This is a genomic window from Acidobacteriota bacterium, assembly GCA_004299485.1.
In the GTDB taxonomy this organism is placed as follows: domain Bacteria; phylum Acidobacteriota; class Terriglobia; order Terriglobales; family SCQP01; genus SCQP01.
Window position 1 is genome coordinate 168,992 of the sequence record SCQP01000014.1, and the last position, 227,650, is coordinate 396,641.

Consider the following 227,650-nt stretch of genomic DNA (forward strand, 5'->3'; position numbering starts at 1 on the left):
GGCGTGCTGGCGATTCTGGAGGTTTCGCGGCCGGTGGCGCCGGTGCTGAAGCAACTGTACCCGTTCTACTTCGAACGCGTGCTGCCGCTGCTGGGCGGCTGGATCTCGGGCCAGCGGGCGGCCTACCGCTATCTGCCGGATTCGGTGGCGCGGTTCCCTGCCCCGCCGACGCTGGTCGCCTGGATGAAAGAGGCCGGCTTCGCGAAGGCGCGCTTTCAGCGCTTTTCCGGCGGCATCGCGGCGCTGCACCTGGCAGTAAAATAGCGGGCGGCCACCCACGAACTGAAAACTGTGAACTGAAAACTGTAAACTATCCCTGTGAAGATTTTAGTCTGCTTAAAGCAAGTTCCGGCGAAGGATGCACCGCTGAAATTGGCTCCCGATGCGACCTGGATCCGGGAGGATGTCAGCTACGAAGTCAACGAACCCGATGCCTTTGCGCTGGAAGCGGCGCTGCGGCTGAAGGAAGCCCACGGCGGCGAAGTGGTGGCGTTGACGGTGGGGCCAGCACGGGCGGCACAGATTCTGCGGGAGGCGCTGGCGAAAGGCGCCGATCGCGCCGTGCATGTCGAAGGCAGCGCACACCTGGACGCCTATGCCGCGGCGGAAGCGATTACACGGGCCATCGCAGGCGAATCGTTCGATTTGATCTGCACGGGTTTGCAATCAGACGATGACGGCTTCGGGCAGACCGGCGTCATCATTGCGGAGCTGCTGGGCGCACCGCACGCGACCATCATCATGCAGATCGAACCCGCCGGCGAAAAGCGGATCAAGGTCAAGCGGGAACTGGAAGGCGGGAATTTTCAGTTTGTCGAGATGCCCACGCCGGCCGTGCTCAGCATTCAGAGCGGCATCAACAAGCTGCGCTACGCCACGCTGATGGGCATCAAGCAGGCCAAAAACAAGCCGATGGCGCACACCACGCTGGAGGAGGTGGGGGTGGCGCCGTCGCTCAACCGCCAAGTGCTGCACAAGCTTTTTCTGCCGGTCAAGAGCAAAGGCACGACCCGCATCGAGGGTAACCCCAAAGAGCAGGCCGCGGCCCTGCTGCAGCATCTGCGCCAGGACGCGCACGTTCTTTAGTTATGAACCCCATCCTTGTCGTCACCGAACAGAAGATTACTGCGCCGGGCAAGTTCAATCCGGCCACCTGGGAAGTCATCGCCGCGGCGCAGCAGTTGGGCGCGACGCTGGGCGCCACGGTTGTAGCCGCGGTCCTGGAAGCGGGCGACTCCGGCATGGCCGCAGAATGCGCCACGCGGCAGCTCGAGCGCGTGTTGCACGGGCAACATGCGCTGTTGGCGGCGTATGCACCGGATGTCTGGGTGCAGACGCTGGAGCAGATTATCACGCAGGTCCAGCCCAGCTTCGTGCTGCTGCCGCACACCTATCAGGTGCGCGATTACGCCCCTCAGCTTGCCACGCGCATGGGGGCAGCGCTCATCAGCGATGTGACCGGCTTCGGCTTCGAAGCCGGCGAGCCGCGCTTTATCCGGCCGACGTTTCAGGGCAAATGGGCGGCGGAGGTGGGCTTCGCCCGAGGCGACAGCGCCGACGTCAAGCCAGGCTTTGTCACAGTGCAGATCGGGGCCTTTCGCGGCGACCAGGCCGCGATGGGCGCTGCGGCGGCGCGAGTGGATGCCGTTACGGTGACACCACAGCCGTCGCGCTTGCAGGCGGGCGAGATTTTCCAGGAAGCCAAGCATGCCGTGGATCTGACGCAGGCGCCCATTATCGTCTCGGTGGGACGCGGCATCAAAGAACCGAAGAACCTGGACATGATGCGCGAGCTGGCGGCCGCGCTGGGCGGGGAACTGGCGGCCTCGCGGCCCATCTGCGATGCGGGGTGGCTGCCCATGGACCGGCAAATCGGCTCTTCCGGACAGACGGTGGCGCCCAAGCTGTATCTGGCGGTGGGCATTTCCGGCGCGATTCAGCATTTGGTGGGCATGAAGGGCTCGCGGACTATCGCTGCTATCAATAAGGACCCGGAGGCGCCGATTTTTGAAGTGGCCGACTACGCCGTGGTCGGCAATCTGTTTGACGTCGTACCGGCACTGATTGCCGCGCTGAAGGAAAGCCCCGCGTAAATGGACGCTGCCGAACATCCGCAGATGCAGGCCGATGTGGTGATTGTGGGCGCGGGCCCAGCCGGCCTCGCCTGCGCGCTGCATCTGGCGCGTCTGATTGACGCTTACAACGCCGCGCACCCCGACCGGGCGCTCTCCAAAGAGAATATTTACCTGCTGGAGAAAGGGCGCGCTATCGGCGCGCATCAGCTCAGCGGCGCGGTCATGGACCCACGCGGATTGAAGGAACTGGAGCCGAATTTCGCCAGTGACCCGGACCTGGGCGCAACCCCGGTCGCCGATGATGCGCTACTGGTGCTCACGCGACATGGCGCCATCCGCTCACCCCTCACACCGCCGCCACTGCACAACCACGGGAATTACGTTGTCTCGCTGAACCGGCTGGCGCAATGGCTGGGAGCCAAGGTGGAAGCGGCCGGCGTCAACATCTTTACCGCGTTCGCGGGCCGGACGCTGCTGTTTGACGGCGACCAGGTCACGGGCGTGCGCACCGACGACAAGGGCGTGGACCGGGAAGGCCGGCCTAAGCCGAATTTCGAGCCCGGTTACGATCTGCAATCGCCCATCGTTGTGCTGGCCGAAGGGCCACGGGGCTCGCTCACGAGGCAATTGCTTGACCACCTCACGCTGACCGGGCTCAACCCGCAGGTGTTCTCGCTGGGAGTGAAGGAGCTGTGGGAGATCCCGGCCGGGCGCTTCCCTGCCGGGCGGGTCTATCACACGCTCGGCTTCCCGCTGCCCACCAGCATGTACGGCGGCGGCTGGATTTATGGCGTGCCGGGCAATCGCGTCTCCATCGGCCTGATGACGGCGCTGGAGTATCGGGATCCGGCGACGGATCCCCACAACCTGTTCCAGCAATTCAAGACCCATCCCTGGGTGCGGCGGCTGCTCGCCGGCGGCGAGCTGGTGCGCTACGGCGCCAAGACAACGCCCATGGGGGGCTGGTACTCGATTCCGGCTACCGCCGGTGAAAACTGGCTGCTGCTGGGCGACAGCGCAGGGTTCGTCAACAGCCAACGGCTGAAGGGCATTCACCTGGCCATCAAGAGCGGCATGCTGGCGGCGGAAACGATCTTTGCAAAACTCACTGGCCGGGGGTCGCTGAAGGACTACCCGCGCAAGGTCGAGCAGAGCTGGATGCGGGAAGAACTCTGGAAAGTCCGCAACTTTCACCAGGGCTTTGAGCATGGCCTGTGGGCCGGGCTGCTGCACGCCGGCGTGCAGCAGTTCACCGGCGGACGGGGTTTGCGTGATCCGCTGCGCACGGTTGCCGGTCCCGAGCGCATGCGCCACATCGACCAGCTCGGCGACCGGCCGTTCGAGCTGCAGCCAGATGGCAAACTGACGTTCGACAAAGTCACCGATGTCTACCACTCCGGCACGCGGCATGAGGAAGACCAGCCCTCGCACCTGGTGATCAGCGACTGGGACGTGTGCAATAACCGCTGCCTGCACGAGTACGGCAATCCGTGTGTGTCGTACTGCCCAGCCAAGGTTTACGAGATGGTATTTGACGAACAGGGCGCCAAGAAACTGCACCTCAATCCGTCGAACTGCGTGCACTGCAAAACGTGCGACATCATGGACCCGTATGCCAATATCACCTGGGTACCGCCGGAAGGCGGCGGCGGACCGAGCTACGACGGGATGTAGCTTCTTACGCCGGCAAGCACTTCAGCCCCGGCAGCGACAGTAGTTTCTGATCGGCAGTTACCAGCGTCAGGTCATCCACCCGAGCGGTCGCCGCGATGAGATTGTCGGCCGGATCGTGGTGTGCAAACGAGATGCGGCCCACTTCCAGCGCCACCGCAGCCGTCACTGGCGCCCACTCCGGGTTGCCGGAACTGTCAATGTCTCCGACGATTGCCTCCAGGCTCCGGCGCATCTGCAACTTACCCTTTCGCTGTAGCACCACTGCCTCCCAAATGCTCACCGGTGAAAGGTAAAGTCGAGAACCGGATTTGCGCAGAGCTTTCGCGGCGTCCTCGTTCAATCGCGTCGCATCCTCCTCAAGCCACAACCAGACATGCGTGTCCAGGAGGTAGTTCAATCCCGCAGAGCCTCGATCTCCGACTCGTCCACGGCAGGCGAAATAATGTCCCCGAGAATCTTTATGTTTCCCGCGTTCCGCCCCCACCACCAATCATTTCGGCCCTTGCCAGCCCTTGGCGGTTCGATTTTCGCCATCGGCTCGCCGCGGCGGGTAATCAGCACTGGCTGGCCCGTCTTTTTAACGTTTTCGATCACCGCCAGGCAGGTCGCCTTGAACTTGGAGATCGCGATGGTTTCCATGGACGGATCATACCATGGTCAATTGACCATGGTCAGTTCCGGCAAGTCGGGTATTCTGGTTCGGGAATGCATCTTTTTGCCAATTTATTTGAGGCCACGCTGCTGGTCGTCGTAGCGCTGTTCCCTATCGTCAATCCATTGAGCGGGGCGCTGATTTTTCTTGGACTGACGGATGGCAGCAGTCGAAGCGTGCGGCAGGCGCTGGCCTGGCGGATCAGTTTGAATGGGTTTTTAATTCTGCTCGTGTCCATGCTGATCGGCGGCAAGGTGCTGGCATTTTTCGGCGTCTCGCTGCCGGCCGTGCAGATCGGCGGCGGCCTGGTGCTGATCGCCATGGGCTGGAACATGCTCCAGGCCAAGGACGGCGAAATGCATCCCGCGACGGTCACTGCTGCGGATGCGTCCACCCAAGCTTTTTATCCGCTCACCCTACCGCTCACGGTCGGTCCCGGCTCAATCGCGGTCGCAGTGGCGCTGGGCGCCAACACCCAGCGCCAGCTCTACGGCTGGCCCGCACAGTTGGCCTCTGCGCTGCTCGGGCCGCTCCTCATCGCCGTTAGTATTCTGATTTGCTTTCGCAGCGCCGACCGCCTCGAAAAACTCCTCGGCCGGACCGGTATGAGCGTATTCCTGCGCTTGTCGGCATTTATCATTTTGTGCATTGGAATCCAGATTCTCTGGAATGGGATTGCGGCCTTCACGCATATCCGCGCGTAGTCTTCCGGTCGCCGTTTTCAGTCACGCGAGTGGCCTGCCACTTTTTGCCCTGGTCGCTCTCGTTGGTCGCAAGGAGAACGGATCCAACGCCCGGTGCGCTTACAATCGAGAGACTTATGCTGACGCTGGCGGTGCCGACTTATGAGGAGCGCGGCAACATCGAGCCGCTGGTCCAGCGGATCGAGGCGGCGCTACACGATGCTCCGTTTGAATTGATCGTCGTGGATGATGCCAGCCGCGATGGCACGGCCGCGGAAGTGCGGCGGCTGCAAGCGGGGCGGCCCTGGCTGCGACTGTTGGAGCGGCATGGCTCACGGGATTTATCGTCTGCGGTGGTCGAGGCGTGGCAAGCAGGGAGCGGCGACATTCTGGGCTGCATGGATGCGGATTTGCAGCATCCGCCCGAGCTGCTGCCGGCGATGCTGCAACGATTGCGAACGGCATCGGCGGCGATGGTGGTAGCCAGCCGGTATGCGCCCGGTGGAACCGTAGGCAACTGGCGGCCTTCGCGGCACTTGGTCTCACGCCTGACGACACGCACGGCAGCGTTGCTGCTGCCCGAAGCGTTGCACGGCATCACGGATCCGATGTCGGGTTACTTTCTGGTGCGGCGCGATGCCGCCGGCCTCGAACGCCTGCAGCCGCGCGGCTACAAGATTCTGCTCGAGGTCCTGGCGCGGGCGCGGCCGCGGCCCGTCGTAGACGTACCGTTCACCTTTGGCCGGCGCGCCAGCGGCACAAGCAAAGCGGACTGGCGCGTGAGCCTGCAGTTCCTACAGCAGGTGGCGGCGCTGAGGGGGTTGCAAGAGGCGCGGGACACAGTTACAAATGGCTGACGCCACCCAAGTGGTCATTTTACTGCGCGCTGACGTGCTGCAGGGCTGCACGCAGCCCTGGAGCAACCGCCCGCGGCGATCCTACTTTCCAGAAGTGCATGTAGAACAGCCGCGGCTGCTCGGTCAACATGTGACTGTGCACCGCCGTGATCGTAAACTGGTATTGCTCGAGCGCGGAAATGACTGGATTGACCTCATCCGCGGTGAGCACAAAATCACCGGTTGTCGCGACGCGACCGCCGCCCGCCTCCTGGAAATTCATGCTCTCGGCCACGCCCATGGACGGTGGCAGCGCCGCGCCTTCCATGCGGGGCGCGACTTTTCGCGGCACGCCGATGGCGAGCACCCCGCCTCTCCAGCTTCCTTTCCTGCCCAGACCGCCCTCGACGACGCTGACCCACGCGGGGGGCGAGCTCGGCTTTGCCGGAGCGAGCGGCTGCAGCGGCGTCGCCGATTGCGCCAGCGCCGCACGCAGCGTCCGCGCCAGGCTCACCGCATCGCCCTGCGCCATGAAGTGCATGAACATCACGTGGGGCTGCTCGAACAGCAGATGATTGTGCAGCGCCGTGATTTGATAGCCGCCGGCACGCAACCGCCTCATGACCGGGTTGACTTCCTGGGGCAGAAGACACAGGTCGCCCATGATCAACGTGCTTTGCCGGCTGGGTGTGAATGCCGCCCATGAACCCAGCGCCAGACCGGGCCGCAGTGTCACGCCCTGCAATTGCACATGCAGGTCTGTGCGGGGAAAGCCGACTTTATAGACCGACCCGGAGCGTTGCCCCGACCGCCCCAGAGCGCCAGCAATTGCGCTGGCGTTCATCCGTGGGCGAAAAGCACGCCGGGAACCGACAGAAACAGTGCCAAGGTGAAGAGCGGGCAAAGCCTGGGTCGCATATTGCCTCCGGAACAACTACCCAGACCAAGCTTACTTGGCCCACCTGAAAATCACATGAAAGCGGTCTTTCGGTCGCTCGGTCTCTCGGTCTCTCGGTCCCGCACCGGATGCTTCCGCCTCGGCGGTTCAGGGGACGAACAGACCGATAGACCGATAGACCGACCCGCTACTTGCTCGCCGCGGCGTGGTTGACAGCAGCCAGGTCGGCCTGGATACGGGCGACCGCCTCGCTGGCGTCATGGATGTAGCCGTTGGCGATCTCCACCATGACGGGCGTGGGTGGCACCAGAGCCATGCTCACCTGTCCGGAAATGGAGGAGAGCCAGGCGCGCAGGCGGCCGGGATAGACCAGAGCACCCTCGCCGGACTGAATCTTGAGATCGACGTACTCGTCGATATCGCGCGTCAGGCGGTCGGCGGCCGGATTGGCCTGGCCGGGGGCGTCCGCCTTGCGGATGGCGGTGCGGGCGTCAATGGCCTTGTTCAGGTTGACATCGAGATCGTTCAGGGCGCTGTGAATCCGCATGAGCAGGTCGAAGCGCTGCTGCAGCTCGGCCTGGCTGGTGTGCAGATTGGGATCGAGCGTCACCTCGAACGACTGGGATTGCGTTTTGCCGTCGTAGCTGAGCGTCACGTTGTAGGTTCCGGGCACGACTTCCGGGCCGACCGGAACGGCGGCGGCAAAACCGGAGTTGTAAATGCCTTTCACGTCGACGGCGTTGGCATAGCGCAGGTTCCACTGGAAGCGGTTCATGCCGGGATGGAGCTTGACCGCGCGCGGAGCCTGGAAGCCGAAGCCGCCGCCGCGCGTGTGCTGCGGCTTTTCCGGCAGCGAGATGCTGCGGATGATCGTGCCATCGGCGCCCGTAAAGGTCAGCTTGACCGGCGTGCCCGCAGTGTAGCTTGCGGGCAGGTTGAAGAACACCGTAGCGCCGGCGGGGCGGTTCTGGCCGTGGGCGCCACCGCCGAAGCCGAAGCCACGGCCGCCGGAGACGAGCCAGGCTTGCTGCGGCTTGAAGACATAGGCGGCGCCGCTGGCGGCGCCCGCCGTCTGCGCGTCGGTTAACTGCTCCAGGAACTGCAGGTTGTCGAGCACCCAGAAGCCGCGGCCGAAGGTGGAGATCACGACCGCGTGCTGCTGCGGCTGAACCTCGACATCGCTGACGCGCACCGCGGGCAGATTCAGCGACAGCGGCTGCCACTGCGCGCCGCCGTCGATGCTGTAGTAGACCGTCGAGCTGCTGGCTGCAAACATGAGATTGGGATCGTTGGGATCCTGGCGCACGCTCTCGATGTACTGATCCGAAGGCAGGCCGGTGGTCAGCGTGGCCCAGGTCTTGCCGTAATCGGTGGTCTTGTAGACGTAGGGATGGAAATCATCCCAGTCGAAGCGGCTGGCGGAAACGTAAGCGGTGCCGGCATCGGTTTTGGAGGGATCGATGCAGGAGATAGTGGACCACATCGGAAGCTGCGGAGGCCGGACTTCGTTCCAGGTCGCGCCGCCATCGGTGGTCACGTGCACCAGGCCATCGTCGGAACCGACCCAGATTTCGTTGTCGCTGGTGGGCGAAACGGCAATGGAGGAAATCGTATCGAACATTTCCTCGCCGGTGACATCGGCGCTGATGGGACCACCGGGACGGCCTTGCTTGGACTTATCGTTGCGGGTGAGGTCGGGGCTGATCACCTTCCAGTGAATGCCGGCATCGGTGGTTTCAAATAGCACGTTGGCGCCGTAGAGCAGTTCATCGTGGTTGCCGGGCGCAAAGGTGGCGGGGTGGTGAATCCAGCCGAAGCGGTACTTGATGAGCGAGCCCTGGAGGCCGAATTTGTAGGCCGGCCAGGGGCTGACGTTGGTGGTGAGACCGGTGCGGCGGTTCTCTTTCCAGTACATGGTGTAGTAGCCGCTGCCGTAAGTCACAAAGGGATCGCCGGGCGTGGGGACAACCCAGCTCATTTCACCGCCGGTGACGTTGGTCCAGACGCCGGCAGGGGCACCGCTGGAGCCTTCCACCGAGCTGCGATCCTGCTGCGCGCCGTAAATGTGGAAGGGGAACTGTTCGTCGAGGTTGGCGTGATAGAACTGGCCGGTGGGCTGATTGTCTTCGGAGCTGAAGGCCTTGCCGCCATTCAGCGTGACGGTGGCGCCGCCATCGTTGCCTTCGATGAAGATCTGCGAGTTCTTGGGGTTGATCCAGAAGGCGTGGTTGTCGCCATGGGGCGGATGGATGGCATGCAGCGTTTTGCCCGAATCATGCGAGATGTAGACGCCCACGTTGGGCAGGTAGATGGTATTCGCGTCTTGCGGATCAACGTAGACGCGACCGTAGTAGAAGGCGCGCTGGGTGATGTCCATGCTGTTGTTGATCAGCCGCCAGCTCTGGCCGGCGTTGTCGGAACGGAAGAGGCCGCCCGCCTGGCCTTTGTAGTCGGCCTGGATGAGCGCGTAGACCACGTTGGGATTGCTGGGCGCCACGGCGACGCCAACCTTACCGAAAATGCCGGTAGGCAGACCGGGGCGGTGCGAGATGTTGGTCCAGTGCGCGCCGCCGTCGGTCGTCTTATACAGGCCACTGCCGGGACCGCCGCTGGAGAAACCCCAATGACGGCGCGACATCTGCCACATGGCGGCGTAGACGGTCGAGGGATCTTGCTGATCCATGGCCATGGTGATGGCGCCGGTGTGCTCGTTGACGTACAGAATCTTTTTCCAGGACTTACCGCCATCGGTGGTCTTGAACACGCCCCGCTCCGGATTGGGACCGAAGAGATGGCCGAGCGCGGCGACATAAACGATATCGGGATTCTGGGGATCGATCAGAATCCAGTTGATCATGTGCGTTGCTTCGAGGCCGATATGCGCCCAGGTCTTGCCGCCATCGGTGGACTTGAACATGCCGTCGCCGGTCAGCACCGTGTTGCGCGGGGCGGAGTCTCCCGAGCCGACGTAGATGATTTTGGGATTGGAGGGCGCAATCGCCATAGCGCCGATGCTGCCGGTCGTGAAGTCTTTATCGGAGATATTGCTCCAGTTGTGACCGTAATCGGTGGTTTTCCAAACGCCGCCGCCGGCGGTTGCCATATAAAAGACGTTGGGCTCGCTGCCGATGCCGGCCACGGCGTTCACGCGGCCGCCGGTGTAGGGACCGACGCTGCGCCAGTGCAGGGCGCCGGTCAGGCCAGCGGGAGGAATGGCGAAGGCCAGCGGCACGGCGACCGACAGGCAGGTGACCAGGAGGGCATATTTTGCTTGGGACAGGGCTCGGAACATGGCGGCGTCGCCTCTCTTTAGGAAAATTCACTCCCACTATACCGGCAGTAACGGAATGTGGCGATGCAAAAATACAATGACCTTATTGACATATAACGTCATTTAATTTGACAGGACTGACAAGCCTGACAAATAATGCCGCTAGCTTTCCCCCTTGTTGCAGGGCAAATCAACGGAGGTTTCTGATGCGTGGACTCAGGCGTGGACTGGCGAGTGTAGCCTTGGCGGGAGGCCTGCTGGCGGCCTTACTGACCGGAACGGCGGTGGCGCAGACGGCCGCGGCCACGGGTGAAGTGGTGGGCACCATCACGGACCCATCGGGTGCGGTGATTCCCGGCGCCACGGTGACGCTGATCAACACCGGCACCAACGCGCGGCGCACGGCGAATACCAACGGCAAGGGTGGGTATACGTTTCCGGCAGTTGCGCCGGGGATTTACTCGATGACGGTGGCGGCCAAAGGGTTCCAAACCTCGGCCATCGCGGCGTTGCAAGTGTCGGTAGCGCAGAGTTCGCTGGCGAACGTGAAGATGAAGCTGGGCTCGGCCTCGCAAACGGTGGAGGTGACGGCGGGCGGGGCGGCGCAACTGCAGACCACCAACGCCACGATCGGCAACACGGTCGGCAGCCAGGCGTTGATCCGGCTACCCACGCTCCAACACGACGCCTCGGAGCTGCTGAACCTGCAGCCGGGCACAGCCACCAACGGTAGCAACGAAACGCGCGTGGCGGGGGCGAACGACGACCAAAATACCATCAGCGTGGACGGTATCGACGTGACCGGCGGGGTGATTGCAGGCGCGGGATCAAACACCACCATGGTGCCGATTCCGGTGGACAGCGTGCAGGAGTTCCGGGTGGGCGTGACCAACAACGGCGCCAGCATGGACACCGGCTCGGGCGGTCAGGTAACGCTGACCGGGCGCACGGGGACCAACCAGATTCACGGCGCCGTCTACGCGTACTACCAGAACAACAAGATGAATGCCAACTCCTGGAACGACAACCACACGCCGTCGCCCGGGCCGAACGGGACCAAGCTGCCGTTTACGCCGCGGCCGCCACTGCAAGACAAGCGCTTCGGGGCGCGCATTGGCGGGCCGATCCAACACAACAAGACGTTTTACTTCGCCGACTATGAAGGCCGGCGCTTCGCGCAGGTGTTCGACACCACCAGCCTGGTGCCCAGCCCGGCGCTGCTGCAGGGGATCCTGCGGTTCCCGGATGCGAGCGGCAATATCATCAGCTATCCACTGGCCACCAGCACGGCCTGCGGAGCTGGCGGCAATCAGGCGTGCGACCCGCGCGGCCTGGGCGAGAGTCCGACGGTGGCGGCGATGAACAAGCTGTTTCCGGCGGGCAACAACCCGGCGCAGGGCGATGGCTTGAACCTGATAGGGTACGATTCGACGGTGAAGGCACCGTTGACCTCGGATTATTGGGTGGGGCGGCTGGATCACAGCTTCAACTCGAAGTGGGCGTTCCAGGGCAGCTACGTGTACTCGCGCGAGATTTTTGACGCCGCCGGCAACAGCGCCGTCTCGCCGCAGTACTCCATCGTGGGCGGCAACGTCACCCCGATCAAGCCGGCGCCGCAGCGGGGCACGCTTATTTCCGGCAGCCTGACCGGCACCATCACACCCAATTTGCTCAACACCTTCCGCTTCGGCTGGGTGCGCAATGACACGCTGGGGGCGGGCATGACGCCGACGCAGATCGCGCAGCAGGAGAAGCTGCCCGGTACCGACACCAGCGCCGGTTGGATCGCCTATCAGCCGCAGAGTTCGTATCTGGGCTTCCGGAATCCGATCGACGACAGTACGGGCAATGCGCGGTTCCAGGCGACGAACGTGAAGAAGGTTCAGTACCTCGACGACGTCAACTGGATGAAAGGTAGTCACACGATTCAGGCGGGATTCCATATCGACCACCTGCCGACGGTGCATACGCGCAGTGACAAGGTGGTCGGCTCGATCACGTCGCTGGCGGCGCTGACCGATACCGCCAGCTTCCTGCGGATTCCGGCGGCGGATGAACCCCAGCGCTGCAGTGCGAGCGTCAGCAGCAACTGCCTGCCTTCCTCGTTTGCCGGCGCTTGGAACGCGCTCTATGCCTCGACGCTGGGCCTGATCGACAACGTGGGGGTGCTGGGGGTGCGCAACGCCGCTTTGCAGCCGCTGCCGTTTGGCACCAATTTGACCAGCCACTCGACCATGGATTCCTATGATTTTTACGTACAGGATGTCTGGCGCCTGAGCCCCTCGCTGACGGCGACCTACGGCCTGGCGTACGGCTGGCAGACACCGCCGGTGGACTCGAAAGACTTGCAGACGCTGTTGATTGACAACTCGACCGGCAAGGCACTGGGCGCACGGGAGTACATGGACAATAAATTGGCGGCAGCGCAGACGGGCGAGTTTTACAACCCGGAGCTGGCCTATCTGCCGATCGCCCAGGCGGGCGGACGCAAGGTGGTGAGCACCGACTGGGGCAACTGGGCGCCGCGCATCGGGATTGCCTGGAACCCCGACATCACCAATGGTTTCCTGGGTACGCTGTTCGGTGGGAAGAAGACCGTCCTGCGCGGCGGCTTCGGCGTGGTCTACGACCGCTCGAACATGGTGCAGGAAGTCGAGATCCCAATGCTGGGCGTGGGCTTTGCGGATACGGTCACGGTGCCGACACCGGCGTGCAACACGACGGGAACGGGAGGCACGGGCTGCAACTCAGCCTCGACGAACCCGGCGCTGGCGGACTTCCGCATTGGTGTCGACGGCACACTGCCGGTTCCGGTGCTTAAGCCTTCGGCGAGTCCTGTAGTTCCGGCCGCACCCTACGCCGAGCTGCTCTCGTTTCAACTCGATCCGAACAACAAGATCGGCAAGGGCTACAATGCCGACATTTCGGTGCAACGGCAGTTGCCGGCGGGCATGATGCTGCAACTGGGCTGGGTGGGCCATTACGGCCGGCTGCTGCCGGAGGCGATCAACTTCAACAACTCGCCGTACATGTTCAAGGACAAGGCCTCGGGGCAGACCTTCGCCCAGGCCTATGACGCGGTGGCCAACAGCCTGCGCTCGGGCAGCACGCCGGGTGAGCAGCCGTTTTTCAACAACATGCTGCCGGGGATGAAGTCGGGCAGCGCACCGATCTCGGGAACTGATTTCCTGGCCGCCAGCGATCCCGGCGATTTCATCCGCGGCAACGTCAGCAACTTGTTCAACCTGATCGATGGCGCGCGCGCCCGCCAGGGCTTGCCGAGCTTCGACAACCGCCAGGTGCTGGTGCTGTTCATGCGCACCCACCAGGGCTACTCCAACTACAACGGCATGATTGTGACGCTGCGCAAGGAGACTCAGAATGGGCTGTCGCTGGGCATCAACTACACCTGGGCGCACGCGCTCGATGACGGGGTGTCCAACCAGGATTCGGCCGGGTTCTTCCCCAACAGCTACTACCCGACGATCAATTACGGCGCCTCAAGGTTCGACGTGCGGCAATCGCTGAACGCGACCACGGTATGGAACTTGCCCCTCGGGACCGGGCACGCGATTTCGTTCCAGGGTCGGCGCGCCAACGGCTTCATCAACAACTGGTACGTGTCGGCGATTGTGACGGCGCAGGCGGGCTTCCCGGTGGAAGTGTCGCAAGGCTCGCAGGTGTACGGCGGCGGCGCGATTCTGAGCGGCACGACCTATGCCGTTCCCACGGTTGGGGTCAGCTCCCTGGGCGCGGGCTTGCATAGCGGCGTGGGCGGCGGCACGGGTCTGAACCTGTTTGCCGACCCCCAGGCGGCGATCAAGGACTTTGCGCCGGTGCAACTGGCGGCTGGAGGGGTGAGCGGGACGGCAAACCCGATGACGGGGCTGCCGTTCGTGAACCTGGACATGTCGATCGGCAAGACGACGCAGATCACGGAAGGCACGGCGCTGGCGCTGTCGGTGGACTTCTTCAACGCGCTCAACAACGTGAACTTTGAGACGCCGGGGCTGAGCCTGTTCTCGCCGCGCAACTTCGGGGCGATCACCAACCAGTTCGTGCCGGCCAACCGGACGGCGGGCAGCCGCTGGATTGAGCTGGGGGCGCGCTTCACGTTCTAACAAGCAATTGCCGAAACTCCAGACGAACGACGCGCAGAGACAATGAAGGCGCGCCTCCACCCTCACGCTCTGGCAAGGCTGGCGGAACGCGGCACAACGGAAACGGAGGTCTTGGCGACGGTTGCAACAGGAGAGCAGTTTCCGGCCAAGTTCGGCAGGACAGGTTTCCGGCGCAACTTCCCTTTCGGCGGCGAATGGCGCGGGCGCCATTATGCGGAGGCCTACGCCGTCGAAGAGAACGGCTGGCTTGTAATCACCGCCGTTGTAAAATTCTTCTGAGGACGCATTCGATGAAGCTGACCTTTGATCCGCGCTACAACGTCGCCTACCTCCGGTTCCAGGAGAAAACTGCGCAAGTGGAAACTATCCACGTGAGCGACGAGCTAAACGTGGACATCGCCCCCGACGGCACGATCTTCGGCATTGAAATGCTAAACGCCAACCAGCAGCTCAGCGCCGCAGACGACGGCAACCTGATCGTAGTGAACGAAGCCTTAGCCCAGCGCCGGGAAGTGTCGTTGAGCGGCAAGAGCTGAAACGGGACGGCGGGAGTGAGAAACCAAAAGCGGCCGATTCATCCCGGCGAGCATCTGCGCGAGGAACTGGCGGAGTTGGAACTGTCGGCGGCGAAGTTTGCGGCGCTGCTCGCCGTACCGATGAACCGAGTTACGCAAATCCTGAACCACAAGCACGCCGTTTCTGCCGATACTGCGCTGCGGCTGGCTCGCTACTTCGGCACCACGCCGGAGTTCTGGATGCAGTTGCAGGCCGCCTACGACCTGCGCCTCGCCGAGCGCAAGTCCGGCAAGGCCATCGCCCGCCGCGTTAACCCGCGCGCAGCGTAAGCGGACCCCACCACTTCGGACTTAAGATTCCGCTGAGGGCTGAAGCGATGAAGCTGACCCTTGATCCGCGCTACAACGTCGCCTATCTGCGGTTCCAGGAGAAAACTGCGAAAGTGGAGACCATCCACCTGAGTGCTGCTTTAGGCGAGGTGCTGGGGACGGGTTAACGAGCTCTCCCAGACGCGGCCGAGGAGCCGCTTGAGCTGGGCAAACTCGCGCGCGCCGAGTTCCGCCTTCCATTCCTGCTCGATGTCGCGCAAAATGGCGTGGATTCTCATGTAGGCGTCGCGGCCGCGCCGGGTGAGGCGGACGACGCGCGCCCGGCCGGAGCCGCTGGTGCGGACCAGGTAGCCCAGGCCCTCGAGGCTGCGCAGGAGCTGGTTCATGGCCTGCTTGCTGACGCCCGCGCGCGCGGCCAGCGTGCCCGGCCGCACGCCGTCCGGACCGGGAAATTGCAGGACGGCCATGTGCGGCAGCCGCAGGGCGGAGAAACCGGCAGCATTGAGTTCCTGAATGATGCGGCGGTGGATGGCCTGGGCGGGAACGCGCAGCAGGGCGCCGATGAGCACGTACTGGATTGCGGTGGGGGCAGAGGGCGCCCGCGGGCGCTCCGGGCGGCTCCGAGTCGCAGGCTTACGAGGGATTGACACGTGAAGTAAACTCTGTTTACTATTATGCCACGGTAAAGTACGTTTACCAAGGGGGCCGTATGAGCGAGCATCCAGAGCTTCAGGTCAATCCGGCGGAGGAAACCGTCCGCCTGGGACCGCTGACGGTGCGTTTCCTGGTCACCGCAGTGCAGTCGAGCGGCAGCACCGCCGTGTTTGAGCTGTTTATTCCGGCCGGGGAGCGGCTGCGGGCGCCAGCGCACAGCCACGATCATTACGAAGAGACGATCTACGGCATCCGCGGCGTGTCGACCTGGACGGTGGACGGCCATGCAATTGAGGTCGGACCGGGGCAAGCGCTGTGCATTCCTCGCGGCGCGGTGCATCGTTTTGACAACCCCGGAGCGGCGGATGTGACGGCGCTGTGCGTGATCACGCCAGCGGCAATCGGGCCGGAGTATTTCCGCGAGGCGGCCGCGCTGGTGGCCGCCGCAGGCGGCCGGGAGCCGGATCGCGCCGCGATGGCCGCGCTCATGCGGCGCCACGGGCTGACCCCGGCCCCACCGCCGGCGGCCGCCTGAAACGCCGCGGGGAGCAGAATCGCCCGCCTCAGGCGGGCGTAGCGCGTTGTTGGGCGAGGGCGATGATTTCGCCGACCAATTGCACGTAGGAGCGGCCGGCTTTTTTGGCGGCCATGGCAAACTCCGCCCCACTCGATAACCACGGGTTGGGATTCGCCTCGATCACATACGCCTCGTTTTTAGGGGTCAGGCGCAGGTCAATGCGGCCGTAGTCCCGCAGCTTGAGGGCGCGATAGGCAGCCAGGGCCGCCTCGTTCAGATCCTGGGTCACGGCTTCCGGCAGATCCTCGACCGGCGCTGACTTGGTGACCCGGTACGCCTCGGTTCCCCGCTCCCATTTGACCTCGGCGCTGGCAATCTTCGGTGTCCCTTCCGGCAGCTTCGATAGATCCAGCTCGACCAGCGGCAGCACTTCCGGCGCGCCGTTGCCCAGAATGGCGGCGTAGATCTCCCGCCCCTCGATAAACTCCTCGATCAGCGCCGGAGAATCAAAGGTTTCGTGGACGTAGTCGATGCGCTGCATCAAATCCTTTACGTTCTCCACCACCGAGCCTGCCTCGATCCCCACCGAGCCATCCTCGCTGGCGGGTTTGACAATCAGCGGAAAACCAATGTCGTGGGCGTGGTCCAGCCGGCCGCGATAGCAGACCGCAAAGCGCGGCGTGCGAATGCCGTGAAAGGCAAACAGCTTCTTGGCCAGCGCCTTATCCTGCGCCAGATACAGCGCGTGCGGACCGGCGCCGGTGTAGCAGCGGCCCAGCAGGTCGAAGTACGCTGCCAGATGCACATCGCGGGTGTCGTCGCCGGCGTAGGACTCGGTGAGGTTGAAAAACAGATCGGCGTCCGATTTTGCCAGGCCCAGCAGCGTGGCGTCGCGCCCGTCCAGCACGTAGTAGCTCGGCTCGTGCCCCAGCTTCGTCAGCGCCTCGAAGATTTCCTCCCGGTCGGGCTTGTCGCGCTTGCGCTGCCGTTTGCGCACGGGACCGCGGCGCGGCGCCGGCTCGGCTGCCGGCTCCTCCTCTTCCCAGGTGTCGTACACGACCGCGATTTTGAGCTGACTGTTCACAACGGCTAGCCCTGCGGCGGCGGTTTCTCCCGGCGGCGGCGCGCCCGCCGCCGGGCACGGAAATTCATCGCCATGGCGGTCGCGTAGGTAGCGACCTCGGCCAGGTGTTCCTGGGCGCGCGCTCCGTCGGCCTGCAGCCCCAGCCCCTGCAGCCGGATTTCCATTGCCTTCATGAGCTTTCTCACCTGCGGACGCGGCACCCCGGTCCAGTACGCCACCTTGTCGGTAATCACCTTGCGATGCTCGCCCACGAGCGCCGCCGCCGGGCGCAGCCCGTTGCGCCGCCGGGGATGCACGTTGAAGATATCGGCCAAATCCGCATCCAGCGTGAGTGTGCCCGCCGGTGCGCCCTCCCCGGCCGCCAGCACCCGGCTCCATTCGGCCGTAAATTGCCGCGCATCTATCTCCTCTTCCGCGCCTGCCTGGCGGTAGAACTCGGCCACCGTCTGCTCCATCTCGCCGGCGGTGATGTCGGTGCGGCCGCGGCGGCGCAGCGGCGCTACGCCACGCAGGCGGCGTGCGATGCGGTCCATATAACGCAGCTTGCGCAGCGCCCCCCAGGCGCGGTACTTACGCCGCCAACGCGAGTCCGGCGTCAACCACACCGCGAAGGTCTCGGCAAAATCTTCGTCCGGATGCTTCTGCGCGTACCAGCCCGCGATGTGGCGCACGTAATCGCGCGAAAACGCCTCCGGCGCGTACTGCTCGCGGTAGGGACGGCGGTAGGGCCCGAACAGCTCCCGCCATTCCGGCGCGCGATACAGCCGGTAGGCGTAGTTGAAGGCGTGCCCGGCCTCGTGCCGCAGATACATCATGACCTCGCGCGGCGTCTCCAGATCGTTGGTTTCCCGCTCCAGCCACGCCAGCCGTTCGTCCGCCAGATAAAACGGAATGCCGATCACCGGCTCTCCCGACGGACAGCCCCATTCATCGCTGAGGTAGCACGCCGGCCGGAATTCGCCCAGCCCCTTGCGCTCCAGTTCGCGATACAGCCGCGCCACCGGCGCCGCCAGCGGCGAGCCCTCCAGTTTCAGGCCCAGCTCGCAGATCCGACGCTCGAGAATCGCCGCCACCGCCGGCGGCGCCAGCGCAAAGGACGAATCAGCAGTGGCATCCGGTGACACGCAGCTTCGAATTTAGCATGGCAATATCCTCCGAGCCAGAACTGGCCGCGCGCACCGGTGACTCGCCACTTTTCCCTTAGTCGCTCTCGTCGGTCGCTTGGAGTGCGGCCTGCGATTTTTGACAGGGTCTGCCCGGTGGCGCTCGATGCTCCTCCAGGCTGCCGTCATCGGCGGCCTGAGACGACAACTGCACGGCGCCGAACACGCACAAGGGGTCCCTGTGTGCGCGCGGTTGGGCTGCGAATCCCGGGTTGCGGACCGAACGTGTGGGGTCCTGCTTCGCTGAGACGACTGGGCGAGTGGGGCTACCAGCAGGTGCGACGCTTTTGGCGGAGAGAAGCAGAGATTGGGGAGCTACGCAGGACATTTCTCGCGCGCTAGCGCGCGAGAAATGGCGGGGACGACGGGGCTCGAACCCGCGACCTCCGACGTGACAGGCCGGCGTTCTAACCAACTGAACTACGTCCCCGCGCTTGCAGCAACGACGGGCGGTACACGGACCGGAGCCACGTGGCTCGCTCACCCTGCTTCGCGCGGTGCGCTTCGCAGGGCGCCCCACTTCGTGGGGCGTGGGCGATCACGGGCTCGAACCGTGGACCTTCTGCTTGTAAGGCAGACGCTCTAACCAACTGAGCTAATCGCCCTTGCGCAGAGTTTCATTGTAACCGAAAATGCGGGCGCTACGCGGGAGACGGTTGCGGGTAGAATCGGGCCATGCACGGGCTTGGGACTGATCTCGGGAGCGCCTGGCGCACCTTGCGGCAGCGGCCGTGGCTGAGCCTGGCGGCGGTGCTCTCGCTGGCGCTGGCGATCGGCGCCAATACGGCCATCTTCAACGTTTGGCGCGCGGTCATGGAGCACCCGATGCCGGTACTCCAACCGGACCGCCTTGCGGCCGTTTACAATCTCGCACCCACGGTGCCCGGGACTGGGTTCATGCCGGTATCCCACCTGGATTTTTTAGACTATGCCGGCGAGAAGCAGGTATTCAGCGGCGCCTACGCGCTGCGCCAGGAGCCGGTCGTGCTCGGCCTCCGCGGACAGGCGGTGCAGGTGACCGCCGACGTGGTTACGGGCAGCTATTTTGACGTGCTGGGCGTGCGCGCCGCCCTGGGCAACGTGTTTCACTCGCAGCAGACGCGCATCGAGGGCACGGGAGCGCTGGCGGTGCTGAGTCAGGATTTCTTCGAGCGTCATTTCAGGGGCAATCGCGGAATTGTCGGTACGTCGGTTCGCCTGAACGGCGTGCCGTTCATGGTCCTGGGTGTCGCTCCGGCGGGGTTTGGCGGCACGGGAACCCTGCAGGCGCCCGATCTGTGGGCGCCCATGAGCATGCACCGGGTGCTGCTCACCGGTGCTTTAGGGACTTACTTTATGGCCCGCAACGCGCAGTTTTTCAGCGTGGTGGGCCGCCTCCGGCCGGGCGTGACCCAGGCCCAGGCCGAGACGGCGGTGCGTTTGGAGGGTGAGCGGCTGGCGCGCCAGTATCCAAAAACGGACCGGCTGCTGACGGCCACAACCCTGCCGCTGCTGCAAACCGGCATTGACCCGAATCAGCGGCCGGTATACTCCCTCGCCTTTACGGTGGTGCTGACGGTGGTGGGTATGGTGCTGCTGATCGCCTGCGCGAATGTTTCCCACCTGCTGCTCGCCCGAGCGCATGTGCGCCGGCACGAGATGGCGGTGCGCAAGGCGCTGGGGGCGAGCCCGGCGCGTTTGCTGCGCCAGTTGTTCGCCGAATCGCTGCTGCTCAGCCTCTGCGCGGGCGCGGCGGCGCTGGGCGTGGCGGCGATCACGCAGCAGGTGCTCTGGACCTACCGTCCGCCCGCCGTGCAACGGACCGTGTTTCATCTGGGACTGGGCAGCGCCGCGCTGTGGTTTGTCCTCGGCCTGGCGTTGCTCACGACGATCGCGGCCGGACTGGCGCCAGCGCTGCTGGGCGCGCGCGTGGAGCCGGCGCAGGTACTGCGGGGAATGGCCGCAGCTGGTGGACACCGCTCGTCGTTGCGGAGTTGGCTGCTGGCGGGCGAGGCCGCGTTTTCGATCGCGGCCCTGATTTTGGCCGGACTATTTATCGCCAGCCTGCGGCATTTGCAACACGCGGCGCCCGGGTTTGATGCGGCGCACGTGGCCAGTCTGCAATTTGACGCCGGCGCCGGCGGCTTCAATATTGCGACGCCCGCGGCGGCGCAGCGGCTGCTGACGCTGGACCGAACCCTGCTGCAGCGGGTGCGCCAGCTTCCTGGAGTTGCCTCCGCCACGCTGGCTTCGGGAGCGCCGATGGCGCCGGGCGATGGGGCGCGCGGCTACCAATTGTTCGGGCAGGCGCCGGAGTCCGGCCGGGGAATGCGCGTGGTCAACATTGAATCGGTTTCTCCGGCGTCGTTTTTTGGGGCGATGGGCACCCGGCTGCTCGCCGGGCGCGATATTCAGACCAGCGATACCGCCGCGGCGCCGCGCGTGATGATCGTGAACCAGACGATGGCCAACATCGCCTGGCCGGGACAAAACCCGATTGGCAAACGGGTCATTTTTCACGACGAGAGCGAACCGACGACGGTGATCGGTGTGGCGCAGAATAGCGCCTATACCTCGCTCAGCGAAGGCCCGGTCGCGCTGGCGTACCTGCCCCTGGCGCAGGAGCCGGCGACCGCCCTCGGGCTGACGGCGCGCACGACCGGGGACCCGGCGGCGTTATTGCCGGAACTGCAGCAGGCTGTGGCGGCCGTGAACCCGGAACTGGCCGTGTCGCACTTGCAGACCGGAGCCGTTGCGGTGGCGCAGTCGTTGTGGGAAGCGCGGATGGGCGCGATCCTGCTGGGATTGCTCTCGGCACTGGCAACCCTGCTGGCCGCGATCGGTCTTTACGGGGTGGCGGCGTTCACCCTGCGTCAACGCTGGCGCGAGATGGGCATCCGGATCGCTCTGGGGGCGACACGCGGCAGAATCTTCGCGTCGGTGCTGCGCGATGGATTGTGGCCGGTGCTGGGTGGACTTGCGGTGGGAATCGCGGCGGCCATCGCCGCCGGCCGGTTTGCCGGGTCGCTGCTGTTCGGAGTGGGTGCGGCGAATGCGGGCGTGGTGGCCGGCTATGCAGGCCTGTTTGTCGCCATCGCGGTGTTGGCGCTGCTGCTGCCGGCGCGGACCGCCGCCCATGCCAATCCGGCTGATGTACTCCGCGAGAGGCTGTAGCCGCTACGCGCGCAGGGCCTGGTTGAGATCTTCAATGATGTCGGCGGGGTCTTCGATGCCGACGCTGAGGCGAAGGAGGTTGTCGCGGATGCCGACACGCTCGCGCTGCTTGGGGGCCATGTCGCGGTGCGAAGAAAGCACCGGATAGAGCACCAGCGTCTGCACGTCGCCGAGGCTGGTGCAGGGGAGGCAGAGATGGAAGCGGTCCATGAGGCGGAGAATCGCCGCACGGTCGGCGCCTTTGACTTCAAACGACACCATGGCGCCAAAGTAGCCGCCGAACTGGCGGGCGGCGGTGGCGTGGTCGGGATGGTCGGCGAAGCCGGGATAGTTGACGCGCTCGACGGCGGGATGGGCGCGCAGGAATTCGGCGACGCGGGCGGCATTGGCGCATTGGCGCTCCATGCGGAGGGGGAGGGTTTTGAGGCCGCGCAGGATGGTCCAGGCGGCGAAGGGCCCGAGAATGCCACCGACCAGCTTGCGGATGCCATCGAGGGTCGCCAGGTCGCCGGCGGCGGCGGCGACCACGCCGCCCATGGCGTCGCCGTGGCCGGACATATACTTGGTGGCGCTGTGAACCGAGTAGTCGGCGCCGAGCGCGAGCGCCTGGAGGAGCACCGGGCTGGTGAAGGTAGCGTCGACCAACAGCCTGGCGCCGGCGGCGTGGGCTTTTTCGGCAAGGACGGTGAGATCAACGACGCGCAGCAACGGGTTCGAGAGGGACTCGACAATGACGAGGCGAACGCCGGGGCCGGAAAGCGCCGTGTCCACCGCTTGCGGGTTGTTGAAATCGGCAAAGCGGATTTCGATGCCGAGCGGCGCGAAGGCGTTCATCAGCAGACCGATGGTACCGCCGTAGATCTCCTGGGCGCAGACGATGACGTCTTTCGCGGTGACGCCCGAGGCGAGGATGGCGGCGTGCAGCGCGGCCATGCCGGAGGCAAAGCTCAACGCCCCGTCGGCGCCTTCGAGGGCGGCCACGGCCGCTTCCAGGGCGACGTTGGTGGGATTGCGGTAGCGGCCGTACATGTAGCCTTCGGCGCCCCCGGCCACGGCGTCGAGCTCGGCGGTGTGATCGTAATAGAAGGTTGCACTGGTGTGAATGGGGGCGCTGACGGGATGCGCGCCCGCGACGGTGTCGGGCTCGCCGGAATGGACGGCTTTGGTTGCCAGGCGCATTGTGCAATCAGGCTACCATGGTGGCATGGCGGATGTTCTTGATTTGCGGCAGTTTCGCGGCACGCAGCTCGACGGGCTGCTGCAGGCCGAATCTGCCGAATGGGACCGGCTGCTGGATTGGGATTACCAGCCCTCGGCCGATCTCATACGCCAGTATGTGGACGCGCGCATCCTGCCCGGCTACGTGCTCGCCGAGCGCGGCTTCGGCCGGACGGCGCCGCTGGGCTACGGCTTTTTTGTGCATGAGGCGCGCAAGGGAATGATCGGGAATTTGTTTGTGGCGCCCGAACACCGCAACGGCACGCTCGACGGCGAGCATGTGCTGCTGGAACAGATGATCGCGACGCTGACGGCGACGCCGGGGGTGGAGCGCATCGAGGCACAGCTTATGGCGTTTGCGCCGCAGAAGCTGGGAGAGTGTTTTGCCGCGCACGGCTTCGCCAGTTTCCGGCGGGTGTTTCTGGAGCTGGGATTAGGCGGCGGCGAGCCGGCCAACGGGGCTGAAGGAACAACGCACCTGCAGGACATGCGGCTGGAGCCCTGGGGTGGCGCCAGTTACGAGGAAGCGGCGCGGCTGATTCAGCATGCTTACCGCGAGCATGTGGACAGCCGCATCAACGACCAGTACCGGAACTTTGCTGGCGCCATCCGCTTCATGCACAACATCGCGCATTATCCGGGCTGCGGCCAGTTCGATGCGTCGGCCTCGTTTATCGCGCGCTCGCTGCGGCGGGGGGCGCTGGAGGGGATGATCCTGGCGTCGCGCGTCAAACCCGACGTGGCGCACATCACCCAGATTTGCGTGCTGCCGGAACGGCAGGGGCACGGGCTGGGACGGGCGCTGCTGGAGCGGGCGCTCGGCAGCCTGCGGCGGCAGCGACTGCGGGCGGTGACGTTAACCGTAACTGGAGAAAACGCGGGAGCCCTGGCGCTGTACCGGCGGGTGGGGTTTGTGGATCTGAACGAGTTTGACGCCTACGTGTGGGAGCGCACCGCATGAGCGTTGACTGGGCGCGGTTGCGGCGCCGCACCCGCGAGCACTGGCACCTGCTGCGCGAAACCGCGCGCGTCATTGGGCCGAGCGCCCGGCTGCTGACCACGACGGAGGCGCATACGTATGCCTATTCGGTGGCGGCGAATACGCTGCTGGCTTCCCTGCCCTTTCTGTTCCTGATGCTGTGGACGGCGCGGCATTTTTTGCCGGGGCTGGCGACGCAGCAGATGGTGATTGCCGGACTCCTGGCCACCTCCCTGCCCGTAGGGCAGCATCAGTTGTTCGTGGACGCCATCCGGTTGGCGGACCGGGAGAGTGTGCAGATTTTTTCGCTGGTGATGCTGGCGGTCAGTAGCAGCGGCGTGTTTCTGCCGCTGGAGGTGGCGCTGAACAGCATTTGGGGGATCAAGAAAAACCGCGGCTATATCGGCAACATGCTGGTGGCGTTTTTTCTGGTAGTGGCGTGCGGCGTGATTGCGTATGCCAGCATCGTGCTGGCCAGCTTGGGGACGGCGCTGGCAGAACTTGTTTTACCGGCGACGTGGACGGGCGTGCTCGGGTTAATCACACAATTTTTTCTGGTGATCTTTTCCGTACCGGCGGCGGTGCTGGTGTTTTTCCTCATTTACTGGAAGCTGCCGAACGGCAAGGTGCAGGCGGCGCAGGTGTTTCCCGCGGCGCTCTACACCGGGCTGCTGGCGGAGGTATTTCGCTACGTCTTTCCGGTGGTGATGCCCTGGTTCGATTTCAGCCGGGTGTATGCCAGCCTGACGCTGGGAGTGACGCTGTTGATCTGGGGGTATGTGGGTGCGCTACTGCTGCTGTTCGGGGCGAGCCTGTCGGCGCGGGGCGTGGCGCGCTGGCCGGCGGTGCATCTTCCGGTGCCGCATTACGAAGCGCTGCGGGCCTGGTATCTGCGCAGCGTGCATAGCCATGCGGAAAGCTCGGCGACTTTGACTGGCGCGGGGCCTGGCGTGGCTGCGCCACACCACCCGCTTGACGCTCGGCCGGGCTGGGGGCCCCGCTAGCCCAGCCCGGCCTCCGCGTGGAGTCACGAACGTTGTAGAATGGCGGCAAGATGAGTGTGAACCAGTTCCCGCCGGGCGCGCTGGGGCCGCTGGAAAGCGAGGTCATGGAACGGGTGTGGCAGAAGGGCGACTGCAACGTTCGCCAGATGGTGGAGCGGCTGCCGCAGGCATTGGCGTACACGACCGTGATGACCACTCTCGACCGGCTCTACAAAAAAGGATTGCTGGAACGGCGGAAGCATCAGCGTGCCTTTGTGTATTCGGCGCGCGTCAGCCACGCGCAATGGCTGCGGCGGCAGGCAGGCGAGTTTCTGGCAGGGTTTTTTGGCGGCAGCGTGCCGGAGCGGACTGCGGTTCTGTCGTGTCTGCTGGAAGCGGTAGAAGCCTACGATGCCGAGCTGCTGGAGGAGTTGAACCGGCAGATCCGCGAGAAACAGCGGCAGTTGACCGCGAGGAGCGCTGAATGAGCGGAGTGCACGGTTTGCTGTTGCCCTACTGGACGCGCTTGCTGCTGATAATGCTGGCGGCAGGGGCCGTGGCCTATGCGGCAGGGGCGGAGGCGGCGAGCGTGGCCGCGCCGGTGGTACTGCGGCGGCTCCGGCGCTGGCAGGCAGCCCCCGGGCGCGCCGGGAATATGGCGTTCACGCTGCGCCTGCTTCCACTGGTCGCGGCGGGACTGGCGAGCGTAGTCTTGTGCCTGCCGAGCTACATGTGGCTGGAGCCACGCTCGGGTCACTCCGAATTGGTCAGCCCCCTTTGCCTGCTGCTGGCGCTGGCCGGCGCAGCGGGATTGGGCTGCGTGCTGCTGCGCGGCGTGCGCGCAGGAATGAGTTCTTTGCGGTATGGGCGCCGGGCGCGCCGCCGCGGTGAACTCTGCGAGATTCAGGGTCAGCGGGTACGGGTGCTGCAGGGCTTGGGCCCGTCGATGGCGGTGTCCGGGGTCTGGCGTCCGGTGCTGATGGTTTCGCAGGCTGCGCACCGCTGTCTCAGCAGCGAGCAACTCGCCCTTGGCCTGGGCCACGAACAGGCGCACCGCACCGCGCACGACAATCTGAAGCGGCTGCTGCTGGCGGCAACGCCGGTGGCCGGCGCGCAGGCGCGGAGGCTGACGCAGGCCTGGGCGCGCATGGCGGAATGGGCAGCTGATGATCGCGCCGTGGCGGGCGATGCGCAGCGCTCGCTGACGCTGGCCTCGGCGCTCGTGGCCGTCGCCAAACTGAACGGCAACGGCCAGACCTGCGGGCATCTGGCGCCGCTGGTTTCGACGCTGGAGTACGGGAGCGGGCAGGAGCTATCCGAGCGCATTGCGCGGCTGCTGGCGTTCGAAAGCGCACCGGCGGCGCCGAGGCCGCAGCGGCTCTGGATCGGCTACGCGGTGGCAGCGGCGGTACTCTGGTGCGCCCTGCAGCCGACGACGCTGCTGGCGGCGCACGCGGTGCTGGAACGGCTGGTGCATTAGCACAGGGGCCGGGGGTCAGGTCCGAAGGCACGGAGTTCTGTGCTATAAACGAAAGACGGGACGGCATACCGGCCCGGGCACTCCTCAGTAGCTCAATGGCAGAGCATCCGGCTGTTAACCGGAGGGTTGTAGGTTCGAGTCCTACCTGAGGAGCCATTTTTGTGCTGGCGCTTTATGACTTCGTGACGGGCAGGGGAAGAGGCGGCGGGAGGTTCCGCCGGTTCGAGCGCGGCGAGGCCGGCGCCGTTCGGTGAGCCCAGACCGGTGCAAGGGTCCCAGCCTGGTCCCGCGTGGTACTGGCCGTTGCTACCCTGTGTGATGTCGTTCAGTATATCCACGGGCAATTTGCTGTAGAGCAACGGATTGATAAATCCCGTGGGCTGGCCGAACCACTGATTGAGGCGGGCAAGCAGCGCCGCCCACAAGGGCGCCACCGCGCTGGTACCGCCGATGGCACCGGCGTGGCCGTCGACGAGCACCTGGTAACCGGTTTCGGGCGCGGCATCCGCTGCCACATCAGGCACGCCGCGCCCCGGCGCGCCTCCCGGCCCTGCCGGCACACCTGCTTTCTGCTGCCAGCTTGGCAGCGGAAAATGTGTACTGACTCCGCCGCCCGTCGCCCCACCCACGGGAAGATCATCCCAGGCGGTTTCCTGGGTGATGGCGCCCGCAACGCTCTGGAGTCTGGTACCGCCGCAGCCCAGGACGTAGGGGCTGGAGGCGGGAAAATCGGCGTGCGGCCGGCCGTCGTTTACGCCGTCGGTTGAGCCGCCATCGCCGGAGGCGACGCAGACGGTGATGCCCATGGCGGCCGCATCCTGGCAGGCGCTGTCAAAAGCCGCCAGCGCCTGAGCGGTCCAGATGGATTCCGCCGATCCCCAACTGATGGAGATGACCGCGGGCTGGTTGTGCGTGTCGTGAATCGCTGTAGTCAGGCCATCGAGAAACCCTTGATCGGTATTCGGCCCAAAATACACGGCCAATGCCGCCGCCGGTGCGGCTGCCCCCGCGACCTCAATATCCAGCGCCACTTCCCCATCGGCACTGTCGGGATTGCCGGTTGGCTTCTTCGACGCCCCGTCTACGCCCACCACCGTCACTGCCGGCACGGCCAGGCCGAGGCCTTGAAAGTAAGTCTCCAGATCGGCCTGCCGGAATCCACCGCCCAGTTCCAGAATGCCGATGCACTGTCCGGCGCCTGTTTGCCGACCCGCATCCGGATATCGTCGCCGGCAGCGGCGGGTTCGCTGCCACCAGCTTGCGCGCCCCATCGTGGATTGTGGCTATTGGGCAATTGTGACGGATGCAAAATCTCTAACCGTGAGCTTTCACACAGCCGCTGGAGGAGTCCCGAAGTTGCAGGACGTGGTCGCGGTGGATCTTGCGGCGGGAAAGATTGTGCGTAACGGCCTGCGGCGGCTCCCATGAAGAACCTGCAGCACCAGAAGCTGCCAGGCAGCGAGCGAACCCTGCCCGCAGAGGCGCAGTTACTGGGCCGCTGGCATCGTCCTGCGGAGGCATCTTTTCGGCCTGCGGCGGTGGTCTTCCAGACCTACTCCGCCATCCAGGTCGCGACCTTGTATGGCTTCCCGGTGGGAACCAACGGCGCGTCCGCCTGGGCCGACCATATTGTGAGTCAATCTCCTCACCTTGGTTTGGTTCTCACTCATTAGAGTCCGGAAACTAGCCGGCGGCGGCAACTGTTGCCCCGAGAGATCATTGAGCGGTGGTTCGGCTCGGGGCACAGGGTCCCGGGCGGCCGCGACGGTGGTAGCGTGCAGCCGTCAGGCGGGCAGCGGTGGCGGAGAGGCGGGGCGGGCGAAGCGGAGGTAGAGGGTGGGGAGGACGAGGAGGTTGAGCAGCGTCGAGGTGACAAGGCCGCCGAGGATGACGACGGCCATGGGCTGGGCCAAGGCGGCGCCGGCGCGGCCACCGGCGAGCACAATGGGAACCAGGGCAAGGCCATAGGCGAGGGCGGTCATCAGAATCGGAACCAGGCGTTCGCCGGCGCCGCGCAGGATCATCGCAGCACCGAAGGTCTCCCCTTCACTGTGCTGAAGATGGCGGAAGTGTGTGACCAGCATGATGCCGTTGCGCAGCGCTATGCCAAACAGGGCAATGAAACCGATGAGCGTAGCGACAGAGACCGGAGTAGCGCTCAGGGCTACCGCGACGATGCCGCCTATGAACGCAAGGGGAATGCTGACGATCACCAGCCAGGAGTCACGCCAGGAACGGAAGGCGTAATACAGCAGAAACAGGATGCCTGCCAGCGCCAAGCCTCCGATACCCAACAGGCGGCGGAGCGCGGCGGCGCGGCCTTGAAACTGTCCGGAGAGCGTGAGGTAATAACCCGGCGGCAGCCGCAGGGCGGCAAGGTGGCGGCGGATGACCGCGACCACGCTGGTGCCGGTGAGATCGGCCTGCACGGCCACCGTGCGCATGCCATTCTCGTGATTGATGATCGCCAAGCCGGGAACGATCGAGAGGCGCGCGACGGTGGAGAGCGGAACGAAACTCACGCCGCCGGGAGCGGCGGGCGCGGCTACGGGAATCCTTTGCAGGGCAGTCAGGCTGCCATGCACGTCGCGCGGCAGCCGGACCACGAGCGGAAAGCGTTCGGGTCCCTGATAGACGGTGCCGACGGCGGCGCCCAACAGCGCGGTTTGCACCGCGGTGGTTACGGTCTGGCTGGAGATGCCGTAGACGAGCGCGGCGCGGCGGTCAAATTGAATGCTGACCTGACGATCGGCGGCCTGGCGGGCGACGTGAACGCCTGCGGCGCCGGGGACGGTGGCGATGAGGTGCTGGGCCCGGGCTGCCAGGGATTGCAGTACGGCCTCGTCCGGGCCGAACAGTTTGGCGGTGAACGCCGAGGTGCTGCCCGCCAGCACTTCGTTGATGCGCTCCGAGGTGGGATCATCTGCGGACCAGTCGAACTCGGGAAATTGCGCGGTTACGGCGTTCACTTCATACTGAAAGCCCGCTACCGATTTGCCGGCGCGGAAGCGGACGTCGAATTCGGAATAGTTCACCGGGGTGGTATCTTCGCCCAACTCGGCGCGGCCATCACGCTGCGCCACGGAGATGACCCCGGGCTGGCGAAGCATCTGGCGCTCAAAGGCTTCGCCGGCGCGCAGGTTGTCGCGCAGCGAAGTGCCCGGGGCACTGGCCATGTGAACAATGAGGTTATCCTGTGCGAAATTGGGCATGAAGGCACCGCCCATGAAGGGCAGCACCGCCAACGCCGCAATTGCGCCTACTGCCGAGGCAATTCCGAGCGCGCGCGGATGCCTGAGAGTGGCGCCGACAAGGCGGCGATAGGCCCGCTTTAACGCCTGGACAAAGGCGGTATCTTCTTTTTGGGCAAGGTCGGATCGAGCCAGCAGCCAGTAGGCCAGCACCGGCGTGACGGTGAGGGCGACGAGGAGCGAGGAGAGCGTCGAGAGGATATAGGCTTCGCCGAGCGGCGCGAAGATCTTGCCATCGAGACCGGTCAGGAAAAAGATCGGCAGAAATACCAGCGCGACGGAGAAGGTAGCGTGTGCGACCGAATCGCGCACTTCGGCGGAGGCATGATACACAACCTCGGTCCCGGCGGACGAGGGGCGGGAGTGGCGAAGACGGCGGGAGATGTTTTCGACGTCGATGATCGAGTCATCGACTACCTCGCCTAAAGCAAGCACGAGGCCGCCCAGGGTCATGGCATTGAGCGTGGCCCCGGCACCGGTGAGAATGAGGATGGCGGTCAGCAAGGAAAGCGGGATGGCGATGATGCTGATGACGGCCCCGCGCCAACTGCGGAGGAAGAGCAAGAGGATGAGCACGACCAGGATGCCGCCTTCCCACATGGCCGTACGCAGGCCGGAGATCGAATCGGCGATAAAATCGGCCTGGCTGAACAGATCACGCCGCAAAGTAATCCCGTCCGGCAGGTGGGTGGCCAGACCGGCAAGGGCGTGCTGCACCGCTTGCGTGACGGGGACGGTGCTGGCGCCGGGCTGATCGAAGACCTGCATCACGACCGCTGGGGCCCCGTCTATGGTAGCTCCGCCGATGGGCGGGGGTGTGCCGTATTGCACGCTGGCGATGTCGCCGAGGGTGATGGGGGTGCCATGGCGGGCGGTGACGACGCTGCTGCGGAGCTGCGCCAGGGTAGTCACCAGGCCACTGGCGTGAATCACCAGGTCCTGATTGGGCGCCTGGAAAAATCCGCCCGCGCCCTGGGAATTGGCCTGGCGCACGGCGGCGATGACCTGCTCCAGGTTGAGGCTGTACTGGCGCAGACGGTGGGGCTGCACGATGACGGCATATTGGCGGGGCAGGCCGCCGTAGACGGTCACGTTGGCGACGCCGGGCACGGCGAGCAGGCGCGGCCGGACGAGCCACTCGGCAAAATCGCGCGCGCGCAGTTGGCCCGCCTCTGAAAGGAAAGCCGGGCCGGTAAAGCCAAATTCGTAGACATAGCCAATCGCGTTGGTAGGCGGCGCGAGTCGTGCGGGTCCGGCGCCGGAGGGCAAGGGCGGCGCGGCACTCAACGCCTGCGCCACCAGCTCGCGGTCGACGGCCAGCACGGTGTGGCCGGAAAAGATCACGGTGATGGTGGACAAACCGGCGATGGAAGAGGAGCGGACATCGGTGATGCCGCGCAGGCCCAGTAACGCCGACTCGAGCGGAAAGGTGACCTGCTGCTCGACCTGCGGCGGCGCAAAGCCGCGCGCCTCGGTCTGCACCACGACCTGCGGAGGCGCAAAGCGCGGCAGCACGTCCACGGCCGCGCGCTGCGCCGTATAGGCGCCCCAGACCAGCAGGGCGGCGGCGAGGGCGAGCACCAGCGTGCGATTGCGCAGGGACCAGCGAATGATGGCGTTGAGCATCAGTTCAGGTCCTCGATGGTGGAGCGGCGGAGATCACTCTCCAGCCAGGCGGCGCCTCGGGTGACGACGCGCGCGCCGGAGGTCAACCCGGCAGCGACCGCGGCGAGAGCGCCGCGCTCATACTCTACGGTGACTGCCTGACGGCGGTAGCGGCCGCCGCCGAGATCGACAAACACGGCAGCGCCACCGGGCGCGTACAGCAGTGCAGTGCGCGGCACGGTGACGGTGGGCGCCTGGCGGCGGCTCTGCAAGGTCAGCGTCCCTGCCATCCCCGGTTGCAGGCGGTTCGCGGAATTGGCGGTGGCGTAGATCACCGTCAGCGTGTGCGTCGCGGGGTCGACGACGCCGGTGGACGCGACGCGATGCAGCGGGAAATCGCGGTCCGGATAGGCGGTAACCTCGAGGCTGGCACGCACGGCTCCTGCGGCCAGGGGAATGTCGGCTTCCGGAACCGCTGCGGCCGCCCAAATCTGCTGTTCATTGACGATGGTGAACAGGGTTTGCCCCGGCTGCACCAGCTCGCCGGGCGTGGCATTCACGGCGGTAATGCGACCGGCAATCGGGGCTAACAGAGAATAACGAGACGGTCCCGTGCCGCCGTCGAGCGCCTGGCGGTACAAGCTGTACTGTGCCTGATCTGCTTGCAGCGCCGCCTGAGCGGCAGCAGCGGCAGCCTGGTCCTGCTGCACCTGCTTGAGCGGCGCGGCGCCGTGCTGGTAGAGAATCTGGGAGCGGTGCGCCTGCGCGGTGGCGACGGTCAGGGCTTCGCGGGCGCTGGCGACGGCGGCGCGGGAGGTCCGCAGATTGATGCCCATCTGAATGCGTTCGCTGCCGGAGTAGGAGGCGCGAACCACCGCCAGACTTTGGCTTTGCCGCACCTGCGAACCAAGCGGCGGCAGGCCGTGGGCCGGTGGCCAGAGATAGCCGGCGACCGGGGCTTCGACCTGGGCGCTGGCGCCGGTCGGCGCTTCGACGGTAGCCGGGAGGGAGAGTACTTGCGGCAGCATTTCAAGCGCAACGGGTGCGGTTTGCAGTCCGGCGGCGAGCTGCTGCTTTGCGGTCAATTGCACTTCGCCCGGCGGCAGCGCCGGCGCCGACGATGTCTGCGGGTGGTCATCCGCATCGTATTGTTGGGCGCAACCGGCGAAGGCGAGTAAAACACCGATCGCCAGCAGTGCCAAAAAGAAATTTCGCCACCATCTCATGGAATTCCTCCTTCGGGCTGCTGCTAGCGCAGTCAGAAAAAGATAAAGCAGGATAGGCACACAGCGATTTGGCCGTGCGCAGGAGGAGTGAGACGGAGGGCTAGACGCGAAGCGGGGCGGGCGGACTCGGCGGTGGACTGGGTGCTACGACACTGCCCAGCGTTCGCGTTATGGCCAAGCGCGGGGCCTCGAGCGAACGGCTGAGCCGGCGGCGGAGTTGCGGCGGGTACACGGTACGAAAGGCCCAAAAGCCCGCGCTAGCGACCACAACCAGGACGCAGAGGTTGGTTTCCACATCGCGAGGCGAATAGTGGTCGTGCCGGTCAAACGCCTGCGACAAAGGCGCGATCAGCAGAATCAATACGGCGGTGAGCAGCAAGAGCCGCACCAAGTGGCGGGCCATTCGGCTATGGTAGCACTCCGGCGGACGTAGGAGTGGCTCGCCACTTTTTACCCTGGTCGCTCCCGTTGGTCGCTTAGGGTAACGTTCGTTCCTATGGCTAAAGACTGAGCCCCTTACCTATCGCGCCGTGTCATTCCTGGAATGGCTTCCCGATCTGGTCAGGGCGCGTTGGGCTTCTGCGGCCTTCGGCCAAGGGGGCGGGCGAAGGAGACGGTTGCGGACGTGGGACGACAGGCGGAGAGACAACTGGCGGAAAAGCTAAGCGCGAGAACGGGTTGCGGCGGGTCGAATTGCCGAGCGCGGTACGGGGCGCGGGCGAGGCGGCGCGGCGGAATGGGTTTGGTCTCGTTCGTGCATTGGTCGCCTCGACGCCACTAGGCGCGAGGAGAATACATGACACAACTGTTAGCTCACATTTGGCAAGACAACAGCGGCCAGGACATGGCGGAGTACGCAATCATGCTGGGCGTAATCGCCGCGGTGACAATTGGCGCGATCACTTTGCTCGGACAGGGCATTCAAGGCATGTTCACGAAAATCACCACTTTGATCACCACTCCGTAGCTCACGAGCGGGGGCGGCAATCGCCCCCGTCCATTTCCCATGCATAGCTGGACGTTGGCGGTGCTGGGGGCTGGAGCGGCGGCGGCGTTCTGGGATCTGCGCTGGCGCACGATTCCGCGCACGTTGTGCGTGCTGGCCTTCGGTGCGGGACTGATCTATCACACGCTTACGGGGGACTTGGGGTCCGCCGTAGCGGCCGCGGGCGCCGGTTTTGCGCTCGGCGCAATTCTGTTTCAAGTGGGCGCGGTGGGCGGCGGCGATGTTAAATGGCTGACCGCCATGGGGGCGTTACTCGGGTGGCACTTATGGTTTTGGAGCGTCGAATTCGGACTGATCGCAGCCGCGCTGGGAGCGATAGGGCAAGTGGCGCTGCGGGGGCGGTTGCTGTTTCTGGGCCAGGATGTCGTGGCCATCGTGAGGGAGTGGCGGCGGCACGGTCTGCGGCCGCACCCGGAGCACAACGTGAACACGCCGGGCGCGGTGACGGCGCCGCTGGCGCCGGCGCTGGCGGTGGGGCTGCTGTGCGCGCTGCTTTGGCTGTAAGGCGTCAGCGCGGCCAAACCATGGCGGAGACTGCGCTGGTGCTGCCGCTGGTGTTGTTCCTGCTGGCGGCCACGTTTGCGGTGGGAAGGGTGGGTAACGTGGAGGAAACGCTGAAGAATGCCGCGCGGGAAGGGGCGCGTTACGCTTCCGTGCCGGCCGAGGGCACCTCGACGCTGCCAACCTTGACGGCGGTGCAGCAGCGGGTGCAGCAGTTTGCCGCCGGCAGTGGAGTGACGCTCAGCAGCAGCGACATCAGCGTCAATCAGGCGGTCTCGGTTCCGGAGGGAGGGCTGGCGACCACCTTCAGCAAGGTTTCGGTGAACTACAGCTACACGGTATCCATTCCCCTGGTCGCTTCCCTGCTTCCCACCCTGACGCTCAGCGCCGACGCAACGATGCGCAACGAGACCAACTGACATGCTTCGTCCTTACTCCACGTTCTCCCGTACGGCGCACCGGCAAGGCGGCAACGCTCTGGTCGAATTTGCGGTGATGCTGCCCAGCCTAGTGCTGCTGCTGGCGCTGCTGGGGGAGGGGGCGGCGATGCTATCCAGCTATGAAGTGGTGGTGAATGCGGCGCGGGCCGGGGCGCGGCTGTCGGCGGTGCCGGGTGAGCTGGGCCGCACCAGCGATGTTGTCAACCGCGTGCTGGCCTATGCGAGCGCCAATGGCATCACCTTGAGCGCCGGCAACGTCAGCGTGCAGCAAGCGGTACTGCTGCTGCCCGGCGGCGGGACGTGCGGCATCGGCAATCCCTGCATTCTGGCGTCACGGGTGGCAGTAACCGATCCCTACACGCTGCATTACCTCCCCAAACTGCCCTTCGGCATTCCTACCACGGCCCAGCTTGGCGCCGTGGCCATCATGAGGAACTTTTACTAATGAAACGGCAACGGCTTGTTGGCATCGCGGTGGTGGCGCTGGCCCTGGCGGGCCTGCTCAGCCTCGCGCTCTATCAACTCTTGCGGCGCAGCGTGGGCGCCGCGGCGGCGCCGCGCCTCACGAGCGTGGTGGCGGCGGCGGTGGCGCTGCCGCCGGGCAAGCGACTCCAAGGCAGCGACCTGAAGGTTCTGCGGCTGCCGGCCGGAGTCCTGCCGGCGCACGTGTACGCGCAGGAGGTGCAACTGCAGGGCAAGGTGCTGACCGTGGCGGCAGTTCCGAACCAGGTCATCGTCGGGGAAATGGTGGCAGCACCGGGTGCAGGCGTGGGGCTGCCACCACTGATTCCACCCGGCATGCGAGCGGTATCGGTCAAGGTGAACGACGTGGTATCGGTGGCGGGCTTTGCGGTACCAGGCACGCACGTGGACGTGCTGTTTACGGGCAATCCCAGTGTCAACCAGAATCCGCGCACGATCACCACGGTCACGCTGCTGGCGAACGTGCAGGTACTCACGGCGGGTCAACAGATGGAAAAAAGTCCGGACGGCAAACCGGAACAGGTTGCAGTGATTACGTTGCTGGTGACGCCGGAAGGAGCGGAGAAGCTGGCGCTGGCGGATGGATATGGCCGCATTCAGTTGGCGCTGCGCAATCCACTGGATGCGAAAGCGCAGTCCACGCCGCCGGTGCTGAATGCCAGCCTGTTCGACGGCGAGCCACCCCGGCTAGAGAGACGGAGACCGCGCGCGGCCGGCACCAAAGCGCGAGTGGCAAAGGCGCCGCAGCCCTGGGCGGTGAACGTGATCGTGGGCGGTCAGCACCAGAAGGTGGCATTTCCGCCGCTGGTGCGGGGAGGAGGCCAGTAATGACAACACAATGGATGAGACTGCCGCATGGACACGCAGCGATCTGGGTAGCCGTGAGTTTGGGAGCGGTGCTCGCCAACGCTCCAGGAGCGATGTTAGGCGCACAGACGCCGGCGATCCATGATCCGGCGTTGGTGGTGGCGAGGCCGGCGCTGGAAGTGCAGGGGCCGGCGCCGGTGGCGATTGCCAAGCTGACGGTGGCACAGCCACCTTTTGCTGGAGCCGCCCTCCCGCGGGTCGGGCTGTGGCTGGGCTTCGCCCCCCGGCAACGGACGCCCGCAGGTGCTCATGGCGTCTCCAAGTTGCCGCGACCGGAGGCGCACGGGCCAGCCCTGGCGGCCACAGTTGCGAGTCCGGCGGCTGCCGCCGTGGGGCCGCCGGCGGCGAAGCTTGCGGTCGCGGACACCGCAGCGGGAATGGCCGCGCCGGAGAGCCTGGAGCTGGAGACGCATCACAGCCTGCTGGTGCAAAGCCGGGAGCCGCTGACCCAGGTTTCGGTCGCTGACAATGCCATCGCCGAGGTCACGGTGGTTTCGCCCTACCAGGTGCTGGTGCAGGGGAAAGCGCCGGGCGACGTTTCGATGTTGCTCTGGGATGCGGATCACCACGTCCACCCCTACACGCTGCGGGTGAAGCTGGATCCGGCGCCGCTGCAGCAGGTGCTGGCCGGGCTGTTTCCGGAGCACACGCCGCGAGTGACGGCGAGCGGCGGCGCGCTGGTGCTGAGCGGCGTGTTGCCCGACAAGGCCACGGCGCAGCGGGCGCTGGAAGTAGCCGCGGGCTTTTCCGGCAAGGTGGTGAACGACCTGAAAATCGATGCGGCGCCCGACCCGCCGCAGGTGCTGCTGCAGGTGCGCTTCGCCGAGGTCAACCGCAGCGCGGTGTCACAATTGGGCGCAAACCTGATCTCCACCGGCAAGGGCATGGTGGGTTCGGTCGGAACGCAACAGTTCGGACCGCCGACGGGAGCGGTGGCGCCGCCCTCCGGTCAAGTTCCGCAAGGCACGACGAATCTCGGCGGCAATGGCGGCACCTTCGGATTGAACGATCTGCTGAACGTGTTTCTGTTCAACCGCAGCGCCGATATCGGGTTGACGTTGAAAGCGCTGGAGCAGAAGAGCCTGCTGCAGATTCTAGCCGAACCGAACCTGCTGGCGATGGATGGCAAGCAGGCGAGCTTTCTGGCCGGGGGTGAATTCCCGTTCCCGGTGGTACAGGGGCAGGGGGCGGTCAACAGCGTCACCATCGAGTTCAAGCCGTTTGGTGTCAATCTGCATTTCACGCCGACGGTACTGAGCGACGGAACGATTGACCTCAAGGTTGCACCCGAAGTCAGCGCGCTGGATTTTTCCAACGGACTGACTGTCTCCGGTTTCCGGGTTCCGGCGCTTACCACGCGCCGGGCGGAAACCGAGCTGGAGCTATCGGATGGCCAGAGCTTCGTGATCGCCGGCCTGATGGACAACCGGGTGAGCCAGAGCATGGCCAAGATTCCGGGCCTGGGTGACATTCCGATTTTGGGCGCGTTTTTCCGCAGCCACGACAACAACCGCAGCCGCGACGAACTGATGGTGGTGGTGACGGCCCATCTGGTGCAGCCGAGCACGGTGGCACCGAAGCTGCCGGCGATGCCGGTGCCGTTTATCAACCCCGCCAAATTTGATGGCAAGGACAAGGGGTAAGGCGATGCGACGGGCACAGCAGGGAGTGACGGCGGTTCTGGTGGCGTTGACGTTGACGGCAGTGTGCGGGATGGGGGCGCTGGCGCTGGACGTGGGGGTGCTGTTCGCCGCCAAAAACAGTGCGCAAAACGCGGCCGATGCGGGAGCGCTGGCGGGGGCGTTCACGTTCCTGAATCCGGCGGCGGTGCAGCCGGCGGCAGCGCAGACAACAGCGGTGGCGCTGGCGAACGCCAATTCGATTCTGGGCCAGCCGGTGCAGATCAACAGCGGCAACGTCAGCGTGGACATCGCCAATCAGATGGTCACGGTGACGGTGCCGCGGACCGGGAGCAACGGCATCCAGACGTTTTTTGCCCGCGTGTTCGGAGTAACACACGCCGATGTGCTGGCGACGGCGAGCGGGCAAACGTTGCCGTGGGCGAGCGGTACGGGCAATTTGCGGCCGCTGTTTGTGCCCAACACGATCCTGAGCAACCAGGCGCCGGTGGCGGCCTGCCTGGCCAATCAGACAATTCTTGACAGCCAAGGGAACCTGACGAGCTTTGCCCGCAGCCAGATTGGCGCAGCCCTGATCATGCGGCCGACGAGCCCGAGCGGGGCGCTGCTGCCCGGGCAGTTTTATTCGCTGGACTTTGGCAACGGCGCGCAGACCTACGCCTGCGCGCTCGGATCCAGCCTGACGACCTGCGGCATTTCGCCGAACGTGGGCATCTGTGGCAACTCATACCCCACCGAGAACGGCAACATGGTGGGGCCGACGACGCAGGGAATTAACAATCTAGTCGGGAGCTTTCCAGACATCTGGGAGGCACCGGGCGCTTACCTGCACTCCAACGGCACCATCACCGATACCAGCCCGCAGGTGGCGACGGTGGCCGTGTGGGATGATTGCTGTCCCAATTGCGCGGTCGGAACCGGCAAGAGCATGGTGACGATCATTGGGTTCAGCAACTGGTTCATCGAGGGCATGACGAACAGTGGCGGCCCGGGGGTTTTGGCCAATTTTCTGGATGGAGCGGCTTGCGGTGTCAACAATGCCAACGGTGGTAGCACGGGGACGGTGAGCAACGCTCCGTATGGCATCCCAGTGCGTCTGGTGACGCCGAATCCGTAAGGGCAGAGACGAACCTGTCATGAAAACAAGCATTGTGGCCGCCAGCGAGGCGGAGCTGAAAACACTGGAAAGAGTACTGGAGCAAAGCGGGCGCGGCGGCGCGGCGGGACCAGGGATAGTGTTACCGGTACCGTTTCCCGGGACGCCGCTGGCGCTCCGGCCACTGCTGGCACAAGCGCCGGAGGCAGTGCTGGTGGATCTGCCCAGCGCGGAGGCGGCGCTGGAGGCGGCCCTGGCGCTGATGCAGTGGCTGCGCGAGGAGCTGCCCCTGTGCGCGGTGATGGCGGCGGGGCCGCTGGAGGCGCCGCAACTGATTGTGCGCGCGATGCGCGCCGGCGCGAGCGAGTATCTGGAGCGGCCGTTGCGGCCGGCGGCGCTGACGGAGGCGCTGGCGCGCTGCCGGCGCGCGCGCGCCGGCGGCGGAGGGGGAGGCAGCGCGCGGGGACTGCTGCTGGCGGTCCTGGGCGCGCGGGGCGGCTGCGGCGCGACGACGGTCGCGGTCAACCTGGCGCTGTCCCTGCAAGCACAGCGCGGGAAGACGGACGGGCCAGTGGTGTTGCTGGACGCCGCGCCGCTGGGCCACGCGGCGCTGCACCTGAACCTTAAACCGCAATTCACGCTGCTGGACCTGCTCAGCCAGGCACAGCGACTGGATGCCACCCTGCTGCGGGGCATGCTGCTGCCGCATGCCTCCGGGATTGCTCTGCTGGCGGGCACGCGGCAGCCGCTGACGCCCGAGCTGGCAGCGGGCGGAGCGCCGGCGGTGTGTCTGGACCTTTTGCTGCGCGCGTTTCCGTTGATCGTGGCGGATCTGTCGACGCGGCTCGATGAGCTGACGCGGGCGGTGATCGCGCAGGCCGGCCGCATTCTGTTGGTGACGCAGACGGATGCGGTGGCGCTGTGGAGCGCGGCCATGGTGCGCCAGTACCTAGATACGGCGGCGCGGCTGCGGTTTGAGCTGGTGATCAACCGCGACCCGAGCACGCCGGTCAGCGATGTCGCAGCCCTGGAGGAATTGACGAAGACTCCGGTGCTGTGGCAACTGCCCTACGACCAGGCCGACGCGGCGGGGGCGATCGAACGGGGCGAGCCGGTGGTGTGCCAGCGGGATTCGGAGCTGGTGCGCAGTTTCCAGGCGCTGGGGCAAACGCTGTTGGGTCATGGGGAAAAGAAGCGGCCGCGGCGCTGGCCACGGCTATTCGGCGTGCGGGAGGCCGCCTAAGTCATGGCTACCCTAGTAGAACGCTCCGGGTATCAGCAACTCAAAGGCGACTATCACCGCCGCGTGCTCGATCATTTGCACCTGGAGCAGCTCGACCGGATGCCGCGTGAGGAGGCAGAACGGGAAGTGGTGCGGCTGGTGCGGACGCTGCTGGCGCAGGAACAGGCGCCGCTCAGTCTGGCGGAACGGGACGTGCTGGCGGCTGATCTGGTGGACGAGATTTTTGGTTTTGGTCCACTGGAAACGCTGCTGCGCGATCCGGCCATCAGCGACATTCTGGTCAACGGCGCGGATCAGATCTATGTAGAGCGCGGAGGGCGGCTGAGCAAGAGCGGCGTCACGTTTCGCGACGACGCCCACCTGCTGCGCATCCTTGATCGCATTGTCAGCCGGGTGGGGCGGCGCATTGACGAAAGCTCGCCGATGGTGGACGCGCGCCTGGCAGACGGCTCGCGCGTCAACGCCATCATTCCGCCGCTGGCGCTGGATGGTCCGTGCGTGTCGATCCGGCGCTTCGGCGCCACGCCGCTGCGGGCCGAGGGCCTGCTGGCACAGCAAAGCCTGACGCCGGCGATGCTGGCGGTGTTGGCGGCCTGCGTGCGCGGGCGGCTGAATATGCTGATTTCGGGAGGCACGGGCGCGGGCAAGACGACACTGCTGAACGTGCTCTCCGGCTACATTCCGGAATGGGAGCGGGTGATCACCATCGAGGACGCGGCAGAACTGCAACTCAAGCAGGAGCACGTGGTGCGGCTGGAGACGCGGCCGCCGAATGTGGAAGGCGAAGGGGCGGTACGGCAGCGGCAATTAGTGATCAACAGCCTGCGGATGCGCCCCGACCGGATCGTGATGGGCGAGTGCCGGGGCGAAGAGGCGGTGGACATGCTGCAGGCGATGAACACTGGCCACGACGGCTCGCTGACCACCATCCACGCCAATTCGCCGCGGGATGCCCTGGGGCGGCTGGAGACGATGGCGAGCATGGCGAATCTTCATCTGCCGGAGCGCGCCATCCGGCGCCAGATCGCCTCAGCGCTGCAAGTGGTGATTCAACTGGCGCGGCTTTCCGACGGGACGCGCAAGATTCTGAGCATCGCGGAAATCACCGGCATGGAAGGGGATGCGATCTGCATGCAGGAGCTGTTCCGCTTTGAGCGCATGGGATTGAATGAGCGCGGCGGCGTGCGCGGACGATTCCAGGGCACGGGGCTGCGGCCGCAGTTTACCGAGCGGCTGGCGGCAATGGGCGAACACCTCAAGCTGGAGGCGCTAATGGATGGCGTCGAAGTGGGAACCGAAAGCCGGGAGAAACCATGTTGACTACACTGCTCCCCTTTGTCTTGCTGATTGTGATCCTGCTGGCGGGCCTGTGGCTGGCGCGGAACCATGAAGGCAAGCGGCTGCGGCAGTTGCGCGACCGCTTGCACCTGATCGAGGAGTCGGAGACACGGGCGGAACGGCCGAGCCTGAAGCTACTGCGCGACGACCTGCTCAGCGAGATCCCGATTTTGCACCGCTGGCTGAGCCAGCGGCGGCTGGGGGCGCGGCTGCGCACCTGGCTGCAGCAGGCGGGGATGACGCTGCGTCCGGGCAAATACCTGTTGTTGGTGGCTGGGGTAGGAGCGGTGGGAGGGCTGGTAGCGCGGCTGGCGCTGCCGGGCTGGGAGTTTCTGGTAGGGCTGGGGGTAGGGATGTGGCTGCCCTATGCGCTGGTGGCATACCGGCGCGGGCGGCGGCTGGCGCAATTTACCGCCCAGTTCCCTTCCGCCATTGATCTGCTGGTGCGCGCCAGCCGGGCGGGCCATCCGCCCAACGCCAGCTTTGAGCTGATCGCCAACGAAATGCCGGAACCGATCGCGGGAGAATTCCGGCAGGTATTCGAGCAGCAGCGCTTCGGCTTGCCGCTGCGCGACTGTCTGCTGAACCTGGCACAGCGGGTACCGGTGGTGGACGTCCAGTTTTTCGCCATCACGGTCATTGTGCAGAGCGAAAGCGGCGGAAATCTGGCGGAAATTCTGGAAAAGCTGGCCGGTATCATCCGCGAGCGCTTCCAACTGCAGCGGCAGGTCAAAATCCACACCGCCCAGGGGCGGATGACGCTGTGGGTACTGATGGGGCTGGCGCCGTTGCTGCTGCTCACCATGCTCGGGCTCAGTCACGATTTTGTGATGCCGCTGCTGACGGATCCGCTCGGGCGGATGATGCTGACGGTGGGAGTTGTGCTGCAGCTCATCGGTCTGTACTGGCTGAAAAAGATCATTGCGTTTGAGGTGTAGTCATGTCACCCGTAGTTCTCGCCACTGTAATTTGCGGCATTTTGGCACTGGCGCTGTTCCTGATGGGCGCGGCGATGCTGCATACGGACTTGCCGGCGGTAGAACGGCTGCGGCTCTATCTGGGGTTACCGGCACGGCAGCGGCCCAAGCTGGCCCAACAACTGGAGGCGGCGCTGGCGCCGGCGGCCAAACTGCTGCCGCCCTCGGCACAGGAATCCAGCCGTACCCGCCAACGGCTGATCCAGGCGGGTTACCGGGAGCCGCGCCATCTCCAGATTTATTTTGGAGTGAGGGCGGTGCTGGTGCTGGCGCCCTTCCTGCTGCTGCTAGCCGCCGGCATGGCGCGGCGCGCACCGCTGCTATTGATGGCGGCTCCGGCACTGGGGTTGGTGTTGCCGCGTTTTCTGTTAAAACGGCGGGTGGCGCGGCGGGCACGCCGCATTGGCCATAGCCTACCCGACGTGCTCGACCTGCTGGTGATCTGCGTGGAAGCCGGGCTCGGCCTCGATGCGGCAATTCAGCGCGTGGCCAAGGAGTTGAAGATGCTGCATCCCGAACTGTGCGGCGAACTGGAACTGCTGGAGTTGGAACTGCGCGCCGGGGTATCACGGCGCGAAGCGCTCCAGCATCTGGGGGAGCGCTGCGCGGTGGACGACCTGCGCACGTTGTCCGCGGCCCTGATCCAGACGGATCAGTTTGGGACTAGTGTGGGACAGGCGCTGCGCGCACACTCGCAATCGCTGCGAATCGAGCGCCGCCAGAGGCTGGAGGAAGACGCCGCGAAGCTGAGCATCAAGATGCTGCCGGTGCTGGCGCTGTTCGTGTTCCCGGCGGTGATGATCGTGGTCATGGGGCCGGCGGTCATCGCGCTGGTTCGCCATCTCGGCCCGCTGCTCACACGCTGAGAGTCCGATGACGTCGGCGATCAATCGTACTCGTGGAATCACGCTGGCTACGAACATGACCATCGCGGTTACGTTCTTTACGCGGCTGCGGGGCCTGTTGGGGAGGCGCCCAGAGGAGTTCAGCACGGGCGAAGGGCTCTGGATCTTTCCCAGCAAGGGCGTGCATGCGCTGGGAATGCGCTTCGCCATCGACGCGGTGTATCTGGACCGCAACTACCGCGTGGTGCACTGCGAATGCGGCCTGCGGCCGGGACGCCTGGGCGCGGTATGTAAAAGAGCGGCGGGTGTGCTCGAATTGCCTGCCGGAACGGTGGTGTCGAGCCAGACGCAGGTGGGCGACCTGGTGGTGTTCGGCGGGGCAGGCGAGCTGCGTTAGGTGGCTCGCCTCTTTTTGCCCTGGTCGCTCCCGTTGGTCGCTTGAAGTGCGGGCTTCGAGTCCCGGCAGGGTCGGCTCGCTGGCGCTCAGGGCTCCTCCAAGCTGCCGCCATAGGCTGAATTGGCCGTCCTGGGTTTTTAACGGGGGGCGGCGCGAAGAGCGGCCCGCGCCTGACCGGCTGCGGGCGGCGCGAGATCCAGCGACAGCGCCTCGCGGAGCTGGGCGGCGCCATCGTGACGCTGGCCGGCGGCGATTTGGGTCATGCCCAGATGAAAGTGGTAGATCGGCGTGCGGGGTGCGGCGGCGACGCAGGCTGCGAGGATGGGAAGGGCGGTCTGATAGCTGCCGAGCTTGTAATAGACCCAGCCGAGGGTGTCTTGAACGGAGGGCTGGTGGGGAGCCGATTTGGCCGCGCGCTGCGCCCAGCTTAGAGCGTCATTGAGGTTTCGATTTTGCTGGGCTTCGACCCAGGCCAGATTGGCTTCGGCGAGGGCAAAATCGGGATGGGCCGTGAGAGCGCGGCGGTAATACGCCTGAGCCTGATCCCACTGGCGCTGCTGGAGGTAGAGATTGCCAATCAGCGTAAGTAGTGGAGCGAAATCCGGTTGCTGCTGGAGCGCCTGCTGATACCAATAGAGGGCGCGCTGCCAATTGCCCTGCTGCTGCCGTAACCGGCCCAGACCGAGCTCCGCCTGCAGGAAACCAGGCTGGAGGGTGAGTGCGCGGTGCAGGCTACGGACCGCGGCGGCATCCTGGTGCTGCGCGGTCGCGAGCGTGGCGGCAAGCCAAGGGCCGGCGGCGGCGCGCGGGTGGGCGGCGGCATAAGCCGCGATGGTGGCTCGCGCGACGGACCAATGCTGCTGGACGGCTTGCACGTGAACGATGTCGCCGGTAATCGCCGCAGAGCCGGGCTGCAACGTGAGAGCCTGTTGATATTGGCGCAAGGCCACGGACAATTGGCCTGCCGATTCTGCGGCCTGGGCCAGCAGGACGTGGTCAGCCGCACTGGAGGAGGAGGCGAGGCCGGCGGCGGTGAACTCTTGAACGGCCTGTTTGGGCGCACCGGCGCGCAAGGCGACTTCCCCCAGAAGGCGGTGGGCTTCGGCATCGTTGACGGCGGACTGGCGGTAGAGATTGGCGAAATGGAGGGCAGAGCCGGTGTCGCCGGAGGCGAGCTCCATGCGGCACAACAGCTTGAGACAGGAGGGCTGATTCGGTTGCAACTGATTGGCGCGCTGTTCGTGCTGCAAACCATGAGCACGATCGCCGGTTTGCCACTCGGCCTGGCCCAAAGAGTAGAACACTGCGGCAGAACCGGGGTACTGCCGGGCAAGGGTTTGCAATACGGGAAGAGCTTTCGCGGTCTGACCGCGCACGATCTGAATGCGGGCCCCTGCGAGCAAAGCGGCCTCGTCGTCTGGCTGTTGGTGCAGGAGCTTCTGGCTGAGCGCCTGTGCTTGGCGCCACTGACCGGCGGCGAGATAGGTGTGCAGCATGGCCTGCTGCAGAGGGGCCGAGGCAGGGTTGGCGGCAAGCGCGGACTGGAAGGTAGCAAGGGCGGCAGACCCGTTGTCATGGGTGGCAAACCAGTTGCCGGCTGCGAGGGCGGCTTCGGGAGAATGAGGCTGGCGCTGCAACAATATGGCCAGATCGTGTTGTGCAGCGGCTGGGCGAGCGGGGTCGTAGTCGAGATCGGCCTGCTGCAGCCAAAGCGCGGCCGAGCCGGGGTTGGCTGCAAGGCCACGCTGTAGAGTAACGCGCGCGGCTTCCGCCTGGTGACTGGCCTGTTGCAGGCGCACGAGATCGACCCAAGCCAGAGGCGCGTGCGGAGCGACGGCGATGGCGTGGCTGAGATCCGCGGCGGCTGCCTGGAGGTTGCCGGTACCGCGATCCGCGAGAGCGAGATTGACCCAAGCGTTGGGGTCCTGCGGCTGAAGTGTGGTCACTTGCTGAAATTGCTTCCGCGCCGCCGCCGGATCGTGCTGGGCGGCAGCAGTGGTGGCGAAGAGCTGGTGCGCCGCGGCGCGTTCGGCGGTGCTGCTGCCGGCGGCGGTGAGCACGGTCCTGGCGGCTTTTTGCGCTTCCGTCCATTCCTGATTACGGACGTAAAGGCGTCCGAGATCGAGCCAGGCATCGAACTGCTGCGGATTGAGGTTGACAATTTCGCGCAGGGCGGCATAGGCGGTAGTCCAATGCTGCTGCTGGAGTTCAAGATTGGCGAGCGCGCGGTAAGCAGCGATAGATTGGGGTTGAAGCTGGAGGGCGCGGCGGATTTCAATCTCCGCGGATTTGAATTTGCCCTGCTGGCGGTAGGTCTGGCTCTCGGCGAGCAGAGCACGCGCCGCTTTCTGTGGATTGTGGTCGCAGCCGGCGAGCAAGAGGCAAACGGCAAGCAGCGCGAGAGAGGGGTGTTTCATAAACGCGTCTCCTTAATCGGGGATGAAGCCTTGCAGCCGAGGCATGACTTGGCGGATAAAGTCCGCGCCAACGGCGGCGGCCGAACGATTGTCCTGGATCGGGATGGCAACGCGCACCAGCGCGGCGTCGCTGCGGCCCTGGCGGAGGCCATCCCACACCTGATAGAACTTGCTCCAATATTCGCTGCGGATCACCCGGCCCCGCTGCTGAAACCAATAGAGGATCAGCTCGCGCTGGCTGCCGCGCGCGACGAGATAACGATTGACACTGATGCGGCCACGCGGCAGAGTGAGCGTCAAGGCTCCGTTGGCAATGGGCTCCCAGCCAGAGCCGGGGAGACAATTTTTGGGCGAATGGATGTCGTCGCCGAAGGTCTGCTGCGGGTAATAGGCGATATAGAGGCCGGCCACCTGCTGACCGGGGCCAAAGTAGACGCGGTTGAGATAGTCATGTAAATCGAGGGCGGCGAGCGTCTTCCCGGACAGTGGCAGAGACGCGCCCTGCCAGGCGCCGACGCGCAGCGGGAACTGTTGCAGCGGACGGGAGGGGATGCGCGGCGCCTGACGCAGGATGACGTTCATGCTGAGAGCCGAGGCGAACAGAAGCGCGGCGAGAGCGCACAGGCGGCCGAACTGGTGATCGTGGTCAGACATGAACCCTCCGAGGCTCCGGTCGGACGTGCAGGGCACGCTGCAGCAGCACCAGGCCGATGAGGGCTACAGCAAACACCTGCAGGCCGGTCAGCATGTGCCAAATGCCGTGGCTGGCGGCGTCGCCGAAACGAAAGGTGAGCAGGATGGTGAGCGCGATGCGGACGGCATTGCTGAGGACTGCGAGCGGAGGCATGGCGGCGATGAGCAGGGCACGGCGCCAGCGCGAGGGCTCGAGCAGGTAGCCATACGCGGTAGCGAGGGCGAGCAGGGCGAGCAACGAACGGATGCCGCTGCAGGCGGCGACCACATCGAGCATGGCAGCGGGCAGGATGATGAGATTGCCTTCCCGCAGGATGGGCAGACCGGTCCAGGCGAGCAGGCCGACACCGGTGCGGGTGGCGATGTTTTTGAGCGGGATGGTGGCAAGGTTGTAAATCAGGGTGGGCCAGGGAATCATGAAGCCCAGGAACGCGAGCGGAAACGCCAGAGCCCGCAGCCAGCGCCAGCCGCGCAGGGTCACGATCAGCCCTGCCAGCATGAGAAGGAACGAAGCACGCGTCAAGAGCAGCTCAGAACCCAACTTGCCGACGAGCAAAATCCCCAAGGCAGCGAAGACCAGCAGCAGGCCGGCAGCCCGTGGCTGCACGGCGAGGGCGCGCAAGCGGTGGCGCCGCTCGAAGACGAGCCATGCGCAGAAGGGCGGCACGAGAAAACCGTAGGCATAGTTGGGATCGGACCACCATTGGGCGATCAAGCGGGCGAAAACGGGTGCATACAGCGCCAACAGCGAGGCGACCAAAAGACCGATGCCGAGCCAGTGGCGGGTGACGTTGTGCCGGGCCGCCACCGGGGCAGCAATCAGTACCGGCGAGCTCATACGCTCATCCTCATGGCGCCTTGCGCGCCTGGCGGTGTGGCCGCACGGAGGACGAAACAGGTGTGCAGGCCGAAGTAACGCCAAGGGAAGCTGGCGCCGCGGCAGCGTTCGAGGTCAAATAACCAATCGTTAAGGCGCGCAGGGCCGCGGCCGGGGCCAAAGCGAGCATCGAGGCGTTCGCAGAAGGGCGGATGCAGGCGGATGGCGCGTTGTTCGATGATCTGGCCGTAGCGCGCAAACTGGGAACGCAGGCCGAATGCGAACTGCAGGTGATCGATGGGCTGGTGGGTCAGATAGCGACGGCACGCACGCGAGCCGGCATCGGCGAGCAGTTTGAGCGGCAGATAGAAGTTACTGTAGCTGGGAGTGGTCAGGACGACGGTCGCGCCGGGTGCGGCTACGCGGAAGATCTCTGCGAGCAAGGCCTGCTGGTGTGGGATGTGCTCCAGAACTTCGAGGCAGAGGATTACGTCGAAACAGGCGCGACGGAAAGGCAGGTGGCAGGCATCGGCCAGAACGGGTGTGCTGGCGGCAAGATTGCGGGGAAACTGGCGCAAGGCGCTCTCGGCCAGCTCCACGCCGACGTAGCGGGCGCCGGCGGCATCCAAAAGTGGCGCCAGCCAGCCGAAGCCGCAGCCAACCTCAAGCACCCGGCGGCCGGCGAGGTCGAGCCGCGGCAGCACGTGGCGCTCAACGGCGCGGTACCACATTTTGGTGAAGCGGCTGCCTGGCGCAGCGGGCTGGGCTTGGGGCTGCCAGCGCGGCTGCTGATAAGCAGTCTCGTAATAGTTGCGGACAACGGTAGATACGCCAGGGGTTGCTGAACGGACCAGGGCGGCATCGAGACGTGCGGCAGCCGGTCCCGGGGCAAATGCACGCTCGACCCACGCATGCGCAGTTGCGGCGCGAGCCCGCGCCTCTTCGCGATGCCGCAGGGCGTAGTCCATCGCGGCGGCCAAGGCTTCAGAGCCGGGGGCGGCAGCGGGGGCGGCGAGCAGGGGCAGCAGGCGCGGCTCACCAGCCAGAGCCACCTGGGTTGCGACCACTGGCACAGCCGCGAGCATGGCTTCGAGAACCGAGAGGGGCACCCCCTCCCAGCGCGAGGAGCAGACGAATAGATCGAGGGCGGCGAGGACGTTGGCACGATCGGAGGCAAAGCCGGCCAGCGCCACGCGCGATTCCAAAGAAAGCCGCGGGATGGCGGCAGCCAATTGCGGACGCTCCGCGCCTTCGCCGAAGATGACCAGGCGGGCGCGGGGATGGCTGGGCAAAACGCGGGCGGCGGCTGCGATCAGCGCGTCATAGCCCTTTTGAACGTCAAGGCGGCCGAGCGTGCCAAGCAAGAGCCCGCCCTCGGGCAGCCATTGGCGGCGTATAGCTTCGGCGCGACAGGAAAGTGCCGGTGGCAACTCGATACCGTCCGGACAACGAACGATGCTGCCGTGCACGCCCAGGCGGCGCAACTGTTCTTCCTGGCCCGCGTGCAGGGGCAGAAATAACGTCGCAAATTTCGCCAGCCAGCGCTCGTAGGCACCCTCATGGAGCGGATTGCGAATGTGAGCAGCGACCGGCACGCCGGCCCAGCGGGCCGCCAGCAGCGTGGGGGCTTGATAGGTGAAGGTGTTGTTGCAGTGGATGAGATCGCATCCGGAAGCTCGAACCATATGTGCGAGGCGGCGGGCAAGCGGCAGATGGGCGCCGAGTTTCATCCACGGCTCAAGGCCGCGCAGACATGTTGGCCGGCGAAGGGGGCTTGGCGCGTGCGGTTGCGGAGCACGCGGCTCCAGCACGTGCAGGCAGCGCACCAGCAGCCGCAGGCGCTCCATGCCTTCGACCGGATAGTAAAGCAGCAGGTCATGACGGCAGCGGGCGCGATCGCAATACTTCAAGTACAGCTCCAGGGCGCGCAGCGAACCGCCGTAGTCGCCGCCGACTTCGACATGTAGAACCAAAGGCGGTTTCATAACCCTCCTGCGGCGGCCATGCCGGGCAGAAAGATGCGGAGATGGGAGCCGAGTTCGGAGCGCGAGTAGCCGGCGGCCATGAGGAAGACGGCCATGACCAGCGTCCAGGCGCCGAGGCCCGCAGCGAACGACTGCGGCTGACCCCAGGACGCGACCACTACCAACAAGGCCAGTGCCGCCAGGAAGGCGGGATAGAGCCGGCGCCAGCGCAAAGGAAACGGCGCCAAGCGGCGGAGGTAAAAGAGGTTCAGCGCTTGATAGGGCAGTTCGGCGCCGCCCCATGCCAGAACGGCTCCTGTGAGTCCCCAGGCCTGCCAGAGAGGCCAGAAGAGAGCGACAAAGGCGGCTATGCGGACAACTTTGGCCACCACCTCCGCGCGTGGATGGCCCAGCGCCGATAACGCGCTGCCCAACAGATAGTTGAGACCGGCAATCGCCGCGCAAGGGCCGAGCCAGCGCAAGGCTGACTGCAGGCCGGCGTAGGCGGGGCCGTAAACCGCGAGTAGCGGGACGGCCCAGCAGGTGAGGGCGGCATTGAGCGCGAGAATGAGTAGGAGGAGCAGACGGCTGGAGTGAACAAAAAGATCTCCCGTGAGCGCCGCATCGCCACGCGCGACACCATGGCTGAGTGCGGCCATGAAGGCATCGAGCAGCAGCTTCAGCGCAGCCGCCGCGAGGGTGGCCAAGCCCATGACGGCGACGTAGGCGCCGAGACGGCGCAGGCCTCCGGCATGCAGGACGAACAGCATGTCCAGTTGAGTCGCGAAAAAGCCCAACATGCTGGAGCCTTGTAGGCCCAAGGTGTAATTCCAGAAGCCGCGCGGCAGAAAGTACCGAGTACGCGTCTGCGGCCGCGGAGCGGCAACCCCACGCCAGCGCACCCAGGCGAGAGCACAGCCGGCAGCCATCAAGGCGAAATAGATGCCCCAGATAAGGGCGGCTGCGTGGAAAGCAAACCAGCTCCGCGCCGTGAGAAACAGAACCAAGACGCCGGCAAAGGTGCCCACGGTAACGCCACGATACAGCCCCTGCGCCCAAGCAAGGTCGAGCGAGCCCTTGAGCGCGGCGAGGAGTAAAGAAAACAGAATGGGTACGGGCGCCAGCGCCATGATGCAAATGATGAAGCCGGAACCGGCATCGGCGCCCAGCAGCCAGTGGAGTGCCTCCGGATAGGCAAGCGCCAGCAGCAGCCAAGGCAGCCAGGCAGCAACCACGATCGCGCCATAGGAACGCAAAAACGCACCGCGGCGGCCGGCCGCGACCAGGGGCAAATAGCGGATGGCCACCGCGTTGCCACCCAGGAACAGAAAGCCCGCGACAAATGCGATGTAGACGAGCAACAGGCCATACCAGGCGAGGCAGGCGGGGCCGAGGCGTGCGAGCAATACGCGCGTGGCGTAGCTGAAGGGCACGCCGGCAATAGCCAGCCATAAGGTCCAGCGCATACCGGTGAGAATGGGACGGCGCAGGTCATCGGGGATCGTTTCCCAACCGGTAGCAATTGGCAAGCGCGGAGCGGGAATGGCGAGGGCGGATTTCATGCGCTCTGCCGCTTTTGACCGAGCTCAGCACGTAGTTGCCGGTAAATCTTGTTGTTGCAAGCGGCGATGGAGGAAAGACTATCGCCGTAGTCTCGCGCTTCACCGCCGGTAGGAAAACCCCAAGCATCGCGGCCATGGCGGCGGACAGCTTCGATGCCATCGTAAGCGTTATCGCGGAAGCTGACCAAACCCCAATTCATCTTCTCGGCCCAGGAATCGGCAAAAGCCCAGAACTTGGTGCCGATGATGGGGCAGCAGCCCGCGACGGAGCGCGTGAATTCGGCCGCCATGGTGGAGGCATACGCCGCACCGCGTAATGACTGGGTAGCATAGAGGGGCGCGCCGGCGCCAGGATCAGGAAAGGCGTAGAGATCGGAGTCCGAGTTGGCTATCATGCCGGTCCAGGTCACCAGAGGAACATCGCCACAGGCGGCAACGGTGCGGCGGAGAATGTCTTCGCTGGCAGCGTTCGCCTGGAGCACGTCCAAAGCAGCGCCGGCCGCGCGCAGGATGGGTGGGCGCGTGAGGCCGTTCCAGCCATTCAAAGTGGCCGGACCGAACACCAGGAAGCCGGGAAAGGCGCGATGGAGCGCCGTGGTCGTGGCGCGGAAGTAGGTCTGGGCGTACTCGAACAGCATGGCATCGAGATCCTCGCGAACGGCGGCGCGCGCCCCGAGCATGTGGGTGCCGTCGCGGCCGAGCCAGGAGCTGCGTCCGCTTTCATCCATCAAGCCATGGCCGTGCGGCCAACCGCCATCCGAGTCGAAACTGGTGTAGCGCGCACCCCAGGCCTCGTTCAGGCGTGTCACGGTGCCGTAGCGATGCCGCAAGGTATCGCGCAAAGCGAATTTGGAATGCAGACGGATGTCGTGATAGTGCATGCCCAGTGCGAGGTTGTGGGTCTGGGCAAAGTTGGTGATGAGCACCATCCAGCCGAGATGGGGATGCAAGCGTGCGACGGCGGGAACCGGGCCGGGGCCAAAGCCGAACAGATCATCGGCGTCGTCGGTGGTGATACCAACCAGAAATGGCGAACGGCCGAGGTGGTAAGCGAGAGCAGCGGCTTCGGCGGCGGCATAGGCAGCAAAATTGGGATCATAGACGTCCGGCGCGGTACTGCCACGCCAGCCGCGATAGACGGCCGGATCGGTTCCGGCGACGATGTCTTTGACCGGACCGGGACCGAAATTCCAGCGGTTGGTCAGGCTAAAGGCCGATGGGCGGATCATGGCCATGAAAGGCAGGCGTTCGGCGTTGGCAGGCCGATCGTAGAGTGGCACCGGCAGCGCATATTCGCTTGTATACTCGCCCAAACAATTGAAGCCCCAGCGGCGCAGGCGGTGCACGGCCTGGCGCGCCCAGATGACGTCGCTGCCGTATTTGGCAAGGCTGAGTTCGCGCTGAGAAAAACGCCCTTGAAAACGTGTGGTCGCCAGATCGACATTGAACACGCCCAGCATCCAATAAGGGTTGCCGACGGGGGTGAGCAGCAGCCAGCGGCGATTGAGTTTTTGCGTGCGGAACCGGGCCGAACCGGCAGAGCGATGGTGATAGCCGCCGTTTACAATGATGCCGCCGTAGTGATCGAGGCGAGGTTCCGGTACAAGCATGTTCATGGGAAAGTGTCTCCAGCCCAGTCCGGCCCAGGCCGAACCGGCCAACCCAAGAAGCAGGATCTGGCGGCGCGTGAATTCATCGGGCGGCATCGGGAGCAAACTCCGGACTGCGGGTTGCAAATTGAGCTTGCGTCACGCGCGCGGCTGTGCCGGCGGGTTGGGCGAGCAAGTTCGCGGCAGTGGCGGCCACGGCGATCAACAGCCAGAACAGCTTGGTGTACTGCGCAGAAAGGAAAATGGCGCTGACGGAAAAGCCCAGAATCCCGGCTTGCATGCCCAGAGCGGCTTCCGCCAGCCAGGCCGGCAGAGCCGCCGAGGCAGGCGCAGTGAGCGCGGGCTTCTCACGCGCGGTGTCTTCTAAGAAGGCCAGCGGAGGGCGCGGCGGGAACGGTGCAGGCGTGGTGGCGGCCGAACGCAAGCGAGCCAGCGCAAACCAGGCGCCGGCCAGCATCGTTAGGTAGAGCAGCAGCGCCGGCAAGCCCATTTCGGCAGCCAGGGCGAGATAGGTGTTGTGGGCGATGTGATCGAGATCCTTGTGGCCGGCGGCATACCGCTCGACTTCCACCTTGAATTCGCCCAGACCAATGCCGTGCAGGGGATGTTGTGTGACCATGCTCACGCCTGCCTGCCAGAGCGCCAGGCGCGTATCGGAAGATTTGATATCGGAGGCATTGGGGTCGATGAGCCGATTGAGCGGCGAGCGCGACCAGAGCAACAGCGGCGGCGCGGCCAGCACGACGAGCAGCACAAACGCACCCAGGTGTTTTTTTTTCGCGGCGTACCACGCGGCCATGACGACGAGGCCGATCATGCCACCGCGCGAGGCCGCGAAGGCGGTGGCCATGAGGGTCAACAGGGCGCAGCCGGCTGCGAGCAGCCGCTTCCAGGCAGGGAGCGAACGGCTGCAGAAGGCGAGCGCCAGAGGCAGACCGACGAGGGCGGAGGCGGTGAAGTAATTGGGATCCCCGGTGACCCATCCGGGCCGGAACTGGGCGTAGACGGCGTGATATTCCTGCCACTCACGCACGACGTAGAGCGAGGCAATGGAAACGGATAGGACGATGGCCCAAAGCACGTGCTCGAAGCGGCGCCAGTTGTCGACCACACTGGCGGTCACGACCAGCAGCAGGAGAAAGCTGGTGTAGCTCAACAACGGACTCTTATCCCAAGTAATGGGTGCGCCCAACGCAAACCAGGAGCCCGCCGCCCAGACACACAGCCCGGTCATGGCCAGCGCGGGCGCTGAGGTGTAAAGCTGAGGCAGCCGCCGGCGCACAAGGCAGTACCAAGCAGCGTAGAGGAGACAGGCGAGACCGAGATACTTGATGGCGGTGAGATCGCTCAGGAAGTGTTCCCAGAGCGGGTCGCGCACCAGCGGCATGGCCGAGATCAAAAGATAGAACAAGACCATCGCCGCTAGCCCTCGCACCGCACGGGTCCGGCGGACGCGGTGGCCGGCGCTTCGCGGTTTTTCGTCAAGGCACGAAGGCCCGCCTGGATGCTGCGGCACAGCGCGGCAAAATCATACTCTGCGTAGATGCGCGCCTGCGCGGCGGCACCCATGCGGCAGCGCAGGTCGGATGATCCGAGCAGGTGCAGGACAGCGGCCGCGAAGGCCGCCGGCTCGAGGGCAAGAAGAATCTCCGTGCCTGGCGTGAAGGCGAGGCCTTCGGCGCCTAACGGCGTGGCGACGGTAGGCTTGCCCAGAGCAGCGGCTTCGAGAATTTTCAACCGCGTTCCACTGCCGATGCGTAAAGGGGCCACGGCGACGGCAGCGCGGGCGAGGTAGGGGGCTGTCTCCGGCACGGTGCCGGTGAAGCTCACGTGTGGAGCCCGGCGGTGGCGTGCCAGGAAGGCCGCGGGAGGGTTACGGCCGACGATCAGGAAGCGCGCCGTGGGCCGCGCCTGCAGGATGCGGGGCCAGACCTCGGCCAGGAAAAACTGCACGGCATCGCGATTGGGAAACCAGTCCAAGGCACCCTGGAAGACAACCAGATCGTCTTCGGCGTCCACACTCGCTGGCTCTTCCGGAGCGACGTTGGGCACGACCTGAATACGGGCGCCAGGTTGCTGTTGGCGCAGGCCGTCTTGATCGACACGGGAACAGACCCAGTTGAGCGCCGTGCGTTGCCCCACCTTGATCTCCCAGCGCCGCACCTTGGCGGCTTCCCAAGCGGCCAGGGCCCGTTTCCAGCGACCGGTTTCGGTCTGACAATAGGTATCGAAGATGCGGTGTTCGAGATTATGATGATTGATGATGAGCGGCGCCACCGTGATGGGGAGATCCACGGCGCTGTAGACGGTGTCGCAGAGGATCGCATCCCAACCGGGACTGGTGCAAAGCTGCTGCAGAAGTCTGCGCGACGAGGAGGAGCGGAAGCGCCAGGCGGCGTAGGGCAAAGAGGACAAGGCGGCTCGGAGGCGGCCGCCCCAGCCGCCGCCGTGGCTGAGGCTGCTGATTTGGTTCTCCAGCAACCAGTAGGCGTCACAGAGATCCTGCAGCTCCACCGGATCCTGCAGGCCAGCGGGGGATTGTAAGCAGAGCAAAGAGACCCGGCAGCCGTGCGCCCGCAGGGCGCGGAGGGTCATCGAGGTACGCAGGCGCAGGCCATTGTTGGCTGGCACCGGACAATCGAGCGCGATGTAGAGCAAGCGCATAGGAAACCCTTCAGGCACGGGTCTGGGCCACGAGGCGTTGATAGTTAGCCAGCACCGCAGACGCCATCCCGGCCGTACCCGGCGGTTGCGGCAGGGGCAGCCGCGCTGCGGCACAGGGTGGGAGATCCCGCTGGTCGCGCCAGAGCAAGGCCCACGCGGCCTCGTACACACAATGGCGAGGGCTGGCGTGCGCGGCCAGGAGCAGCCAGCGCGGCCAATAGCGCGGCGAAGGCAGGCCGTCGTGCCGCACCGCACTCGCCCAGCCGCGCAGGCGTCCGGCGAGGGAGTGCTGGTGCAGCCAACGCCGCCACAGCACCGAGGCGTCGGCTGCGGGCGAGCCGGTGAGTTGCTGGAGCTCCCAGAGCCAGAGCTGGCGAGCCGCGGCCAGCGCGTGAGCGCGGAAACCGCTACGGAAGAGCGTCGTGATGCCGGCGTGAGGATTCAGTTTCCAGGCAGTGCAGGCTTCCACCTGGGCGACCAGCGCGGAGGTTATACATCCGAGAGGATCCCCTCCCTGCGCGTCGAACTGCACGCGCATTTGTTGGGAGCGGGCGCGGTAGCTGGGGGCGTAAGCGCCAGCAAACAGAAGGTAGGACGTCGCCATGTCGAGATACAACTTGACCCAGGGATAGACCTGCTGTGGCGTTTGGGGCGGCGCGGCGGCCACGGCCGAGGGCACCAGTTCCATGAGCCGGTTGGCGAGCAGACGCCAGGCATCCTCGCGGGGCAGATCGGAAATCTGGAACTGGGGCGTCTCGTCCAGCACGTGGGGATCGCCCCAGAGCACGCGACCGGTGGTGCGCAGTTCGTAGCCGAACAGATGAGGCGGCAGCCTGCGCAGGTAGCGCGCACGCACGGGCGTAAGGCTCACGCTGGCCTGCAGGCCTTCGCGCCGCAGACGCGCTTGCAGGCGCTCGTGCCAGGCCATGCGTTGAGCGGGCTGCGGCCAGCGATCTCCGTCCTGCAGGACGCAGAGCAGCTCTGCATCGCCCAGCAGAATCGCACCGCCTGTGCCCAGCAGCCAGCCGCTTTCGCGCCGCGCCATGCTGCCCGCGAGCACCAGCGCTCGCAGCGGTGGGTGCTGGCGCCGGTCGTCCGTAACTAAGGCCGCTACCACGGCCTGCTCCAGTTGTGCGGAAAACCAGCCGCCGTCCAGCGGCATTGTTTTGGCCGGCTCAGCCGTGGCGCCCTCCCATTACCGGACGGACCGGCGTTAGCCTGGACTGAGTGGCCGCCGGCGCCAGGCCATGCATCACGGCAAGTTCGGCGTAGTAATCGGCGGTGGCGGCAATCTGGCGCTGCTGATCGAACTCGCGCAGGGCGCGCTGCCGCCCGTGCTCGCCCAGTTGGCGGCGCAACTGCGGATCGGCGATCAGGCGGCCCAGCGCCTGGGCGAGCGCCCCGGCATTGCCGGGAGGAACGAGCAAGCCGTTGCGTCCATCACCGACGACCTCGGGCGTGCCGTCGACCGCCGTAGCGACGATGACGCAACCGGCCGCGGCGGCTTCCATCGCGGCCAGGGGCAAGCCTTCATAGTGCGAGGGCAGCACGAAAAGGTCAGCAACGGCGAGCCAAGCCGCGACGTGAGTGCAATAGCCCGGAAACAACACCTGCGCGCCCAGGCCTAAGCTTTGTGCCTGTTGCTGCAGGCGCGCATGCAAGGATCCCTCGCCCAGGCAGACCAGACGGAACGAGGCGCCACCCGCAGCCCGGAGGCGTGCCAGCGCCTCGAGCAGAAGGGCGTGCCCCTTCTGCGGCTCCAACCGTGCGGCGCAGACCAAGAGAACTTCGCTGGGCGGGATACCGAGCTCCGGGCGCGGGTCGGACTGCACCGCCATCGCCTGCTGCAGAGCCTGCAGGTTAATGCCATTGCGGATGAGGCGGATCTTGTGCTCCGGCAGTCGGCGATCCTGGCGGAGATAGATGGCATTGGCGGCCGAGACCGCAATATATCCGGCAACGCCGCAGCCGGCGGCACGATCGAGCCAGGAGCTGCGCTTCCAGCCCCGGCGCCAGTCTTCGCGTACGTGCGGTGTCTCTACCAACACGGCGCCGGGTGTCAGCGCCACCCAGGGCATGACGGCGCGGCTGGCGCTGGACAGATGCGCGTGAACAATCTGGATGCGCTCGCGGCGCAGGGATTGCCGCCAACGCCATCCGGCCGCCGTGCGCCAGGCCTGACGCGGAGGTGGAGGGGCGAGCCGGACATGGGCCGGCAAATCCGGCAGGTGCGACAGCAGCGCCGGGGGGCAGCTCAGATTAAGTTCAAAGCGTCCGGGGTCGAGGCCGCGCAGCAGCGTCAGCATGTGCTCTTCGGCGCCGCCGCGCACCTGCGACAGGCTGCAGTGCAAAACCCGGAGCCGGCTTGTGCGTGTGGTCATGCCGTCTGCTCCTCCTGTAACGGCTCGCACAGGCAGGTGTAGAGGTCATCGATGCGGGTCAGCCGCGCATCCGCCGGCACGTTGCTGAGCAGAACGGCGTCCGAATCCGGATCGGCGGGATCGTAGCCATGCATGCCGCTCGGGTTCCAGCCCCGGCCGTTGAATTCGCCCTCGCGCACCATGCAACCGGCGTCGAGCAGGAAAATAACCTCGCCGAAGCGGCCATCGGGAAACCAAACTCCCTGACGCCGCAGTTCGGCCTCGTCCAGCACGCGACCGCAGTCGAGTGTCCGCAGCCAAGCCTCGATGTCGTGCCGTGCCTGCTGGTTCAAGAACCACAGGCGCAACATGGTGGAATCGAACACGGCGAGATAGTCGCGCTGAAGCTGCCAGCCGCGCTGCTGCAGCGCAGCCCGCAGGGGCACGCGGCGGCTCACCGGCGCCATGCCATGGTCGGAAAAGACGCGGAAGCGGCAGCGGGGATCACCGGCGCAGGCGGCGGCATACAGACTTTCGAGCGCTGTGGCGTAACGCGTCAGATCGGCGCGCAGAGCGGCGGGATTGTCGCGATGGCAATGCAAGCTGTGATCCAGTCCACAAAGATAGAGGAAGATGACCCTGGTCTTGCCGCTGGCAATCGCCAGGCGCGCGCGCTGCAGCAGGCGCCAGTCATCGCCACTGCGGTAGGAGTAAATCGCATAGGGCAGGCGCGCCCGCTCCCAATTGTCAAAGGCGGAAGGATACGGCGCCAGACTGCCAGGCTGATACAGATGCCTCTTTTCCGCCCAGTTGAACCAGGGCAAATCCGCGGGCCGCACGGCACACTCGAAACTCGGCCCAAGACCCAGCAGATGCCGGCCGATCCAGCCCAAGGCAAAGCGGCCGTAGCGGCCATCCAGGCGTTGCAGCAACGCCGGAGGCAGATGCCGTAACCGTCGAAACGGCGAGCCCTGGGGATCGTAGTAGAGCAAATTCCAGTGGCCGTGAACGCTGGGAGGCACGCCGGTCAAAATGGTGGGGATGGCGCCGGAGCTATAGCCGAGCGTAGTGCGAAGCGGGGCGCGAACGGGCAGGGCCGAGCGCAGAAAGCCGTAGGCATCGGCGACGCGCCAGCCGAGCGCATCCACTAGAACGTAGACGCTGAGTGATCGCCCGCTGGAAGCGGTACTACGTGCTGCCGCAGGGAGGGACAATGCATCAGGATGTATTTGGGTGTCCATAACAGGTAATCACGGCTGATCGGCCAGACAAAGCTACCCGGGCGGCCCGCCAGCCAGCGTTGCAATTGCCGGGCCGAAGTGTGGGCGAGAATGCCGTTGCGCGCCAGCCGGGGCGCGCGAGGCGATGCCAAGCCGGGATGCGAGGTGCAGAGCGCGCTAAAGCCAGCCTGTAGCGCGGCGCGGAAGACATGCCGATTCCACAGGCCATAGGGTGCGGCGAGGAAGTGCACGGGCGTACCGGCATGATCCTGCAACATATGCCGGGAGGTGCGCAGTTGTTCGGCCAGCACGGCAGCCGGGAATTGCGTGAAGGGGCGGTGGTCATGGCCGTGGGACTCGATGCCCATACCTGCGCGCCGGAGGGCTTCGACCCCGTTCCAGGTGAGATAGCCGGGTTTGCCGATGTGGGCGGTGCTCAAGAAGAAGCTGGCCGGCATGCCAAATTTCACCAACGCCGGCAGCGCGACTTCGGCGTCACTGCTCCTGCCGTCATCAAAACAAAGCACCACGGGGCGGCCTTGGCAGGCTTTTCCCTGCCACCACGAAGCCAGCGACACCACCGTGATCTCACCCCTTTGCTGCCGACGGCGTAAGAGCCAGAGGTGGTCATAGAAGGCCGCGCAGGAGAGGGTAAAGCGCGCGTCGCAGGGTTGCTGCGCACGCTCGAGACCGTGATAGAGCAACATCAAGGCGGGTGCTAGCGTACTTGCTGCCATGCGGTCTCCCTTCGATCGAACAGGAAGAGCATGAACCCCCAGAGAAAAGCGGCGTTCATGGCAAGGAAGAAATAGATTCCCCGCGCCAGTTTGTGGCGGCGGTTTCCGGCCCAGGCCAGCCAGTAAACTCCAAGCTGTGCCAGCGCCAGGCAGCGGTAAAACGGCAGAGACCACAAAGCCAGACTGCCGGCGAGGGCAAACAAAAGGAAAAACGGCACGCCCCAGCGCAGTAATTTGTGAGAGAGCAGCGCCCAGCGGGTGAGGCCATCGAGGGGCGTGCGCAGGAGTTCGTTCAAGCCGCGAAAGCTACCCACGGCGAGGCGGACGCGGCGGCGGAACTCGCCGCCCAGCGAGGGCGCCGGGACCTCCCAGGCCCAGGCGTCCGGATCATAGAGCACGGCGAAACCGGCGCGGCGGGCCTGCATGGGGATCAGGAAGTCTTCGATCCAGGCCTCGGGGCGCAGGCGTGGAAAACAGGAGCGGCGCACGGCATAAAGAGCGCCACTGGCGGTGAGGGTGGCTCCGAGCCGGCCCTCCATCAGCCGCAGCAGGCACTCGTAGCTCCAGTAGACGCCTTCAGTCTGCCGCGAGCCGGCGTGATGGCGGAAGCGCAAGGCGCCGCAAACGACGCCGACCTCGGGGTGGGTGAAATGACGTGCCAGGCGGCGGACGGTATCGTGTTGTGGGCGGGTGCTGGCGTCGAGCAGAACCAGCACTTCGTGGCGGGCGCAGGCGGCGCCGGCATTCAGGGCACTGGCCTTGCCGGCGCGCACGGGTTGGCGCAATAGATGCATCCAAGGCTCGCACAACCGCTCAAAGCAGGCGTCGGTTCCATCGGTCGAGCCATCGGAGACCAGAATCATCTGGAGCCGATCGCGCGGATAGTCCAGCGCGCGCAAGCTGGCGCAAAGGCCGGCAATTTCTGCCTCTTCGTTGTGGGCGGCAATGACGATGCTCACGCCCGGCAGTGGGACTGAGGCCGGAGCGGCAGCGGGACTGTCGCGCAGCAGATGCCACCAAGTACGCCGCAGCTCGATAGCCGAAGAGGCCAGAAACAGCAGCAACGGATAGCCGGCGTAGGTATACAGCACCAGACCGCAGGCCGTCCAAAAGAGAGCTTGCAGGGTGACCTGCACGGCGGCGCTCATCGTCCCCCCCGGCCGAAGCAGACCACCTTAAAGGTTTCGAACAGAATAATGGCGTCGAACCAGAGCGACAGATGGCGGATGTAGAACAAATCGTAGGCGAGCTTTTCCTGATTATCGGCGAGCGTGGCGCAGTAGCCGCGATTCACCTGCGCCCAACCGGTAGCGCCGGGCGGGACCTGCCAGCGCTGGGTATAACCGGTTATCGAGCGGCAGCAGTCCTGCTCCTGATCGGGCACAAAGGGACGGGGTCCGACCAAGCTCATCTCCCCGCGCAGAATGTTCCACAGCTGCGGCAGCTCGTCCAGCCGCAAGCGCCGCAGCCAGCGGCCCACGCGCGTACAGCGAGGATCGTCGTGGGCGGCAGGAGCGTTCTTCAGCGCCGGCGCGCCGTGCACCATGGTGCGGAACTTGAAGATCGTGAACGAGCGGCCGTACTGCCCAATGCGCGGTTGGCAGAAAATCACTGGACCGCGCGAGTCGAGAGCAATGAGCGCAGAAAGCAAGAGCAACAGGGGCCAGCACAACAGGAGGGCCATAGCCGCGACGAATACGTCGAAACAGCGTTTGGCCGTGCGGGTGAGGTGCGAGCGGCGGCAGACGCCCAGGGGAGCCGGCAGCGCCGCTTTGCCGCTCAGGCGCTCATACCAGGCCACGCCATCCTCGAGACTACAGCCGGCGCGGGTGAGCCGGCTGCGCAGGCCGGCATCAACGCTGGCCCAGCCGCCGGGAAAGGTAGCCAGCAGGCGCTGGCGCCAACCGCGGGCACCGGCGCCGGCCAAAGCCAGCAGACTCTCCGGCTCCGGGGCGCTGAGGCAGCCGGTCAGACGCCAGCCGAGCTCACCATGGCGGCGCAGCTCACGATGCAGGGACTGGGTGAGCGCGCCTGAGCCGATCACGACAGCAGCCTGCCGCAACCGGAAGAGGCCCACGCAGCCCTGCCACAGAGCGCGCAGACCAGCGACGGCAAGGAACGCCGCGGCAAGGCTCAGAAGCGCCAGCCGCGGTCCGGGGATGAGAGCGGGATGAAGCCATTGCCAAACCGCCAGTGCCAGCGCCATGGTGCCAAGAGCCAGCGGCAATCGCCGCCAGAGTTCACGCCAGTCTCCCAGGACCGGGCACTCGTACAAATCGCAGATATACAAACACAGAACCCCGAGCAGGCAGATGAGCGCGATGCGCCAGCCGCCGTCTTCCTGCAAAACCAACAAGGCGTCACGGCCGAAGCGGACGAGGAACCAGGCACTGAGCGCGAGCACCATGACACCGGCTTCACTGAGCGCGAACTGCCAGCCGCGGCGGCGCGGAAGGTAAACGGTGGGCCTGGCCATCAGTCTTCCCTGCCCTGTTTGGAATCGCCGGGATAGTAGCGGCGGTAGTAGCTGTGCTCACGCGCCGAACACTCATTGAGGACAACGCCCAAGAACTTCTTGCGTTCGAGCTGGCGAACAGCCAGTTGCAGATCCGCAAGGCGGGTACGATCGGCGCGGATGGTCAGAATCACGCCATCGACAGCGCACGCCCAATGGGCGGCGTCGGCCATGGGCAAAAGCGGAGGGGAATCGACGATAATCCAGTCGAAATGCGGCGCCAGCAGTTGCAGAATGCAGGCGGGCGTCCAGGTCTGGAGCAATTCGAGCGGCAGGCGGCGGCGGCGGCCGGCGGGCAAAAGCCAGAGCGGCAGACCGCTCCAGCGCGCCATGCATTGCGCCAGTGGCAGGCGTTGCTCGAGCCAATCCGCCAGCCCACGCTCGCGCTTCACACCCATGCGGGCCAGCAGCGCCGGACGGTGCAAGTCACCTTCGAGCAACAGAACGCGTTCGCAGCCTGGGCGCGCCAGCGTGTAAGCCAGATTGGCGGCACTGATGGATTTGCCTTCGGCCGGCGCGGCGCTGCTGACCAGCACCGTGTGCAGCGGGCGCTGGGCGCGGATGTGCTGCAGCGTGACGGCCAAGCGGCGGAATTGCTCCGCGCCCACACTCTGCGGATCCGCGCAGGCGGCAAGGCGCCCTGGAACCGGCAGCGGCGGCAGCAGGCTGGTGACACGCTCCAGATCTATGGCCTGCAGGGGGAGGGGGGAAAGACTAATCAGCGTAGCCGTAGCAGTTTCCGTCATGGCCATAGTTCAACCCCGCAGCATCCACACATTGCCCGCGATGAGCACCAGCAGCAGCGCCGCGCCGGCCGCCCACTCGAAGCGTGACTGCCAGCGGCGCCGCCTCATCTCACTGAGGCTGCGCAGACTGGGCACGCGCGCCAGAATGGGCGTGAGCCCTAACGCGACGATTTCAGCTTCACCACGGATGCGATCCTGCAGCAGTTCGGCGGCCGCACTGACGGCCAGGCCGAGAATCAACCCCACGACTACCCCCAGCAGGCTCAACACGCCGGGCTTGGGCGAGATGGGTTTTTGCGGCAGTGCCGGCGCATCCAGCAACCGGAACTGCGCGCCGCCTTGCTGAGCTTCGAGCTGACTGGCCATCTGCGACGCGTTGCGCTTGCCTAACAGATCCTGGTAGGCTGTCACCGCCAGTTGCTCCTGCCCTTGCAGGCTGGCCAACTGGGTTGCCGGCAGAGGTGCCAGCGACAGGCGGCGCTGGTACTCGCCGGCCTCGCGCCGTAACGCACTCACTTGTTTTTGCTGCTCCGGCAGGAGGGCTTCATCGGCCTGCAACTGGCTGCGCACCTGGCTCAAGGCCAGCGAACTCTGGGCGGCGGGAATGGAGGAGCCGGAAGCACCAGCCGCGGCGGCCGGGTGTGGGGAGTGCTGCAGCGCTACGATCTGCTGCTGCAGTGCGACAACCGCTGGATAGCGATCGGTATAGCGACTGCGCAACTGCTGTAACTGCGCTTCGAGCGCCGCCAATTGTTGTTGCTGCGCCTGCTGCGCGGGGGTGGGCGCCTGCGCCAGCAGCGCGCGATCGGAGGCAATTTCCTGCTTGGTGCTATGGATCGCGGCGAGGCTCGACGCCAGTTCGGTTTGCAGACTCATGGCCATAGCCAGATTGGTCTGCGTCTGACCGGGCAGGGTACCCAGATGCGCGTGCTCGAAGCTCTGCACCTGAGCCCGCGTCTGTTGCAGTTGTGCGGCGGCTTGCTGCACTTGTTGGTCGAGAAAGGACGTAGTCTGGGCCGAGGCTTGCTGCGTGGCCTGCAGGTTGTCCTGAATGAACAGGGTGGTGAGATCGTTGGCGACAGCCTGGGCGAGCGCAGGCGAGGGCGCCTGGAAGGCGATGGTGATGGCGCTCCAGTCGCCGCTTTGGGGATGGGGCAAGCTGGCGAGACTCACCGGCTGGATGGAGATCGCCTTGCGCAACTTGAGAATCGCAGCGTCGAGACCTTGGCGCGCCTCGACGGCGGGATACAGGTGATACTGCCGTACGACCTGCGCCAAGCGGTCGTGACTGAGCACCTGCTGGCCAAGACTTTGCAGCATTTGATCTGCATTGAAGGTGACGTTGGGCTGCACGTAGGTATGCGGAACGGATTGCTGCTCGATCAGCAGCAAGGCCTGCGACTGATACTGAGCCGGCAGCACGTAGCGGAGCGAGGCTACGGCGGCCCAGCCGCACAGCAGCGGCAGCAGCAGCCACCAGCGCCGGCGGCGAAAGATGGCGCCGACGGCCTGCACACTCATGGTCGAAGTCGAACCCCCCAGGGACAATTTAGACTCCTCCTTCGGGTAATGGCGGCCATTGCCAGCGCAACCGGATGCCGCCGAGACTGCGGTTGAGGGCGGGAGCCAGAGGCATCAGGCCGGAGCTGCGCTGCAGAAAATACTCGTAATCGAACTCCAGGCTGAGCTGCCGCCCCAAGCGGCGCGCGAGGGCGGCATCGATCGCCGCAAGACGCACGTGGCCGACCAAGTCCGCCCCGCCGTCAAGGGCGTTGAATTGTGAGGCGTTCAGGCCGAATTGCGCACGCCACTGGGGCGAAATCTGCCGTGCGATGGAACCCGAGGCGGTGAACAGCGAAGTGGGAAACGGCAGGGCGCCGCCGCCATTGCTGATTTGCTGGCCCAGGGTCAGGCGCCAGGGCCAGCCGCGGCCCTGATGGGTAATGCTCGCGGTCAGACGGGGATAGGTGCGCACGCGGTAGAAGCGGTCGGTGAGCGTGAGCGGCAGACCGCCGATGTTCAGATGAAGCTGATCGGTCTCGTGGACCTGGCTGTACTCGGGTCCGCCAGAAAACTGAACCGACGTTACCGGCGTGAAATCGTGCTGAAAGTGCAGCAGCAGGCTGGCGGCGGCGAGATGGGCGTCATGGCCGATGCCGAAATTCTGCTGGTCCAGTTCGAGTCCCCAGGTGGTGCGTGGGGTAGCGGTGAAGCTGTAGCGCAGGCCGCTGTTTTCGCCTTTGACGCCACGCAAGGTCTGCGCCCATACGCCGGCGCCGGGAAAACGGCGTTCGGTAAACTCGCCGAAGGCCTGCAGCGAGCTGCGCGCGCTCATGGCGTAGCCAAGCTGAAGCTGGGCATCTCCCGAGACGGCGCGGGTGCGCGGCAGTAAGGGCAGAGGCGCCACGCCGGCGAGGCCGGTGACCGAACCGACGCCGGTCGTGGGCATGCGCTCCAAGTAGCTGCCGTCGGCACTGCCTCCCAGAGTCCAACGCGGGCTGGGCTTCATCCTGAGGTTGGCAACGGCGGTCTGGTTGAAACTGTTCAGGCCAGGATAGGCGGTGACGATTTGCATCGCCGGGCGATATTGCAGCTGCAGGCGGTGGGTGGGCGACAATTGCTGCCACTGCAGCAGACCGTTCAATTCCTGCTCCCAGCCGGCGATGGTCTGCTGGTTGTCCTGCAGCAGGTTGCTGTCATAGCTGGACTGCGCGGTGGCCGCGATACTCCAGGGACTGGGCGCTGCCGGCGGCGCCTGTGCCGCCGCTGCACAGCTCAACGCGGTGAACACGGCCGCGAGCCCTACGAGGCGCTTACGGGACAATGAGGGTATCTCCGGGCTGGAGCAGGCGATCCTGCTGCAGGCGATGGCCGTGGATAACGTCAGAGTAGTTGAAATGAAAACGCTCCTGTTGGCCGCCGGCATCCCAGTGCAGCACCAGGATGTGATCGCGGTCGGCAAAGGGCGTAAAGCCACCCGCCAGGGCCAGCGCTTGCAGAACGTGCGTGGGCCGCACCAGCGGATAGCTGCCGGGACGGAGCACGGATCCCAGCACCTGAAACGCACGGCTGACAACTTTGTCGACCATAACGGTCACGTCCGGGTGGGCGATGTAGGCTGCCAGTTTGGTTTCGATCTGCTGGCTCAATTCGGCCGGCGTAAGGCCGCTGGCGCGCACCGCGCCGACAAGCGGCAGGGTGATGTTGCCGTCCGGGCGAACGGGTTCGGTTTGCGAGATCTCGGCTTCTTTCCAAACGTCAATGCGGAGCACGTCGCCAGGACCGATGCGATACCCGGTCTCCGAGCCATCCGCGCCGTCACGCCGCCCGGCGCTCGGAGCGGGCGCCTTCTGCGCCGCATGACCGTGCCAAGGCATGAGCCAATGCAGGGGCGTCTGGGCTGAGGCGGCCAAGAGGCCGGCCAGTACCACGGCGCCGCCAAGGAGCGATAGCCGCCCGAAGTTCATACGTCCTCCTCGGGGCTGGGAATCGGAACGGGCCCGGAGTCGACGTGCAAGCCGTTTTCCTTCAGCTTGTACAGCAGCGCGCGGTAACTGATCTGCAGCGCCGCGGCGGTGCGCTTGCGGTGCCAGTGATGCGCGGCCAGCGCTTGCAGAATGATGTTGCGCTCCAGCTCGCGCGTCGCGCGCCGCGTGAGGGCTTTGAGTGACACGTTGTCACCCAAGTCGGTCTCGGAGGCGGTGCAATCGGCCAAGGGGGGCAGCAGTTCCATGGCGCTGCCCAGCACGACGTACCGCTTCATCATGTTTTCCAGTTCGCGGACGTTGCCGGGCCAGCGGTACCGTTGCAGCAGGCTCACAAGCTCGGGCGCCAGCGACGGCACCTTGCGTTCGAAGTGGCGGCTGTAGACGTCAATGAAGTGGCGCGCCAGGCGAGGAATGTCTTCGCGCCGGTGGCGCAGCGGCGGCAGTGCAATGCCCACCACGTTGATGCGGTAGTACAGGTCGCTGCGCAGCCGGCCCGCGGCGACTTCGGCATCCAGGTCTCGATTGGTGGCAAACAGCATGCGCGTCGAGGCGCGCAGCTCGGTGCGCCCGCCCAGCCGCATGAAATGGCCGTCCTGGAGCAATTGCAGCAGCTTGCCCTGCAGGCTCAATTCGAGCTCGCCGATTTCGTCCAGAAACAGCGTGCCGCCTTCGGCCTGTTCGATGCGCCCTGGCTTGCAGAGATGAGCGCCGGTGAAGGCACCCTTTTCAAACCCAAATAGTTCGCTCTCGAGCAAGCTGCCGGGGATGGCGGGGCAGTTGAGCTTCACGAACGGACCGGGCACAGTCGCCTGCCGGTGCAACAGCCGCGCCACCAGTTCCTTGCCTGTGCCGCTTTCGCCGGTGATGAGCACCGGGATGGGCGTAGAGCTGAGGAGATCGAGCTTTTCGCGCACGCGCTGCATGGCGCGCGAGCTGCCGAACAAGATTTCCGGCTCCGCCAGGCCATGGCAGGGCGATCCGCTCGCCCCGCTTGCCGCCTCGTCCATCGCAGTCGAAGTCATTGTCTTCACTGCTTGACTACTTGCACGCCGGCGGCCATTCGTGCCAGAGCCAATTTTCAATCCCCACGCGGAAAAACACGCGCTGCCACGGGCACGGCTATGCAACCTCGTGCAGATTGGCGCGCGGTTGGCTGCATCAGGGTTTTTCGCCACGCAAGTCCGGGTAAACCATGAGCGGAAAGCCTTGACAGCGCAGCCGCCCACCGCGCTAAGCTGACCTTCCGCCCAAAGTTGTGCATTTCCCGGGCGGCGAGGCGCCACATGCCCACACGCGGAACCCCTACCCCGAACATTTCCACCGCGACCGCCACCGCCACCGCGGAAGCTGCCAGCACGCTGCTGCGCGAGCTGGTGGCCCACCTGCGGCAAAACCGCACCCAATTGCGCGAAGAATGGGCGCGGCGCATCACCGAAGCCGAACTGCTGACGGCGATGACCAAGGAAGAAATCTTCGCCGAAGCCACCTCGGTGTACGACAACTACGTCGAGGCGCTGGAAACCGGCACTTTCGAGGCGCTGCAGGCCTATGCCCGCAACCTGTCGGAGCGCATCATTCCGCGCGGCGTCGAAACGCACGAAGTCGTCGGCATCGTGTTGCTGCTGCGCGACGTGCTGGCGCGGTCGCTCTTTGCCAAGTACCAGACCGACTTCACCAAACTGAACCGGATTCTGGATGCCTACGAACCGGCAGCGAATCGCATCGCCAACACCGTGGCGGTCGGCTTCGTGCAGGAGCGCGAGCGCATCATCCGCGAGCAGCAGGAAGCCATCCGCGAGCTGTCCACGCCGGTGTTACAGGTGCGCGAGCGGCTGCTGATTTTGCCTATCATCGGCGTCATCGACCCACAGCGCGCGCGCCAGCTTACCGAACAACTGCTGCGCGGCATCCGCACCAACCGCGCCAAGGTGGTCGTGATTGATATTACGGGCGTGGCGGCGATGGATGCCACGGTCGCCAACCACCTGGTGCAAACGGTGGAGGCGTCGCGCCTGCTGGGCGCCACCGTCATCGTCACCGGCCTATCGCCGGAAATTGCGCAAACGCTGGTTACGATTGGGGTGGATCTGGGTAAGATGACCACCGTTGGTGATCTGCAGGGTGGCATTGAAGAGGCGGAGCGTTTGCTCGGCTATAAGGTGGTGCCGTTTGTGGAAGGGGCGGTAGAAGCGTAAGGTAAGCCTCAGGACCATTATTAAGGACAAGGCGTGGATGTACCCGTACTCAAACAGGGCCATTTTCTCATTGCCACCGTACAGTCGGCGCTGACGGATGCGGATTTGGCGCAACTGCGCCGCTCGCTGGTGGAGCAGGTGGGAAAGTTCCGCTCGCGGGGCGTGATTGTGGACGTGACGGCGGTGGACGTGCTCGATTCCTTCGCCTGCCGCACGCTCCGCGACATTGCCCACATGGCCGGTTTTCGGGGCGCTGAAACTGTCATCGTGGGTATCCATCCGGAGCTGGCGTTCACTATGGTGCAGTTGGGCCTGTCGCTGGAGGGGGTAGCGACGGCGCTGGATTTGGAAGAAGGCCTGGCCTATCTGCAAGAGCGAACCACCCCTGCCGCACGGAAAAGCTCCCCCCTTGCCACGCGTGGCGCCGGGCGCGGTCCGGTGAGCCGTGGCCAGCGCTGAGCGCATCCGCATCCGCACGGACCGGGACATCCTGCTGGCGCGGCAGCGCGGCCGCGAGATGGGGCAGACGGCTGGCTTTGTGGCGACCGACTTGACGCTGATTGCCACTGCCATCTCCGAGCTGGCACGCAACATTGTGCTCTATGCGCGCGAAGGCATGCTGGAAATCCACCTGGTCGCCGAGGACGCACGCTGCGGGCTGCTCATTGTGGCGCGTGACCACGGACCGGGGATTGCCGACCTGACGCGCGCCATGCAGGACGGCTTCTCGACCTCCGGCGGCCTCGGTCTGGGACTGCCGGGCGTGAAGCGGCTGATGGACAGCTTTGAAATCGATAGTTACCCCGGCCTCGGAACCACGGTCCGGATTGCAAAGTGGCGCCGCTCATGAAACCGGCAGCGCCAATCTGCCGCGTGCGTTGGGGCATCGCCGAACATCCCCTCGCCGGAGAAACGCGCAGCGGCGATGCGGCGCTGGTGGTGGAACAGGAACAGGGTTGCTTGCTGGCCGTGGCCGACGGCCTCGGCCACGGGGCGGAGGCGGCCGAGGCGGCCGAGGCCGGGATGAAGGCGTTGCGGCACGCGGCACAGCATTCGGTTCTGCAACTGTTACGGGACTGCCACGAAGCCTTGCGAGGCACACGCGGCGCGGTGATGAGTCTGGCGTGGATCGACTACCGCGAGGCCCAGCTCACCTGGGCTGGCGTCGGCAACGTGAACGGCATGCTGTTACGCGCCCGGGAGACCGGCGAAGGCGCGCACGAATATCTGCTCTGCCGGGGCGGAACTCTGGGGTTGCAACTGCCGCCGCCCTATGCCGCTATCACCACCGTTGCGCCCGGCGATACGCTGGTGTTGTTCACCGACGGTCTCGACCAGGCCGCCGTGTCGGGGTTCAACGACCTGATTTCGCCCCCCGACCGCGCCGCGGCGACGCTGCTGCGCACGTGCGAGCGGGGCAAGGACGATGCGCTGGTGCTGGTGGCCCGCTACGCCCTGGAGACGGGGTCATGAGCGCGCCGCCCTGGACGCTCCCGGCAGAGGACAGGACGGCGGCCTATGCCCGGCTGCTGGAGCAACATTGGAGCGCAGCCGGCGACGAGACCGAAGAGGTATTGGAGGCGGCCTACCAAATGGGCCGGGCGCTGCTCGGCGCTGGCGTCACGCTGCTGGAGTTGAGCGAGATGCATCACCGCGCGCTGGCCCAGCTTGCCACTCGCATGGAAGCCGGCGCGCCGCGTCTGCTTGCCGCGGGAAGGTTATTGCAGGAAGTCGAGGGCGGCTATGAAATGTTGCTGCGCGGCTATCATGACGCCAACGCGGCACTCCGGCGGGCCAATGAACATTTGGAAGATCAGATCGAGCAGATCGCGCGCGCCCTGCACGATGAATCCGGACAGCTTCTGGCGGCGGTGATGATACGGCTGGATCAGGCGGTGCACCGCCTGCCGGCGGCGCAGCAGGAGGAATTCGCCGCGGTGCGGAAACTGCTGGACGACGTGGAATTCGGCATCCGCCGGCTGGCCCACGAGATGCATCCGGCGCTGCTCGCCGACCTGGGTCTGCGACCGGCGCTGGAATTTCTTGCCGACGGCGTCGCCGGCCGTTCGGGATTACACATTTCCGTCGAGGGCGAGCTGCCGCAGCGGCTGCCGCGCGCGGTGGAGCTGTGCCTCTACCGCTGCGCTCAGGAAACGCTCAACAATGTGGTGCGGCATGCCCAGGCTTCACGCGTCCGCATGCACTTGCAGCAGCGTGGCGGCACGGTGGAACTACAGGTGAGCGATGACGGCCGGGGCTTCGCGCCGCCGCCTTCGCAGGAAGGCGGCGAAGGCATGGGCCTCAACGGCATGCGCGAGCGGTTGCGCGGCGTGGAGGGTGAACTCGAGATCGAGACCCAGCCGGGCGCAGGCGTGCAGGTACATTTGCGCATTCCCGTGCCCGAGAAAGGAGGGCTGCATGGCGATTCGGCTGCTGCTGGCCGATGATCACGAAATCGTGCGCCAGAGCCTGCGCCTGCTGCTCGAACACGAAGGCTTTCAGGTGCTGGCGGAAGCCAGCGACGGTCACACGGCGGTGAAACTGGCTACCACCTGCCATCCGCAGGTTGCAGTACTGGACCTGAACATGCCGCTGCTGAATGGCCTCGATGCCGCACGAGAAATCGTGCGCCAGGCGCCGAACACGCGCTGCGTCTTACTGACCATGCACAGCGACGAGCGCTACGTGCTGGAAGCTCTGCAGGCGGGAATCTCCGGCTACGTGCTCAAGAGCAAGAGCAGCGCCGATCTAGTGCGCGCCATCAACGAAGCGGCCTCGGGCAGTATGTTCCTGAGCCCGGCCGTTTCCGGCACGCTTGTTCATGCCTATCTCAACCGGGCCGACCCGAACCCGGAGGTACTGGGCGCACGCGAACGGCAGGTGTTGCAACTCGTCGCCGAGGGGAAAACCACGAAAGAGATCGCCAGCCTGCTCGGCATCACGCTCAAGACAGCCGAATCGCACCGCACCCACATTATGGACAAGCTGGGGGTCCGCAACGTGGCGGGCCTAGTGCGCTACGCCATCCGGCGGGGCTTGATCCAGCCGTAAAGACCCCTTACCCCATCCGGCATTTTTCGAGGCACGTTCGAGAGTTCCCCGGATTGTCGCCTTCCGCACGCGCTGCCAAGCTGAAAAAAGTCGCCTCTTTGTCGAAAACTGTTAGTCAAGGGAGAGCTGGATGCCATATTTGTCGGCTGCGTTTGCTGCTGTACCTGAAGTGACACCTGTGCCCCAGCCTCTGCAGCAGCAGTTAGGACTGCAGCGCTGGATGGTGGCGCAGAGCCCGGCCATGATCGCCCTGGGCGCACGGGCGCAACAGTTGGCAGGGTTCAACCTGCCGGTTCTGCTTCTCGGCGAAAGCGGGACGGGCAAAGAGGTACTGGCGCACATCGTCCACGACTGTTCGCCGCGGCGATCGCATCGATTTTTGAAGATCAATTGCGCCGCTCTGCCCCACGATCTACTGGAAAGTGAGTTGTTCGGGTATGAGGCAGGCGCGTTTACCGGCGCCACACGGACCAAACCAGGCCATTTCGAGAGTTGCGACAAGGGGACGCTGTTTCTGGACGAAATTGGAGAACTACCACTGGCGCTGCAGGCAAAACTGCTGCACGTACTGCAAGATCATCGCTTCACACGCCTGGGCGGACGGCAGGAGCTGTTTGCAGATGTGCGGATCCTGGCCGCTACCAATGTAGATCTGCCGCGCGCGATGGCGGAACGGCAATTTCGCGAGGATCTGTTCTTCCGGCTCAACGTATTCTCGCTGCATCTGCCACCGTTGAGGGAACGGCAGGAGGATATTCTGCCGCTAACCGAGTATTTTCTGGAGCGGTACGCGGCGGAGCTGCGTTGCCCCCACCGGCCGCTGAGTCCGGCGCTACGGGAATGCTGTGTGCGGTACGCCTGGCCGGGGAACGTGCGCGAACTGGAAAATTTTGTGAAACGATACCTGATCTTTGGCGAACAGGCATGGCTGGACGTGTCCCCCTCCGCAGCGCCGCCGTCTGGGAATCACGCCGAGGCGGCCTCCCAGCCGGGCGAAGGCTTAAAGGATGTGGTCCATCGGGTGGCGAGCGAGGTCGAACGCCAAACCATTGCGCGGGCTCTCGAAGACTGTCACTGGAACCGGACGGTTGCGGCACGCGCGTTGAATATCAGCTATCGGGCACTGCTGAATAAGCTGCAGCTCTATCAACTTGGGCCCAGTGCGGCGGCGGCCCGTCCCATCGCCCACTAGCCGGCTGCAACGGATTCGACGCATGCTCGCAAGCGATTGCGCTTTTCGCCGCGGCAGAAACCGGGACGATCCCCACCACCGAAGCGCACGGCGTTGAGGACGCGCTCTTTACCTCCCTTCATCCGGATTGGCCCTGGAGTTGCACATAAAGAGAGCGGTTGCGCTGCTTGCAGGCAGACTACCTACTCTACGTCGGTAAGGGAGAGCGCATGAAACCAAGGCCTTCACTGGCAGCTATTGCCGGACTCGCTATGATCGCAGCCCTGAGCGCTACGGGCGCGGCGCAAAGCACGATTCAATTAAATGCAGGACCGGGCCAGGTGGTGACGTTCACCGGGCAAGGCTCGACTTCACGGACGATCGGCGTCACGCTGGGTGCCTGTAGCTGGAGCGGAGACTGCAGCCTCGGCGGCGCAGGCACGGGCAGCGGTTCGCTTGCCTCTTCGGGCACGTTCAACATCCGATCGAGCGCCAACAGCATCGTCTTAACGCCCAACGGCGGTGGCAGTTACACCGCGTCCGCATCCTCCCCCATCTACCTCACTCTCACCGGTTCGGCCAACGGACAGAGCGGGACGTTACTCGCGGGCACGCTGACTCTGCTGAATTTTGTGCAGACGAAGAGCGCCAGTCAAGGAAGGTTCAACACCAGTATCAGCGCCAATCTGAACGTGACGGAAGGGATGCTGGCCAGTTGGTTCGGATCGGATAGCGCGGTCCTCGGCTTGAACGTAGAGTTTCCCTGTGGGGGCAGTCTGTCGGGCCTCACGGGAACGAATCGCTCATTGGTTTCGAGCTTGTCGGCGAGCGGCGCGGGAGGGATTTCACCGGCGCCGGAACCCAGCACGCTTGCCTTGGTGGGTGCGGGCCTGCTGGTGCTGGGCGTGGGGTTGCGCATCCGCCATCCCCACGCAGAGATGCCGGCATAATTGCAAAGAAGACGGGCAGAAGCACTCACGGGGGCTGCGTTGAAGGCGCAGCCCCCTTTGTTTTCCGGCGTGCTGAACAGCCAGCGGCACTCTACCGCAAGCGATTGCATGTTTCCAGGGGCTACAACCTGCGCCGGGGCGCGGTGTGCAGCCGCCTATGTTGAGCGCACAGCACTTGCGGTCGAGGCCCAGGTTTGGCCCGGGAGTTGCAGTACAGAAGCTGCGGATGAGCTGCTTGTGCGCAGGCAGATCTTCCGAATTCATTGGCAAGGGAGAACAACACAACCATGAGACGAAGAATTACGCTCGCAATGACAACTGGCCTGGCCGTGATCCTGGCCCTGGGTGTCGCTGCGGCCGCGCAAAGCACCATTCAGTTGACGGCCGGCGCCGGCCAGACAGTGACGTTTACCGGACAAGGCTCAGGCTCGCAGAACATCGGCGTGTCGCTGGGTTCGTGCGGCCTGTTGGGGAGCTGCACGCTCACGGGCTCAGGGACCGGCAGCGGAACGCTGGCCTCGTCCGGCTCGTTCACCATCACCTCTAACCCCAACTCCATCGTGTTGAGCCCGAACGGCAGCGGAGGGTTCAATGCCTCGGCATCGGCGCCGATCAATTTTAACCTCACAGGTTCAGCGAACGGTCAGACCGGGACGTTGCTGTCGGGCACGCTGAACCTGCTCAACTTCACGCAGGCGCAGGGATCCAGTCAAGGAGCGTTCAACACCAATCTGGGCGCGAACCTCAATCTGACGGGGGGACTGCTGGCCAGCGCCTTTACCTCGAGCGGCGGCATCCTTACGCTCAACGTGCAGTTCCCAACCAACACCAATGTTTCGACGCTGGTGGGCACGAACCTGTCGCTGACCTCGAGCCTGTCGGCAAGTGGCGCCGGCGGCATTTCGCCCACGCCGGAGCCGAGCACGCTCGCGCTGGTGGGCGTGGGTCTGCTGGTGCTAGGTCTGGGATTGCGGATGCGTCGCCGTCCCGCTATGCCTGCCCTGGCTGCCTAGGAGGTCGCGAGCCATGACTGCTAGGGGCTGCGCTAGAAGGTGCAGCCCCTTTGCTTGTGGCTCGCCACTTTTTGCCCTGGTCGATCCCGTTGGTCGCTTGGAGTGCGGGCTTCGATTCCCGGCAGGATCCGCCCGCTGGCACTCAGGGCTCCCCAAGTTGCCGCCATCCGCTAGTCTGGAACCATGGACTGGCGGTTGCGGCTGCTGGCGCGCGAGGAGATCGCGGAGCAGACCACGGCGTTCTATCTGGAGAAGCCACCGAATCTGAGGTATGCGCCGGGACAATTTGTCGACCTCGGCCTGGTCGACCTGCCGGAATGGGACGAGGAAGGCAAGAGCCGCAGCCTGACGATTGCCAGCGCACCCTGCGAGGGGCGGCTGCTGTTCGCCATGCGCATGCGGAATACGCCCTACAAACGGCGGCTGGGGGCTTTGCCGCTGGGCAGCGAACTGATCATTGACGAACCCGAGGGGGCGTTTACGCTGCAGAACGACGCTCGGCGGCCTGCGGTCTTTCTCGCCGGCGGAATTGGGGTGACGCCGTTCCGCAGCATGATCCGGCAGTCGGTTCACGAGAGGCTTCAGCGGAGGCTATTCCTGTTTTACTCGAACCGGCGGCCGGAGGATGCGGCATTCCTGGAGGAACTGCGCGCCCTTGCCCGTGAACACGAGTGGTTCCGGTTCATTCCCACCATGACGCAGCCCTGGCAATCGCGGCGGGGCTGGACGGAAGAGACCGAGTATATTGGCCCGGAGCTGATCGGACGGCACGTGGGCGCGCTCGCTGAGCCGGTCTACTATCTCGCCGGGCCACCAGCGATGATTCAAAGCGTGAACCAGGCGCTGGTGGAGGCCGGCGTGAATCGCAGCGACATCAATGCTGACCCGTTTGATGGTTATTGAGACTGCGGACGACATTGGGCCTGGACGACGCCGGGCAACAGCGGAGGCACGCACCTGCTGGAGCAACTGCCGCGGCGCCTCTGCGGCGGGTTAAAATGGAAGAACTTGCATGTTGCTGCGGCGAGCGGGCTGGATACTGTTTTTTGCACTGCTGGCAATCGCCGCGGTGGCGTGGGGAATCACCGAAAGCGCGGTGAGCACCGCCGGCTTCCCGGCAACGGCGAGCTCGCACTCGAGCGTACCCGCCTCGGAGCGGCCGCTGGCGATCGCGCGGGCGATGTCGGGCCTGGCAGACACGCCGGCCGAAACCCAACTCGCGGGCCAGGCGGAATCGCTGGCGCAGACGCTGGTCCACGACGCCCTGCGGCAGCAAATGGCTGAAGCCGCCCAAGCGCACCACAACCATACCGGGCCGCTCTGGGACCGGGCCCGAACGAATGAGGCCGAGCTACAGGGGGAGCAGGCCGAGCTTGCGGCCCTGCAGCTAAAGCTCGCGCATGCCACGCCTTTGAACCGGCCGCAGTTGCTGGCACAAATTCAGTTAAACCAGGCGCAGCTTGCGCTCGATCAGGCGCGGCTGGCGGATGCCCAGGAAGATCTCGCCCGAGCCGGACGCAGCGCGCCCAACGCCAGCAGCGCCGAGGCACAACAAAAGGCGGCCCAAGCGGCGGCGGATGCGGCGGGGCGGAAGTGGCGGACGCAGTGGCAGCAACAGTCGACGGACCGGAATCCGGAAAGTTCGCATGGCCTGGTGGCGTTGGCGAAGAGCTGGCAGCTTCTGCGGGCGAAAGAAAAGGCGCTGAGCTGGTCGCAAACGGAGGCGGCGGGCGCCGCGGCGGCAGCACAGAACGCGCACAACCAGTTGCACACGCAGCTGGCTCGAGCCGAGTCCCAAAACCTGCAACAGATGTCGGGAGCGATGGGGCAGCTCCAAAAGCTACATGCGGGGGGCGCCGCTGATCAGCAAGCGGCGCAGGTCGCCGCCAGTGCTCAGGCGCTCGCCGCCGGGCAACGGCGACTGATCGGGTTCGATCATGCGGCGCAACTCGATGGCGACTTGGCCCAAGTCTACGAACGATGGGCGGGGATCGGGCAGTCGCAGGAAGAGTTGGCGCTGCACGATGCCCTGGGCATGCTGCTGGGAGTTCTGATCGGGGTTGCGGTGTTGTTCCTGCTGGACTGGCTGGTGGGCGGCGTCCTCGGCAAAACGCGGACGGAACGGCGGCGGCGGCACACGCTGCGGCGCATACTGCGCTTCACGCTGGAGGTGATCGGCGTGATCTGGGTGCTGTTGACGCTGATCGGAAGCCCGGCGCAATGGATGACATTTTTGGGCCTGACCGGCGCCGGTCTGGCGGTGGCGTTGCAGGATCCGATCCTGAGTTTCGCGGGCTGGTTCGTGCTGATTGGCAAGCGCGGCCTGGCGCCGGGAGACTGGGTCGAGATTGACCACATCAGCGGCGAGGTGGTGGAATTCACGCTGCTGCAAACGACGCTGCGGGAAGCCGGTAATTGGACCGAGCCGGGTCAGACGACCGGCCGGCGGGTGATGTTTCCGAACCGATTCGTCTTTACCGGGCCGTACCTCAAGCTGGCTTCGCGCGGCCAATGGCTCTGGGATGAAATCCGCATTCCGCTGCGGGACGGCGCCGCGCTGCCCAACCTGCGCGAAATCGAAAAACTGGTGGAACACGAAACAAAAGAAGACGCCGAAAAGGCCGCGCACGAATGGAAGTCGGAAGTTTCACTGGCGCCTACAGCGGTGGTTAAGCCGGGCGGGTACGAGCTGATGGATCTGTGCGTGCGCTTCGTGACCAGCGCCTCGGCGCGCGCCGAGAGGCGGGAGCGGCTGTACCGGCGCCTGTATGAAGCCCAAGCCGCCGCTGCGCAATAACTGGCGCGGGGCCCTGCGCGGCTTCGCCGCGCAACCCGCTTTTGCTCGCAGCAGCTTGGGACCCAGTGGCCCAAGCCGCTGCTGCGCAATAAGCGACAATAGGGAGAATGGGACCGAAGGGGACTTGGCATTTAGCGCGGATTCTGCGCATCGATCTGTACCTGCACTGGAGCTGGTTTCTGGTGCTGCTGCTGGAGTTTGAGGACCGCGCGCACGCGTACTCGAGCCCGATCTGGCCGGTGCTGGAAATTCTGGCGCTGTTTGCCATCGTGACCCTGCATGAATTTGGACATGCGCTGGCGACACGGCAGGTCGGCGGCCATGCGGACCGGATTCTGCTGTGGCCGTTCGGCGGCATCGCCTATGTGGATCCGCCGGTGCGTCCGGGCGCGACACTGTGGGCCATTTGCGCCGGTCCGCTGGTGAATGTGGTGCTGATCCCGATCCTGTACCCGCTGCTGCGGGTGCCCTGGACGAGTCTGGATATGTTCCGGTTCGTGCACGCGGTGTATCTGATTAACATCGCACTGCTGCTGTTCAACATTCTGCCGGTGTACCCGCTCGATGGCGGACAGATACTGCGGTCGCTGCTGTGGTTTCCGCTGGGGCGGGCGAAGAGCCTGGTGGCGGCGGCGGTCGTCGGTTTCATCGGTGTGGCCGGCCTGTTTGCGCTGGCGTGGATGCTGGGCGACCTGTGGCTGGCGGCGATCACCGTTTTCATTTTGTTTTACTGCTGGCGCGGGCTGCGCAGCGGGCAGGTGCTTTGGAAGCTGTCGAAGCTGCCACACCATGAGGGTTGGGCGTGTCCCTGGTGCCAAGCGCCGCCGCCGGCTGCGCCGCTATGGCGCTGCAACGGCTGCGGGAACGGCTATGACATCTTCGCGCACGGCGGTATTTGCCCCAACTGCCACGTGCGGGCGCAGAATGCCCAGTGCCCCGAATGCGTACATGCCTACCCGCTACAGGATTGGAACCGGCAGGCGGTAGCCGCCCCGAGCCGCTAAACGCTACTTCGCCGGCGCAGGACCCTGCACCACCTGCACCAGCCGCTGCGGATTGACCCACTTGCGGAAGGCCGCCTGGACTTCGGGAGCGGTCAGCTTCAGGTAGGCTTGCGCCGCCATTGAGGGTTCGTCGAGGGGCAGGCCGAGGCTGGTGCGCGACAGCCAGCCGCGGGCGATACTGCCGATGCTGGCGGAGGCGAGAGGAATCTGGCGCAGTAGTTCCGCCTTGGCTTCGGTGAGATGGAAGGCGGGGACCGGCTCGCTCTGCATCTGTTGCAAGTCACGCACAACCATGGCATGCGCGCGCGCCGTCTTGTCGGGATCGCAGCCGAAGTTGACGCTATAGGTTGCGCGGGAGCGGCCGGCGCTGAAGGAAGAGTTCACAAAGTAAACCAGGCCGCCATTCTCGCGCAGATCGCGGTAGAGGCGGCTGGCATAGAAACCGCCACCGAGGACATAGTTGCCCAACTGCAGAGCATAGTAGTCCTGGTTGTAGCGGTTCATGCCGACGGTCTCGGCCAGGGTGACGCTGTCCTGCACGCGGCTGGGATCAGGCACAACGCTGGAATTGGGCTTATTGGCGGGCACGGCGGGCAACACGACGTTGGGGGTTGGGCCCTGGCTGTGCCAACCGCCAAAGTATTTCTTGACTTCAGCTTCGGCTACGGCGGGGGAGATGTTGCCAATCACGACGATGGTGGCGAGATCGGGGCGGTAGACCTGTTGGTAGTAGGCTTGGGCCTGCGCCAAGGTCAGTTTCATGAGGTTGGCGGGCAGGCTTTGGCGCAGCGTGGGATCACCGGCAGGCACCAGCGCCTGCTGCAGGGAGCGGCCGGCGAGATAACCGGGACTGCGAAGCTGACCGGCAGCGAGACCCGCCATTTGCCGCTGGGTGACCGTAAAAGCGCGCGCGGGCATCGCCGGATGCAGCTCGTTGTCGGCCAGCAATTGCAGACCACGATCAAAATGCGAGGCCAGCACTTGCAGGGAGAAAGAGGTGCCGGCGGATTCGTTGGCGCCGATTTCGTCGAGCGCCTTTTGGTAGGCCAGGCGGTCGAGGGTGGTGGTGCCGTAGGTGAACAAGCCATCGACGATCTCACCGATGCCCTTTTGATGGGGCGGCGACTCGAGATTGGATTCGCTGCGGATGTCGCCGAAGATGCTCACAGTGTCGTTGATCTTTTCCGGCTGGATGATGAGCTTCAGGCCGTTGCTCAGCGTGGTGACCACGGGATGGGTGGTGGGTGCGGGGGCGGTGAGCTGGAACAGGGTGGCCGAAGCCCACTTGGGCAGCGTCACCGTCTTGACGGTCTTGGGGGTAAACGATTCGGCGCCGCCGAAGGAGGCGTGGGAGAGCGGTTTGCCCGAGGGTTGCGGCACGAGCAGCGCCTGAATTGCGTGCGCGGGCTGCAGATACTTTTTGGCGACGGCGTTCACCTGTGTAACGGTGACTTTCTGGATGGCGTCGAGATCGTCCTGAGGCGAGTTGCGGCCCTCAATAGCGACCGCTTGCGACCACGCATCGGCCAGGCCGCTGATGGAATTTTTATTCAACTCGGCAGCGAGCAGCTCGTCACGCTTGGCGGCTTCGACCAGACTGGGATCGACACCGTTTTTAACGTCGGCGGCAAGGATGGCCTGCATTTCCTGCAGCAGCGTGTCGCCGCCCTGCGAGCCGGGATAGGCGGCAAAGGCCATGCCGACGCTGGCCTGCGCCTGCGGAATCATCTCGAAGGTCGCAAACAGGGCCTTGCCTTGCGGGACCAGGCCAAACAATGCGGCGCGCTGGCTGGCGAGCACATCCGCGAGCACGTCGGCGGCAGCGTAGTCGGGCGAAGAGGTGCCGGGCATGCGAAAAGCAACGTAGGCTGCGCCATAGGGGAAATCGCTGGTGAGATGGAGGGTGGCGGGGGTCACGGGCTGCAGATGAATGACCGGGCGCGCCGGCAATTTCTTCGCGGGAATCGAAGTGAAGAGCGATTTGACCTGAGCCAGGGTCGCGGCCGGATCCAGATCGCCGGCAATGACCAGGACGGCATTGTTGGGGGCGTACCAGTCGCGGTAAAACTTCTGCATCATGACTGCGGTGGTTTTATCGAAGCTGGGGCGGGTGCCCAGGCCGGAGTTCTCGAGCGGCGTACCCTTGTACATCGCCTTCAAGAGCTGGAGATAAAACTTGTAGCTCGGGTTGGAGTGATCGGCGGCAACCTCCTGCTCGATGGCGCCGCGCTCCTGCTCCCATTGCGCCTGGGAGTCGTCCACCGCGTTCATACGCGCCGCGGCAATGTGCAGCGCCAGGCTGACATCCTCCGCGGGAACGGTGAAGAAGTATTGGGTTACCGTCTGCTGGGTATCCGCGTTGAAGTTGCCGCCCATGGCGGCGGTGATTTCGCTGAGCTGGTCCTTGGTCAGGCCGGGACTGCCGCGGAACATCATGTGTTCCTGCGCGTGGGCAAGGCCGGGAAAGCCGGCTGGGGTCTCGTTGGAGCCCACCTGATAATTGACCATGGTAGTTACCACAGGCGCGAGCGTGTTGCGCACGATGATGACGCGCAGGCCGTTGGAGAGCCGGGCGCGGAGAACGCCGCCAGGTGCTTGCGCCAGAAGACTCGCCGATCCCATTGCCACGGCAACGGCCACGAGCAGGACAGCCAATCGTGAGTTCCGCATTTAGAGATTATAGGCGGCTCGCGCGCGTTTCAGTTTCGGGTTTCGAGCAAGGCGGCGAGATAGCCGGCGATGGCCAGCGAGGCGGTAGCGGCGGGTGAAGGGACATTGATGACGTGGGTAAAAAGGCCGTCGCGCAGGACATGAAAATCATCCAGAAGTTTGCCGTTGCGCAGGACGACCTGGGCGCGGACGCCGGCACCGCCAGGGCCAACATCGGCGTCGCGCAGTTCCGGCACGAGCACCCGCAAAGCACGGATATAAGCACGGCGATGGAGTGAGCGGTATTGCTCGCCTAAGCCCTTGCGCCAGTAGCGCGCCGCCATGGCCCAGAAACCGGTGTAACCGGCCATGGCGGCCAGGTCGGCGAAGCTGAAATCGGTGCGACGGTAGCCTTCGCGCTTCCAGGCGAGGACGGCACTGGGCCCGGCTTCGACGCCGCCGTGCACGCGGGGGGTGAAATGGACGCCGAGAAACGGAAAGCGGGGATCGGGCACGGGATAGACCAAACCGTGGAGGAGCGCCGCTGCGGGGGGACGCAGCGAGTAATATTCGCCGCGAAAAGGGAGAATGCGGAATTCGTGGCGTGCGGCAGCGCTGCCGGCGAGTGAGGCAATGCGATCGGCGAACAGACCGGCGCAGTTGATCACCTGGCGGGCGCGCAGCTCGCTGCGGACAGTCTTGACGACTACGGCGGCGCCCTCGCGGCCGAAACCGCGCACCGCCGAGGCGAGATGCACTTCCCCGCCCTGCTGCTGAATGTCTGCGACGTAGCTGCGGGCCACTTCGGCGTAGTCCACAATGCCGGTGACGGGAACATGTAACGCAGCGAGGCCACGCACGTGCGGCTCGATTTCGGCCAGTTCCGCGACGCCCAGCCAGCGCAACCCCTCGACGCCGTTTTCGCGGCCGCGGCGCTCGACCTCGCGCAGGCGCGGCAGCTCGGCGGCGCAGGTGGCCACGATCACCTTGCCGGGAATTTGCAGGGCGAGGCCACGCTCGCGGCAGTACGCCACCATGGCGCGGGCGCCGGTTACGCAGAGACGGGCTTTGAGCGAACCGGGGCGGTAATAGACGCCGGAGTGAATGACGCCGCTGTTGTGGCCGGTTTGATGTGCGGCAACGGAGGGCTCTTTTTCGAGCACGGCCAGCCGCAGACCGGGCGCGCGGCGCAACAGTTCACGCCCCAGCGCGAGGCCGACGATGCCGGCGCCTACGATGACGATTTCGAATTCTTCCAAGCTCCGACCACTTTACCAGCGAAATGGGTCACGGTGGTGCGCGGCAGCAGTCGTTCGAGGGCGCTGAGCGCCGCCGCTCGCGGCTGGCAAATCACCACAGCTTTGCGCTGGCGCAGGCCGCGCAGGGCCAGCGCGGCGACAGCTTCGGCGGATTGCAGGCCGGGGGGCAGGGGCGAGTGCGAGGCTGCAAAAAAATTGGTTCGCGTCGGGCCTGGGCACAGTGCCATGACGTGGATGCCCGAGCCGCGCAGCTCTTCGCGCAGCGCCAGGCTGAAATGCAGCAGGAAGACTTTGGTCGCCGCATAGGTCGCCATGTAGGGCACCGGCTGGAGCGCCGCGGTGGAGGCCACGTTCAGAATGGCGCCGCGACCGGCGCGCAGCATCTGCGGGAGCAAGCCGTGGGTGAGGGCAATGGTGGCTTCAAGATTCAAGCGCACCTGTTCGAGCTCGCGCTCCCCGGGCAGCAGGGTGAATTCGCCAAAGCTGCCCACGCCGGCGTTGTTGACCAGCAGCGTCAGCGGCAGATTCGCCGCGGCGGCGGTGACCTGCCCGGCGCCGCCCTGCGCCAGATCGGCGCAGACTATCCGCACTTCCCCGCCACTCTTCTGCAGGTGTTCGCGCTGACTCTCAAGGTCGGCGGCGCTGCGCGCCGTCAGCAGCAAGTCGTAGCCGGCGCGGGCCAGGGCGGCGGCCAGCGCGGCGCCAATGCCGCGGCTAGCGCCGGTCACCAGCGCGAAGCCCCGGTTCATGCGCGCAGGAGGGGCTGGGGTCACGAGGCCCCCAGCCCTGCTGAGCGCAAGCGGGTCGCCCCGCGGGGCCGCGCACCAGTCATCGACTGGGCATGTGGCAGGCTGCCATGCCGTTTTTCTCGAGATACTGCTGGTGGTATTCCTCGGCGCGATAAAAGGGCGCGGCGGGCGTGATCGTGGTCACGACGGGCCGATGCAGCGCGCCGCTTGTCTCCAGCGCTTGCTTCGAAGCGCGGGCGGCGGCCTCCTGCGCGGGGGTGAGATAGAAGATTGCGGAACGATACTGGCTGCCCACGTCCGGTCCCTGGCGATCGAGCGTGGTGGGATCATGGTTCTCCCAAAACACGTCCAGCAGTTTTTCGTAGCTGACCACACCGGGATCGAATTCCACTTCGACGGTTTCGGCGTGGCCGGTGCGATTGCTGCATACCTGCTTATAGGTCGGATCGACGGTGCTCCCGCCGGAATAACCCACCGTGGTGGCGGTCACGCCGGGCAGGTGGCGGAAGGCGGCCTCAGAACCCCAAAAACAGCCCATGGCAAAGCGTGCTTTATCCATAGGAAAAGTTTACCTCTGCCCCGGCTTAGTGGGTTCCATCTGCAGGACGTTGTTGAAGCGGTTGAAGTAGTTGAAGGTACCGATGACGGCAGCCAATTCAATGATGGAGCCTTCGTCGAAATGGCGCCGCAGGATGGCATAGAGTTCGTCGTCCACGGCGTTGGAGTCGCGGGTCATGCGTTCGGCGAAGCGCAAGGCGACGCGCGTGGGTTCGTCGATTTCGGCGAGCTGCTCGAAGCGCTCCAACCGGTCGAGAGTTTCCTGATTCCAGCCCTGCCGCCTTGCCAAGGCGGAATGTGAAGCCAGTCAATAATGGCAGTCGTTGATTTGCGAGACGCGAACCGCGAGCAGCTCCTTCAGCTTGACCGCAACCGAACCTTCGCCCATCACCACGCGGAAATGCGCCAGCAGGGTGCGCAGCAACTCCGGACGGTAGGCCACGGTGCGGAACATGTTGGGCACGTTGCCGCGCTGGGCGTATATTTCCTCCAGCAGAGGGCGCACCTCGGGCGCGGTGGCCTCGGTCTTCAGGGGATCAATGCGCATTCGAAGCCTCAGCAGACTCGCCGGGCGCAGCAAACGCCGCGATGGCACGCGCCTCGTCATCCTGGACGTCAAAGACGGTGAAGAGCTTGGTAATTTTCAGCAGATCGTGCACTTTGCGGGTCAAATGCAACAGCTTCAGATCGCCACCACTTTTGCGCACCAGACTGAAGCCGCTCACGAGTTCGCCCAGGCCGGAGCTATCAATGTAGCTGACCTCGGCCAGGTTCAGCAGAATCTGGGTTTCGCCCCTGGCGAGCAGATCGCGGAGGGTCTCGCGCAAGAGCGTGGCTCCATCCCCGAGCGTTATACGGCCAGCCAGGTCGACCACGGTTACCGAATCAATGCGGCGGCAGGTCACTTTCATCATGAACCATTGCGGCAGGCGGGGCGGCGCTGCGCGTCCTCCTCTTCGATTATGAACGACCCGCGTGAGGAGGTTGCAGCGGCGGCGCCTGCCGGTGCTTGATCAGGCGGACCGAGGTGCCATGGTGGTCGGGCTTGACGTCGACTTGATCCATAAACGCCCGAGCCAGGAAGATGCCGCGGCCGGACTGCCGCAGGAGGTTCTCGGGTGCGAGAGGATCGGCAATGCGGCCGAGATCAAAGCCCGCGCCCTGATCACGGATACTGACCACTAACTCGCCCGGTGAGATCTCAAACTCGATGGTGACTTTCTTGGCGCGATCGTAGGCGTTGCCATGCATGACGGCGTTGACAGTGATTTCGCGCACCGCCATGGCGATGCGGTGCCGCTCGCCTTCGTCGAAGCCGGCGCGGGCGGCGACGCGCTCGGCGGCGGCCTCGGCCTGATCGACGCTCTCGATCCTGCTCTCCAAAGTTATCGCTTGGTGTTGTGCCCCGCTCACCACATCAGCCTTCTCTCGGTTGGCCGATTCCTTTGCCGCGTCCTGTTTGCGCCGCAATCTTGCCCCCGTCATGGAACCGTCTCAACATGGCATGCCTGAGGCAAGCTGTCAAGCGAACGGTGCCGGAAAAGTCGTCCCGAGGGTGGGAAACTGGCGCTCGGCGAGCCAGGTGAGCACGGCGGACCACTCGCGACGCGTCCAATCCCGTTCAGCGGGACCACGGGATTGCAGGCCGAATCCCAACTCCCACAGCAACCGCCGCGCCAGGAACAGATACAGGGCATAGCGAGCGGTAGCGGCATCATAGCCGGCGCGCTGCGACCAGGCGAGGAGGTTCTGCTGCGCCCGGCCGGGCCGGAATAGCACGGCCGGCCAGGACTGCACGCGGGAGAGCGGGCGCTGGGTGCGGCCGGCGGGCATTTGCGTCATCCAGGTGAGCAGGTCATCGAGGGCGGAGCCGGCGCCGAAGCCACTCCAGTCGATGACGCCGACGGAATCGGAGCGGGCGTCCCACAGGACGTTGCCGGGCCAAAAATCGCCATGGATCGCTACCGCCCGGAGGGAGGGTCCGGGGGTGGCAAAAAACTGCGGCACCCAAGCCAGCAGCGGCGTCAGTTTGGGATCGGTTTGCAGGGCTTGGGTGGCGCAGGAGGCGGTGTCTGCGCCGACTTTCGCCAGAGTGGGAAGCGATAGCGGCAGCGAGCACGCACTCTCCTGAAACCGTTCGAGCCAGCGCTGTGCCAATTGCATGGGGCGCGGAAACGGGGCCTGGGGCGAGCCGTTCCAGCGGCAGTGGATGCGCTGCCCGCCAACCGCGGATTGCACCAGACACGCCGAGGCCGCATCGCCCGCGCCGGTGTGGCGGAAGGCGAGCAAGCTGGGCAGCGTGAGTTCCGCGGCCAGCGGCGCCAGCAGGCTGAGGGCGCGCGCTTCGGCCTCCAGCCGGCGGCAGGCCGCCGGGCCGTAGGCGGTTTTGGCGAGCCAGCGGAGGCGGCGATCACCGCTGGGGGCGAAGGCGGCGATCAGGGCTCCGCCATCCAAGGGAAACTGGGCGAGCACGGGAGGCACCGCTGCCGCCTGGAGGCGTTCACGAAGCAATTCATGCATGCGCGGGAATCCGTTCGGTTCCCTCTTCAGAATCCCGGGGCACAGCCGCAGTTGCGCGGAGGAGAAAGGCGAAATCGGAACCGAACCAGCGCCAGATCCAAACCTGCGCGGCGGTGGATTTGAGCCAGGCCCGCGGCCAGACGGCCTCACGGCGGCGGCTGGCAAAGCGGATTGCATCTCGATGGAGAGGAACCATGCGAGTGGGACAGTTGTAGCCGCCCGGACTCACCCAGGAGGCTTCGATTTGCAGCCCGGCTTCGGCAAACAAGCGCCCGAAGCCGCGGTGGGAATAGGTGTAGGTGCGATAGCCGGCATTGCCGGCAGCACGGTAGCCGCGGCCGCGCAGGCACAACTGGTGCGCCAGGAAACGCGGCATCACGCTGGTATAGCGCCGGCCGCTGTGATCGACGGCGCCGCGCAGGGCGGGCCAGCCGAAGCGATTCTCGATGCCGATATAGATGAACCCTCCTGGACGGAGCAACTCGCGCAAGCGGACGAGAAAGCGGAGCTGGACCGGGCGGGGAGGATCGTGCAGGTCCTCCAGCGCCGACCATTCCAGCACGCCGTTGGCGATGATCGCGTCAAACTGCCGGGGCGCGAGGCAGGCCTGCTGCATTTTGCCACGGATCACGGTGAGATGAGACAACTGATCCTGATACCGCCGCAAAGCGATGAAGCGGGCACGCTCGCTCACGCCCTCGAGCGCGACCACGTCGTAATGGCTGGCCAGCGGCGCAGCGAGACTGCCCCAGCCCGCACCTACGCTCAGCAGCCGCGCGCCCTCGTGCAAGGGCAGCAACTCGCGAAAGGCGGCGCGGGAGTTACCGGTGACATAATCTGCCAAGCGGGGCGGCAGCCGTTCGTGCACGGCGGCACGCCAGCCGCTGACTTCCGCCTGCTGCAGCAGCGCCTGCATCGCGGACTGCGGCAGCTCTCCCCAATAAGGCAGCTCGGCACCCAATTCCAGGACGCCCTCGCGTTCCGATCCCAACCGCCGGCCACAGGCGCCGCAAACGGCCGCGCCGTCGCGAAAGCTGACTTCACTGCCACAGCCGCACTGGAGTTGGAGCGCGACCGGGGGCGCGGGAGAGTCCAAGGGGACGGGATCGCCGGCCACGAACAGCGACAGCGGGATGGCGGCCGACTGCGAGTGCCAGCGCCAGTGGGGAGACCTGGCCGCGCGCGAGAGATGAAGCCAGCGGCCGCAGCGCAGACTCCATAGCCGGGCGCGCACGGAAAAACCCAGGCTGAGGTGGGCCATGCGCGAGCGCTGGTTGCCCAAGTCGTGTTGTCCCATCCAGTGGGACAGGTGCGGACCGGGCGGGTTCTGGCGCAAAAACTGGTAGAGGTGCGGCATCGCGCCCACGACGCCCGGGCTGGAGAACAAATCATAGAGCCAAGCGAGGGTAGCCGACAGGTCCCAGGCACAGCCAAAGGAAGCGGGCATGCGGGCCGGGCCGCGCAGTACCCAGAGGAACGCCACCAGGCGGGGCGCGCCGCTTCCCGGCAGGTAGGCGCCGATGCAGCGATGGCCGTTCTGAAAGCGCTCGTGGTAGGGCACGCCGACAGCGGGGCGCAGTTGCTGCAAGCCCGATTCATCAGCAGGCGTGAGCCAGCGCACCGACATTTCCCGCGGCAAACGCGCCGGCAGGCGCAACTGACCGGGCTGGAGAGCGACGATGGAGTGGATCCGGAACTCGCAACCCTCGGGGAGACGATGCAGCAGGCGCTGGAGTCCGCGATAGAGGACCGGAGCTGCAGGTTTGGGCATGAACGCGGTCCTCACGCTGACGGGGTGGCGGCGCGTTGCAGTTGCTGCCGGTCCACTTTACCGCTGGAGGTTTCGGGAAAACACTCGCAGATTTCGATGGCATCGGGCAGCATATAAGCGGGTAGCTGCCGGCCGAGAAGGGCGAGGAGTTCAGGGGTCCGCGGCGGCGCCGCCGGATGGGCAGGCATGACAAAGGCATGCAGGCCGGTGGCGCGCGCGGCATCGGGAGTGGGGATGACCACGGCGCGCTTGATCTGGGGCAACGCCTCCAGGGCATGCTCGATTTCAGGAAGCGACACGCGATAGCCGCGGCACTTGATGAGATGGTCGCGGCGGCCGAGAAAATAGAAATCGCCGGCGGCATCCTGGCGGACGACATCACCAGTGTTGTACCAGCGCTGGCGGACGCCTCCGGGTCCCTCGCGCTCGCAGGTCACCTGGGCGGTGCGTGCGGGATCACCCCAATAGCCCGTAAGGATGCCGGGGCCGCGGGCCCAGAGGAATCCGGCCTCTCCGACGGGCACCGGCAGCCCGGCGTCATCGCAGGCAGCAAGCTGAAAATTCGGGCTGGCACGGCCAATAGGCAGTGGATCCGGGACCGTGGCAGCCCCGGCGTCCGAGGCAGGAGGCAGCGCATAGTGGGTGCAGACGTTGGTTTCCGTCGGACCATACCAGTTGTGAAAGGCAGCTTGGGGGAGCGCGGCACGCCAGGCGCGCAAGGCGGGAGCGGGGAAGATTTCGCCGGCGAAGAGCACGGCGCGCAGGCTGGATCCGGCGACAGCTTGCGGCAGCAGGGGCGCCATTTGCACCAAGGCGGAGGGAACCGAGTACCAAACGGTAATGCGGCGCTCGGCAATCCAGTCGGCGACGGCACGCGGAAAGCGGGCGGTGACCGGGTCGAGCAGACAGACGGTGGCGCCGCGGCTCAAACTGGCCCAGAGATCGAAAATCGACAGATCGAAATGGAACGGGGCATGGCTGGCGACGCGATCGCCCGGCCCCAGACCCACTTGCTCGCCAGCCCAGTCGATGAAGTTGAGAGCATGGGCGTGACTGAGCATGACGCCCTTGGGAACGCCGGTCGAACCGGAGGTGTAAAGAATATAGGCAACCTCGTCGCTGGTGCCTGCGGGCGGGCGCCAGGGGCCGACGGCCTCCTCGTAAACGGCTTCGGCGGCAACATCCCAGCAGCATCCAGGAGGTGAGACCCACTGCCGGGCACCGGCGACACTTTCGGCACCAGCCAGCAGGACCGATAGACCACAGTCGGCGGCGAGGGCCTCGATGCGCGCAACCGGCGCCCAAGGATCCAGCGGCACGTAGACGCAACCGGCGCGCAGGATCGCCAGCAAGGCGACGACGGCATCCACCGACTTGGGCAGCCAAACACCGACGCGGGCGCCAGGGCGGCAACCGGACGCTTGCAGACGTCCCGCCCAAGCGCGGCTGCGGCGTTCGAAGGCAGCATAGGTGAGGGTATCGCCTTGGGAACCGATCAGGGCAAGCTGATTCGGCCAACGTGCGCAGGCGCGCTCGACGGCCTGCGGCAACAAATACGGCATCATGACTCCGCCTCCCGGCTCACTGACTGGCGCGGGGACTGGTGCGGCGCTGCCACGCCACCCGCTAGATGCCCGGCCGGGCTGGGCACCCGGAAAGCCCCAGCGCAGTCCTCGCGTTTGGCCACGGCGGCGGGCGTGGCTCGCGGCCGTAACAGACTCTCGGCGATCAGGTTGAGTTGCATTTCGGTAGTTCCGGAGTAGAGACTGCTGGCCATGGCGTCGCGCCAGGTGCGCTCGAACTCGAGCTCGCGCATGTAGCCGGCCGTGCCGTGCAAGTGCAGCGCCAACTCGCTGATGCGGCGCAGACTTTCGCTGACGTAAAGCTTGACCATGCTGGCTTCGACCGCGGCCGACGATTGTCGCCCCTTAAGCCAGGCGAAGTGATACATCATCAGGCGCGACAATTCCAGCCGCAGCCGCATCTCCGCCAGCAACTGCCCGACCGCTTCAAACTCGACGATGGGACGGCCGAACTGCTTGCGCGCACGGGTATAAACCGCGGTGTCTTCCAGCAAGCGGTCCATCGTGCCGAGCGCAGGCGCGAGCAGGCAGCCCCGCTCCCATTCCAGGGTGTGGGCCAGTACCGCCCCGCCGCCGCCCACTTCCCCGACCACGGCATCGGCAGGCACCCAGACGCCCTCGAAACGCACCTCCGCCATGGGGCTGGTTTCCAATCCCATTTTGCGGAGCGGCGGCCCCACCTCCAGGCCGCAGCGGCCGCGGTCGACCAGGAAGGCGGTCAAGCCGAAATAGCCCACTTTGGGATCGGTCGTTGCCAGGACCAAAAAGAGATCAGCCAGAGGCGCGTTCGTGATATAAATTTTGCTGCCCTCGAGGCGATAGCCACCGGTCTCTTTGGTGGCACGGGTGCGCAAGTGATAGGCGTCCGAACCACTCTCGGGTTCGGTTAAGGCAAAAGCGCCGACCGCTTCTCCGTGTGCCAAAGGAGGCAACCATTCGGATTTTTGCGGTTCGCTGCCAAAGGCCAGCAGGGGCGCATTCACGCTCCAGATTTGGGCCCCGAGCGACAGCAGCAGGCCATTGTCATCACAACCGCGCCCAAGCCCTTCGAGGACATGAACGGCGGTGCAGGAGTCCAGGCCCATGCCGCCGTAGACCGTGGGCAGGTTGAGACCCTGGATGCCAAAATGAGCGCACTGCCGCCAGCGGGTGCGCCATCCCTCAGCGCCGGCCAGGGGCTCGCGCGGCACGCACAATTCACGCTCGGCAAAGGTGCGGGCCTGCCGGTAGCTCTGGTGCTGTTCGTCGGTCCAGGAGAATTCCACCTCCCATTGGAGTACGCCGACGGCAGCGTTGTTGGACATCCAAAGGGAGAAAACGAGTGGCTCGCCGCTTTTTGCCCTGGTCGCTCCCGTTGGTCGCTTAGAGTGCGGGCTTCGATTCCCGGTAGGGTCCGCCCGCTGGCGCTCAGGTCTCCTCCTAGCTGTCGCCATGAGAGGTGAGCTGAAAGGCGAGAATGGCTGCTCCGGTTCGCGCCAGGGCATCCAGGCGGATATCGGGTTCTGTCCTAGTTACCGAACGCCCGCGAGAAAGCGATGACCCATTCAGCCGACCCTCTCACCGCAGTGCAAGAACAAGTGCAGTCGATCATTCTGACGGAGGCAAGCGCGAAGCCTACACGCCTGGAATTAGACACACCATTGTTTGAAACCCTGCTCGATTCGACCAGCGTCCTCACGCTTACGAGCGCACTGGAACAACACTTCGGAGTTGCCATCGAGGACCGAGAGCTCGTGCCCGCGAACTTCAGTACCCTGCGCCATGTGGCGGCCTTCATCGAACGGAAGCTGGTAAAAGCAGTGGTGGGTGGAGGGTGGTGAGTGGGGTGAGATTAGTGGCGAAAGTGGCGCATGGCGGTGAAGACCATGCTGAGGCCGAGGCGGTCGCAGGCGGCGATGCAATCGGTATCGTGGATGGAGCCACCGGGCTGAATGAAGGAGGTTGCGCCGTGAGTGGCGGCGGCTTCGATGCCATCCGGAAACGGGAAGAAGGCATCGCTGGCGACGGCGGTGCCAGCGAGCGGTAGTTGGGCCTTCATGGCCGCCAGTTTGACCGAATCCACACGACTCATTTGGCCGGCGCCCACGGCCAGGGTCTGGCCGCCAGCGGCGGTGGCGCGGGCGAAAACGATGGCGTTGCTCTTGACGTGTTTCGCCACGGCCCAGCCGAAGCGCAGGGCGCGCTCCTGCTCGGCAGTGGGCACGAGGCGGGTCACGACGCGCCAGCCGTTTTCAGCCGGGAATTGGACGCTGTCTGCGGTTTGGGCAAGCCAGCCGCCGGAGATGCTGCGGACGGAGAGCGGCGACGGCGTTGGAGCGATCTGGACCAAGCGCAGGTTTTTCTTCTTTTGCAGCCGTTCCAAGGCCTCTGGGCTGAAGCCGGGTGCGGCAATGCATTCTAAAAACAAGCCGGCCATGGCTTCGGCGGTGGGGCCGTCGAGGGGCTGGTTCAGGCCGACGACGCCGCCATAGGCGGAGACTGGATCGCAGGCCAGGGCCTGCTCGTAGGCTTCCTTCTGTGTGGCTGCGGTGGCACAGCCGGCAGGGTTGGTGTGCTTGATGATGGCCACGGCCGGAAGCTCAAATTCGGCGGCCAGATCCCAGGCAGCCTGCAAATCGACCAGGTTGTTATAGGAGAGTTCCTTGCCGTGCAGGAGTTGGGCGTGGGCGAGACCTCCGGGTTGGGCAGCATCGCTGTAGACCGCTGCCTGCTGGTGGGGATTTTCACCGTAACGGAGCACCTGCAAGCGGGGAGCGGAGATCAGCAGGCGTTGGGGGAGATCCGCGGCAGCGAGGCGGACGTGCTGATTCAGCTCGCCGGGGGGCAGGCTTCCGAGGGTGGCGGCTATGGCGGCATCATAGGCGGCGGTGCGCTGAAACGCCTTTTGGGCGAGGCGCCAGCGCGTGGCCAGGCTGACGCTGCCCTGCTGTTCCAACTCGCCCGCCACGCTGGTGTAATCAGCGGGATCGGTGATGACGGCGACCGACTCGTAATTCTTGGCGCCCGAACGCACCATGGCGGGGCCCCCGATGTCGATATTTTCAATCAACTCACCGCGTTCGACCCCGTCGGCGCCCGCCCGTGCGGCCACGCGCTCGAAGGGGTAAAGATTGACGACCAGGACGGCAATTGGGGCGATGCCGTGGGCCTGCATGGCGGCCTGATGCTCGGGTAGCTCCCAGCGGCCGAGCAGGCCGCCGTGGATGCGGGGATGCAGGGTTTTAACGCGGCCGTCGAGCATTTCCGGAAACTGGGTGAGATCGGCGACATCGCGTACGTTCAAGCCCGCCTCGCGCAGGCTGCGGGCCGTGCCCCCGGTCGAAATCAGGTCAAACCCACATTGCGATAAGCGGCGGGCGAAGTCGGCGAGGCCTGTCTTATCGCTCACCGAGAGCAGCGCGAGACGTTCCATCTTTCCACTATAGCGGTGGCTCGCCACTTTTTGCCCCGGTCGCTCCCGTTGGTCGCTTGGAGTGCGGGCTTCGATTCCCGGCATGGTCTGCCTGCTGGCGCTCAGGGCTCCTCCAAGTTGCCGCCAGACTGACGCTGCGCGTCCAGATAAGACTGGAGCAGAACGACGGCCGAGAGGCGGTCGATCGCGCGCTGGCGCGTGGACAGGCTGGCCCCGGCTTCAGTAAGAACACGCTGGGCCTCGACTGTAGTCAGGCGCTCATCCCAGAATTGGACGGGCACGCCGGTGTGGCGCGTGAGGGCAGCGCCAAAACGACGGGCAGCCTGGGCCTGGCGGCCTTCCTCACCGCTCATATGACGGGGCAAACCTATGAGCCAAAGCTTGACTTGATGCTGTTGCGCCAGAGCGGCGAGCGCGGCCATATCTTCTCCGAAGCGCTGGCGTTGGAGGGTGGGAAGGCCCTGCGCGCTAATGCCGAGTGGATCGCTGAGGGCGAGGCCAATGCGGCGCTGACCCAAATCGAGCGCGAGAACACGGCCAGGGGAGAGTTCCATGTTGAATCTTACTGATTATGCCTTGCGCCCTGATGGCGGGCGGGCTCATCCAACGATAGCGCATGGAACTACATCCAAAGGCGTGCATGGGTGAAGTGCTGAACATCAAACAGCGGCGCCGTGGTTTCGACAAACGGCGGCGGCAACGGGATGACTTTGTGCGCGGCCAGCAGGTGCTGGCCAACGCCATCTTTCACTGGAAAAACGACCCTTCGGCGGATGCGCGCGCGGCGGTGAAATTTCTGCTGAACCATCTCGCCACCGCCTTCCGTGCGGATGACACCCCCTTACAGCCCAAGCCTGTGGGCTCAGCGGCCGCCGAACCCTTGCCTGCCGCCGAGGAACCAGAGTCTTAGCCCAACCGTGCGACCCCTGCGAACCGGCTCACAACACGGTAAGCTGTAAGCTGCAAGCTGTAAGCTTATAAAGCCGTGTACGACCTGCTTTTCATTCGGATTGCCCTGGTGCTGACGCTGGCCGGCGCCGCCGCGTACCTCAAGCCGTTCGAATTGCAGCCCGCTTGGGGCGCGGTGGTGGGCGCCTGTATAGCAGGGGTCATCATCCTGTTTGAAATCCGGTTGAACCGGTCGAGCTTCAAGCGTCTGCTGGGAGCGGCGATTGGTTCGCTGCTCGGCATTGTGGGCGCGTTTTTAGTGTCGTGGGTGGTTTCCGCTGCGGGGTTTGAGCAACACACCGCCTCGTATGCAAACGTAGTTATCTTGCTGGTGATGGGGTATATCGGATTGATTGTGGGAGCCGAGAAGGGCGAGCTACTGAATCTGACGGCGCTGGGCGGATTGTTCAGCGGCGCCAACCCGCGCCGCAGCGCCAAGTTGCTAGACACTAGCGTCATTATTGACGGCCGGATCGCCGACATTGCCGCGACCGGTTTTCTGGACGGATCGCTGCTGGTGCCGCAGTTCGTGTTGCATGAGCTGCAGTTGGTGGCCGATTCGGCGGACCCGAGCAAGCGCAATCGCGGCCGGCGGGGTCTCGAAGTGTTGCAGCGGATGCAGAAGCTGACGTCGGTAGAGGTGCGCATAATCGAGGACGATGTTCCGCACGTGCGCGAGGTCGACCTCAAGCTGATCGAACTGGCCCGGCGCTTCGAATGCAAGCTGATCACCAACGACGGCAATCTCGGCAAGATGGCGCAACTGCAGCGGGTACAAGTACTAAATATTCACGAGCTGGCAAACACGCTCAAGCCGGTGGTGCTGGCGGGGGAGGGGTTGCGGGTGTTCATCGTGAAAGAAGGCAAGGAACCCGATCAGGGGGTTGCCTACCTCGACGACGGCACCATGGTGGTGGTGGATCACGCGCGCCGGCTGATTTCCCATAACATCGAAATCACCGTGACCTCGGTGCTGCAGACCACGGCCGGCAAGATGATTTTCGGCCGCCCCGCAGCGGCAGAAGTAGGGCAGGTTTCCTAGCACCATGGCTGCCGCCTACGCCATCATTCCCGCGGCCGGACTGAGCACCCGGATGGGCTCGACCACCCATGGACAGGCGCGCAAGCAGATGGCGGAGATCGCGGGTGCCCCCATCCTGATCCATACCCTGCGGTGCTTTGACGCCAGCCATGCGTTTGCCGGCATCCTGGTGCCGGTGCGTCCAGAGGACCGCGAGTTGGTGGAAGCGCGGGTGCAGGCGGAAAAGCTCGCTACGCCGGTGCGCGTGCTGGAAGGCGGGCGGGCACGGCAGGATTCGGTCTGGAATGCGGTCGAGCGATTGACCCAGGATCTCGGCGCCAGCGGTGATGAAGTCCTGGTCGCGGTCCATGACGCCGTGCGGCCCTTCCTGCCGCCGCCTGTCCTGCTCGCCGCTCTCGCCGCGGCCGAGCAGCATGCGGCGGTGATTGTGGGCGTGGCGGCGGTGGACACGGTCAAACAAGTCGAGCGGGTGGGCGCCGAAGATATTCAGGTAGCGGCGACGCTGCCGCGCGAGCGCATCGTACTCGCCCAGACGCCGCAGATTTTCCGGCTGGGGCTGCTGCGGCGGGGCTTCGACAAGGCGCACGCCGACGGCTTCTACGCGACCGACGAAGCCTCGCTGATCGAACATCTGGGCGAAACCGTGTATGTGGTGGCGGGCTCGGCACGCAACTGGAAGATCACTACGCCGGCGGATCTGGAGTTGGCCGAGCTCTTGCTGGCGTCCCAGGCTGCAGCGCAGCGCTAAGCGGCGGCTCAGCTTGTCGTCCGAGCGCGGCACCCGCAGAGGCACCGATGGCGCCGGCTGACCCGCTGGATCGCTGAACCGCTGGCCGATGTGGCGGTTTTAGGCCGTGAGTGGCTGTTCGGCCATGAGAGCCAGCAGGTTGGCCTCGGAATCGCGGAAGAAAGCCATCCAGACCTCATGGTGTTCGAGGCGAGCGATGAGCTTGGGAGGTTCGAGGAAGCGGACGCCACGCTCGACCAGCGCCTGGTAGCCGGCGCGAATGTCGGGCACGCGGAAGTAGAGAATAGAGCTGGGGTGGTCCAATTCGGCCTGCTCAGCGACGTCCAGCATGAGGCGCACGCCGCCGGCATCAAAGAAGGCCAGATTGCCTGCGGCGAACAGAAACGGCAGGCGAAGAATATCGCGATAGAAGGTGGTGGCTCGCGGCAGGTTGCGCGCATTGACGGCAATTTGGCCGAGTGCACCGAGCGCAAATTCGCCGCCCAAGGGAAGGTTGACGGAGGCCATGGCTGGCATTGTAGCGTGACCGGGATTTTTTTAATCGGACGGCCGGATCTGTGTTAGTTTTGAAATTCCCGAGAGTTTGCATCCGCATCCATGATCGCCAAGAAGATCTTCCTCACCAAAGGCGTGGGCAAGCACCGCGAGCGCTTGACCAGCTTCGAGCTGGCGTTGCGCGATGCCGGCATCGCCGCCTTTAACCTGGTGCGTGTGTCCAGCATTTTTCCGCCGCGCTGCAAGCTGACGCCGCGCGCGACGGGACTGAAAGAGCTGAGCCCGGGCGAAGTGGTGTTTGCGGTGCTGAGCGAAAACTCGACCCGCGAGCCGCACCGGTTGATTGCCGCCTCGATCGGACTGGCGCTGCCCGGGGATCGCAATGCGTACGGCTACTTGTCGGAGCACCATTCCTTCGGCGAGACCGAACAACAGGCCGGCGAATACGCGGAAGAACTGGCGGCCGAAATGCTCGCCACCACGCTCGACGTGGAGTTTGACCCGGACCGCTCCTGGGACGAGAAGAAGGAGATCTACCGCATCTCCAACAAGATCGTGCGCACCATTAACATCAGCCAGTCGGCCGTCGGCGACAAGCGCGGCCTGTGGACGACGGTGCTGTCGGCGGCGATTCTGATCGGCGAGTAGTGACGACGGCGCAGGAGATCGTGCAGTTGCTGGCGGCGCATAGCGGCGAGCCCGTGGACTACGTTGCCATCGTCACCCTGCTGAATACGGTGGCCGGCGGCCATTACGAGGAACGGCACTCGGAGGCTGCCATCGGTGCCGCCTTGCTGGGGCTGCTGGAGTCCGGGCAAATCCTGGCTGTGGCCCCGGAAGCCGCGGCCCCGGCGCCCCCGGAACAGGCGGCCTGCGGCCGGGCGGTCTGTGTCTTTCGGCTCGGATGACTGGCGCGGGGCCTGGCGTGGCTGCGCCACGCCACCCGCTTGACCCTCGGCCGGGCTGGGGGCCCCGTGAGCCCCAGCCCGGCAGGGTCCGGCATTGCAGCCTAAAACCCGCGCGGTCATCTAAGCAGTAGTCCATGCCTAACCAGCTCAGCAATACTGCGCGTGAATTTCAGGTTCTCGTAGTCGATGACGACGCCAGCAATCGCCTGCTGACCCAGGAAATGCTGGCGCAGCGCCACTACGCGGTGACCACGGCGGCGAACGCCGCGGAAGCCAGGCAGCAGATCAGCGCGGAGCCGCCCGACATCATTTTGTTGGATGTGATCATGCCGGGCGTGAGCGGGATTGAACTGTGCCGCGAACTCAAGGAAAATCCTGCCACCCGGCTGATTCCGGTCATTCTCATTACCGGGTTGGCGGACCGGGATTCCAAGCTGAGGGGCATCGAAGCGGGAGCCGATGATTTTCTGAATAAACCGGTGGATCCGCCCGAGCTGTTTGCGCGCGTGAAGAGCCTGCTGAAACTCAAGCAGTTCACGGATGAACTGGAAAACGCGGAGACGGTGCTGTTCTCGCTGGCGCTGGGAGTGGAAGCACGCGATCCCTATACGGAAGGCCATTGCCACCGGCTGTCGAATTACGCCGCCAATTTAGGGCAGGCGCTGGGACTGGGCGGCGAGGACATCGTGGCGCTGCGGCGGGCGGGAGTGCTGCACGACATCGGCAAGATCGCCGTACCGGATGCGATCTTGCGCAAACCCGGCCCGCTCGATGCCGAGGAAATGGGGATCATGCGGCGGCATCCGGAGACGGGCGAGCAGATTTGCCGGCCGCTGCATAGCTTCAGCCGTGTGCTGCCGATCATCCGCCATCATCATGAGCACTGGAACGGAGGGGGCTATCCGGATCACCTTGCGGGCGAACAGATCCCGCTGCTGGCGCGGGTGCTGCAGGTGGTGGACGCGTACGACGCCCTCACGACCGCGCGGCCGTATAAGTCGGCTTGGCCGCACGAGCAAGCCAAGGCCACGTTGCTGGAGGAAGCGAGCCGGCACTGGTGGGACAAAGATATTCTGGACGTTTTTTTGCGCCAGGTGGGCAATGGCGCAGGGCCGCGGGCGTAGCGTAAGCTGGATGCTTGCCTGAGTCGCTCAGCATTGTCATTCCCGCCTTCAATGAGGCGCTGCGGTTGCCGGCCACGCTGGCGGCGCTAGCCGCATATTTCGGCGAACAGCCCGCACGCCACGTAGAAATTATCGTGGTCGACGACGGCTCGAGCGATGCCACCGGTTCCCTGCCCTGGCCGGTAAGCCGGTCGATCACCTGGCGACGGTTGCGCAACGAGAGCAACCAGGGCAAAGGCTACAGCGTGCGCCGGGGCATGGGTGCGGCCATGGGCGAGCGGCGGCTGTTTACCGACGCCGATCTGTCGGCGCCCATCAGCGAGTTGGGCAAACTGGAGGCAGCGCTCGACGCGGGCGCGGACCTCGCCATGGGCAGCCGGCGGCAGCGGGATTTGATCCGCTCGCACCAGTCGGTTTTCCGGGAGAATGCGGGCCGCGCCTTCAATAAGATCGTGCGCTGGGGGCTGGGACTACCCTACGTCGATACGCAGTGCGGCTTCAAACTCTTTACCCGCGCCAGCGCCGAAGCCATTTTCCCGTTGCAAAAGATCGAAGGCTGGGGCTTTGACCCGGAACTCCTATTCCTGGCACGGCGGATGGGCTTCCGGATCGAGGAAGTGCCGGTGGTGTGGTCGCATGCGCCCGGCGCCAAGATTCACCTGTTCAGCGACAGCCTGCGGATGTTTCAGGACGTGGCCCGCATCCGCCGTCTCCACCCCCGACCATCTGCACCACCTCGATAGCGTCGCCGGCGCGCACGGGCGTTTGCTCCCAGAGGCGGCGAGGAACCAGTTCGCGGTTGCGCTCGACGGCGACACGAACCGCCGGGATGGCCATTTCCCGGAGCAGCTCCGCAACGGTCGCCGCCTGCACGGTAACCGGTCGACCGTTGAAGGCAATGTCCACAGGACGAACCTACTTTTTCTTAAAGGAGTTCTTGAACTTTGCCAAGGGGTCGTAGAAGCGGCTGACCACGCGCTCCTTGAGGGGGATGATGGCGTTATCGGTGATTTGGATCCCCTCCGGGCAGACCTTGGTGCAGCATTTGTTGATGTTGCAGTAGCCGATGTTGTAGTCATCCTTTAGCTCTTTGAGACGATCGCCCTCATCGAGCGGGTTGAACTCCAACTGCGCGACGTGGATCAGGAAGCGGGGGCCGATGTATTCCGGGAAGAGCTTGTGCTCGCGCAGGACGTGGCAGACGTCCTGACAGAGGAAGCACTCGATGCACTTGCGGAACTCCTGCGGGCGGTCCACATCCCTCTGCATTTCACGCCAGGTGCCATCCTTCTCCGGGGGCTTGAGCTGGAAGGGCTGGATCTGCTCCTTCACGCGGTAGTTCCAGGAAACGTCGGTGACCAGGTCCTTGACGTGGGGGAAGGTCCGCATGGGCTCGATGGTGACCGGCTGGGTGAGGTCAAGGGAATTGAGCCGGGTCATGCACATGAGTTTGAGATGGCCGTTGATTTCCGCCGAGCAGGAGCCGCATTTGCCCGCCTTGCAGTTCCAGCGGACGGCGAGATCGGGAGCCTGAGTTGCCTGAATGTGATGCACCACGTCCAGGACCACCATGCCCTCCTCCACCTCGGTGGTGAAGTTGACGTACTCGCCCTGGTTGTCATGGCCCCGCCAGATGCGGAACGTCGCCGTTTTGGGCTCGGCTACGCCGGTGGAGTTTGCATTTCCGTTCGTCTGCGGAGGCATGGATTGGGTTGCCGAGGCCATCTCTACTTATTCTCCTCGATTGCTTTTTGTAAGTCTTCCGGCATGGGGGGAACCGTGAGCTTGCGCAATTGCGGCTCACCACCAGGTCCACGCCGGAACTCCAGGTTGATGCCGTCCCAGGCCTTCTCTTTGGAGGGGTAATCCTCGCGGAAGTGGCCGCCCCGGCTTTCGGTGCGCTCCAGCCCGGCCCGCGTCACCAGTTCGGCCACGGTCAGCAGATTGCTGAGATCGAGCGCCGTGTGCCAGCCGTTGTTGTATTCCTTGTTGCCGGGCACGCCTACGTTTTCGGCACGCTGACGCAGCTCGGCAATCTTATCGAGCGCCTGTTCCATTTCCACGGCGGTGCGCACGATGCCCACCCACTTCTGCATGGTTTCCTTCAGCTCCTGCTGTAAAGCGTAGGGATTCTCGCCAGTTACGCCGCGCTCAAAGGGAGCTTCAGCGCCAGCGATGGCGGCGTCAATCTGATCTTTCACGGCGGCCTCGCCGGAGCCAGCATGGTCCTTGGCAAAGGCAGCCGCGTGCTCGCCGGCCCGCTTGCCGAATACGAGCAAATCCGAAAGCGAGTTGCCGCCCAGCCGGTTGGCACCGTGCAAACCAGCGGCACACTCGCCGGCGGCGTACAGACCGTCCACGCTGGTCATTTGGGTGTCGCCATCGACCTGAATGCCGCCCATGAAGTAGTGCGTGGTGGGGCCGACCTCCATCGGTTGTTGCGTGATGTCCAAATCTGCCAGTTGCTTGAACTGGTGATACATGCTGGGCAGCTTGCGCTTGATGTGCTCGACGGAGTTGGGCAATTTTTCCTTGATCCAGGAGATGTCAAGGAACACGCCGCCATGGGGACTGCCGCGGCCGGCAAGCACTTCGCGACGGATGCAGCGGGCGACGTGGTCGCGGGTGAGCAGCTCGGGCGGCCGGCGGGAGTTTTTGTCGCCGATGACATAGCGCCAGCCTTCTTCGGGGTTGTCGGCGGTGGAGCTCCGGTAGTTCGCGGGAATGTCGTCGAACAGAAAGCGCTTGCCTTCGCTGTTGCGCAGCACGCCGCCTTCGCCGCGCACGCCTTCGGTGACCAGGATGCCGCGCACGCTGGGCGGCCAGACCATTCCGGTGGGGTGAAACTGCACAAACTCGACGTCGCGCATGGCGGCGCCGGCGCGCCAGGCCAGCGCCTGACCGTCGCCGGTGTACTCCCAACTGTTGGTGGTGACCAGATAGGCGCGGCCGATGCCGCCGGTAGCCAGCACGACGGCCTTCGCCAAAAACAGCATGTAGCGGCCACGCTCGCGCTCATAGCCAAAGCCGCCCACGCAGCGGTTGCCGTCCATGAGCAGCGTCAGCAGCGTGGTTTCCATGTGGAAGTCGATGCCCTGATGAATGCCGTGGTCCTGCAGGGTGCGGATCATTTCCAGGCCGGTGCGGTCGCCCACGTGCGCCAGGCGGGGATAACGATGGCCCCCGAAGTTGCGCTGCATGATCAGGCCGGCTTTGGTGCGGTCGAAAATCGCGCCCCACTGTTCCAGCTCTCTCACCCGCGCGGGCGCTTCCTTGGCGTGGAGTTCGGCCATGCGCCAATTGTTGAGGTAGTAGCCGCCGCGCTCGGTGTCGGCAAAATGCACGCGCCAGTTGTCGCGGTCATCGACATTGCCCAGCGAGGCGGCCATACCGCCTTCGGCCATGACGGTGTGAGCCTTGCCCAGTAGCGACTTGGTGACGACGCCGACTTTGGCGCCTGCCGCCGAGGCTTCAATGGCGGCACGCAGGCCGGCGCCGCCAGCGCCAACCACAAGGACGTCGTATTCGTGAGTTGTATAGCCTGGCATGTTGGTTAGTGTCCCGGTCTCCAGATGACGATGTCGTGCCAGATGCCCATGGCACAGAGGCGAATGTAGATATCGGTAAAGGCCACGAAGACCAGACTGGCCCAAGCCCAGCGCATATGCACGCCGGTGAGGCAGGAAACGCAGTCATAGACCTTGTGGCGCGCCGCGCTCTTCACGTCTTTGCTGCCACCGACCAGGTGGCGCAGGGCGTGGCAACCAAAGGTGTAACCGGCCAGCAGGATGGGATCGATGATCATCACCAGCGTGCCGACGCGCAACTGGAACTCGACGTGGCCATTTACCGTCCACCAGAGCGCGTTCCAGGCGTCGTGCGCGAGGATGACCAGGAAGAGCAGCGCAATGTACATGAAGTAGCGGTGGACGTTTTGCAGGATCAGAGGGAACCGGCGCTCGCCCCAGTAGGACTTGCGCGGTTCGCCCACGGCACAGGAGGGCGGATCCGCCCAGAAAGCCTTGTAGTAGGCGCCGCGGTAGTAGTAGCAGGTGACCCGAAACAAGCCCGGCGCCCAAAGGATCACGAGTGAGGCGGAAAAGGGAACCCAGAAGGGCCACCAGTCCGGCCGCGTCTCGAGTAGCACCGGCGAGTACATGGGGGACAAGTAGGGGCCAAAGCGGAAGAAATCACCCTGGAACGCCGCCCAAGTGGAGTACACCACAAATGCGCCCAAGCCCAGGAAGACCACCAGCGGGGTGACCCACCAGTTGTCCGTGCGTCCCGTTTCCCCGAAGCCGCGCTGGTTCACGCGCTCCAACGGCACATCAATTGTCGTCACGCAGTTGTCTCCTTGCAGATGCGAAAGGCGAAATCTCAGGATACGCTTTGCACTGAGCCGATGACAACCCTGCGGTGCGCCGGTTTACTCCTGCGAGTCGTGCCCCGAATTTTCGCAAGAGCCTGCGGAAGCCACGGCTATGCTGAGGGCATGAAGCGTTTGAGCCTGCTCCCCACCGCCGTCGCGCTCGCCAGTCTCCTGACGCTGGCCGCGGCGGCGCAATCCGCGGCGCCCGTACCCAAGGTCAGCGACATCCCGCTCGCCGGCAGCACGGCAGCGCGGCAGATGAACACGCCGCCGCCCACCGCGGCCAGGCAGGAGGTAAGCCCAACGCCAAATGCCGTACCAGCCTTCGTCGCACCCCCACCGGATAAGCCTGGGGACGAATCCGGGAGTTTCGCCGCCGCCGCTCCAGTGCCCACGCTGGCGCCCAAGCTGGCGGCCCGGCCAGCGCCGGCAATTCCGGTGAGCGCGGCAAGCACGGCGGCCCTGGTTGTGCCGCAGGGCACGCCGATTGCATTGCAACTGGAAACTCAACTCAACACCCAGTACACCACCGTGGGTGACGGATTTGCGGCGCGCGTGATGACGCCGGTTTACTACCGTGGCCAGGAGGTGATTCCCTCGGGGGCGATTCTCGAAGGTCACGTGATGCATGTGCAGGATGCGCGGCCGGCGGTGAGCCAATCGGAACTACTACTCAAGCCGGACATGCTGGTGTTGCCCAGTGGTCAGCGCTATACGATCAGTGCCGAAGTGATCCAGGATGATGCTCATTCGGCGGCGCGCGTGGATACCGAAGGCATGCTGCGCGAACCGCGCGGAATGCTCGCCTCCGACGTTCATCACACCGAAATCGGCGGCGTGGGCGGATTCATCGGCGGTGCCGTACTGGCTGGCGGGCAAGGCGCGATGGTAGGGGCCGGCTTGGGCGCGGCGGTGGCCGTGGGCATCTGGCTGGTGCGGCGGCGGCACCTGGTGCTCAATCCCGGCAGCCATCTCACCGTACGGCTGCAGCGACCGATTCAACTGCGGCTGGTTGCCTCGCACTGACTTGCCGCGGTGGCTGGTTGGACGAGTTCGGTGTCGGCGCCCATCAGGCGGAGGAAGGTGGGCGAGAGGCGGCAGGCATCGACGATGTCTACTCGAAATGGGAGCGTGGAATCTTCAAAGGCTTCCTGGAGAAGGCGCAGAGTGTCCGCGCTCAGAGGCTCCAGACCATAGACGGCGAGGTCGAGATCGGAGTAGGGGCGCGACTGCCCGCGAACACGGGACCCAAAGGCGCGCACTTCCCGGCCCCCAAGGAACTGGGCAACCAAGGCACGGACGGTGGCCAACTGTTCCGACGTCAGGTCAATCATTGCGCTGCTCCAATGCCCGCAGGAGTGCGGCGGCATTAGCGGCGAAAGCGGGGATGAGCTCGTACACCTGTGCCGCAACTTCGGGAATATAGGTATGTGCCACCAGATTGCGCCCAGCGTGATAACGCATCCAAGGCTCGATCTCGGTGATGAGATGGTTTTCCGCAGCGAGGCGGAAGAGTTGGCGGCGGGATATGCCATCGACCGCGGAGGGAGAAAGGTTCGATCCCAGCCAGCGCTTCATAAATTTCCAGCATAGCTCGTAGGTAAATTCGAAGTGCTGAATGACACCGGCGCGCACCGCATTGCGCGCAGTGGCGTCCAGGGTGCGCATGAAAGTGGAATCTTCACTTTTGGCCAGCACTGCATCGAGGGCGCTAACGGCTTTAGCCAGACTGCCAAGATCGAGCATGAGTGGAGTATAGACCCGGGAAGCACCGCCGCTCGATCGCGGTTGTGGGGAGGCACCGGGGCCCGAATTGCCGCGCGGCGCCGTAGACGGAATTTCCAGCGATGGCGGCCCGCCGTAGCGCGAAGATGTGGCCCAAGCCCTGCCCTTGCGGAGGTGTTCCGACTGGCGCGCGTCGATCCCAGCGACACTACCTCGTAACGGCGGGCGCTGGTCGCCGCCCGCGGAATCTTGTTATCATCAGGGCAATGACGCGCGACGAATTCGAGGCGAGTGCGCTGCTGCGTTTGCAGCATTTGTATCCGCAAGCCCGATTCCTCAAAGCAGGGCAACTGGAGATCGCCATTTTGCGGTCGCCTTCGGGGCGGCCGACGGCACACCGGCTGCGGCTGAGCCGCGCCTGGGCGGCGTTTTGCCAGAACGGCGAGCGCTTCGACATGGACACTTACCTGACGCGTGTGGTGGGGACGATCGAACACCGCGTTCCCGCAGACTGGGAAACGGCGCGGCCGCTGCTGTTCCCCAAGCTGCTTACTTCCGGCCTGGTGAAGCGGCAACAGAAGCCGCTGTTTTACCCGTTGGCTGGTGAAGTGGGCTATGTGCTGACGTGCAGCGATTTCGATATCTGGATCACGCCCGAGCATTTGCAGACCTGGCAGATTCCGGAAGAATGCGTGCTTGCGGCGGCCATGGAAAACCTGGAGCGGCTTTGGAACGAAGCCACGGTTGTCGCCTGGACGATTCAGGACACCATTCGCGCCTTCCACGTCGAGATGGCGCATGGCCACAAGGCCGCCTTCGTGCTGGCGCCGCAGTTCCAGGAGCGGGCGGCGGAGCTGCTGCATACGGATGAACTTCTGGTTGCGATTCCCAATCGCAACTTCCTCGTGACCTTCGGCGCCGATGACGATGAGTTCATGCAGATTTTACAGCCGGTGGTGCGCAAAGAGGTGGCTGCCGGGTATCCGCTCAGCCGGCTGCTCATCCGCGTCTCGCCGGAAGGCTTCAGTCTCGATACCATGCCTACGGAGTGAGTAGAGGATCTATAATCGGGGCGAATTCCTAAGGAGACCCCCGATGCGTACCTCTCGCAGTTCCCTGCCCCGCACGGTTGTCACGTTATTCGCAGCGCTTGCGTGCGCGCTCACACTCAGCGCACAACACCGTTCTGCGGCCAGGAAAGCCGCGGCGCCGGTCCGGCTCAGGCCGGGCACGTACGCGGTGTTTTTGACCAGCAAGGGTTCGTTTACCGCACAGCTCTACCCCAAGCAGGCGCCCAAGGCGGTCGCCAACTTTGTCGCGCTGGCGGAGGGTAAGCAACCGTACAAGAATCCGCTGACCGGCATGCTCTCGTCGGCGCCGTTCTACCGCAATCTACTGTTTTTCCGGACGATACCGGGCTACATGATCCAAACCGGCGATCTGCTGAATGACGGCACCGGCACGACCGGCTACCAGCTTCCCCTCGAGAAAAACAATCTCACCTTCCAGCAGGCGGGGCGCATGGCGCTGGCGCAGATTCCCGGCGAAACCACCTCGCGCGGCGCCGAGATCTTTTTTACCCTGGAGCCGGTGCCGCAGCTTGACAAGGAGGGGTTCCTCATCATCGGGCAGATCGTGGCAGGCATGGATGTGGCCAAGGCGCTCTCCACCGGGCCGCGCAAGGCCGGATACAAGGACCGGCCGCAGTATCCACCCATCCTGCACAATGTGAGGATCGAGGTAAAAAACTAGCGGATCAGCGATTCAGCGGCTCAGCCGCGCGGACAGCCATAGGGTGCGCCGCGAAACCGCTGATACGCTGACCCGCTGAGCCGCTAGTTCAGCAGCGACTTCGCTACCGCGAGAGCGGCGTCGTACTGGGGGTGCTCGCCGATTTCGGGAACGTATTCGGCGTAGCGGATGGTGCCACCGCCGTCGACCACGAAGACGGCGCGCGATTCCAGGTGCAGCTCCTTGATGAAGGTGCCCATGGCCTGGCCGAACGAGCCGGTCTGGTAGTCCGACAGGGTCTGCACGTTGGTCGCATTGGCGGCGCCGCACCAGCGCTTCTGCGCAAAGGGCAGGTCGGCGCTGACGGTGTAGACCTTGACCTTGTCGCCGAATTTGCCCGCCTCTTCGTTGAAGCGCTTGGTCTGTAGGTCGCAGACCGGGGTATCGAGCGAGGGCACAACGCTGAAGATGCGCACCTTGCCGGCGGTATCGGCCGCGGTCACCGGCTTGAGGGAATTGTCCACCAGGGTGAAGTCCGGCAGCTTATCGCCGGCTTTGCGCACCGGGCCCACGAGGGTGAGCGGGTTGCCTTTCATGGTGGTGGCTTTGGGGCGTTCGACTGGGTTCATGGTTAGACTCCGATCACAGCAACCAGTTCGCGGACAGAATCCGCAGATTTTTGAAGCGCGGCTTGCTCGTCCACGCTCAGCTTGACTTCGATGACCTTTTCAATGCCGCGCGCGCCCAGCTTGCAGGGCACGCCGACAAACAGACCCTTGATGCCATATTCGCCTTCGAGGTAGGCCGCACAGGGCAGGATGCGCTTCTTATCTTTCAGGATGGCCTCGGCCATCTGCACGGCTGCGGCCGAGGGCGCATAGAAGGCGCTGCCGGTCTTGAGCAGGGCGACGATTTCGCCGCCACCTTTGCGCGTGCGCTGCACCAGCTTCTCGATGGTGGCCGCATCCATCAGCTCGGTGATGGGGATGCCGGCCACGGTGGTATAGCGCGGCAGCGGCACCATCGTGTCGCCGTGGCCGCCGAGCACGAAAGCGTTGACGTCTTCGACGGAAACATCCAGCTCCATGGCAATGAAGGTGGCGAAGCGGGCGGAATCGAGCACGCCCGCCATGCCGATGACGCGATTGCGGCTGAACTTGCTCACCTTGTAGGCAGTTTGCGCCATGGCATCGAGCGGGTTGGTCACCAGAATCAGGATGCTGTTGGGCGACTGCGCCACGGCGTTTTCGACGCAGCTCTTGATGACGTCAAAATTTTTCTTGAGCAGATCGTCGCGGCTCATGCCCGGCTTGCGAGCCAGGCCGGCGGTGATGATGACGATGTCGGAGTTGGCGGTGGCGGCGTAGTCGTTGGCGCCGGTGATGGCCACATCCTTGCCGATGATGGGCGTGGCTTCGCGCAGGTCAAGCGCTTTGCCCTGGGGCATGCCTTCGGCGATATCGACCAGCACCACGTCCGCCATCTCGCGGATGGCCAGCCAATGAGCGGTCGTGGCACCGACGTTGCCGGCCCCGACCACGGTAATCTTCTTACGCATTCTCTAGACTCCTCCCTTTTCCCTCTTCCCTTTTCCCTTGTTCCTTTAGCTTCTCCGCATGTTGGCCACAATGGCGGCAGCGAATTCGCTCGTCTTCAGCTTGGTTGCGCCCTGCATCTGGCGCGCCAGATCGTAGGTCACCCGCTTCTGCTGGATGGCTTCGGCCAGGCCGTTTTCCACCAGCCGCGCGGCTTCGTGCCAGCCCATGGTGTCGAGCATCATCACACCGCTCAGAATCAGCGAACTGGGGTTGATCACGTCCTGGTTGGCGTATTTGGGCGCGGTGCCGTGGGTGGCCTCAAAAAAGGCGTACTCTTCGCTGACGTTGGCGCCCGGCGCCAGCCCCAGGCCGCCGACCTGCGCCGCGCAGGCATCGGACAGATAGTCGCCGTTCAGGTTGGTGGTGCAGATGACCTGGTAGTCGCGCGGCCGCAACAGGATTTGCTGGAACATGGAATCGGCGATGCGGTCATTGACCAGAATTTTGCCCGCCGGCAACTTGCCGTTATAGGGCGCCTGGCCCAGCTCGGCTTCCGTGACGCAGTGTTCGCGGAACTCCTGAGTGGCGACTTCGTAGCCCCAGTCGCGGAAGGCGCCTTCGGTGAATTTCTGAATATTGCCCTTGTGAACCAGTGTCACGACGCTGTGTTTTTGCTCGAGGGCATGGCGGATCGCCTGGCGCACGAGGCGCTTGGAGCCGGTCACCGATATGGGCTTAATGCCGACGCCGGAGTCGGCTCGGACATCCTTGCCGAATTTTTCGTGCAAGAACTGAATCAGTGCGGCGGCTTCGGGGGTGCCCTGCTTGAACTCGATGCCGGCGTACACGTCTTCGGTGTTTTCGCGGTAGATGATGACATTGACGGCGTCGGGATCTTTAACCGGTGAGGGCACGCCGGGGTAGTACTTTACGGGGCGGACGCAGGCGTACAGATCCATCTTCTGGCGGATGGTGACGTTCAGACTGCGAATGCCGCCGCCCACCGGCGTGGTCAGGGGACCTTTGATGGCGATGCGGAAATCACGCGCCGCCTGGACGGTATCTTCCGGCAGCCATTCGCCAAAGCGCTGAAAGGCCTTCTCGCCTGCGAACACCTCAAACCAGGCGATCTGGCGATTGCCGCCGTAGCTTAACTCGACGGCGTTATCCAGAACCGGCTGGGTAGCCCGCCAGATGTCAGGGCCGATGCCATCACCCTCGATATATGGGATGACGGGATGGTCCGGCACGAGGAAGTGGCCTTTGTCTGCCTGCACGGCTTCGCCGCGCGGCACCTCAGATCCGTTGTAGCTGCGCATGAATCTCCTCTTACGGTCAACGGCCACGGCCGCCTGAGCTCTGCCCTTCACGCCGGAGGTGATGCTGCAACGTCTGCCCTACGCGAGCGCCAAGCAGCAGCAGCACACCAATCACGGCCAGACCCAGGCCCCAACTCAGTGAGCCCACCCAGATGCGCATAGCAACTCCGATTAGCGCCAGAATGAGCCCAACCCAATATAGTAGCGGAAAAAGAAATTTCACCCTAGAACACCCTGATAGATTTTACGCATGCGGCGGCGCACCGCGGCGATGCGTTCCGGCACGGTCGCCGCGCTGCGCGCGGCCGTGGGCAAGTCCGGATGCATACGCTCCAACCAGGCCCAGGCGCGTTCGATGGAAGCGCCGGAAGCTGGAACGGCAGCGCCGGCTTTGCCGGTAGCGACGCGTAGGGCGTGGTCAGCCGCACGCAAATACGATACCAGTCCGGCGACTTCGGCTTCGTCCAGTGCCTGCGCCCAGCCGGCGAGGCCGTCAGCGGCCGGGGTTGAACGGCCGGAGGACAACAATTTCCGGGAGAGAACAAAATCAGCATCATAGTAGCCACCGGGAACGGTTTTGAGGCCCCAATTGCCGGGATGGCCTTCCTGTTCGATGCGTTGGCGCAACACCTTGATTTCAGCCACGGATACCTCCTCCGGAAAGCGCCGCCGCAGAGCCTCCTGGATTCCAGCCAGGGTAGTGTTGCCGGTCGCTTTGTCGCCGGCCACCTGCCGCGCCTTGAGATAGCTCAGGGCTTCCCACACGCTCGCTTTTTGCTCAAAGTAGCGCGCGAGGCTGGCGGGGGTCTGGACCAGCTCGCCTTCCCGGCCACCGGGACGCAAGCGCACATCGACTGGGTAGAGGGCACCAGCCTGGGTATAGGCGGTCATGACCTCAATCCAGCGGACCGCGAGTACCGCGGCGGCTTCGCGCTCCTCGGAGGCAGCGACGAAAACAACATCGACATCGGATAGAAGGTCGAGTTCCCCGAGTCCCAGGCGCCCTAGGCCGAGAATCGCCAGACTGGGCGCGGGCGGGAGCGTGGTGGCGGCCATGGCGAGACCGGCGCGCAAGGCTGCTTCCGCCAGGCGTGTCTGCGCAGCCAGGCTGGCGCTGATATCCGACTTTTCGCTCCACTCCCGTGCGAGCAGGCGCAGCAACTCGGCTTGTTGCCAATAGCGCAGCGCAATCATGCTCTGGTTCAGGGTGGAAGCCGGCAGCGGCGCGGGGGCCGATGCCTGACCGAACGCCTGCGCCAGCATGGGCCGCCGGATCAGAACTTCCGCCGCCCAGTCGCTGGTCTCCAAAAGCAGCGCCGCTTGCTGGAGGGCAACGGCGGGCAATTGCGCCCAGTCGCGGATGCCGTCGGGCCAGGTGGCCAAGCTCCGCTCCAGACGGCGCACCTGGCGCTCGCCATGCGAACTGAAGCGCACGCCGGCGGGCCAGGGCTGAGACGCGGCCACGGGGTCTGAGGGCACGGCCGGCGCCACCGCGCGATCCAGGTAGTGAGCGTAGAGGGCCCGGACGGAACCCATTTGCGCTGCCACAGCTAGCCCTGCATTGGGAACATGGAGACTTCGGGAAAGGGCCCTCAACCGCTCGGCACGTGTGGGCAAGGTGTGGGTTTGCTGGCCCAGCCACAATTGCAGCCGGTGTTCTGTATGCCGCAACAAAGTGTAGGCCGCAGCCAGGACTTGCCATTCCGTTCCGCTGATGCGACCGGCGTCGTGCAGGCGTTGCAGCGCCTGTAAGGTATGGCCGTTACGCACCCACGTGTCCTGGCCACCATGCAGCCGCTGCCAGTATTGCGTCAGGAACTCGATATCGCGAATGCCCCCGGCATCGAGCTTCACGTCCACTTCGTTACGCCGCCGGCCGATAGCGCGGGAGTGGCGCAAATGCGCACTGATGGCCTGACGCGAGGCGCGCACACCCTCGGCGATGCGTGCTTGCTCGGGAGGTGAGGGATAGATCGTGCTCGAAGCCGCCGCAAGCATCTGGTCGGCGAGCTCGCGCGACCCGGCGGCGCCGCGTGCCCGCACCAGCATCTGCAGCTCCCACTCGCGCGCCTCGGTGTGGTAATAGCGCTGCAGTTGGGGCAGCGACTGGACCAGCTCGCCTTCCCGCCCACCGGGACGCAAGCGCAGGTCGACGCGATAGGCCGCGCCCTCCAGCGTGGATTGTGAGAGGTAGCGCACCAGGATTTGCGCGAGGCGGGTGAAAAACTCGGCGTTCGTGAGACTTGCGGGGCCACCCGCAGTTCGCCCCTCTCCCGCATAGGCAAACATGAGGTCAATATCGGAGCTGTAGTTCAACTCGGCACCGCCCAGTTTTCCCAGCGCCAGCACCGCCATATCGGCACCTGCACCGGTACTGGTGCGGGGGGTACCCCATTGCCCTACCAGCTCGTTCCAGGACCAGACGTAGGCCTGCTGCAACACGGCATCGGCGAGATCGCTCAGCTCGCGCGTGGTTTCCGCTAGGCCCGCGAGGCCCTGCAAATCACGCAGCGCAATGCGCAGGTACTCGCGGCGTTTAAAGCGCACGAGGCCGCGGGAGCGTTCCGCAACCGGAAGCGGGGCCGTAAACGTGGCCAACGAAGCGGCCCACTCGTCAGCGGCGCGCCCGGGACGGTCGCGTTCGGCCGCCAGCCAGAGCAACCATTCCGGGTAGCGCAGCAGCGCCTCGGTCAGGTACTCACTGCCGGCGAGAAGGGTCACCAGCGCCTGCGCCAGGCCGCGATCCTGATGGAGCGCCTCGCGGACCTCGCCTGGCGCAATCGCCAAAAGGCGCTCCAGGCCGGAGGCCGCGGCGGCCGGGTCGGCGGTGAGGTCGACGCGCACAGCCAGGCTGGTGGGCATGAATAAAGGGTACAGGGATCAGGGGCCAGGGGCCAGGGGCGGTGGAGGGCTCTGCCGATTCATCGCGGGCGCCCAGCCGGGCTTCGCCCGCAAACGACGCACAGCGTCGTTTGCCCCGCTCTCTTTGGCCATTAGTCCGCTCCGCTGGGGTCTCCTGTGCCCCAGCTCCGCTGCTTCGCTACAATTTAAAACGGAAGCGCATGTGGCCGGGTGGCTGCCCTGGTCTTCAAAACCAGTGCGGCGTCCATTGGGCGTTGGATCGGTTCGACTCCGATGCGCTTCCGCCAATGCTTGGACACGGGACCAAATCCCCGTTGGTGGCGTCTAAGGGAGTGATGCGGCATACCCGGTACTGGCTGTGGCTGGCGGTGAAGCTTGCGATTGCGGCGCTGATCGTGGTGGGGGTGTGGACGGTGGCGGGCTGGGTGATGCCACCCGCGCCGGGCGGTCTGCTGGCCGGATACCCGCGCCTGGGCAGCGATTTGGGATACACGCTTGCGGTCTTTGTGGTGGGATTCATTGCTTTTTTGCTGGGCTGGTGGAGTGCGGTAGATCAGGTCTATCGCTGCCGGGTCTGCGTACGCAAGCTGCGGATGCCGGTGGCGGAAGGCAATTACGGCCGGGTGATGCGCGACGGCGTACCACACACCGAGTACATCTGCACTTATGGCCACGGGCGGCTCAATGTGCCAGACGTACACGTTTCCGGCAGCCGCGCGCCCCTATTCCACTGGATTTCCCACCGCAGCCTGTGGGAAGACCTGCTCGATGCGGAACGGCGTCCGGAGGCCTGATCCCCTCAGACCGGCTTGGGACGCCATTCGACCAGCACCATGGCCGCGACAATCAGCGCCGCGCCGGCCAACTGGATGGACTGCAGCGGTTCATGCCAGCCGAGCGTGCTGGCGAGCCAGGCAAAGACGGGTTCGGCTGCAAATATAACCGCCGCATGAGTCGCAGGTGTGAACTGCTGTGCCCAGGTCTGGACCGTGAAGGCGACCGCGGTGGCCAGCACCGCGGTGATGGCAATGGTAACCCAGAGGTAGAGGGTGTTGTGCCACTGCCAGGAATTGCCCATGGGCAACGCGGCCCAGCTAAAGAGTGCCGCAAACACGATTTGCAGCACGACAAAATCGCGGAAGTTCGCCCGTGGCGACCACTCGCCAACCCAGATAATCTGAAGCGCAAAGGCGACCGCAGAGGCGGCCACCAGGGCATCGCCGCGCCAGGCGCCGGCGCGCGCGGCAGCCGTGATCGCACCCGTGGGCACCGCCACCAACAGATACAGACCTGCCAAAGCCAGCAACGCGCCCGCCCACGCGGTTGGACGCAAGCCACGGCGCCAGAACACCGCGAGTAAAATCGGCACCAGCACGACCATCGTGCCGGTGATGAAGGCGGCAGCGGAGGGTGAGGTGAGGGCCAAACCGGCCGTCTGCAGCGTGTAGCCGCTCGCGAGAAAGAAACCCACAATCGCCCCGGCGGTCCAGGTGTGTGCGGGAATGAGACGCCAGCGGGGCCGGTAGAACAGCACCAGCAGCGCGGCGGCAAGACTAAGGCGCACCGCGACAAAGCTAACCGCGTTGGTGGCCGGCAGGGCAGCTTTGACGAGCGGGAAGGTCACGCCCCAGATGAAGGTGATCGCCAACAGGGCGGCATCGGCCACAGCCTGCCGCCGCTTGTGGCTTACTTGCATGGTGGCCACGGCGCTCATGATTCAGCCGGCAGGCAAGCAGGGCTGCGCGCTGCGCAGAGCAAATTCTGCCCCGGCCAGTTCTGCCAGAATCCAGAGCAGGCGCCGCAGCGCCAGCGCGCGGCCGGCAGGATCGTACCACTCCTCGAGGGTGTGGATTCCGCCCGCTGTGCCACCGGTCCCGAGCCGCAACGCCTGGCGGCCCTGAGCGATCGGGATGTTGGCATCGGTCGAGGCGCACTGAATCTGGGAAACGATACCCAGCGCGGCGTCGACTTCGCGCACCAGGCCCAGGAGCGGAGCATCGGGCGCAAGCTCGCCGCCGGGACGCGCACCGATGCGCTCGATCCGTGCCTGCACACGGCCGGCACGAGCGGCGGCGTTTTCCTGCTCCACGCCGGCCGCGAAGGCGCGGCGGACAGCCTGATCGAGTTGGCGCAGACGGGTGGCATCGCGCGCGCGCAAGTCGATTTTGCACTCCGCCTGAGCGGCAATGGCGTTGACCGCGCTGCCGCCGCGCAGACAGCCGAGATTACAAGCAAGCTCGCCCGGTTCAGATTGCACCTGCGCCAGCAGCGCTGCCCCGGCGCGCACGGCGGCATGGAGCGCGCTGGCGCGCCCCGCGTCCGACCAGCTATGGCCACCCGGCCCCTCCAGCACCGCGCGGAGGCGCAGGCTGGGCAAGGCTGCTGCGGTGATTTGGGCTGTGCCGGGTCCGTCGAGCACCAGGGTCCAGGCGATGCGGCTGGCCCAGCGGGTGCCGGGCCGGAACAGATGCCGCATGCCGCGCAAATCGCCCTCGCCCTCTTCTCCCACGGTGGCGACAAACAAGAGGGAGGCGTGGTCATGCGTAACCATCTCCTGCCAACAGCGGGCCAGAGCCAGCAGCGCCGCCAGGCCAGCGCCGTTGTCACAAATCCCGGGGCCCCAAAGCCGGCCGTCGCGGCGTTCCGGCCGCACCGCCGTACCCGGGGGGAAGGCGGTATCCAGATGAGCGCTCACGGCGACGACCGGCCGGCCGGAATCAGCGCCGGCGCGCTGGGCAAGCACGTTGCCCACCGCGTCAATGCTCACGGCCAGGCCAAGACCCGCAAATTGTGCCCGCATCCACTCTGCGCGCGCTGCCTCGAAGCCGGTGGGCGCGGCGATCGCGGTGACCTCCAACTGGCGTTTCTGAATCCACTGCTCCCAGGATTGCAGCCTCCGGCAGGCCAACGCCAAATCTGCGTCGCTGCGGAGGCGTACGGCCGCGGCGCCGGCCGACTGGGGCAATGTCACACGCGGGGCGCGGAGATCGTTATGAAATTGTGGGTGCATTATCCCTTCTCTCCATAATCCACCCGCACCAGGTAGAGCCCCTGCGCCGGGGCGGTGGGCCCGGCTGCAGCCCGCGAGCACGCCGCCAAAACTGCGCCTATTTCGTCGCCACGGCGGGCGCCGCGGCCAATCTCCAGCAGAAAGCCCACAATATTGCGCACCATGTGATGCAGGAAACCCTGACCTTCAATTTCGTAGACCAACTCCGCGCCCTCGCGGACGAGCGCGGAGCGGCGGATGGTGCGCACGGTGGAGGCCGGCGCGGCTGCGCCCTTTTCGGGCGTGGCGGCGAAGGAACGGAAATCGTGCCGCCCCTGCCAGGCCGGCGCGGCTGCGATCATTGCGGTCTCATCGAGCGGATACGGATGATGGTAGACATAGCGGGCCAGAAACGGTGGACAAACCTCCTCGCGGTAGATGCGATAGCGATACAGCTTGTTCGATGCGGCATGACGGGCATGGAAGTCCAACGCCGCCTCGCTCACTTCCAGCACACGCACGCTCGCGGGCAGCCGCGCATTCAATGCGCGTTGCAGATTCTCCACAGGCAAGCGGCAGCGCAGACGCAGGTGGGCCACCTGACCGAGCGCGTGAACGCCGGCGTCAGTTCGTCCCGAGCCGTGGACAATGACCTGCTCGCCGGTCACGGTGCAAACCGCATCACTCAGGGCTTGCTGCACGGTGAGCAAGCCCGGCTGGACCTGCCAGCCATGAAAGCCGCTGCCATCGTAAGCCAGGCGCAGGCGAATCGTCCGCAGTTCGGGCGGGTCAGACATTGCTGCTATATTCTAATTTCCCCTGCATGAAACACACAGGGCGAGCATTTCGTATCGGTTACGGGACACTCATGACGATCCGCAAGCTTCTCTTCCCCTCGCTCGGCCTTCTCCTGGTGGGGACACTCCCGGCACTCGGCCAGGCTCACAAAATTGATGTCAACCCGGAAGGCATCAACTTCGCGGTGGGCCGCCCCTGGACCCAAACCCTGTTTGGCCAAAAACCGATTGCGGTAGCGCCGCTGCAGTTGACCAACAGCCCGCGCGTACTGTCACTGGTGCACGATGGCAAGCTGTATCTGTCGCTGGATGACGCTATTGCGCTGGCGCTGGAGAATAACCTCGACATCGCCATCCAACGCTACAACCTGCCCATTGCGGATACAGACATCCTGCGCGCCAAAGCGGGCTCGGCGCCGCGCGGTGTCTCCACCGGCGTAGTCAGCGGCACACCCGGCGGGCCGGGCGCGACCACGGGCGTGGCCGGCGCGGGCGGTGCCGGCGCCGGCGGCACCAGCGTGGGCGCGGGCGGCGCCGGGGCGGGCGCGGGCGGCATTGTGACCTCGACGCTGGGCGGTGGCCCGGCGGTGCCGCAACTCGATCCCGTGCTGGATGCCAATTTTAACGTGGTGGATCAAGTCACGCCGTCCAACTCCAAATTCATCACCAGCCTGACCGGGTTACCGTCGATTCAAAGTCACTCGGGCCTGGCGAATTTCACCTACGACCAGGGCTTCCTGACCGGAGCCGCGTTGAGCGTTGGTTATACCAACACCCGCAGCAGCAGTGAGAGCTCCTTCAGTAACTTATTCAACCCACAGTACAGTTCCGGCCTGACGTTCTCCTTCAGCCAACCCCTGCTGCAGGGATTTGGCATAGAGCTCAACAGCCGGAATCTGACACAAGCCAAGGATGACCGCGAAATTGCCGACATTGCCTTTTCGCAGCAAGTGATGGCGACGGTGGCGCAGGTTGAGGATATTTACTGGAACGTAGTGACCGCGAACGAGTCGGTCAAAAACGCCCAGGAGGCGGTGGCGCTGGCGCAAAAGACGCTCGGTGACACCCAACGCCAAGTCGAAATCGGAACCATGGCGCCCTTGCAGGTCACGCAAGCCAAGGCGAACCTGGCGACTAACCAGGGGAACCTGATCGCGGCCCAGACCAACCTGGAATTCAACGGGCTGCTGCTGAAGAACGCAATCACCAAGAACCTGGCAAATCCGGCGCTGGCCGGCGCCGATGTGGTCACGATCAATCGCATCTCGCTCCCGGCGAATCAGCCCATCCAACCGGTGCAAGATCTGGTGAAGCTGGCGCTCCAGTATCGTCCGGAGCTGGCGGCAACCCGCATTAACCTGAGCATTTCGGAGATGAGCCTGAAAGCCACCGAGAATGAACTCAAACCGATCCTGAATCTCAATTTGGGCTACAACTCCAACGCCCTGCAGAGCAGTTATGGCGGCACGTTTGGGGATATTTTCCGCGGCCGCTTTCCCACCTACCAGGCAGGCTTCAGCCTGCAGATTCCCCTGCGCAATCACGCCGCCCAGGCCGACGTGGCGCGTGCCCAGTTGCAACTGCAGCAGTCCTATTTACAGCAGCAGCAGCAGATCAACAACATCGTCATCAGCGTCGAGCAGGCGCAATTCGCGCTGCAATCCAGCCGCGCCCAGATCCTGGCAGCCCAGGATGCGGTGACCCTGAACCGGGAAACGCTGGAGGCCGATCAGAAAAAACTGAACCTGGGCGCGACCACGGTGACGCAGGTGTTGACCGATCAAAGCAATCTTACCGATGCCGAAAGCAAGCTGGTGAGCGCGCAGAGCGCCTATATCCAGAACAAGGTCAACCTCGAGCGGCTGACCGGCCGCACACTGGTGGCGAACCGGATTTCGATTCTGGATGCGGAAAATGGGAAAGTAACGCAGATGCCGCACGCGCGGCAATAGCGGTAGTCGTCAGTTCTCAGTCTTCAGTTTTCAGTCACTGCAGGCTCGCCTGCGGGCTTCACTGAGCGGCACGAACAGAACGGAGAACTGGTGACTGAAAACTAAAACCTATTCGTGGCGCAAGGTGATGGCGGGGTCGATGCGGGCGGCGCGCTGCGCGGGGATGAGAGTCGCCAGCAGGCCGACGATCATGACCAGCACCGGCACGGCGATCCAAGGCCAGCCGCCAGAGCGGGAACCGGCCAGCAACGGCTGAACGCTGCTGCTCAGCCACCAGGAGATCAGCAAGCCTACGACCGCGCCGATTCCAATCAGGCGCAGGGACTCAGCCAGGATGGCGTGCCGCACCCTGCGCGGGTCGGCGCCGAGAGCCATTCTTATCCCAATGTCGTGTTGTCGCTGCATCACGCCGTGCGCCAGGACGCCATACAGGCCTGCCGCGGCAAGACAGAGGGCCAGAATAGCCAAAAGGCCGAGTAAATTAGTGCGATAGGTTACCGGCGCCATGATCCGTGATAGACGCTGAGACATGGTCGCGGCTTCAAACAACGCGACTTGCGGATTAATCTGCGCCGAGGCACGGCGGATAGCCGGCAAGAGCTGATTGGGGTTGCCCCGTGCCAGCACCGCGGTCGACATGATGGTCACCGCAAGGCGCGGCAGCGGCAAATAGACGGTCGGCGCCACGCCGTCGCCCGGCAGGTGAGACGGAACGTCGCCAGCCACGCCAATCACCCGCGCCGTGGACCCAAAGCCGGCACGCTTCAGCACCACCGGACGGCCGATCGGATCCTGCTGCCCAAACACGCTGTGCGCAATGCTGGCGCTGAGGATGGCGACCAGTGGCTGAGATTTCGCGTTGTCGGACGGCACAAAATCGCGTCCGCGCAAGGGAATGCCCATGGCCTGGAAGTAGCCGGGCAAGGCTGCCAGTTCGCCCGCGCCCGGCAACACGTCGGGCTGCTGCGATGCCGCCGTCGTGCCCGCCTCGGCGACGTTTACGAAAGCGATGGGGGTGGTCATGGGCAGATTGGAAACCATGCCCACCGCAGCGACGCCGGGCATCTGGCGAACCTGCTGATTCAGGCGCGTGAAGTAGGGCAGACGTGCCATTTTTTGCTGCGGGTTGTTGGCGAGAATGGCGGCCCGAAAGGTTAGGACATGCGCCGGCTGGAAACCGGGATTGGCATGGCGCAGCCGCTGCAGGCTCTGCCAGAAGAGGCCGGCGCCCACCAGCAGGATGACGGTGACGGCGACTTCGGCGACGACCAGAATCGCAGGTAACGGAGAACGGCGCGGAGCCGGGCTGGAATCGCGCAGCAGACTTTGCCCGAGGTGCAGGCGCAGCAACTCGATGGCGGGCGCCAGCGCAAACCAGAGGGCCATGAGAAGTGTAATGACGCCCGCGAAGACGACCACCACTCCATTGAGAGCAATGGCCGGGCCTTGTGGCAGACCGGCCCCTTGCCAGTACCGTATGAGCGGTAAGATTCCCCAGGCGATGACCCAACCGAGGGCACTGGCCAGCAGCGCCAACGTCAGTCCCTCCGCAAAAAGCTGTCCAAAGAGCCGGCGCCGGCGCGCGCCCAGACTCACCTGCAAAGCGATTTGCGGCCAACGGTTCACGGCCGCGCCGAGCATCAGATTGCCCACGTTGGCGCAGGCCAGCCCTAACACCAGCAGCGCGCCGATCATCATCAGGTCCAGCTCGGACGCCACCGGACCAGACACATGACTCGCCAGAGAAGTCACTTGTAGCCCTACGTCACCGTCATACTTGGGGTACTTGGCGGCGAGGCTGGCGGCGACGGCGCTCAGGTCCTGCCGGCCTTGTGCCAGCGTCACGCCCGGCTTCAGCCGCCCAAACAGGGATAAGTGCCGCCAGCCGCGATAGTTGGCCGGAATCCCGATGGTGACTTCGCTAAACCACAACTGACTGCCGTGAGGATAATCAAAGCCGGGCGGCATGACGCCCACGACGCTATACCAAAGGCCATCGACATCGATTTTTTTGCCCAGTACTTGCGGATCGCCGCCAAAGTCCATCTGCCATACGTGATGGCTGATGACGGTCACCGTGGGAAAACTGACCGCGCCGTCGCTCGGCTGCAGCCAGCGGCCCAACGCCGGAGCCACCCCCAGGGCGCGGAAAAAGTCGCCTTCGATGCCGGTATAAAGTATGTGTTGCGGTGCGCCGCTGCCGAGCAGGGTGCAGGTGTCCTCCTCAAATCCCGCCACGGCAGACAGCGCACGCGTCCGCCGCTGGTAGGAGAGGATATCCAGAATCGAGGCGCCGGCGGGGTTGATTTGGCGGGTGGAGCGGCTGTCCGTTTGCAGCCAGACCAGTTGGCGCGCTTCGGGCAAGGGCAGCGGATGCTCTACCAGGCCGTAAAACACGCTGAACATGGCGGTGCTAGCGCCCATGGCCAGACCCAGGGTCGCAATCGCCAGCACGGTGACGGTCCAGCGGCGCCACAGCCGCCGCCAAGCCAGGCCGAACTCTTTCCCCGCAACTTCCAATCCGACCCGCATAAATGCTTCGGCCAGCAGTCTACTCCAGTTTCCCCTGTCTGCAGCAACTTTTTAGAGTAAGCGCCGCCTTAGTGCTTGTTAACACTGTGGCGTGGCCCGCCGGGTTCTTGCTCGACTTTTCGAGTTGGAGGGTTTCCGCCTTCATACGCCCTAGTGAATTAGCCCCAGATCCGCTGGCGGCCAGTAGGCAAAGACAGCGCGGCCGAAGATGTCTTTGGAGGGCAGGCAGCCCCAGAAACGGCTGTCGTTCGAGCTGTTGCGGTGATCACCGAGCACGTAATACTCGCGCGGCGGGACGGTGACCTCGGAGAAATCGGCATAGTCCTGAAACTTCTTTTTCACGTAAGGCTCAATGAGCTTGTTGCCGTTGATGTAGACCGTCCCATCCCAGATCACCAGATGATCGCCGGGCAGGCCGATGATGCGCTTAATGAAGATCTGAGAGGGATCGAGCGGGTAATGAAATACGACCACATCACCGCGCTGGAGCGGCTGGACGCCAAAGGAGACCTTGTCAATGAGAAGCCGCTCGCGGTTCTGCAAATGCGGCATCATGCTGTAGCCTTCGACCTGCACGGGCTGAAACGCGAACAGCACGACTACGAAGGCGATCAGGATGGCGAGGGTGAGGTTGAGCAGCCAGCCACCAAAGCCTAAGCCCAGAAGTTTCCTCTCGCCCAACATCACTAGCGACAGGTTATCAGTTTTCAGTTTTCAGTTCTCAGTCCAGCGATCTTCAGCCGGCGATTTGCTCCAACGTGCGGTTGCAGCGAGCGAGGACGGATTGGACTTTCTCCAGCGTATCGGAAAGGCGCTGGCCAGAGCGCTCGAGGTTGTCGATCCAGTCGCCGAAATTGTCGCTGATCTTGTCTTGCAGTTCCCTGCCCTGGCGGGTCATCAGGAATACGACCACGCCCACGGCTAAGGTTGGCAAAATCCACTTCTTCATAAGAACCCCTGTACTGAGGATGCACTCACGGCCTGTGATGTTGCGGCCAGCTCGAGCGCGGCGTCACGCAGCCGCCAGTACGGCTTCTCGGATGCGCGGAAACGGCGGACCTGGCCGATGCGACGCAGAGCTTGCCCATAACCTAGATGGTAGGCCCAATTGCCCTTAAGCAGCATCTGCAATAGCAGCAGGTGCGCCCAGGCGAGGTGCCGCAGCAGGCGGGAGCGGTCGAGGTTGCGCCAGTGGAACAGAAGCCGGTTGCGTTCGATGATCGCCTGGCGGCGGAAACGGTTCTGATGGCGGTTCACGCTGGAGCTGCGCTGATGGTAGAGGACGGAGGCAGGCTCGTAGGCGAGCTGCCAGCCGCGCTTGCGGGCGCGGTAGGACAGGTCGAGGTCTTCGCTGTAATAGGGGGCAAAGACAGGGTCGAAGCCGCCGAGTTCCAGAAACGCGCTGCGGCGGAAGGCACAGAAGCCGCCGGCCAGCATGAAGCTCGCGCCTGCAGGCTGCTCGTAGTTGCGCCAGGACTCCCAAAAGCCGCGGCGGAAACGGCCGAGCTTGCCGCCGGTGGAAAAGACTTTTTCGGGCAGATCGAAGGCGCGGAGCGTGATGCCGAAGAGTTCGGAGCGGTCGAAGCCGAGGGCAATGGGATCGAGGCAGCCGGGCGTTAGCTCGACATCGCTGTTGAGCAGGACAACTATCTCCGCCCGCGCGGTTTCGATGCCGGCGTTGGCGGCAGGACCGAAGCCGCGGTTGCGCTCGGAACGCAGGACGCGCGCCGCCGGGTAATGCTCGGCCAGCCAGGCGGCAGTGCCGTCGGTGGAACCGTCGTCCGAGATCACCAGCTCACGCTCAGGCGTGAGCTCGGCGGCGACGGAGGGCAGGAAGCGGGCGAGGAGATCACGGCCGTTCCAGGTCGGAATGACAATGCTGAGGGCGGGAGGCGTCAATGGCCGAGGTTGAAGACGGCGGTGATGTTGGCGGTGACGGTAATTTCCTGAGGGGTGAACTGCTCCGTCGGGGCGGGAACGGCCTCGGCGGCCATGGCGGTAAAGCGCGGCATCGGCCGGACGAAGCCACCCGAGGTATCCACCGTTACCGATTGCAGGCCGGCCAGCGCCACACCGGCGGCGCGCGCCAAAGCGGCGGCTTCACCGCGGGCTTTGGCAAAGCCATCCGCAATCGCTGCGGCTTTGGCTTTTTCCGGATGCGCAAGCTCGAAGCTGACGTTGCGAAGCGCGTTCAGACCCTTGCCGGTGGCAGCGTTCAGGAGCGAACCGATACGGGCGAAGTCGGTCAGCTTAAGTTCGAGATCATTGCGAACGGTGTAACTGGTGACCTGATGGGTTTTATAGTCTACGTTCGGCTGCACCTGAAAGCCGCTCCAGTGCGCCTCGTCGGGCCGGAAGCCTTGCTGGCGCAGGAGCATACGCACTTCGGCGGCCTGGCTTTGCGCCTGGGCATAGGCAGTCTTCAGGTCAGCGCTTTGGCCGGTCACTTCCATCGAGACGACGGCCGTATCGGGCGCGGTCTTGAAGCTGCCCTGGGCCGTGACCGTTACGGTGGGTGCGTTGGGCGCTTTGGCCTGCGCCAGCGCCAAAGCGGGCGTCAGCAGGAGCGCGGCGACACAAACGGTTTTGCGCATAGTGCTCAGTTTACGCCGGAGAGTGTTCTCGCAGGCTATGCTAATCCCTCATGGAGGTGATGATCATTGCGGGCGAGGCTTCCGGCGACGCGCACGCGGCGGAACTGATTACGGAGTTGCGGCGGCGCTTCCCGGCCCTGCATTTTTTTGGCTGCGGAGGAGAGCGCATGGCTGCGGCGGGATGCGAGCTGCTGGTCCATGACCGCGAGCTGGCGGTGATGGGGTTGGTGGAAGTCGTGCGCCATCTGCCGCGTCTGCGGCGGCTGCTGGCCAAGCTGAAAGCCGCGCTGCGGGAACGGCGGCCGCAGGGCGTCATTCTGGTGGATTTTCCGGATTTCAACCTGCGGCTGGCGGCCGCGGCGCATGAGCTGAAAATTCCGGTGGCTTATTTCATCAGCCCCCAACTTTGGGCCTGGCGCAGTGGGCGGGTGAAGCAGATTCAGCGATACGTGAAGCGGATGATCTGCATTTTCCCGTTTGAGGAGGAGTTTTACGAGCGCCATGGCGTGCAGGTCGCCGCGGTAGGCCATCCGCTGGTAGAGCGCGTGGCGCGATGGCGGGCGGAACACCCGGTTGCGAGGGATGACCGCACCGTCGCGGTCCTGCCGGGCAGCCGGCAGCGCGAAGTCGAGATGCATCTGCCGGTGCTGACCGAGGCCATGCAGCGCTTGCAGGCCACACACGGATGCAAGTTTGTACTGCCGGTGGCGCCGCATGTTTCTGTCGAAAGCATACGCGCCATGGTCCCCGAAGGCGTGCAATTGCTGCCCGGCAATGAGATGTACACGGCCTTGGCGCAGGCGCGGATGGCGCTGGTCGCCAGCGGCACGGCAACGGTGGAAACCGCGCTGCTAGGCGTGCCGATGGTGGTGTTCTACAAGCTCGCGCCGCTCAGCTTTCAGCTTGGACGGCGGCTGGTGCATACCGAGCATGTGGCCATGGTGAACCTCATTGCCGAACGTGGTGTGGTCCCCGAGCTCATCCAGGGCGCGTTTTCGGCTGCGGCGATCACGGATTGGGCCACGCGGTTGCTGGGCGACGGCCCCGAACGGCAGGTGCAGCTTGACGGCCTAGCGGAGGTGCGGGCAAGGCTGGGTCCGCCGGGCGCCATCAGTCGTGCCGCGGATGCCGTGGCCGGGGCTTTGGGCCTTTGCGGGCACGTGGGACTGGCGAGTACCTAACCGGACCCGCAACAGCGTCTATACTGAAGGCAACTATATGAAACGCCGGAATATCAAGGGCGTCCTTCTGGCCATTGCGGTGGCATTGGCTTTGGTAGCAATTTCGGATGCGCAGGGAACGCAGGCCATCCCTCCGCCGCCGGTGATCAAGCATCAAGCACCGCCCAAAACGCTGAAAGAGCAAGCGCCGGCGCCGCTGCCGACGGCGCCGCCGCCACCGTTTGTGGTCGGTCATTACGACCTGAACCTGAACTTTAATTTTCCTGCGCATACGCTGGAAACCACGGCCAAGTTGACCATTAATCCTGCCAGCCAACTGACCAGCGCCAGCTTGCAGTTGAATCAGGCCATGCAGATCCGGAGCATCACCGACGCCGCCGGCAATGCGCTGGCCCACATGCGGCAGCAGGACAAGGTGATCGTAACGTTTTCGCCGCCGCTCGCCGCCAACACGCCCAGCGTCATTACCGTGCAGTATGCCGGCGCGCTGCCCGACGCCGCCACGAGCCCGATCAGCGGCATCCGCACGGCCTATGTGGGGACCGACGGTGCGTTCTTACTGTACCCGGGCGAGTGGTTTCCGATGGCGGGCTACGATACCTCGCGCTTCACCGCTGACATTACGGCTACATTGCCGGCGGGCATGACCATGGTAGCGAGCGGAACCGGAACCACGACGGCGGCGGCCAATGGGGGTACGACCTACCACTTCCAACAGGCCCACGCCAGCTTCCCAGGCACCGTGATTGTCACACCGCTCAAGGCGCAGAGCTTTAACCAGAACGGGGTGGCCTCGAACTTCTACTTCAGCTCGGACGTTCCCGCAGCGCTGGCCGCCGGCTATGCCAAGACTGCGGCGGATATATACACGTTCCTGACCGACACGTTCGGCACGCCGCCCTATGCGACGGCCACGCAGCCGCTGCAGTTTGTCGAGCTGCCTTCGGATGCGCTGCCTTCGTTCGCCTCGCCGGGACTGGTGGTGCTGTCGCGCACCTCGATTGGCTCCAGCGTGAGCCTGAACCTGATGGTGGACGAGATCGCGCAGCAATGGTTTGGGGTGATGGTCAGCCCCGCATCGCTCGACGATGCCTGGCTGCAGTATGGCGCGGCGCGCTACGCCGAGGCGCTCTACATCGACCACACCCAGGGTAAAGCCGCCTGGCAAGCGCTGGTACAGCAGCTTGCGGTCGGGGCGTTGAGCTATCCGCAAACGGCGCTCAGCAATTCCAGCTCGCTCTACGTGTTCTCTCCGCAGTTCCAGGACATGAACTACGACAAAGGCGCGATGCTGTTCCATATGCTGAGCTGGCAGCTTGGCGCGCAGCCCTTCAACAATGCCCTGCGCGACATCGTGAATCACTATGCCTGGAAGCCGATCACCACCAATGATTTCATGCAGGCGCTGCAAAAGAGCACCGACGCTGACCTGCGCAGCTTTTTCAGCCAGTGGTATCAGGGCACGGCGATTCCGACGTTTTCCGATCAGTACACCATTTATCGCCTGGGCACGGGCGGGTTCCGTGTGACCGGGACCGTGCAGCAGAATCTGGATTTATTCAACATGCCGGTCGAAGTTGCGGTTGAGACCGACGGGGCCACGGCGACGCGGACCGTTCCGGTGTCCGGCAGCACGAGCAGTTTCAGTCTGGACATGCAGGACCGGCCGCTGAAGGTGTCGGTCGACCCCAACGGCTGGATTCTCAAAGCCAGCCCGGCACTGGACCTAAAGGTCGCACTCTCGCGCGGCGACAACGATGTGGCAGCCGGCAACTTCCCGGCGGCGGTGGCGCAATACGAAAGCGCGCTGAAAATCAACCCTATCAGCTCGCTCTCGTACTACCGGCTGGCCGAGGCGTATTACCAGGAAGAAAACTGGCAGAACGCCGCCGACGCCTACCGGCAGGCGATCAATGGGGATTTGAATCCGGAGTGGGTTGCGGTCTGGAGCCACATTCAGCTTGGCAAGATCTTTGACATGACCGGCCAGCGCAACCGGGCGCTGAACGAGTACCAGCTCGCCATCGCCACCCACGACGACACCAACAACGCCCAGGAAATCGCCCGCCAATATATGCAATCACCGTACAAGACCAGCAATGGGCCCGCGGCGAGCGGCGGCGAGTAATCATGGCGGCGGAAGATTGCCTATTTTGCCGCATCATTGCGGGCGAAATTCCCTCGAAGAAGGTCTACGAGGATGAGCACGTCTATGCGTTTGAGGATATTCAGCCGGGCGCGCCGACGCACATTCTGCTGGTGCCGAAGCGGCATCTGGGCGGCCTGGCCGAGGCCGGGGAAGGCGATGCGCGGTTGCTCGGCGAGCTGCAACTGCACGCGGCGCGGCTGGCGGGTGAACGTAAGCTGACGGGCGGATACCGGACAGTGTTGAATGTTGGACCCGATGCCGGCCAAAGCGTGTTTCACCTGCACCTGCACCTGCTGGGCGGCCGCGCCATGCATTGGCCGCCGGGCTAGACTAAGGCACGAGATCCAGGGGGCGGTCCAAATGCGGCCCCACGCGCAAGGCTCCAAAATCGCGACGGTCCGTGGTCAACACGCGAAACGTTTTTCGCCGTTCCGCGACGGCCGCTACACAGCCATCAACCAGACCAAGCTGCAACTCGGCAAAACGAGCGTCCAGGTAAAGGGCGCGCGCGATATCATCCGGCAGCGCAGGTTCGAACTCGTAACGGCTGGCCGGATCAAAGATGTCCGCCACGAGCGCCCGCATAGCGGCCCGCTCGGCGCGCAAGAAATAATCCACCTCAGCCAGTACAAGTCCTGGCACCACCACGCGCACCGCTTCCCGCAACTCGGAAGTGAAGTCGGGGAAGCTCGGGAGTCCATCCGGCCGGCGCGCCAAGGCGCGGAGCAGGCCGCCGGTGTCGGCAATCAACGCCGGTTTCATTACTCGCAATCACGAAACAGGTGAGCCTCATCGCCCAGCTTCAGCGAGGTCGAAACAAAAAGGCCGGTGCGGGGCGCCCGCCGGCCAGGGTAAAACTCCGCCGCCGCCGCCCGCAGACCCTGGCGGATCAGTGCCGATGCGTTGTGTCCGGCCGCACGCGCCCGCTTGAGCGCTTGCAGATCCTCCGCCGCCAAACGTACCGTGGTGGTCTTATACTTCGCCATACAAACACCATACCACGGGACGCGATGGGGCTAGTTTTCACGCAGGGCGGCGAGGGGCGCGATGCGGCTGGCGCGGCGGGCGGGGATGTAGGCGGCGGCCAGAGCGACCAGCAATAGGACCGCGGCGACCGCAAGCCAAGTGAACGGGTCCAGGGTAGCAGTGCGGTAGAGCAAATCCCCGAGGCTGGCATGCAGTATGCCGGACAGCAGCCAGGCGCAGAGGGCGCCGATGAGGAGGCCCGCCAGCGCCAGGCGGCCGCCGATGCCGATGACCATTCGTACGACGGAGCCAGGCGCAGCGCCCAGCGCCATACGGACCGCCAGCTCGCGCTTGCGGCCGGCAACGGCGAAAGACAGCACGCCGTAAAGACCGATGCCTGCCAGCAACAGAGCCGCCAGGCCAAACACAGCGAGCAATAGCGTGTTGAATCGGCGCGGTGTGATCGAGGCATCGAGCACGGCTTGCAAGGGACGCACGTTGGTGACTGGTATTTCCGGATCCACACCCGCCACAAACCGCGGCAGCGACAGCAGCGCGCGGTCGCGCCCCTGCACACTCAAGTAGAGGTTGCGGCAGGCGTCGTCAGATCTAGCGGTTGCGCACATCTGTCCGTAAGGGACGTAGGTTTGCAACCCTGCAGGCTGGTCGAGGCCGGACTCCTTGACATCGCCGGCAATCCCAACAATCGTTAGCCAGGGGGCGTGGCCGCCCGACGTCCCCCACGCAATGCGCTGCCCGATGGCGCTGCCGTGCCGCCAGTAGCGGCGGGCTATGCTGGCGCTGACAATGACCACATGGCGCCCGCCCTGAACTTCCTGGGGCGTAAAGTCGCGACCCTCAACCATGGGAATTCCGAGGGTGCGGAAAAAGCCGCGCGTCACCAAGGTGTGCTTCGACACCGGAAGCGGGGTGCCAGCCGGCGCTGGCTTATCCTCAACCGTAAAAATGCGGCCCCAATTCGGTTCAGTCGGAAGCGCGGTGGAAACCGCACTCACCCTAACGCCCGGCTGCGCCTCGAGGCGCCCTTGCAGTTCTCTCACGAACGTGACTGCCCGGCCGGCGGCGGCGTACTGAGTCTGGGGAAGAAGCAACTCGGCGGTGGTAACGCCCTGAGGGTGGGTACCGGAGCTGCCTGCTTCTGCCTGAACGAAGCTGTGTACCAGTAGCCCGGCACCACAGACGAGGACGAAGGCGATGGCTACCTGCGCTACCACGAGCGTCTGGCGCGCACGTGCTCCACTGCCACCACCGGCAAGCGAGGGCGCATCGGCGCGCAGGTTCTGCTCCAGATCCGAACGGGCGGCCGCGTGCGCCGGCAGCAGGCCACACAGCGGTCCAGCCACTAACGCCACGGCGGCGGCGAAGAGCAGGGACCAACCGTTCAAGCCGATCTCCCGCACCTGAGGAAGGCTGGCCGGGGCGGATGCGGTGAGCGCGGCGAGTGCGCCCCAGGCCAGCATCAGCCCGCCCGCGGCAGCAACCAGGCTGAGTAACGTGGACTCGGTTAGCGCCTGGCGGATTAGACGCCCGCCGCTGGCGCCCAGTGCTGCCCGCAACGACCACTCGCGGCGGCGCGTGGTGGCGCGAACCAGAAATAAATTGGCCACGTTCGCACAACTGAGCAGCAACAGCAGCGCCGCGGCGCCCAGCAGCAGATCCATGAGGACGCGCGTTGGACCAATGACCAGATCACGCAGCGGATCGACCGTGATGACGAGTGAAAGGCCAGGGATTTTACCCAGCTTGGCTGCCCAGATCTGCAGGATTCGGCTGGAGGCCGCCTCCATTTGTACGCGCGCCTCGGCCGGCGTGGCGCCAGGCCGTAAGCGGGCCAGCACGCCAAAGTCAAAACCGTCGGCTAAGTCGGTGAGCTCGGTGGTCGTGAACGCCATGGGCACGAATAGCGCTGCGGGACGGTTGTCCGGCAGACCACGAGGCGGGAACTCGAAGCCGGGCGGCATGACCCCCACCACGGTGTAGAGCACACCATCGAGATGCAGCGTCCGGCCTAGAACGTGTGGATCCCCGCCCAATTCCTGCTTCCACAACGCATTACTGAGAATGGCCACATGCTGGCCGGGCTGGTCCTGGCGCGCGGTAAAATTGCGCCCGAGCACCGGGCTGATGCCGAGCAGCGGCAATAAATTGGCTGAAATGCGCGTGGTTCGGACGCGCGCCGCAGCAGCAGCGCCCACCACCAGGTCGCGCTGATTCTCCTCAAAGCTCGCCACCCCGGTGAATTCCGCTCCCGCCCTCTGCACCTGAGCAATATCGGGCGCGGAGAAGGCGACAGGAGTTTTCAACAGCAGCGGCATGCTCTCGTGCAGCTCCATCAGGCGATTGGCGCCGGGATAGGCCAGCGGTTGCACGAGGACCGCATCGGCGACGGAAAAGATGGCGATGGCAGCTCCCAGGCCCAAGGCAAGAGTCATCAGCGCGGGGATAGTAAAGCCAGGCGTGTGCCAGAGACCGCGGGCGGCATAGCGCAGGTCGCGCAGGGTGTTCTCCAGGAAGCTAACGCCGCGGGCATCGCGGCAGGCTTCCGCCGTGGCTTCGAGCTCGACGGTCTGGCGCGCGGTAGCAGCGTGGAACGACATTTCGTCCCGGAGATCACACTCCATGTGCGAACGGCGGAACAAGGCGCGCAGGCGAAAGAAGCTCATGCGGACTCCAGAATGTCGTTGACCGCGACGGTCAACTGACGCCAGGCAGCGGACTCCTGTTCGAGCTGTTTGCGGCCGCGCACGGTCAGTTCATAGAACTTGGCACGGCGGTTGTTTTCGGACGCTCCCCAACGCGGGCGCAGCAGGCCGCGGCGCTCCAGCCGGTGCAATGCCGGATAGAGCGAGCCGGGGCGGACCGCTACGGCGCCACGCGAGATCTGGGCGATGCGCTCGGCGATGGCGCAGCCATGGCGCGGCTCGAGCGCGACCGCTTTCAAGATCAGAAGATCGAGAGTACCCTGTGGGAGGTCGAGGCCGGACATACTGCTCTCTCCTTGTACTTCGATAGAAGCCTAGCACGGCTTCTCATCGAAGCGCAAGGGGAGCGAGACGCTCCCGCACCAGCGCTGCCAAAGCCGCTCGTGGATCCCTGGCGTCCGCCCATGCTCCTGGCTCGATGGGGGGATAAACCCTCAGGGTCACGACCCCGGGGCGGATACGGGCGGAGCCTTTGGCCATGAGCGCGCCACTGCCCTCAATGCGAACGGGAACGACCGGCGCCTGGATTAGTTCGGCGAGGTAGAACGGGCCTTTCTTGAATTCGAGGAGCGAACCGTCACGCGAGCGGGTGCCTTCAGGAAAAATGATAAACGGACGGCCGGCGCGGATGGCGGCGGCGGCGCGCGCCTCGATGGCACGGGCCGCGTTGGGGTTGCCTGCACGTGCTACGGGAATGAGGCCACCAACCTTAAGGACGGTGCCGAGGATGGGAACGGAAAACAATTGCTTCTTGGCGAGAAAGGCGAGGTTGCCGGGTAAGGCGACGACGAGGATGGGAGGATCGAGGTTGCTCTGGTGATTCGCCATATAGAGGGGAGTCGTACCGGCCGGCAGCACCGGCAGAGCGCCCTTGACCTCGATCCGGACGCCGGCGAGCTTGAAGAGCAAACGCAGACCGAGGCGCGCGGCTCTGTAGGTGAAACCCAACCGGCCGGTAAGCCAGATGATGGGCAAACTCACCAGGCCCGCCGCGACCATGTAACCCCAAGTCAGAGCCCACGTGAGGACGGACCGGATCATGGATAGAGGAAGACTCCTTCGGCCACAATCGAAGCCGGGCCAAGGAGCTTGATGGAGGATGAGCCGCCACCCCAGATGACCTTCTGGCTGCCACCGGGCGTGACGACTTCGACGGGCGAGTTCGCCAAACCCTGGGCGATAGCCGCGACGGCCGAAGCCGAACTGCCGGTGCCGCTCGAAGCCGTGGGGCCAACGCCGCGCTCGAAAATGCGGATTTCGATGCGATGACGGTCCAGCACCCGCATGAATTCGACATTGGTGCGCTCCGGGAAGCGTGGATGCGCTTCGAGCGCGGCACCTCGTGCCTCCCAGTCTCCGGGGAAATCGGCCACAGTGACAACGCACTGGGGATTGCCCACCGACAGGACGAAAGCTCCGAGGGCGGCATCCCGGCCCTCGATCCGCGGCGCACCCAGCTCAACTTCAATCGTCCAAAAGGCGCCGGCGCCGTCGAGTACGGTCACGCGGCGGGGGCCGGCGCCGGTTAGCAATTCGCCGCTGCGGAAGCCGTGACGAGCGTAAAACGCGGCCACGCAGCGCGTGCCATTGCCGCTGATTTCGGCTTCGCTGCCGTCGGCATTGTACAGCGTGAGCTCAAAGCCTGAGCCGCGCGGTCGGACAAACTCGACCCCATCGGCGCCGACGCCGCGGTGACGGTCGCAAATGCGGCGCGCAAAAGCCGGGCGGACCGACGGTGAGACCACGGTGGCATCGACGATCAAGAAGTCGTTGCCATTGGCTTCGGCTTTGGCAAAACGGACGTTGCCGTCATTGGTCATTTGCGGCGAAAGACCTCAATGGAATGTTGCGTCGGCACTTGCAGGGTAACAACCCCAGTAAAATATTGACGCAAATCGGCGCGATTCACTAGCCGGGCGGTAGGGCTATCGGACTCAATCACCACCCACTGGACATAGGTGTGCGGCGCGGCTAGAGCGTGCTGCCAAAGGTGAAAGTTGGCCTCTTGAATCACCTCATGCAGCGGGATGCCATCGTCGGCCAAGGCGCCGGGATAAGTGCCGTAAAACATCAGTACTTTTTGGCCCGGCTGCCAGGGCGCAAGAGCACGGGCCAGAGCCTGTTCCATGGCGAGGCGCGCAGTAGCGTTATGCACCGCTTCCGCATAGGCAGGAGGGCCGGGCGCACGCAACATTTCGGCGTAGGCGGCCCCGCATAGGATAGCAAGGCCGACCGCGACGCCTGCGGCTGCACGGGACCCGCGCATCAGCGTCAGCCGCCGTACCGCACGCCACAAAGCCGCCACGACCAGCCCTGAAAACAGCGTCACCGCCGGCAAGAGTTGCACGCCGTAACGGAGATTGTAATAGCCGTGGGGCCAGTATTGTGGCACGAAGATGGGCACATTGCCCGACCACATCGCCCACAGATACCAGGGCAGCGGAAGCAAGAGCAGCCAGGCAACTGGCTGGCGGCGCCAGCGGCGGCCAAAGACAAAGCCGATCAGCGCCAAAACGCCTAACGGCACCCCGACGGTCAGGGCGACATCCTTGAAGTAGTAGAGTGCGGCAATACCAAGGGCATGGTCGCCGGGATAGCTCGCAGCGCCGGCGATGGCTTTGGCCGAATACGGACCGTTGAGAAAGGCAAGCGGATTGCCGAAGTAGAACCAGTTGTAGGCGAACCAGAAGACAGGACCGTTGCCGGCGACAATGCAAAAGCGCCATGTAGTAGCCCACGCCTTAGCGCCACGCCTCGAGCTTTCAGGTACCCGGCTTGGCTGATGGCTGATGGCTGATGGCTGACGGCTCTTGAGCACGAGCGCAGCGAGCGCGAAGGGCAAAATGAACCAGCCATCGTAGCGGCAGAGACTGGCCGCCAGACCCCAGGCGCCGGCACGCCCAATGTGCTTGGGGTCGGCGTCGGACCAGTAGGCGCCGACTTGATCGACCAAGCCAAGAAATGTGGCCAGGTAGATCGACTCGGTCATGGGCACGGCAGAAAGGTACAGGAGCGAGGGATTGAGGCAATAGAAGAGCGCGGCCCAGGCGGCGGCACCGGAACCAAAAGCGCGCTTGACCAGCCGGTGCAGCAACCAGGCGCCGAGGACGAGCGCGATGAGCGACGGCACTGCGCCAGCGAGGCCATTGCGCCAGAGCGGCATGAAGACGACGAGCGGCGCCATGAGCAGATGCGGCAGCGGCAGCCACACGGTGCCAAGCTGCGACAGGCCAGGCGTGGCTGAGTCCACAATACGGCGGGCGATAGCGAGGTGGGCCGTGGCATCGCCGTAGAGCAACACGCGCCGGTGCACGAGGGCCCAGATAAGCGTTGCCGTCCCCGCAACAGCCGCGACAAGCGCGAACAGCGAGGAGCGGTGCCACAGTCCGGGGCTGAGTTCAGCGGGCGCTGGCGGCTTCACCGTCGAAACGAGTGGCGTCGATGAATTCCTGATAGCGGGCTTCAATCTCTTCCGAGCTTAGCGCGGCCAGCCGATCGGGGCCAAAGGTCTCACAGGCGAAGCTGCCCATCACCGAACCATAGACGACGGCGCGGCGGAGGGTCATATCGTCCATTTTGTTTTGACGGGTGAGATAGCCGAGCATGCCACCAGCAAAAGCGTCGCCGGCACCGGTGGGGTCGCAGATGTCGTCCAATGGGTACGCAGGAACACCGAAATATTGGCTGAAGCTGTAGAGGGTGGCGCCGTGTTCGCCACGCTTGATGACCACCGCACCCGGTCCCTGTTGCAGGATGGCCCGTGCCGCGCGGTAGAGGTTATGCTCGCCGGTGAGGAGATGCGCTTCGGAGTCGTTGATCACCAGCAAGTGCAGGCGGCTGAGCAGGCGCTTGACGGCTTCGGGCTGACCGGTGATCCAGTAATTCATGGTGTCGCCGCCGACGAAGCCGACGCGCGCACCAAGCTGGTCGCGCACCTGACATTGCAAGTCGGGAGCGACATTGCCCAGGAACAGGGTGCTGGAGTCGAGATAGGCGGCAGGCAGCTTGGGCTGGAAATGCTCGAGGACGTTCAGCTCGGTTCGGAGCGTATGGCGGTTGTTGGGATTGGCTTCGTATTCGCCCGCCCAAAAGAACGATTTGCCCGGCGCATGCTCGATGCCCGCGGTATCAATGCCGCGGCGGGTGAGCACAGCCTGGTGCTCCGCGGTGAAATCCTCACCCACGACGCCGACCACGCGCACTGGGGTGAAGTAGGAGGCGGCCAGCGCGCAGTAGGTACACGAACCGCCGAGCACGCGCGGCGCACGGCCGTGGGGTGTAGTGATGTCATCGAAGGCGAGGGTGCCAACCACAAGCAGAGAGCGGGAATCAGGCAAGGTATTTTCCTATCAGCGGCGCCAGGCGCGAGCGCGTGGCCGCAGAGACGAATTTGGGATCGGTGATGAGGGCATGGCGCAAGGACGCTCCACAGGAGCAGGTGCGCTCCGCGCCCTGAAGCTGCTGGACGACGGCGCGGACGACGGCAACGGCGTTGGCGGCATTACGCTGGAGATTGGCGACAATTTCGGTAACGGTCACGGCATCGTGGCCGTCGTGCCAGCAATCATAGTCGGTGACCATGGCGACGGTGGCGTAGCAGATTTCAGCTTCACGGGCGAGCTTGGCCTCGGTAAGGTTGGTCATGCCGATGATGTCGGCGCCCCAGGAGCGGTACAGGTTCGACTCGGCGCGAGTGGAAAAGGCGGGGCCCTCCATGTTGACGTAGACGCCGCCAGCATGGACTTCGACGCGGGCTTGCGCGCAGGCTCCGGCCAAGGCCTGGCGCAGGCGTGCGCAGGTGGGATCGGCGAAGCTGACGTGAGCGACCAGGCCATCGCAAAAGAAGGTGTCGGCGCGCCGCTTGGTGCGGTCGATGAACTGATCCGGCAGAACGAACTGCAGCGGCGCATGGGCCTGCTTCAAGGAACCGACAGCAGAGAGCGAGATGATCTGCTCGACGCCGAGCGTTTTCAGGGCGAAGATGTTGGCACGGTAGGGGACATCCGAGGGACAGTAGCGGTGGCCTCGGCCATGGCGCGCCAAAAATGCTACCGGAATGCCATCGAGCAAGCCCAGGATGATGGTGTCCGAGGGCGTACCGAACGGGGTTTCGATCTGCCGCTCTTCTATTGAAGTCAGACCCGGCATGTTATACAAGCCGCTGCCGCCAATGATCCCGATGGGGGCCTTCTCATTCATGCATGTGCCTCAATCAACTCCAATAACACGCCGCCGGTGCTCGATGGGTGCACAAACACGTACTTGTGACCGCCCGCGCCGGTCTGAATCGTTTCGTTCACCAGCCGTGCCCCAGCCCGCTTGAGCCGCTCTACGGCTGCGGGCAAATCCGGAACCTGCAGGGCGACATGATGCAGTCCCTCGCCGCGCTTTTCAATAAAACTGGCGATGGCTGAGTCGGGCGCAGTCGCCTGCAGCAGCTCGATGCGGCCGGAAGCGAGCGGCAGCATCGCCACGCGGACCTTTTCGTGCGGGACCTCTTCCCTGCCCTCGGCCGCCAGGCCCACCAAGCCCCAGCGCTCGCAGGCAGCCTCCAGGTCGCGCACAGCAATGCCGAAATGGTCGAGAGCGGGTCTCACGCGCACTCAACAGAATAGCAGGCAGGGCCGCCCCTACGAGGGCCGACTGTCCGCGAAGCGGCGCTCGACGATGTGGATGAAGGCGTTCAGCGTGGCATCGATCTGGCGCTGCTGCTCTGCCAGGCGGCCTAAGGCCGCGTCAGTTCGCCGCTGGCTGGCGGAGTCATCGAATTTGGCCGCCTCCGCCAGTAGGAACTCGACGGTCGCCTCGACGTTCGTAAAGGGATTATAGTGGTTTCAGGTGAGGCGCCGCCGCACGCGGCGAGAGCTGGCAGCAGCCATGGATGAGCCTGAAATCGAGACGAATCCGGCGGTTATGTTGGGCAAACCTGTGATTCGGGGTACGCGAATTACGGTCGAGCTGTTGTTGCGTAAACTTGCCGAAGGAGCGTCGATCGAGGATTTGCTGGCCGATTACCCTCAGCTCACCGAAAAGAACGTCCGTGCCGCCATGGCCTATGGTGCTGCCAGCGTTGCCCACGAAACGGTGCTAATGCTTACGGTCGAGGCGCGCAACAGCGACGCCTCGTGAGATGCGTTTTCTGGCAGATGAAAGCTGTCCAGCACCGCTCATATTCGCGCTCCGGGCGGCGGGTCAGGATGTTACAGCCGTCTCCGAATTCTCGCCCGGCGCATCGGACGAGCAGGTACTGGCGCATGCCGCCGATGAAAAGCGGGTGTTGCTAACAGAAGACCGTGACTTCGGAGAAATCGTCTTCTCGCGCCGGCAGCCGAACGAGGGCGTAGTCCTGATCCGCTTTCCTGCCGGCGCAAGAAGCCGCCTAAGTGCAGTGTTCCTGGAAGCGGTAGTGAGGCTCGGAGAGCAACTTCGAGGCGCCTTCACAGTAATTGAACCGGGGCGGGTGCGCTCGGGCAGGCGTCCCTGAGGCGGGCCGATCACTTGTCCAGGGCTTCGGCGATGAGGGAATCGAGGGCGGTGTAGGGGTCGGTTTCGTGGCGGGCGATGGAGTCGGCAAGACGTTCGTTGGCACTGGCGGAGACGCTCACCCAATCGCCAGCCGGGATGGCGAGGGGGGCACGATTTCGTTGCTAAAAATGAAGACTGAAAGTGACTGCTATGAGAATTGCAAGCAGAAGGAGATTGGTGAGCAGCGGACCCTGGTCCAGCAGCCTCAAGGAGGCCGATTTGGCCTCTAATGACCAGCGAAGATCATAACCCTCAGGGTAGTAGTAGAGCGGGCCTCTCTGGCTCAGCACGACCTGCTGTCCCACAAAGGTTGAGCGGTAAAAATGCCCGTAAACCCATTGGGTGTAAGCGGAATCGTCTGGCTCGACGGATGGCGACCCGCAATCCTCGGGGTCGACAAGCGACCAGCGCTCGGCTGGCACGAAGACGGACGGATCGAATCCTTTACTGGCAAAGATGGTGCCGATACTGGAGAAGATCGTATCGCCGCCGGCCAGGAAGAACTGGTACAGATCCGCATCGGGGCAGCCCTCGGAGCAGAACCTGTCCCGACCGAAATAAAACCATGTCGCAGCAAATGGGTAGGCGTCGTGCTTGAAAAGTCTCACTAACTCCAGCAGGAGGGCGTTGCCGAAGGTATCACGGCCGACGGGGAGTGTTCCATTGGGCATTACGACATCGCTCTCGATGCAATCGAGGCGTCCAGCAGCCAGCACGGTTCCGAAGTATGCATGCGGGTCGTCGAGGCCGGAGAACCTTCGCAGACAGTCAAACGCCTCGCCGAGGGTCGCCGGCCAGCCGCCTACCGGCTGCCACCCTTTCTCGTGGCCCCTTAAAGGCGGCGGCGTAAACGGCAGCGATTCTAACTTTCGCAGATCGAGCCTGTAGGCTAGCGATGGGAAGGCAGCCTTTGCGGGCATGGCATATGATCCTGGCACGAGCTGGCAAGTTTAAAAACCACCCTTGAGGGCGTTTTAGCGACCCGAATCGGCACGCGACGACGCGATGAAAGGCCGCAATCGTGGCTTGGTTTCGTACCGGTGAGAGCCGGAAATGTCGGCAGCGCGATTCAGGCTTCCGGGCATGCGTGGATCACTCACCCTCGGCTGGTGGCCTCGCTTCGCTCTCGGCGATGGGCGGCCGCGCTCGCTGATTGCGTCTCCAAGCTGTCGCAATCAACGATGGAGGGCTTCGGCGATGAGGGAGTCGACGGCGGTGTAGGGGTCAGTTTTGTGGCGGGCGATGGAGTCGGCGAGGACATTGAGGCGGGTGGGGCTGAGCAGCGGCGTGAGCAGTTTGTCGGCGAGGCGTTCGCGGGCGAATTGGCGGAGGCGTTCGGCCCACTGCAGCGCCCGGAAATGATCGAGGCCGCCATGGGCGTCCATCCAGGCGAGGCGCTGGGCGATGGCGGCTTGCAAATCCGCGATGCCGGTGCCTTCGGTGGCGACCGTGCGGACGACGGGTGGGCGCCAGGCGTCTTTCCCGGCGCTACCGGTTTGTACGGCGAGCGCCAGCATAGAGCGGATTTCCTGCTCCAGCCGCTCGGGGCCGCGGTCGGCTTTGTTGATGACGAAGATGTCGGCGATCTCCATGATGCCGGCTTTGAGCGTCTGCACCGCATCGCCCATGCCGGGCACCAGCACGACGACGGTGATGTCGGCGAGTTTGATGATATCGACTTCATCCTGACCGACACCGACGGTTTCGACCAGAATCCGGTCTTTGCCGGAAGCATCGAGCAAGGCAACGACATCGCTGGCGGCGGCAGCCAGTCCGCCCAGGGCACCACGCGTCGCCAGGCTGCGAATGAAGATGCCCGGGTCGCCGTGATGCGCCTGCATGCGGATGCGATCGCCCAGAATGGCGCCGCCGCTGAAGGGGCTGGTGGGATCGACGGCGATGATGCCGAGGGTTTCTCCGGCGGCACGATAGGCTCGGGCGAGCGCGTCGGCGAGCGTCGATTTGCCGGAACCCGGCGCGCCGGTAAGGCCGATGACGCGCGCATGGCCGCCCGCGGTAAGCGCGGCACGCAGCAGATCCTCGGCTTCAGGACCGTGCTCGACGACACTGGTGATGGCGCGGGCCAGCCAGCGCGGACCGCCTGATTTCAGTTGCTTAGTGAAGTCCATTACGGAGAAGTTCGCGGGCAATCACGAGGCGCTGAATCTCGCTGGTGCCTTCCCCAATGGTACACAGCTTGGCATCGCGGTAGAACTTCTCGGCGGGATAATCCTTGATGAAGCCATAGCCGCCGTGAATCTGCACGCACTCGCTGGCGGCCTTCACCGCGGTCTCGCCGGCAAAGAGCTTGGCCATGGCGGAAGCCTGGGTGACGGTTGCGCCCTGATCCTTTTGCCAGGCGGCGCTCAGGGTAAGCAGCCGGGCAGCCTCGATTTCGGTAGCGAGATCAGCCAGTTTCCATTGAATGCCCTGGAATTCGGCAATGGCTTTGCCGAACTGCTTGCGCTCGAGCGCGTAGCGGCGCGCGGCTTCGTAAGCGCCCTGCGCCATGCCCCAACCCAGCGCGGCGATGCTGATGCGGCCGCCATCGAGCACGTGCAGGGCGTCGATGAAGCCTTCGCCTTCGTTACCGAGCAACGCCGCCGCAGGAACATGGCAGTCTTCGAACACCATTTCGCTGGTGTCGCTGGCGCGCATGCCGAGCTTGTTTTCTTTTTTGCCGGGGCGGAAGCCGGGCGTGCCGCGTTCGATGATAAAGGCAGAAATGCCGTGCTTGCCCTGGGCTTTGCCGCTGACCGCCATGGCGACGCAGACCTGCGCGTGGTTGCCGTTGGTGGTGAAGGTTTTGGCGCCATTCAGAACCCAGCCGCTGGCGTTGTGCACCGCGGTAGTGCGCGTGCCCCCGGCATCCGAACCCGCCTGCGGCTCGGTCAGGCTCCAGCAGCCGATCCATTCGCCGGTCGCCAGCTTCGGCAGGAACTTCTTCTTCTGCGCGTCGTTGCCGAATTGTAGGATGTGGTTGGTGCAGAGCGAATTGTGGGCGGCGACGATCAGGCCAATGCTGCCATCGACGCGCGCCAGTTCGGAGACCGCGATCGCATACTCGATGTAGCCCATGCCGCTGCCCCCCAGTTCGGCCGGCACGAGAATGCCAAGCAGGCCCATTTTGCCAAGCTCGGTGAGTACTTCACCCGGCCAAGCCTGCTTTTCGTCCCATTCCATCACATGCGGCGCGATTTCGCGTTCGGCAAACGAGCGGACGGTATGCTGCAGATCGCGCTGCTCTTCAGTCAGTTCAAAATTCATAATATTTATGCCTACTTTAATTTTACGAATATGCGAGCTTACCTACCGGAAGGAAAGTGGCGGCGGAGCGCTGCCACCTTGACAAATGCGCCATAGGACCGCATCCTAATGGGTCTTTGGCTTGAAGGGAATTCGATTGGCGCAAGTTCGTGTTTTTTTCCACAATCATTGTTTTGACGGCTCAGCTTCGGCAGCGGTATTTACCGCTCTATACCGGCACGCGCGAGGGGACGCAGCGTTCTCGTATTACGGGCTGACGCATAAAGCTACCGGCTTGTTTGAGGGTGCCGAGTTTAGCGGAGATGACAATGCCATCGTGGATTTCAAGTACAGCGCCGATCCGCGCGTTACGTGGTGGTTCGATCACCACCAGAGCGCGTTTCTCAGCCCAGAGGACGCGGAACACTTCCGCAAGGACAAGTCCGGACAGAAATTCTACGATCCCGCCTATGGTTCCTGCACCCAATTCATTGCCGATATCGGCAAAAAGCACTTCGGCTTTGATCCCGCGCCGCTGGCGGAGCTGATTCACTGGGCCGATATCATCGATCGGGCCAAGTTTCCGAGCGCCGAGGCAGCTGTGCAACTGAAAGAGCCGGCGCTGCAGCTGGCGCTGGTGATCGAAGGTTCGACCAACCCGGAGCTGCTGCGGCGGTTGATTCCCGACTATCTGGTTGCTTCCCTGCCCGAGCTGCTGGAACGTGACTACGTGAAACGCGAGCTCGCGCCGCTGCTGGAACGGCACTGGCAATCGATGGAGATCATCCAGCAGCGGCTGGACTGCCGGGATGGAGTGATCGCCTTCGACCTTAGCGATCTGGACATGGAAGGTTACAACAAGTTCATCCCCTATTATTTTTGCCCGGAGGGAATCTACAGCATCGGCGTCAGCCGCAGCCAGTACCGGATGAAGGTGTCGGTGGGATCGAACCCCTGGCACAGCGGCGATAACCTGGTGAACCTGGCGGAGCTGTGCGAGCGCTACGGTGGCGGCGGGCATGCGCGCGTTGGCGCGATCTCGTTTGCACCCGATCAGCCGGAGCGCGCCCGCGAAGTGGCGCACGAAGTGGTGGATTATTTGCGCAAGCAAGGGAGGTAGCATGAGCGCCGATCCTCGTTATCCGGTTGGCCGATTCGAGCGGCCGAAAACCTGCACCGTTGCCGAACGCGCCGACCGTATTGCGACGCTGGCGGCGCTGCCAGGCGAACTGCGCGCGCTGATAGAACCGCTCGATGCGGCTGCCCTGGAGCGGCGCTATCGGCCGGAGGGCTGGACCGTGCGGCAGCTTGTGCATCATCTGGCCGACAGCCACCTGAACGCTTATATCCGCACCAAGTTTTGCCTTGCCGAAGATACGCCCACCGTCAAGACCTACGATGAAGCGGTTTGGGCGAAGATGCCGGACTACAATGCCCCCGTGGACATCTCCCTGGTGCTGCTGGACGGATTGCATCAGCGCTGGGTCGCGCTGCTGCGCGCGCTGCCGGAGGCGAGCTTTCAGCGCGCGGTACGGCATCCGGAATGGGGCCTGATGCCGCTCGACCATCTGCTGGCGCAGTATGCCTGGCACTCGCGCCATCACACCGCGCATATCCGGGCGGCGCTGGCCAGCTAGGAGCAAGACCAGACTTGGTGTAGCACGCTCGGTCGAAGTGCGTGCGGCTTCTCCTGGCGTCGAAACCGCAAACGATCCGGGGCGCCGGGCTATAGCAGGTCTGGATTTGCTCTAATCCCGCGCGATGGTCCGCAACACTTCAATCATTCCGGCAGCGAAGCCGAGGATGACAAAGATGATCGTGAAGACGGGCGTGGTGGCGAATTGGCGATCGAGGACGTAGCCAATGCCGTAGCCCACCAGCGCCGCGGCGGGCAGGGTCAGCGCCAAGCCGACGTAGCTGGCGACCTGCCGCACGGTGGCGGCAAAGCCGGGAGGTAGGCGGGGATCAGGGCCGGGCACAACAGGTCGTGGATTTCGGCTTGGATTGCGCCGGTTTGTACGACTTCGGCAATGGCGGCAGTGGTGTGCACGTGCCGCACTGCTGGCCTTTGATCTCACTGCCGAGAGGGCCATCGGCAGCGACTTTGTGGGTCACGTGGTAGCTGGCCTCGTGATCGACCAGCATCTGCATCTGCTGCTCGGGGATGGCGCCCGGAATGGGCCGGCCGTTCACAAACAGCGTAGGCGTGCTCTCGACGCCGAGGCGTTTGCCTTCGGCAATCGAAGCCTCGACCGCGGCATGCGTGGATGGCCGCAGCAAGCAGGCGTCGTACTGCGGCAGCTTGGCGCCGGCTTCAGAGGCAAAATCACGCAGGCGCGCTTTGGCGATGGCGGGCGTGATCTTGTCCTGGGCGGCAAACACAGCCCGCTCAAAATTCCAGAAGCCGGCCGAGCCTTGCTGGGCCACACATTCGCCGGCTTCGGCAGCCTGCATCGACCAGGGATGGATGGTGGTCAAGGGGAAGAACTTGAAGATGACGCGCGCTTTGCCGGGATCCACGTTCATCAATCGGTCCAACGTGCTGGCCTCCTCCTTACAGAACGGGCACTCCAGGTCGCTGAACTCGACAATGGTCACCGGAGCGTTGACGCTGCCGCTGGCCGGAGCTCCGCGTAATTCGAGCTTGGCGCGATTCGGGGCCCAGGGGTCACCACTGAGGAGATCCGCCTGACCCTCGATGATTTCCTTGCCATCCGGGGTGATCAGATATTTGGCCTCTTTGTGCTGATCACCTTTGGCGAGCAGGACGATGACCGTGCGCAGGCCGCTGGCATCGGGACCGGAGATCGAGGTGACTTCCAGTTTGTCCAGTTTCTGCCAGCCGAGGCTGCGCTCCAGGAAGGCGTGCACGCGCGCCTTGATCTGCGCATTGGTCAGAGGGCCGCTGTCGCGGCGGGCGTGTTGGGCCACGAGCAGCATGGCGAAGCCGAAGACGCAGATAAAAGCAAGGAAAAGAGCACGTTTCATAAGGATCCCACCAGTGAGGCCACCAAGTCCGTGGGCAGGCAGCCGCCGGGCACGCGCGGCGGTTCATACCTCTGCGCAATCGGCCAACGCCGGGGCTTTTCTTGGCGCGGGCCCCTGCGCGGCTGCGCCGCGCGTCCCGCTTGTGCTCGCGCCAGCTTAGGAGCCCGGGGCCCCAAGCCGGCGCTGCGCCTGTCTGTGCCTAAGGTGCTCATTGGCTTCCCACCAGTGAGGCCACCAAGTCCGTGGGCAGGCAGCCGCCGGGCACGCGCGGCGGTTCATACCTCTGCGCAATCGGCCAACGCCGGCCCATGCCGAAGGCTTTCCGCGACAGCTTCAGGCCGGGGGCAGCTTGCTGGCGCTTGTATTCGCTTTGATCGAGGCGGCGGATCAGGGCCCGCACCAGTTCGGGCGCAACCCGCAATTGCTGGGCGATGGCGTCTGGGTTGCCGTAGTCTTCCACGTAGAGACGGATGACGGTGTCGAGCAGCTCATACGGCGGCAGGTCGTCCTGATCGCGCTGGTTGGACTTGAGCTCGGCGGTGGGCGGCTTGCGCAACACCGATTCCGGAATGACCTCGCGCTCCCGGTTCCAGTAGCGCGCCAGGTTGTAGACCTGGGTCTTGAGCACATCGGCGAGCACCGCCAGCCCACCGGCCATATCGCCGTAGAGGGTGCAGTAGCCCATTGCCAGCTCGGACTTGTTGCCGGTACAAAGCAGGAGGGCTCCGGTCAGATTGGAAATCGCCATCAGCGCCACGCAACGCAGGCGCGACTGAATGTTCTGCAGGGCCAGGTCGGCGGCGTGGGGTGCGGCCGCCTGCAATTGTTCGCGCCAGCTTGCTTCCGCGGCGGCAAACAGCGGCTCGATGGATAGGGTTTGCAGCTCGATGCCGAGGTTGCGCGCCACCGCGGCGGCATCGTCAGCGCTCGACTGGCTGGAATAGCGGCTGGGCAGATAGACGGCGCGGACATGGTTTGCGCCCAGAGCTTGAACGGCGATCGCAGCGGTAAGGGCGGAGTCGACGCCGCCGCTGAGGCCGAGCAGCACGCGCTCGAAGCCACACTTGCGCACGTAATCGCGAGTGCCCAGGACCAACGCCTCGGCAATGGCCGTGGTTTCATTGTCCGGCGCCGGGCGAATCTCCCCGCGCCAGTCCGCGGCTTCCACCACCAGCAGGTCTTCCTGGAAGCAAGCCGCGCGGGCACGCAGGGTGCCATCCGGACCCAGCACCATGGAGGATCCATCAAAGATCAACTGATCATTACCGCCGACCTGATTGGCCAGCAGTACGGGCACGCTATATTCGCGCGCGATGGCGCCCAGCATTTCCTGGCGCAGCGCGACTTTGCCCGTAGAGTAAGGCGAAGCAGAAATGTTGATGAGGAAATCGGCGCCGCCGCGCATTAGCTCTTCCACGGGATCGCGTTCGTACAGGCGCCGCTCGCGGCGCTGCGGCCAATAGTTCTTGTCGTTCCAGGCGTCTTCGCAGATGGTGATGGCGATGCGCTGCCCGCGCCAGCGCCAGATTTTCTGCTGCTGCGCGGCGGCAAAGTTGCGGGACTCGTCGAAGACGTCGTAGGTCGGCAGTAACATTTTTGACTGCTGAAAGACGATCTCGCCGTTCTCCAGCACCAGCGCGCTATTGAGCACGCTCTTGCCGGTATTGGCCGGCGCGGGCGTGGCACAGCCGCACAGGAGCGTAACGCCGGGCACGGCTGCGGAGGCCCGGCGCAACCACTGTTGCGACTCGGCAACAAATTCGGGTTTCTCGACCAGGTCCCGCGCCGGGTAGCCGCAAATGGCCATTTCGGGGAAGACCACGAGAGTGGCGCCACGGGCTTCGGCTTGACGCGCCATCTCAATGATGCGGTTGTGGTTAGCCTCCAGCGCCCCGACGGTGGGGTTGAGCTGGGCCAGAGCGATTTTCATTCTCCCTAGTTTACTGCGGGTTCGCGGATCGGCGGGTCTGCGGATCAGCGGGTCTGCGGTGGGTTGCCTAGGTTGAGGCGTAGCTGAAAGGGCGCTTGGCGGGGTCTTCGGTGGCTGCTCATAATGGGGTCTTCGATGACGGAACGGCGGCAGCGGGCGCAGGAGCTGTTTTCACTTGGCTACAAAGCGCAGATGCAAGGGGATCTGAGCGATGCCGTGCGCCTGTACGGTGAGTCCATCGCCCTCTGGCCCACGGCGGAAGCGTATACGTTTCGCGGCTGGGCCTACTCGTTTCAGGGGGAATACTCGCAGGCGATTCAGGAATGCCTGCGCGCGATTGAACTGGATCCTGAATTCGGTAACCCCTACAACGACATCGGCGCCTACCTGATCGAGCAGGGCAAGCTGGATGAGGCGATCCCGTGGCTGGAGAAGGCTGCGCGGGCGCGGCGCTATGAAAGCCCGTGCTTTCCGCTCTTCAATCTGGGGCGCGTATATGAGCGCAAGCACATGCTGACGAAAGCGCAAGAGCTGTACGAGAAGTCCCTGCTCAGCAATGCGCAGTATGTGCCCGCGCAGCGGGCGCTGAAGCGGGTGCGGGCACGATGGAACTAGTCGGGGTTTTCAGTCTTCAGTCAGTACCGCACACGCGCTACGGCCCGACTGAGAACTGACGACTGAGAACTGAAAACTTCTACACCTGGAAGGACGAACCGCAACCGCAGGTGTGCTTCACGTTCGGGTTGTTAAACTTGAAGCCGCTGCCTTCGAGGGTCTCGAGGTAGTCGATTTCGCAGCCGTCCAGGTACATCAGGCTCATGGGATCGACGAAGACCTTGAGGTCGCTGTATTCGAATGTGCGGTCCTGGGCGGTGCCGTCGTCAAACTGCATCGAGTAGCTGAAGCCGCTGCAACCGCCGCCTACGACGGCCATGCGCAAGCCCCCCGGAACCGGATCCTGCTGACCGAGGATTTCCTTGACCTTTTCTACTGCCTTGGGTGTAAGCGTGACCATGGTTATCCCACCTCTCGAAAACAGTCTACCATGAAGAAAAATGGCTAAAGCGGCAAAGAAAGCCGGGTTTCGTAGTGAACATGATTCTCTCGGCGATGTTCGCGTACCCAACACGGCTCTGTACGGCGCACAGACCCAACGCGCAATCGAAAATTATCCCATCAGTGGCCAGCATGCGGCGCCGGCACTGATCGCCGCCTACGGATGGCTGAAGTGGGCCATGGCGGGCGCCAATGCCGAGTTCGGCCGCATTCCCCGGCGCAGCGCGCAGGCGATCCAGCGCGCGGCGCGTGAAGTGGCGGAGCACAAGCTGGACGCGCAGTTCCCTGTCGATGTGTTTCAAGCCGGCGCGGGCGTGTCGTTCCACATGAACGTGAACGAGGTGATCGCCAACCGGGCGCAGGAGCTGCTCGGACGCGCGCGCGGCAGCTACGATCGCGTACATCCGAACGATCACGTGAATCTGGGCCAATCGACCAACGACACCTTCCCCACGGCAATGCGCATGGCGCTGCGCTTCGAGCTGGACGCCCTGATGCCAGCGCTGGCGGCTTGCGCGGCGGCGTTTCGGCAGAAAGCAAAAGAGTTTGCCGACATCGTCAAGTCGGGGCGCACGCATTTGCAGGACGCGGTGCCGATCCGGCTGGGGCAGGAGTTTGGCGCCTATGCGACCGCGTTGGAAAACTGCGACGGTGAGCTGGCGCACGCCGCTGACGGTTTGCTGGAGCTGGGCCTGGGCGGCAGCGCGGCAGGAACGGGTCTCAACACCTCGCCACGCGCTACGGCACTTGCCCTGCGGCTGCTGCGGCAGCGCACCGGCCACAAGTGGCGGCAAGCTCCGGATTTGTGCGCGGCCATGCAGAGCCAATTGCCGGTTGCTGTCGCCTCGGCGGCCATGCACAATCTTGCGCTGGAGCTGATCCGCATTTGCAATGACCTGCGCTTACTGTCGAGCGGGCCATTGACGGGATTGCATGAAATTGAGCTGCCAGCCCTGCAGCCGGGCAGCTCGATCATGCCCGGCAAGATCAATCCGGTAATGCCGGAAATGCTGACCATGGTGGCGTTCCAGGTGGTGGGCAATGATACGGCGACCGCGCTGGCGGTGCAGGCGGGCCAGCTTGAGCTGAACGTCATGATGCCGGCGATGGCCTATGCCAGCCTGCAATCGGCGGCGATTTTGAAAACCGCGCTGGAACAGTTCACCCGCTATTGCGTGCGCGGCATCCGCGCTGACGCGGCCCGCTGCCGCGCCTATGCGGAAGCGACGCTCTCACTGGCGACGGCCCTGACGCCGTACGTAGGCTACCGGCGGACGGCCGAGCTGGTGCAGAGGGCATTGCGCGAGCGCCGCACCGTGCTCGATTTGGCCATCGAGGGAAAACTTATGCCCCCGGCGCGGCTGCGGCAACTACTCGACCCGGCGCGCCAGGCCTAAAATCTCCTTAGCCACTGAATGTAGTAACTTACCTACATGAGCATCACGACCATCACGAGCCGCGAATTTAATCAGGACGTGTCGCGGGCGAAGCGTGCGGCCAAGCACGGGCCGGTGTTCATTACCGACCGAGGGAAGCCGGCGCATGTGCTCTTGACGGCGGAGGAATACCGTCGGCTCAGTGGCCACAAGCGGAGCATCGGCCAGGCTTTGTCAATGCCAGAGGTGGCCGATATCGAGCTCGATATTGAACGCCCCCGCGGTCTGCCGAAGTTTCCCGAACTTGACTAATGCTGCTGCTCGACACGAACGTTGTTTCCGAGCTGCGGAAAATCAACACGCCCAGGGTTAACCCGAACGTTGCCCTCTGGCAGTCGCGCGTACCGGCAACCGATCTTTATATCTCCGTGATCACACTGATGGAAATAGAGGTCGGAATCCTTCGACTCGCCCGGAACGACGCAATACAAGCGGCGATTCTGCGTGGCTGGCTGGAGAACCGCGTTTTGCCGGAATTTGCACGGCGCACGTTGCCGGTCGATCAAGCCGTCGCATACCGCTGTGCCCGACTCCACATACCCAACCCAAAGCCGGATCGAGATGCGCTTATTGCAGCCACTGCGTTGGTACACGGCATGTCAATTGTGACCCGAAATGGCAGTGATTTCCACGATCTCGGAGTGACCGTCGTCAACCCATGGGCCCGGGAGCAGGGTGAACTTCAGTAGACCTGGTGGGCGAGCAGGAGGTCGTTGAGGTTGACCGACTTCCAGGCGCCGCGCTCAATCGCTGCGCGAATCTGCGCGGGGGATTTGCCCTTCTTGGTCTGCTGGTAAGTGTAGACGCCTTCCATCAGGCAGGTCTCGCAGATGGAGGCATGCGTTCCGGCGTAGCAGGAGAGCAGGCTGGTGTGGCCGATTTCCTTGTCGCAATGGCAGTAGCAGGGTTCCTGATAGAGCACCGCCCGGACCTTGGCGGCCATGGCGTAGGCCGCGCGCACGCGCGGATCGCTGAACTGCTCGGGATTCAGAGTCTGCGGCAGCGTCTTGACGGCGGACTTGGGCAGCGTCTTGTGAAACGCCGGCACGCCGGCCTCGTGCGTGACGGGCGCCTGCATGTTCATACCCTTCATGGCCTGCGCGGCGGCAGGTTGCTGGACGGCCGCGGCAAGGCCTAGGCCCAGAATAATTGCGAGCGCAGCAACAGGAATCCTCATACCCCACATTGTAAGCTAGACGGGGGCCAGGGGCAGGGGCCAGAGGTCAGGGTACTGCGATCAACTTGGGGATACGAGATCAGATCGAATTCCTGCCGGTGCGGGCGGCGCTGGCGGCCATGGGCAGCCTGCCACGGCCGGTGGCGCGTCGGCTGGGCGGCGGGATTACCACCGCGTTCTACTATTTGCACCGGCGGCTGATTCGCGTGGGGCGACGGAATCTGGAGCTGGCGCTTCCGGAGCTGGCGCAGGCGGAGCGAGAGCGGATCTTGCGCGAGCTTTACCAGCATCTGGGGCGGCAGATGGCGGAGTTTTGCCTCTTTCCGCGCGACCGGCGCGAAGATTTGGCGGCGCTGATGCCGACGGTGGGCCTCGAACATTATTTAGAGGCGCAGGCGCGGGGCAAAGGCGTACTGGTGCTGACCGCACATTTGGGAGCGTGGGAGCTGGCGAGCTTCGGGCATTCGCTCGCCGGGTATCCCATGCGCTTCATCATCCGGCCGCTCGACAACCGGCCGCTGGACGCTCTGGTGAACCGCTACCGCGGGCTGCACGGCAATTTGCCTATCAGCAAGCGGGACTTTGCGCGCGGACTGCTGCAGGCGATGCAGGCGAATCAAACCGTGGGCGTGCTGCTGGACCAGAACTCCTCGCCGCCGCAGGGCGTGTTCGTACCGTTCTTCGGCGTGCCGGCCTGCACGGCGGCGGGGCCGGCGAAAATCGCGCTGCGCACGGGTGCGGCCGTGGTACCCGGGTTTGCGGTGTGGGAAAAAGATCAGCAGCGGTATGTACTGTATTTCGAGCCGGCGATCGAGCTGCCGGTCAGCGGCGATGAGGATGCCGATGTGGTGGCGCACACCGCAATCTTCAACGCCGTGCTGGAACGCTGGATTCGCCGTTATCCTGAACAGTGGCTTTGGATTCACCGCCGATGGAAAACCCGCCCGCCGGGCCAAACTGCCCTGTACTGAAGACCCGGCGCGAGAGCCCGGCATGGCGCTGGGGCATTGGCATCGGCGTCTGCGTGCTGGGCTGGGCGACACTGCTCGCGGGCCTCGGCAGCTTCGGGCTGCTGGGACCGGACGAACCACGCTATGCGGCCATCGCCGCCGCCATGGCGCGGACGGGCGACTGGATTACACCCCACCTGTGGGGGCGGCCGTGGCTGGAAAAGCCGGTGCTGTATTACTGGTTGGCAGCGCTCAGCGACGGCTCGCATCGTGTGGCCAGCGCGGCCAGTTCGCGGCTGCCCAACGCACTGCTGGCAGCGGCGATGCTGCTGGGGCTTTTTTTCTGGTTGCGGCGCGAGCGCAGCGCGCACGCCGGCATGCTCGGGGCCTTGATCGGCCTGAGCAGCGTGTTTGTGTTTGCCTTCGGGCGTGCGGCAACCACGGACATGACGCTGACCGCGCCGTTTGCACTGGGGATGATGGCGCTATATCTTTGGCTGCGCGAGGGAGAAACCGCCCGGCCGCTGTGGCTCAACTGCGCCGCCGTGGCTATGGCGCTGGCCACGCTCGCCAAGGGGCCGGTGGCGCTGGTACTGGGCGCGCTGGCGCTGGTGGGATTTGCCGCGCTGACCGGACGCTGGCAATTGTGGCCGCGGTTGTTTCGGCCGTCAGCGGTGGTTCTGTATTTGGTTGTCGCTGCCCCCTGGTACGTGCTGGCCGAACTGCACAATCACGGCTTCTTCCATAGTTTTTTCGTACAGCAGAACCTGGAACGGATGGCGACGAATGTTTACCGGCATCCGCAACCGTTCTGGTTCTATGTGCCGGTAATTCTGCTGGCGGTTTTTCCCTGGACGGGTTGGTTCGGCCTGCCGCTCACGGCGGGCTGGAAAAAGTATCGTGAACCGCTGCACGCTTATCTGCTCTGCTGGCTGCTGGCGCCCATCGTGTTCTTCTCGTTTTCAGCCTCGAAGCTGCCGGGCTATATTTTGCCGGCCGTTCCGGCGGCGGTGGCCTTGCTCGCGGTGTGCGCCGAGGACCGCTGGGCGCGGCTGCCGCGCTGGCCGCTGGTAATCAGCGCCTTTTTGGCGGGCGTGGTACCAGCAGCGGTGGCGCTGACGCCGTGGTTTCTCGAGACCAGCAAGCTGCGGCTGCCGTTCACGGCGGTGCTGGAGCGCAATCCGGGCACGATTCTGCTGGCGGCGATCTGCATTCTGGTGATGCTGTTCTTCGCAGTGCGGCGGCGCGGGGCGGCCTACGTTGCTGCGGCGTGCATTCTTGTGGCCGCCGGCGTGTTGGCGCTGACGCGACCGCCGCTGAGCCAGCGCATTGACGTCGGGCTGAGCGGCGAACCGCTGGGCCGCTCACTGGAGGCCCAGTGCGGCACGGCGCTGCCGGAGGCCTGCGGTTCCCTTCCCGTTTACACCGCGAACCTGAACCGGGCGCGGCTCTATGGCGCCGAATTTGTGCTCGGCGCCCGGCTGGCCCCCTGGCCCGCGCAGCCACCTGCGGATGCACTGGTGATCCTCGACCGGCGCAACGCCATGCCCTTCAGCATGCGCCTCGGCAACGCGTTCAACGCCGCTGCCCAGCCGCGTTTCATTCCGCCCGAGGCGCGCTCGGCCCCGCCCTGGATCGTAATGCGTGTGCGCCGGGGACGATAAGGTTTACCGGGCGACGCTTGCCGGACAATGACTCCCGTGCAGCCGGACCGCGACCTCGGACCTGACGCCATTTCACCACCCCCTCCTGCTTCGCTTTTTCTTTGTGTTAGCATCGGGGCATGACGGTGGGGCTGCATGCGGCGGTGGCGGGGTGGTTTACGGGGCGGTTTGGTGAGCCGTCGGAGCCGCAGGCGCTGGGGTGGCCCCACATCGCCGCTGGGCACGACACGCTAATCGCTGCGCCGACCGGCTCGGGCAAGACGCTGGCGGCGTTTCTGATTGCCATCGATGGCCTGATCCGTCAGGCGGCGGACGGGACGCTGGGCGAGGCGACGGAGATCGTCTATGTCTCGCCGCTTAAAGCGCTGGCAAACGATGTTCATAAGAACCTGGAGCTGCCGCTGGCGGAGATCAGCGAGCAGGCGATGGCGTCGGGCGTGCTGCTACCGCGCATCCGGGTCGCGGTGCGGACGGGCGATACGCTGCCGGGCGAGCGCAACGCCATGCTGCGGCGGCCGCCGCACATTCTGGTGACCACCCCCGAGTCGCTCTATATTCTGCTCACGTCGCGCGGTGGACGCGGGATTCTCAGGACCGCGCGCACCGTCATCGTGGATGAGATCCACGCGCTCGCCGCCAACAAGCGCGGGGCGCATCTGGCACTGAGCCTGGAGCGGCTGGACGAACTGGCGGGCGCACCGCTGCAACGCATCGGCCTCTCGGCCACGGTCAAGCCGCTGGAAACCGTGGCGCATTTTTTGGTGGGCGCGCGTGCGCTGCCCAAACTGGTGCAGGTCGCCGACCGGCGGCGGCTGGACCTGGCGGTCGAAACGCCCGCCGCACCGCTCGGACCGATCGCCACCAATGAGGAATGGGAAGAGCGCTACGAGCGGCTGGCGGCGCTGGCGCGCGAGCATCGCTCGACACTGGTCTTTGTGCCCACGCGGCGCATGGCCGAGCGCGTGGCGCACCGCATGCGCGAGCGGCTGGGCGAAGACCACGTGGCGGCGCACCATGGCAGCCTGTCACGCGCGATCCGGCTGCGGGCCGAAGAACGCTTCAAAGCCGGCGCCTTGCAGATGATGGTCGCCACGGCGTCGCTGGAGCTGGGGCTGGATATCGGCTCGGTCGATCTGGTCTGCCAGCTTGGTTCAACACGGCAGCTTGCTGCGGCCTGGCAGCGCGTCGGCCGCGCGGGTCATTGGAAAGGCGCAATTCCGAAAGGACGGTTCTTTGCGCTGACCCGCGACGATCTGATCGAATGCGCGGCACTGGTGCGGGGCTTGCGCACGGGCGCGCTCGATACGCTGCATGTGCCCGACTGGCCGCGCGACATTCTGGCACAGCAAATGGTCGCCGCGGTGGCTGCGTGCGAGCGCCCGGAGGGTTGGTCCGAAGACGATCTGTTTGCGATGGCGAGGCAGGCGTGGCCGTACCGGGAACTGCCGCGCGAGGAATTCGACGCGCTGGTGGAATTGCTGAGCGAAGGCATCAGCAGCCGGCGCGGGCGGCGCGGAGCATTTCTGCACCGCGACGGTGTCCATCACCGGCTGCGGCCCCGCCGCGGGGCGCGCCTCGCGGCAATCACCTGCGGCGGCGCCATCGCTGAGACGGCGAGCTATGTGGTGCAAGCCGAGCCGGAAAACCTGCCCATCGGCTCGCTCGATGAGGATTTCGCCGTCGAGAGCAACGCCGGCGACATTATTCTGCTGGGCACGCACTCCTGGAAAGTGCGCGGCATCGAGACCGGGCGCGTGCGCGTGGAAGATGCGCATGGCGCGCCGCCGACCGTTCCCTTCTGGCTGGGCGAAGCGCCGGGGCGCACGCGCGAGCTTTCGGCGGTGCTGGCAGAGCTGCGCGAAGAAATCGGTTCGCATGAGCCGGAATGGCTGGCGACCGAGTGCGGGCTTTCGGCCGATGCAGCGCGGCAGGTCGTGACGTACCTGAACGAAAGCCGGGCAGCGCTGGGCGTGATTCCTTCACAGCGCCATCTCGTGGCGGAACGTTTCTTCGACGATGGCGGCGGAATGCAGCTCGTGATTCACGCGCCGTTCGGCTCGGCCATCAACAAAGCCTGGGGCATGGCGCTGCGAAAGCGCTTCTGCCGAGGCTTTGATTTTGAGCTGCAGGCGTCGGCCAGCGAGAACGGCCTGACGCTGGCGCTCTCGGAGCAGCACAGCTTTCCGCTCGAAACCATCTTTCACTTCCTGCGCGCTGAGGGCGTCGAGGCGATTCTGGAGCAAGCCATCCTGCAGGCGCCGATTTTCCAGACGCGCTGGCGCTGGGTGGTAGGACGCGCGCTGGCGCTGCTGCGCTTCAGCGGCGGGCGGAAGCTCGCGCCGCAGCTTCAGCGCATGCGCTCGGAAGATTTGCTGGCGGCGGCGTTTCCGATGCAAGTAGGCTGCCAGGACAACCACGGCGGCGAAGATCTGGAGATCCCCAACCACCCCTACGTGCAGGAGACGATGCGCGACTGCCTGCACGAGTTCGTGGACCTCGGGGGATTGCAGGAAGTGCTGAGTGGACTCGAGTCCGGGGCGATCATGGTTTCGGCTGTTGATACACCGGCGCCCTCGGGGCTGGCGCAGGAAATTCTCAACGTCGGCCCGTATGGTTTCCTCGACGACGCGCCGCTTGAGGAGCGGCGCTCGCGTGCGGTGAACCTGCGCGCCGCGGCGGCGCCGCTCGGGCCGGGCGTGCTGGATCCGGCGGCGGTAGCGGCGGTCTGCGCGGAAGCGTGGCCGCAGCCGCAGTCAGTAGACGAACTGCACGATCTTTTGTTATCAACAGTTTACTGGCCATCCTCTGAAGTGCTACCCGAATGGCGCCCGTGGCTGGAAGCGCTGCAGATCGACGGCCGCATCGTCGCGCACGGCGCCGGCTGGGCGGCGGCGGAACGGCTGCCGCTGCTGCAGGGCGAAGCGTCGGCGGGGCCCGCAGGCGTGGTCTGGCCGGGGGTTGAATTCAGCGGCGCCACGCCGACGCCGAGTGAAGCGGCCATGGAACGCATCGTGGGCGGCTGGATGGAGATTTTGGGTCCCGTAAGCGAGGCGGCGCTGGCGCAGCGATTGGGACTCGAGGCGGCGGCTGTAGCGCAGGCACTGCTGGCGCTTGAGGGGCAAGGCCGCGTGATCCGCGGTGAATTTGGATGGTGCGAGAGAGCGCTACTGGCGCGCATTCACCGGCGGATGGTGCACCGGCTGCGGGCGGAAGTCGAGACAATCGCGCCAGCCGTCTTCTACCGCTTTCTGCGGCGCTGGCAGCATCTCGAGGCCGGAACGCGGTTGCATGGCTTGCGCGGCCTCGAAGCCGTGCTCGACCAACTGCAGGGCTTTGAAGCTCCGGCGCAGGCGTGGGAGCAGCACCTGTTACCGGCGCGGGTGGCCGACTATGCTCCGGAACTGCTCGATCAGCTTTGTTTGTCTGGCGCGTTCACATGGGCCCGGCTCTCGGCCAGCTCGGGCAAACGCGCCGCGCCGACGCGCAACTCGCCGCTGGCATTTTTCCGGCGCAGCGAAGCGGACTGGCTGCTGGCGGCGTCGGGATGGAAACCAATCGACGAGGCGTTGAGCGCCGAAGCCATCGCCGTGCTGGCCCGCCTGCGGCAGCGTGGCGCCAGCTTCTTCGCCGATCTGGTGCTGCCAGGTATGGTAAAAAGCCAGATTGAAGACGCCCTCTGGGAGCTAGTGGCGGCGGGCCTCGTCACCGCCGACGGCTTCGACAATCTGCGGGCATTTCTCGACCCGAAGCGCCGTAGCGGCGAAAGGCACGCCGCCATGCCCCGCCACGCCCTCGGCCGCTGGGCGCTGCTCGCGGCCGAGCCGGCCAACCTCGCCGACGAGGCCGTGCGCATGGCCTTGGCAGAACGGCAAGCGCAACTCTGGCTGCGGCGCTATGGCGTTATTTTCAAGGCGCTGCTCGCGCGCGAGGCGAGCGCCCTGCCCTGGTACGAAATTCTGTTGGCCTGCCGGCGGCTCGAAGCGCGGGGCGAAATCCGTGGTGGCCGCTTCGTTTCCGGCTTTGCCGGCGAGCAATATGCCCTGCCGCAAGCCGTTGAGGCGCTCAAAGCCCAGCGCCGCCTGACGCCGGATGCCCGCACCGCCGCCATTGCCGCCGCCGACCCGCTCAACCTGGCCGGCATCATCCTGCCCGGCGAGCGCGTCCCCTCCCAGCGACTGGAGTTGGTCGCCGGCTGAGACACGGCGGGGATTCAGAAAACGTTGGTGTGGGGTGCGTGGTAGGTTACCGTGATTAGACCGATCATGCCCTTTGAGCCGGTGGACTTCGGCATGCTGTAGCGCCACTTGCGCACAGCCTGCATCGCGGCCCCAGCCAGACCGGCCCCTTGCGCGCCAACCAGGATGATCGCGTGGACGCGCCCATCGGTGCCAATCAGACAACGCAGGAGCACGCTGCCCACGCAGGTGCGCAGCGCGCGCAATGCACGGCAGGGCGGAAACGGAGGGTCGGGACAGTGCACACATAGTGGGTGCGGACCGGACGACGCAGCTTTGGCCGCCGGAGGAGGCGGACTCAAAGCCGTACGCCGCCCCACGCGACAGCGCAGAACGTCGCTCACACGGCAGGCTCCATCGCCAACGACTCCCCATTTGCCGGTCAATGGGTGGGCAGTGTCTTCCGGCCAAGCCCAATGACCCCCGTTGAGGTCAGCCCAGCCGTCGCTCACGAGGCAGCCCTGCGGATTACACTTGTAGGGCTCCCAAGGGGAGGCAGAGGTAGCCGGTGACGTGCGTGAACCTCGAAGTATTCTGGGTATGGCGCCATCCCACGATCCGAAGAGCCGATACTTCCCTGCTGCCGCACCCAGGCCGGTCCAGTTGGCCTTCCCGCCAAACGGCATGTCCTGCCAGGTGCGCCCTCCATTGCTGGTCATAACCAGGTGGTTATCCGCAGTGAGGAATAGCGCGTTGTTAGCATCGCTAACAGTCATGGCCACCACGGCACCCTGTTCCTTCTTCTGATGGATGCACCAAAACGTCCAACTCTGGCCACCGTCACGCGTCTTAGCGAAACCGCCGGGGCCGAAGCCGTAACCGATTTGGGCGTTAGCAAATCGGACTTCGTTAAACGCTCGACCCGGAGCCGTCCAGGATCGCTTCCAATGCTGTCCACTGTCCACCGAAAGCACGCGCACGCCAGAGGTGCCGAAGGCCTGGACGGTGCCGGCGCCAGTGAACGCCAGCGTGAACAGCATCTGGCCGCCCGTCTTCTCATGCAGTATTTGCCAGGTGCGGCCGCCATCGCGGGAGCGCGCGATCATTTCATGGGCGCCGCACACCCAAAAGGCGCCGTCGTGAACGGTGATGCCGAGCGGCATGTCCGGCAGCGGAACCGTTGCCCAATTGCCGGACAGAGTAACCGTGATCACTGGACTGGGAGGCGCCGCCCAGAGCGGCAGCCCAACAGCACCAGGACCCAAAGCACAGCGCCCCTCACTCGCATGCGTGCATTGTAGAACACACGAGGCAAGAGCTAATTACGCAGCCAGCCGTTGACTTCCGCATAGGTCAAGCCGCCGGCGAGGGGCGCGAAGGAGCCGGTAGTACGCATTTCTTCGGCGGTACGGCGGAGCAGCGCCAGGGCGGCCAGATAGGGTTTGGATCCGACGCTGATGCGGCGGATGCCGGCATCGCGCAGCTCGGCGACGGTCGGCGTGCCTGGGCCGCACAGAAGGTTCAATGGGCCGGGACTTTCGTGCAATAGGCGGCGAATGACATCGAGGTCAGTAACACCGGGAGTGAAGATGCAATCGGCGCCAGCAGCGCGATAGGCGCGCATGCGCTTCACCGCCTCGGCAAACGGATCGGCGGGAGGCGTGCTATGCAGAAAGAAGGCGTCGACGCGCGCGTTGAGGACCAGATGAACGCCGGCGGCGGCGGCGGCAGTGCGGACGGCCTTGATGTTTTCCACTTGCCGCTCCAGCGGCACCAGCTTCGATTCGTCCTCGATGCTGTCTTCCAGGTTCATCCCCACGGCGCCGGTCGCAAGGAGCAGGCGCGTGGTTTCGGCGACGCCGGCGGCATCGGAGGCGTAGCCGGCTTCACAGTCGGCGCTCACGGGAACGCTGACGGCGCGCGTAATCCGGCGCACGGCGGCGAACATTTCCTCGCGCCCGATGCGCTGGCCATCGGCGTAGCCGAGCGTGTTGGCGATGGCCGCGCTCGATGTGGCCACGGCGGGCATGCCGCATTCCTGCAGCACGCGCGCGCTGGCGGCGTCCCAGCAGTTGGCGAACAGCACCGGTTCGCTGCCCTGATGAAGCTGGAGCAGCCGCTGCGCAAGCACGGCTTGGGTCATATCCGTAGTGTAGGCTACGACTGGAGAAAGTGGCGCAGATAGGGGTCGGACGACGCGAGCAAGGCGTCGGCGGCGCCATTGAAAATGATGTGGTGCTCGTGCAGCACGAGGAAAGAGGTGGCGGCGTCGTGATCGGGCGCCCAGACAAGCTGATTGCGCTCACGATCCCAGCGGTGCGTGGCCATCAGGAAGCCATCCTGCAGGCGGTGGGTCACCAGCAGCGCGGTGACGCGGTTGACATCGCGTAGCTTGATGATCTGCTCCATGATGTTGGTCGCGGTGATGGGATCGAGACCGCCGGTGGGGGAATCGTAGAGCATGACCTCAGGCTCGGTCGAGAGTGCGCGCGCAATCGACACGCGGCGCTGCATGCCACCGGAGAGTTCCGCCGGCATTTTGTCGATCGCCTCTTCCAAATCGACCATCGCCAGGCAGGCGCGCACCCGCGCCTCGATGGCATCGGCATCGAGCTGACCCTCCTCGTTCAGGCGGTAGGCCACATTTTCCCGCACCGTAAGCGAGTCGAACAGCGCGCTTTCCTGAAACACCATGCCGATGCGGCGCCGCAGCGCAAAGAGCTGCTCTTCGGGCAGGGAGCTGACGCGCTCGCCCAGTACTTCGACAACGCCGGTATCAGGGCGCAAGAGGCCGAGCGCGAGTTTCAGGGCTACGGATTTGCCGGCGCCGGTTTCGCCCAGCAAGACTTTGGTTTCCCCGCGCCGGACCTGGAAGCTGACGTCTTCGAGCACGGGCTGGTGGTCAAACGATATACCCACACGGTCGAACTCGATCAGGATCGGCTGGGGCAGCGGCATTGCAGGAGAGCTAGGCGCCAAAGATGCTCAACAAGACGCGGCTGAGCAGGAAATCAAGCACGATGATGAGAACCGAAGAGGAGACGACCGCGGTGGTGGTGGCTCGTCCTACGCCGCGCGTTCCGCCGCGCGCGGTCATGCCGTAGTAGCAGCCCACCACCGCGACGACGATACCGAAGATGATCGGCTTGATCAAGCCCTGGGCCAGCGAACCGACGTCGAGCGATTGCAGCGCCAAGGACCAATACTGTTGTCCATTCAGACCGAGTGCGCTGATGGCATAAACGTAACCCCCGACCATGCCCATGAAATCCGCCAGAATCACCAGGAAGAACATCATCACGATGGTTGCCAGCAGGCGCGGACTGACCAGCTTTTTCATGGGATCGGTACCCAGAGCGCGCATGGCATCCACTTGTTCGGTTACCACCATCGAGCCGAGTTCGCTGGCCATGCCGGCGGCATTGCGCCCCGCCACCATCAGACCGATCAGCACCGGCCCGAGCTCCATGACGAGCGAGAGGGCGACCAGTTGGCCGGTGCGCTGAATTTGGCCGTATTGCTGCAGCGTCGAGGCTAACTGCAGCGACATCACCGCGCCGGTGAAAAAGCCGGTGAGGATGACGATGGGCAGGGAGCCGACACCGATCGAATCCATCTGCAGAATCACATCGCCGCCGTAAAAGGGCCGGGCAAAGAGATTGCGGAAGGCAGAGCCGGCCAGCATCGAAAAGGCGCCCAAGCCCTCGAGGTGGCCGAGGGCCCAGTTCCAGAGCGGCCAGGCATTCGGTTCCGGTTCCTGTGGCGGTGCAATGGTGGCCAAAACGCAAGCTCCTAGGCTCACTGTAACCTGTAACCTGTAAACTGTAACCTTTATGCTCACGTTTTCCACCGCGGGGGAGTCGCACGGGCAGGCGCTGCTTGCGTTGATCTCCGGCATGCCGGCCGGCGTGCCGCTGGACGCAGCCTTTGTGCAGCGCGAGCTCTGGCGCCGGCAGCAGGGTTACGGGCGCGGCGGGCGCATGCGCATCGAACACGATACGCCGGAGTTTCTCAGTGGCGTGCGCAACGGGACGACCATCGGCTCGCCGATTGCCATCCAGATCGCGAACCACGATTGGAAGAATTGGGAGCAGACGCTGGCGGTGGATGCGCCGGCGGGCGAAAAGGCGCGCCCGGTGGCGAGCCCGCGGCCCGGGCATGCGGATCTGGCGGGAGCCCTCAAGTTTAACTTTAAGGAAGCGCGGTATGTGCTGGAACGCGCAAGTGCACGCGAGACCGCGGCACGGGTCGCGGCAGGCGCCATGGCCAAGCTGCTGCTGCGCGAGTTGGGCATCGAGGTGCTCAGCCATGTCGTGGCGCTGGGAGCTGCACGGCTGGACCCGAGCAGCCCCGCTTCGGCAGATGCACTCCGCGCACTAGCGGCACGCGAGGAAATCTTGCTGCACTGCCTTGACGCCGCCTCCGAGCAGCAGATGAAAGCCGAGGTGGATCAGGCACTGCGCACCGGCGATACCGTAGGCGGAGTGTTCGAGCTCCGCGCCTTCGGGTTGCCGCCGGGGTTGGGCACGTGCGCCAATTGGAACGAGCGGCTGGATGGCCGCATCGCGCAGGCCATCATGTCGATCCAGGCCGTCAAAGCAGTCGAGCTTGGAGAAGGCATGAGCGTGGCGGCAGCGCCGGGATCGGAAGCGCAGGACCCGATCGGCTACGACCGCGCGGCGCGGCGGTTTACCCGCGCGGGCAATCACGCCGGTGGACTGGAAGGCGGCATGACCAACGGCGAGGAGATAGTCGTCCGTGGCTACCTCAAGCCGATTTCGACCTTGCGGCGGCCGCTGGCAAGCGTGAGCTTCGAGACCCGCGAGCCGGTCAAGGCGGCGTATGAGCGCTCCGATGTCTGCGTGGTGCCGGCGGCGGCGGTGGTGGGCGAGGCGATGCTGGCATTCATTCTGGCGCAGGCGGTGCTGGAAAAGTTCGGCGGCGACTCACTGCTGGAGCTGCGGCGCAATTACAATGCTTATGGCGAGCAGGTGCGCGCGTTCTAATGGTTTACCCGATTGTGAAATATCCGGACCCGGTGCTGACTACGCCCGGCAAGCCGCTCGCGGCCGAGCTGGGTACGCCCGAGTTGCACAAGCTGATTGACGACATGTTCGAGTCCATGTACGCCGCCAATGGCGTAGGACTGGCGGCGCCGCAGATTGGCCGCAGCCAGCGCCTGACGGTGATTGATTGCAGCGTAGGCGAGGATCCGGAGCAGAAGCTGGTGCTCATCAATCCCGAAATTCTGCACCGCGAGGGCAAGCAAACCGGCGAGGAGGGCTGCCTCAGCATTCCCGGCTTCCGCGCCGACGTCACGCGCGCCCTTGCGGTGCGCGTACGGGCGCAGAACGCGGATGGCGAGTGGTTCGAGGCCGAAGGCACGGAGTTGCTGGCGCGCGCCATGCAGCACGAAATCGACCATCTGAACGGCGTGCTGTTTATCTCGCACCTGAGCACGCTGAAGCGCGACCTGATCAAGCGCAAGATCCGCAAGCTGCAAAAAGACGGCGAGTGGTGAGAACAGGGGTCAGGGCTCAGGGGCCAGGGGCACGCGGCGCCTTCCAGAAGATTTCGATGACCGCAATCGCGGGATAGCGGGCCGCGAGAATCCGCGCCACGCGCGGGGCAGCCGCGGCGGTAGCAACTAGCAGGGCCGCCACCACGATTACTTTCCGGATTCCCATCTTTGCCTGCACGCTTAGGGTTATGGCACGTGGCGGGCCAAACGGAAAGCCCATAAAACGAATAGAAATCGTGAGCAGGCGCTGTTCGATTCCGGACGCTGCGGGTGCGATGACGGACGTCCTGGCGAATAATGAACCCATGGAACGGAAAATTCTATGTGTCACGGCGCACCCGGACGATGAGGCCAGCAATTTTGGCGGCACGGTGATGCGGTCGGTGCGCGACGGGGTCGAATGCCGGCTGATCTGCCTGACGTCGGGGGAAGCAGCACGCAACCGCGGCGGCGCCAAAGACCGCGGTGAGCTGAAGGCCATGCGCCGCGATGAGTTGGCGGCCTCGTGCGAAGTGCTGGGCTTTGCCTCGTTCGAAGCCTGGGATCTGGGCGATGCCCACTTGCCCGAAGCGCCGTTTTTTTACGCCGTCGGGCGGCTGGTGAGTGAAATTCGCCGCTTTCAGCCGGAGCTGATCCTCACCATGGGACCGGAGGGGTCGGTCACAGCCCATCCCGATCACGGCATGGCGGGCACGCTCACCACCACGGCTTTCCACTGGGCGGCACGCGAGTATTATTTCCCCGAGCAAGGCCTGCCGTCGCATCGCGCGCTGCGGCTCTATTACGCCACGGCCCTGGCGCAGCCACCAGGCTTCCCTGAGGTCTGGCTTCCCTTTCCCGACGTCGGAGTCGAGATGTCCGAGTTTCTGGTACGCAAATTCGAGGCCTTTCGCCAGCACAAGACGCAGACGCCGCTGTTCGCGCGGGTGGAACAAGCCCTCGGCGGCATAACCACGGAACTGTATCATTTGGCCGCCGGGGTCGCGTTGCCTGACGGTCCCCGACCGGCCACGGACCTTTGGGCCGGGCTAAAATAGAAGTTCATGCTTGACCGGCTGCAAAAAATCGCGGCGCAATACGACGCCCTTACCGCCGAGCTGGCCTCGCCCGAGGTCATCGCCGACAGCTCGCGCTACCAGAAGACCGCCCGGGCGCACGCCGAGCTGCAGCCCCTGGTGGACGAGTACCAGCACTACCGCGAGCTTCAGCTACAAGCGGCCGAGGCACGGCAGATGCAGCACGACAGCGACGCCGAAATGAAGCAGTTGGCCAATGAGGAACTGGCGCGGCTGGAACCGGAAATCGCGGTGAGCGAACAGAAATTGCGCGAGCTGCTGCTGCCCGCCGATCCCAACGACCAGAAAAACGTGGTGCTGGAAATTCGCGCCGGCACGGGCGGCGACGAGGCCACGCTGTTTGCCGCCGAAATGTTCCGCATGTACAGCCGCTTCGCCGAGCAGCAGCGCTGGCGGGTTGAGATTTTGTCCTCGAGCGAGAGCGGGGTACACGGACTGAAAGAGGTCGTGGCGATCGTCGAGGGGCGCGGGGCTTATAGCCAGCTCAAGTACGAGAGCGGCGTCCATCGCGTGCAGCGTGTACCGGCAACCGAACAGCAGGGGCGCGTGCATACTTCGGCGGTGACGGTCGCGGTGCTGCCGGAAGCCGAGGAAGTGGATGTGCAGATCGATCCCAAGGATATCCGGATTGATACGTTCTGCTCGTCGGGTCCCGGCGGCCAGTCGGTAAACACGACCTACTCCGCAGTGCGCATCACCCACTTGCCGACGGGCATGATCGTGAGCTGCCAGGATGAAAAATCGCAGATCAAAAACCGTGCCAAGGCGATGCGCGTGCTGCGCTCACGGCTGCTGGAGCTGGAGCAGGAGAAGCAGCATCAGGCGATTGCCGCCGAGCGCAAGCAACAGGTCGGCTCCGGCGACCGCAGCGAAAAGATCCGCACCTACAACTTTCCCCAGAATCGCGTCACCGATCACCGCGCCGGCATCAGCCTGCACCAGTTGGGCGAAGTAATGGACGGCAGGCTGCAGCCGCTCATCCAGGCGCTGCGCGAGCATTTTCAGGCGGAGAGATTACAGAAAGAATCGGCAGCCTAAGGTTGTCAGTTGTCAGTCTTCAGTTATCAGTTTTGATGGGTGGACCGAGAGCGTTCATCAGGCCGGTGAGCATGCGTTTGAGCTCAAGCACCCGTCGCTCGAGCTCGCCGTGTTGCGCCGTTGTGAGCAAGCTGAGGCCCCGCGCAAGCAGTAGTTCACATTCGACTTCGCTGGATGAGCCGGCGGCAATCTGTAGGAAGCGTCGTAACTCGGCTCTGCCACTCCGCCCGCAGCCCTCCGCAATATTAGCCGCAACTGAGACCGCCGCGCGCCGCAATTGACTGCGCAAACCGAATCGCTCATCCATTGGGAACTTGGCGGTCGCCTTGTACACATCGAGCGCAAGCTCATAAGCCTTCGTCCACACCGCGAGTTTTCTGAAGTCCTGCACGTCCGACTGACAACTGATTACTGATTACTGAAAACTTTCTTCGCGGCACGCCACGGTGCAAAGTCTCGCCAGACGCGCTCGACGAGCTTCGGGCTCAACGTCCTCGTCCTCACCGGCTTGCCGAGGCTGGAGTAAAGGCGCAGCCGCATGGTGCCGCAGGTGGGATTGAAGGCCTCAGGACCATAGCGGTAGGCGCCCTGAAAGGCGTCGTCAAGACCATAGGTGCGATCCTCGCGGCGGCCGCGGCTGTAGGCCGCAGTATAGAAATCGGTGCGAAGAACGGCCTTGACGGGCAGTACGGGGGTGACGACGTGCGCGCCGCAGAAAAGCTGCATACGCTCGAAATCAGCGGTATAGCGCAAGTGCAGGGGAACACGGGCGAGGCGCTGTAACTGCAGGAAGAAGGTCAGTTTGGTGGGACGAACTTTGGGAACGGCATCGATTTCCACAATCGCGCGGGCGTCGGTGTGATCCTGCCGGATTGCGGCGGCGGGATCGAAGGCCGAACCCTGGCGGCGGTCGCGGCTGTGATGCTTGCGCTCCCAGGCGGCTTCGGCGGCGCGATGATCCTGCAGCCAGACGCGAAAGGGCGGTGTGACCACCTGCACGTCAAAGCCGCCTTCGCCAAAGCGGTACCGGCCGGGGTGGTACGTGCCGGTAGCCGCCTTTTGCAGCGCGTCCAGCGGATAGGGCGCGCTGGGCGCCACGGGCAGCAAAACCGGAGAAGGTACTGTATCGGACTGGGCCGCAACCCGGGCCTTCGCCAGCGCCGGCCAGGCCTGCGAGATTTCGAGTATCCCGGAAACACCAGGCCCGCTGCCGGCCCGCTCGCTGAAGGCAGTAATGCCGATGACGCGGCCCTCAGCATCGAAGAGCGGGCCGCCGGAGTTACCGGGGTTGATGTTGATGCCCGACAGCAGCGTCTGCGGCTGCACGCCGCTGATAATGCCGGAAGTCAGGATCTTGCGCTCATGCAAAGGGCTGCCAATCGTAAATACGCGGTCGCCCGGATGTATCGCGGCCAGTGCCTCTGCTGTGGCCAGCGGGGCCACGGTCGCTGGAGGATAGCTTTGCAGGTTGACGCGCAATACCGCGATGTCACGGTCGTGATCTTCGGTCAGAACCTCCGCGCGCACTCTATGGCTCGGGTCGAACTGCACCGCCACGAAGTCGGCGCCCATGACCACGTGATCGTTGGCAAGGACGAGGCCGTCCGGCGAGACGATAAAGCCGGAGCCATGGTCGAGGTCAGTCCAGACGGTGACGACGCTGCTGCGCAGGTGCTCAAAACGGGCCGCGAGGGAGCGGCGCGCCGATGGCCGCTTGGGCTTGGCAGGCGCTGGGGCGCTGAGGGTGCGCTGCGCATTGGCATTGCTCAGGTCAATTTCCTGCGAGGCGCCGGCGACCGCGACCGTCAGCGTCCAACGATAACTCACCCCGTCGAAGGTGACCGGGGCGGGTGTGCTCAAGGTGTACTGGCCGGGCGGAAGGCGCAGACGCGCACGGCCGCTGAAGCCGGTCGTCGCGGTCACCCCGGCGCCCCCGGCAGCGGGCCGGAAATGCACTTGCAGCAGCGGCACTGGCTTCTGATCGAGACGATCGTTCACCAGCGCCGCCCGCACCAGCACGCTGACCGTGCTCTGCCCGAACAGGCCGATACACATCGCAGCCCAAATCGCCAACCACTTCACCCCTGCACGCTAACGTACGTCGTGTCCCATGTGCATCCCCACGACTGCGGGCATTCCGTCCCAAACTGAAAACTGACAACTGAAAACTGATAACTTTAATTCCGTGAAGCTGCGTCAGATTCCCTCCGTCGATGAACTGCTGCGCCGGCCTGCGCTCGCCGACACCTGGGCCGCGCTGGGGCCGTCCGGGTCGCGGCGGGTCATCGCCGACTGCCTCAAGGCGGTGCGCGCCAAGCCCAGCGATGTGGCGCTGGCAAACCTGGAGAACGATTTGCGCGCGGCGGCCCAGCACCGGCTGCAGCCCTCGTTGCGCCGGGTCATCAACGCCACTGGGGTGGTGCTCCACACCAATCTGGGCCGGGCGCCGCTGGCGGCGGCAGTAGCGGCACGCATGGCGGAAATCGCCAGCGGCTACTCGAATCTTGAGCTCGACCTCACCACGGGCCGCCGTTCCCGGCGCGACCGGCACCTGACGCGCTGGTTTGAAGAACTCACCGGCGCGCCCGCCACCATCGTCGTCAATAACAATGCTGCAGCAGTACTGCTGGCAGTGCACACGCTGGTGATCGAACCGCAGGGGGAAGTGATTGTCTCGCGCGGCGAGCTGGTGGAGATCGGCGAGAGCTTCCGCATCGCGGACATTGTCGCGCGCGGCGGCGCCAGACTAGTCGAAGTGGGCGCGACCAACCGCACACGTCTCGCCGATTACGCGCGCGCGCTGACGCCGCGCACACGGATGATTCTGCGGGTACACCGGTCCAACTTCTTCATGCAGGGCTTTGTCTCCCAACCCGAGCACCGCGAGTTGGCGGCGCTGGCGCGCCAGCGCAAAATCCCCTTGGTTGAGGATTTGGGCAGCGGTGAACTGAATCTGGTGCGTGAACGTCTGCGCGCGGGCGTGAGTCTGGTGACCTACAGCGGCGACAAGCTGCTCGGCGGGCCGCAGGCCGGAATGATCAGCGGCAATGCCAAGCTGGTCGAGAAGCTGCGCACGAATCCGCTGTTTCGGGCCCTGCGCGCCGGTAGCGCCATCTACGCCGCTCTGGAGGCGACACTGGCGCTGTACGCACGTGACGCCAGCGGCGAGCTTCCGGTCGTTGCCGCCGCAACCGCCGGCGGCCTGGAAGAGCGCACCCGGCGCCTTGCCGCCCGGCTGCCGCCCGCCCTGGGCGCAAAAGTTGTTGCGGGCGCTGCGGTCATGGGTGGAGGCTCGCGCCCCGGCGAGACCATGACGTCCTGGCAAATCGCGCTGCCGCCGGCGCTGGCGGCGCCGCTGCGCCGGGGAGAGCCTCCGGTAGTTGCGCGCGTGGAACACCAGCACTGCCTCATCGACCTGCGCACCGTCTTTGCGGAGGAAGAGTCTGCTCTCCAGGCGGCCATCGCTGCGGCTTACGCGAGCCAGAGGACGCCGGCGAACTTGCCCTCCTGAAGCACCGGCAGCCGGTGCAGGCAATGATGGCGGATAGTGGCGCAGGCCTGATCGAGATCCATCTCGGGCGTCAGCACTGTGGGAGGTTCCGTCATGACCTCCCGGCACATGACTTCCGAGGGCCGCTTGTCGAAGCTGCCCAGGAAGACGGCGGCATCATGCGCGGTGATCCAGCCCAACCATTCGCGTCCGGCGATGGTCGCGACTACCCCGACCCAGTTCATATCCTCTTCGCCCAATATCTCCAGCGCATCCAGCAGGCGCTGATGGGGCACGCAACAACGCGGCTCGGGGTGCATGCGGTCGGCCACGGTCATAAAGAAAGTTTACAGTCAACAGTTCACCGTCGGCATGGGCGCCCGGGTCTTCTGTAAGCGGTAAACTGTAAGCTCATGCGCAACCTCTGCACACCTGCACTCCTGCTGCTGCTGCCCCTGGCGTTAAGTGCCCAACAATCGTCCGCACCGCCGGCGCCGAATCCGGCGGCCTTGCAGGCGCAGCCGACCAGCAACAACACCTCGCTCACGGGCGCCATTATGGAACGGCTGATCACCGACCCGGTTCTGGAGAACACCACGATCACGGTCGCCGTGGCTAACAACGGCGCAGTGACACTGAATGGCGCGGTGGCGCAACAGGCGCTCGCAGACCGTGCCGCCGACGTGGTGAAGTCGGTGCCGGGAGTGAAGAGCACCAAGAACATGATACTGGTGAGCAACGATCCGTTTGCTCCGCCCAAGCCGCCGCTGCCCTCGCCGCTGCCGCCCATTAACGCCGCGCTTCCGGCGCCGCCGGCGAGCAACAGCCCGCAGACGAGGCTTTCCGACGCGCTGGCCCGGTCAGCAGGTTTGGTGCGCGTAGCCAGCAGCATCTACGATAACGAAGTGCTGCTGTTCGGCACGGTGGAGACGGAGCAGGCCAAAAAGCAGGCCACCGAAATCGCACGCGCCGTCCTGCCCAAGGCGCCGGTCCAGAACATTATCTGGGTGAATCCGCACCCGCTGTCGCCCCCGCCGATGATCCCGCAGTAGAGGAGTTTTCAGTCTTCAGTCAAGCCACGCGCCGGAGCCTTGTACTGAGAACTGATGACTGAGAACTGGGAAGCGCTCATTCGTAGCGCAACGCCACCATGGGATCGACGTGCGCGGCGCGGCGCGCGGGCAGCCAGCAGGCCAGCAGGGCCACCGCAAACAGAATGGCCGCGACCGCCGCCAGCGTCACTGGATCCGTCGCGCTGACGCCATACAGCATGCTGTGCAAATAGCGCGTCACCGCCGTCGCGCCGGCAACTCCTACAACGATCCCGGCGAGGGCGAGCAGCGCGCCGCGCAGAATTACCATCCGCACCACGCGGCGGCGCTCCGCGCCCAGTGCCATGCGGATGCCGATCTCGCGCGTGCGCCGCGTCACTTCCTGCGCCAGCAGGGCGTAGATGCCGATCGCCGCGAGCAGCAGGGCGAGGGCGGCGAACAGGCTGGCCAGATGCGCCAGTAGACGCTCGCGGAATAGCAGCGTCGCGATACTGGCGGTCTGCGTCGTCGGCCGAATGATGGGCAGATTGGGATCGACCCCGTGCAGCAGCCGGCGCACCACCGGCAGCAGCGCCAGCGGCGCCCCGGCGGTGCGCACCTCGAAGCTGGCCGATCCACGGCTGCTTTCCATGTAAACCGTGGGATCAATGGCTTCCCTTAGATCCTGGTACTTCGCATCGCTGACGACTCCGATGATGGTATAGCGCGGATGCGTGCCGTGTTTGTCGTAACCGAAGACTCGCCCCAAAGGATTTTCCCGGCCGAGATACTTGCGCACGAAGGCCTCGTTCACCAGGGCCGCCTGCGGCGGACGATTGGGATCGGGTTTGGCGCCCGGCGGCGGCGGAGCGACGTAGTCGGTGGAACGGAAATCCCTGCCGGCGAGTACATGCATGCCCAGCGTCTTGAAAAACCCAGTCCCCACTTGCAGCGCATCGGCATCCTGTTCCTTGCCGCCCGGTTGCAGACGATAGCCACTGACCCACAGACTTCCGGTCAGCAGCGCGCTGCTGGAATAGCTCACGTTCTCTACCCCGGGCAACGCCGCAAGATTCCGCTGGACGCGGTCGAGGAGCTGCTGCAGACGCGCGCCGCTGTAGCCCTGCGAGGACGGGTCGAGATTGAACAGCAGCAGATTCTGCGTATCGAACCCGGGATCAATCGAGCGCAGATTGGCAAGCGTGCGCACCAGCAGTCCCGCGCCGGCGAGTACCACCACGCACAGCGCGGCTTGGGCGACCACCAACCCGTTGCCGAGATGGAGCCAGCGCAACTGCCGGCGGCCGGAAACGGAGGCCGAATTGCCGAGGCTGTCTTTGAGGCCAGAGTGCAAATCGCCGCGCAGGCCGTGCAGTGCGGGCGCGAGGCCTGCCAGCACGCCGGTGAGTATGGTCGCGCCCAGCGCGAAAAGCAGCACCCGCCCGTCGAGCGGTGCGTGAACCGCCAGGGTGACGAAGCTGAAACCGCCGGCAATCGTGGCCGCCAGCGCATGTGCGGCCAAATACGCCAAGCCAATGCCGAGGATGCCGCCGCAGACTGCGAGCAATAGACTTTCGGTCAGAAGCTGCCGCAGAATGCTGCCGCTGCCTGCCCCGAGCGCGCGGCGTACTGCAAACTCGCGGCTGCGCGCTTGCGCGCGCCCGAATAGCAGCCCGGCAATATTGGCGCAGGCGATGAGCAGAATTGCCCCGACCAGCCAGAGCAGCACCCAGAGCGGCTGACGGAACCTCTGCCGCGCGCCGGCAATCGCCGACTGCGCCGGCAGCACCTCAACCTGCGGATCATCGCTCGCCTTCCCCACCTTGTTCGGCCCGGCGATCACCTGATTGCGGAACAGGCCCGACAGCTCGGTCTGCACGGCGGCATGACTCACGCCCGGTCGCGGACGGCCGAACAGCACCAGCCAGACCGAACTGGCGGCGTCCTGATCGGGTGTCCAGTGCGGATCGAGCGCCTGGCGCGCGCCCAATTGCAACCAGGCATCGGTGGACATGCCCGGCGTGATGCCGCCGAAACCCGGGCGCGTGACGCCGGCCACCATAACCGGATGACGGTTCAATTCTACGGTCGAACCAATCGCGCCGCGGCTGCCGCCAAAGCGTTGCTGCCAGTAGGCGTAGCTCAGTACCACCACAGGCGGCGCGCCCGTGCGCCCATCGGCGGCATGGAGCAGCCGCCCGGCAAACGGCTGCAACCCCATCACCTCGAAATAATTGCCGGCAACCAGCCGCGCATGCATGGTCGAGGCCTGCCCGCCCGCGACCAAATCGTACTGCTGATTCCCCGCCGTTGCCGTCAACTCCGTGAGCGTATGGGTTTCCTGCTGCAACGCATGAAACACGGGCAGGGAAAACGAGCAGCTTCCGGTGTTGCTCGTCTTCCTCCAGGCGCCGCCGCAATCCCCAAACGACCACATGCTCTGAATGCCGCTCAGATCGTGGCGTGCGCTCCAATGCAGCATCAGCAGATTTTGCGGATCGCGCACTGGCAGCGAGGCGAAGAGCAGGCCGTCCATGAGACTAAAAATGGCGGTATTGGCGCCAATCGCCAGCGCCAGTGTGAGGATCACGACGGCGCTCAGGCCGCGATGGCGGCGCATGGCGCGAAAGGCGTAGCGGAGATCCTGGCTCATACAGTCGGCTACGACTATAGACTCATCTCCGCCCCATCGGATAGCCAATAAAAAACTGAAAACTGAATACTGAATATTGACAACCTTTTTGGGCACTTTTTGCCGCCCGGCGCGTATGGAGGTTTATGAAAAGCTGGGTTTTGGCGTTCCGGACGCTGGCGCGGCGGCCCTCCTACTGGATCACTTCCCTGATCGTGCTCGCCCTGGGCATTGGCGCGACGGCGGCGCTGTTCTCGGTGGTCAATTCGGTATTGCTCCAGCCGCTTCCCTACCCGGGGGCCAACCTCCTGGCGCTGGTGTTGGAGCTGAACCCGGCGCGGCATGAAAACCTGATCGCCCCCGGCCGGCTAGTCAACTGGAATCAGGCAAACCAGAGCTTTACCGCCGTCGCCGGCGAGTACGCCGAAAGCGAAACCGACACCAGCGGCCGCGAGCCGGTGCGGCTGGCGGGCGAGCGCGTCTCACCGGGATTTTTCCAGGTCTACGGCATGGCGGCAGCGCTGGGTCGGACGTTCAATCAGAACGAGCAGCGCTTCAACGGCCCCGGCGCCGCGGTGATCAGCTACGGTCTCTGGACGCGGCGCTACCAGCGCAAGCCGGACGTGCTGCGCCAGGCGCTGGTCCTCGGCGGCCAACGTTACGCCATTGTGGGCGTGATGCCGGCAGACTTTGGCGCCGATGAAGTCGGCATCGACGTCTGGCTGCCGGCACAAACACCGCCGGCGCTGCTGCAAGCGCGCGAAGCCCGGTTTTACACCGGCATCGGACGCCTGCGGCCTGGCGTGACGCTGGCCGAGGCACAAGCCGATCTGGACCGCGTCGAGACGCAACTTGGACGGCAGTATCCGGCGACCGACAAAGGCTGGGCGGCACAGGTCACAAGCCTGAAAGATGCCGAAGTCGGCTCCTCGCGCGCCGCCCTCTGGGCCGTGTTCGGTGCAGTCGTGCTGCTGCTGCTGCTGGCCGTGGCGAACCTGGCCGGGCTGACCTTGGCGCAGATGCAAAACCGCGAGCAGGAGCTGGCGATGCGCAGTGCCCTCGGCGCCTCGCGCGGGCAACTGCTGGGTGGGGTGATGCGCGAGATGGGGCTGCTCGCTGCCGCCGGCGCCATTGCCAGTGGACTGCTGGCGTGGGCCGGGGTACATGCCATTGCCGGCCTCGCGCCCGGAACGCTGCCGCGCATGAATGCCCTGCAGTTCAGCGTGTGGGGCTGGCTGTTTGCGGTGGCCATCAGTGCGCTCGCCGCGGTCGGCTTCGGCCTGCTGCCGGCCTGGGCCGTAACGCGCGGCCAGCTCACCTCGAGTATTGGCAACGGAGGAAGGGCCACCGGCGGCCGGCGGCGCGCGCAGCGGGTGCTGGTCTCCGCGCAACTGGCGCTGACGGTGCTGCTGCTCGCCGGCGCCGGGCTGCTGCTGCGCAGCTACAGCAATTTGCAGCACGTCCGCGCCGGCTTCAGCACCAAAAACGCTTTCACCTTTCATGTGAGCGCGGCCTGGAACGAAGACCGCGGCCCGCTGGGCAATATGCAGATGCAGTTGCTCACGAAGTTGCGGGCGCTGCCCGGCGTCGTCGCTGCCGGCTACACCAACTTCCTGCCGGCCAGCAATGCCACGCTGCAATACGCGATGCAAATCGAGGGTCTGAATGGCCCCTCCAAAGACGGCAGCTTTGCTGTGGGTGAGCGTTCGGTTTCGCCCGGCTATTTTGCCGCGCTGCAAGTGCCGATCGTGGCCGGCCGCGGCTGCCCCGCGCAGCAGCCATTTCCTGACAAGCCCGTAGGCACAAAGGCGCTGGTCAATCGCAGCTTTGTCGATACCTACCTGCATGGCCAAAGCCCGATTGGCCGCAACTTTCGTATCCTCGCCGAAGGCCCGAACGCACCCTGGTCCCAAATCGTCGGAGTGGTCGGCGACGTCCGCGAAAACAGTCTCGCTGTCGCGCCCACCCCCTTCCTCTACGGCTGCGTGCCCGCAGGCGGCTGGCCCGATCCCGAATACGTGGTCCGCACCGCCGCGGGACCGGGCGGCACCATGCAGGCGATCCGTCGCGTAGTCGACCAGGTCGCGCCCGGGCGGGCGGTGTTCGGCTTGCAGCGGCTGAACACCGTCATGGCGGCGACGCTGGCGCAGCCGCGCCTCGATAGCTTCGGGTTGGGCCTGTTTGCCGGCTTTGCGCTGCTGCTGGCGGCGGTGGGTTTGTACAGCCTTATCAGCCTTCTGGTCACCGCTCGCCGCCGCGAGCTGGCGATACGGCTGGCGCTGGGCGCGCGGCCAGAGCAGGCGGCACGGCTGGTGCTGGCCTCCACGGCAAGGCTCGTCGCCTGGGGCGCGGGGGGCGGCATCCTGCTCACCTGGGCCCTCAGCCGATTGCTGGCCGCGCTGTTGTTCGGGGTGCAGGCCATGGATGGCGTCTCAATCGGCGGCGCGGTCGTGCTGGTCGCGGCAATTGCTTTGGCGGCTACGCTGGTGCCGGCGTTGCGCGCGGCGCAGACTGACCCGGCGAGTCCGCTGCGGCAGTGAAGCTTACAGAAAAGTGAATCAGACTGAGGCATTTTCAGATTCTGGAAAGAGATCCCTGCTTGACCCACAGACTGTTTTGTGACTAAAATCTGTGGTTATTCAATCGCTCGGCGATATCTGCGTTCCAGGAGAAAATCTCATGCGTAGTCGTTGTGGCTTAGTCCTTGCGCTAGCGGTAGCCACGGTCTTTGCGTTCGCGCTGTCCCCCCGCCTTCAGGCTCAGTCCACGGCGGCCCTGAACGGACACATCACCGACCCCAGTGGGGAGGCGATCCCGGGCGCCCAAATTACGCTGCTCATGCCGACCACCGGCGCGCTGCGCACGGTGAGCAGCGATGCGCACGGCGAATATAACCTCACCGCGCTGACGCCCGGCCAGTATCAACTCACGGTGAGCGCGCGCGGTTTTGCGACCGCGATCACCAAGAACCTGGAGCTACTGGTCAGCGTCGCCTCTACGGTGAATGTCAAGATGCAACTGGCGTCGACCTCAACCACCGTCGAGGTAACGGCGACCGCGCCATTGGTGAACCACACCGATGCCACCATCGGCAATGCCTTCAACCAGGAGCAGATCAAGCAGTTGCCGACGCCGGACCGCAACGTGGTGCAACTGCTGGCGCAACAGCCGGGCGTGGTGTTTCTGGGCGTCAAACCCGCCGTGGCCACCAGCGATTTTGACAGCCGCTCGGGCGCGGTGAATGGCATCCGCTCCGATCAGTCCAACGTGACCCTGGACGGCATCGACGTAAACGACCAGCTCAACGGCTACGCCTTCACCAGCGTGCTCAGCGTCCCACCGGATTCACTGCAGCAATTCCGTCTGACGACGGCCGACCCCAGCGCTTCCTCCGGACACAGCGCGGGCGCGCAGGTGGCCATGGTCACCAAGAGCGGCACGAACAGTTATCACGGCTCGCTCTACGAATACAACCGCAACACCTCGTTGAGCTCGAACGATACCTTCCTGAAGGCCTCGCAGATCGAAGGCGGCGGGCCGAGCGCGAATAAGGCCGCGCCCCTTATCCGGAACGTGTACGGCCTCACGTTCGGCGGGCCGCTCGTTAAGAACAAGCTGTTTTTCTTCGGTAACTGGGAAGGCCGCCAGGACCGGGAATCATCGATTGAGACCCGCACCGTACCCACCGCCAGCCTGCGCCAGGGCGACCTGAAATATATCGCCACCGATGGCTCGACGGTGACGCTGACACCGGCGCAGATCCAGGCGCTGGGCGAGGCCAACGGCGTGCCCGCGGCCATCGCCGGTCCCGATCCGGCCATGCTGAGCCTGCTGCAAAAGGCGCCGCTGCCCAACTCCAATGTCACCGGTGATGGGCTGAATTCTGGCGGCTACGTGTTCTCCTCGCCCATTCCCGCCGGCTACGACACCTACATCGGCCGCATCGACTACCACATCAGCCCCTCGGAAACGCTTTTTGTACGCGGAGAAACGGAAAACTTCAAAATTGACGGCACGCAGCAGTTTCCCGGCATGCCGCCCAGTTCGGTGAACTTCAACGACAGCCGCGGCATTATTGCGGGCTTGACGTCGATTTTCTCCTCTACGCTGGTGAATAATTTTCATTACGGCTTTATCCGTCAGGGCGGCGCCAACGTCGGCTCCTTCAATCAATCGAGCGTCAGGACGCGCGATCTGGACCTGCCGGGCGACCTCGGCGCCTACACCCGAAGCTGGATTATTCCCGACAATAATCTCACCGACGATCTGACCTGGACGCGGGGCAATCACACCTTCGACTTCGGCGCGGACATTGATTTGGCGCGGAATGGCCAGGTCGGCATGGGCAATTCGTTTTCCAGCGCCTCCATCAACGGCTCCTGGACGAAGTACGCCGGCTTTGCCGCGCAATCGGGCAGCGAATACTACCCGCAAAGCGCCGGCTATCCGGGTGTGGATAGTGGCTTCGTGAACAATTACGACTACTCCATGATTGACCTGCTGGGTGCGGTCACCGAGTACGACGCAACCTACAATTACAACCTCAAGGGCGACACGCTGGCGCAGGGCACGCCCATCGCCCGGAAATTTGCCATCAACAACTATGGCTGGTTTGCGCAAGACCAGTGGCACCTCACTTCCAACCTGGTGCTGACCTCCGGCTTGCGCTGGAGCTACCAGCAGCCGCCGAATGAGGTCAACGGTTACCAGGTCTATCCTTGCGTCGCGGCCAACGCCAGCGGTTCCTGCTCCAACGAAGATCTGAACGACTGGTTCCTCAAAACGGGCCAGCTTGCGAAGGCGGGCCTTCCGGCCAGTGATGCCGGGCAGGTGGCTTTCATCCTGGGCGGCAAGAAGAACGGCGGGCCTAGCATGTGGAACCCTGAATACAGCGACCTCGCCCCCCGCATCGGCATCGCCTGGTCGCCGAACTTTGGCACGGGTTGGCTGAGCAAGGTCTTTGGCAAGCCCGGAGAGTTTTCCATCCGCGGTGGTTATGACCTACTCTTCGAGCACTTTGGCGCGGGAGTGGTCAATACCTTCAATTCGAGCGGTTCGTTCGGCCTATCGACCAACATCTCCAGCCCGCCGGGCATTACCATGGACGCGACCCCTCGCTTTTCCTGCGTTTCCTGCCTGCCGACCGCAATTCAACCCCCCGCGCCTCCGGGCGGCTTCCCGCAAGTGCCACCGACTTCGTTCGGCAGCATCCAATGGGGCCTCAACAGCGGCCTGCGGACGCCGTTTGTGCACGAACTGGATCTGTCCCTGACGCGCCAATTCGGCAATAACCAATCGCTATCGGTCAGCTACGTCGGCACCTTCGGCCGCTATCTGCCCATGCAGGAAGATTTGGCGCAACCGGCCGATCTGGTCGATCCGAACAGTCATCAGGACTACTACGCTGCCGCCGATCTACTCGACAACCTGGCCCTGAAGAACACGCCGGTGGCCAATGTCCCCAAGGTTCCCTTCTGGGAGCATTTCTTCAGCACCTGGACGGGGCTGACCACCAGCGACGTGGCCAACGCCTGGGGCAACTGCGCGCCTGGCGCAGCGCCTTCGGGCCCACTGACCGCGACACAGGCCATCTACGAGTTCACCAGTTGCACCATTGGTAACGACACCACAGGCTTGTTCTTCCTGGATGCGCCCGGCCTGGGCCTGCCCGCGCCGACCACGGGTTTCTACAGCTTCAGCCACGCGCAGTACGGCTCGCTGTACGCCTGGAACAACATCGGCACCTCGAACTACAACGCTTTGCAAGCCACCTACAACGCCCGCTTCGGCAACAACTTGCAGGCCACGATCAACTACACCTGGTCGCACTCGCTCGATGAGGCCAGCGACGCCGAACGCAATGGCGCCTGGAACACCATCAGCGGCAGTATCGTGAACGCCTGGAATCCGCTGGCGCTGTACGCCAATTCGGATTTCAATATGGCCCACCAGCTCAATTCCAACTGGGTCTGGACACTGCCCTTCGGCCACGGCCAGACCTTCGGTTCGGGCGCGGGCAAGTGGCTGGACGCGGTCATTGGCGGCTGGCGCTTCTCCGGTGACTTTATGGTCACCTCGGGCTTGCCCGGAACGGTCGGCGATGGCCAGCAGTGGTCGACCAACTGGCAGCTTTCCGGCGAGGCCGTGGGCATTGCCCCCATCCCGGGCATGCAAACCACCTATGCAACCACCGGCAAGCTCGGTCAGGGTCCCAATCTCTTTGCCGACCCCGCAAAAGCCCTCGCCGCGTTCCGCTTCAACCTGCCGGGCGAATCCGGAACCCGTAATTCCGTCATTGGTAACGGCAGCTTCAATATCGACAGCGGCCTGGAAAAGGCCTTCTCCCTGGGCGAGAGTAAGTCGCTCGGGATTGGCTGGGAGGTTTTCAATCTGACGAATACCGTCCGCTACGATATTGTCCGGGCCTCGCTGCAATTGGATCGCACCAGCACCTTCGGCAATTACCAGTCGACGCTGACGGTGCCGCGCTTCATGCAGCTCTACGCGCGGTTCTCCTTCTAGCCGGCGGAGCAGCGGATCAGCCGAGGGCGGCAGCGGCGATGGGCGCCGGCTGCCGCCCTTTTGGTTGTCACATCTTGGTAATCATATGGTAGTCTGGCAGACATGGAAGCCAGCTCAACCGATGTCATTCCAGGCACGCTCGACCTGCTGATCCTGAAAACACTCCAACTGGAGCCGATGCATGGTTTCGGAATTGGGCGGCGGGTCGAACAGATCTCGCGGGGCGTGTTCAAGGTCAACCCTGGCTCGCTACTGGTGGCCTTGCAGCGGCTCGAACGAGCCGGCTGGCTCGACGCCGAATGGCGCACCAGCGAAAATGCGCGCCGGGCTAAATACTACCGCCTGACGCGTGCGGGCCGGAAACAGCTTGAAGCGGAAACCGCTGCCTGGGAGCGCCGCGCCGGCGCCATCGCGCGGCTGCTGCAGCAGGAGTAGCGCCATGTCACTCTGGAGGCACCTCTCGCGCGGCGTCCGTAAGCTGGCCCGCGGCGACAGCCGTGAGGAAGTCGCGCACTATTTTGCCGAAGCACAGGCGCGAGGCGTAGCCGCGGGTGATGAGGAGCGTGTGCGCGACCAGGTGCGCGCCTACGGCTGGGAAACCAAACTGGGTGACTTTGCCGCCGACCTGCGTTACGCCGCGCGACAATTGCGGCACAATCCCGGCTTTTCGATTGCCGCCATCGTCGTGCTGGCACTGGGCATCGGGGTGGGTACGGCCATGTTCAGTGTGCTCAACGCCGTCCTGCTGCGGCCGCTTCCCTACCCCAACGCCAGCCAGCTCGTTACGCTCACCGAGCCGTCGAGCCTGCCAGAGGCTTTCTGGACAGCCTCCTATCCGGATTTTCAGGATTGGCAGCATCAGAGCCACAGCTTTCAGTCGCTCGGGTTTTATGAATGGAACGCGGCGACGCTGGAGGGCAACAACCAGTCCCTGGAAGTCAGCAGTTTCCCCGCCGGCGTGGATCTGTTTCGCACGCTAGGGCGGCCGGTGGCGCAGGGGCGGGGCTTCAACGTCAACGATGTCACCTCGCACGCGCACGTAACCGTGTTGTCGCACGCCCTGTGGGAGAAGAGGTTCCGTGGCCAAGCCGCGCTGGGCAAGACCGTCAATCTGAGCGGCACGGATTACACGGTGATCGGGATTCTGCCCGCTGGCTTGAAATTCCCCTTCGACAATCCCGCCGATCTTTGGACTCTGTATAGTCCCCTGACACCGGACAAGCGCAGCGATCAGCAGATCCACGTCGTCGCGCGGCTGCGCGCGGGCGTGTCGCCGCAAGCGGCGCAGGCGGAGTTGAGCGGAATTCAGGCGCGGATTGCGGCTCACTACGCCAACGAACACCTGTCGAACAGCGTCGCCGTCGAACGCTACAGCGATACCCTCGTCGGCAGTCTGCGACCGGCGCTGTGGGCGTTGGCGCTGGCGGTGGGCGTGGTGTGGCTGATCGCCTGCGCCAGCGTGGCCGGACTGATGCTGACACGCCTCGCGGCGCGGCGGCGGGAGCTGGCGGTACGCGCCGCGCTGGGTGCCGACCGGCTGCGGCTGGCGCGGCAGCTTTTGAGCGAAAGCCTGCTCATCGGCGTGCTGGCCGGGCTGGGCGGCTGGGGCATTGCCGCGGCGTGCCTGGCAGCGATGCAGACATTCCTGATCGAGCATCTCCAGGGACTGGTCGCGAAAATCAGCCTAAGCTGGCAAGTGTTGGCAGTCCTGTTCGTCGCCACGCTGGTCTCGGTCATTCTGATCGGTCTGGCGCCGGCGCTGGGTGCAGCGCGAACGCCGGCGGCGGAGGGTTTGCAGGACCGCTCGCTGGGCACGAGCCGCGGGCAGACGCGGCTGCGGCATGCACTGGTGATCGGCGAAATCGCACTGGCGCTGCTGTTGCTCGCGGGCGCCGGTCTGCTGCTGCGCACCCTCTACGCACTCAACCGCACACCCTTGGGCTTTGAGACCACCAACATCATCACCACCCGCTTGAGCATTCCGACCGCGCGCTATGCCCAGCGCAGCATCTATACCGCATTGGAAGCACCCCTGCTGGACAAGCTGCGCACCCTACCGGGCGTCGAGGCGGCTGCGGTCAGTTCCGTGCTGCCCTTGGCGCAGCACGTTCACATCGTTGGCTCCTTCGGCATCATCGGCAAACCCAACCTCGATCCCACGCATCAACCGGCGGGCGACATGCGCTTCACCAGTCCCGGCTACGCCAAGGTCTTCGGCATTCCCATCCTGCGCGGGCGCTTCTTTGATGCCGGCCTTGACACCTCCACCTCGCAACCCGTGGTCGTCATCAACGAAGCTATGGCAAAGAAGTATTTTGCCGGCGAGAACCCCGTCGGCCAGCAGCTCGAAGTCGGCAAGCATAAGGGCGCAACCATCATCGGCGAGCTGGCGGATGTGCATGTGCAAGGCGTCGCCACGCCGCCGGGCCCCGTGGTTCATTTTTCCGACAGCCAACTGGCCCCGCACGGAAGCGCACCTTTCTATAACATCGGCTCGCAATTCGTGCAGTTGGCCATCCGCAGTTACGGTTCGTCGACCCCGCTGGAGCCTGCTATCCGCTCGGTCCTGCATCAGATTGCACCCGATGTTGCTGCAGGCACGTTCACCACGGAACAGCAGCTCATGGCGCAGTCGATTGGCGACCAGACGTTCGCCGCACTTCTGCTGACCTTGTTCGGCCTGGCCGCGCTGCTGATCGCCCTGGCGGGACTCTACGGCCTATTAGCCTACGCGGTGGCGCAGCGGCGCCGTGAGATGGGCATCCGGCTGGCGCTGGGCGCGAGCCCGGCGCAGATTCGCTCGCTGGTGCTGGGCAACGCCGCCGGGCTGATCGGCGCGGGCGTCGCCATCGGTCTGACGTTGGCGCTAGTGCTGGCCAAAGTACTTGCCGCTTATCTCTACGGCGTCGCGCCCCGCGATCCGCTCACCCTCACCGCCGCCGCCGCGCTATTGGCGGCTTGCGCCCTCCTCGCCGCCTGGCTGCCCGCCCGCCGCGCCGGCGCCATCGCCCCGTTGGAAACGCTGCGCTCGGAATAAGCCATGTCGCGCTGGCGCCAGCTCTGCAAAGGATTCGCCGGCCTGGCCCATCGCTGGCGCGACCAAAACGATGAGGTCGCGCACTATTTTGTCGAAGCGCGCGCCGCCGGCCTCAATCCCGGCGATGAGGAGCGCGCCCGCGACCGGGTCCGCGCCTTCGGTTGGGAAAACACGGCGGCTGCGTGGGGCCGAGATGTTGCCTACGCCGTGCGGCGGCTGGGCCGCTCGTCCGGTTTCTTGGCCGCGGCAGTCATCGTGCTGGCGCTTGGCATTGGTGTGGGTACAGCCATGTTCAGCGTGGTCAATGCGGCCCTACTGAAGCCACTTCCCTATCGCCAGCCCGAGCGGCTGATGAGCCTGCGAGCGGGCGGACGCTTTGGTGGCGTTTCGCTGCCGGTTATACAGGCGTGGCGCACACGGCTGTATGGCTTCGCTGCAATCGGATTCTGGACGGCGTCGATGACGACCCTGCGACATGCCAGCGCGACGGATTTGGTCGAAAACATCGCGGTCAGCAACAATTTGTTTCCGCTGCTGGGGATTGCGACCCCAGGGGCCTGGGGCTCAGCCCCAAATGCCGTGATTCTTAGCCACGCGCTGTGGCATTTGTATCTGCACGATGCACCGGGGATCCTTGGCCAAGCAATCACACTCGATGGCAAAGCCTACACGGTCGCAGGCATCTTGCCCGCCGGAGTGAGTTTCCCTCCGCACAATGCGGCGCTATACACGCTCTTCCAGCCGAAGGCGACGGACCTGGTGTGGGGCAAGGCGCAGGCGCACCTGCGCGTAATCGGCAGGCTGTGTCCGGGAGTGGCGCCCGCGGAAGCCCAAGCCGAACTGCGCAGCGTCGAAGCCAGTCTGGCACGCGCACATCCGGCGCCGGCGGGAGCGCCAAAGCAGGGAGTAGCCAGTTCGTATCGCCGCGGCCTGGAGGGCGCCCTTCGTCCAGCAATCGCTGCTGTGAGCGTGGCCACGGCATTGGTGTGGCTGATCGCCTGCTTCAGCGTCGCTGGACTTCTACTCACCCGCTACGCGCGGCGGCGGCAGGAACTCGCGGTGCGGCGGGCGCTGGGCGCGGCGCGATGGCAATTGATCCGTCCGCTGCTGGTAGAAAGCGCGGCAATCGGCTTGCTGGCGGCCGGCGTGGGGTGGGCGCTCGCGGCCGGCGGCTTGGCGCTGCTGGGACATTATTTGCAGCGCGAGCTGCCCGTTGGCCTGAACCACGTTAGCGCGAGCGGGACAGCGCTCGCGGCCCTGATGGGAATTACCGCGCTCTCGGTCATCGTCGCCGGCCTGATTCCGGCGCTGCTCGCCTCCCACGCGCCCGCGGAGGCAGGTTTGAATGACGCCGCGACTGCCGCAGGCGGACGCGGCCAGTCGCGCCTGCGCGACGGGCTGGTGGTGGGCGAAATTGCTCTGGCCCTGCTCCTGCTCGCCGGCGCGGCGCTGATGCTGCGCACCATTTATGCGCTGCGGTCGGTGCCGCTCGGCTTCTCAACGCGCAACATCGTGACCACGCCACTGAGCTTCCCGCGCGGAATGTTCGCGCACCGGGACATGGTGACGAGCTTCGATCGGCTCCTGCTCGAACGGGTCCGTGCCTTGCCCGGCGTCGAGTACGTCACCCTCTGTTCGACGATACCGCTCGAGACCAACTTCCAGGCCACCATGCGCTGGGACGGCATGACCAAGAGTGCCGCCATCCGCTTGGCCAGCCCCGATTTCCCAAAGGTCTTCGCCATCCCTCTGCTGCACGGGCGCTGGTTCGACCCGCAGCGCGACACGCTCCACACGCCGCAGGTCGCCGTGGTCAACGAGGCCTTTGCCGGCAAATACTACCCTGGCCAGCACCTGATCGGCAGCAAACAGTTCGGCTATCCCATCGTCGGCATTCTGGCGAACGTGCATGGCCGTGCGGTGGGCTTACCGGCACAGCCGACTATTTATTTTTCTACCACACAACTGGGCCCGGGGCACGCTTTTTATGGAACCGCCAGCTACTCGACCGATCTCGCCGTGCGCTCCGCTGCTCCACCCGCGGCCATCATCGCCGGCATGCGGGCAGTCCTGCATAAGCTGGCGCCGGAAGTGGCGCCGCAGGGATTTCTGACTATGCAGGAGCTGGTGGACCGCTCAATCGGCCAGCAGATCTTTGCCGTCCGGCTGCTGACCCTGTTTGGCCTCGCGGCGCTGGCAATCGCGCTCGCGGGGCTGTACGGGTTGCTCGCCTATGCAGTGAGCGAGCGCACGCGCGAGCTGGGCATCCGCATGGCGCTCGGCGCCGAGCGCCGCGACATCGTTCGCCTGGTGCTGGGGCGCGCCGCATGGCTGGTGGCTCTTGGCGCGGCAGCAGGTCTGGCGCTCGCCTGGGAGCTATCGCACCTGGTGGCCGCCTACTTATACCAGGTGCCCGCGCATGATCCCTGGTCGCTCGCCGCCGCCGCGGTGCTGCTCGCCGCCTGCTCGCTCGCCGCCGCCTGGCTGCCCGCCCGCCGCGCCGCTCAGGTGAATCCAATCGAGGCCCTCCGCGCCGATTAGCGGGCTAAGGCTGGTCGATGCCCAGATCGTCAAGAATCTTCAGCGCCAGTCGCTCTTTCACCTCTATGTGACGTGGCACCGTCGAGGTCTTGCGGGTTGCCGGGTTCAGGTAGACGGTGTGACGGGCGCCCTCACGAATCATGATGCAGCCGGCGCGCTCGAGGCGCCGGATCAAATCACGACGCTTCACGCCTTCTCAGTCACCCAGAGCTCGCGGATGGCCCGGACGCGACGCTCGCGGAGCGAACGCTCGGCCAGCTCGCGGTTGGTCCCCAGGACCAGCTCGACCGCCTCGCGGAGGTTGGCACGGGCCTCCTCCAGCGTTTCGCCCTGCGTGTTGGCGCCGGGAAGTTCTTCGACGTAGGCGATGTAGCCACCCTCGGCCGCTTCTTCAAACACGCACGTCAGCTTCATGAGGAAATTATAGAACCCGGATGACGTCGCTGCGGGTGATGATGAAGGTCTTGTCGGTTTTGAAGTCACGGACCAGCACCGCGGGATTGACGGGCGTGATCATGGTCGCCAGCAGATCGACCGGCGTCGTGATATCGACGAAGGGAAAGGCCGGCTGCATGATGGTATCGAGCGGCTGGCTCTTGATTTCAGGGTGGTCGAGCAGCGAGGTGTAAAGCTGAGTCTCGTTGAGCGAGCCGACCAGACGGCTATCCTGAGTGATGGAGATCTGACTGAAGTCGTGCAGGCTCATGACGCGCACGGCGTGTTCGACCGGCTCCTGCGCTTCCACCGAAAAAAGCTCGCCGGACAAACCCGAGGCCACCAGATCGCGCGCCGTCATGCCGCTTTTTTCCAGAAAGCCGCGCTCCCGCATCCAGTCGTCGTTAAACATCTTGCCGAGGTAGCGCGAGCCGTGGTCGTGAAAAATCACCACCACCAGATCGCCGGCCTGGAAGTTGCTCCTGAGCTGCAGCACGCCCGCCATCGCGGCGCCGGCCGAGTTGCCCGCCCAAATGCCTTCCTCGCGGGCAATGCGGCGCGTCATCACCGCAGCATCTTTGTCGGTGACTTTCTCAAAATGATCAATGACGGAAAAATCGACGTTGCGCGGCAGGAAGTCTTCGCCGATCCCCTCCGTGATGTAGGGGTAGATTTCGTGCTTGTCGAATTCACCGGTTTCCTTGTACTTCTTGAAAACGGAACCGTAGGTGTCGATGCCCCAGACCTTGATTTTCGGGTTGCGCTCCTTCAGGTAGCGGCCGGTGCCGCTGGCCGTGCCGCCCGTGCCCACGCCCACAATCAGGTGCGTGATCGCGCCTTCGGTTTGCTCCCAGATTTCTGGCCCTGTCTGCTCGTAATTGGCAGCCGTATTGGAGAGATTGTCATATTGGTTGGCCTTCCAGGCGCCGGGGATTTCGCGGGCGAGACGGTCGGAAACCGAATAATACGAACGCGGGTCTTCCGGTTCGACGTTGGTGGGACAGACGATGACCTCGGCGCCGAAAGCCTGCAAGGCGTCGATCTTCTCCTTGGACTGCTTGTCCGTAGTCGTAAACACGCACTTGTAGCCCTTGATGACGGCGGCAATGGCCAGACCCATGCCAGTGTTGCCGCTGGTGCCCTCGACGATCGTGCCTCCGGGCTTGAGCAGGCCCGCTTTTTCGGCATCCTCGATCATTTTCAGGGCCATGCGGTCCTTGATCGAGTTGCCGGGATTGAAGGTCTCGAGCTTCGCGTAAATTGCGGCCGGAATGTCGCGGGTGATGGAGTTGATGCGGACCAGGGGCGTATGTCCGATGGCTTCGAGGATGTTGGCGCAGGTTTTCACGAGTGTTTACAGTTTACAGTCCACAGTTTACAGTTAACGCACGGAGGACCGAAAGTACATGCTGATTCGAGATTGCGTGACGTTCAGCCTGGTTTTGGGGATGGGGATCGGACTGGGGGCACAGATGGCACCAAAGCAGGTGACGGCGGCCCAATACGCCGAGGCGGAACGCTACCTGGGCTACAACGTCGATCCGCTGGTGCTGAACGCCATGGAGGGGGCGCATTGGCTCAAGGACGGGCGCTTCTGGTATTCGGCCAGCGACGCCCAGGGGCCGAATTACGTGCTGGTGAACCCCGCCCGGGCCACCCGCGAACCGGCGTTTGACCGGGTGGCGATGGCGCGGGCACTGAGCGCCATCTCCGGCCGCAAGGTGACGGTGAAGACACTGCGAGTGACTGGACTGACATTTTCTCCGGACGGGCAGTCAGTCACGCTGAGCTACAGGGGCAAGCGTTATCAGTGCACACGCTCGGGCGCGAGCTGTGAGCCGTCAAATCAACCGGCGCCACCCAATCCGTTTGCACGATTTGGAGCTGGCGGCGGCACACCCGGCCAGCCGCCGCTGTCGGTTTCTCCCAACGGCACGCTCGCGGTCTACATCAAGAACTGGAACCTGTGGCTGCGGAATATGCAGACACATCAGGATACGCAGTTGACCTTTGACGGTGTCGAGAACTTCGGCTACGCCACCGACAATGCCGGCTGGACCAACAGCGACCGCGCGATTGTGCTCTGGTCACCGGATTCCACCAGGATTGCGACCTACCAGCAGGATCAGCGCGGCGTGGGCAAGCTGTACCTGGTTCCCGTGGTCGCCGGTCATCCGAAGCTCGTTACCCAGGTCTACCCGCTGCCCGGCGACAAGGTGGTGACCACGATTCAGCGCGTCGTCATCGACGTGGCAGGACCGGGCGCACCCAAAGTGGTGCGGCTGCAGATGCCGCCCGATCAGCACCGTTCGACCACCAAAGACGATCTGGCCTGGAGTCAGCACGAAGACGTGCAGTGGAACCCCGAAGGGACGAAGTTGCTCTTCGTCTCGACCTCGCGCGGGCACAAGCACGAATGGGTGCGGCTGGCCGATGCCGCCACCGGCGCCGTGCAAACCATTTTTGAAGATACGGTGAAAACACAGTACCAGGGCGGGCAGGGCGGCGGCACGTTCCGCTATTTGCCCAAACGTGGCGGCTTTATCTGGTACTCGCAAAAAGACGCTCCACCAGCGCCGGGCATGGCTGGCGGCACCGAAGCTGGCCTCGGGCAGCTCTACTTCTATGGCCTGGACGGCAAGGCACAGCACCAGATCACGTCGCCCAGTAATGGCAACGTGGACTCAGTGGTTTACGTGGACCACAAAGCCGGCTACGTCTACTATATTGCGACCGCAGTGCCGGGTGTGAATCCCTACTACCAGCAGTTGTGGCGCGCACCGATCGCCGGCGGCGAGCCGCAGCGGCTCACGCCGGAGAACGAAAACCACCGCATATCGTTCGCACCCGGCGGCAAGTATTTCATCGATACCTACTCGACACCCGACGCTCCGCCCATCAGCGTGCTGCGCACCGATACCGGCAAGCTGCTGATGCGGCTGACCAAGGCCGATATTTCACGGCTCGTCGCCACCGGCTGGAAGCCCCCGATCATGGTCGCCGTCAAAGGCCGCGACCACAAGACTGATATCTATGGCGTCATGATTCCGCCCTTTCACCCGGAACCGGGACGGAAGTTCCCCATCATCAACTACATTTATCCCGGCCCGCAGATTGGCAGCGTCGCGAACTGGAACTTTGCCGCAGCACGCGGCGATGACGAGGCGCTGGCGCAGTTGGGCTTCGTCGTGGTTTCCCTCGACGGCATGGGCACACCCTGGCGCGGCGAGAAATTCCATGACGCCTATTACGGCGACATGAAAGACAATACCCTGCCCGATCAGGTGATCGGCATGAAGGAGCTGGCGCAGAAGTTCCCCTATATCGACATCAGCAAAGCAGGCATGTGGGGCCACTCCGGCGGCGGCTTCGCCACGGCCGATGCGATGTTCCGCTATCCAAACTTCTTCAAGGTCGGCGTAGCCGAAAGCGGCAATCACGATCCCTTGGAGTATGAAGACGACTGGGCGGAACGCTACCAGGGCCTGGTTACGCCCACCGGCGTCGATCACGAGACCACCTACACCGGCCAGGACAACGAATCCGCCGCCAAGAACCTCAGAGGCCACCTCATGCTGACCGTGGGCACCAGCGACAACAACGTGCCCCTGAACAACACCCTGCTGGTGGTTCAGGCGCTCATCAAGGCAAACAAGGATTTCAAGCTGATTCTCTATCCCAACGCGCATCATGGCTACGCCACCTACAGCCCCTACCAGATGCGCCAGCGCTGGGATTTCTTCGTGCGGTACCTGGCCGGGGAGGAGCCCCCACACGAATTCAAAATGGAGACGCCGCCGCCAAGATTTTAGCTTACAGCTTACAGTTCACAGCTTACAGCTATGCAGGACTTCCGCAAGCTTGCCGTATGGCGCAAGGCACATCTGCTCGCAGTAGAAGTTTATCGAGCGAGCGCCGGGTTTCCGGTTTCCGAACGGTTCGGACTCACCAACCAAATGCGCCGCGCGGCAGTCTCCATCGCCGCCAATATTGCCGAGGGCTGCGGGCGCGACAGCGATCCGGACATGAAGCGCTTCCTGCAGATTGCCATGGGATCGGCTTCCGAGCTGCACAGCCAGTTGCTGCTGGCACTCGATCTCGGGTTCATTCACCCTGATCGAACCAAGCAGGCCGAAGCGCAACTCGAGGAGGTGAAACGCATGCTCAGCGCCCTGATCGTCAGAATCAGAGGGCTGGGCAAAGCTGTAAGCTGTAAGCTGTAGGCTGTAAGCTACTCGATAAACTCCCGCCCGGTGCTATGCTGCTTCTCGTTTTGCAGCAATATGATGTCGGCGCCGGTATCTGAGTCCCCGAGCAGCCAGTGGGCAAAAAAGTCCATGCGGCGGACGAGGACGTAATCGGCAATCGGCCGGTAGGGATGGCGCATGCCGGGAAACACCAGCATTTCGAAGCGCTTGTCAGCATGAATCAGGGCGTCGGCAAGCTGCATGGTGTTCACCATGGACACGTTGTTGTCCATGTCGCCGGTGGTAAGCATGAGATGGCCTTTGAGGTTGGCCGCGAGCGATTCATTCTTCTCGATGGTGTATATAAACTTGATGGCGCCCGCAGTATCCCGCCGCTCGCGCACGCCGTCGTACTTCTCGCTCCAGGCGCGGTTGTAGTTGTTGTTGTCGTGATTGCCCGATTCCGACCAGCCCGCAGTGTAAAACGTCGGGTATTGCAACATCGCCGCTGCGGTCATGAAACCGCCGCCCGAATGTCCCCACATGCCGGCCTTGCTGGCGTCAATGTAGGGGTACTGCTCCGCCATCTCCACCACCGCCTGGCGCTTGTCGGCGAGACCGTAATCGCGTAGATTGCCATAGCCGAAGGTGTCGTACCACTTGTCGCGGTGCGGCGAGCCGCCGCGGTTGCCGACCTCGATCACGATGAAGCCCATCTGCGCCAGCACCAGGTTGGGGTCGGTGGGGCGGAAGCTGCGGCTCACCCCTTCGGTCTGCGGACCCGGATAGACGTACTCGATAATCGGGTACTTGTGCTTCGGGTTCAAATTGAAGGGGCGATACATCACGCCGTAAATGTCGGTAATGCCGTCGGCGGCTTTGATCTTGAAGCGAACCGGATACTGATAACCGGCGGCCAGGAGGCGGCTGACGTCGGTGTGGGCGAGTGAGGCCAGCAGCGTGCCGCGGCCATCAATGAGCGTGGAGACCGGAGCGGCATCGGCGCGCGAGGCGTTCACGATGAAGTCATGGGCGTCATCGCTGGCCTCGACCGTGTCCGTGAAGTCGCCGGACGTGAGATCGGTCAGGCCCGAGCCGTCGAAGCCAACGCGGTACAGATGCTCGTAATAAGGGTTCAGCCCTTTATCGCGCCCGTTGCCCATGAAGTAGAGCGTGTGCGTGGCGTCGTCAATGCCAACCACGTTTTCTGACATCCACGCCCCGCTGGTAATCGAATGCAGAAGCTGGCCGGTGTTGCTGTAGAGGTAGTAATGCTTCCAGCCGTCCCTCTCGGACCACCAGATGATGTTCTGCCCGTGGTTGACCAGCCACATGTCGCCGCGGCCGCCGTACGGCGGCGCGGAATCCAGCCATTCATTCGCGCTTTCCTGAATCAGCGTCGTGACCTTCCCGCTTGCGGTATCAATCACGCAGGCATCGGTCGAACGGAAGTCACGATCGCCCACGATGATGTAGAGTTTGTCGTGGCCGGGAGCGATCCAGCGCGAGCTATTGCTGCCCCCGTAGGTCATGTCACCGCCCAGGTGCAACTGCCCGATTTGCGCGCGGCGCTCGGCGGCATTCTCCCGCTCTTCGCTCGTGGGCCGCGCATCGACGAGGTAAATGGACGGATCGACCAGGGGCACGTCTTTTTCCGGAACCACCACCCGCTGCCGCGTGGCCAGCGTAAAAATCTGAATTTCCGGCACCGGCACGTTGCTCTCGCCTGGCATGGCGTAGGGGTAGGTTTCCAGTTCGGGCCGCGGCTTGGCCAGCGAGTGAATCACCCAGAGATCGGCAACCTTGCGGTCATCCTCGCGGATGAAGGCGAATTTGGCGCCGTCCTGCGACCAGTGCATCGCCAGCGCCGGGACGCGCATGCCCTTGGGGTTCTTGGCGTCGCCTTTGTCCTGCTTCTTCACCGCCGCGTCGACCTCCGGTGTGAGCCGCGCTGCGTAGCTGTAGCCCGGCACGCCATCCGTGGTGAGCTGCGTTTCCTCAATGCTCGGGTCGGCCGGGTTCTTCAGCGCCTTTTCGTAGCTCGCCCTGCCCATCAGGAACAGGTTGTTGCCGCGCGCGAAAAGGATCACGTCACCATTGGGCGAGAGGTTCGCCCATAGCGGCTGCGCGGGAACGGCAAAGTGGTCGAGACGCTGCAGCTTGCCGGTCGCCAGGGTGTAGAGACAATAGAGCTTGCGCTTGGGCAGCGCTTTCGCCTCGCCGTTTGATGGCGCTTTCGCTTCGGCGAGCTGCGCGGCCTTCAACACCTGCGAATAATTCGGCGTACCTGGCAGGACGGCATCCGCGCGGATTTCGACGTAAAAGCGCATTTGGGTGTCATCGTTAACCATCCGTGGGCCCTCGACGCCAAGATGCTGTGCGTCGTAGGCGACGCCCGTCAGCTCGGTCAGTTGCTCGGCGAGCCTGGCATTGTCCCACAGCGGTCTGCGGGCTTTCGTGGCTGGGTCCACTACGTAGTAGCTGGTGCCCGCGGTGGTTTTGTAGCTGAACCAGAACCGGTCGGAGTGAGTGAACCAGTGCGGAGACACAGAAGTCGAGAAGACGAGCTGCTTCATCTCCACCGGCATAAAACGGGCCGCCAGGGCATAGTCTGGCTTGAGCTCTTTTTGGGCAGAGGCAGCGGCCTGTGCCCCCGCAGGCAGGATCAAGAGGAGCGCAAGCGCCAACGAAGTGTATGCTGTTTTTATCATCAATATTCCTGTGGCTGTGTGTCGGTAGCTAAGAAAGACTGCCACTTGGCCGATAACACGTCAAGGAGTCATAAAAATACGCTATTCTGACGCGGAGCTATGGCTAGGGAGAGTACAGAAGCGCGCCTGTTGATCGTAGACGACGAGCCCATGGTACGGGATCTGCTGTGTTCGTTTCTCGAGGACAACGGCTACGTGTGCGAAAGCAGCGCCAGCGTGGACGACGCTCTGCTGCATTTGCAGCAGGGCGAGGTCGATCTCGTGATCTCCGACCTGCACATGCCGGGCCGAACGGGCCTGGAGTTGCTGGAAGCGATCGGCAGCAAGCACCCCCACACGGCCTTTCTGATGGCCACAGCGGCGCCGGACACTAAAACTGCGGTGCAGGCCATGCGCAACGGGGCAGCCGATTTTCTGGTCAAACCGCTCGATCTGGGCCAAGTGCTGTCTACCGTTCGCTCGACCCTGGCGCGCCGGGCCGAAGCCGATGCCGCCACCGCACGCCAGAAGCAAGCCGAAAGCATGCTGGCCGAGCGTACCAAGCAGCTAACGGTCGCGTTGCAGCAGATGAAGATGCAGTCGAACGAAACCCTGCGGGCGGTCGCCATGACTCTGGATGTGCGCGCCCACGATGTGGCCGGCCATTGTCTGCGGGTGAGCCGGTTTGCACTCGAACTGGCGGCCCGGATGGGCTATTCGCAAGAGGAGCTGCGGCGGCTGGAGCACGCCTCCTATCTGCATGACATTGGCAAACTGGGCATCCCCGACGCAATTCTGAACAAGCCTGGCGCCCTGACGCCCGAGGAGCAGGAAGTCATGCGCAGCCATGTGCAGATTGGCTTCGACCTGGTCACTCAGGTGCCCTCGCTGGCAGAAGCCGCCGAGCTGGTGCTCGCCCATCAGGAGCATTTTGATGGCAGCGGCTATCCTCGCGGTCTGAAGGGCGACGACATTCCGCTGGACGCGCGCATTTTTGCTGTGGCGGATACGCTCGATGCCATGACGAGCGATCGGCCCTACCGCAAAGCCCTGACCTGGGAGAACGCCCGCGAGGAAATTGCACGCGAGGCGGGCAAGCAGTTTGACCCGAAGGTAGTCGAAGCGTTCGAGCAGATTGCGCCCACCCGTTGGCGGCAATTGCAGACCGGACCGGATGCAGTCGCAGCCGCAGTCAGTGGACGGTAGCGGGTCAGCTTCTCAGCGAATCAGCGGGTCAGCGCATCAACCTTGCAGGAAGGGATTGGTCCGGCGCTCCCGGGCGATGGTGGTTTGCGGCCCGTGCCCGGGGATGACGACGGTCGGATCGGGAAGACCGAGGATGACCTGCCGAAGCGTATGCTGAAGCAGAACCGTGTCGCCGCCGGGCAGGTCAGTGCGGCCGATGGAGCCGGCAAAGAGCGTGTCGCCGGCAAATAGCTTGCCTTCCGACGGCAAAAAAAGGCTGATGCTGCCTTGCGTATGACCGGGGGTTTCCAGGATCTCCAGCGATTCTCCGCCCAGCGAGATGCGCGTGCTGGAGCGCAACTCAAAATCGATAGGCGTGCGCTCCGGTACCGGCACCCCAAGCCATGCCGCTTGCGCCGCCAATGTGCCATACAGCTCAAAATCGCTCGGGTTCAGCCAAACGGGAGCGCCGGTGCAGCGCTTGAGCTCCGCGGCGCCGCCAATGTGATCGATATGGGCGTGGGTGACGAGAATCGCCTCTAGCTTCCACTCGTGCTCCGCCAGACAGCTCACGATCGCATTCACTTCGGCGCCGGGGTCAATCACGATGGCGCGCGCGCTGCCGTCATCTCCGAGAATGGTGCAATTGCAGGCGAGCGGACCAACCGGGAAGGTGATCTGCCGCAGCGGCATTGCGTCTACTTCTTAGGCAAGGGCTTATGCGTCTGCGCGGGCGCGCTGGACGGAAGCGGCGCAGCTCCGAGGATCGACTTGGCGTTGGGCTTATTGCCCGCCGACAGAATCGCCAGGGTAATGCTGGTGACCAAAAACAGCACGGCCAGCACGATGGTCGCCTTGCCCAAGGCAGTTTGCGCCCCGCGCGGGCCAAATGCCGTCTGGCTGCCCATGCCGCCAAAGGCCGAGGCGATATCGCCGGCATGGCCGCTTTGCAGCATAACCACCACGATCAGCATGACCGAGATGATGACGAAAAATATGGTAAGCAGGAAGTTCATAAAATCGATGAAATCAAACGGTGGTGCGGAAGGCGGGACTCGAACCCGCATGCCTTGCGGCGCCACCCCCTCAAGATGGTGTGTCTGCCAGTTTCACCACTTCCGCGCAGTACAGCCAACAGTCTACAGCTTACAGCTTACAGTTTACAGTTTACAGCCAGACGCAGGATTCTGCTGGCCTGGAGGCGCCGGGAGGGCCGCAAAGGCAAGAGGGGCGCCGCTGTCCTCGCGGGCAGCGGCGCCTCCGCCCGACCTTCTGGACCTCGCAGAAGGATCAGGGTCCCGGATACGCGCAGCAGCGCGCGGAGTTGTTGTGCCGATAGGCAAGGATCGCAACTACGCCCAAGATCACTGCGACGGAAATAATTGCGATCCGGAGCCAGTGGTGATGGGGCTGCTCGCTGGAGACGCCCGGCGCCAGCGGCCGCTGGCGGCCCGCTGACGCGGCCGCTTGAGTCGTGTTGCTGTGCGAGGGCATTGGATTTGGGGCCGGCACCGCGGGCCCGGGCGCGGCAGCTGCAACCGGAAGCGAGGTCCCGGTTGACGCGGCTTTACCGGGCGATTGCGCACCCGCGTAGGCCACAAGCAGAAGCAGCAAGCCAGGGAGCAGGGCCAACTTGGCGGTCTTCATTTTTTCCCTCCAGTTTTTTGCGGTTGGCTCTTTGCGGCTTCGGGCTGGGCTGGTTTCAATGAGCCGCCGGAGGGAATTTGCAAACAGCCCGACTGCGAACCCTCGAGACTGACCGTCTGCTGGCCAGAGGTTGCGCTATCGGAAAAATAGAGCGTCCCGTACGTCGGGCTTTGAATGCAATACTGCCCTGGAGAAAACGAAACCTCAGCGGTGCAGGAGTCGCCCTGCGGGAGACTACTCGAACAGGTAGTCGAGGAAAGTGAGAAGTAGTCGCCATCCACCCAGAACGCCATTGATCCCCAGGGTGCCCGGCCCATTATTGGTCAGTGTCGCCGTTCCACCTCCGCTGCTTCCATTTCTTGAATACATACTCAGACTGGTAGGTGAGACCGTCACGTTCTGCTGCCCCGCTCCGTATTCTACATCGACCGAGACCGGCGGCGACGGGATTCCATCAGCGACCACGACGATGTCACTTGCGCCGGTCTCCGCGTTGCCCGGGATGTCGAACTGAGCTGAAACCACGGTGGAACCGGTTGCCACGCCCATGGTGCTGAAGTTGTGCGTCCGGCAGTAGAAGATATGCCCTGTGGAAATGTTCTTGATGTAAACCAGGGGAAAGTTTTCGGCCATTTGTTCGTCGTCGCCGTACATTGATCCTTGGGATTGGCCATTGAACTGGATCCCCGAGATGGAGTTGTTGACAGTGTTGGTGTAGAGCGTTGACGGGACTGATGTAATCTGCGGCTGCCAGGAGGCTTGGTAGGTGCCGGACGGGGTGTAAAGAAAAAGGTTCTTATCCTGGTTCTCATTATTGTCGTAGTACGCATCATCGTAGAGCACCTGCCCTGTGGGCAGCATGAGCATTCTGCCCTCGTAGGAAGGCGCGTCATCAGGCTCGTCCGGGGGACCAGGCTCCTGGACCAGGGTGCTCCCGTTCCACTCGAAGAATTCACTGCCGTTGCCGTAGCAGCTTCCTGCTCCTGTTCCGGGGAAGTAGGAAACCTGGAAAAAAACGTTGCCGTCGGGAAGCAGCGTCGCCGGCCCATCGTCGTCGAAGTAGTCTCCACTGATGAACGGGCCCTCGGTCCATTGGCCGCTAGAAGGAGCATAGGTCGCCGTGAACCCGGCCCCGCCCACCGCGAAAACCGTGCCGTTGCGCTGCAGGACCATTGGGCCGGTTTCATCGCAACGCGTATCTTCGAGCTGGACGGGGATTGTTCCTGTCGCTGACCACTGTCCGGTTGACGGGTCGTAAAGCTCCGATGTCGTCCCGTCGGCGCTTCCGAGATCGACGGTCAAGACCTTGCCGTTCGGCAAAAGTACCCAGCCTTCCTCAGCATTTGAGGTGGATTTGTTTCCGATGGTCGGCCAAGTAAGGTTGCTTGCGTCGAAGAGCGCTTCGAAGGGGCCGCAGCAGTCGCCGAGCATAAAGGTGCCGTTCGGCAGGACGACGCTTTGGGCGTCGCCAATGTTCGGGTAATCGCTGCTGCTGGGCGGGTTCACGCTGGTCCAGGCGTTCGACACAGGGTCGTATATGGCACCCATAGTCGTCTCGACCTGCGTGAGGTCGGTATTGTACTCGCCGCCTTCGACGAGAACTCGTCCATCCGGCAATACGGCGGTTGCGTGAAATCTCGGTGCGTAGGGCGAGGGCATCGTCGGAAGCTGCGACCACGTGCCGTCGGTGTAATTGCCGAATGCATCCGGCGTGAGTCGCATCCAGACGCCGGATGAGTATAGAGTACCGTCGGGTTGCTCACTGACGTAATGTACCAGGACGGTGCCGTCCGTCATCAACAGCATCGTTCCAGGATAGAAGCTTATCGGGATAGTTGTCCAGCTCTGCGCACGCGCAAGCGGCGATGCCAGCAAAAACACGAAGAGTGCAAGACAGCCAAGGAATCGGGTGACAAGTCTCAACAACATATACCTCCTTCGGACGGGTCACAGTGCGCTATTTTGGAGAGCGCACACAGACAATTCCCCCCCGCCCAGGGTCAAGCAAAATGATCCGGCGGCCCAGTGAGTTGGGCGTGTCAGGCCGTTGTTTCTATCTTTTCGGGAGCGAAAGCGTCACAGTTTTGTGACATTCCCACCCAAAGTGGGGGAGGGGCCTTTAGGATTTGGCCGCGGCGGCGCGGGCGGCGGCGGCGTTGCCGGCCTGGACGAGGGCAGCGAACGACTCGGGGGCGAGGCTGGCGGCGCCCACCAGGGCGCCATCGACGTCGGGCTGCTCCAGCAGGGCGCGGATGTTGGAGGGGTGGACGCTGCCACCATAGAGGATGGTAAAGCCGGCCGCGGCTTCGGGGCCGAAAATATCGGCAGCGCAGCGGCGCAGGAAGCGGTGCGTCCCCTCGGCAATGTCGGGAGTTGCGGTGTTGCCGGTTCCTATCGCCCAGACCGGCTCGTAGGCCAGCACGCTGCGCCGCAGGTCTTCGGCGGACATGCCCCAGAAGGCGCGCTCGAACTGGTAGCGCAGGATCAGCTCAATCTCGTTGCTGGCGCGCTGCTCCGGCGTCTCACCCAGGCAGACAATGGGGGTGAGTTGGGCAGCCAGGGCAGCGCGGACTTTCTTATGGACCTGTTCATCGGTTTCACCACAGCCGAGGCGGCGCTCGGAGTGACCGACGATGACATAGGTGCAGCCGGCTGCGCTGAGCATGGCGCCGGAGACTTCGCCCGTAAAGGCGCCTTCGGACTCCCAATGCAGATTCTGGCCGGCAATGGCGATGCCGTCGGGCCGGGCAGCCTCGGCGGCAGCCGCCAGCGACGGAAACGCCGGCGCCACGATCACAAAACAGCCGCCGTCGTGATTGCTATCACGCAGCTTGCGCAGGCGAGCGAAGAACTCGCCCGTTTCCGCCGCAGTTTTATGCATTTTCCAGTTGGCGACCATCATGGGGCGGCGATTGGCTTTGCTGGGCATAGTTAAACCTCGGTGAGGGCTTCGACTCCCGGAAGCGGATCGCCGGCCAGGAATTCCAGCGAGGCGCCGCCGCCGGTGGAAACATGGGTGAGTGCGTCTTTCAGGCCGGCTTGGCGCAGCGCCGCAATGGAGTCGCCGCCGCCGGCGACGGTGATGCCGTGGCAATCGGCGACGGCGCGCGCCACGGCGATGGTTCCGGCATCGAGCGGCGGCTGCTCAAACACGCCCATCGGGCCGTTCCAGAACAACAGGCGGGCGGGCCGGATGTATTCGGCAAACTTCGCGCGGGTACTGGGACCGATATCCATCGCCTTGGTGTGCTCCGGAATCGTGGTGACGACTTCTTGGCTGGAGAGAACGTGATCAATGGGGAGAACAAAATGGCCCTTGGGAAAATCGGCGAGCAGCTTGCGGCAGGGCTCGACGAAGTCTTCCTGCACCAGCGAGTCGCCGGTGGGCTGCCCGAGCGCCCGCAAAAACGTATAGGCCATACCGCCGCCGATGAGCATGCGATCGGCACGCTGGGCCAGATGCGCGATCAGCGGCAGCTTGTCGGAGACTTTCGCGCCGCCGAGCAGGACGACGTAGGGATGCTCATCGGCATGAAGCAGGCGGCCGAGGTAGTCGAGCTCGGACTGCATCAGCAGTCCGGCCGCCGCCTGCGGAAAGTATTGGGTGACACCCACGATGGAGGCATGGGCGCGATGCGCCGCACCAAAGGCATCGTCGACGTAGGCTTCACCCAGGGCGGCAAGCTGGCGGGAAAAGGCGTCATCGTTGGCTTCCTCGCCGGGCTGAAACCGCAGATTTTCAAGTAATAGGAGATTGCCGGGTTCCAGGCGCGCCGCCATTTCCTGCGCCAGCGGTCCCACCGTTTCGGGACAGAAGCCGACGCTATGTTCGAGCAGATGCTCCAGCCGCGCCACCAGGGGCCGCAGACTGTAGCGCTCATCGCGCTTCCCCTTCGGCCGGCCCATGTGCGAACAGAGCACGATGCGTGCCTCACGCTCCATCAGCAGCCGCAGCGTCGGCAGCGTGGCCACGATGCGGCTGTTGTCGAGCACGCGTTCGCCTTCCAATGGCACGTTGAAATCCACGCGCGTGAGCACCAGTCGCTGCTCGACTGCAAGTTGCCTCACCGAGAGCTTGGCCATGCCGCTAGAATTCCTCCGCGATGCGGGCGATCAAATCCCGTAGACGGCAGGAATAGCCCCACTCGTTGTCGTACCAGGCGACCACCTTGACACAATTGCCTCTAATGACGCGGGTTAACTTGGAATCAAAAATCGCCGAGCGCGGGTCGCCCTTGAAATCCGACGATACCAGTTCCTCTTCTTCGTAGCCCAGAATGCCCTGCATCGGGCCCGCCGCCGCAGCGGCACGAAAGGCGGCGTTGACTTCCTCCACGGTGACTGCACGTTCGACCCAGACGGTCAGATCCACGACGGAAACATCGGGGGTGGGCACACGCAGCGAGAAGCCGTCGAGTTTGCCCTGAAGATCGGGGATCACCAGATGCAGCGCCGATGCGGCGCCGGTTGAGGTCGGGATGAGATTGATGGCGGCAGCGCGGGCGCGGCGCTTGTCCTTGTGCGGCAAATCGAGCAGCCGCTGATCGTTGGTATAGGAATGCACCGTCGTCATCGATCCCGACACGATATGAAAGGCATCGTGCAGCACCTTGGCCACCGGCGCCAGACAGTTGGTGGTGCAGCTTGCATTCGAGATGATGCGATGCTTCGCCGGATCATAGGCGGCATCATTGACCCCGGGCACCAGCGTCACGTCCGCGCCTTTGGCGGGAGCGGAAATGACGACTTTCTTCACACTGCCGCGCAGGTGCTTCCCCGCGCCTTCGGCGTTGCTGAACTTGCCGCTGCACTCCGCCACGAGAGCGGCCTGATGGGCGCTCCAGTCCAGCTTGGCCGGATCGGGTTCGGCACTGATCGGCACCCGGCGCCCGTTGACGGCCAGCCAGTTGTCGCCGGCTTCCACGCGGGCATCGAGATTGCCCAGGATGGAGTCATACTTGAGCAAATGCACCAGCATGGCGGGCGCCGTAATATCATTCAGCGCCACGATTTCGAATTTTGGGTTCCCGATCGCCGCCCGGAAGAAATTCCGGCCAATACGACCGAATCCATTGATGCCGACACGCAAGGGCATGCAAAAAGCCTCCGCAGATTATGCTATCAGCTATCCGCGGCTCAGCTTGTCAGCGGTTCAGCGGCGCTGCGCGCCACCGGTAGTCCTCCGGATGCGGCCTCGTGGCTGAATCGCTGACCCGCTGAATCGCTGATAAGCTTCCTTTAGATATGCCCGGAGCACCCAATTGGGCCGCCTACGAGCGCGCCATGCGCGCCCATTTCGCGGCACTCGATCTGGACCACTGGTGGCCGGCGCGGTCGCAGTTTGAAATGATTGCCGGCGCCCTGCTGGTTCAAAATACCAATTGGGCCAACGTACAGATGGCGCTGAGCTCACTGTCGACTGCAGGCAAGTTGTCGCTGGCTGGCGTGCGCAGCCTGAGCGAGGCGGAATTGGGCCGCTTGATTCGCAGCGCCGGCACCTGGCGGCAGAAGGCGCGGCGGTTGCGCGGGTTTGTGCTTTGGCTCGATCGCACGCACCGTGGGAGCCTGCAGCAGTTATTTACCCAACCCACCGAGCGAGCGCGGCAGCAATTGCTTGCGCTCGAAGGCATTGGCGAGGAAACCGCCGACGCCATCCTGACCTTTGCCGGCGGCCGTGCCCGCTTCATCAATGATGCCTATACCCGGCGCATTTTTGCGCGTCATGGACTGACCATCGATGCGGCTCGACAGACCATCACCGAACCGCGTGCCTGTCGCGACTGGCACGCCTTGCTGGTGGAGACCGCGAAGCGCTATTGCCGCAAGCAGATGCCCGATTGCGCGGCTTGCCCCCTGGGAGGATTGCTGCCGTGAGCAACGCCGCGCCCGCCGATCCCCTGCAAAAGCGGCGCTGGTTGCCGGGCACGCCGCGATCGCGCCGGGTCATGGCCATGGCGGTGGCGTTGGCGGTTGTGCTCGCAGTTCTGTTTTGGCCGCAGGCGTTCAATTTGCACTTTCAGCCAAGCCCCGCCCATGCCTGGCAGTTATTTCTGGTGTCGGCGCTGAGTTTTCTCTGCACCGTCATCCTGGCGCTGGTGCTGGCGCGGCAAATCGTCAAGTTGACCGCCGAGCGGCGCGCCAACGTGATGGGCGCGCGCTTCAAGACCAAGCTGGTGATCGGCGCTCTGGCGTTGAGCCTGACGCCGGTGATTTGCATGTTTGGCTTCACCTATGGGCTGATCAACCGGACCTTGGACAAGTGGTTCAGCCGGCCGGTGGAAACGGTACGCGACGACAATGGCCGCACGCTGGCGCTATTGACGCAGTTTGTCAGCCAGAACGCCCGCAGCGAGGCGGAATCGATCGCCTACAGCCCGGCGCTGACCGGCTCGCTCAGCCGGCAGGATTGGGCGGGCGTGGCCGCGGTGCTGGCGCGGCATCAGGTGACGCTGCAGGGCGGGTTTGCCGTCATCGTCGGCAAAACGGGAGAACTGCTGGAGAGCTACCAGATGCCGGCCGGTTACCATCCACCGGCGCGCGCGCCCGGCCATGTTCCCATCGGCATCGCCGGGCAGGGTTACATGCTGGCACAGGCGCCGCTGCGCGGGGGCCTCACGGTGGAAGTCGGCATGCCCATCCCGGCCGCCATTACTGCACAAATTTCGCAACTGGCGCACGATCGCGATCGCTATGAACAACTGGCGCAGGAACGCAAGTCGCTACGGTTGATTTATACCGGCTATCTGGCCTTGCTGACGCTGGCGATCCTGTTCGGCGCGACCTGGATGGCGCTGTATCTCTCCAAGCAGGTCACCGAGCCGATGGGCGCGCTGGCGGCGGCGACCCAGGAGATTGCGCGCGGCAACCTGGCTTACCGCGTGAGCACGCCCGCGGCGCAGAGCCACGATGAAATCGGACTGCTGGTGCACTCCTTCAACCGCATGGCGGCTGATCTCGAGACCAGCCGGCGCTATACCGAAGCGCTCCTCGACAATACCCCCTCCGCCGTGATGTCGCTGGACCAACGCTACCGCATCGAGCGCGTCAATCCGGCCGTCGAGCGGCTGTTCGGCGCCCAGAGTGCGGCGCGGCAGCTGGAAGATTTTTTTGACGCCACCAGCGTGCGCACGCTGCACCATCTGCTGCGCAAAGCGCTGCGCTGGCCGTCGGCGAGCGGCCAACTCGACGTCACCACCCACAGTGGGCGGCAATTGACGCTGGCCGCAACCGTAGCGTCCATCCGCCCGAGCGGCTATGTGCTGGTGCTGGAGGATCTGACCGACCTGCTGCGCATGCAAAAGACCGCGGCCTGGCGCGAGGTGGCGCAGCGCATTGCCCATGAAATCAAGAATCCATTGACACCGATCGCGCTCAGTGCGGAGCGCATTCAGCGCCGGCTGTCGGACGCGGCCATCGTCGGCGAATGCGCCACCACGATCGAAACCGAAGTGCGCTCGCTGCAGCGGCTGGTCGATGAGTTCAGCACCTTCGCGCGCTTTCCCCATGCCCAGCCGGTTGACTGTGACCTGAACGAGGTGATCGGCCGCGCGCTGCGCAGCTTCGACGGCCGCCTGGACGGCATGCAAATCCGCACCTTGCTCGAAGATCCCCTGCCCAAGCTGCGGCTGGATCCGGAAGACATGAAACGCGTCTTTCTGAACCTCATCGACAATGCCGCCGAAGCCATGCGCCGCTCGCCTTACCGCCAGCTTACGCTGGCGACCCAGCGCATGGACGGCATTGTCGAAGCCGTGGTCGCCGACACCGGCCACGGTCTGCCGCCGGGCGACAAGCAGCGCCTGTTCCTGCCCTACTACTCGACGCGCGAGCGCGGTAGCGGCCTGGGCCTGGCGATTGTGCAGCGCATTGTCGAGGAAAACGGCGGCACCCTCCGCGCTGAAGACAACGAGCCGCTGGGCGCGCGCTTCGTCATCGAGCTCCCCGTGGAAGGCAGTTTATCCTAGTACCATGGCGCGCGCGGCAGTTCTGGTTGTCGACGATGAGCAGGGGATCCGGCAATCGCTGAGCGGCGTGCTGGGCGATGAAGGCTATGCGGTCGAAACGGTCGGCGACGCCGCCGCCTGCCTGCGCACACTCGCAGAACGCAGCTTCGACCTGCTCCTGCTGGACATCTGGCTGCCCGACCGCGACGGCCTGGATTTGCTGTCGGAAATCGAACAGCAGCCGGCGCCGCCGGAAGTGGTGGTGATCAGCGGGCATGGCAGCGTGGAGGGAGCGGTTAAGGCCACCAAGCTGGGCGCTTTTGATTTTCTGGAAAAGCCCCTGACCATCGACAAGACGCTGCTGGTGGTGCGGCATGCGCTGGAACAGCGGCAACTGAAGCGCGAAAACCGGCACCTGCGGCAGCACTTCGCCGCCAATGCCGCGCTCATTGGCGAAAGCGTGCCCCTGCGCGCCCTGCGGCAGCAGATCGCCATCATGGCGCCTACCAACGGCCGCGTGCTGATCTATGGCGAGAGCGGCGCCGGTAAGGAGTTGGTGGCGCGCGCGTTGCACGCGCAGAGCGAACGGCGGCAGGGACTCTTTATCGAGTTGAACTGCGCCGCCATTCCCGAAGAGCTGATCGAAAGCGAACTTTTTGGCCACGTGCAGGGCGCCTTTGCCGGCGCGCAGGAGGCCAAAGAGGGCAAGTTCAGCCGCGCCGATCAGGGCACGCTGTTTTTGGACGAAGTCGGCGACATGAGCCTGAAAACCCAGGCTAAGGTGCTGCGCACCCTCGACGAGGGCCGCTTCCAGGTGCTGGGCGCCACCACCCAGACCACCACCGATGCCCGCATTGTGGCCGCCACCAACAAGAACCTGGAGCAGGAAATTGCCAACGGCAACTTCCGCGAGGACCTGTTCTACCGGCTCAACGTCATTCCCTTCACCGTGCCGCCGTTGCGCGAGCGCAAGGAAGACATCCCGCTGCTGGCGCGGCATTTTCTGGCCGAATTCGCCCTCGCCTACGGCCGCAAATGCCGCGACTTCAGCCCGGAAGCGCTGGCCGCGCTCAGCAGTTACACCTGGCCGGGCAACGTGCGCGAACTGCGGAATCTGGTGGAGCGAATCGCGATTCTCAACCCCACCGCGCAGGTGATCGACGCCCGGCATCTGCCGCCGCTGCTGCGGCGCGGACGCAAGGCCGAAGCCGATTTCCACTCGCTGCACGAAGCCCGCGCCGCCTATGAACGCGCGTTTATCCTCAAAAAGCTCGAGGAAAACGCGGGCAACATGACGCGCACCGCGGAGGTGCTGGGGCTCGAACGCAGTCACCTCTACCGGAAGATGAAGAGTTTGGGGATGACGGTCAGCTCGTAGCTGGTAGCTGGTAGCTGGTAGCTAGTAGGGCAGAGGCGAGGACGGAACGGAAATCCTCCATGTGGCCGGCGAGGAAGTGGTCGCCGCCGGCGATCCAGCGCCGCTGCTTGGGTTCCGGCAGTGAGGTGAAATAGGCCTCCAGCGACTCGACGCGGGCGAACTGGTCGTGATCGCCGGAAATCATCAACTTGGGCCCGTGCCAGCGCCAATCCGACGGGATCGCGCCGCTGTCGACCGGCAGGCCGAGCAGCACCGCCTGCACAATCTCGGGGTGCGCCTCGCCTGCCAGCAGCTTGGCCGTCATGGTCGCGCCAAAGGAAAAGCCGGCCAGCAGCAACGGCTGCGGACCGGCGGCGCGCGACCATTCCTGCATCTGGGCAATCGCGGCGCGGAGATCGTCCATCTCGCCCCGGCCGTGATCGTACTGGCCTTCGCTCTCGCCAACGCCGCGAAAATGAAAGCGCAGTGTGGGCAGGCCGAGTCCCGCCAGGGTTTTGGCGGTGTGGAACACGATGCGGGTGTGCATGGTGCCGCGATACAACGGATGCGGATGACAGACCACCGCGGCCTTGGCCGCCAGGCTGCTGCTGGGCGTATTTTCCGCCTCGTTTAAGATGTATTCGAGTTGGCCGGTTGGGCCAGGAAAGGTTCCATGCAGCACTTTTGCCATGTCTATCATCGAGGATAAACTCTTTGCCTTTACGCGCGCTCTGGTGGATGTGGATTCGACCACGGGCCAGGAGGGCGCAGTCGCCGCGCTGGCCGCGGAATTCCTGCGTCACGCTGGTGTTTTTGACGAGGTCGCGCTCTGGCCGGTCGAACCGGGGCGCGATAACGTATTTGCACGGCGGGGCACGCCCCGCGTCGTGCTGTCGACGCACCTCGATACCGTGCCGCCGTTTTTTCCCAGCCGCGAGGATGACACCGCCCTCTACGGCCGCGGCGTCTGCGACGCCAAAGGCATTGCGGCCGCGATGTCGTTTGCCGCGCTGACGCTGGCCGAAGAAGGCGTGAGCGATTTCGGCTTGCTGTTTCTCGTCGGCGAAGAACGCAACTCCGCCGGCGCGATCGCCGCCAATGTGCGCGCGCCGGAGGGCGTCGCATGCCTCATCAATGGCGAGCCTACCGAGAGCAAGCTCATCCGCGCGGGCAAGGGCGTGCTGCGCGTCGCCCTGCGCGCGCACGGCCGCGCCGCGCACTCCGCTTACCCGGAGCTGGGTGACTCGGCGATTGACAAGCTGCTGCGTGCGCTGCAGCGGGTGCGGGCGCTGAAGCTGCCGCACGATGACGTCCTGGGCGCGACCACGCTGAATATTGGCACTATCCGCGGCGGCCGTGCCCCCAACGTCATCGCCGACGAAGCCGAGGCCGAGCTGATGTTCCGCCTGGTAGGCGATGGCACGCCGTTGCGCGCCGAGGTCGAAGCCGCGCTGGAGGCGGAGGTCGAGCACGAGTTTGTACTGGAGATTCCGCCGGTGCAACTGCTGACCCTCGAGGGCTGGGAGACCGGCACGGGTGTCGTCGCTTTCGGAACCGATATTCCGCAACTGACGCGCTGGGGCACGCCGCTGCTTTTTGGCCCCGGCTCGATTCATGTGGCGCACACGCCTGCCGAATTCATCGCTAAAAAAGAGCTGTCAAGTGCTGTGGGGCGGTATGCCGGCCTAGTGCGGAGCCTGAAAGCCAGGGAATCGATCTTTTGCTGAGCACGAAAGTCACAATAATGTGACTTTTTTAGTTGCAAAAAGATTAGAAAACTCTAATCAAAAAATACGACCGCAAGCGGCAGTAGGGAAAAAGGCTTGTAGCCAGGCAACCAGGGTGAGACTCTGCCTTCAGACGAGCACCGGATAGGCCTCAACGAGCTATCGGCGCCCGTACTCAACCTCTTTAGGAGTCGCGCCATGAAGTCCATCCTTTCTGCTGTCACCTTTTCGGTCGTCGCGTTGGCTATCACCTTTGGATTGAGCGGTTTCGCCGGCATGAACGCTATTGCCCCCACCCCCGCCAGCACCCACGCCTCCTCCTTCATTCTGATCACCGCTCCGCAGCCCCAGAACTAGCTTTTGATGGCCTCCGAAATTCTTAACTGTCGATTCTCCTAAAGTGGGTTAGACTGCAAGCGTGAACTTCACGCTTGTAGTGACGGCGCTGACGTACGGGCTGCTCGGTCTCTGTCTGCTCGCGACCTTTCGGCACACGTTCGATCGGTTCCTGTCGTTCCTGCGCTGGTACATCCTCGTAGTCGTCGTAGGAAACATTGTCGCCTCCGTTTCCCTCTCTGAATTTGGAGTCAGGTCGGCTTCGTACGCCTATGCGTACTATGCGAGTGACATTGCTGCCACTGTGCTCGGGTTCGTAGTTCTCGCGCGCTTGGTTGAACTCGCGTTCGAGAAGTCCTCGCTGAAGCTCCCGCGCCTCCGCTTGGTAGCGATCCTTCTGTTTACCGGCATCTTCGTCGGAAGCGCAGCTATCGTTTATCTCTCACGGGGCCACCTGTCAACCGGTGCCGTCGGTGCTGCTCTCGATCAGAACTTCTCGTTTTTAGGGATGGTCTTGGCAATCATCCTGTTTGGCGCCATGAATGCCATGTTTGTGCAGGGCGTACGCTTTCGTCGCGTGGTGCTGTCGTTCAGCATCATGTACGGGGCGAGTGCAATCGTATTCTCGATTGAAGCCATCGCGCCCAGCCTGCTCCACGCACTTGGCACTTACGTGATCCCCGCGGTTAGCCTTGGCACCATTGCCCTGCTGGCCTTTGCCCTCTGGGTACCGGAGAAGCAGGCGCCGGATGCGGCGACCATGCGGGCGCGGATCAATGCCTTGGGGGCGCGAGCATGATCTTCAACTCCATGGCGTGGTCGGTCGGGATTCTGGTGGTGTCGTTTACCGGCCTGCTGTACTCGGCTATTTCGTTTGCGCACAGTCAGACCAAGCATGCGGAAATGAAAGAGCTGGAGAAAATGTACGCCGCCGGCATCCTGGAGGGCATCCCCGCAACCCGGCTGGTGGACACCTACAAATTCATCGACGCGAAGCTGACTTACCTGGCGCCGGTGATTTGCCTGCGGCGGGAGCTGTGGCTGCGGCCCTACTCGCGCCTGATCCGCTGCCTGCGCTGGTCGTTTCCCTGCCCCTTGTTCGATCACGAAATGCGCTGTCTGAACGCCGTCCAGGCGCGGCATTACTGGATCGCCATGCAGCGCTACGACGAGTTCACGCGGGCGTAGCAAAAGAAGTTTACAGCTCACAGTTCACAGCTCACAGCTTTGCTGTGCCATGCGCCGGGTACGATCCCAACTCCAGCTTGCCGCGGTCTCCTCAGCGCCACCGCCGCACCCGCCGACCACGGCGCTCAAGCTGTAAGCTGTAAGCTGTAAGCTGTAAGCTGTGAACTGTGAACTAGCTCTTCCCCGTTATCGCCTTCACATCAATCCCGTGGCGCTTGATCTTCTGATTCAGCGTGGAAACGGGAATCTGGAAGCGCTCCGCAGCTTCCGTCTGGCGGCCGTGGGTCTGATCGAGCATGTCGAGGATGAGGCGGCGTTCGTAATCATCGACCAGGCCGAACAAGGACTGCGGGTTGATGGCGCCGGGCGCGGAGTTACGGCCACCGGTGATAGCATCGGGCAGCAGATCGGGGCCAATAAGGGGCGCGTTCGACAGCACCACCGCCCGCTCGATGACGTTTTCCAGCTCGCGCACATGGCCGGGCCAGGAGTAGTCCAGCAGGTCGCGTAGCGCCTCCGGCGTGAGCTGCCGCGGCGCCATTCCGTTTTCGGCCGCATAGCGGACAAGAAAATGTTCCGCCAGCAGCGGGATATCCTGCCGCCGGTCGCGCAGCAGCGGCAGCGTCAGCGCCAGTACATTGAGACGGTAGTACAGGTCTTCGCGAAATTTACCCTCCGTCACCTGGTTTTTGAGATTGACGTTGGTGGCGGCTATGACGCGCACATCGACCTGGATTTCTTCCACCGAACCCAGGCGCATGAAACGCCGGTCCTGCAAGACGCGCAGGATCTTCGCCTGCGTCTCCAGGCTCATGTTGCCGATTTCGTCGAGGAAGATGGTGCCCTGATCGGCAACCTCGAACAGGCCTTTTTTGGGTGCAATGGCGCCGGTAAAGGCGCCGCGCACATGGCCGAACAGGGTTGATTCCAGCAGATCGGTCGCCATGCTGCCGCTGTTGACGGGCACGAAGGGTCCGTCGGCGCGGGGCGAGTTGGCGTGAATGGCCTTGGCGATGACTTCTTTGCCCGTACCGCTTTCCCCCTGCAGCAGGACCGTCGAGCGACTGGGCGCGACCTGCGCGATCCAGTCGAAAACGCGCAGCATGGCTTCGCTTTTGCCGATGATGTTTTCGAAGCTGTAGCGCTCCTTCAGGGCTCGCTTGAGCTGGAGGTTTTCCTGGCTAACGCGTGCACTGGCAATGGCGGTGCGAATATCGGACAGCAGCTTCTCGTTGTTCCAGGGCTTTTGCAGGAACGTCTGCGCTCCGGCACGCATGGCCTCGACCGCCAGCTCGACGGTGGCATATGCCGAGATCATGATTACCGGAACCGGCGACACCTCGCGGATGCGGCGCAATAGATCAAGGCCGCCGGAAGGGCCGGGACCTTGGTCTCCGGCGGGCAGCGCGACGTCGAGCAGCACCAAGTCAAAAATGTCGCTCTGAAACGCCTGCCAACCCTGATCCGCGTCGGCTGCGGTCGAGACCGCAAAGGATTCGTCCGCACCTGGCGCCAGCCGGAACAACGCCTCGAGGCTCTCGCGAATGGCCGGCTCATCATCGACGATGAGAATGCGGCTGGCAGCCAGCGTGCGGGCCGGCTCGGCTTCTGCGGCAGGCGGATGAGCAACGGAGGCCATAAGCTACACCGTGGCGGGGACGCGTTCGGGCGCCATCAGAGGCAGTTCAATCCTGAAAGTGGCGCCGCGACCCGGCTCGCTCGCTACTTGGATTGAGCCGCCGTGTTCTTCGATAATGCCGTAGGTAACTGCCAAGCCTAAACCTGTCCCTGTGCTCATGCTACTCCCACTGGCGCCGCCCGTCAGGCCGCGCGCCGGCTTGGTGGTAAAGAAGGGGTCGAAAATGCGGTGGTGGAGATCGCCGGGAATGCCCTCGCCGGTGTCGGCGACTTCGATCCAGGCAACGTTGTCTTCACCTCTGCCGGTGGTCAGGCGCAACGTGCCGCCGCGGTTTTTTTCACTCGACATGGCGTCGCGGGCGTTCAGAATCAGGTTCAGAAAGACCTGCTGGAGTTTGCCGGCATCGCCCAGGACTTCCACCGCTTGCGGGTGCAGGGCGGTAATGACATGAATGCCGGCACTGCGCAGGGGATGCTCGACCAGCGCCAGCGTATCGCGCACCACGGCGTTGAGCTCGACCGCACGGAACTGCGCCGCGCCGGTACGGGAAAAGTTCAGCAAATTGGAAACGATCTCCGACGCCCGGAAGGTCTGGCGGGTGATGGTCTCCAGCACGGCACTGCGGGGATCCCCGGCCGGGGTCTGCCGGGCAAGCAACTGGGCATAGCTGGAGATGACTGCCAGGGGAGTATTGACCTCGTGGGCGACGCCCGCGGCGAGCAGTCCCACGGAACGCAGCCGGTCGGCCTGAATCAGCCGCTGTTCCATTTCCACTTCGGCGGTAACGTCGCTGAGCAGCACAATCTGACCCACGCGCTCGAAGCGGCTGGTGACCAGCGGCGCGATCGCGAGGTTGACAATCTTGCTGTCCGGTCCGCTGGTCATGCGGAACTTGTGTTGAGTATGAATGCCGCCGCGCGCAGCCGCGGCGGTGAACTCCTGCGCAAATTCCGGACCCAGCAGCTCCGCCAGCGGGCGCCCCAGAGCCGAGCTGCGGGGCAGCGCCGAGAGCACTTCCATCTGCGCGTTCCAGCTCTCGACCCGACCCTCCAGATCGGTGGCAACCACGCCCACCTGGATGCTCTCGACAATATTTTCGTTGAAATCCTTGAGGCGCTCGTACTCGGTCGCCTTGCGCAGCAGGGAAGCGTACAGACGGGCGTTTTCAATCGCGATCGCGACGTTACCGGCCAGCGATTCCACCAAATCCAGATCGTCGCCGCTCAAAAATTCACCCGACGAGGTTTTTCCCAAACCGATAATGGCCACGGTGCGGCCCTGACGTTGACAGGGCAGGAAATAATGCAGCCCCAGGCAGAGCGAGGCCGCGTGCCCGCTTTCGAGAAACAGGCGCGGCGCCCCGGGCAGGCGGAAATGCTCGTCCAGGAAACTCAGGCTATCCGGATCGCTGGGCTGTGGTTTGCGGGCACGGGCCAGCAGAAAGTGATCCCCGGCTTCATTGCTCGCCAGAAAAATAGCTACCTGGCCGATTTCCAGCGTCTGCGCGAGCCGGTCGGGAACCAGGCGCAGCAGTGTATCGAGATCGGGCTGCTCGTTAATCTGGCGGCCGAAATCCATCAGGGTGCGGCGAAAATCGTAGCGCTCGCGGTAGAACATGCGGTCCAGACGCTGCTGCAACCAGCGCTTGACCGGCTCGAACAGCACCGCCGTGACCAGTATCGCCAGCAGCCAGCCAGCCCAGCCCCAGAATTGGCTCGACGCAGGCAGACGGTTGTGAATCAGGATGCCGGCCAGGCCGATGACACCCCAGTAGACCGCGACCACCAGGATGGTGGCGAGCGTATAGACCACGCCCCTGCGGAACACGATTTCCGCCTCCAGTAAATGATGGCGCCAGATGGCGTATGCGAACGCCAGCGGCACCAGGATCAGCGATAGCAGCGAGAGGCCGGCATAGCGGGGCAGATCCGCGCCCAGCGCGAACGGAAGGATATAGAGGGCGAGAAAGGGCAGGATGGCTGCCAGGGTGCCGCGGGCCATAACTCGTGCCTGCGTGGCCACGCGGGCGCCGGTCGACGCTGTCTGGGCGCGGCGGTAAAACAGCGCGACTGCCCCCAGAAAATAGGCGGCCAACAGGATGTAGGCAGCGCGGTCGAGCAGCGCCTGGCTGGCGGTCATGCTCACCGGCAACCAGATGGCGCCGGTAGCCAGCGAGATTTCGGCCAGACCCAGCAACAGCGCCGGCGCGTAGACCAGCAGCCGCAGCAGCCGGAGCGGCGAGCGCACGGCTTCGCGGCGGCCGGGAAAACGCCAGGCAAACTCGAACAACAAACAGGGCGCCAGCAGCAGCGCGGCTTCATGCGCCCAGAAGATGACCCGGTCAAAGGTGTTGAGTTTGCCGGTAAAGTGGAACGCGAACAGTACAAACGCGGCCAGGCAGAACAGGTAAAAATGCAGCGCCTGCGGCGCGCTGCGGCGGCGGGAAAACACGAAAAGGCCCACCGCCAGAAATAGCAGGCCGATAATGTCGAGAAAGGTGTAGCGACCGAGCGGGGGGCGGGTGCGATGGGCGTGCACCGCGAGCGTGAGCATCTCACCGCCGCGCACGATAGTGTAGGCTAGCGTGCCTCCGAGGCCGGACGCATAAAGCTGCTGCTCGACCGCTCCCGGCGTCGCCACCAAATGGCCGTTGACCGCGACCAGAACGTCGCCCCGGGCCAGCGGCTGCGGGGCAAAGGCAGGATCGGTAGCCGTCACCTGCAGGCCCGCCGTGGTGGGCCGCCAGAGCACACCATCGGTAGGCTGGCGGTAGAGCCAGTCCTGATGCACATTCAGCAGCGCCAGGATAACCAGCGCCAACGTCAGCAGCACCAGCGCGGCCGTGCCGAGGCGCCAGCTCCCGCGCGCGCTCGCCATTGGCTGCCGCCCCCGAACTTGATCCGCAATCTCCACCACTTGGCCTGAACTGCTGAACTACTGAGCTACTGAAATACTGAGCTGCTGCAATCCTTAAAACGAAATCGTCAGTCCGCCACGCAGCGACCGCGCCGATTGCACCAGGAACAACGTTTGCCCGTCCGGAGCCAGCACCGGGATGTAGCCCTGCGCCAGCAGATTATGAATCTCAATCAGAGCGGCCAGTTTGCCGCCGGCGCCAAGAAAGGCGGGCAGCGGCTGGCGGAGGAAAATGTTGGCGTACGAGGGTCCCTGGGTGAAGCTGTCGTCGTAGGGGTCCAGACTGGTCGCCGCTAGACGATTCAGAGCCCGATAACTGCAGACCAGTTGCGTATGGGTCAAGGGCGCGGTACCGGCAATTTTAAACGTCAGCGCATGCGCACGGGCGGGAGCCAGGTCCGCCGCGACTGCGCGCAATGCTGCTGAAGCCGTGGTATTGGGCGCCAGCACTTCCCCGGTCGCATAGCCGACGATTGCCTTCCAGCCGCCCCCCAATTGATGCTCAAGACCGAAGCGGTAACCCCAGCCGCTGTAATCGCCGCCATTGGCCAAAAACATATTGCTGGCCAGGTCCGGCAGCAGCTCCGGGTTGGCGTCGATTTCCTGCGTAGACACCGACCCGGAAAGCGCGAAGGCGCCGTTGACGGCGGTGCGCGTGAACTGATCCGCAAAAACCGCGGCGCTCACCGTGTCCTGCGGCGTCAGATTTTCCGTGTAGCGCACCTCCTCATGGCGCGCGCGCTCCAGACGGGCGCGGCCCTGATCGAGACTGACGCGAGGCATGGGGTCATCCATGTTGACGCTGTCGCGGCTGAAGTGCAGCGGTGGCACACCGGAAACCGCCCGAAACTCGACCACCGCTTCCGGACTCACCTGCTCCATGACGCGCACGTAGGGATCAAACGTGGTCACCGTATCGGTCATGGTGGCAGCGTTGAACATGGAGCCGTACTGGACGCGCAGATGCGGGCTCAGATCGAGAGCGTTCGAGTAGTTGAGCGAGAACAGCCGCAGCGCCGGCAACGCGGAACGGGCGGCAATGTTCATTTGCCTCACCGAGACGGAAAGCCGCTGCATGTTGGACGGATCCGCGGATTGCAGCGTGGCCTTGACCTGGGTATCGGCGGCGGCGATGCCAGTATCGGTGCCGACAATGCCACTGAGCGATAACCGCTGGCTGCCGAGGGCAATGGAGTTGACGGCAAACGTCGTCGCCAGCGCCGCCGCGGCAAAGGCACTGTCGCCCGCGCCTCCGGTGAGCGCCACGAAGCCCTCAACCGGAGCACGCGTCATGCTGGAATCCAGCGCTTCGGGATCGTTGAAACGCAGGATGGGTCCCCAGAGCGTGGCGGAGCGCAATGCCCAGGCAAAGGCAGTATCCGGCGAGACGCCCGGAGGCGGGCCGAAGCGCGCCGCTTCCAGCAGGGAAGGCAAATTGAACAGCAGCAGCGCGCGCTCGGAAGCGGCGATGCGCACCTTGCGCCGCGCGGCAACACGCTGCCCCTTGCCGACGCGAACGTAATAGGTGCCTGGGACTAACTGTAAAACGCGGAACAGGCCTTCGGCGGAGGTGCGCGCACGCAGGGGTACGGTGCGCACGCCCGCGGCCCGAACCTCAACCACTGCATCCGCTTCCGGACGGCCCTTGGCGTCAACCACGTAGCCGAGCAATTGCCCGCGGCCTTGGACCACCGGCGGCGCGCCCGCCGCCGCTGAAAACAGAACTTGCGCTGCAGTGGGCGCGGGCGTGGCAGCGCGCCGGGTTTGCGCGAACCCCGGCAGAGCGAGCAGCAGGCTGATCGCTGAAAGCTGAATGCTGATCGCTAATCGCCGCCGCTGCATGCGCGCCCTATCTATTTCAGAATGATGAAGTCGGTCTGCGGTTGAATACTCTTGCCGTCCATATTGTCCGTCACTTGTATCGTAAGCCGATATGTGCCGGGAGGCAAGCTGGCCAGCGGGAGCGTTTTTTCGATGGTAATCTCGGTCGCCGCATTGGGCATGGCGCCCGCCTGCTCGGTGTGATCGAGGACCACCTTTTGAGTCCCCAGGTCCTGGATGGTGTAGTGAATGCCGGCGTTGGGCTTATGGGTGACCTTATCGACCTTAAGGTCGTAGACCTGCAGCCAGATGCCCAGCGACTGCGTCTGCTTGAACACCGCCGGCGAGCCAATGCCGCCCATTACTGGATCGACTTTGGAATCCCCGATGATAAAGGCGCCGTTGCCCACATCCTTGGCTGGTACCTTCGCGATGTTGTCGGCCAAAATCACGCTCGACGACGAGAGTTGATTGCTCTTGTACGCGGGCACGACAATGGCATAGGACTTGGTGCCCAGCTTGTTGGGGCTGTTCTCATCCTTGAGGACGATGTTCACCTTGTAGCGGCCCGGTTTCAGCAGCGCCCCATGCCAGTAGCGCGCCGTTTTGTTGACCATCGAGGGCAGCAGCTCGGCCGGGAAGTTCGCCTGCGCCGTGTTGTCCCACTGGTCCACGATGCGGCCGCTGATGGTGGTGATGCGGCCGTAGACATCGATCTTGCCCTGATCGACCCCGCCGTTGTCCTTTAACGTCATGTTGCGGTAGGCGATCTGCAGCGTGATGGGCACCAGCACGGTGTCGTCGGTGACCTTGACGAAGTCGGTGCGATAACGGAACGGCAGCAGCGAATAAGTGACGTTGTGGTTTACGATTTCCTGCAAATCCTTGAATTTGACGGGCGGAGGCGCAAACACCTTGGCGTAGGTCTCCAGGCGGTTGAACTCGTTCTGCGACTCGCGGAAATAGGTGCCCGCGCCGCAGGTGGTGCCATTAGTATTGGCGAAGCGCGAGCTCTTGTTGGCTGTGCCCATGGACTCATCCAGCGTCTGGCCAGCGCCAGGCACGTGCAACAGGGCGTCTTTTTCGCAAGGATCGGTCGTGAGCTCGAAGTCGCCGCACCAGCACTTGTCCACGAACTCGAGCTGCACGTTCTCGCCGATGCCGGGCAGGTAGTTGTAGGTCCAGTCTTCGAACGGATAGGTCGAGGTCGACCCGCCACCCAGCTCAAACGGCCGGTCGTACGGGCCGCCGGCATCGTGGTTATCCTTCACATCGGGCGGACCCCAGGTAATGTAGATGCGCCCCCGGTCCGTTTTCCAGCCTGGCTCGCCGGCGGCAAAGTGCTGGTTGACGTAGGCAAAACGCCGATAATACTCTTCTTTATAGGAGTTGTAGGTTGAGCCCGGAGTAGGGTTGCGCCGCTGCCAGAACTCTTCGATGAACTGCTGGCGTTCGTCTTCGTTCTGAAGCTGCAGAAACGCCTGGCGCTCTTCCGGCGTAATGATATACGCCACATCCTCGTTCAACCACTTCTTGTCCTCGGGATTGAGCTCTTTTTCCAGCTCTTTCTGCTGCTTTTTGCGCTGCTGGCTGGTGAGGGCGTGCTTAGGCGGAGGAATCGCTTGCGCCACCTTCTCCGGAACATTGCCGGTTTGCATCGGCGACTGCGCCGCCGCTCCGGCGCACACCAGCGCCACAGCCAAAGGAGCGATCCAGAATGCCGAACGAAGGGGCATAGCACCAAAATCTTAACTTTATAGTAGGTCCGCCGGCTACGAGGGTCAAGCAAAATTGGGGAACTTGGGTGCCTGGCCTCCCGTTTCAATCCCTATCAGGGACAGGTCACAAACGCGCCGGGCTAGGCGTTATCCGGTTAAGCTGGAAAAAAGGCCCTATTAGATTCGCATTGATAAGTTTATGAGCACCGGGAAGAAACTCGCCATTTTCATTGTCATTGTTGTGGTGCTGGGCGGCGTCATTGCCGTCTCGCTCAACCAGGCGGGGCGCGGTCGCGTCAGCGTCCAAACCGGACGGGCGCTGGTGCAGAACATTGCCTCCGTAGTCACGGCCTCAGGCGAAATCACCCCCCAAACCTACGCCGACATCAGCCCCAGCGAAGGTGCCGGCCAAATCACCGACCTCTACGTTAAAGAGGGCGACCGGGTCACCAAGGGTGAGCTGCTTGCGAAACTCTGGAACCTTCAGCAGGCGGCAGCGGTGTCGGGCATGAATGCCTCACTGAAAACCAGCGAGGCCAATCTCGGTGCGCAAGTCGCTGCCTTGGGCACCGCCCGCGCCAATATCGCGCGTGATCAGGCCCAGCTTGCCCAGGCCACACAGAACTGGCGCCGCACGGAGGCGCTCTATGAAGACCAGTTGCTGTCCAAATCCGACTACGACTCCCAGGAAGCGGCGTATAAGACCGCACGCGCGCAAGCGCAAGTGTCCGAAGCTGCGCTCAAGCAGACCGAAGCGCAAGTCAATAGCCTGAAAGCCCAGATCGCGCAGGCACACGCCAACCTCGCCGCCGCCAAAAGCATCCTCAGCCGCACTGAGTTCCGCAGCCCGCTCAACGGTATCGTGACCTATTTGCCCGTCCACATCGGCGACACCGTCGTCACCGGCATTCAGAACTCACCCGGCAGCGTCATCATGCGTGTGGCGGACATGTCCACGGTGATTGCGGACGTGCTGGTGGATGAGACCGACATCGCCAATGTCGCCGTGGGCCAGCCCGCCACCATTGCCATTGACGCTTTTGGCGACAAGCCCTTCCCCGCGCACGTCATCGAGGTCGGCGACACTGCGATTCTGCGCTCGACCGGCGCCGCAGCCACCAGCACCACCGGCTCCGATGCCCAGCAGGCGAAAGATTTCGAGGTCAAGGTCCAGCTCGACGATCCTCCCTCCAGCATCCGCCCCGGCCTGAGCTGCACTGCCAATATCACCACCGCAACCGCCAGCAATGCGGTAACCATTCCGCTGCAAGCCGTGGTCGAGCGCGATCCCAGCCAGCTCCAGCCGCAGAATCCCAACGCACCCCCGCAAACGGTGGCGCTGGTGGCCCAAAAGACCGAGAAACCGATTCAGGGCGTCTTCGTCATTCATCCGGGCGATATGGCCGCGGTTTTCGTACCGGCCGCGACCGGCGTCACCGGCGTGGACCGGGTTCAGGTGCTGAAAGGAGTCAAAGCCGGCGATGAAATCGTCACCGGGCCCTACACCGCCTTGCGTACCTTGGCCAATCACGCCAGGATAAAGGTGGATAATTCCTTGGCAGCCGCCACGACCGGCGCCGCCGGATCATAGTTATATGACCCTGCTCAATCAATTCCACGCACGGCACCGGGCTGGGGCATACGCGCCCCTGGCCCAACGCCAGACGATGCCGAGAGCGGGCCACGCGGCTCAGCCGCGCTGGGTCCCCGCAATCAATTCAATGTCAAAGGTGGATAATTCCCTGGCGGCAGCAACCGGCGGCGCCAGCGGATCGTAGTAGTAAGGACGCCGTTCCGGGAGCCGACACTACCATGTCAACCGCCTCGCTTGTCAGCGAACCCACTTCTACCCCTGCCCAGCCCGCTGCCGACGTGGTCATCCAGACCGAAGATCTCTGGAAGATCTACCAGATGGGCACCGAGAAGGTCGCCGCGCTGCGGGGTGTGTCGATCTCGATCAAGCGCAACGAGTACGTGGCCATCATGGGACCGTCCGGCTCGGGCAAGTCCACGCTCATGAACCTGATCGGCTGCCTGGACTCGCCCACGCGCGGCCATTACTGGCTCAACCACCAGCTCGTGAGCGAGCTGGACGACGATTCCCTCGCCCACATCCGCAACCACGAGATCGGCTTCGTTTTCCAGACCTTCAACCTGCTGGCGCGTGCCTCGGCCCTGCATAACGTCGAGCTGCCGCTCATTTATGCCGGCGTCGCCGCCACCCAGCGCGCCGAGCGCGCCCAGGACGCCCTGAAAAAAGTCGACTTGGGTGACCGGCAGAACCACAAGCCCAATGAAATGTCCGGCGGCCAGCGGCAGCGCGTGGCAATTGCGCGGGCGCTCATCAACAATCCCAGCATCCTGCTCGCCGACGAGCCCACCGGCAACCTGGACTCAACCACCAGCAAGGAAATCATGGGGCTGATGGACACGCTCTGGGCGCAGGGCAACACCATCGTGCTGGTCACCCACGAGCCCGACATCGCCGAATTCGCGCACCGCGTCATCCACATCCGCGACGGCAAGGTGGACCGGGACGAGCCCACCCGGCTGGGGCGCGAGAAGGCCACTCCTCGAGCCTGAACTTTGCCCCTCAGCGAATCCATCGAGCAAGCCTGGGCGACGCTGTGGGGGCATAAGCTGCGCAGCTTTCTGACGCTGCTTGGCATCATTATCTCCATTTGGACGCTGGTCGCGGTGGTGGCCCTGGTGCAGGGCGTGAACCGCTACGTGGGCGATAAGATCGCCGGCCTGGGATCGAACGTCCTCAACGTGCAGCAGTACAGTCTGGCGGAAATGACCGACCGCTCGCTGTTCCGCAAAGCGCAGTTGACCAACCGCCGGCTCAGCATCGCCGACTATGAGTTTTTGCGCACCCACGTCACCCTCGCCGCCCAGGTGGGCGCCAAGGTGGGCCGCGGCGGCGCAACCCTGGCCAAGGCGGGCAATCACTCCATGAACGCCATCACGGTGAATGGCATGACCGCCAACCAGATCGACTTTGCCACCTGGAAAGTGCTGGAGGGGCGCTATCTGACGCCCGCCGACGTGCAGCACCACCGCTCCGTCGCCTTCATCGGCGCCGACCTGGCCAAAGATCTCTACCCTGGCGTCGATCCCATCGGCCAGACGCTGAACATCGATGGCCACAACTACCGCGTCATCGGCCAGGCGACCGCGCAGGGCAATATCTTCGGCCGCTCGCAGGACAGTTTCGCCGACACTCCTATCACCGTGTTTCAGGATCTGTACGGCACGCAAGCGTCCCTCAACATCTCGATCAAGGCGCGCTCGGCGGCGCTGCTGCCGGCCACCGAGGACCAGACCGAAGTCATGATGCGCGCCTTCCGTCACCTGCACTACCAGGATAAAGACAACTTCGGCATCATTGGCGCCGACTCGCTGATGGCGTTGTTCCACAAGGTCACTGGCGTGATCGCAGGCGTGATGGTGGGCGTGGCGGCAGTGTTTCTAGTGGTCGGCGGCATCGTGATCATGAACATCATGCTGGCCGCGGTCACCGAGCGCACCTACGAAATCGGCATCCGCAAAGCGATGGGGGCCAAGCGCCAGGACATCCTGAAGCAGTTTCTGGTTGAGTCGGCGGTGCTCTCCGGCGTCGGCGGCATTATCGGCATCGTCTGCGCTTGGACCTTCTGTGTTCTCCTTACCCATTTCACGCCTCTGCCCTTTGCCCTGCCCTGGTTTGCTGCGGTGGCGGCGCTGGTGATCGCCACTGCGGTGGGCCTGTTTTTCGGCATCTATCCCGCGGCCAAAGCCTCGAAGCTGGAGCCGATTGCGGCCCTGCGGGCAGAAACATGATCCCGGCTATCAGCAATCAGCTTTCAGCGATCAGCCCGGCGGTCACGCCCCAGCGCTCATCGGCGGCCTCCCGGCACAAGCTGATGGCTGATGGCTGACGGCTGACAGCTTTTTATGCCCTCTCATATCAAAGAAAACATCGCCCTCGCCTACGACACCGTGCGCTCGCACAAGATGCGCTCGGCGCTCACCATCCTGGGCGTGTTTGTGGGCACAGTTACGCTGATGGCCATCGGCAGCATTCTGACCGGCATGAACCGCACCATCGTCGATCAGATTGAAAGCTTTGGCACCAACACGATTTTCGTCTACAAGTTCGCCCCGGGCATCCAGCTCGGCAACCTCACTCAGGAGGAACGCACCCGGCCGCCGCTGACGCTGCAGGATATTCAGGCGGTGCGCGAAAGCTGCGGTGCCTGCTCGGTAGTGAGCGGCCAGGCGCTGCCCCGCAATCCCTTCGGACGGCCCGGCTCGAATAGCTTCAATGCGCGGGCGCACGGCAAGGAGGTCGACGCCCTGCAGATGGAAGGCGTCGAGGCCAACTATCCCCTCGCCACCAACCGCGTGCTCCAGCAAGGCCGCTTTTTCACGGAGATGGAAAACGATCACCGCCTGAACGTGATCGTCGTCGGCCACTCCATCACCGACGCTCTGTTTCCGCACATGGACCCGCTCGGCCAGCAGTTCCAGATCAACGGCACCACGCTCCGCATCATCGGCGTCTACGCCCCGATCAACGGCGCCGGACCGCAGGAGCCCGATCTGTCCGCCGACGTTCCCTTCCAGACCTTCGCCAAGCTCTACCCCGCCGCCACCGAGCACGCCATCGTCGCCCAGGCGCGGCCGGGCCTGCTGCCCATCGCCGAGGATCAGATCGAGATGGCGCTGCGGCGCTCGCGCCGCGACAAATGGGGCGCACACGACAGCTTCGGCATGGCCACCGCTTCCAGCATCATCGGCCAGTTCCACGACATCACCAGCAAAATCGCGCTGGTGATCATCGCCGTCGCCTCCATCGGCATGCTCATCGGCGGCGTGGGAGTGATGAACATCATGCTGGTCTCGGTCACCGAGCGCACCCGCGAGATCGGCGTGCGCAAGGCCATCGGCGCCCGCCGCAGCGACATCACGCAGCAGTTTCTGTCCGAGGCCATCTTCCTCACCGGCCTCGGCGGCGTGCTCGGTATCATCGGCGGCTGGATCATCAGCGAGCTGATCAAAATCAGCGTGCCGTCGCTCCCCAGCTCGGTGCCGCTCTGGTCGGTGATCGCCGGCTTCGGCATCTCCGTCGCCATCGGCGTGTTCTTTGGCCTTTTTCCCGCCATGAAAGCCGCCAAGCTCGACCCCGTCGAAGCCTTACGCTACGAGTAGTACGATGTGGCTGTTCCCACAGCCCGAGGTTGAGCTGACGACGCCCGCTGAAGTGCCCTTGCTCATCAGCGACGTACGTCTGGAGCAAACCCTTTTCCGGCGTCCGCTCCGCCTGCATTACGCCCTCACCAATACCTCTGGCCGCAGTCTGCGCGCCTGGAATACGTCCTGGTATTTTCAAATCCGCCGCCACGGCCAATTGGAGGGCGCCCCAAGCACCTGCACTTCGGTCGTGGTGGCTCCGCACAAATCGGGGCGAGGTTACTTCGCGCCGGGCACAACACGGCAGTGCAGCCAAGAACTGAATTTCAAGCCCAGAATCCAACCCATCGTCAAAATCACCGGCAAGGCTGACTATGCCGGCTTTGTCGAGGGCGGCACCGTCGGCCCCGGCGGCCCGCCAGGGAAGCGCCCGACGTCGTGCTAGAATGACAGCATGCCAGCAAAGCGGCAAACGCGTCAAAAACTGTCGGTGCGTCTTTCTGAACCGCTGTTCCGGAGGTTCAAGAGCTCGGCCGCGGGTCGCGGTCTCTCATTGCAGGCGGCTACCGAGGCGGCCCTCGATGCGTGGCTGGCCAAGCCCGCCGCCAGCCTGGATTCGCCCCATGGCACCCTGCGCGGCTTTCTGGCGGATGTCGATGTATGGGCGGAGCGCCAGCACGATCGCGCCACCGAAAAGGCCCACGAGCGCCGTCTGGCGGATATCGGGTCGCGCACTCGTGGCGCCGCCCGATGAAGGATTTCGTTCTCGATTCCTGGGCTCTGCTGTGCTGGCTGCATAATGAACCAGCCGCAGGCGCAGTTGAGGAACTCTGGCAAGGCGCCGGCAGCGGAATTTGCGCGCTGCACATGTGTATCCTGAATCTCGGCGAGGTCTTCTACATCACCGTCCGCCGTCGTGGATGGCCCGCCGCGGAGCACATCGACGCCTATGTCCGCTCCCGGGTGCATATCCATGCCGTCCCCAACGACCTGGTATTGCGCGCAGCCTCCCTCAAAGCCTCCCATCCGATCTCGTACGCGGACGCGTTTGCGGCAGTTACCGCCCTGGAGATGGACGCTCCGTTAGTTACCGGCGATCCGGAGATCCGCGCGATGGCGCGGACCGTGCCGCAGCTCCAACTTCACTGGCTGGAGAATTAGCCGTGGGCCGGGCCAGCAGCACCCATTGCCCATGCGCGGCGCGACGAAACACCGGATGCAGGTGCAACCGCGCCAGCCACGCGGCGGGCGGCGCCGGCCGGGCGAAGTTAAAATACTCCTGCGCCCAGCGCGTCCAGAAGGGCGTGTCATCGGCAACGTTCAGTGTCGGCTGATAGGTGCGGCTGTAGAGGTATAGTTCCGCCGGCGTGCCGCGCAGCCCGGCCAGCGTCTCGCGGCTGAAATTCGAAAGCGGATGCACAGCCAGCGGGCGGATCACATAGCCCAGCGCCGGGCGCGTGAGCTCATCGGTTGCAGGCCAGGCGGTCCAGATCGCGCCTGCAGGCGGGTGCGCCGCAAGCACGCGCGCGGCGGTCTCGTGCAGCCTCACGAAGTGCGCGTAGGCAAGGTTGTCTTCATAGGGGAACGGGTAAGGAGGGTTCCAGAACCAGCTTGCGACCAGCACCGCTGCGCAACCGGCCACCCACCAGCCCGCCCGTGGCAGCTTCAAGATCAACTCCGCGGCGCCGAGATAGTACAGCGCCAGTGCCGGCAACAAATACCGCGCCAGCACCGCACCCCCGACGGCAGCGTGAAAGAGCAGGTAGACGCCGAGCACCAAAATCCACGCCACAGGCCAGGATTGCGCGGCACTTACTGGCGCCGTTTGCTTGCGCGTTCGCCACCAGGCGATGGCGGCGACCAGCGTTACGATGCCAGTGCCATCGTAAAACGCCAACTGCCAGATGCGCCGCACCAAAGACAGCGCCACCCGCGGCAGCGACACCGCCGTCGTCGATAGGTTATAGGCAAAGTACTGTGGGTTGCCGAACCAGTAGCCGGTGTGAGCGTGGTAGTAGAGATACCAGGCGGCAAGCGCCGCAATCGGGAAAAGGTAACGCAGCCCCTTGCGCCGGTCGTACAGCAACAGCACCGCAGGCACAATCACCGCGGTCTCTTTCATCAGGCAAGCCGCCACCAGCAAGCCGGCTTCGACCCACGGCCGACGCTGCTCGCGCGCCACCAGTGCCCACAAGATCAGCGCCGCCACCGGCAGATCGAGCTGGGCGAGCGAGCCTTGCGCAAACACCAGCGGTGCAACCGCCACCAGCAATGGCGGCACGAGCGCCGCGCGTGCCCCGAGACGCGCTTCCGCCAGCTTGTAGACGGCGCAGATGAGCGCCGCCGCCCAGGCAAGCATGGCCGCACGCGTGGCAAGAATATGAAAGCCCGCCAGTGTCCAGACCAGCGCCAGGTAGAGCGACAACAGCGGCGGATGCCCGTTGGCGAGCGTCGAGCGCGGAATCAGCCAGCCGTGCCGGAAGCAGTCCAGCGCGGCAAAAACGTAGTAGCCCGCCTCATCCCAGTAATAGGGCAGCCGCAGCAGCGGCGCATGTGCCCCGACCAGCGCCGCCCACACCCCCACCGGCGCCGCCCACCGCCGCCAAAGGCCGCCCCGCCGCTTGAGCCCGGAACTGACAAACTGATCTACTGATAAACGGATATACCCTTCTATTGCACGGCCCCGGGCAGGTTCAGCGGCTGCAGTTGCACCTCGCCAAAGGCTTTCTCGTAGCTGTCGAGGTGTGTCTTCAGCAGATGCAGCACCGCCTTGGCCTGCTGCGGGCTCAAATAGATGCCCTGGCTGAGATGGACCTCGACTTCATCGGCCGCCTTCTGCTCCAGCAGGCCGAACTGCAGCAGGAAGTCCCAGGTGGAGGGGCGGATTTGCACCGAGTTGGCGTAGACCTCGCGGTAATCGGCGTTTTGGGTGACGCGCACGCGCGGCGCATTGGCAGGAACACTCATCGGCTTACACTCCCAGGCGCTTCAGTTCTTCCTGATAATACTTGCGATAGAGGATCTCCCATTCGTCGGAGCCCTCGAGAATCCCTTTTTTCTGCGAGGTAATCTTGGCGCGCACCGCCTCATCCATTTTGGCCTCACCGGCGAACATCTGCTCCAGCAACCGCCGCACCGCGAGCCGCACGGTGTTGTGGTCCTGATGGAAACTCACCTCCGGCCGCGCCGCGAGCGCCTCCACCACCACGTGGGAGAGCTTGTTCACCTTGTCGCGCGAGATGCGCGGCTTTTCCTCCTCCCGTTCGACCCTCATAGCACCACCTTGTGCTTGCGCACCAGCTCGGCCTTGATCTTCTTGAAGGAATCGCCGTAGCTGGCGCCCAACTGCTGCATTTCTGCAGCGTGGGATTGCAGAATGGCGCGGGCCTCGTCGTTGATGCGGTCTTCGACGGTGAACTCCTCCAGCAGCGCCTTGTGGATAACTTCGGCCAGACCGCGTGCGTCCGGCGCCGAGATCAGCTTTTCCGCCTGCAGCCGCTCGGCGAGCGCGTGGGCGAGGTAGGTGGTGTATTCGCGGGCGATGCGCATGAGAGAACAGTTTACAGTTTACAGTTCACAGTTTACAGTTTTGCGAGCCGCGGCAGCAGGGGACGGTCGGCTTCCAGGAAATCGTAGGCCTCGAGCGATGTAGCCGCCTCCCAGCGGATGGCCGCGAAAACGCGGTTCTGCGGTTCCGCGGCCGGGGCCGCGACTGCGTAGAAGGCCAGCTCGACCGCCAACTCGCCATAGCGGTGCTGCAGGCGGGCTACGAGAGGACCGATTTGCTCCGGACCAATGCGCAGGGCCAGCTCTTCGGCCAGCTCGCGGGCTAAGGCTTCGGGCTCGGTTTCCCCCGCCTCCACCTTGCCGCCGGAAAACTCCCAGCGCAGCGGATGGCGGCCCGCGGCCGCGCGCTGGCAGATGAGGATTTTGCCATCCCGGCGCAGAATCGCCGCGACTACCTGAAGCGCCGGTTTTGCGCTACTCTGTTGACCTTGTGCGTCCACGGAAGATCTATCCGATGTGCCAGTTGTCGGCTGCTATTGGCCAGCGGTGCAGGGCCACACTGGAGACTTGGAACTGACAACTGAGAACTGACAACTGAGAACTTTTATGAAGCGATTCCCTGCCCTGCTCACCGCTCCTATAGTAATCGCTGCCGCGGCATTGCTTCTGGCCGCCAAGCCCGCACCGCCAAAATTCGGCAACGCCAACGCGATTACCATCCACGAGCTGGAGACCTACGATTACTTCCTCGCCTCCGACCAGTTGGAAGGCCGTAATACGCCTTCACGCGGCTACGATTTGGCGGCGCTGTACGTCGCCAGCCACCTGAGCGAATGGGGCCTCGCGCCGGGCGGCAGCACCTCTGGCACCCTGGGTCCGCTGCAGCCCTTTTTTTTGCCCATCGATCTGGCCTCCACCAACCCTGTGCCCCAGGCCATGCGCATGGCGATCACCCTGCCGGCTCCGGAGGGCAATAACGCCCGTCTGCTGCGCTTTTTCGGCGGCGCCGCGCCCCTGCCGGCGGGCACGCACGCGCTCGCCTACGGCCACGACTGGCTGGTTCCTGCCCCGCGCGGCCGCAACGCGCCGCCCCTCACCGGCGGCGATATCGCCAGTGCCCAGCTCATCTTTGCCGGCAACGGTTATGTCATGGGTGGCCACAACCCCTATCAGGGTCTCGATGTGCAGGGCAAAGTCATTGTCGTCGCCGGCCAGCCGCCCGCACTGTCGCGCTACCAGCATGATCTGATCGCCAGCTTTCTCACCCGCAGCGCGCGGCCGGAAGATCCCATGCGGCCGGGCGACCTGACGCCCGCTCAGTACGCCTCCCAGCACGGCGCCCTGGCGGTGATTTCCGCGCCCAGCTTCACCGAACTGAGCCAGATGGCGCAGCCTGGCGCCGGCACCCTGCGCTTCGGTCCCAACGGCCCCAACTATCGCGTGGCCAAGTTTCTAGCTCCAACAGGAGCTTCGGTTCCTCAGATTGTGGCTGGCTCCAGACTCATGGACGCGCTGTTTCAGGGCGAACGGCTGAGCGCCGAAGAAGTCATGGCGCAGGCCGGCTCGGGCAAGCTGCCCAGTTTCGCCCTGGCAACCGGCAAGACCCTCTCCGCCCACATCGCCGTCGCCACCACCCATAACCACACCGAAGATGTGATCGGCGTGCTCGAGGGTTCCGATCCGGTGCTCAAAAACCAGTACGTCATCATGAGCGCCCACCTCGACCACATCGGCCGGAGCGCCACCCCCAACTGCACCCAGCAGAATCCGGTGCTCGCCGCCGGCGATGCCACCGACTTCGGACTGACCATGGCCGCCGATCAGCACGACTGCGATGGCATCAATAACGGCGGCGACGACGACGGCTCCGGCTCGACCGGCCTGCTGGGCATCGCCCACGCCTTTGCCACCGGCGCCGCGCGCGGCCTGCGCCCCAAACGCACTATGATTTTTCTCTGGAATGCGGGCGAGGAAAAAGGCCTGTGGGGTTCGCAGTACTTCGTCGAGTTCCCGCCCATCGATTTGAGCAAGGTGGTCGTGGACCTGAACATGGACATGATCGGCCGCACCCGTCCGCCCGGCTACGTCGATCCGCCCCATTACCGTCTGGTGGCGCCGCACGAGGCCTTTATCGTCGGCCCCGATATTTCCAGCGACGCGCTCGAACACACCATCGAGCAGGTCAACAACGACTTTCAGAAGCTCGACCTGAACCATTTCTACGACGTTACTGCCCCCGACGCCGCCCATGACAACCTCGGCCCCGGTCCGCGCGGCCAGCGCATCTTCTACCGCAGCGATCACTACAACTTCGCCAAGATGGGTATCCCCATCGCCTTCTTCACCGATGGCTTGCATGTGGACTATCACCGCGTCACCGACTCGCCGGTGAAGGTCGACTACACCGAAATCCAGCAGGTGGCCCAAACCGTCGCCGCCACGGCCTGGACCATCGGCAACGAAGCCACGAGCGCCCTGCCCAAGTTGAACGCCCACCTGCCGCAGCAGTTGATCCGCGATATGGCACAGGTGAAGCGCGCCGGCTGGGGCCAGCGTACGCCCGTGCTCGCGCCCCTGCCAGGGGAACCGTTCTAAAAAAGTTCACAGTTTTCAGTTGAGCCGGGCACCTGACAGCTATTGGGGAGGCGCGGGGGTAAAGCTACCGAGCACCACGGCGCGGCGGGCGCCGGTCACCGCCGGCAGGTTCGCCGGCACGCCGCGCAGATGGGCGGCGCCCAGCATCGCAAACGCCATCGCCTCGCGGAACTGGGAGGGCACACCGAACTCCTCCGAGCGGAGAAAGCGGGCCTGCGGCGCCGCCTCCTTCAGCGCGGCCATCAGCGCCCGGTTGCGCGTGCCCCCGCCTGCGGCGATCACTTCGGTGGCTTCTTGCGGCAGATGCCGGGCCACGGTATGGGCCGTTAGCGCGACCAGCGTGGCCATCAGGTCGTGCCGATTGAACCGCGGAAAGCGGCGGCGAATCCCGGCCACATATGCGGCGCCAAACTGCTCGCGGCCACAGGACTTTGGCGGCTGGCGGCGGAAATAGGGGTGCTGCAATAGTGCCTGTAGCAGCTCCGGCTGCACCCGGCCTAGCACCGCGTAATCCCCATTTTTGTCATAGGCTTGCCGTCCATTTGATATCTGCTGCATGAAGGCATCGAGCGCCATATTCCCTGGCCCCGTGTCAAAACCCCGAATGCCCGCCGGCTCGCCGCCCGCGGGCAGGAACGTCAGGTTGGCGATGCCCCCCAGGTTCAACACCACACGCGGCCGAGTGGGGTGCGCGAACAGCTTGCCATCCGACCAGGGCACAAGCGGCGCTCCTTCCCCGCCCTGGGCAATGTCGGCCGCACGGAAGTCGCTGATCACCGCCGCGCCCGCGAGCGCCGCGACCATGGCCGCATCCCCCAACTGCAGCGTCGCCCGCCGGCCCGCGTGGAAAACGGTCTGGCCATGCGATGCAACCGCGTTCAGCGAGCTGAGGTCGCAGGCTCGCACCGCACGCCCGATCCGCCGTCCCAGCGCTCCATGCAACGCGGCAATTTCCGAGGTTGTGGCCTGGTCGCCCGCGGCCGCCAGAATCGCCTGCCGTTCGCTCCGGCTATAGGCGGCATGATGGGTCGCCTCCAGCCACCAGCGCCAGGCAGGACTGATGCGCATCACGGCGACATCGATGCCGTCCGCCGACGTGCCCGACATCACCCCCGCGATACGGAGGGATTTCACGCGAGCGCGGCCTTGAGTTCGGCAATCAGATTGAGCGCTTCGAGCGGCGTCAGCGTGTCGGGGTTGACCGCCGCCAGGCGATCGGCAATCTTCTGCGCCTGCGGGGTAAACAGCGTGAGCTGCATCTCCCCCGCCGCGCCTGCCGCCGGACGCGGCGCCTCGTGCTCACGCAGTACGGCGCGGGCGCGCTCGATCACCGCGCGCGGCAGCCCGGCCAGCCGCGCGACTTCAATGCCATAGCTGCGGCTGGCCTCGCCGGCTTCGACCTTGCGCAAAAACACGATGCCATCCTTGCTCTCGCGCACCGCTACCTGGGCGTTGCGCAACCCCGGAAGCTGAGCCGCCAGCGCCGTCAACTCGTGGTAGTGGGTGGCAAACAGCGTCAAGGCGCGGGTGTGATCGTGCAGATGCTCGACCATCGCCCAGGCCAGCGCCAGCCCGTCGTAGGTCGAGGTGCCGCGGCCAATCTCATCGAGGATCACCAGCGAGCGCGTCGTCGCTTGATTCAGAATCACTGCCGCCTCGGTCATCTCCACCATGAACGTCGAGCGCCCGCGCGCCAGATTGTCGCTCGCCCCGATGCGGGTAAAAATCCGGTCCACCAGCGGAATGCGGGCGGAGGAAGCCGGCACAAAGCTGCCCATGTGCGCCATCAGCACAATCAGCGCCGCCTGCCGCAGATAGGTCGACTTGCCTCCCATATTAGGCCCGGTCACCAGCAGCAGCCGCTGGGCGTCCGGGGCGAGCGCCAGGCTATTGGGCACAAACGTCTCGGCATTCCCCTGCATGAGCCGCTCCACCACGGGATGCCGCCCTTCGAGTATTTCCAGGATCCCCTCGGCGGTCATCTCCGGTCGGCAGTAGGTGCGCTCCTGGGCCAAATGCGCGAAGCTAGCCAGCACATCGATCTCCGCAATCGCCGCCGCATCCTGCCGGATCGCCCCGGCATTTTCCGCCGCCTGCCGCCGCAGCCCTAGAAACAACTCCAGCTCCAGCGCTCGCGACCGCTCTTCCGCCGACAAGATCTTCCGCTCCAACTCCTTGAGCTCGGCCGTAGTGAAGCGCTCGGCATTGACCAGCGTCTGCTTGCGCTCATAATCGGGGGGTACGAGGCGCAAATTGGCTTTCGAAACTTCGATATAGTAGCCAAAAATATTGTTAAAGCGGATCTTTAAGGAACCAATCGTAGTCCGCTCCCGCTCCCGCGCTTCAATGGCGGCAATAGCGGTCTTGGCGCCATGCGCCAGCGCCCGCAGCTCGTCGAGCTCGGCGTTGATGCCGGCCCGGATATAACCCCCCTCGGCAAGCGTCGCCGGCGGAGCCTCGACCAGGTGCGCCCCAACCGCCGCCCGCAGCGCATCGCAGGCATCGAGTCTTGCCGCCAGTTCGCCCAGCCTGCCAGCACCGTCGCTCCCAGCACCCTTCCCGCCTCCCGCTGCCCCCTCGTCTCCTCTGACCCCTGGCCTCTGGCCCCTGAGCCCTTCCTTCACTTCCGGCACCCGGTCCAGCGAGGCGGCGAGCGCCAGCAGATCGCGTGGCAGGGCGGTATCGAGCGCCACCCGCGCCAGCAGCCGTTCCAGATCCTGAATCCCGCCGAGCGTTTCCCGCAGCTTTTCCCTCTGGCTCCATTCGGCTACTAGCGCGGCCACGGCTTCGTGCCGCGCCCGGATCTCCACTAGCTCCCCGCTCGGCGCCAGCATCCACTGCCGCAGCAACCGCTTGCCCATGGGCGTGCAGGTCGCATCCAGCACCGCCCGTAAAGTGGAGGCCCCGTCGCCCTGAAACTGCGGCTCGACCAGCTCGAGGTTTCTGGCGCTCACCGCATCGATCACAAGGCCCTGCTGGCGCTCATAAAACCCCAGCCGGTCGATGTGGGCGAGCGTGCTGCGCTGCGTCTCTTTCACGTAATGCACAATCGCCCCGGCCGCAGCTTGTGCCCACGGCCGCCCGCTGAGCCCGAAGCCTTCGAGCGACAACACCCCAAAGTGGCTCTCCAGCACGCCCTGCGCAAAGGCGGGTTCCAGAATCCAGGGCTCCAGCGGAGTCAGCGTCGCAGCCGCGGCAGCATCCGCAGGCGCGGCGGCAAATAGCGGCGCCTCCGGCGCCGCATAGAGAATCTCGCGCGGCCGCCAGCGCGCCTGCTCTTCCGCTACCCGGCTCGCCGCCACCGTACCGTCAAATTCGGTGGCATGGAATTCGCCGGTTGAGACATCGACTACCGCCCAGCCCACCGTGTTTCCCTCGGGCGAGCGGGCCAGTGCCGCGAGATAACGGTTGTCCGCCTCCGGCAGCGCAAACGCCACCGTGCCCGGCGTCAACACCCGTGTGACTTCCCTTCTGACCAAGGTCTTGGTCAGCTTGGGGTCTTCCATCTGCTCGCACAGCGCTACTTTATACCCCTGCTGAACCAGCCGTGCGATATAGGTTTCCGCCGCATGCCAGGGCACCCCGCACATGGGGATGGGTGCGCCCTTTTCCTTATTGCGGCTGGTGAGCGTGATGTCGAGCACTGCCGCCGCGGTCTTGGCGTCCTCGTAGAACAACTCGTAGAAATCGCCGAGGCGAAACAGCAGCAACGCCTCGGGATGCTGCCGCTTGGCCGCCAGGTACTGCCGCATCACCGGGGTTGCCGTTTCAAGAGCCGCCGACGCCATAGATCTACGATGTAGTTTACCCCTGTCCGGGTGGGACCCCGTCCGGCATAAAAAAATGGCCGCGGCGGGCGCCGCAGCCGTCCTGTCAGCAGGCGCTCAGCGCACTTGCCGAAACGACGAAGTGACATTCAACTCCTCCCCTGGAATATCCATGCTCCGCGCCCGGGTGCCGCGCCCTCCCACGCGTCGGGAACCGCATGGCCCGCACGCCGCCCCTCTGCACGCTCCTGCTCCACTCTCTCAAGGACCAATCTGGATCACATCACCCTGAACCATCCCGAATTGCTACAATTCCTAGGCATCTACCTGCCACCAAAAATGCGGGCCGTAGCGCAGAAGCGCTACGGCCCATACTTCTCGTTTGGATGGATTCTACCAGCGCACCAACAGCCC

At 64.4% G+C, this 227,650-nt stretch carries 208 protein-coding genes and 4 tRNA genes (2 of these 212 cut by a window edge); 97 read left to right on the forward strand and 115 right to left on the reverse strand.

Annotated elements, in window-relative coordinates; all coding sequences use genetic code 11:
• The 4 genes in view from ubiE to EPN33_09655 are tightly spaced (at most 54 nt apart) and all read left to right on the forward strand, a layout consistent with a single transcriptional unit that may run on beyond the window.
• A protein-coding gene (gene ubiE / locus EPN33_09640) for a bifunctional demethylmenaquinone methyltransferase/2-methoxy-6-polyprenyl-1,4-benzoquinol methylase UbiE (protein ID TAN22162.1) crosses the window boundary here: on the forward strand, nucleotides 1-264 show its final stretch. 408 nt of this gene lie to the left of the window's left edge; the window shows 264 of its 672 coding nt (coding positions 409-672); its start codon lies off the left edge, out of view; it ends in the stop codon at nucleotides 262-264.
• Between the two features lie 54 nt (nucleotides 265-318).
• Complete coding sequence (locus EPN33_09645; protein ID TAN21911.1) at nucleotides 319-1,086, forward strand: electron transfer flavoprotein beta subunit/FixA family protein; 768 nt, start codon at nucleotides 319-321, stop codon at nucleotides 1,084-1,086.
• A 2-nt stretch (nucleotides 1,087-1,088) separates the two neighbouring features.
• On the forward strand, nucleotides 1,089-2,093 hold the full coding sequence (locus EPN33_09650) for an electron transfer flavoprotein subunit alpha/FixB family protein (GenBank protein ID TAN21912.1): 1,005 nt from the start codon (nucleotides 1,089-1,091) through the stop codon (nucleotides 2,091-2,093).
• Nucleotides 2,094-3,749 (forward strand): electron transfer flavoprotein-ubiquinone oxidoreductase, encoded by a 1,656-nt coding sequence (locus EPN33_09655; GenBank protein TAN21913.1) that lies wholly within the window; start codon nucleotides 2,094-2,096, stop codon nucleotides 3,747-3,749.
• A gap of 4 nt (nucleotides 3,750-3,753) precedes the next feature.
• Here the strand turns inward: EPN33_09655 and EPN33_09660 are convergent, their stop codons facing one another.
• Together EPN33_09660 and EPN33_09665 are read right to left on the reverse strand one after the other, a co-directional pair.
• Nucleotides 3,754-4,239: a type II toxin-antitoxin system VapC family toxin gene (locus tag EPN33_09660; protein TAN21914.1), complete on the reverse strand. Its 486-nt coding sequence runs from the start codon at nucleotides 4,237-4,239 to the stop codon at nucleotides 3,754-3,756.
• A complete protein-coding gene (locus tag EPN33_09665; protein ID TAN21915.1) occupies nucleotides 4,143-4,388 on the reverse strand; it encodes a type II toxin-antitoxin system Phd/YefM family antitoxin in 246 nt (81 codons plus the stop codon). Before EPN33_09665 ends, EPN33_09660 begins: the two co-directional genes overlap by 97 nt.
• A 66-nt stretch (nucleotides 4,389-4,454) precedes the next feature.
• Here EPN33_09665 and EPN33_09670 point away from each other — a divergent pair, with 66 nt between their 5' ends.
• Nucleotides 4,455-5,105: an NAAT family transporter gene (locus EPN33_09670; protein TAN21916.1), complete on the forward strand. Its 651-nt coding sequence runs from the start codon at nucleotides 4,455-4,457 to the stop codon at nucleotides 5,103-5,105.
• A gap of 116 nt (nucleotides 5,106-5,221) precedes the next feature.
• Complete coding sequence (locus EPN33_09675) at nucleotides 5,222-5,941, forward strand: polyprenol monophosphomannose synthase (GenBank protein TAN21917.1); 720 nt, start codon at nucleotides 5,222-5,224, stop codon at nucleotides 5,939-5,941.
• A 19-nt stretch (nucleotides 5,942-5,960) separates the two neighbouring features.
• Here EPN33_09675 and EPN33_09680 read toward each other — a convergent pair whose 3' ends face one another.
• Both EPN33_09680 and EPN33_09685 read right to left on the reverse strand, forming a co-directional pair.
• The gene (locus EPN33_09680; GenBank protein TAN21918.1) at nucleotides 5,961-6,764 is read right to left on the reverse strand and encodes a DUF1259 domain-containing protein; all 804 of its coding nucleotides are present in this window, start codon (nucleotides 6,762-6,764) and stop codon (nucleotides 5,961-5,963) included.
• Nucleotides 6,765-7,005: 241 nt separating this feature from the next.
• The gene (locus EPN33_09685; GenBank protein ID TAN21919.1) at nucleotides 7,006-10,110 is read right to left on the reverse strand and encodes a glycosyl hydrolase; all 3,105 of its coding nucleotides are present in this window, start codon (nucleotides 10,108-10,110) and stop codon (nucleotides 7,006-7,008) included.
• Nucleotides 10,111-10,295: 185 nt separating this feature from the next.
• On the opposite strand from EPN33_09685, the gene EPN33_09690 reads away from it, so the two are divergent.
• From EPN33_09690 to higA, 4 genes are read left to right on the forward strand one after another with little or no spacing between them, the layout of a single operon-like run.
• Nucleotides 10,296-14,210, forward strand: coding sequence for a carboxypeptidase regulatory-like domain-containing protein (locus EPN33_09690; GenBank protein ID TAN21920.1), 3,915 nt, complete (start codon nucleotides 10,296-10,298; stop codon nucleotides 14,208-14,210).
• Nucleotides 14,211-14,252: 42 nt separating this feature from the next.
• Complete coding sequence (locus EPN33_09695; protein ID TAN21921.1) at nucleotides 14,253-14,489, forward strand: DUF4258 domain-containing protein; 237 nt, start codon at nucleotides 14,253-14,255, stop codon at nucleotides 14,487-14,489.
• Nucleotides 14,490-14,500: 11 nt separating this feature from the next.
• Nucleotides 14,501-14,746, forward strand: a complete 246-nt coding sequence (locus tag EPN33_09700) for a DUF2283 domain-containing protein (protein ID TAN21922.1) — start codon at nucleotides 14,501-14,503, stop codon at nucleotides 14,744-14,746.
• Between the two features lie 15 nt (nucleotides 14,747-14,761).
• Nucleotides 14,762-15,055 (forward strand): addiction module antidote protein, HigA family, encoded by a 294-nt coding sequence (gene higA, locus EPN33_09705; GenBank protein TAN21923.1) that lies wholly within the window; start codon nucleotides 14,762-14,764, stop codon nucleotides 15,053-15,055.
• 140 nt (nucleotides 15,056-15,195) lie between these two features.
• Here the strand turns inward: higA and EPN33_09710 are convergent, their stop codons facing one another.
• Nucleotides 15,196-15,624 (reverse strand): MarR family transcriptional regulator, encoded by a 429-nt coding sequence (locus EPN33_09710; protein ID TAN21924.1) that lies wholly within the window; start codon nucleotides 15,622-15,624, stop codon nucleotides 15,196-15,198.
• Between the two features lie 140 nt (nucleotides 15,625-15,764).
• On the opposite strand from EPN33_09710, the gene EPN33_09715 reads away from it, so the two are divergent.
• A complete protein-coding gene (locus tag EPN33_09715; protein TAN21925.1) occupies nucleotides 15,765-16,244 on the forward strand; it encodes a cupin domain-containing protein in 480 nt (159 codons plus the stop codon).
• Nucleotides 16,245-16,272: 28 nt separating this feature from the next.
• Here the strand turns inward: EPN33_09715 and EPN33_09720 are convergent, their stop codons facing one another.
• The 4 genes from EPN33_09720 to EPN33_09735 all read right to left on the reverse strand — a co-directional run bounded on the left by EPN33_09720 (nucleotide 16,273) and on the right by EPN33_09735 (nucleotide 19,078).
• Entirely contained in the window at nucleotides 16,273-17,310 is a 1,038-nt protein-coding gene (locus tag EPN33_09720; GenBank protein ID TAN21926.1) for an ATP-grasp domain-containing protein, read from the reverse strand.
• A gap of 5 nt (nucleotides 17,311-17,315) precedes the next feature.
• Entirely contained in the window at nucleotides 17,316-18,398 is a 1,083-nt protein-coding gene (locus tag EPN33_09725) for a hypothetical protein (protein TAN22163.1), read from the reverse strand.
• A 428-nt stretch (nucleotides 18,399-18,826) separates the two neighbouring features.
• A tRNA-Asp gene (locus EPN33_09730) sits at nucleotides 18,827-18,903 on the reverse strand.
• A 101-nt stretch (nucleotides 18,904-19,004) separates the two neighbouring features.
• Nucleotides 19,005-19,078 (reverse strand) — tRNA-Val (locus tag EPN33_09735).
• A 70-nt stretch (nucleotides 19,079-19,148) separates the two neighbouring features.
• Here EPN33_09735 and EPN33_09740 point away from each other — a divergent pair.
• Entirely contained in the window at nucleotides 19,149-21,626 is a 2,478-nt protein-coding gene (locus EPN33_09740; protein ID TAN21927.1) for an FtsX-like permease family protein, read from the forward strand.
• Between the two features lie 3 nt (nucleotides 21,627-21,629).
• On the opposite strand, the gene EPN33_09745 is transcribed toward EPN33_09740, so the two are convergent.
• A complete protein-coding gene (locus EPN33_09745; protein TAN21928.1) occupies nucleotides 21,630-22,805 on the reverse strand; it encodes a PLP-dependent transferase in 1,176 nt (391 codons plus the stop codon).
• A gap of 25 nt (nucleotides 22,806-22,830) precedes the next feature.
• Between EPN33_09745 and EPN33_09750 the strand changes: the two genes are divergently transcribed.
• From EPN33_09750 to EPN33_09775, 6 genes are all read left to right on the forward strand, one after another.
• On the forward strand, nucleotides 22,831-23,805 hold the full coding sequence (locus EPN33_09750; GenBank protein ID TAN21929.1) for an N-acetyltransferase: 975 nt from the start codon (nucleotides 22,831-22,833) through the stop codon (nucleotides 23,803-23,805).
• Nucleotides 23,802-24,827, forward strand: coding sequence for a YihY/virulence factor BrkB family protein (locus EPN33_09755; GenBank protein ID TAN21930.1), 1,026 nt, complete (start codon nucleotides 23,802-23,804; stop codon nucleotides 24,825-24,827). The genes EPN33_09750 and EPN33_09755 overlap by 4 nt, the downstream gene beginning before the upstream one ends.
• A gap of 50 nt (nucleotides 24,828-24,877) precedes the next feature.
• Nucleotides 24,878-25,294 carry a BlaI/MecI/CopY family transcriptional regulator gene (locus EPN33_09760; protein ID TAN21931.1) on the forward strand — a complete coding sequence of 139 codons (417 nt, stop codon included), beginning with the start codon at nucleotides 24,878-24,880 and terminating at the stop codon, nucleotides 25,292-25,294.
• On the forward strand, nucleotides 25,291-26,286 hold the full coding sequence (locus tag EPN33_09765; GenBank protein ID TAN21932.1) for a hypothetical protein: 996 nt from the start codon (nucleotides 25,291-25,293) through the stop codon (nucleotides 26,284-26,286). Before EPN33_09760 ends, EPN33_09765 begins: the two co-directional genes overlap by 4 nt.
• Nucleotides 26,287-26,367: 81 nt before the next feature.
• Nucleotides 26,368-26,442, forward strand: a tRNA-Asn gene (locus EPN33_09770).
• Nucleotides 26,443-27,710: 1,268 nt separating this feature from the next.
• Nucleotides 27,711-27,959, forward strand: a complete 249-nt coding sequence (locus EPN33_09775; protein ID TAN21933.1) for a hypothetical protein — start codon at nucleotides 27,711-27,713, stop codon at nucleotides 27,957-27,959.
• Nucleotides 27,960-28,070: 111 nt separating this feature from the next.
• Here the strand turns inward: EPN33_09775 and EPN33_09780 are convergent, their stop codons facing one another.
• From EPN33_09780 to EPN33_09790, 3 genes are all read right to left on the reverse strand, one after another.
• On the reverse strand, nucleotides 28,071-31,163 hold the full coding sequence (locus EPN33_09780; GenBank protein TAN21934.1) for an efflux RND transporter permease subunit: 3,093 nt from the start codon (nucleotides 31,161-31,163) through the stop codon (nucleotides 28,071-28,073).
• On the reverse strand, nucleotides 31,163-32,368 hold the full coding sequence (locus tag EPN33_09785) for an efflux RND transporter periplasmic adaptor subunit (protein ID TAN21935.1): 1,206 nt from the start codon (nucleotides 32,366-32,368) through the stop codon (nucleotides 31,163-31,165). Before EPN33_09785 ends, EPN33_09780 begins: the two co-directional genes overlap by 1 nt.
• A gap of 100 nt (nucleotides 32,369-32,468) precedes the next feature.
• Entirely contained in the window at nucleotides 32,469-32,771 is a 303-nt protein-coding gene (locus EPN33_09790) for a hypothetical protein (GenBank protein TAN21936.1), read from the reverse strand.
• Between the two features lie 393 nt (nucleotides 32,772-33,164).
• On the opposite strand from EPN33_09790, the gene EPN33_09795 reads away from it, so the two are divergent.
• The 12 genes from EPN33_09795 to EPN33_09850 are packed head-to-tail and all read left to right on the forward strand — an operon-like array spanning nucleotide 33,165 to nucleotide 43,201.
• The gene (locus tag EPN33_09795; GenBank protein TAN21937.1) at nucleotides 33,165-33,335 is read left to right on the forward strand and encodes a Flp family type IVb pilin; all 171 of its coding nucleotides are present in this window, start codon (nucleotides 33,165-33,167) and stop codon (nucleotides 33,333-33,335) included.
• 39 nt (nucleotides 33,336-33,374) lie between these two features.
• Nucleotides 33,375-33,878 (forward strand): prepilin peptidase, encoded by a 504-nt coding sequence (locus EPN33_09800; protein TAN21938.1) that lies wholly within the window; start codon nucleotides 33,375-33,377, stop codon nucleotides 33,876-33,878.
• Nucleotides 33,602-34,294, forward strand: coding sequence for a hypothetical protein (locus tag EPN33_09805; protein TAN21939.1), 693 nt, complete (start codon nucleotides 33,602-33,604; stop codon nucleotides 34,292-34,294). The genes EPN33_09800 and EPN33_09805 overlap by 277 nt, the downstream gene beginning before the upstream one ends.
• 1 nt (nucleotide 34,295) lies before the next feature.
• A complete protein-coding gene (locus tag EPN33_09810) occupies nucleotides 34,296-34,760 on the forward strand; it encodes a hypothetical protein (protein ID TAN21940.1) in 465 nt (154 codons plus the stop codon).
• Nucleotides 34,760-35,626 carry a Flp pilus assembly protein CpaB gene (gene cpaB / locus EPN33_09815; GenBank protein ID TAN21941.1) on the forward strand — a complete coding sequence of 289 codons (867 nt, stop codon included), beginning with the start codon at nucleotides 34,760-34,762 and terminating at the stop codon, nucleotides 35,624-35,626. Before EPN33_09810 ends, cpaB begins: the two co-directional genes overlap by 1 nt.
• On the forward strand, nucleotides 35,626-37,308 hold the full coding sequence (locus EPN33_09820) for a type II and III secretion system protein family protein (GenBank protein ID TAN21942.1): 1,683 nt from the start codon (nucleotides 35,626-35,628) through the stop codon (nucleotides 37,306-37,308). The genes cpaB and EPN33_09820 overlap by 1 nt, the downstream gene beginning before the upstream one ends.
• Nucleotides 37,289-38,422 (forward strand): hypothetical protein, encoded by a 1,134-nt coding sequence (locus EPN33_09825; GenBank protein ID TAN21943.1) that lies wholly within the window; start codon nucleotides 37,289-37,291, stop codon nucleotides 38,420-38,422. Before EPN33_09820 ends, EPN33_09825 begins: the two co-directional genes overlap by 20 nt.
• A gap of 19 nt (nucleotides 38,423-38,441) precedes the next feature.
• Nucleotides 38,442-39,644, forward strand: a complete 1,203-nt coding sequence (locus EPN33_09830; GenBank protein TAN21944.1) for a hypothetical protein — start codon at nucleotides 38,442-38,444, stop codon at nucleotides 39,642-39,644.
• Between the two features lie 3 nt (nucleotides 39,645-39,647).
• Nucleotides 39,648-40,964, forward strand: a complete 1,317-nt coding sequence (locus EPN33_09835) for a CpaF family protein (protein ID TAN21945.1) — start codon at nucleotides 39,648-39,650, stop codon at nucleotides 40,962-40,964.
• Nucleotides 40,958-41,920, forward strand: a complete 963-nt coding sequence (locus EPN33_09840) for a type II secretion system F family protein (GenBank protein TAN21946.1) — start codon at nucleotides 40,958-40,960, stop codon at nucleotides 41,918-41,920. Before EPN33_09835 ends, EPN33_09840 begins: the two co-directional genes overlap by 7 nt.
• Nucleotides 41,921-41,922: 2 nt before the next feature.
• Nucleotides 41,923-42,825, forward strand: a complete 903-nt coding sequence (locus EPN33_09845; GenBank protein TAN21947.1) for a type II secretion system F family protein — start codon at nucleotides 41,923-41,925, stop codon at nucleotides 42,823-42,825.
• A gap of 7 nt (nucleotides 42,826-42,832) precedes the next feature.
• The gene (locus EPN33_09850) at nucleotides 42,833-43,201 is read left to right on the forward strand and encodes a DUF192 domain-containing protein (GenBank protein TAN21948.1); all 369 of its coding nucleotides are present in this window, start codon (nucleotides 42,833-42,835) and stop codon (nucleotides 43,199-43,201) included.
• A 137-nt stretch (nucleotides 43,202-43,338) separates the two neighbouring features.
• Here EPN33_09850 and EPN33_09855 read toward each other — a convergent pair whose 3' ends face one another.
• The 19 genes from EPN33_09855 to EPN33_09945 all read right to left on the reverse strand — a co-directional run bounded on the left by EPN33_09855 (nucleotide 43,339) and on the right by EPN33_09945 (nucleotide 67,025).
• Nucleotides 43,339-45,618: a tetratricopeptide repeat protein gene (locus EPN33_09855; GenBank protein ID TAN21949.1), complete on the reverse strand. Its 2,280-nt coding sequence runs from the start codon at nucleotides 45,616-45,618 to the stop codon at nucleotides 43,339-43,341.
• 12 nt (nucleotides 45,619-45,630) lie between these two features.
• Entirely contained in the window at nucleotides 45,631-46,272 is a 642-nt protein-coding gene (gene epsI, locus EPN33_09860; GenBank protein TAN21950.1) for an EpsI family protein, read from the reverse strand.
• Complete coding sequence (locus EPN33_09865; protein TAN21951.1) at nucleotides 46,265-47,149, reverse strand: exosortase/archaeosortase family protein; 885 nt, start codon at nucleotides 47,147-47,149, stop codon at nucleotides 46,265-46,267. Before EPN33_09865 ends, epsI begins: the two co-directional genes overlap by 8 nt.
• Nucleotides 47,146-49,113 carry a glycosyltransferase gene (locus EPN33_09870; GenBank protein ID TAN21952.1) on the reverse strand — a complete coding sequence of 656 codons (1,968 nt, stop codon included), beginning with the start codon at nucleotides 49,111-49,113 and terminating at the stop codon, nucleotides 47,146-47,148. The genes EPN33_09865 and EPN33_09870 overlap by 4 nt, the downstream gene beginning before the upstream one ends.
• A complete protein-coding gene (locus EPN33_09875) occupies nucleotides 49,110-50,654 on the reverse strand; it encodes a hypothetical protein (protein ID TAN21953.1) in 1,545 nt (514 codons plus the stop codon). Before EPN33_09875 ends, EPN33_09870 begins: the two co-directional genes overlap by 4 nt.
• Nucleotides 50,651-52,270: a hypothetical protein gene (locus tag EPN33_09880; GenBank protein TAN21954.1), complete on the reverse strand. Its 1,620-nt coding sequence runs from the start codon at nucleotides 52,268-52,270 to the stop codon at nucleotides 50,651-50,653. Before EPN33_09880 ends, EPN33_09875 begins: the two co-directional genes overlap by 4 nt.
• A gap of 76 nt (nucleotides 52,271-52,346) precedes the next feature.
• Entirely contained in the window at nucleotides 52,347-53,681 is a 1,335-nt protein-coding gene (locus EPN33_09885; GenBank protein TAN21955.1) for a hypothetical protein, read from the reverse strand.
• A 5-nt stretch (nucleotides 53,682-53,686) separates the two neighbouring features.
• Entirely contained in the window at nucleotides 53,687-54,928 is a 1,242-nt protein-coding gene (locus EPN33_09890) for a glycosyltransferase (GenBank protein ID TAN21956.1), read from the reverse strand.
• 10 nt (nucleotides 54,929-54,938) lie between these two features.
• Entirely contained in the window at nucleotides 54,939-56,090 is a 1,152-nt protein-coding gene (locus EPN33_09895; GenBank protein TAN21957.1) for a hypothetical protein, read from the reverse strand.
• A gap of 13 nt (nucleotides 56,091-56,103) precedes the next feature.
• On the reverse strand, nucleotides 56,104-57,309 hold the full coding sequence (locus EPN33_09900) for a glycosyltransferase (GenBank protein ID TAN21958.1): 1,206 nt from the start codon (nucleotides 57,307-57,309) through the stop codon (nucleotides 56,104-56,106).
• Nucleotides 57,306-58,529 (reverse strand): hypothetical protein, encoded by a 1,224-nt coding sequence (locus EPN33_09905; protein ID TAN21959.1) that lies wholly within the window; start codon nucleotides 58,527-58,529, stop codon nucleotides 57,306-57,308. The genes EPN33_09900 and EPN33_09905 overlap by 4 nt, the downstream gene beginning before the upstream one ends.
• The gene (locus tag EPN33_09910) at nucleotides 58,436-59,245 is read right to left on the reverse strand and encodes a polysaccharide deacetylase family protein (protein ID TAN21960.1); all 810 of its coding nucleotides are present in this window, start codon (nucleotides 59,243-59,245) and stop codon (nucleotides 58,436-58,438) included. The genes EPN33_09905 and EPN33_09910 overlap by 94 nt, the downstream gene beginning before the upstream one ends.
• A complete protein-coding gene (locus EPN33_09915; GenBank protein ID TAN21961.1) occupies nucleotides 59,227-60,393 on the reverse strand; it encodes a glycosyltransferase family 2 protein in 1,167 nt (388 codons plus the stop codon). Before EPN33_09915 ends, EPN33_09910 begins: the two co-directional genes overlap by 19 nt.
• Entirely contained in the window at nucleotides 60,390-61,721 is a 1,332-nt protein-coding gene (locus tag EPN33_09920; protein ID TAN21962.1) for a hypothetical protein, read from the reverse strand. Before EPN33_09920 ends, EPN33_09915 begins: the two co-directional genes overlap by 4 nt.
• Nucleotides 61,721-62,506 (reverse strand): hypothetical protein, encoded by a 786-nt coding sequence (locus tag EPN33_09925; GenBank protein TAN21963.1) that lies wholly within the window; start codon nucleotides 62,504-62,506, stop codon nucleotides 61,721-61,723. Before EPN33_09925 ends, EPN33_09920 begins: the two co-directional genes overlap by 1 nt.
• A gap of 9 nt (nucleotides 62,507-62,515) precedes the next feature.
• On the reverse strand, nucleotides 62,516-64,027 hold the full coding sequence (locus tag EPN33_09930; protein ID TAN21964.1) for a hypothetical protein: 1,512 nt from the start codon (nucleotides 64,025-64,027) through the stop codon (nucleotides 62,516-62,518).
• 28 nt (nucleotides 64,028-64,055) lie between these two features.
• Nucleotides 64,056-65,330, reverse strand: a complete 1,275-nt coding sequence (locus tag EPN33_09935; protein TAN21965.1) for a hypothetical protein — start codon at nucleotides 65,328-65,330, stop codon at nucleotides 64,056-64,058.
• Nucleotides 65,320-65,973, reverse strand: coding sequence for a hypothetical protein (locus EPN33_09940; protein ID TAN21966.1), 654 nt, complete (start codon nucleotides 65,971-65,973; stop codon nucleotides 65,320-65,322). The genes EPN33_09935 and EPN33_09940 overlap by 11 nt, the downstream gene beginning before the upstream one ends.
• Nucleotides 65,970-67,025: a sigma-54-dependent Fis family transcriptional regulator gene (locus tag EPN33_09945; protein TAN21967.1), complete on the reverse strand. Its 1,056-nt coding sequence runs from the start codon at nucleotides 67,023-67,025 to the stop codon at nucleotides 65,970-65,972. Before EPN33_09945 ends, EPN33_09940 begins: the two co-directional genes overlap by 4 nt.
• A gap of 252 nt (nucleotides 67,026-67,277) precedes the next feature.
• Here EPN33_09945 and EPN33_09950 point away from each other — a divergent pair, with 252 nt between their 5' ends.
• The 12 genes from EPN33_09950 to EPN33_10005 all read left to right on the forward strand — a co-directional run bounded on the left by EPN33_09950 (nucleotide 67,278) and on the right by EPN33_10005 (nucleotide 78,175).
• The gene (locus tag EPN33_09950; protein ID TAN21968.1) at nucleotides 67,278-68,189 is read left to right on the forward strand and encodes an STAS domain-containing protein; all 912 of its coding nucleotides are present in this window, start codon (nucleotides 67,278-67,280) and stop codon (nucleotides 68,187-68,189) included.
• 33 nt (nucleotides 68,190-68,222) lie between these two features.
• The gene (locus EPN33_09955) at nucleotides 68,223-68,648 is read left to right on the forward strand and encodes an STAS domain-containing protein (protein ID TAN21969.1); all 426 of its coding nucleotides are present in this window, start codon (nucleotides 68,223-68,225) and stop codon (nucleotides 68,646-68,648) included.
• The gene (locus tag EPN33_09960) at nucleotides 68,635-69,039 is read left to right on the forward strand and encodes an ATP-binding protein (protein TAN21970.1); all 405 of its coding nucleotides are present in this window, start codon (nucleotides 68,635-68,637) and stop codon (nucleotides 69,037-69,039) included. The genes EPN33_09955 and EPN33_09960 overlap by 14 nt, the downstream gene beginning before the upstream one ends.
• Complete coding sequence (locus tag EPN33_09965) at nucleotides 69,036-69,662, forward strand: stage II sporulation protein E (SpoIIE) (protein TAN21971.1); 627 nt, start codon at nucleotides 69,036-69,038, stop codon at nucleotides 69,660-69,662. The genes EPN33_09960 and EPN33_09965 overlap by 4 nt, the downstream gene beginning before the upstream one ends.
• Complete coding sequence (locus tag EPN33_09970; GenBank protein TAN21972.1) at nucleotides 69,659-70,636, forward strand: sensor histidine kinase; 978 nt, start codon at nucleotides 69,659-69,661, stop codon at nucleotides 70,634-70,636. The genes EPN33_09965 and EPN33_09970 overlap by 4 nt, the downstream gene beginning before the upstream one ends.
• Nucleotides 70,608-71,240 (forward strand): response regulator transcription factor, encoded by a 633-nt coding sequence (locus EPN33_09975; protein ID TAN21973.1) that lies wholly within the window; start codon nucleotides 70,608-70,610, stop codon nucleotides 71,238-71,240. Before EPN33_09970 ends, EPN33_09975 begins: the two co-directional genes overlap by 29 nt.
• Nucleotides 71,241-71,370: 130 nt before the next feature.
• Nucleotides 71,371-72,432 carry a sigma-54-dependent Fis family transcriptional regulator gene (locus EPN33_09980; GenBank protein TAN21974.1) on the forward strand — a complete coding sequence of 354 codons (1,062 nt, stop codon included), beginning with the start codon at nucleotides 71,371-71,373 and terminating at the stop codon, nucleotides 72,430-72,432.
• Between the two features lie 209 nt (nucleotides 72,433-72,641).
• A complete protein-coding gene (locus EPN33_09985; GenBank protein ID TAN21975.1) occupies nucleotides 72,642-73,361 on the forward strand; it encodes a PEP-CTERM sorting domain-containing protein in 720 nt (239 codons plus the stop codon).
• Nucleotides 73,362-73,648: 287 nt separating this feature from the next.
• Nucleotides 73,649-74,374 carry a PEP-CTERM sorting domain-containing protein gene (locus EPN33_09990; GenBank protein TAN21976.1) on the forward strand — a complete coding sequence of 242 codons (726 nt, stop codon included), beginning with the start codon at nucleotides 73,649-73,651 and terminating at the stop codon, nucleotides 74,372-74,374.
• 183 nt (nucleotides 74,375-74,557) lie between these two features.
• Nucleotides 74,558-75,277 carry an FAD-dependent oxidoreductase gene (locus EPN33_09995; GenBank protein TAN21977.1) on the forward strand — a complete coding sequence of 240 codons (720 nt, stop codon included), beginning with the start codon at nucleotides 74,558-74,560 and terminating at the stop codon, nucleotides 75,275-75,277.
• A 109-nt stretch (nucleotides 75,278-75,386) separates the two neighbouring features.
• Nucleotides 75,387-77,171, forward strand: a complete 1,785-nt coding sequence (locus tag EPN33_10000) for a mechanosensitive ion channel (protein ID TAN21978.1) — start codon at nucleotides 75,387-75,389, stop codon at nucleotides 77,169-77,171.
• Nucleotides 77,172-77,278: 107 nt separating this feature from the next.
• Nucleotides 77,279-78,175, forward strand: a complete 897-nt coding sequence (locus EPN33_10005; protein ID TAN21979.1) for a peptidase M50 — start codon at nucleotides 77,279-77,281, stop codon at nucleotides 78,173-78,175.
• A gap of 3 nt (nucleotides 78,176-78,178) precedes the next feature.
• On the opposite strand, the gene EPN33_10010 is transcribed toward EPN33_10005, so the two are convergent.
• The 12 genes from EPN33_10010 to EPN33_10065 all read right to left on the reverse strand — a co-directional run bounded on the left by EPN33_10010 (nucleotide 78,179) and on the right by EPN33_10065 (nucleotide 90,748).
• Nucleotides 78,179-80,845, reverse strand: a complete 2,667-nt coding sequence (locus EPN33_10010) for an insulinase family protein (GenBank protein ID TAN21980.1) — start codon at nucleotides 80,843-80,845, stop codon at nucleotides 78,179-78,181.
• A 29-nt stretch (nucleotides 80,846-80,874) separates the two neighbouring features.
• Entirely contained in the window at nucleotides 80,875-82,083 is a 1,209-nt protein-coding gene (locus tag EPN33_10015) for an L-2-hydroxyglutarate oxidase (GenBank protein ID TAN21981.1), read from the reverse strand.
• Nucleotides 82,056-82,832 (reverse strand): SDR family oxidoreductase, encoded by a 777-nt coding sequence (locus EPN33_10020; protein ID TAN21982.1) that lies wholly within the window; start codon nucleotides 82,830-82,832, stop codon nucleotides 82,056-82,058. Before EPN33_10020 ends, EPN33_10015 begins: the two co-directional genes overlap by 28 nt.
• A 79-nt stretch (nucleotides 82,833-82,911) precedes the next feature.
• Nucleotides 82,912-83,391, reverse strand: coding sequence for a peptide-methionine (S)-S-oxide reductase (gene msrA / locus EPN33_10025; protein ID TAN21983.1), 480 nt, complete (start codon nucleotides 83,389-83,391; stop codon nucleotides 82,912-82,914).
• Between the two features lie 9 nt (nucleotides 83,392-83,400).
• Entirely contained in the window at nucleotides 83,401-83,679 is a 279-nt protein-coding gene (locus tag EPN33_10030; protein TAN21984.1) for a carboxymuconolactone decarboxylase family protein, read from the reverse strand.
• Between the two features lie 18 nt (nucleotides 83,680-83,697).
• Complete coding sequence (locus EPN33_10035; protein TAN21985.1) at nucleotides 83,698-83,997, reverse strand: hypothetical protein; 300 nt, start codon at nucleotides 83,995-83,997, stop codon at nucleotides 83,698-83,700.
• Entirely contained in the window at nucleotides 83,927-84,301 is a 375-nt protein-coding gene (locus EPN33_10040) for an anti-sigma factor antagonist (protein TAN22164.1), read from the reverse strand. The genes EPN33_10035 and EPN33_10040 overlap by 71 nt, the downstream gene beginning before the upstream one ends.
• Before the next feature lie 49 nt (nucleotides 84,302-84,350).
• On the reverse strand, nucleotides 84,351-84,875 hold the full coding sequence (locus tag EPN33_10045; protein TAN21986.1) for an ATP-binding protein: 525 nt from the start codon (nucleotides 84,873-84,875) through the stop codon (nucleotides 84,351-84,353).
• 36 nt (nucleotides 84,876-84,911) lie between these two features.
• A complete protein-coding gene (locus tag EPN33_10050) occupies nucleotides 84,912-86,087 on the reverse strand; it encodes a hypothetical protein (protein ID TAN21987.1) in 1,176 nt (391 codons plus the stop codon).
• Entirely contained in the window at nucleotides 85,903-87,681 is a 1,779-nt protein-coding gene (locus EPN33_10055) for a class I SAM-dependent methyltransferase (GenBank protein TAN21988.1), read from the reverse strand. The genes EPN33_10050 and EPN33_10055 overlap by 185 nt, the downstream gene beginning before the upstream one ends.
• A gap of 11 nt (nucleotides 87,682-87,692) precedes the next feature.
• Nucleotides 87,693-89,246, reverse strand: coding sequence for an amino acid adenylation domain-containing protein (locus EPN33_10060; GenBank protein TAN21989.1), 1,554 nt, complete (start codon nucleotides 89,244-89,246; stop codon nucleotides 87,693-87,695).
• The gene (locus EPN33_10065) at nucleotides 89,243-90,748 is read right to left on the reverse strand and encodes an acyl-CoA dehydrogenase (protein TAN21990.1); all 1,506 of its coding nucleotides are present in this window, start codon (nucleotides 90,746-90,748) and stop codon (nucleotides 89,243-89,245) included. The genes EPN33_10060 and EPN33_10065 overlap by 4 nt, the downstream gene beginning before the upstream one ends.
• Before the next feature lie 51 nt (nucleotides 90,749-90,799).
• On the opposite strand from EPN33_10065, the gene EPN33_10070 reads away from it, so the two are divergent.
• Nucleotides 90,800-91,084, forward strand: coding sequence for an acyl carrier protein (locus EPN33_10070; GenBank protein ID TAN21991.1), 285 nt, complete (start codon nucleotides 90,800-90,802; stop codon nucleotides 91,082-91,084).
• Between the two features lie 11 nt (nucleotides 91,085-91,095).
• On the opposite strand, the gene purH is transcribed toward EPN33_10070, so the two are convergent.
• Together purH and ruvX are read right to left on the reverse strand one after the other, a co-directional pair.
• Nucleotides 91,096-92,676, reverse strand: a complete 1,581-nt coding sequence (purH, locus tag EPN33_10075) for a bifunctional phosphoribosylaminoimidazolecarboxamide formyltransferase/IMP cyclohydrolase (GenBank protein ID TAN21992.1) — start codon at nucleotides 92,674-92,676, stop codon at nucleotides 91,096-91,098.
• 101 nt (nucleotides 92,677-92,777) lie between these two features.
• Entirely contained in the window at nucleotides 92,778-93,230 is a 453-nt protein-coding gene (gene ruvX / locus EPN33_10080) for a Holliday junction resolvase RuvX (protein TAN21993.1), read from the reverse strand.
• A 62-nt stretch (nucleotides 93,231-93,292) separates the two neighbouring features.
• Between ruvX and EPN33_10085 the strand changes: the two genes are divergently transcribed.
• The 3 genes from EPN33_10085 to ispD all read left to right on the forward strand — a co-directional run bounded on the left by EPN33_10085 (nucleotide 93,293) and on the right by ispD (nucleotide 95,414).
• Nucleotides 93,293-93,586 carry a hypothetical protein gene (locus EPN33_10085; GenBank protein ID TAN21994.1) on the forward strand — a complete coding sequence of 98 codons (294 nt, stop codon included), beginning with the start codon at nucleotides 93,293-93,295 and terminating at the stop codon, nucleotides 93,584-93,586.
• A 75-nt stretch (nucleotides 93,587-93,661) separates the two neighbouring features.
• The gene (locus EPN33_10090) at nucleotides 93,662-94,666 is read left to right on the forward strand and encodes a PIN domain nuclease (GenBank protein ID TAN21995.1); all 1,005 of its coding nucleotides are present in this window, start codon (nucleotides 93,662-93,664) and stop codon (nucleotides 94,664-94,666) included.
• A gap of 4 nt (nucleotides 94,667-94,670) precedes the next feature.
• A complete protein-coding gene (ispD, locus tag EPN33_10095) occupies nucleotides 94,671-95,414 on the forward strand; it encodes a 2-C-methyl-D-erythritol 4-phosphate cytidylyltransferase (GenBank protein TAN21996.1) in 744 nt (247 codons plus the stop codon).
• 99 nt (nucleotides 95,415-95,513) lie between these two features.
• Here the strand turns inward: ispD and EPN33_10100 are convergent, their stop codons facing one another.
• Nucleotides 95,514-95,921, reverse strand: coding sequence for a VOC family protein (locus EPN33_10100; protein TAN21997.1), 408 nt, complete (start codon nucleotides 95,919-95,921; stop codon nucleotides 95,514-95,516).
• Nucleotides 95,922-96,011: 90 nt separating this feature from the next.
• On the opposite strand from EPN33_10100, the gene EPN33_10105 reads away from it, so the two are divergent.
• The 4 genes from EPN33_10105 (at nucleotide 96,012) to EPN33_10120 (ending at nucleotide 98,684) form a co-directional block, all read left to right on the forward strand.
• On the forward strand, nucleotides 96,012-96,557 hold the full coding sequence (locus EPN33_10105) for an arginine decarboxylase, pyruvoyl-dependent (protein ID TAN21998.1): 546 nt from the start codon (nucleotides 96,012-96,014) through the stop codon (nucleotides 96,555-96,557).
• Nucleotides 96,557-96,817, forward strand: a complete 261-nt coding sequence (locus tag EPN33_10110; GenBank protein TAN21999.1) for a hypothetical protein — start codon at nucleotides 96,557-96,559, stop codon at nucleotides 96,815-96,817. Before EPN33_10105 ends, EPN33_10110 begins: the two co-directional genes overlap by 1 nt.
• A 134-nt stretch (nucleotides 96,818-96,951) precedes the next feature.
• Nucleotides 96,952-97,941 (forward strand): response regulator, encoded by a 990-nt coding sequence (locus tag EPN33_10115; GenBank protein ID TAN22000.1) that lies wholly within the window; start codon nucleotides 96,952-96,954, stop codon nucleotides 97,939-97,941.
• A 14-nt stretch (nucleotides 97,942-97,955) separates the two neighbouring features.
• The gene (locus tag EPN33_10120; protein ID TAN22001.1) at nucleotides 97,956-98,684 is read left to right on the forward strand and encodes a glycosyltransferase family 2 protein; all 729 of its coding nucleotides are present in this window, start codon (nucleotides 97,956-97,958) and stop codon (nucleotides 98,682-98,684) included.
• Here the strand turns inward: EPN33_10120 and thiS are convergent.
• Genes thiS through EPN33_10140 form a run of 4 tightly spaced genes read right to left on the reverse strand, consistent with a single transcriptional unit; the run spans nucleotide 98,605 to nucleotide 102,283 of the window.
• Nucleotides 98,605-98,847, reverse strand: a complete 243-nt coding sequence (gene thiS / locus EPN33_10125) for a sulfur carrier protein ThiS (GenBank protein TAN22002.1) — start codon at nucleotides 98,845-98,847, stop codon at nucleotides 98,605-98,607. The genes EPN33_10120 and thiS overlap by 80 nt on opposite strands.
• A gap of 9 nt (nucleotides 98,848-98,856) precedes the next feature.
• A complete protein-coding gene (locus EPN33_10130) occupies nucleotides 98,857-99,645 on the reverse strand; it encodes a succinate dehydrogenase/fumarate reductase iron-sulfur subunit (GenBank protein TAN22165.1) in 789 nt (262 codons plus the stop codon).
• A 23-nt stretch (nucleotides 99,646-99,668) separates the two neighbouring features.
• Nucleotides 99,669-101,489: a fumarate reductase/succinate dehydrogenase flavoprotein subunit gene (locus EPN33_10135; GenBank protein ID TAN22003.1), complete on the reverse strand. Its 1,821-nt coding sequence runs from the start codon at nucleotides 101,487-101,489 to the stop codon at nucleotides 99,669-99,671.
• Between the two features lie 5 nt (nucleotides 101,490-101,494).
• Nucleotides 101,495-102,283 (reverse strand): succinate dehydrogenase, encoded by a 789-nt coding sequence (locus EPN33_10140; protein TAN22004.1) that lies wholly within the window; start codon nucleotides 102,281-102,283, stop codon nucleotides 101,495-101,497.
• A gap of 150 nt (nucleotides 102,284-102,433) precedes the next feature.
• On the opposite strand from EPN33_10140, the gene EPN33_10145 reads away from it, so the two are divergent.
• On the forward strand, nucleotides 102,434-103,336 hold the full coding sequence (locus tag EPN33_10145; GenBank protein TAN22005.1) for a hypothetical protein: 903 nt from the start codon (nucleotides 102,434-102,436) through the stop codon (nucleotides 103,334-103,336).
• Here EPN33_10145 and EPN33_10150 read toward each other — a convergent pair.
• Complete coding sequence (locus tag EPN33_10150) at nucleotides 103,309-103,644, reverse strand: nucleotidyltransferase domain-containing protein (protein TAN22006.1); 336 nt, start codon at nucleotides 103,642-103,644, stop codon at nucleotides 103,309-103,311. The genes EPN33_10145 and EPN33_10150 overlap by 28 nt on opposite strands.
• Nucleotides 103,637-104,056 carry a nucleotidyltransferase gene (locus EPN33_10155; protein ID TAN22007.1) on the reverse strand — a complete coding sequence of 140 codons (420 nt, stop codon included), beginning with the start codon at nucleotides 104,054-104,056 and terminating at the stop codon, nucleotides 103,637-103,639. The genes EPN33_10150 and EPN33_10155 overlap by 8 nt, the downstream gene beginning before the upstream one ends.
• Nucleotides 104,057-104,301: 245 nt before the next feature.
• Here EPN33_10155 and EPN33_10160 point away from each other — a divergent pair, with 245 nt between their 5' ends.
• Both EPN33_10160 and EPN33_10165 read left to right on the forward strand, forming a co-directional pair.
• Nucleotides 104,302-105,087 carry a hypothetical protein gene (locus EPN33_10160; protein TAN22008.1) on the forward strand — a complete coding sequence of 262 codons (786 nt, stop codon included), beginning with the start codon at nucleotides 104,302-104,304 and terminating at the stop codon, nucleotides 105,085-105,087.
• Nucleotides 105,088-105,130: 43 nt separating this feature from the next.
• Nucleotides 105,131-105,787: a peptidylprolyl isomerase gene (locus EPN33_10165; protein TAN22009.1), complete on the forward strand. Its 657-nt coding sequence runs from the start codon at nucleotides 105,131-105,133 to the stop codon at nucleotides 105,785-105,787.
• Between the two features lie 83 nt (nucleotides 105,788-105,870).
• Here the strand turns inward: EPN33_10165 and EPN33_10170 are convergent, their stop codons facing one another.
• The 4 genes from EPN33_10170 to EPN33_10185 all read right to left on the reverse strand — a co-directional run bounded on the left by EPN33_10170 (nucleotide 105,871) and on the right by EPN33_10185 (nucleotide 111,485).
• Nucleotides 105,871-106,395, reverse strand: coding sequence for a thiol peroxidase (locus EPN33_10170; GenBank protein ID TAN22010.1), 525 nt, complete (start codon nucleotides 106,393-106,395; stop codon nucleotides 105,871-105,873).
• Nucleotides 106,396-106,397: 2 nt separating this feature from the next.
• Nucleotides 106,398-107,324, reverse strand: coding sequence for a malate dehydrogenase (mdh, locus tag EPN33_10175; protein ID TAN22011.1), 927 nt, complete (start codon nucleotides 107,322-107,324; stop codon nucleotides 106,398-106,400).
• 45 nt (nucleotides 107,325-107,369) lie between these two features.
• Nucleotides 107,370-108,623 (reverse strand): isocitrate dehydrogenase (NADP(+)), encoded by a 1,254-nt coding sequence (gene icd / locus EPN33_10180; GenBank protein TAN22012.1) that lies wholly within the window; start codon nucleotides 108,621-108,623, stop codon nucleotides 107,370-107,372.
• Between the two features lie 219 nt (nucleotides 108,624-108,842).
• A complete protein-coding gene (locus EPN33_10185) occupies nucleotides 108,843-111,485 on the reverse strand; it encodes a hypothetical protein (protein ID TAN22013.1) in 2,643 nt (880 codons plus the stop codon).
• Between the two features lie 335 nt (nucleotides 111,486-111,820).
• On the opposite strand from EPN33_10185, the gene EPN33_10190 reads away from it, so the two are divergent.
• Nucleotides 111,821-112,279, forward strand: a complete 459-nt coding sequence (locus EPN33_10190) for a hypothetical protein (GenBank protein ID TAN22014.1) — start codon at nucleotides 111,821-111,823, stop codon at nucleotides 112,277-112,279.
• A gap of 5 nt (nucleotides 112,280-112,284) precedes the next feature.
• On the opposite strand, the gene EPN33_10195 is transcribed toward EPN33_10190, so the two are convergent.
• Genes EPN33_10195 through truA form a run of 3 tightly spaced genes read right to left on the reverse strand, consistent with a single transcriptional unit; the run spans nucleotide 112,285 to nucleotide 115,271 of the window.
• Nucleotides 112,285-113,199 carry a DMT family transporter gene (locus tag EPN33_10195; GenBank protein ID TAN22015.1) on the reverse strand — a complete coding sequence of 305 codons (915 nt, stop codon included), beginning with the start codon at nucleotides 113,197-113,199 and terminating at the stop codon, nucleotides 112,285-112,287.
• 3 nt (nucleotides 113,200-113,202) lie between these two features.
• Complete coding sequence (locus EPN33_10200; protein ID TAN22016.1) at nucleotides 113,203-114,495, reverse strand: M20/M25/M40 family metallo-hydrolase; 1,293 nt, start codon at nucleotides 114,493-114,495, stop codon at nucleotides 113,203-113,205.
• Nucleotides 114,495-115,271: a tRNA pseudouridine(38-40) synthase TruA gene (gene truA / locus EPN33_10205; protein TAN22017.1), complete on the reverse strand. Its 777-nt coding sequence runs from the start codon at nucleotides 115,269-115,271 to the stop codon at nucleotides 114,495-114,497. Before truA ends, EPN33_10200 begins: the two co-directional genes overlap by 1 nt.
• A 26-nt stretch (nucleotides 115,272-115,297) precedes the next feature.
• Here truA and EPN33_10210 point away from each other — a divergent pair, with 26 nt between their 5' ends.
• A complete protein-coding gene (locus EPN33_10210; protein TAN22018.1) occupies nucleotides 115,298-117,223 on the forward strand; it encodes a TolC family protein in 1,926 nt (641 codons plus the stop codon).
• Between the two features lie 108 nt (nucleotides 117,224-117,331).
• Here the strand turns inward: EPN33_10210 and EPN33_10215 are convergent, their stop codons facing one another.
• The 5 genes from EPN33_10215 to EPN33_10235 form a co-directional block, all read right to left on the reverse strand.
• Nucleotides 117,332-119,755 carry an FtsX-like permease family protein gene (locus tag EPN33_10215; protein TAN22019.1) on the reverse strand — a complete coding sequence of 808 codons (2,424 nt, stop codon included), beginning with the start codon at nucleotides 119,753-119,755 and terminating at the stop codon, nucleotides 117,332-117,334.
• A gap of 150 nt (nucleotides 119,756-119,905) precedes the next feature.
• Complete coding sequence (lepB, locus tag EPN33_10220; protein ID TAN22020.1) at nucleotides 119,906-120,439, reverse strand: signal peptidase I; 534 nt, start codon at nucleotides 120,437-120,439, stop codon at nucleotides 119,906-119,908.
• A 52-nt stretch (nucleotides 120,440-120,491) separates the two neighbouring features.
• Nucleotides 120,492-120,704, reverse strand: coding sequence for a YtxH domain-containing protein (locus EPN33_10225; protein ID TAN22021.1), 213 nt, complete (start codon nucleotides 120,702-120,704; stop codon nucleotides 120,492-120,494).
• Nucleotides 120,701-121,654, reverse strand: a complete 954-nt coding sequence (locus EPN33_10230) for a glycosyltransferase family 2 protein (GenBank protein ID TAN22022.1) — start codon at nucleotides 121,652-121,654, stop codon at nucleotides 120,701-120,703. Before EPN33_10230 ends, EPN33_10225 begins: the two co-directional genes overlap by 4 nt.
• Nucleotides 121,651-122,349, reverse strand: a complete 699-nt coding sequence (locus EPN33_10235; GenBank protein ID TAN22023.1) for a DUF541 domain-containing protein — start codon at nucleotides 122,347-122,349, stop codon at nucleotides 121,651-121,653. The genes EPN33_10230 and EPN33_10235 overlap by 4 nt, the downstream gene beginning before the upstream one ends.
• A gap of 50 nt (nucleotides 122,350-122,399) precedes the next feature.
• Between EPN33_10235 and EPN33_10240 the strand changes: the two genes are divergently transcribed.
• Genes EPN33_10240 through EPN33_10250 form a run of 3 tightly spaced genes read left to right on the forward strand, consistent with a single transcriptional unit; the run spans nucleotide 122,400 to nucleotide 126,008 of the window.
• Nucleotides 122,400-123,530, forward strand: a complete 1,131-nt coding sequence (locus EPN33_10240; protein ID TAN22024.1) for a lipid-A-disaccharide synthase — start codon at nucleotides 122,400-122,402, stop codon at nucleotides 123,528-123,530.
• Nucleotides 123,475-125,658, forward strand: a complete 2,184-nt coding sequence (locus EPN33_10245) for a tetratricopeptide repeat protein (protein TAN22025.1) — start codon at nucleotides 123,475-123,477, stop codon at nucleotides 125,656-125,658. The genes EPN33_10240 and EPN33_10245 overlap by 56 nt, the downstream gene beginning before the upstream one ends.
• Before the next feature lie 2 nt (nucleotides 125,659-125,660).
• Nucleotides 125,661-126,008 (forward strand): histidine triad nucleotide-binding protein, encoded by a 348-nt coding sequence (locus EPN33_10250; GenBank protein TAN22026.1) that lies wholly within the window; start codon nucleotides 125,661-125,663, stop codon nucleotides 126,006-126,008.
• A 1-nt stretch (nucleotide 126,009) separates the two neighbouring features.
• Here EPN33_10250 and EPN33_10255 read toward each other — a convergent pair whose 3' ends face one another.
• The 10 genes from EPN33_10255 to mce form a co-directional block, all read right to left on the reverse strand.
• Complete coding sequence (locus EPN33_10255; GenBank protein TAN22027.1) at nucleotides 126,010-126,429, reverse strand: PIN domain-containing protein; 420 nt, start codon at nucleotides 126,427-126,429, stop codon at nucleotides 126,010-126,012.
• A gap of 11 nt (nucleotides 126,430-126,440) precedes the next feature.
• Nucleotides 126,441-126,665 (reverse strand): hypothetical protein, encoded by a 225-nt coding sequence (locus tag EPN33_10260; GenBank protein ID TAN22028.1) that lies wholly within the window; start codon nucleotides 126,663-126,665, stop codon nucleotides 126,441-126,443.
• A 30-nt stretch (nucleotides 126,666-126,695) separates the two neighbouring features.
• The gene (locus tag EPN33_10265; GenBank protein ID TAN22029.1) at nucleotides 126,696-129,329 is read right to left on the reverse strand and encodes an ABC transporter permease; all 2,634 of its coding nucleotides are present in this window, start codon (nucleotides 129,327-129,329) and stop codon (nucleotides 126,696-126,698) included.
• Nucleotides 129,326-129,652 carry a PadR family transcriptional regulator gene (locus tag EPN33_10270; GenBank protein TAN22030.1) on the reverse strand — a complete coding sequence of 109 codons (327 nt, stop codon included), beginning with the start codon at nucleotides 129,650-129,652 and terminating at the stop codon, nucleotides 129,326-129,328. The genes EPN33_10265 and EPN33_10270 overlap by 4 nt, the downstream gene beginning before the upstream one ends.
• Nucleotides 129,653-129,695: 43 nt before the next feature.
• Nucleotides 129,696-130,409, reverse strand: coding sequence for a 1-acyl-sn-glycerol-3-phosphate acyltransferase (locus EPN33_10275; GenBank protein TAN22031.1), 714 nt, complete (start codon nucleotides 130,407-130,409; stop codon nucleotides 129,696-129,698).
• Nucleotides 130,406-131,188, reverse strand: coding sequence for a diaminopimelate epimerase (gene dapF, locus EPN33_10280; protein TAN22032.1), 783 nt, complete (start codon nucleotides 131,186-131,188; stop codon nucleotides 130,406-130,408). The genes EPN33_10275 and dapF overlap by 4 nt, the downstream gene beginning before the upstream one ends.
• Nucleotides 131,185-132,681, reverse strand: coding sequence for a hypothetical protein (locus tag EPN33_10285; protein ID TAN22033.1), 1,497 nt, complete (start codon nucleotides 132,679-132,681; stop codon nucleotides 131,185-131,187). Before EPN33_10285 ends, dapF begins: the two co-directional genes overlap by 4 nt.
• An 85-nt stretch (nucleotides 132,682-132,766) precedes the next feature.
• Nucleotides 132,767-133,705, reverse strand: a complete 939-nt coding sequence (locus EPN33_10290) for a sugar kinase (protein ID TAN22034.1) — start codon at nucleotides 133,703-133,705, stop codon at nucleotides 132,767-132,769.
• Nucleotides 133,698-134,567 carry an S-methyl-5'-thioadenosine phosphorylase gene (gene mtnP, locus EPN33_10295; protein ID TAN22035.1) on the reverse strand — a complete coding sequence of 290 codons (870 nt, stop codon included), beginning with the start codon at nucleotides 134,565-134,567 and terminating at the stop codon, nucleotides 133,698-133,700. Before mtnP ends, EPN33_10290 begins: the two co-directional genes overlap by 8 nt.
• Nucleotides 134,564-134,965: a methylmalonyl-CoA epimerase gene (mce, locus tag EPN33_10300; GenBank protein TAN22036.1), complete on the reverse strand. Its 402-nt coding sequence runs from the start codon at nucleotides 134,963-134,965 to the stop codon at nucleotides 134,564-134,566. The genes mtnP and mce overlap by 4 nt, the downstream gene beginning before the upstream one ends.
• A gap of 280 nt (nucleotides 134,966-135,245) precedes the next feature.
• On the opposite strand from mce, the gene EPN33_10305 reads away from it, so the two are divergent.
• Together EPN33_10305 and EPN33_10310 are read left to right on the forward strand one after the other, a co-directional pair.
• Complete coding sequence (locus EPN33_10305) at nucleotides 135,246-135,497, forward strand: DUF433 domain-containing protein (protein ID TAN22037.1); 252 nt, start codon at nucleotides 135,246-135,248, stop codon at nucleotides 135,495-135,497.
• Nucleotide 135,498: 1 nt separating this feature from the next.
• Nucleotides 135,499-135,852 carry a hypothetical protein gene (locus EPN33_10310; GenBank protein TAN22038.1) on the forward strand — a complete coding sequence of 118 codons (354 nt, stop codon included), beginning with the start codon at nucleotides 135,499-135,501 and terminating at the stop codon, nucleotides 135,850-135,852.
• Between the two features lie 163 nt (nucleotides 135,853-136,015).
• Here EPN33_10310 and EPN33_10315 read toward each other — a convergent pair whose 3' ends face one another.
• From EPN33_10315 to EPN33_10325, 3 genes are all read right to left on the reverse strand, one after another.
• Nucleotides 136,016-136,813, reverse strand: a complete 798-nt coding sequence (locus tag EPN33_10315; protein ID TAN22039.1) for a hypothetical protein — start codon at nucleotides 136,811-136,813, stop codon at nucleotides 136,016-136,018.
• Nucleotides 136,814-137,068: 255 nt separating this feature from the next.
• A complete protein-coding gene (gene meaB / locus EPN33_10320; protein TAN22040.1) occupies nucleotides 137,069-138,022 on the reverse strand; it encodes a methylmalonyl Co-A mutase-associated GTPase MeaB in 954 nt (317 codons plus the stop codon).
• Nucleotides 138,009-139,160 carry an acyl-CoA dehydrogenase gene (locus EPN33_10325; GenBank protein ID TAN22041.1) on the reverse strand — a complete coding sequence of 384 codons (1,152 nt, stop codon included), beginning with the start codon at nucleotides 139,158-139,160 and terminating at the stop codon, nucleotides 138,009-138,011. The genes meaB and EPN33_10325 overlap by 14 nt, the downstream gene beginning before the upstream one ends.
• 136 nt (nucleotides 139,161-139,296) lie before the next feature.
• Between EPN33_10325 and EPN33_10330 the strand changes: the two genes are divergently transcribed.
• Both EPN33_10330 and EPN33_10335 read left to right on the forward strand, forming a co-directional pair.
• Entirely contained in the window at nucleotides 139,297-140,259 is a 963-nt protein-coding gene (locus tag EPN33_10330; protein TAN22042.1) for a phosphoesterase, read from the forward strand.
• 1 nt (nucleotide 140,260) lies between these two features.
• Nucleotides 140,261-140,776, forward strand: coding sequence for a putative metal-dependent hydrolase (locus EPN33_10335; protein TAN22043.1), 516 nt, complete (start codon nucleotides 140,261-140,263; stop codon nucleotides 140,774-140,776).
• Between the two features lie 111 nt (nucleotides 140,777-140,887).
• Here EPN33_10335 and EPN33_10340 read toward each other — a convergent pair whose 3' ends face one another.
• The 3 genes from EPN33_10340 to EPN33_10350 form a co-directional block, all read right to left on the reverse strand.
• The gene (locus EPN33_10340; protein TAN22044.1) at nucleotides 140,888-141,232 is read right to left on the reverse strand and encodes an AtpZ/AtpI family protein; all 345 of its coding nucleotides are present in this window, start codon (nucleotides 141,230-141,232) and stop codon (nucleotides 140,888-140,890) included.
• Nucleotides 141,105-142,127, reverse strand: coding sequence for a hypothetical protein (locus tag EPN33_10345; protein ID TAN22045.1), 1,023 nt, complete (start codon nucleotides 142,125-142,127; stop codon nucleotides 141,105-141,107). Before EPN33_10345 ends, EPN33_10340 begins: the two co-directional genes overlap by 128 nt.
• A 208-nt stretch (nucleotides 142,128-142,335) precedes the next feature.
• Nucleotides 142,336-144,057 (reverse strand): NAD+ synthase, encoded by a 1,722-nt coding sequence (locus tag EPN33_10350; GenBank protein TAN22046.1) that lies wholly within the window; start codon nucleotides 144,055-144,057, stop codon nucleotides 142,336-142,338.
• Between the two features lie 135 nt (nucleotides 144,058-144,192).
• On the opposite strand from EPN33_10350, the gene EPN33_10355 reads away from it, so the two are divergent.
• The gene (locus EPN33_10355; protein ID TAN22047.1) at nucleotides 144,193-144,672 is read left to right on the forward strand and encodes a tetratricopeptide repeat protein; all 480 of its coding nucleotides are present in this window, start codon (nucleotides 144,193-144,195) and stop codon (nucleotides 144,670-144,672) included.
• 79 nt (nucleotides 144,673-144,751) lie between these two features.
• On the opposite strand, the gene EPN33_10360 is transcribed toward EPN33_10355, so the two are convergent.
• Nucleotides 144,752-145,072 carry an iron-sulfur cluster assembly accessory protein gene (locus EPN33_10360; GenBank protein ID TAN22048.1) on the reverse strand — a complete coding sequence of 107 codons (321 nt, stop codon included), beginning with the start codon at nucleotides 145,070-145,072 and terminating at the stop codon, nucleotides 144,752-144,754.
• 40 nt (nucleotides 145,073-145,112) lie between these two features.
• Between EPN33_10360 and EPN33_10365 the strand changes: the two genes are divergently transcribed.
• From EPN33_10365 to EPN33_10375, 3 genes are read left to right on the forward strand one after another with little or no spacing between them, the layout of a single operon-like run.
• Nucleotides 145,113-146,510: an aspartate ammonia-lyase gene (locus tag EPN33_10365; protein TAN22049.1), complete on the forward strand. Its 1,398-nt coding sequence runs from the start codon at nucleotides 145,113-145,115 to the stop codon at nucleotides 146,508-146,510.
• A 36-nt stretch (nucleotides 146,511-146,546) separates the two neighbouring features.
• A complete protein-coding gene (locus EPN33_10370) occupies nucleotides 146,547-146,801 on the forward strand; it encodes a type II toxin-antitoxin system prevent-host-death family antitoxin (GenBank protein ID TAN22050.1) in 255 nt (84 codons plus the stop codon).
• Nucleotides 146,801-147,238, forward strand: a complete 438-nt coding sequence (locus EPN33_10375) for a type II toxin-antitoxin system VapC family toxin (protein TAN22051.1) — start codon at nucleotides 146,801-146,803, stop codon at nucleotides 147,236-147,238. The genes EPN33_10370 and EPN33_10375 overlap by 1 nt, the downstream gene beginning before the upstream one ends.
• Here the strand turns inward: EPN33_10375 and EPN33_10380 are convergent.
• Entirely contained in the window at nucleotides 147,232-147,642 is a 411-nt protein-coding gene (locus tag EPN33_10380; GenBank protein ID TAN22166.1) for a hypothetical protein, read from the reverse strand. The genes EPN33_10375 and EPN33_10380 overlap by 7 nt on opposite strands.
• A 203-nt stretch (nucleotides 147,643-147,845) precedes the next feature.
• Here EPN33_10380 and EPN33_10385 point away from each other — a divergent pair, with 203 nt between their 5' ends.
• The 3 genes from EPN33_10385 to EPN33_10395 all read left to right on the forward strand — a co-directional run bounded on the left by EPN33_10385 (nucleotide 147,846) and on the right by EPN33_10395 (nucleotide 154,536).
• On the forward strand, nucleotides 147,846-148,697 hold the full coding sequence (locus tag EPN33_10385; GenBank protein ID TAN22167.1) for a lipid A biosynthesis acyltransferase: 852 nt from the start codon (nucleotides 147,846-147,848) through the stop codon (nucleotides 148,695-148,697).
• Complete coding sequence (locus tag EPN33_10390; GenBank protein ID TAN22052.1) at nucleotides 148,643-150,340, forward strand: glycosyltransferase family 39 protein; 1,698 nt, start codon at nucleotides 148,643-148,645, stop codon at nucleotides 150,338-150,340. The genes EPN33_10385 and EPN33_10390 overlap by 55 nt, the downstream gene beginning before the upstream one ends.
• Before the next feature lie 119 nt (nucleotides 150,341-150,459).
• Nucleotides 150,460-154,536, forward strand: a complete 4,077-nt coding sequence (locus EPN33_10395; GenBank protein TAN22053.1) for a DEAD/DEAH box helicase — start codon at nucleotides 150,460-150,462, stop codon at nucleotides 154,534-154,536.
• Between the two features lie 14 nt (nucleotides 154,537-154,550).
• Here the strand turns inward: EPN33_10395 and EPN33_10400 are convergent, their stop codons facing one another.
• From EPN33_10400 to EPN33_10415, 4 genes are all read right to left on the reverse strand, one after another.
• A complete protein-coding gene (locus tag EPN33_10400; protein TAN22054.1) occupies nucleotides 154,551-155,729 on the reverse strand; it encodes a hypothetical protein in 1,179 nt (392 codons plus the stop codon).
• Between the two features lie 104 nt (nucleotides 155,730-155,833).
• Nucleotides 155,834-156,658, reverse strand: coding sequence for an isocitrate lyase/phosphoenolpyruvate mutase family protein (locus EPN33_10405; GenBank protein TAN22055.1), 825 nt, complete (start codon nucleotides 156,656-156,658; stop codon nucleotides 155,834-155,836).
• 14 nt (nucleotides 156,659-156,672) lie between these two features.
• The gene (locus EPN33_10410; GenBank protein ID TAN22168.1) at nucleotides 156,673-157,473 is read right to left on the reverse strand and encodes an ATP-binding cassette domain-containing protein; all 801 of its coding nucleotides are present in this window, start codon (nucleotides 157,471-157,473) and stop codon (nucleotides 156,673-156,675) included.
• A 10-nt stretch (nucleotides 157,474-157,483) separates the two neighbouring features.
• Complete coding sequence (locus EPN33_10415) at nucleotides 157,484-158,200, reverse strand: ABC transporter permease (GenBank protein ID TAN22169.1); 717 nt, start codon at nucleotides 158,198-158,200, stop codon at nucleotides 157,484-157,486.
• A gap of 148 nt (nucleotides 158,201-158,348) precedes the next feature.
• Here EPN33_10415 and EPN33_10420 point away from each other — a divergent pair, with 148 nt between their 5' ends.
• From EPN33_10420 to EPN33_10435, 4 genes are all read left to right on the forward strand, one after another.
• On the forward strand, nucleotides 158,349-159,521 hold the full coding sequence (locus EPN33_10420; protein TAN22056.1) for a chorismate synthase: 1,173 nt from the start codon (nucleotides 158,349-158,351) through the stop codon (nucleotides 159,519-159,521).
• Complete coding sequence (def, locus tag EPN33_10425; GenBank protein TAN22057.1) at nucleotides 159,521-160,036, forward strand: peptide deformylase; 516 nt, start codon at nucleotides 159,521-159,523, stop codon at nucleotides 160,034-160,036. Before EPN33_10420 ends, def begins: the two co-directional genes overlap by 1 nt.
• 188 nt (nucleotides 160,037-160,224) lie before the next feature.
• The gene (locus tag EPN33_10430; protein TAN22058.1) at nucleotides 160,225-161,073 is read left to right on the forward strand and encodes a PIG-L family deacetylase; all 849 of its coding nucleotides are present in this window, start codon (nucleotides 160,225-160,227) and stop codon (nucleotides 161,071-161,073) included.
• A gap of 6 nt (nucleotides 161,074-161,079) precedes the next feature.
• A complete protein-coding gene (locus EPN33_10435; GenBank protein ID TAN22059.1) occupies nucleotides 161,080-162,150 on the forward strand; it encodes a peptide chain release factor 1 in 1,071 nt (356 codons plus the stop codon).
• A 19-nt stretch (nucleotides 162,151-162,169) separates the two neighbouring features.
• Here the strand turns inward: EPN33_10435 and EPN33_10440 are convergent, their stop codons facing one another.
• Nucleotides 162,170-162,541 (reverse strand): four helix bundle protein, encoded by a 372-nt coding sequence (locus tag EPN33_10440; GenBank protein ID TAN22060.1) that lies wholly within the window; start codon nucleotides 162,539-162,541, stop codon nucleotides 162,170-162,172.
• A gap of 17 nt (nucleotides 162,542-162,558) precedes the next feature.
• Entirely contained in the window at nucleotides 162,559-164,232 is a 1,674-nt protein-coding gene (locus EPN33_10445; protein ID TAN22061.1) for a trypsin-like serine protease, read from the reverse strand.
• A 103-nt stretch (nucleotides 164,233-164,335) separates the two neighbouring features.
• Here EPN33_10445 and EPN33_10450 point away from each other — a divergent pair, with 103 nt between their 5' ends.
• Nucleotides 164,336-165,661 carry an L-seryl-tRNA(Sec) selenium transferase gene (locus EPN33_10450; GenBank protein ID TAN22062.1) on the forward strand — a complete coding sequence of 442 codons (1,326 nt, stop codon included), beginning with the start codon at nucleotides 164,336-164,338 and terminating at the stop codon, nucleotides 165,659-165,661.
• On the opposite strand, the gene EPN33_10455 is transcribed toward EPN33_10450, so the two are convergent.
• Entirely contained in the window at nucleotides 165,622-165,978 is a 357-nt protein-coding gene (locus tag EPN33_10455; GenBank protein ID TAN22063.1) for a CBS domain-containing protein, read from the reverse strand. The genes EPN33_10450 and EPN33_10455 overlap by 40 nt on opposite strands.
• Nucleotides 165,979-166,053: 75 nt before the next feature.
• Here EPN33_10455 and EPN33_10460 point away from each other — a divergent pair, with 75 nt between their 5' ends.
• A complete protein-coding gene (locus tag EPN33_10460) occupies nucleotides 166,054-166,692 on the forward strand; it encodes a BON domain-containing protein (protein ID TAN22064.1) in 639 nt (212 codons plus the stop codon).
• A 76-nt stretch (nucleotides 166,693-166,768) separates the two neighbouring features.
• Here the strand turns inward: EPN33_10460 and EPN33_10465 are convergent, their stop codons facing one another.
• Entirely contained in the window at nucleotides 166,769-169,324 is a 2,556-nt protein-coding gene (locus tag EPN33_10465; protein ID TAN22065.1) for an ABC transporter permease, read from the reverse strand.
• A 125-nt stretch (nucleotides 169,325-169,449) separates the two neighbouring features.
• Between EPN33_10465 and EPN33_10470 the strand changes: the two genes are divergently transcribed.
• From EPN33_10470 to EPN33_10490, 5 genes are all read left to right on the forward strand, one after another.
• On the forward strand, nucleotides 169,450-171,843 hold the full coding sequence (locus EPN33_10470; GenBank protein ID TAN22066.1) for an FtsX-like permease family protein: 2,394 nt from the start codon (nucleotides 169,450-169,452) through the stop codon (nucleotides 171,841-171,843).
• A gap of 139 nt (nucleotides 171,844-171,982) precedes the next feature.
• Complete coding sequence (locus EPN33_10475) at nucleotides 171,983-175,825, forward strand: hypothetical protein (protein TAN22067.1); 3,843 nt, start codon at nucleotides 171,983-171,985, stop codon at nucleotides 175,823-175,825.
• Between the two features lie 102 nt (nucleotides 175,826-175,927).
• Complete coding sequence (locus EPN33_10480; GenBank protein TAN22068.1) at nucleotides 175,928-176,260, forward strand: PadR family transcriptional regulator; 333 nt, start codon at nucleotides 175,928-175,930, stop codon at nucleotides 176,258-176,260.
• Between the two features lie 4 nt (nucleotides 176,261-176,264).
• Complete coding sequence (locus EPN33_10485; protein TAN22069.1) at nucleotides 176,265-178,862, forward strand: ABC transporter permease; 2,598 nt, start codon at nucleotides 176,265-176,267, stop codon at nucleotides 178,860-178,862.
• 3 nt (nucleotides 178,863-178,865) lie between these two features.
• Entirely contained in the window at nucleotides 178,866-181,403 is a 2,538-nt protein-coding gene (locus EPN33_10490) for an FtsX-like permease family protein (protein ID TAN22070.1), read from the forward strand.
• A 4-nt stretch (nucleotides 181,404-181,407) separates the two neighbouring features.
• Here the strand turns inward: EPN33_10490 and EPN33_10495 are convergent, their stop codons facing one another.
• From EPN33_10495 to EPN33_10505, 3 genes are read right to left on the reverse strand one after another with little or no spacing between them, the layout of a single operon-like run.
• Entirely contained in the window at nucleotides 181,408-181,593 is a 186-nt protein-coding gene (locus EPN33_10495; protein ID TAN22071.1) for a type II toxin-antitoxin system HicA family toxin, read from the reverse strand.
• On the reverse strand, nucleotides 181,590-181,817 hold the full coding sequence (locus EPN33_10500) for a type II toxin-antitoxin system HicB family antitoxin (GenBank protein ID TAN22072.1): 228 nt from the start codon (nucleotides 181,815-181,817) through the stop codon (nucleotides 181,590-181,592). The genes EPN33_10495 and EPN33_10500 overlap by 4 nt, the downstream gene beginning before the upstream one ends.
• Nucleotides 181,818-181,824: 7 nt before the next feature.
• Nucleotides 181,825-183,186: a pyridoxal-phosphate dependent enzyme gene (locus EPN33_10505; GenBank protein ID TAN22073.1), complete on the reverse strand. Its 1,362-nt coding sequence runs from the start codon at nucleotides 183,184-183,186 to the stop codon at nucleotides 181,825-181,827.
• A 58-nt stretch (nucleotides 183,187-183,244) separates the two neighbouring features.
• Here EPN33_10505 and EPN33_10510 point away from each other — a divergent pair, with 58 nt between their 5' ends.
• Nucleotides 183,245-185,650, forward strand: a complete 2,406-nt coding sequence (locus EPN33_10510) for a S9 family peptidase (GenBank protein TAN22074.1) — start codon at nucleotides 183,245-183,247, stop codon at nucleotides 185,648-185,650.
• Between the two features lie 30 nt (nucleotides 185,651-185,680).
• Entirely contained in the window at nucleotides 185,681-186,061 is a 381-nt protein-coding gene (locus tag EPN33_10515) for a four helix bundle protein (protein TAN22075.1), read from the forward strand.
• An 8-nt stretch (nucleotides 186,062-186,069) separates the two neighbouring features.
• Here EPN33_10515 and EPN33_10520 read toward each other — a convergent pair whose 3' ends face one another.
• On the reverse strand, nucleotides 186,070-188,736 hold the full coding sequence (locus tag EPN33_10520) for a S9 family peptidase (GenBank protein ID TAN22076.1): 2,667 nt from the start codon (nucleotides 188,734-188,736) through the stop codon (nucleotides 186,070-186,072).
• Between the two features lie 99 nt (nucleotides 188,737-188,835).
• Here EPN33_10520 and EPN33_10525 point away from each other — a divergent pair, with 99 nt between their 5' ends.
• Nucleotides 188,836-189,921 carry a response regulator gene (locus tag EPN33_10525; GenBank protein TAN22077.1) on the forward strand — a complete coding sequence of 362 codons (1,086 nt, stop codon included), beginning with the start codon at nucleotides 188,836-188,838 and terminating at the stop codon, nucleotides 189,919-189,921.
• A gap of 36 nt (nucleotides 189,922-189,957) precedes the next feature.
• On the opposite strand, the gene EPN33_10530 is transcribed toward EPN33_10525, so the two are convergent.
• From EPN33_10530 to gap, 7 genes are all read right to left on the reverse strand, one after another.
• Nucleotides 189,958-190,593 (reverse strand): MBL fold metallo-hydrolase, encoded by a 636-nt coding sequence (locus EPN33_10530; GenBank protein TAN22078.1) that lies wholly within the window; start codon nucleotides 190,591-190,593, stop codon nucleotides 189,958-189,960.
• Between the two features lie 5 nt (nucleotides 190,594-190,598).
• Complete coding sequence (gene secG, locus EPN33_10535; GenBank protein ID TAN22079.1) at nucleotides 190,599-190,916, reverse strand: preprotein translocase subunit SecG; 318 nt, start codon at nucleotides 190,914-190,916, stop codon at nucleotides 190,599-190,601.
• Between the two features lie 21 nt (nucleotides 190,917-190,937).
• Nucleotides 190,938-191,022 (reverse strand) — tRNA-Leu (locus tag EPN33_10540).
• A gap of 759 nt (nucleotides 191,023-191,781) precedes the next feature.
• Nucleotides 191,782-193,476: a hypothetical protein gene (locus tag EPN33_10545; protein ID TAN22080.1), complete on the reverse strand. Its 1,695-nt coding sequence runs from the start codon at nucleotides 193,474-193,476 to the stop codon at nucleotides 191,782-191,784.
• 190 nt (nucleotides 193,477-193,666) lie between these two features.
• Nucleotides 193,667-194,446 (reverse strand): triose-phosphate isomerase, encoded by a 780-nt coding sequence (locus EPN33_10550; protein TAN22170.1) that lies wholly within the window; start codon nucleotides 194,444-194,446, stop codon nucleotides 193,667-193,669.
• A 32-nt stretch (nucleotides 194,447-194,478) separates the two neighbouring features.
• Nucleotides 194,479-195,630 (reverse strand): phosphoglycerate kinase, encoded by a 1,152-nt coding sequence (locus EPN33_10555; protein TAN22081.1) that lies wholly within the window; start codon nucleotides 195,628-195,630, stop codon nucleotides 194,479-194,481.
• A 4-nt stretch (nucleotides 195,631-195,634) separates the two neighbouring features.
• Entirely contained in the window at nucleotides 195,635-196,642 is a 1,008-nt protein-coding gene (gene gap / locus EPN33_10560) for a type I glyceraldehyde-3-phosphate dehydrogenase (GenBank protein TAN22082.1), read from the reverse strand.
• 149 nt (nucleotides 196,643-196,791) lie between these two features.
• Between gap and EPN33_10565 the strand changes: the two genes are divergently transcribed.
• The 3 genes from EPN33_10565 to EPN33_10575 are packed head-to-tail and all read left to right on the forward strand — an operon-like array spanning nucleotide 196,792 to nucleotide 200,868.
• A complete protein-coding gene (locus EPN33_10565) occupies nucleotides 196,792-197,421 on the forward strand; it encodes an endonuclease III domain-containing protein (protein ID TAN22083.1) in 630 nt (209 codons plus the stop codon).
• Nucleotides 197,418-199,511, forward strand: coding sequence for a HAMP domain-containing protein (locus EPN33_10570; GenBank protein ID TAN22084.1), 2,094 nt, complete (start codon nucleotides 197,418-197,420; stop codon nucleotides 199,509-199,511). The genes EPN33_10565 and EPN33_10570 overlap by 4 nt, the downstream gene beginning before the upstream one ends.
• 4 nt (nucleotides 199,512-199,515) lie before the next feature.
• Nucleotides 199,516-200,868, forward strand: coding sequence for a sigma-54-dependent Fis family transcriptional regulator (locus EPN33_10575; GenBank protein TAN22085.1), 1,353 nt, complete (start codon nucleotides 199,516-199,518; stop codon nucleotides 200,866-200,868).
• Here EPN33_10575 and EPN33_10580 read toward each other — a convergent pair.
• Complete coding sequence (locus EPN33_10580) at nucleotides 200,858-201,538, reverse strand: alpha/beta hydrolase (GenBank protein ID TAN22086.1); 681 nt, start codon at nucleotides 201,536-201,538, stop codon at nucleotides 200,858-200,860. The two genes, EPN33_10575 and EPN33_10580, sit on opposite strands and share 11 nt — an antisense overlap.
• Here EPN33_10580 and EPN33_10585 point away from each other — a divergent pair.
• The 3 genes from EPN33_10585 (at nucleotide 201,537) to EPN33_10595 (ending at nucleotide 204,098) form a co-directional block, all read left to right on the forward strand.
• Nucleotides 201,537-202,574: a M20/M25/M40 family metallo-hydrolase gene (locus tag EPN33_10585; protein ID TAN22087.1), complete on the forward strand. Its 1,038-nt coding sequence runs from the start codon at nucleotides 201,537-201,539 to the stop codon at nucleotides 202,572-202,574. The two genes, EPN33_10580 and EPN33_10585, sit on opposite strands and share 2 nt — an antisense overlap.
• A gap of 418 nt (nucleotides 202,575-202,992) precedes the next feature.
• Nucleotides 202,993-203,709 (forward strand): hypothetical protein, encoded by a 717-nt coding sequence (locus EPN33_10590; GenBank protein ID TAN22088.1) that lies wholly within the window; start codon nucleotides 202,993-202,995, stop codon nucleotides 203,707-203,709.
• On the forward strand, nucleotides 203,706-204,098 hold the full coding sequence (locus EPN33_10595; protein ID TAN22089.1) for a hypothetical protein: 393 nt from the start codon (nucleotides 203,706-203,708) through the stop codon (nucleotides 204,096-204,098). Before EPN33_10590 ends, EPN33_10595 begins: the two co-directional genes overlap by 4 nt.
• 172 nt (nucleotides 204,099-204,270) lie before the next feature.
• Here EPN33_10595 and EPN33_10600 read toward each other — a convergent pair whose 3' ends face one another.
• The 4 genes from EPN33_10600 to EPN33_10615 form a co-directional block, all read right to left on the reverse strand.
• Entirely contained in the window at nucleotides 204,271-205,737 is a 1,467-nt protein-coding gene (locus EPN33_10600; protein ID TAN22090.1) for a sigma-54-dependent Fis family transcriptional regulator, read from the reverse strand.
• Between the two features lie 3 nt (nucleotides 205,738-205,740).
• Nucleotides 205,741-208,614 (reverse strand): PAS domain-containing protein, encoded by a 2,874-nt coding sequence (locus EPN33_10605; GenBank protein TAN22091.1) that lies wholly within the window; start codon nucleotides 208,612-208,614, stop codon nucleotides 205,741-205,743.
• Nucleotides 208,615-208,707: 93 nt separating this feature from the next.
• Nucleotides 208,708-210,495: a carboxypeptidase regulatory-like domain-containing protein gene (locus tag EPN33_10610; protein TAN22092.1), complete on the reverse strand. Its 1,788-nt coding sequence runs from the start codon at nucleotides 210,493-210,495 to the stop codon at nucleotides 208,708-208,710.
• An 11-nt stretch (nucleotides 210,496-210,506) separates the two neighbouring features.
• A complete protein-coding gene (locus EPN33_10615) occupies nucleotides 210,507-212,210 on the reverse strand; it encodes a GWxTD domain-containing protein (GenBank protein TAN22093.1) in 1,704 nt (567 codons plus the stop codon).
• A gap of 181 nt (nucleotides 212,211-212,391) precedes the next feature.
• Here EPN33_10615 and EPN33_10620 point away from each other — a divergent pair, with 181 nt between their 5' ends.
• From EPN33_10620 to EPN33_10650, 7 genes are all read left to right on the forward strand, one after another.
• The gene (locus EPN33_10620; protein TAN22094.1) at nucleotides 212,392-213,783 is read left to right on the forward strand and encodes an HlyD family efflux transporter periplasmic adaptor subunit; all 1,392 of its coding nucleotides are present in this window, start codon (nucleotides 212,392-212,394) and stop codon (nucleotides 213,781-213,783) included.
• Between the two features lie 221 nt (nucleotides 213,784-214,004).
• Nucleotides 214,005-214,775, forward strand: coding sequence for an ABC transporter ATP-binding protein (locus tag EPN33_10625; GenBank protein TAN22095.1), 771 nt, complete (start codon nucleotides 214,005-214,007; stop codon nucleotides 214,773-214,775).
• A 3-nt stretch (nucleotides 214,776-214,778) separates the two neighbouring features.
• Nucleotides 214,779-216,014, forward strand: coding sequence for an ABC transporter permease (locus EPN33_10630; GenBank protein ID TAN22096.1), 1,236 nt, complete (start codon nucleotides 214,779-214,781; stop codon nucleotides 216,012-216,014).
• A 114-nt stretch (nucleotides 216,015-216,128) separates the two neighbouring features.
• Entirely contained in the window at nucleotides 216,129-217,385 is a 1,257-nt protein-coding gene (locus EPN33_10635) for an FtsX-like permease family protein (GenBank protein TAN22097.1), read from the forward strand.
• Between the two features lie 4 nt (nucleotides 217,386-217,389).
• Nucleotides 217,390-217,812: a hypothetical protein gene (locus tag EPN33_10640; GenBank protein TAN22098.1), complete on the forward strand. Its 423-nt coding sequence runs from the start codon at nucleotides 217,390-217,392 to the stop codon at nucleotides 217,810-217,812.
• Nucleotides 217,813-217,821: 9 nt separating this feature from the next.
• Complete coding sequence (locus EPN33_10645; protein TAN22099.1) at nucleotides 217,822-218,121, forward strand: hypothetical protein; 300 nt, start codon at nucleotides 217,822-217,824, stop codon at nucleotides 218,119-218,121.
• Nucleotides 218,028-218,528 (forward strand): type II toxin-antitoxin system VapC family toxin, encoded by a 501-nt coding sequence (locus EPN33_10650; protein ID TAN22100.1) that lies wholly within the window; start codon nucleotides 218,028-218,030, stop codon nucleotides 218,526-218,528. The genes EPN33_10645 and EPN33_10650 overlap by 94 nt, the downstream gene beginning before the upstream one ends.
• Here the strand turns inward: EPN33_10650 and EPN33_10655 are convergent.
• The 5 genes from EPN33_10655 to EPN33_10675 are packed head-to-tail and all read right to left on the reverse strand — an operon-like array spanning nucleotide 218,455 to nucleotide 221,374.
• Entirely contained in the window at nucleotides 218,455-220,041 is a 1,587-nt protein-coding gene (locus tag EPN33_10655; protein ID TAN22101.1) for a hypothetical protein, read from the reverse strand. The two genes, EPN33_10650 and EPN33_10655, sit on opposite strands and share 74 nt — an antisense overlap.
• Nucleotides 220,038-220,334, reverse strand: coding sequence for a DUF3467 domain-containing protein (locus tag EPN33_10660; protein TAN22102.1), 297 nt, complete (start codon nucleotides 220,332-220,334; stop codon nucleotides 220,038-220,040). Before EPN33_10660 ends, EPN33_10655 begins: the two co-directional genes overlap by 4 nt.
• Nucleotides 220,335-220,338: 4 nt before the next feature.
• A complete protein-coding gene (locus EPN33_10665) occupies nucleotides 220,339-220,641 on the reverse strand; it encodes a DUF507 family protein (protein TAN22103.1) in 303 nt (100 codons plus the stop codon).
• Complete coding sequence (locus tag EPN33_10670) at nucleotides 220,638-220,916, reverse strand: DUF507 family protein (protein TAN22104.1); 279 nt, start codon at nucleotides 220,914-220,916, stop codon at nucleotides 220,638-220,640. The genes EPN33_10665 and EPN33_10670 overlap by 4 nt, the downstream gene beginning before the upstream one ends.
• Nucleotides 220,917-220,948: 32 nt before the next feature.
• Nucleotides 220,949-221,374 carry a (deoxy)nucleoside triphosphate pyrophosphohydrolase gene (locus EPN33_10675; GenBank protein TAN22105.1) on the reverse strand — a complete coding sequence of 142 codons (426 nt, stop codon included), beginning with the start codon at nucleotides 221,372-221,374 and terminating at the stop codon, nucleotides 220,949-220,951.
• A 106-nt stretch (nucleotides 221,375-221,480) separates the two neighbouring features.
• Between EPN33_10675 and EPN33_10680 the strand changes: the two genes are divergently transcribed.
• Nucleotides 221,481-223,469 carry a M28 family peptidase gene (locus EPN33_10680; protein TAN22106.1) on the forward strand — a complete coding sequence of 663 codons (1,989 nt, stop codon included), beginning with the start codon at nucleotides 221,481-221,483 and terminating at the stop codon, nucleotides 223,467-223,469.
• 39 nt (nucleotides 223,470-223,508) lie between these two features.
• Here the strand turns inward: EPN33_10680 and EPN33_10685 are convergent, their stop codons facing one another.
• The 3 genes from EPN33_10685 to EPN33_10695 form a co-directional block, all read right to left on the reverse strand.
• Complete coding sequence (locus tag EPN33_10685) at nucleotides 223,509-224,603, reverse strand: anhydro-N-acetylmuramic acid kinase (protein ID TAN22107.1); 1,095 nt, start codon at nucleotides 224,601-224,603, stop codon at nucleotides 223,509-223,511.
• Entirely contained in the window at nucleotides 224,600-227,257 is a 2,658-nt protein-coding gene (gene mutS / locus EPN33_10690; protein ID TAN22108.1) for a DNA mismatch repair protein MutS, read from the reverse strand. The genes EPN33_10685 and mutS overlap by 4 nt, the downstream gene beginning before the upstream one ends.
• A gap of 372 nt (nucleotides 227,258-227,629) precedes the next feature.
• A protein-coding gene (locus EPN33_10695; protein TAN22109.1) for a carboxypeptidase regulatory-like domain-containing protein crosses the window boundary here: on the reverse strand, nucleotides 227,630-227,650 show its 3' portion. 4,134 nt of this gene lie beyond the right edge of the window; only the last 21 of its 4,155 coding nucleotides appear in the window; its start codon lies beyond the right edge, outside the window; its stop codon occupies nucleotides 227,630-227,632.

Excerpts from the sequence above, each read along its gene's own strand:
- ruvX (TAN21993.1), bottom strand. The coding sequence starts at position 93,230 with ATGGAACTCTCCCCTGGCCGTGTTCTCGCGCTCGATTTGGGTCAGCGC.
- EPN33_09925 (TAN21963.1), bottom strand. The coding sequence starts at position 62,506 with ATGACGGAAACTGCTACGGCTACGCTGATTAGTCTTTCCCCCCTCCCC.
- EPN33_10460 (TAN22064.1), top strand. The coding sequence starts at position 166,054 with ATGCGCAACCTCTGCACACCTGCACTCCTGCTGCTGCTGCCCCTGGCG.
- EPN33_10435 (TAN22059.1), top strand. The coding sequence starts at position 161,080 with ATGCTTGACCGGCTGCAAAAAATCGCGGCGCAATACGACGCCCTTACC.
- EPN33_10275 (TAN22031.1), bottom strand. The coding sequence starts at position 130,409 with ATGATCCGGTCCGTCCTCACGTGGGCTCTGACTTGGGGTTACATGGTC.
- EPN33_10170 (TAN22010.1), bottom strand. The coding sequence starts at position 106,395 with ATGAACCCAGTCGAACGCCCCAAAGCCACCACCATGAAAGGCAACCCG.
- dapF (TAN22032.1), bottom strand. The coding sequence starts at position 131,188 with ATGACCAATGACGGCAACGTCCGTTTTGCCAAAGCCGAAGCCAATGGC.
- EPN33_10145 (TAN22005.1), top strand. The coding sequence starts at position 102,434 with ATGAAGCGTTTGAGCCTGCTCCCCACCGCCGTCGCGCTCGCCAGTCTC.
- secG (TAN22079.1), bottom strand. The coding sequence starts at position 190,916 with ATGAACTTCCTGCTTACCATATTTTTCGTCATCATCTCGGTCATGCTG.
- EPN33_10265 (TAN22029.1), bottom strand. The coding sequence starts at position 129,329 with ATGAGCTTCTTTCGCCTGCGCGCCTTGTTCCGCCGTTCGCACATGGAG.
- EPN33_09905 (TAN21959.1), bottom strand. The coding sequence starts at position 58,529 with ATGGACACCCAAATACATCCTGATGCATTGTCCCTCCCTGCGGCAGCA.
- EPN33_10185 (TAN22013.1), bottom strand. The coding sequence starts at position 111,485 with ATGCCCACCAGCCTGGCTGTGCGCGTCGACCTCACCGCCGACCCGGCC.
- EPN33_09785 (TAN21935.1), bottom strand. The coding sequence starts at position 32,368 with ATGAGATGGTGGCGAAATTTCTTTTTGGCACTGCTGGCGATCGGTGTT.
- EPN33_10335 (TAN22043.1), top strand. The coding sequence starts at position 140,261 with ATGAGCGCCGATCCTCGTTATCCGGTTGGCCGATTCGAGCGGCCGAAA.
- EPN33_10620 (TAN22094.1), top strand. The coding sequence starts at position 212,392 with ATGAGCACCGGGAAGAAACTCGCCATTTTCATTGTCATTGTTGTGGTG.
- EPN33_10210 (TAN22018.1), top strand. The coding sequence starts at position 115,298 with ATGAAACACACAGGGCGAGCATTTCGTATCGGTTACGGGACACTCATG.
- EPN33_10415 (TAN22169.1), bottom strand. The coding sequence starts at position 158,200 with ATGCTGGCCGGCTCTGCCTTCCGCAATCTCTTTGCCCGGCCCTTTTAC.
- EPN33_09950 (TAN21968.1), top strand. The coding sequence starts at position 67,278 with ATGCCCACACGCGGAACCCCTACCCCGAACATTTCCACCGCGACCGCC.
- EPN33_09700 (TAN21922.1), top strand. The coding sequence starts at position 14,501 with ATGAAGCTGACCTTTGATCCGCGCTACAACGTCGCCTACCTCCGGTTC.
- EPN33_09690 (TAN21920.1), top strand. The coding sequence starts at position 10,296 with ATGCGTGGACTCAGGCGTGGACTGGCGAGTGTAGCCTTGGCGGGAGGC.
- EPN33_10050 (TAN21987.1), bottom strand. The coding sequence starts at position 86,087 with ATGCAATCCGCTTTGCCAGCCGCCGCCGTGAGGCCGTCTGGCCGCGGG.
- EPN33_09930 (TAN21964.1), bottom strand. The coding sequence starts at position 64,027 with ATGAGTGTGCAGGCCGTCGGCGCCATCTTTCGCCGCCGGCGCTGGTGG.
- EPN33_09820 (TAN21942.1), top strand. The coding sequence starts at position 35,626 with ATGACAACACAATGGATGAGACTGCCGCATGGACACGCAGCGATCTGG.
- EPN33_10000 (TAN21978.1), top strand. The coding sequence starts at position 75,387 with ATGTTGCTGCGGCGAGCGGGCTGGATACTGTTTTTTGCACTGCTGGCA.
- EPN33_10225 (TAN22021.1), bottom strand. The coding sequence starts at position 120,704 with ATGAAGAAGTGGATTTTGCCAACCTTAGCCGTGGGCGTGGTCGTATTC.
- EPN33_09750 (TAN21929.1), top strand. The coding sequence starts at position 22,831 with ATGGCGGATGTTCTTGATTTGCGGCAGTTTCGCGGCACGCAGCTCGAC.
- EPN33_10055 (TAN21988.1), bottom strand. The coding sequence starts at position 87,681 with ATGCCCAAACCTGCAGCTCCGGTCCTCTATCGCGGACTCCAGCGCCTG.
- EPN33_10045 (TAN21986.1), bottom strand. The coding sequence starts at position 84,875 with ATGACGGGGGCAAGATTGCGGCGCAAACAGGACGCGGCAAAGGAATCG.
- EPN33_09845 (TAN21947.1), top strand. The coding sequence starts at position 41,923 with ATGTCACCCGTAGTTCTCGCCACTGTAATTTGCGGCATTTTGGCACTG.
- EPN33_09755 (TAN21930.1), top strand. The coding sequence starts at position 23,802 with ATGAGCGTTGACTGGGCGCGGTTGCGGCGCCGCACCCGCGAGCACTGG.
- EPN33_10515 (TAN22075.1), top strand. The coding sequence starts at position 185,681 with ATGCAGGACTTCCGCAAGCTTGCCGTATGGCGCAAGGCACATCTGCTC.
- EPN33_10395 (TAN22053.1), top strand. The coding sequence starts at position 150,460 with ATGACGGTGGGGCTGCATGCGGCGGTGGCGGGGTGGTTTACGGGGCGG.
- EPN33_10640 (TAN22098.1), top strand. The coding sequence starts at position 217,390 with ATGTGGCTGTTCCCACAGCCCGAGGTTGAGCTGACGACGCCCGCTGAA.
- EPN33_10465 (TAN22065.1), bottom strand. The coding sequence starts at position 169,324 with ATGAGCCAGGATCTCCGCTACGCCTTTCGCGCCATGCGCCGCCATCGC.
- icd (TAN22012.1), bottom strand. The coding sequence starts at position 108,623 with ATGCGCAGCTACAACGGATCTGAGGTGCCGCGCGGCGAAGCCGTGCAG.
- EPN33_10240 (TAN22024.1), top strand. The coding sequence starts at position 122,400 with ATGGAGGTGATGATCATTGCGGGCGAGGCTTCCGGCGACGCGCACGCG.
- EPN33_09695 (TAN21921.1), top strand. The coding sequence starts at position 14,253 with ATGAAGGCGCGCCTCCACCCTCACGCTCTGGCAAGGCTGGCGGAACGC.
- EPN33_10350 (TAN22046.1), bottom strand. The coding sequence starts at position 144,057 with ATGAAAATCGCTCTGGCCCAGCTCAACCCCACCGTCGGGGCGCTGGAG.
- EPN33_09875 (TAN21953.1), bottom strand. The coding sequence starts at position 50,654 with ATGAAATCCGCCCTCGCCATTCCCGCTCCGCGCTTGCCAATTGCTACC.
- EPN33_10135 (TAN22003.1), bottom strand. The coding sequence starts at position 101,489 with ATGCCAGGCTATACAACTCACGAATACGACGTCCTTGTGGTTGGCGCT.
- EPN33_09680 (TAN21918.1), bottom strand. The coding sequence starts at position 6,764 with ATGAACGCCAGCGCAATTGCTGGCGCTCTGGGGCGGTCGGGGCAACGC.
- EPN33_10485 (TAN22069.1), top strand. The coding sequence starts at position 176,265 with ATGTCACTCTGGAGGCACCTCTCGCGCGGCGTCCGTAAGCTGGCCCGC.
- EPN33_10595 (TAN22089.1), top strand. The coding sequence starts at position 203,706 with ATGATCTTCAACTCCATGGCGTGGTCGGTCGGGATTCTGGTGGTGTCG.
- EPN33_10215 (TAN22019.1), bottom strand. The coding sequence starts at position 119,755 with ATGCGGGTCGGATTGGAAGTTGCGGGGAAAGAGTTCGGCCTGGCTTGG.
- EPN33_10085 (TAN21994.1), top strand. The coding sequence starts at position 93,293 with ATGGAACTACATCCAAAGGCGTGCATGGGTGAAGTGCTGAACATCAAA.
- EPN33_10115 (TAN22000.1), top strand. The coding sequence starts at position 96,952 with ATGCCTAACCAGCTCAGCAATACTGCGCGTGAATTTCAGGTTCTCGTA.
- EPN33_09970 (TAN21972.1), top strand. The coding sequence starts at position 69,659 with ATGAGCGCGCCGCCCTGGACGCTCCCGGCAGAGGACAGGACGGCGGCC.
- EPN33_10470 (TAN22066.1), top strand. The coding sequence starts at position 169,450 with ATGAAAAGCTGGGTTTTGGCGTTCCGGACGCTGGCGCGGCGGCCCTCC.
- EPN33_09850 (TAN21948.1), top strand. The coding sequence starts at position 42,833 with ATGACGTCGGCGATCAATCGTACTCGTGGAATCACGCTGGCTACGAAC.
- EPN33_10315 (TAN22039.1), bottom strand. The coding sequence starts at position 136,813 with ATGCCCGCAAAGGCTGCCTTCCCATCGCTAGCCTACAGGCTCGATCTG.
- EPN33_09940 (TAN21966.1), bottom strand. The coding sequence starts at position 65,973 with ATGAACTTCGGGCGGCTATCGCTCCTTGGCGGCGCCGTGGTACTGGCC.
- msrA (TAN21983.1), bottom strand. The coding sequence starts at position 83,391 with ATGGATAAAGCACGCTTTGCCATGGGCTGTTTTTGGGGTTCTGAGGCC.
- EPN33_10310 (TAN22038.1), top strand. The coding sequence starts at position 135,499 with ATGCGTTTTCTGGCAGATGAAAGCTGTCCAGCACCGCTCATATTCGCG.
- EPN33_10610 (TAN22092.1), bottom strand. The coding sequence starts at position 210,495 with ATGCAGCGGCGGCGATTAGCGATCAGCATTCAGCTTTCAGCGATCAGC.
- EPN33_09910 (TAN21960.1), bottom strand. The coding sequence starts at position 59,245 with ATGGCAGCAAGTACGCTAGCACCCGCCTTGATGTTGCTCTATCACGGT.
- EPN33_10410 (TAN22168.1), bottom strand. The coding sequence starts at position 157,473 with ATGCCGCTGCCCCAGCCGATCCTGATCGAGTTCGACCGTGTGGGTATA.
- EPN33_09980 (TAN21974.1), top strand. The coding sequence starts at position 71,371 with ATGCCATATTTGTCGGCTGCGTTTGCTGCTGTACCTGAAGTGACACCT.
- EPN33_09840 (TAN21946.1), top strand. The coding sequence starts at position 40,958 with ATGTTGACTACACTGCTCCCCTTTGTCTTGCTGATTGTGATCCTGCTG.
- EPN33_10455 (TAN22063.1), bottom strand. The coding sequence starts at position 165,978 with ATGACCGTGGCCGACCGCATGCACCCCGAGCCGCGTTGTTGCGTGCCC.
- EPN33_10150 (TAN22006.1), bottom strand. The coding sequence starts at position 103,644 with ATGATTGACCTGACGTCGGAACAGTTGGCCACCGTCCGTGCCTTGGTT.
- EPN33_10065 (TAN21990.1), bottom strand. The coding sequence starts at position 90,748 with ATGCCCTGGCGCGAACCGGAGCAGCCATTCTCGCCTTTCAGCTCACCT.
- EPN33_09975 (TAN21973.1), top strand. The coding sequence starts at position 70,608 with ATGGCGATTCGGCTGCTGCTGGCCGATGATCACGAAATCGTGCGCCAG.
- EPN33_10260 (TAN22028.1), bottom strand. The coding sequence starts at position 126,665 with ATGGCGAAGTATAAGACCACCACGGTACGTTTGGCGGCGGAGGATCTG.
- EPN33_10100 (TAN21997.1), bottom strand. The coding sequence starts at position 95,921 with ATGGCCTCCGTCAACCTTCCCTTGGGCGGCGAATTTGCGCTCGGTGCA.
- mdh (TAN22011.1), bottom strand. The coding sequence starts at position 107,324 with ATGCGTAAGAAGATTACCGTGGTCGGGGCCGGCAACGTCGGTGCCACG.
- EPN33_10600 (TAN22090.1), bottom strand. The coding sequence starts at position 205,737 with ATGGCCTCCGTTGCTCATCCGCCTGCCGCAGAAGCCGAGCCGGCCCGC.
- EPN33_10550 (TAN22170.1), bottom strand. The coding sequence starts at position 194,446 with ATGGTCGCCAACTGGAAAATGCATAAAACTGCGGCGGAAACGGGCGAG.
- EPN33_10345 (TAN22045.1), bottom strand. The coding sequence starts at position 142,127 with ATGAAACGTGCTCTTTTCCTTGCTTTTATCTGCGTCTTCGGCTTCGCC.
- epsI (TAN21950.1), bottom strand. The coding sequence starts at position 46,272 with ATGTCTGACCACGATCACCAGTTCGGCCGCCTGTGCGCTCTCGCCGCG.
- EPN33_10635 (TAN22097.1), top strand. The coding sequence starts at position 216,129 with ATGCCCTCTCATATCAAAGAAAACATCGCCCTCGCCTACGACACCGTG.
- EPN33_09790 (TAN21936.1), bottom strand. The coding sequence starts at position 32,771 with ATGGCCCGCCACTTGGTGCGGCTCTTGCTGCTCACCGCCGTATTGATT.
- EPN33_10530 (TAN22078.1), bottom strand. The coding sequence starts at position 190,593 with ATGCCGCTGCGGCAGATCACCTTCCCGGTTGGTCCGCTCGCCTGCAAT.
- EPN33_10585 (TAN22087.1), top strand. The coding sequence starts at position 201,537 with ATGTCTATCATCGAGGATAAACTCTTTGCCTTTACGCGCGCTCTGGTG.
- EPN33_09760 (TAN21931.1), top strand. The coding sequence starts at position 24,878 with ATGAGTGTGAACCAGTTCCCGCCGGGCGCGCTGGGGCCGCTGGAAAGC.
- lepB (TAN22020.1), bottom strand. The coding sequence starts at position 120,439 with ATGTTGGGCGAGAGGAAACTTCTGGGCTTAGGCTTTGGTGGCTGGCTG.
- EPN33_10490 (TAN22070.1), top strand. The coding sequence starts at position 178,866 with ATGTCGCGCTGGCGCCAGCTCTGCAAAGGATTCGCCGGCCTGGCCCAT.
- EPN33_09740 (TAN21927.1), top strand. The coding sequence starts at position 19,149 with ATGCACGGGCTTGGGACTGATCTCGGGAGCGCCTGGCGCACCTTGCGG.
- purH (TAN21992.1), bottom strand. The coding sequence starts at position 92,676 with ATGGAACGTCTCGCGCTGCTCTCGGTGAGCGATAAGACAGGCCTCGCC.
- def (TAN22057.1), top strand. The coding sequence starts at position 159,521 with ATGGTTTACCCGATTGTGAAATATCCGGACCCGGTGCTGACTACGCCC.
- EPN33_09665 (TAN21915.1), bottom strand. The coding sequence starts at position 4,388 with ATGGAAACCATCGCGATCTCCAAGTTCAAGGCGACCTGCCTGGCGGTG.
- EPN33_10155 (TAN22007.1), bottom strand. The coding sequence starts at position 104,056 with ATGCTCGATCTTGGCAGTCTGGCTAAAGCCGTTAGCGCCCTCGATGCA.
- ispD (TAN21996.1), top strand. The coding sequence starts at position 94,671 with ATGGCTGCCGCCTACGCCATCATTCCCGCGGCCGGACTGAGCACCCGG.
- EPN33_09900 (TAN21958.1), bottom strand. The coding sequence starts at position 57,309 with ATGACCACACGCACAAGCCGGCTCCGGGTTTTGCACTGCAGCCTGTCG.
- EPN33_10355 (TAN22047.1), top strand. The coding sequence starts at position 144,193 with ATGACGGAACGGCGGCAGCGGGCGCAGGAGCTGTTTTCACTTGGCTAC.
- EPN33_09775 (TAN21933.1), top strand. The coding sequence starts at position 27,711 with ATGAAGAACCTGCAGCACCAGAAGCTGCCAGGCAGCGAGCGAACCCTG.
- EPN33_10070 (TAN21991.1), top strand. The coding sequence starts at position 90,800 with ATGACCCATTCAGCCGACCCTCTCACCGCAGTGCAAGAACAAGTGCAG.
- EPN33_10520 (TAN22076.1), bottom strand. The coding sequence starts at position 188,736 with ATGATAAAAACAGCATACACTTCGTTGGCGCTTGCGCTCCTCTTGATC.
- EPN33_09890 (TAN21956.1), bottom strand. The coding sequence starts at position 54,928 with ATGCGCTTGCTCTACATCGCGCTCGATTGTCCGGTGCCAGCCAACAAT.
- EPN33_10660 (TAN22102.1), bottom strand. The coding sequence starts at position 220,334 with ATGAGTGTTCCTGCCAATGCGCCGCGCGTGCGCGTCACCCAAAACGCC.
- EPN33_10270 (TAN22030.1), bottom strand. The coding sequence starts at position 129,652 with ATGTCCGGCCTCGACCTCCCACAGGGTACTCTCGATCTTCTGATCTTG.
- EPN33_10165 (TAN22009.1), top strand. The coding sequence starts at position 105,131 with ATGCGTACCTCTCGCAGTTCCCTGCCCCGCACGGTTGTCACGTTATTC.
- EPN33_09885 (TAN21955.1), bottom strand. The coding sequence starts at position 53,681 with ATGGTCTTGTTCTATCTTTTGATCTCGGCCATGCCGCTGGTGCGCGAC.
- EPN33_10615 (TAN22093.1), bottom strand. The coding sequence starts at position 212,210 with ATGCCCCTTCGTTCGGCATTCTGGATCGCTCCTTTGGCTGTGGCGCTG.
- EPN33_10340 (TAN22044.1), bottom strand. The coding sequence starts at position 141,232 with ATGGCCCTCTCGGCAGTGAGATCAAAGGCCAGCAGTGCGGCACGTGCA.
- EPN33_10605 (TAN22091.1), bottom strand. The coding sequence starts at position 208,614 with ATGGCGAGCGCGCGCGGGAGCTGGCGCCTCGGCACGGCCGCGCTGGTG.
- EPN33_10480 (TAN22068.1), top strand. The coding sequence starts at position 175,928 with ATGGAAGCCAGCTCAACCGATGTCATTCCAGGCACGCTCGACCTGCTG.
- EPN33_10510 (TAN22074.1), top strand. The coding sequence starts at position 183,245 with ATGCTGATTCGAGATTGCGTGACGTTCAGCCTGGTTTTGGGGATGGGG.
- EPN33_10420 (TAN22056.1), top strand. The coding sequence starts at position 158,349 with ATGCTCACGTTTTCCACCGCGGGGGAGTCGCACGGGCAGGCGCTGCTT.
- EPN33_09795 (TAN21937.1), top strand. The coding sequence starts at position 33,165 with ATGACACAACTGTTAGCTCACATTTGGCAAGACAACAGCGGCCAGGAC.
- EPN33_09780 (TAN21934.1), bottom strand. The coding sequence starts at position 31,163 with ATGCTCAACGCCATCATTCGCTGGTCCCTGCGCAATCGCACGCTGGTG.
- EPN33_10365 (TAN22049.1), top strand. The coding sequence starts at position 145,113 with ATGGCTAAAGCGGCAAAGAAAGCCGGGTTTCGTAGTGAACATGATTCT.
- EPN33_10575 (TAN22085.1), top strand. The coding sequence starts at position 199,516 with ATGGCGCGCGCGGCAGTTCTGGTTGTCGACGATGAGCAGGGGATCCGG.
- EPN33_10040 (TAN22164.1), bottom strand. The coding sequence starts at position 84,301 with ATGAAAGTGACCTGCCGCCGCATTGATTCGGTAACCGTGGTCGACCTG.
- EPN33_09765 (TAN21932.1), top strand. The coding sequence starts at position 25,291 with ATGAGCGGAGTGCACGGTTTGCTGTTGCCCTACTGGACGCGCTTGCTG.
- EPN33_09855 (TAN21949.1), bottom strand. The coding sequence starts at position 45,618 with ATGAAACACCCCTCTCTCGCGCTGCTTGCCGTTTGCCTCTTGCTCGCC.
- EPN33_09745 (TAN21928.1), bottom strand. The coding sequence starts at position 22,805 with ATGCGCCTGGCAACCAAAGCCGTCCATTCCGGCGAGCCCGACACCGTC.
- EPN33_10325 (TAN22041.1), bottom strand. The coding sequence starts at position 139,160 with ATGAATTTTGAACTGACTGAAGAGCAGCGCGATCTGCAGCATACCGTC.
- EPN33_10430 (TAN22058.1), top strand. The coding sequence starts at position 160,225 with ATGGCACGTGGCGGGCCAAACGGAAAGCCCATAAAACGAATAGAAATC.
- EPN33_09865 (TAN21951.1), bottom strand. The coding sequence starts at position 47,149 with ATGAGCTCGCCGGTACTGATTGCTGCCCCGGTGGCGGCCCGGCACAAC.
- gap (TAN22082.1), bottom strand. The coding sequence starts at position 196,642 with ATGCCCTTGCGTGTCGGCATCAATGGATTCGGTCGTATTGGCCGGAAT.
- EPN33_09675 (TAN21917.1), top strand. The coding sequence starts at position 5,222 with ATGCTGACGCTGGCGGTGCCGACTTATGAGGAGCGCGGCAACATCGAG.
- EPN33_10235 (TAN22023.1), bottom strand. The coding sequence starts at position 122,349 with ATGCGCAAAACCGTTTGTGTCGCCGCGCTCCTGCTGACGCCCGCTTTG.
- EPN33_09835 (TAN21945.1), top strand. The coding sequence starts at position 39,648 with ATGGCTACCCTAGTAGAACGCTCCGGGTATCAGCAACTCAAAGGCGAC.
- mtnP (TAN22035.1), bottom strand. The coding sequence starts at position 134,567 with ATGAATGAGAAGGCCCCCATCGGGATCATTGGCGGCAGCGGCTTGTAT.
- EPN33_09985 (TAN21975.1), top strand. The coding sequence starts at position 72,642 with ATGAAACCAAGGCCTTCACTGGCAGCTATTGCCGGACTCGCTATGATC.
- EPN33_10020 (TAN21982.1), bottom strand. The coding sequence starts at position 82,832 with ATGAACCGGGGCTTCGCGCTGGTGACCGGCGCTAGCCGCGGCATTGGC.
- EPN33_10670 (TAN22104.1), bottom strand. The coding sequence starts at position 220,916 with ATGCGCATCGCCCGCGAATACACCACCTACCTCGCCCACGCGCTCGCC.
- EPN33_09805 (TAN21939.1), top strand. The coding sequence starts at position 33,602 with ATGGCTGACCGCCATGGGGGCGTTACTCGGGTGGCACTTATGGTTTTG.
- EPN33_10525 (TAN22077.1), top strand. The coding sequence starts at position 188,836 with ATGGCTAGGGAGAGTACAGAAGCGCGCCTGTTGATCGTAGACGACGAG.
- EPN33_10500 (TAN22072.1), bottom strand. The coding sequence starts at position 181,817 with ATGAAGCTGACGTGCGTGTTTGAAGAAGCGGCCGAGGGTGGCTACATC.
- EPN33_10370 (TAN22050.1), top strand. The coding sequence starts at position 146,547 with ATGAGCATCACGACCATCACGAGCCGCGAATTTAATCAGGACGTGTCG.
- EPN33_10650 (TAN22100.1), top strand. The coding sequence starts at position 218,028 with ATGGGCGGAGCGCCAGCACGATCGCGCCACCGAAAAGGCCCACGAGCG.
- cpaB (TAN21941.1), top strand. The coding sequence starts at position 34,760 with ATGAAACGGCAACGGCTTGTTGGCATCGCGGTGGTGGCGCTGGCCCTG.
- EPN33_10380 (TAN22166.1), bottom strand. The coding sequence starts at position 147,642 with ATGAAGGGTATGAACATGCAGGCGCCCGTCACGCACGAGGCCGGCGTG.
- EPN33_10475 (TAN22067.1), top strand. The coding sequence starts at position 171,983 with ATGCGTAGTCGTTGTGGCTTAGTCCTTGCGCTAGCGGTAGCCACGGTC.
- EPN33_09810 (TAN21940.1), top strand. The coding sequence starts at position 34,296 with ATGCTTCGTCCTTACTCCACGTTCTCCCGTACGGCGCACCGGCAAGGC.
- EPN33_09800 (TAN21938.1), top strand. The coding sequence starts at position 33,375 with ATGCATAGCTGGACGTTGGCGGTGCTGGGGGCTGGAGCGGCGGCGGCG.
- EPN33_10680 (TAN22106.1), top strand. The coding sequence starts at position 221,481 with ATGAAGCGATTCCCTGCCCTGCTCACCGCTCCTATAGTAATCGCTGCC.
- EPN33_10645 (TAN22099.1), top strand. The coding sequence starts at position 217,822 with ATGCCAGCAAAGCGGCAAACGCGTCAAAAACTGTCGGTGCGTCTTTCT.
- EPN33_10130 (TAN22165.1), bottom strand. The coding sequence starts at position 99,645 with ATGCCTCCGCAGACGAACGGAAATGCAAACTCCACCGGCGTAGCCGAG.
- EPN33_09685 (TAN21919.1), bottom strand. The coding sequence starts at position 10,110 with ATGTTCCGAGCCCTGTCCCAAGCAAAATATGCCCTCCTGGTCACCTGC.
- EPN33_10160 (TAN22008.1), top strand. The coding sequence starts at position 104,302 with ATGACGCGCGACGAATTCGAGGCGAGTGCGCTGCTGCGTTTGCAGCAT.
- EPN33_10035 (TAN21985.1), bottom strand. The coding sequence starts at position 83,997 with ATGACGAGGCGCGTGCCATCGCGGCGTTTGCTGCGCCCGGCGAGTCTG.
- EPN33_10105 (TAN21998.1), top strand. The coding sequence starts at position 96,012 with ATGATCGCCAAGAAGATCTTCCTCACCAAAGGCGTGGGCAAGCACCGC.
- mutS (TAN22108.1), bottom strand. The coding sequence starts at position 227,257 with ATGGCGTCGGCGGCTCTTGAAACGGCAACCCCGGTGATGCGGCAGTAC.
- EPN33_09880 (TAN21954.1), bottom strand. The coding sequence starts at position 52,270 with ATGAACATGCTTGTACCGGAACCTCGCCTCGATCACTACGGCGGCATC.
- truA (TAN22017.1), bottom strand. The coding sequence starts at position 115,271 with ATGTCTGACCCGCCCGAACTGCGGACGATTCGCCTGCGCCTGGCTTAC.
- EPN33_09870 (TAN21952.1), bottom strand. The coding sequence starts at position 49,113 with ATGAAACCGCCTTTGGTTCTACATGTCGAAGTCGGCGGCGACTACGGC.
- EPN33_10555 (TAN22081.1), bottom strand. The coding sequence starts at position 195,630 with ATGGCCAAGCTCTCGGTGAGGCAACTTGCAGTCGAGCAGCGACTGGTG.
- EPN33_10250 (TAN22026.1), top strand. The coding sequence starts at position 125,661 with ATGGCGGCGGAAGATTGCCTATTTTGCCGCATCATTGCGGGCGAAATT.
- EPN33_10195 (TAN22015.1), bottom strand. The coding sequence starts at position 113,199 with ATGAGCGCCGTGGCCACCATGCAAGTAAGCCACAAGCGGCGGCAGGCT.
- EPN33_09920 (TAN21962.1), bottom strand. The coding sequence starts at position 61,721 with ATGGCCAGGCCCACCGTTTACCTTCCGCGCCGCCGCGGCTGGCAGTTC.
- EPN33_10305 (TAN22037.1), top strand. The coding sequence starts at position 135,246 with ATGGATGAGCCTGAAATCGAGACGAATCCGGCGGTTATGTTGGGCAAA.
- EPN33_09655 (TAN21913.1), top strand. The coding sequence starts at position 2,094 with ATGGACGCTGCCGAACATCCGCAGATGCAGGCCGATGTGGTGATTGTG.
- EPN33_10010 (TAN21980.1), bottom strand. The coding sequence starts at position 80,845 with ATGCGGAACTCACGATTGGCTGTCCTGCTCGTGGCCGTTGCCGTGGCA.
- EPN33_10060 (TAN21989.1), bottom strand. The coding sequence starts at position 89,246 with ATGATGCCGTATTTGTTGCCGCAGGCCGTCGAGCGCGCCTGCGCACGT.
- EPN33_09990 (TAN21976.1), top strand. The coding sequence starts at position 73,649 with ATGAGACGAAGAATTACGCTCGCAATGACAACTGGCCTGGCCGTGATC.
- EPN33_10405 (TAN22055.1), bottom strand. The coding sequence starts at position 156,658 with ATGACCCAAGCCGTGCTTGCGCAGCGGCTGCTCCAGCTTCATCAGGGC.
- EPN33_09650 (TAN21912.1), top strand. The coding sequence starts at position 1,089 with ATGAACCCCATCCTTGTCGTCACCGAACAGAAGATTACTGCGCCGGGC.
- meaB (TAN22040.1), bottom strand. The coding sequence starts at position 138,022 with ATGGACTTCACTAAGCAACTGAAATCAGGCGGTCCGCGCTGGCTGGCC.
- EPN33_10190 (TAN22014.1), top strand. The coding sequence starts at position 111,821 with ATGCGGCATACCCGGTACTGGCTGTGGCTGGCGGTGAAGCTTGCGATT.
- EPN33_10245 (TAN22025.1), top strand. The coding sequence starts at position 123,475 with ATGCCGTGGCCGGGGCTTTGGGCCTTTGCGGGCACGTGGGACTGGCGA.
- EPN33_10580 (TAN22086.1), bottom strand. The coding sequence starts at position 201,538 with ATGGCAAAAGTGCTGCATGGAACCTTTCCTGGCCCAACCGGCCAACTC.
- EPN33_09915 (TAN21961.1), bottom strand. The coding sequence starts at position 60,393 with ATGAGCGCCGCCGTGCAGGTCACCCTGCAAGCTCTCTTTTGGACGGCC.
- EPN33_10665 (TAN22103.1), bottom strand. The coding sequence starts at position 220,641 with ATGAGGGTCGAACGGGAGGAGGAAAAGCCGCGCATCTCGCGCGACAAG.
- EPN33_09825 (TAN21943.1), top strand. The coding sequence starts at position 37,289 with ATGGCAAGGACAAGGGGTAAGGCGATGCGACGGGCACAGCAGGGAGTG.
- EPN33_09895 (TAN21957.1), bottom strand. The coding sequence starts at position 56,090 with ATGCCGCTGGACGGCGGCTGGTTTTCCGCACAACTGGAGCAGGCCGTG.
- EPN33_09995 (TAN21977.1), top strand. The coding sequence starts at position 74,558 with ATGGACTGGCGGTTGCGGCTGCTGGCGCGCGAGGAGATCGCGGAGCAG.
- EPN33_10385 (TAN22167.1), top strand. The coding sequence starts at position 147,846 with ATGGGCAGCCTGCCACGGCCGGTGGCGCGTCGGCTGGGCGGCGGGATT.
- EPN33_09715 (TAN21925.1), top strand. The coding sequence starts at position 15,765 with ATGAGCGAGCATCCAGAGCTTCAGGTCAATCCGGCGGAGGAAACCGTC.
- EPN33_10625 (TAN22095.1), top strand. The coding sequence starts at position 214,005 with ATGTCAACCGCCTCGCTTGTCAGCGAACCCACTTCTACCCCTGCCCAG.
- EPN33_09965 (TAN21971.1), top strand. The coding sequence starts at position 69,036 with ATGAAACCGGCAGCGCCAATCTGCCGCGTGCGTTGGGGCATCGCCGAA.
- EPN33_10375 (TAN22051.1), top strand. The coding sequence starts at position 146,801 with ATGCTGCTGCTCGACACGAACGTTGTTTCCGAGCTGCGGAAAATCAAC.
- EPN33_10005 (TAN21979.1), top strand. The coding sequence starts at position 77,279 with ATGGGACCGAAGGGGACTTGGCATTTAGCGCGGATTCTGCGCATCGAT.
- EPN33_10545 (TAN22080.1), bottom strand. The coding sequence starts at position 193,476 with ATGTTGTTGAGACTTGTCACCCGATTCCTTGGCTGTCTTGCACTCTTC.
- EPN33_10360 (TAN22048.1), bottom strand. The coding sequence starts at position 145,072 with ATGGTCACGCTTACACCCAAGGCAGTAGAAAAGGTCAAGGAAATCCTC.
- EPN33_10200 (TAN22016.1), bottom strand. The coding sequence starts at position 114,495 with ATGCACCCACAATTTCATAACGATCTCCGCGCCCCGCGTGTGACATTG.
- EPN33_09830 (TAN21944.1), top strand. The coding sequence starts at position 38,442 with ATGAAAACAAGCATTGTGGCCGCCAGCGAGGCGGAGCTGAAAACACTG.
- EPN33_09670 (TAN21916.1), top strand. The coding sequence starts at position 4,455 with ATGCATCTTTTTGCCAATTTATTTGAGGCCACGCTGCTGGTCGTCGTA.
- EPN33_10565 (TAN22083.1), top strand. The coding sequence starts at position 196,792 with ATGCCCGGAGCACCCAATTGGGCCGCCTACGAGCGCGCCATGCGCGCC.